Origin of the sequence: Paraburkholderia sp. GAS42, assembly GCF_050436565.1 — a bacterium.
Lineage (GTDB): Bacteria > Pseudomonadota > Gammaproteobacteria > Burkholderiales > Burkholderiaceae > Paraburkholderia.
On the sequence record NZ_JBNDML010000001.1, the window covers coordinates 1 to 228,419 of the forward strand.

Consider the following 228,419-nt stretch of genomic DNA (forward strand, 5'->3'; position numbering starts at 1 on the left):
CGAAACCGCACCGCGCTGCGTCACTTCGCAACCACTCCGGCACCGCTTCGTTCTGCGTCGCTGCATCAGCAGCAGAGAAACGAGATTATGAAGAATCTTTTTCGTTTCGTCAACATTATTTTTTGCTTTCGCTTAAAACCTTGTTGACGCTACGGCCGCTGGTTTCTGCAGCGGCGCTCGTTCGCAAACGAGGAGGCGAATAGTAGGCGAACATCGGCCGTATGACAAGGGGATGACGCAAATCTTTTTCCGCGACTCATTTCCAGGCCGAATTCGCTACCGCGTCGAGCGGAACTGCATCAGCCATGGCGGCATATCCCGCATCGCTGGGATGGATGCGGTCGCCACTGTCGTAGGTTCGTTGCAGACGATCTGGCTGCGCAGGATCCCGCAACGCTGCGTCAAAGTCGATCACGCCGTCGAACGCGTGGCTCGTCCGGATCCACTGGTTCACCGTCGTGCGGATCGCTTCCCGCTGCGGCGGCAGTGATGCCGGCGTCAGTGTGGCGCCGAAAATGCGGATGCCGCGGCGATGCGCAGCAGCAATGACGCGCTGGAAGCCGCCGATCAGGTCGCTCGCCGTCACCTGTGTGTGCGGGAAATCGCAGTCGAGGCCGGTGCGCGGCGGCATTCCGGCGAAATTAATGTCGTTGATACCGATCAAGAGGATCGCGGCTTTCACACCCGGCCGTTCGAGCACGTCCCGGTCGAAACGTTTGACGAGTGCGTCGCCGTAGCATGGCGAGTCGCTTAAAAGACGGTTCCCGCTGATGCCCAGGTTCACGACGGCTGTCGACCGGTCGCCCTCGCGGGCGAACCGGCGCGCCAATGCATCGGGCCAGCGGCGGTTCTGGTTGAGGCTCGAGCGCATGCCGTCGGTGATGGAATCGCCGATGGCAGCGATCGCGCCGGACGCCGGGGCGTCGACCGACAGTCCGGTCACCCACGCGAATTGCGTGAACCGCTGGCGGAAAGCGTCACCCGTCGCGTCGCCCGCGTGGTTGCCGGGCGCCGAAACGTAGCTGACCTGGCTCGAGACGCGATGCCACGCGACGAGACGCTGCCCCGGCCCCATAAACGAACTGACAACGTACGGTTCGCCACTGGCGATACTGATGGCAGCTGGATCACTCTCGACCGCGCCGCCGGCCGGCACAGACACCGAGTTTTTCCCGCCGAACGTCACCCGAACTTCGTCGCTACTTTGCGCGGCCGCGCCGCCGGCCGAGCGGGCGAGGCGGAGATCGTCAATGACAAGGGGCGCGGTGCCGTATTTATTGCTCACGTGCAGCCGGACAGCCTTTCCTGACAACGTCGGATAAATGATCTGGCGCACCGTGCGACCCGCAATATCAGGCGCGCGATACAGCGGCGGCAGGTCGGCTCGCTGGGGGATCGGCTGGAGCGCGGTCGCCCATGCGGTGGTCCAGTGATCGGGGACGTCTGCAGCGAACACGGCAGAAGGGGCTGCAAGCTGGGAGAGCAGAACTACACCGCAAACAGCGGCCAGCGTACGAGGGCTCATTCGGATGATCGGTCGGTTGGAACAAGGCGCCCATTGTGCACGATCGAGACGTTACGACGCCCGGATCCGATGATCTCGCGAGATTGAAGCCACAGCGCGCGTTCCAGCGCGAACGGCACGCCTGGCATCGCTGGTGGTTCTGGTATTGCGCACAAGGCAACCATGCCGGGTCATCAGCGGCACGGCGTCGACTCACGCGCCCAGCGGCGCTGCTGGCCGCGTGCCAGGCTGAAAAACCTCAGCGCCCGCGCGCCTGACCGCGATTACGCCGTTTGCGTCGACACCATGTTCAACGCCAGCGCCTCTGCCACTTCGATGCCGTCGATGGCGGCGGAATAGATGCCACCCGCGTACCCTGCGCCCTCTCCCGCCGGGTACAGGCCCTCAATATTGATGCTTTGATAGTCGTCCTTGCGTCGCACGCGGATCGGCGACGACGTACGCGTCTCGACGCCAGTCAGCACTGCGTCGTGCATCGCGAAACCGGCGATCTTTTTGTCGAGCTGCGGGAGCGCTTCGCGGATGGCTTCGATGACGTAGTCGGGCAGCGCCGTGCTCAGATCGGTCGGATGCACGCCCGGCTTGTACGAGGGCACGACGGAGCCGAGCGACGTCGATGGCCGCCCCGCGATGAAATCGCCGACCAGCTGACCCGGCGCGCAGTAGTTGCTGCCCCCGAGTTCGAACGCCCGCTCCTCCCACTTGCGCTGGAAGGCAATGCCTGCGAGCGGTCCGCCCGGGTAATCGTCCGGCGTAATGCCGACGACAATCCCCGCGTTCGCGTTGCGTTCGGCGCGCGAGTACTGGCTCATGCCGTTCGTCACGACACGCCCCGGCTCGGAGGTCGCCGCAACCACCGTACCCCCGGGACACATGCAGAAGCTGTACACCGCCCGTCCGTTGCCCGCGTGATGGACCACCTTGTAATCCGCCGCGCCAAGTTCCTTGTGTCCGGCAAATTTACCGAAACGGCTCCGGTCGATCAGGCCTTGCGGATGCTCGATCCGGAAACCCAGCGAAAACGGCTTCGCTTCGATATAAACGCCGCGATCGTGCAGCATCTGGAACGTATCGCGGGCGCTATGGCCGACGGCGAGGACCACGTGATCACAGCGCAACGTTTCGCCGTTCGACAGCACCAGTGCGCGCACCTTGCCCTGATCGATCTCGATGTCGTCGACGCGCGTCTCGAAGCGCACCTCGCCGCCGAGTTCGTGAATCGACGCGCGCATTTTTTCCACCATGCTGACGAGGCGGAACGTGCCGATATGCGGCCGGCTCAGATAGAGAATGTCTTCCGGCGCGCCTGCCTTGACGAATTCGTCGAGTACCTTGCGGCCGTAATGCTTCGGATCCTTGATCTGGCTGTACAGCTTGCCGTCGGAGAACGTACCGGCCCCACCTTCCCCGAACTGAACGTTCGACTCCGGGTTCAGCACACTCTTGCGCCACAGGCCAAAGGTGTCCTTGGTGCGCTCGCGCACGGCCTTGCCTCGCTCAAGAATGATCGGGCGAAAACCCATCTGCGCGAGGATCAGTCCGGCGAACAGACCGCACGGCCCCATGCCGATAACGACCGGGCGCAGCGCAGTACCGCCTGCGGGCGCTTTCGCGACAAAGTGATACGACATGTCCGGCGTCACGCCGCAATGCGGCTGACCGGCGAGACGGCTTACCGCCGCTGCTTCGTCCTTCACTTCGACGTCGACGATATACGTCAGCTTGATATCGCTGCGCTTGCGGGCGTCATGGGCGCGGCGGAATACGGTGTAGCGGACGAGTCCGTCCTTCTTGACGCCGAGATCGGCGAGACGCGCGAGCACGGCGGCGTCGAGATCGCTTTCGGCGTGATCGAGCGGGAGTTTGATTTCGCTGAGACGTAGCATGGGAACCGGGAATGCGGGAAGCCGCGGAATCGCGGCCAATCCGTAATTTTATAGGTTATGCCGTGACGCGGGGCGAGAACCGGGGAACGGGCGGCTGGCCGCGCGTCGCGTCGGCCCCGGCTTTCGCCATTCCCACGCATGTCGTCACAAGACGACAAACCCCTTGCGCTCAAGCGCCTGGCGATGCCATTTGTTGCCGTTCACGCCACAGTAAACGGCGAACGCCACCGACAGAACAAGGCTGATCAGGTCGGCCGTCATGCCTGCGAGTCCAATAACCGTAAGCAGCAGGTCAACGGCCAGCATCAGCAGCGCGACGAGCCATAGCCGTCTCATCAAGGCCCAAAACGGACCGAGCAGGCATGCCGGCCAGCTGAATCCCGTGGCGACGGCGACCGTTTCGTCCGTGCTTCGGTGCTGCATATAGATTCGCTCTGCCATCTCGTCTTTTCTATGCTGGGGTTAAACGACGCCGTCGCTGCAGCGGTCTGCGGATTCCCGAAACTACCTGTCGGTCGCCACCTAAGGGCGAAACGATGAGCCGATATTGACCTTCGCGTGCATTGGCGTACGGCTCTGGTGAACTGCGCCTGCGGATGTCAGCCACAAGCGAAAGTGGCTGCCGAAATCAGCCCGACTACGCCCCGCTCGACCTTGCTGCCAACCCACTCGAACTGGATGGCAACCGACACTACCCCAAAATCAATCCTAAAAAAATCATTAACCGACCGGTCGGTTGATTTATACTGCCGTTCATGCCCAACTCCGGACGAGAGCGTTAAGACCATGTACACGCAATCCCTCGATATTCCCGGCAACGTCGCGCCGATCGACGCCGCTGCCAGTTCGCCCGAGCAAGCCCGCTTCGACGCCGTGATGGAAGCCGACGGCAAGATCGAGGCGCAGGACTGGATGCCCGACGCGTACCGCAAGACGCTCGTGCGCCAGATCTCGCAGCACGCGCATTCGGAGATCGTCGGCATGCTGCCCGAAGGCAACTGGATCACGCGCGCGCCGAGCCTGAAGCGCAAGGCCATTCTGCTGGCCAAGGTGCAGGACGAAGCCGGCCACGGCCTCTATCTATATAGCGCAGCCGAAACAATGGGCGTCTCGCGCGACCAGCTGGTCGACGCGCTGCACAGCGGCAAGGCGAAATATTCGAGCATTTTCAACTATCCGACGCCCACGTGGGCGGATGTCGGCGTGATCGGCTGGCTGGTCGACGGTGCGGCGATCATGAACCAGATTCCGCTGTGCCGCTGCACATATGGCCCGTACGCCCGCGCGATGATCCGCATCTGCAAGGAAGAGTCGTTCCATCAGCGCCAGGGTTTCGACGCACTGCTGTCGATGATGAAGGGCACCGAAGCGCAGCGCGAACTCGTCCAGCAGGCGGTGAACCGCTGGTGGTGGCCGGTGCTGATGATGTTCGGCCCGAGCGATAAGGATTCCATCCACAGCGGCCAGTCGTTCAAGTGGGGCATCAAGCGCATTTCGAACGACGACCTGCGTCAGAAATTCGTCGACGCCACCGTCGACCAGGCGAAGCTGCTCGGCGTCACGCTGCCGGACGCAGACCTGAAATGGAACGAGGAACGCGGCCACTACGACTACGGCACGATCGACTGGGACGAATTCTGGCGCGTCGTCAACGGCGACGGCCCGTGCAACAAGGAGCGGCTCGCCACCCGCGTGAAAGCACATAACGATGGCGCGTGGGTGCGCGAAGCCGCCCTCGCCCACGCCGAAAAACAGCGCCAGCGCGCCCAGCCGCACGCCGCCTGAGCGCGGCCCGTGCATCGGCATCTGCATCGAACGGACAAAGATTCAGGAGATCGACAATGGACAAGTCAGTGAACAGGGAATGGCCCATCTGGGAAGTGTTCGTGCGCAGCAAGCAGGGACTCGACCACAAGCATTGCGGCAGTCTGCATGCGTCGGACGCATCGATGGCGCTGCGCATGGCGCGCGACGTCTACACGCGCCGCCAGGAAGGCGTGAGCATCTGGGTGGTGCCTTCGTCGGCAATTACGGCGTCCGCGCCGGAAGACAAGGCGGAGCTGTTCGATCCGGCCGGCGACAAGATCTATCGCCACCCGACGTTCTTCACGCTCCCCGACGAAGTCAACCACATGTAAGCGCGGTCATGTCCACTACACCCCAACACCTCCAGTACGTGCTGCGCCTCGCGGATACCGCGCTGATCCTTGGTCAGCGCAACGCCGAGTGGACCGGACACGGCCCGATTCTCGAAGAAGACATCGCGCTCGCCAACATGAGCCTCGACCTGATCGGCCAGGCGCGCCTGCTGTACCAGCACGCCGCCGAACTGGAAAAGACGCTCACCGGCAACGCGCGCACCGAAGACGACTACGCGTACTTCCGTGCCGAACGCGAGTTTGCGAATTACACGCTCGCCGAGTTGCCACACTATGGGCCACTCTCCGGCACCGCCCACGCGGAAAAGGATTACGCGGTCACGATCGTGCGCAATTTCCTGTTTGCGTCGCTGATGGCGCATCTCTGGACGGCGCTCACCGCGTCGACGGACGAACAGCTCGCTGCGATCGCCGCGAAGTCGATCAAGGAAACGCGATATCACATGCATCACGCACGCGAATGGCTGATCCGCTTCGGCGACGGTACCGACGAATCGCATCGCCGCGCGCAGAACGCGCTCGATTACCTGCTGCCGTACACCCGCGAGTTTTTCAGCGCGGACGACGTCGAAAATGCGATCGCTGCCGCAGGCATCGGCCCGAAGACGGCCGATCTCGAAGTGGCGTGGCTCGAAAACGTCCGCGAAGCGCTCGATGAAGCCACGCTCACCCTGCCCGAACCGGTGAAACACATCACGACCGGCAAGCATGGCGAGCATTCCGAGCACATGGGTTACGTACTGGCCGAAATGCAAAGCATCGCGCGCCAGCATCCGGGCGCGACCTGGTAATCCTCGACAAGCCAAACGGAGCAAGCCGATGACCGCGACACTCGCCGCCCGCCCCGACGCCACGCTGGAACACGCGTGGGCCGTGCTCGAAGCCGTCCCCGATCCGGAAATTCCGGTCGTCTCGATCCGCGAGCTGGGCATTCTGCGCGACGTGCGCCACGCCGCCGACGGCGTGCTCGAAGTCGTCATCACGCCGACCTACTCGGGTTGCCCCGCGATGTCGCAGATTGCCGGGGACGTCGGTCTTGCTCTGGATGCTGCGGGACTCACGCCGCACCGGATTGCGACCGTGCTCGCCCCGGCCTGGACCACCGACTGGATGACCGCCGGCGCCCGCGAAAAGCTGCGCGCCTACGGCATCGCGCCGCCGACCGGCAATTGCGGCGGCGAAGCCGCAGCCGCGCCGCGCGAGAAAGTGCTCCGCTTCGTGCCGAAGCCGCTTGCCGCGCCTGCGTGCCCGCGCTGCGGCTCCGCGCACACGGAACGCCTCGCGCAGTTCGGCTCGACGGCCTGCAAAGCCCTGTACCGCTGCATCGACTGCCGCGAACCCTTCGACTACTTCAAACCGTACTGATATGGCCACTCCGCAATTTCATTCGCTGCGCATTCGGGAAGTGCGGCCGGAAACCGCCGACGCGGTTTCCGTCGCCTTCGAAGTCCCTGTCGACCTGCGCGAGCAGTTCCGCTTCACGCAGGGCCAGTTTGTCACGCTGAAAACGCATATCGACGGTGAGGAAACGCGCCGCTCATATTCGATCTGCGTCGGCGTGACCGATTATGATCGCGACGGCGAACTGCGCATTGGCATCAAGCGCGTGCGCGGCGGCCGGTTCTCGAACTTCGCGTTCGACACGCTGCAACCCGGCCACACGATCGACGTCATGACGCCCGACGGCCGCTTCTTCACCCACCTGAACGCGGATCAGGGCCAGCAATACGTCGCGTTTTCAGGCGGCTCGGGTATCACGCCGGTGCTCGCAATCATCAAGACAACGCTCGAAGTCGAGCCGCGCAGCACGTTCACGCTGGTGTACGGCAACCGCAGCGTCGATCAGATCATGTTCGCCGAGGAACTCGAAGATCTGAAGAACCGCTTCATGAACCGGTTCATCCTGTATCACGTGCTGTCGGACGATCTGCAGGACGTCGAGCTGTTCAACGGCGTGCTCGATCAGCAAAAGTGCACGGCGTTTCTCGAGACGCTGGTGCCGGCAGACGCAATCGACGAGGCGTTCATCTGCGGCCCCGGCCCGATGATGGACGCCGCTGAAGCTGCATTGAAGGCTGCGGGCGTGCCGGCGGCGAACGTGCACGTCGAGCGCTTTGGCTCGCCGCTGCCGCAGGCGGGCGTGCCACCGGTCGAAATCACCGAAGACACACCTGCCGCCGACCTCGAGATCGTGCTCGACGGCAAGCGGCGCAAGCTGCGTCTGCCGTATCAGGGCGTGAGCGTGCTCGATGTCGGCCTGCGCGCCGGGCTTGCGCTGCCGTACGCGTGCAAGGGCGGCGTCTGCTGCACGTGCCGGGCGAAGGTGCTCGAAGGCGAAGTGAAGATGGAAAAGAACTACACGCTCGAACAACACGAGATCGACGAAGGTTTCGTGCTCACGTGCCAGTGTCATCCGGTGAGCGATCGGGTGGTCGTCAGTTACGACGAGCGGTAGACGGTCTTTCGCCAGCTACCACCGGCCGACATCGAAGTCGGACGCTTTCGGCGCATTCGCGATCCGCTTACACTAGGGGCCGCTCGCGATCAGGACGCGTTCCCGATCGGCGAGCGGCCCCTTTTTCGCCGATTTTCGTCTTCCCTTACGCCGACACACCGAGCCGCCCACGCCTTGCCGATGAGCACGATCCACTTCACAAACGGCGAGACGCGTCGATGGCGCGACAACACATTCGCGAGCGGCACGTTCGCCGAACTGGACGCCGTCATCCTCGAACACGCCAGCGAAGGCTGGCAACCCGCCTCGCGAGTCGCCGCGGAGCTGATGACGGCCGACATGGGCTTCCTGGTCAGCGACCGGATTGCGCTGTGGCGCTTCCGTGAACTGGCCGCGGCCGGCCGTGTGCAACTGCGCGGCGACGCGACAGCGTGGCGTACGCTCGAACTTTGCCTCATCCGGACATCCCGTCCTGCTACTCTTTCCACTGTCTAAAGCTAATAACAAACACGAGACCATGGCCCGCACCCGAGCCCCAGACCACGACACGCAACGCGACCAGATCCTCGAACTGGCCGCTGGAAAGTTCGCGCAGACAAGTTACCCGAGCACTTCGATGGCCGACCTTGCCGCCGCGAGCGGCACGTCGAAAGCGCGCCTGTACCATTACTACGAGAGCAAGGAAGCGATCCTGTTCGATCTGCTCGACCGGTACACGAAGCGGCTGATGCTGATCATCGCGGAAGTCGAAGGCGCGAGCCAGCGACGCGGCCTGAGCGAGCGCGAGACGTTCGCCGAACTGATCCGCGCGTTTCTCGCTGAATACGAGACGTCGCATAGCCGGCACGTCGCGCTGCTGAATGACGTCAAATATCTGGTCGATGCGCAACGCGAGATCATCCTGAACCGTCAGCGCGATGTGGTCGCAGCGTTCGCGCGACAGTTGTCGCGCGCCTATCCGGAGCGAGCGACCCGCGAAAACCAGACGGCGCTCACGATGATGGTGTTTGGCATGATCAACTGGACCTTCACGTGGCTCAAGCCGGACGGCCGGATGGGGTATCCAGAATTTGCGGAACAGGTGGTCAGCGTGATCGACCACGGATTGCGCGCGAGCGAGTAATTTTTCGCGCCGCACCATGAAGACCTAGGCGCCTCATAAAAAGGGGCACTTCATTGTCCGTTTGTCGCCACACAAAAAATACACATACAAATCAAATACATAAACCGAGACAGGCGTTCATATAGAACGACTCCTCGAATCCAGATACGGGTTTTCCCTAGTGACGGACGGGCGTTTCCGCTAGAATTCGTTTTGCGGCGCATCAATGCCGCCACACGAAAAGGAGAACCACCATGACCCAGACCACTACGCGCGCCAACGAGCCGATCGTGACATCCGATCGTCCGCTGCAGATGACCGGCCGCGCGCCCGCTCTGGTTCGGGAACTCACCGTGATCGATCGCGAAAAGCTGCTCGCGCACTTTCTCGCGCTTGACGCGGACGATCGCCTGCTGCGCTTCGGTCAGATCGTGCCGGATCACGTCATCGAAAACTACGTCCGCACGATCGACTTCAAGCGCGATACCGTTTTCGGTGTGTTCGACGCACAGCTCCAGCTGACCGGCGTCGGCCACCTGGCCTATCTGCCTGCTGAAGGCGACAGGCGCACGGCCGAATTCGGCGTGTCGGTGCTGGAAAGCGCGCGCGGCGAAGGCATCGGCACGAAGCTGTTCGAACGCGCCGCGATCCGCAGCCGCAACACGCACGTCACGATGCTCTACATGCACTGCCTGTCGCGCAATTCAACGATGATGCACATCGCGAAGAAGTCCGGCATGAAGATCGAATACGCATACGGCGAAGCCGACGCGTATCTGACGCTCAAGCCCGCCGACCAGTCGAGCATCATTACTGAGATGCTGCAGGAACAGGCTGCGGTCTTCGATTACGCGATCAAGCGTCAGGCTCGTAACGCTTCGAAGATTTTTGAATCGTTTATGCCGGATGCCGCGGCTGCGTAATCCCGCCTCGTAAAGGCAAGCATCGAGAGGGCGTCCCTTGGCGGACGCCCTTTTTGCATGCGCGCCGGATGCGTGCCGGGTTGGTGCCCGCACGTTCAACGAATCGGCAGCGCCGTCGTCTCCTTGAACTTCTCGAGCGAAAAACTCGACTTCACGTCGATCACCGACGGATGGCGCAGCAGCTGGTCCTGCACAAAACGCGAGAAATGGGCCATGTCTTCGACCTGCACGCGCAGCAGGTAATCCATTTCGCCCGTCATCGCGTGACACGCCACGACTTCCGGCCAGGTCTGCACCGCCGCGCGGAACAGGTCGGCGTGCGTCGCGCCGGGGCGCGCCGTCGTTGTGCTTTCACCGCGCGCGCCCGGCAGCGGACTGCCGCGCTTTTCCAGCCGTACGTTGACGTACGCCAGCAGATCGAGCCCAAGTTGCTGCGCGTCGAGCAGCGCGACGTAGCCGCGGATCACGCCGCTTTCCTCCAGGCGCCGGATCCGTCTCAGGCATGGGCTCGGCGACAGGTTCACCCGCTCCGCGATTTCCTGGTTCGACAGCCGGCCATTCTCCTGCAGGATCGCGAGTATTCGCCGGTCGATCGCGTCCATCTCGAATTTAGCCATTTTCTGCCGCCCGCTCGGTCTGATGAGGCAATAAATGGCGTCAGCGTATCGACCAGCGATTAAGTTCGCAAGTTTTCGTCGCCCTCACGCCGATACACTGACTCTCATTCGTTCATGGAAAACGCGCTTCCCCGCGATTCAGGAGACAGACATGCAGGTTCCAACCTGGGAGAACCCCGTCGGCACCGACGGCTTCGAATTCATCGAATACACCGCGCCGGACCCGAAGGCACTCGGCAAGCTGTTCGAGCAGATGGGCTTCACCGCCGTCGCGCGGCATCGTCACAAGGATGTGACGCTGTATCGTCAAGGTGACATCAACTTCATCGTCAATGCCGAGCCGGATTCGTTCGCTCAGCGCTTCGCGCGTCTGCATGGCCCGTCGATCTGCGCAATCGCGTTTCGCGTGCAGGACGCAGCGAAGGCGTACCAGCACGCGCTCGACCGCGGCGCCTGGGGTTTCGACAACAAAACCGGCCCGATGGAACTCAACATTCCGGCCATCAAGGGTATCGGCGACTCGCTGATCTATTTTGTCGACCGCTGGCGCGGCAAGAATGGCGCCGAACCGCACAGCATCGGCGACATCAGTATCTACGACGTCGACTTCGTGCCGATTGAAGGCGCGAACCCGAACCCGGTGGGCCACGGTCTCACGTACATCGATCACCTGACGCACAACGTGCATCGCGGTCGCATGCAGGAATGGGCGGAGTTCTACGAGCGGCTCTTCAACTTCCGCGAAGTGCGTTACTTCGATATCGAAGGCAAGGTGACCGGCGTGAAGTCGAAGGCGATGACCTCGCCATGCGGGAAGATCCGTATTCCGATCAACGAGGAAGGCTCGGAAACGGCCGGCCAGATTCAGGAATACCTCGACGCATATCATGGCGAAGGCATCCAGCACATCGCGCTCGGCAGCGCTGACATCTACACGACGGTCGACGGCCTGCGCGACGCGAAGATCGCGCTGCTCGATACGATCGACACGTATTACGAACTCGTCGATCGCCGCGTTCCGAATCACGGCGAGCCGCTCGACGAACTGCGCAAGCGCAAGATTCTGATCGACGGTGCACCAGAAGATCTGCTGCTGCAGATCTTCACGGAGAACCAGATCGGGCCGATCTTCTTCGAGATCATCCAGCGCAAGGGCAATCAGGGCTTCGGTGAAGGCAACTTCAAGGCGCTGTTCGAATCAATCGAACTCGATCAGATTCGCCGTGGCGTGGTGCAGGACAAGGCTTGATCGCCAGCACCCGAAGAAGGCTGCGAAACAAAAAGGCGAGGATCCTGAGGTGGATCCTCGCCCTTCTTTCGTTTGCGCTACCGCCGTATGGAGGCGACAGCAGGAACTGGATAGACGTCGCGCGCCGCGTCAGCGGCCTGAGCGGTCAGGACCGCCGGTCGAACTGTCCGGCCTGGCCGGACGTTTGAGGCTGATCTGCTTCGCGGGACGCGGATGCAACCAGGGCGGTGCGACCGACCGCGGTTGCCAGTGTGCTGGCGCTGTTCGGGCGAGCCGGCGCGCTCATGGCAAAGAATGCTGCGGAGAGCATCATAAAGGTCTGAATGTTGCGTGAAATCATGCGTACTCCTTTTTCTGACTGCCTGTCCGTCCTCAAGCTCAAGCGTATGCAGAGCGTTTCAAACATTGAACAAGTGGGCTATTAGACACGCATCGGCTGCCCGGTTCCAGCGAATCGGGCAGCTTTTACAGCCTGTTACAGCACGAGATCAAACGTTACGAACGTGCTCACACAGGTGTCACATTCACTGCGCAACCGACCGCCAGCATGGCCATCTGGCCTATCTGCGGCGGGTTTGTACCAGTGCTACCATCGCAAAAAAGCCGTCAATATGGCGACCCTGGCTGAAGCATTCACAAGATGCGGAGGCGCAGAAGTTTTGGTGATCCCAAACTGGGTGGAGGAGTACACATAATGAATGCCCCGCTAGACGCCGGACAACGAGCCAGACTCGAAGCCGCGCTATCTTCCGTCACGCTCGACGACAAATACACGCTCGAACGCGGCCGCGCGTACATGAGCGGCATCCAGGCGCTGGTCCGTCTGCCGATGCTGCAGCAGGAACGTGACAAGGCCGCCGGGCTCAATACCGCCGGCTTTATCTCCGGTTATCGCGGCTCTCCGCTGGGCGGACTCGACCTGTCGTTGTGGAAGGCGAAGCAGCATCTCGCCGCGCACCAGATCGTGTTCCAGCCGGGCGTCAATGAAGACCTGGCCGCCACCGCCGTCTGGGGTTCACAGCAGGTCAACCTGTACCCGAGCGCGAAATACGATGGCGTATTTTCGATGTGGTACGGCAAGGGCCCGGGCGTCGACCGCACCAGCGACGTCTTCAAGCACGCGAACTCCGCCGGCTCGTCGCCACATGGCGGCGTACTGGTACTCGCCGGCGACGATCACGCCGCGAAATCCTCGACGCTCGCGCACCAGTCCGAACACATCTTCAAGGCGTGCGGCATTCCGGTGCTGTTTCCGTCGAATGTGCAGGAATATCTCGACTTCGGCCTGCACGGCTGGGCAATGAGCCGCTACTCCGGTCTGTGGGTTGCGCTTAAGTGCGTGACCGATGTGGTCGAGTCGTCTGCTTCAGTCGATATCGATCCGCACCGCACACAGATCGTGCTGCCGACCGACTTCGTGATGCCCGACGGTGGCCTGAACATCCGCTGGCCAGATCCGCCGCTCGTGCAGGAAGCACGTCTGCTCGACTACAAGTGGTACGCCGCCCTCGCCTACGTACGTGCGAATAAACTGGATCGCATCGAGATCGATTCGCCGCAGGCGCGCTTCGGCATCATCACCGGCGGCAAGGCGTATCTCGACGTGCGTCAGGCGCTGACCGATCTCGGTCTCGACGACGAAACCTGTTCGCGCATCGGTATCCGTCTGTACAAGGTCGGCTGCGTGTGGCCGCTCGAAGCGCAAGGCGCACATTCGTTCGCGCGCGGCCTCGAAGAAATTCTGGTGGTCGAGGAAAAGCGGCAGATCCTCGAATACGCGATCAAGGAAGAACTGTACAACTGGCCGGACGCGCAGCGTCCGCGCGTGTACGGCAAGTTCGACGAGAAGGACGGCGCCGGCGGCGAATGGTCGGTGCCGATGGGCAACTGGCTGCTGCCCGCGCACTATGAGCTCTCGCCAGCAATCATCGCGAAGGCGATCGCGACGCGGCTCGACAAGTTCGACCTGCCGTCCGACGTCCGCGCCCGTATTGCGATGCGCATCGCCGTGATCGAAGCGAAGGAACGCGCTTTGGCGAAGCCGCGCGTCGAAGTGGAGCGCAAGCCGTGGTTCTGCTCGGGCTGCCCGCACAACACGTCGACGAACGTGCCGGAAGGCTCGCGCGCGATGGCCGGCATCGGCTGCCACTACATGACGGTCTGGATGGACCGCAGCACGAGCACGTTCAGCCAGATGGGCGGCGAAGGCGTCGCGTGGGTCGGCCAGGCGCCGTTCACGAACGACAAGCACGTATTCGCGAATCTCGGCGACGGCACGTACTTCCACTCCGGGCTGCTCGCGATTCGCGCGGCGATCGCGTCGAAGGCGAACATCACCTACAAGATTCTTTACAACGATGCGGTCGCAATGACCGGCGGCCAGCCGGTCGACGGCGTGCTGACCGTGCCGCAGATCACGCATCAACTCGCGGCCGAAGGCGCGACGAAAATCGTCATCGTCACCGACGAGCCGGAAAAGTATGACGGCGCGAAACAGCAGCTCGCGCCTGGCGTCACGATTCACCACCGCGACCAGCTCGACGAAGTGCAGCGCGAACTGCGCGAAATCTCGGGCACTTCGATCCTGATCTACGACCAGACGTGCGCCACTGAAAAGCGTCGCCGCCGGAAACGCGGCACATATCCCGATCCGGCGAAACGTGTCGTGATCAACGAAGCCGTGTGCGAAGGCTGTGGCGACTGCTCGGTGAAGTCGAACTGTCTGTCGGTCGAACCGCTGGAAACCGAATACGGCACGAAGCGCCAGATCAACCAGTCGACCTGCAACAAGGACTTCTCGTGTCTGAACGGCTTCTGCCCGAGCTTTGTCTCGGTGGAAGGTGGGCAGTTGCGCAAGCCGAAGGCAGCCTCCGGCGTGGACAAAGACGCGATGCCGCCGGTGCCGGAGCCCGATGTCCCCGCGATCGGAAAGCCGTATGGCGTGCTGGTGACGGGCGTCGGCGGCACGGGCGTCGTGACGATCGGCGCGCTGCTCGGCATGGCCGCGCATCTGGAAAACAAGGGCGTGACGGTGCTCGACGTCACCGGCCTCGCGCAGAAGGGCGGCGCCGTGATGAGCCACGTCCAGATCGCGAACAACCCGGCCGACATCCACGCGACGCGCATCGCTATGGGCGAAGCGAGCCTCGTGATCGGTTGCGACGCGATCGTCACGGCGAGCGACGAATGCATGTCGCGGATGCAGGAAGGCCAGACGCGCGTCGTGCTGAACAGCGCCGCGACGCCAACCGCCGAGTTCATCAAGAACCCGAACTGGCGCTTCCCGGGTTCAAGCTCAGAAGCTGACGTACGCGCGGCAGCGGGCGACGACGGTGTCGACGCCGTCGACGCGAATCACTTCGCGGTCGCGTTGCTGGGCGATGCGATCTATACGAATCCGTTCGTGCTGGGTTACGCGTGGCAGCGCGGCTGGGTGCCGCTGACGCATCAGTCGCTGAAACGCGCGATCGAGCTGAACGCGGTGCAGGTCGAGAAGAATCTGTCGGCATTCGAATGGGGTCGTCGCGCGGCGCATGATCTGGCTGGCGTGCGCAAGCTGGTGAAGTCGCAGGCTCGAGGCGAGGCAGGCACGAGTGCAGGCGCGACAGACGAACCGGCGACGGGCGGCAAGATCATCACGCTCTACACACCGAAGGCGCTCGATACGCTGATCGACAGGCGCGCGACTTACCTCGCCGCGTATCAAAACGATGCGTACGCGACGCGTTACCGGAAGCTGGTGGCGGACGTGCGCGCAGTGGAAGCATCGCTCGATACCGGCGACGGTCAGTTCCCGCTGACCGAAACGGTCGCGAAGAACCTGCACAAGCTGATGGCGTACAAGGACGAATACGAAGTCGCGCGGTTGTATGCCGACCCGGCGTTCGTCGAAAAGCTGAAGGCGAGTTTCGAAGGCGAGTGGAAGCTGAATCTGTACCTCGCGCCGCCGGCGTTCTCGAAGAAGGACGCACACGGCCATCTCATCAAGAAGAAGTACGGCCCGTGGGTGTTCAAGGCGATGCACGTACTCGCGAAGATGAAGTTCCTGCGCGGCACGGCGCTCGATCCGTTTGGCAAGACGGAAGAACGTCGCACGGAACGTGAACTGATCGGTGAGTACGAGGCGCTGGTGCGTGAGCTTTGCAACGGCCTGACCGCTGAGAAGCGCGCGCTGGCTGTCGAACTGGCAAATCTGCCGGACGGCATCCGCGGTTACGGACACGTGAAGGAGAACAACCTGAAGGGCGTGCGCGTGAAGTGGAACGATCTGCTGGCTCGCTGGCGCTCATCAGAAGCTGGGGGTGCACAGCACGCAGCATGAACGCACCTCGCCGCGCACGAATCTTCTGTGTTCGCGCGGTGAGACAAGCGGAAAACGGCTGTCCTTGAAGGGTCAGCCGTTTTTTTTGACCGGGCGACGAGCGCCTCGCATCCCGGTCACCCACTCACATCAACCACCCGAGCGCACCCGTGCGTTCGCCGAAGCCACCGCCGTCATATTGATGATCCGGCGCACGGTCGCCGCCGGCGTCAGGATATGCACCGGTTTTTCCGCGCCGAGCAGGAACGGCCCGACCGTCACGCCCTCGCCGCCGACCATCTTCAACAGGTTGTACGCAATATTCGCCGCTTCGACGTTCGGCATGATCAGCAGATTTGCCTCGCCGCTCAGCGTGGTGCCCGGGAACGCGGCCTTGCGCACCGCCTCCGACAGCGCCGCGTCACCGTGCATTTCGCCGTCGATTTCGAGCGTGGGCGCACGTTCACTGATCAGCTTGCGTGCCGCCGCCATCCGCACGGACGACGAAGACGGCGCGCTGCCGAAATTCGAATTCGACAGCAGCGCGACCTTCGGCGTGATGCCGAATTTCTCGATCTCGCGCGCCGCCAGCATCGTCATGTCGGCGAGCTGTTCCGCGGTGGGTGTTTCGTTCACGTACGTGTCGCAGATAAACAGATTGCGGCCTGGCAGCATCAGCAGGTTCATCGCCGCGAAGTTCTGCACGTTCTCCGCCTTGCCCAGCACCTGCTCGACGAAGTTCAGATGCGTGTGGTACTGGCCGATCATCCCGCAGATCATGCCGTCCGCTTCGCCGAGGCGCACGAGGATCGAGCCGATCAGCGTATTGAACTTGCGCATCGCGGCCTTCGCGACGTCCGGCGTGATGCCTTCTCGCGCGCCGATCTCGTGATACGCCTGCCAGCACTGCTGGTAACGCGGGTCGTCTTCCGGATTGACGATCTCGAAGTCTTCGCCGCACTTGAGCTTCGAGCCCATCTTCTTCAGACGCATGTCGATCACCGCCGGGCGTCCCACCAGGATCGGCCTCGCGATTTTCTCCAGCAGCACGAACTGCGCGGCGCGCAGCACGCGCTCGTCTTCACCTTCCGCGAACACAACGCGCGCCGGCTGCGATTTCGCCGCAGCGAACACCGGACGCATCACCATGCCCGTGCGATACACCGTCGTGCCGAGTTCTTCGCGGTACGCGTCCATGTCCTTGATCGGACGGGTCGCGACGCCCGAATCCATCGCCGCCTGCGCCACGGCCGGCGCGATCTTGATGATGAGACGCGGGTCGAACGGCTTCGGAATCAGATACTCCGGACCGAATTCGAGCGAGTGGCCTTCGTATGCCTTCGCGACTTCATCGCCCTGGTCGGTTTCTTCGGCCAGTTCAGCAATCGCGCGCACGCATGCGAGCTTCATTTCCTCGGTGATGGTCGTTGCGCCGACATCCAGCGCGCCACGGAAGATGAACGGGAAGCACAGCACGTTGTTGACCTGGTTCGGATAGTCCGAACGGCCCGTCGCGATGATGCAGTCCGGGCGCACCTTCTTCGCGTCTTCCGGACGGATTTCCGGGTCGGGGTTCGCGAGCGCGAGAATCAGCGGCTGCGTGCCCATCTCCTTGACCATTTCCGGCTTCAGCACGCCCGCGCTCGAGCAGCCGAGGAACACGTCGGCGCCGCGGATCGCGTCGGCCAGCGTGCGGTCTTCGGTATGCGCTGCGTAACGTTCCTTCGACGGATCCAGATTGCCGCGACCTTCGTAGATCACGCCCTTCGAATCGACCACCAGAACGTGCTGCTTCGACAGCCCGAGGTTCACGAGCAGATCCAGGCACGCAATGGCCGCGGCGCCCGCGCCCGAACATACGAACTTCACTTCGTCGAGCTTCTTGCCGACCACTTTCAGGCCGTTCAGGATCGCCGCCGAAGCGATGATCGCGGTGCCGTGCTGGTCGTCGTGGAAGACCGGAATCTTCATGCGCTCGCGCAGCTTCTTCTCGATGTAGAAGCACTCCGGCGCCTTGATGTCTTCGAGGTTGATGCCGCCCAGCGTGGGTTCGAGCATCGCGATCGCTTCGACGAGCTTGTCCGGATCGGACTCGCTGAGTTCGATGTCGAAAACATCGATGCCGGCGAATTTCTTGAAGAGACAGCCTTTGCCTTCCATGACCGGCTTTGCGGCGAGCGGTCCGATATTGCCGAGACCGAGCACAGCCGTGCCGTTCGTGATCACGCCGACGAGGTTGCCGCGTGACGTGTACTTCTGCGCGTCGAGCGGCTCTTCGAAGATCGCCATGCAGGCTGCGGCGACGCCCGGTGAATACGCGAGCGATAGATCGAGCTGGTTCGACAGCGGTTTGGTCGGCGTGACCGAAATCTTGCCGGGTTTCGGATTCTGGTGATACGCGAGAGCGCTTTGCTTAAGTTGTTCGTCCATTTTCTGGCCTGCGAGACGTTAGTAATGGGCCCGACACGCTGCATCGTGGACGTCGCCTGCGCATATCGAATGGGTAATCGACTGCGGCGGTTTTCGCCTGTGCCGGTTAGGCGCGGCGTCGAACCTGGGCGTTGGGCAAGACGATGCGGAACGTTTGGCGGGTCGACCAGTGTACACCCCGCATCCACCATTACACGTCGGGTTTACAGCGGCAGACAGGGCACGAAACAAGGCTGACGCATGCTGCGACGCAGCATGCCGCGTGGCGTCTTCGAGCGCGAAAACGTGCTTATTCGAGCAACGTCCCGCGTCGCTCCGGAATGAGGAACAACGTCGCGACAATGTCGAGCAGATAGATCGACGCGAGCAGGCCAAGCGCCGCGCCGAACGAAAACCGTGCCGCCAGCGCGCCCACCACGACGGGCCCGAAACCGCCCACCGCACGCCCGATATTGAACAGAACGTTTTGCGCCGTGGCGCGCGCTTCGGTCGGATACAGTTCCGAGATCAGCGCACCATAGCCGCCGATCATTCCGTTGACGAACACGCCCATCACCGCGCCGCCGATCAGCAACGCGAATGGCGTCGACAGATGCGCATAGACGAACACCATCACCACGGCGCCCGCCTGATAGAACAGGAACGCCGGCTTGCGGCCGAAGCGGTCGGCGGCCATGCCGAACAGCCAGATGCCGCAACCCATGCCGATCACGGTTGCCGCAGTCCACAAACCCGATTTCGTCAGCGAGTAGCCGAACGTCTTCGAGAGATAACTGGGCAGCCAGATCATCAGGCCGTAGTAACCGAAGTTCTGCACCGAACACAGGATGGTGACGCCGAGACTCACGCGCATCGAGCGCGCGTCCGCCACCAGCAGTTTCAGCGGCAACCGGCGCCGTTCATGGCGGCTGGCGCGTTCAGCATGCTGGCTGAACAACGCCGGCTCTTCGACGCGCCTGCGCACGACGAACGACACGACCGCCGGCAGCAGACCGATCGCGAACATGCCGCGCCAGCCGATGATGGGCAGCAGAAGCGGGGTCAGCAGCGCCGCGGCCAGCACACCGAGTTGCCATCCGAGCCCGACATACGACGACACGCGCGCCCGCTGCGACGCCGGCCACGCTTCTGCGACGAGCGTCATGCCGATGCCGAACTCGCCGCCAAGGCCGATGCCGGCGATCGTCCGGTACGCGAGCAGGTCGGCATAGCCCTGCGCAAGCGCGCACATACCCGTGAAGACGGCAAAGATCAGGATCGTCCACGTCAGCATCCGCACGCGGCCGAAGTAGTCACTGAGCACACCGAAAATGACACCGCCCGCGACCGCGCCGATCAGCGTCCACGTGACCAGCGATCCGGCCTGCGCCGACGACAGATGAAGGTCGAGTGCGATCACCGGCAGCATGAAACCGAGAATCAGCAGGTCGAAACCATCCATTGCGTAGCCGAGCACCGATGCGATCAGCGCGCGGGCCGCGTAGCCACGGCGGTCGGACGTAGCGGAAGCGGAGGAGGAAGGAACGGTGTTCATGGGGCCGGCGGAAACGCACTGGAAAATCGCGTGAGTGTAAAGGGGCGCCTCTGCCGTCACAACCTGGCCAAAAAGCCGGCAATCAGGTGCAGTCGCGCGCCGCGCAGGCCGGTTGCGCGGCAATTCCCGCGTCACAGGGCTCCTCGGAACGGTCCCGATCGGGTAAAATCGCGGGCTACGCGTGTAGCAAACCGGCCGATCAACTGCCCGGCCGCGTATTTCGCCTGCGATCAGCCACGAGCCGTCCATGACGCTCCGCCCGTCGCGTTGCGAAATGCCGCGCTTGCTACGCCACCGGGCCCCGCGCCCGCCCTCCCCGTTGACACCCAAGGATCCGCCCATGACAGGCTTCGATCGCCAGACGATCTCCGACACGACCGCCAAGATGCTGCTCGAAGTGCAGGCCGTGCACTTCAACGCGGAAAAACCGTACATTTTCACGTCCGGCTGGGCGAGCCCGGTCTATATCGACTGCCGCAAGCTGATCTCGTATCCGCGCGTGCGTCGCGGCCTGATGGAAATGGCTGAAGCCACGATCCTGCGCGACGTCGGCTACGAGCAGATCGACGCCGTCGCCGGTGGCGAAACCGCTGGCATCCCGTTTGCGGCGTGGCTATCCGACCGCCTGATGGTGCCGATGCAATACGTGCGCAAGAAGCCGAAGGGTTTCGGCCGTAACGCGCAGATCGAAGGTCTGCTGACCGAAGGCCAGCGCGTCCTGCTGGTCGAAGACCTGACCACCGACAGCCGCAGCAAAATCAACTTCATCAACGCGCTGCGCACGGCCGGCGCGCAGGTGAACCACTGCTTCGTGCTGTTCCACTACAACATCTTCAAGGAAAGCGTGTCGGTGCTGAAAGACATCGACGTCGATCTGCACGCACTCGCCACGTGGTGGGACGTGCTGCGCGTCGCGAAGCAAGCGGGCTACTTCGAAACGAAGACACTCGACGAAGTCGAGAAATTTCTGCACGCGCCGGCCGAATGGTCGGCAGCACATGGTGGCGCGACGGCTTCACCGCAGTAAGCATTAAGCCTCTGGCAGGCTGAGGCCGGAGGCTGCAGCATCCGCCGCGCCGATCCCGGCTAGTAAAAAAACCGCCTGTCCGAAAGACAGGCGGTTTTTTTATGCGCTACAGATCAATAGCACGGACGCAAACTCAGCCCGCATCCCCCGGTGTGTACGAAGACAGGTTCAGCAAGCCATTGCTCTGCGCGTACTGGAACAGTTCCGAATCGCGCTCGAGGCCAAGCTTGCGCATCGCCGTGTTCTTCTGGGTGCTGATGGTCTTGATGCTCCGGCTCAGCTGTTCGGAAATTTCCTTGATCGTCATGCCGGACACAAACAGCCGCACCACCTCGAGTTCCCGTCGCGAGAGGATCACTTCGCTGGTCTTGCCGCCGGAATTCATGCGCAATGTATCGAGCGCCGCGCGCACCGACGGGCTCATATATTCCATCTTGCGGTGGACGTGTTGCACGGCGAGCCCGATGTGGCTCAGATCGTCCGACTTGTTGACGACCGATTCGACGCCCAGATCGCTCAGACGTTTGAGCAACGCGGCATTTTCGAGCATCGTCAGCACCACGATGGCGAGCGTCGGGAAATTGCGGCGCAGATAGCTGATGAGCGGCAGGCCGTCGCCGTACTGGCCGCCCGGCATGGCGAGATCGGTCACCAGCACGTCGCAGGGGATGGTCTGGAGAATGTGGATCAGTTCAGTGGATTGCTTTGCTCGCGCAACGACCTCGATCCCCGGGAATTTGAGCAATGCGTTCTCGGCACCGAACAGAATGACTGGGTGGTCGTCGGCCACCACGACTCTGATGTTCTCCTGCATGCGCTCCCTCGACGAAAGCCAAATGACGATGCTTCGGTCATTTAACGTATTCTAGATTTGTTAATCTTGCCTGCGGTCCCGACCACTTCGCAATTGATCCGAATATAGCCGATTTCCTTGCGCGACGGCCCTTTCAGGGAAGGGAATCGTCTCAAACAAACACCTCACCGGGTCACAATCGACGCCGGAGCGCAAAATAGGGACAATAATCCTCGTGACGATGGCCGCGTCACGACCCTGACAGGAGAACCGGTAAATGCGTTCGCGTTGCCTCGTGGTATCGCCTGCTTCGCTCCGTTTTCATCTGCCCACTTTCGCGCTGGCAATATCCAGTCTGGCGCTGGTCGCCGCCCAGGGTCCGCGCGCGCTGGCGCAGGGCACGTTCGGGCTCTCGAGTACGAGTCTTCATGCAGGCAGCCCCGTCGACGTCGCTCAGGTCTTCGATCAGGACGACTGCAAGGGCGGCAACCGCTCGCCGCAACTGTCATGGCACGACGCACCAGCCGGCACGCGCAGCTTCGCCGTCACCATCATCGATCCTGACGTGCCTGGCCGCGGCTGGTGGCACTGGGCAGTCGCCGGCATTCCGTCGAGTGTCAACCAGCTGCCTGAGAACGCGAGCGCTTCCGGTTATCTGCAAAAACTGGGCGCCGTCGAGGCGCGCAATGATTTCGATACCGAGGGCTACGGCGGTCCGTGTCCACCGGCCGGCAAACCGCATCATTATGTCGTGACGATCTACGCGCTCAACACATCGAGTCTGCGGATCGCACAGGGTCGTCCGGCACTGATGTTCGAGCATGAGATCGGTACCGCGACACTGGGGTCGGCGCGGATGGTGGTGACGTACGGACGATAGCGCGGCAGCCTGGCCGCCTCCCTCAGCAGCACGCCGCGACTAAACTTGATCCAATGCGACAACCGGCGCGCCCGCACCGCCGATTGTCCACGCTTCGCCCAACCTGCATCGGAGATTGCTCATGTCGAAAATCGTCATCGTGTATCACAGCGGTTATGGTCATACAAAGAAGGTTGCCGAAGCCGTGCTCGCCGGCACGCTCGACGCCGGTGCGGACGCAAAGCTGATCGCCGTCGGCGACCTCGACGAAGCGGGCTGGGCCGAGCTCGACGCGGCCGATGGCATCATCTTCGGCGCGCCGACCTACATGGGCGGGGCGTCCGCCGACTTCAAGAAATTCGCCGATGCCAGTTCGAAGCCGTGGCTCATACAAAGCTGGAAGGACAAGATCGCCGCGGGTTTCACGAACTCGGCGACGATGAACGGCGACAAGTTTTCGACGATCCAGTACTTCATCTCGCTCGCGATGCAGCACAGCATGATCTGGGCAGGCGTGGGGATCATGCCGTCGAACACGAAAGCCGCGACACGCAACGACCTGAACTACGTCGGCGGATTCTCCGGGCTGCTGACGCAATCGCCGGCTGACGCCTCCCCCGAAGAAGCGCCGCCGCAAGGCGATCTCGACACCGCGAAAGTGTTCGGCGCACGGGTAGCGGCCGTCACGGCGCGCTGGAGCGGCAACCGGCAGGGTTGAGACGGTTGCCGCGACGTGCGGCGAGAAGGCCACGGGCGCGAATCCGGGGCGACGTTGTTCGGGGCAGTTGCTCTGGTTACGCGGGCGGTGTGAAACACCGCCGTCCAGCGCAATCCGCCTTCAACGCCTTGCATCTGCGCTTCAACGCCGTCATTCCAGCGTCATTTACGTGGCGCACCGTCTTTTTTCGCCGACGCTTTCCGCACGCGCGCCGCCATACGGTCTTAAAATGGCGTTCCGGCGCCGCGTGGCGTCCGCGTTTCCCCGCACCCGCAAGCCAGTGAGATCAAGATGAGCACGAAAGTTTTTGTCGACGGACAGGAAGGCACGACCGGCCTGAAGATTTTTGAATACCTGTCGCAGCGCGCCGATGTGGAAATCCTGCGCATCGAAGAAGCGAAGCGCAAGGATCTCGACGAGCGCCGTCGTCTCATCAATGCTTCGGATGTGACGTTCCTGTGCCTGCCGGACGTGGCGTCGCGCGAATCGGCTTCGCTCGTCGACAACGATCGCACTGTGCTGATCGACGCGAGCACTGCCTTCCGCACCAGCGCCGACTGGGCGTACGGCCTGCCGGAGCTGGCCCGCTCGCAGCGCGAGCGCCTGCGCTCGGCGAAGCGGATTGCCGTGCCGGGCTGCCACGCATCGGCGTTCGTGCTGGCCATGCGCCCGCTCGTACAGGCGGGCCTTGTGACGCCGGATTTCGCGGCGCACAGCTATTCGATCACCGGCTACAGCGGCGGCGGCAAGAAAATGATCGCGGACTACGAAGCCGGCGGCGACGCGAAGCTCGCGAGCCCGCGTCCGTATGCGCTGGGGCTCACGCACAAGCATCTGCCGGAAATGGCCGCGCATACGGGCCTGAAGTCCGCGCCGGTGTTCACGCCGATCGTCGGCAATTTCTATAAGGGTCTCGCCGTCACGACGTACTTCTCGCCGTCGCAACTGGCGCGCAAGGCCACGCCGCAGGATGTGCAGGCGCTGTTCTCCGAGTACTACGCAGGCGAAACGTTCGTGCGCGTCGCGCCGTTCAACGCCGATGACAACCTCGACAGCGGTTTCTTCGACGTGCAGGCGAACAACGACACCAATCGCGTCGACCTGTTCGTGTTCGGCAGCGAAGAACGTTTCGTGACGGTGGCCCGCCTCGACAATCTCGGTAAGGGTGCGTCAGGTGCAGCGATCCAGTGTATGAACCTCGCCATCGGCGCCGACGAAGAGCGCGGCCTGAAACGCTGATTTCGCAAATCGTGGGCGGTATCACCGCCCAGCCCATACAAACAGTTTAAAGCCGGCTTTCATTAAAGCCGGCTTTTTTATTTGCCTGGCAGATTCGCTGTTAAACAAACTTACATTAATCAGTAATTGCCCGAATTACTCCGAAACCGATAATCCAGTTCACGGGAAATGATCGGAAATTAATGCCGGCCGCGCGCAGGAAGGCACACTTTACCGCATAGGGAATTTCCCGATTTTTTCACGAACGGTCGTTCGATGAAGATAGGCGCATTTTGCCCAAAACGCCTGCCCAACGAGGGCTTGCGGGGAAACAACAACGCCGCATCCGCAGCAAAAAAATCTGTTTTGTTTAAAAGCCTCGTGAATCGTGCTGTGGTGCACGACGGGCCATTTGCGCGCTGTTTGAATCGCCTTTTTTAGACGGTTCTATCAATTGACAGCGTATAAACGCGCAGCGAAATTACAACGCAAATTAAACGAAGGGAGACAGCAGCATGTCACATGCCATTTATAAAGGCGTGGCTCTGGCCATGATTACTGCGCCATTGCTTGCCGCATGCGGCGGCGGAAAAGCCGACGATCCCGGTGCGATCAATTCAGCGCAATGTGCTGGCGCAAGCTGTGGCGTGCAAGGTCCGCCGACCCAGGGCGCCGGTCCGGCGCCGCTGTGTCCCGCGGATGCGGATATCGTCAAAAGCACCTATCTGGGCGGTGCCGGGAGTGGTGAGGTCGTCCAGCTGAACATCGATGCGACGGCGATGACGTACTCGCTGAAATTCCTGGAATCGCCAGTGCCGACCTCCGCCGGTCAGGTCACGACGACGCGCAAAGGCGTACAGCTCAACGGTTCCGTGATGCATCCTCCCGCAGGCGCGTTGCCCACGGCCGAACAGACGCGCTGCGCGTTCATCCTGGTCCCGACAGGCGGGACGGCCTCGGACGGCTCGACGTACTCGACCGCCTCAACCTTCAACAAGGCCAATCCGCCGATGATCCTCGTCGGCCAGGGCGTTGCCGGCGGCGGTATCCCCGGCGCATCCATCCAGTACGGCGGTATCGATCCGTTGAACCTGAATCCGCTGTTCGCCGCGCTTGGCTTGCCGATCACCCTGCCGTCCGGTCCCAGCCTGTTTCCGGTGCCGGGGCGCAATTTCGACTTCTATCCGTTCCTGGCTTTCGCGAACGTCGATACAAATCTCGCCGATCTGAAGGGCGACTACAACGCGCTGCTCTACCATCTGCGCCCGTCGAACAACTACACGACGATCGCGACGACGGGCCAGGAATCGTTCGACGGCGCCGGTCACTGCTCCGTGCCATCGGGTTCGAGCAACCCTGCCTGCGTCTCGACCGGCGGCCAGTGGGCGGCCAACCCGAACGGCTCGTACTTTACGAGTGCCGACGCGCCACAGTTGCTGCCCGCTCCGACGATCGCAGGCGTCTTCACGTTCCCGCGCAGCGCAAGCGCCAACATGATCCTCGGCAAGGTCAACGGCCAGGTGATTCCGCTCGTGGTGCGTACCGGCGTCGTGAGCCTGAACCTGCCGCCCGCACTCGACGACGAATCCGGCATCGGCATGCTCGCGCCCGCCACACAGATCCAGTCGGGCGGGATCGACGGTGGCTACGTCGGCGCGGACTCCAACTTCAAGTACACCGCGACCTTGCTGCAAGGCCAGGTGGGCGCCTTCATCAATCCGTCGACGCAGGCATCTGAAGGCGGCGTCGGCATCAGCTATACGCAGCATCATCCGGGTCTCTTGACCGTGCAGGACGCGAGCGGCAACGGCGGCAACATGATCGGCGCCGGCGGGCTGTACGCGGTGTTCGTCAACGGTGCGGAGAACGGCGGCGTGACGAAAAGTTCGGCGAACGTCAACTCGACAACCGGCACCGACAACTCCAGCGTCCCCTACTTCGGCATCGGCGCACAGATCAGCAAATAACGCGGCGAACGGGACCACGCACCACCGTGACGCACTAAAGCAGGAGATGGCTGGACTGGGAGCCGGCCATCCACAACTAGAACCTCAAGGAGGCGCTGTATGAACTGGAAAATTCTCGCGACGCTGGCTCTCGCCGCGCCGATGCTCGGCGCGTGCGGCAGCGGCGGCGGCGATCCGCCGGCACCCGCGCCGGTCCGGCTCTGCCCGGCATCGCTCGACTACAGCACCGTCTTCACTGGCGGCGGCGGCGATGGCGAACTGGTCAAGCTCCAACTCGACACCACGAAAATGACGTGGCAGATCAACTATCTCGAATCGCCGATTCCGCAAGCCAGGGGCACGGTCTCGCCGACCCGTAAGGGCCAGTCTGCGAACGGCACACTGACGATGGAAACGCTACTGCCGACCCAGAAGCTCAATCAGTGCGCGTTCCGCCTGAACGGCGCGAGCCTCGATCCGAACCGGCCGGCGCGCATTTTCGTGGGCGAAGGCGTTGCGGGCGGCACGATTCCCGGTGCGGAAATCCAGTTCGACGGCATTCTCGGTCAGGGCGCCGTGCCCGATACGACGTTCCCTTACTACCCGTTCATCGGCTTTTCGTCGATTGAAACGAACATCGCGAACGTCGCGGGCACGTATAACCAGCTCGGCTACCATCAGATTCCGTCGCAAAGTTTCGCGCCGGTCACCGTCGACTCGAAGATCACGATCAACGCCGACGGCACCTGGACCGAGTGCGACAACACGGGCATCAACGCCGGCAAATGCCAGCAGCCGGGCACGAACCTCGTGCAGTCGGCGGACGGCAGCGGCGCGTTCGAAACAGACAAATTCCTCGGTCAGGCCAAGCCGACGCTCGCGCTCTCGCCGGTCGCCAGGGGCTTCATGATCGTCGGCAAACTGCGCGGCCAGAACGTCCCGATTCTCGTGCGTACCGGCGCGGCCAGCTCGAAGGCCGGTCTCGATCCGCAGACCGGCATCACGGGCCCGGTCGCCGACGACGAATCCGGCATCTCGATCCTCTCGCCGCAATCGGTGATCACACAAGGTTCGCAGGACGGCGAGTACATCGGTGTCGACAGCCAGTTCGACTATCGCACCACCGCGCTGGCCGGCGCACAGGCGACGCTGCTCGATCCGTTCCAGCCCTCGCAGGCGTCTCTCGCGACTGCCCTCGACCTCAATTACACGCAGGCCATTCCCGGTGTCGTGACGTCGCTCCATACGGGCGCAGCGGCAGGGAGTGCGTCTACGGGCAAGTTCATCTTCACGGGTGGCGTGTTCGGTTACCTGGACCTGTCGGCGCCTCAATCGCCGTACTTCACCATCGGCGCCTTCGTCCAGTAACGGCGAAGCACCGGTCAGGCAAAAACGTAACGAGGCGACCGCTTGCCGGCCGCGGCCCACTCCGGTGGCGCCGCAGCCGGCGTCCGACGAGCACGCGGCGGGCCGGCGAGCGCAGCATCTCGCCGCGCGGCGCAGCAGGAGCGCCCGCATCAGGAGGAACAGAATGAGAAAAATCATTATCGCGGCGCTGGCCGCGGGAGCGTCGCTGGGCGCTCACGCGCAGCATGCGGGCGACAACGTCGTGTCACTCGGCTGGTTTCACGTGATGCCACAGGATTCGAGCACGCCGCTCACTACCCACGTCGCGCCGACGCCGATCAATACGCCGCTCCGGCTGCCGAGCTCGTTCACGTCGGCAGGCACCAGCCTGTCGACCAGCAACGCCGACACCGCCGGCCTTGTCATCAGCCATTTCTTCACCGATCACCTGGCGGTGACCTCGGTGGCCGGCATTCCGCCGACGTTCAAGATCTACGGCCACGGCATGATCAAGCCACCGGGGCCAGCCGGCGCGCTCGGCATCCAGGATCTCGGCGACCCGTCGTCGAACCCGATCGTGAAAAGCGTGCGTCAGTGGAGCCCGGCGGTGATCTTCCAGTATTACTTCGCGTCGGCGACGGCGAAGTTCAGGCCATACATCGGGCTCGGCGTGTCGTACAACTGGTTCTCGGACATCCAGCTGGGCAACAACTTCGTCACGTCGACGCAGAACAATCTCGGCGCGGTGCTGGCCGCGGGCGCGGGCAAGCCGGGCAGGACGACGGTCGAAGGGAAGGCATCTTCGTCGTGGCAGCCCGTGTTCAACGTGGGCGCGATGTACAGCATCACCGATCACTGGGGTTTGACAGCGTCCGTCACCTATATCCCGCTGAAAACGACCTCGTCGGTCATCATCAAGGCGGCTGACGGTACGGAACTGGGTGTATCGAAAGCTGAATTGAAGGCCGACCCGATCATCACGTTCGTGGCGCTGTCATACAGGTTCTGACCGGGGTCCTGAACCGCGCGCGTTACGACGCGACGCCAATGCATGCGCGGTGCGGCGGAATTTCAGGCAAAAAAAAGCCCACCAACTGGGGCGGGCTGAATCCATATCAGAGGAGACATGGAGGAGACAGGAGTAAATATAGCAAAGCACTTGGTGCAGCGCAACATGAAAACTAGAGCGATCACTCTTCGTTGCGTGCGCGCGACATTCGGGCGCCGATCAGGCATCGATCATCGAAAGGATAAAGCGTAGTTGATCCAGACCGACGGGCTTGACCAGATGGACGTCGTAGCCTGCCGCGAGGAGCGCATCGCCCTGCTGCGGCTGGCCCCAGCCGGTGAGCGCGATCAGCAGCATCGTGTGTCCGGGATTGCGGGCGCGCAGCACACGCGCCATTCCGTGCCGGTCCACGCCGGGTATTGCGCAGTCCACGATTACGACATTGGGCTGGAAATGCGGAACCGTCTGCAACAGCTCTTCGCGGGAGTGGGCAGCCGCCGTCTCAAAGCCCATGCCTTCGAGCAGATTGACGAGACAGGTCAGCGCGTCGTTATCGCGATCGGCAAGCAGGATACGGCCACACATGGCTGTCTCCGGACAGATTCTGTTTTTCGACGTATTGCGACGTATCGCGAGGCACCGCGGCGCGTTGCGCCCACTATGTGGTACGCGAAGACGAGCGTCCCACAGTAACAGCAACGTCTATGTGCTTTGATCCGCATATCGACGCGTAAATTTCATTTTTTTGCAGATCGGACGACTTATTGCGCACTGCACAAAACCCACGCCGCATGTATCACTCCGGCGGCGCGGCGCAACGCATGCTCCGGGACGCGTACGGACAAAAAAAGCCGGGGCGGACCCCGGCGTTTCGTGCATTCCATGCCGCGCGGCTCAGTGTCGGACCAGCGCCATCATTGCCCCAAAGCCGACGAACACGCCACCGGTCAGCCGGTTAAACGCCCGCGCAACGTTACGGCTCTTCAACTTCGCGCCGATGCGCGTGCCGAACCCCGCGTACACGAGATACCAGCTCACTTCGATCACCGCGAACGTTGCGACCAGCACACCGAATTGGGGCAGCGTCGGACGGCTCGCGTCGATGAACTGCGGCAGCAATGCAGCGGCGAACAGGATCGCCTTCGGATTGCTGCTCGCGACCAGAAAGCCATTGCGGAACATCAACCACGCGGCGCGCGGACGCTCCGGCTTCGCCGCAAGCACATCGGCATTCGCGGCAGCGGCTTCGTCGACGGGCGCGCGCCATGCCTTGATGCCAAGCCATACCAGATACGTCGCGCCGATCAGACGCAGCGCGTTGAACATTGTCGGCCACGCTTCGAGGAATACGCCGAGACCAGCCGCCGAGACTGACAGCATCAGCACCAGCGCCGACAGACAGCCCGCCATCGTCGCGCCCGAACGGCGCAGGCCGTGCTGCGCGCCGTGCGTCATGACGAGGAGCATGTTCGGCCCGGGAATGGCTGAAATGACAAAAACGGTGGCGGCGAACAGCCACCAGGTATGCAAACTCATGACAGATGCCAATGTAGGAAATCGAAATGGACGACCATTATGCCTGTCCGTACGGGCCGCGACGCAGCGTTAGCCATCCGGACAAGCCCAGGCCCGGGCCGCGCACCGCAACACTGCACACCGGCCGTGGCGAACTTCACCGCCCGGCGCGACGCGCCGACACCTTGCCGAGCACCGCGAAGTCCATCTCGCCCTCACCGTGCGCGACGGCGTCGAGCAGGCTGTCGCGCACGACACTCGCGACCGGCAGCGCCGTCGACACCGTATCGGCAGCCGCCAGCGCAAGCCGTACGTCTTTCAGCCCGAGGCGCGCCTTGAAGAGCGCCGGCTCGTACCGCTGTTCCGCGATCATCTTCCCGTAGCCCTGATAAACCGGTCCGGGGAAAATGCTGTTCGTGATCACGTCGAGAAAATCCTGAGTCGCGACACCATGGCCGGTGAGCAGCGCCGACGCCTCACCGAGCGTCTCGACGGCCGATGCCAGCATGAAATTCACGGCCAGCTTCATCACGTTCGCCTGTTGCGGCAGCGAACCGATGCGCCATGTCTTCTGGCCGATCGCATCGAACACGGGCTGCACGAGATCGATCGCTTCGGCGGGGCCGGCCGCGACGATGGTGAGCTTGCCCGCGGCCGCGACGTCTGGCCGGCCCAGTACAGGCGCCGCGACGTAGTTCAACCCGCGCTCCGCGTGCGCATGCGCAAGCGACTCGGCGAGCGCGACGGAAATCGTCGCCATGTTGACGTGGATCAGTCCGCGCGGCGCATGCTCCAGCAGCTGGCTATCGACCACCTCGCGCAGCGCGGCGTCGTCCGCGAGCATCGAGAACACCGCGTCGCCCGCGAAGGCTTCAGCCGGCGTGGCGACGACCTGCGCGCCAGCAGCCGCCAGCGCCTGGGCCCGTTCCGGCGAACGGTTCCACACGCGCACGGTGTGCCCGGCTTTCAGAATGTTTGCGACCATCGCGACGCCCATCTCGCCGAGACCGATAAATCCGATGTTCATGCTGGACCTCCTCCTTCTAACGAACCGGAAGTAGACCACACCCGCGTGACAGATGCATCCGCACACCGCAGGCGACACGGTGCGATACTGGCGACATGGTCACGGCGACATTCCGGTTCTACGAGGAGCTGAACGACTTCATCGCGCGTCCTTTGAGGCGATGCACGTTCAGTTGCGAGTGCGCGCGCAATGCCACTGCCAAGCACATGATCGAAGCGATCGGCGTGCCGCACACCGAAGTCGAACTGATCCTCGTGAATGGTGAATCGGTCGGCTTCGACCATCCGCTCGAGGACGGCGATCGCGTCGCCGTCTATCCGAAGTTCGAGTCGCTCGATATCCAGCCGCTTCTGCGCGTGCGCGAGCGGCCGTTACGCGTGATGCGTTTCGTCGCCGATGCGCATCTCGGCGGCCTCGCGCAACTGCTGCGTCTCGCGGGCTTCGATACGCTGTACGACAACCACTATCCCGACGAAGACATCGAGGCCATCGCAGCGAGCGACCACCGCATCGTGCTCACGCGCGACCGCGAACTGCTGAAGCGTCGCACGATCACGCACGGTTGCTACGTGCGCGCGCTGAAGCCGAAGGTGCAGCTGCGCGAGATCTTCGACCGGCTCGATCTGGCGGGCAGCGCGCAGCCGTTCCGGCTTTGTCTGGCGTGCAATGCGCCGCTGCGGCGCATCGCGAAGGAGGACGTCGTCGGACGTGCGCCGGAAGGCGTACTGGAGCGGCATGTGCGATTCGTTACCTGCGACGTCTGCCGCCGCGTGTTCTGGGAAGGCACGCACTGGCAGCGCATGCGCTCGCTGATGGACAGCCTCGCAGGCCGGCGCGACGACGCGCCAGGCATGCCGCCAGACCGCGTGAAAACCCGGGCATAACCCGCCTTGAAGTGCCTCGATGCGCCCGCATTGAACCGCGCACCAATGGCGCACCTCGCGGGGTGCGTACAATGCGGGATCATTCACATTCACCTATTCCGCAGGGGCATCCCGCATGGCAATGAAAAAATTCGACCTTGAGAAGAACAAGGCGCTCAAGCTGGCCAACGATCTGAAGAAGTCGTCGGCTGAGCGCTTTGGCAAGCCCGCGGCGCAGCCGGCGCTCGATCGCCGCACGCAGCGCAAGCTCGATCAGGAACAGGGCCTCGTCCCGTTCGCGTGCAAGCTGAATGCGGATCTCGTCGCGCAGTTGAAGGAACGCGCCGCGGCGCATCCGGAAGGCATGACCGGCCTCCTGACCGACGTGCTGCAACGCGGCCTCGCGGGCGACGCAAAATAGGCGTCCGGCAGCCGCTCAACACGGCGAGACAGGGTCCGCTTCAAAAGCCGCCGCGCAAACAGAAAGGCCAGGGCAAAAACCCTGGCCTTTCTGCTTTTCGCTGACGGTTTTCGCTGACGGAGCGGCCCGCTGGGCCAGTCCCTCCGAACGGGGCAGCTTACTGCGGTGCGCCCTTGTCGTTCGTGCCGGCAGCCGATGCGGCTTCCGAAACCTTGGCGCGCTTGCCGTGCGTCTTCAGCTGCTTGTGCGAGTGCTTCGGCTTGGCTGCGCTGGCAGCGGCCGGTGCGGATGCGTCTTGAGCGAAAGCCTGAAACGACACGAGTGCGAACGAGGCTGCGACGAGCGAGGCGATGATCTTCTTCATAATGTTGTTTTCCCCAAACCTGACCGACTTGATCAATGTGAATGAATAAGTACGACGCGGTAAAGCGCACTCGGTGACGGCGTCGCCAGGCGGCTCCCCGCGGGGAGTATCACTTAGCGTAGGCGGTTTGTCATCTCATAAAAGCCGATATGTATTTTCCGGGAGACACGTTTCTTTCGTTCTGCCTTCACCGCTCCACAGCCCCATCCTGGACCCACTCCTGGACCGAATTCTGGCCCTGGTCCCTGACCGGCGTTCATGCCGCTTTCCGGCCGCCGGAAAGGCGCGTTTGACCCGCGCGTTTGCCCCGAATGACCTGACGATAACCGCTCGACGCCGGGCAGTTTCGCGCGTCCGCGTATCATGTGCGCTCTGAAATCAGAGAGTGTGTCCGTTTTGAATCCCGACAGCCGCAAACACCTTCGCGCAAACCTGCTGATGCTGGTCGCCGCCCTCATCTGGGGCTCAGCCTTCGTCGCGCAACGGCTCAGCCTTGACGTGATCGGGCCTTTCCTGTTCACCGGCCTGCGTTTTCTTCTCGGCGCGACCGTGGTGTTCAGCCTGCTGCTGTATCTGCGGAAGTCGCGGGCGCGCGCCGCGTCGGCTGTGACAACGAGGACGGTTTCACGCGAACTGCTCGCATCGGGCGCCGTACTCGGGCTGCTGCTGTCGGTTGCGATCTCGATGCAGCAGATCGGGCTGCAGTACACGAAGGTCGCGAACGCCGGTTTTATCAGCTCGCTGTACGTCGTTATCGTGCCGCTGATGGGGGTGCTCGCGCGTCATGAAACAGCGATCGGCACGTGGCTTGGCGCGTTGCTGGCGGCGATCGGCATGTATTTTCTGAGCGTCAACGAGCAATTCTCCATTCTCTACGGCGACTGGTATCAGCTTGCCGGCGCATTCGTGATCGCGGCGCAGGTGATGCTGGTGGGACGCTTCGCGCGCCGCCACGATCCGCTGATGCTCGCGCTCGTGCAGTTCGTCACGTGCGGCGTGGTGTGCCTTGCGATCGGGCTTGCGTGCGAGCCGCTCCGGCTCGCCGATATCGTGCGCGCCGCGCCGACGATCCTCTATGGCGGCGCGCTGTCGGTCGGCGTCGCGTACACGATTCAGGTGGTCGCGCAAAAGGATGCCGCGCCAGCGCACGCGGCCGTGATCTTCAGCATGGAAGGCGTGTTCGCCGCACTCGCGGGCTGGCTGGTGCTGGGCGAAACGTTGCCCGGCCGCGCGCTCGTCGGGTGCGTGCTGATGCTGGCGGGACTGATTGTGTGTCAGGTCATGCCGGCGTGGGAAAGCCGGCGGCAGGCTGCGTCGTCGCCTGGTCAGGGTTGAAGCGATGCGGGTCCAGCCACGCGATTTCAGACACAGAATCAGGCGTGACTTCGGGCACGGATTCAGGCGCGTAAGGTCGCGGGTCAGTTTGCCGGCGCGCCCTTCTGCTCCAGCGACTTGACCTGCACCGCCGGCAACTGGAAGCCGCCCGGGTCGAGACGTGTCACGGTGCCGCGCACGCTCACCTGCCGGTTTTGCAACGCGGAAGCCTGCGCCTTCGGTACACCCTGCAGTTCCCACACGCCACGCGCGTCGTAGACGACCGGGTAGACAAACGGATCGTTGCCGCGCAATACGAGCTTGCCCGACAGCTCAACCGGGCCGCCCAGGCTCACGCCATTCACGCTACTCACACCGCTCGCACATGCCGCACTCATCACAAGCGGCAACGCAAGCGCGAAAAGCCGTTTGAACCCGTGAAGCATCGGGTGACTGGACTTCATGCTGAACATCGAACCGCACCTCGCATCACTGGCAAACCAGACACAAAAAAAGCTGCTCCCACTGGAAGCAGCCTGATTCAAGCACATTTTTTCGACATCAGTCGATGATCACCGACAGCGTCGTCCCGGGTGGCACGCGCACTGTTTCGGTGTAGGTGCCCGTCACGGCCGGACGCACCACCGGGAAGCTGCCGAGACTCATCAGCACGGCCGGCACCGCCGCCGGCAACGCACGCGGATACTCTGACGAAGTCGGGTCGATCGCAGGCAGCGTGAAGCCGCCTTCCGATCGAGCCGGAAACGCATATTGCGCAACGTTCGTGGTCGCCGGGATCAAGCCCTCTGCCGCCGCCGAGAAATGACGCAGTTCCTGCTGCACGCTCGAACCCGGGCGGATCTGGTTGATCACGTCGTTCAGAATGGCGAGCGAATCTGTCTGGCCCTTGTTGGTCAGGAGCGCCTTGTAGAACGCAAGGCCCAGTTGACGGTTCAGGAAGCCGCCAAACGAGCCCGACACCGAATAGCTTTCGCAGTCGGTCGCGAACGGCGTCCAGTTGGTCAGTCCACAGTTATAACTGCCGTGGTTGTTGTACGTCATGAAGTCGTAGAAGCGCACATCGCGGATCGCATTGAATGCATGCGTCGGGTCGATGTTGAAGCTCGTCCAGTCCTCCATCATCATCGCCGACATTTCTTCGAGCCACGGTTCGAACGCGTACTGCGAGCCCATCAGCACCGCGCGGCGGTAGAAGTTCTGCATGTGCGTGCTTTCGTGCGCCATGGTCGTCAGCATCTGCTGAAAGCCAGACGCGCCACCCAGATACAGCGTCTCCGAATCCAGGTACAGCGAAATCGATTCGTTGCTGTACGCGCTCTGGCCGGTGCCTTTCTTGAAGTCGTTCAATCCCCAGAAGTAGCCGATGGTGCCGAACGCCTTGCCGTCGTGATTGAAGTTGAGCACGACGAGATCGATCGGCTGGTTCGTGCCGTCGATCAGCACAGTCTGCGAATTCGGCCCATACAGTTTCCCGCCGACGCCCGTCACCATGTCGTAGATTCCGCCAGGCTGGGCGTAACTCATGAGCAGCGTGTGGACCAGCGCAGGCGTCATCTGCGTCGTGCCGAGTTCGGTGTTCTCCACCCACAGGTTGATGGTGGTGCCGTCCTGCGTCGTGGCCTGCTCTTCCAGCGTGGTGTGGCGCAGCGAAAGGTCCGAATAGTAGAAATCGCGCTGCGCGTTGACGCTATAAGACGCCGACGGGCTCGACGGCACGGCAACCTGCGAACGCATCACGGCCTGCGACTTCGCCGTGCTGGCGAGATCGGCCCAGCCCTTGTAGTTGAACTGGCGGATCGCGGCGAGCGTCGGGTCTTCACCTTGAGCACTGGCTGCGCTTTCCGATTGCAGCAGCGAATGCGCGACCGTCACGCTCTGCGTGAGCGCAATACCTGGCATCGTCTGATTTGCCGAACTTTCGTTCGTGAATACGAGCGTCACCTTCTGGCCGCGCAGACCGTTGATCGACAGCGGCACATTCGTCGGAGACGTGCCGATGTTGTCGGCCTGCCAGACGCCCGTGCCACTACCGGAATACGTCGACGCATCGACGGCCGAGCAGCCCGTGCATGCCGGCTGGAGTGCCTGGACGGATCCTGAAGGGACGTTGACCGGCGCACCGGTTCCGGCCGCGGGGGCGCTGTCGCCACCCCCACCGCCGCCGCACGCTGCGAGGCTCGCGAACAACATAAGCGCGGCGGCGTGCCCCGCAATCGATTTCAGGCGCGATGCGCGCATACGACGTAACTCCTTCCTGGTATCAGTCAGTCTTTGCGGGACTCCGTTTCACCGCAAGAACACAAATAAAAAACGGCCGCCTGAATCGAACGGCCGTTTAATGACACCGGTTTCGGTACTGTGCCGATTAACGGGCATCCGCACCCAGGCCTCGATTAGATATCGGCAAACCGGGGTGGAACTTTAAAAGGCAGAGGTTCAAATGAAGGCGTGGTCCGCGCGCATTCCAGCCCGTGAATAAAGCCTTTCGGTGTTCATCAGGGCGAACAGCAACGCGGTCCGCGCACTGTCCGATATCGCCGCGCGGGGCACCGGTTCAAAAGACCGTTATGCTGCGGGTTATTCCTGCACCAGCCCGACCAACGGGAGAACAATCACATGACTTCATCCAGTGACACGCCTAGCATGGCGCTCTTCTGCGACTTCGAGAACGTCGCGCTCGGCGTGCGCGACGCAAAATTCGAAAAGTTCGACATCAAGCTCGTGCTCGAACGTCTGCTGCTAAAAGGCAGCATCGTCGTCAAGAAAGCGTATTGCGACTGGGAACGCTACAAGGGTTTCAAATCGGCGATGCATGAGGCGAACTTCGAACTGATCGAAATTCCGCACGTGCGTCAGTCAGGCAAGAACTCCGCCGACATCCGGCTCGTCGTCGATGCACTCGATCTCTGCTATACGAAGTCGCACGTCAACACGTTCGTCATCATCAGCGGCGACTCCGACTTTTCGCCGCTCGTCTCCAAGCTGCGCGAAAACGCGAAGCAGGTGATCGGCGTAGGCGTGAAGCAGTCGACCTCCGATCTGCTGATCGCCAATTGCGACGAGTTCATTTTCTACGACGACCTCGCCCGCGAAAGCCAGCGCGCCGCGGCAAAGCGCTCAAAAGAAGCGCAGCCTGTCGCGGAACGCTCGACCGACAAAGAGAAGCACCGTCGCGAAGATATCGAATCGCGTCGTAGTGAAGCGATCGAGATCGCCGTGCAGACTTTCGATGCGCTCGTCACTGAACGCGGCGACAGCGGCAAGGTGTGGGCTTCTGCGTTGAAGGATGCGATCAAGCGACGCAAGCCGGATTTCAGCGAGTCGTATTACGGCTTTCGCGCGTTCGGCAATCTGCTCGAAGAAGCGCAGGCGCGTGGCCTCTTCGAAGTGGGCCGCGATGAAAAATCGGGCACCTTCGTGTTTCGCGGCAATAGCGGCGCGGCGCGCAGCGAGCCGGTGAATCCGCGTCAGGCCCGCTCGAAACGCGGCGCCCGCAGGCAGGCCGCGCCGGAACCGGTCGCAGTCGCCGACGTTGAGCTGCCTGTTACGCCAGACGTGTTCGCCGCCTCCGAGATGTCCGTCTCGACGGAAGCCGTGACCGAACCGGCGGCACCCGCCGAGCCGGCCGCAGCACGTCGCAAGGGACGCGGAAGCCGGAAAACATCAGCGAAGAAAGCGAAATCGGCCGAGGTTGCAGAGGCGGCCCATGCACCCAGCGCGCCTGACACGCCGGTGGATATCCCGCTGTCGTCCGGGCCGGAAGCGCAACCGGAGCACTCCGCGCAACCCGACGAGCCCGCGCCGAAAGCAAAGAAAACCGCACGCAAAACAGCGCCGCGGGCGCGTCGTCCGCGCAAGGCCGCCGCAGCGGAGGAATAACCGCTAAATAACCCGCGCGCCGGATCATCCGGCCGCGCGGTCCGGTCATGCGATCAGGGCGTGAGCGGCGCCAGAACCGGCGCGAGGCCGTCGCTCGCCGGCAGCGGCGCGGCCGCCTGCCCCGCCACGCTCACCGCCGGATCCGGCGGAATTTCGCGAGTCACAACCGTATCCGGCACCACCGGCGACGTGCGCACAACCGTGTGCAGATAGTGATCGACGAGCGCGAAGAAACGGTCGTAGAACTTGCCCGACGGAATCGTCTCACTCGAGATCTTCACCATTGCGTCGCTGTTCGAGCGGATCGGCAGCGATAGCGAACCGAGCACACTCAGGCCCACGCTCGCCGACGTATCGCTCTTCTTCAGCGTGAAGCCGTTTTGCACCGCGTTCACATACGCGATGCTCGTATCGCTCGCCTCGTCGCCCGGCGTGCAGACGACGTGAAATTCCACGACAACATGCGAATCGCCGTTCGGCTGGAAATTCTTCGTGCCGTCGATCGTGTCGGTGCGCGTCATGGTCGTCATATAACCTTGACTCAATAGCGCACGACGCGCCGCCTCACAGGTGTCCGTGCTGCTCGCGTTGAAATTGCGCGCGTAAGGGCTTACGCCGGTGTCGAACAGCTCCTGCTGGAATTTCGGCTGGGGCGCAGTCGAGCAGCCGGCGATCGAAGCGAGTGCGAACAGCGAGAGCGCAGCGACGGTGGTTCTGGAAAACAGATCATGCATGATCGGATTAAATCGGAATGACGTGACGTCGAATGGCATGCATTGTAGAGCGCCCGTCAAGCGCGAAGGAAAAGATACGGAAACCGTTCATTACAATGTCCGGCATCCCTCGCGACACCAGAAATCGTCTATCTGTCTGCGTTAAAGACTTTTTGGGATATGCACCACGATCGAGCAGGTAATAATAGTGCCGGCAATGTGCTTATTAACCCGTTGATTCTGACGGGATTCACACACCCGCGTGGAGGTTTCGTAAACAAGAAGATGATGATTAAACGCAGCGTTGCTTCCTGTCTGACCGCGATGTGCGCGTCGACATTCGTACCGGCGCTGGCTGCTCCGCCCGCGCTGAAGATGACCACCCCCATCCCGCCCGAAATCACCACGCCGGACAAGGTCGATACACGCATCGGCCAGCTCACTTTCACCGACGGCGTCCCGACACCCGAGACCGCGCAGAAGGTCTACGACAACCTCGACTTCACGCGCGGCGTCGAAGCGTTTCTCAACGGCATTCCGGGCGCATCGCTGGTCGCGCTTCGGGCAGGCTTGCGGGAAGTGGGCGCAACAGGCAGCACGATCGGCATCTTCGAATCGCTGATGGATTCGAAGTCGCTGTTCCTGACGGCGAATACCGAAACGGTGTACTTCTGGAACTGGATGGACCTGAAGGACGGCCCCGTCGTGGTCGAAACCCCGCCGAACATCCTCGGCGTCGTCGACGATTTCTGGTTCCGCTATGTCACGGACCTCGGCAACGCCGGCCCCGACAAGGGCAAAGGCGGCAAGTATCTGTTCGTGCCGCCCGGCTACAAAGGCGACTTGCCGAAAAGCGGCTACATCATCGTGAAGTCGCCGACGTTCGGCAATCTGCTGTTCGGCCGCGCCTTCATGAAGAACGGCGACCCGCGTCCGGGCGTCGCGAGCCTGAAGGCCCATCTGCGCGTCTATCCGCTGTCACAGGCGAGCACGCCTCCCGCGACGAAGTTCGTCGACATGTCGGGCAAGGTCATGAATACGGTGCACGCCAACACCATCAAGTTCTATGACGAAGTGAACGAGATCATCCAGGAAGAGCCGGCCGGCGTCTACGGTCCTGACATGACCGGTCTCTTCGCGTCGATCGGCATCGTGAAAGGTCAGCCGTTCAAGCCCGACGCACGGATGACGAAGATCCTCACCGACGCCGTCGCGGTCGGCAACGCCACGGCGCGCGCGATCGACTTCTCCAATCGTGACAAGGCCGTGCTCATCTATCCGGATCGCCACTGGAACACCCCATTTGTCGGCGGCAGCTATGAATGGCTGAATGGCGGCGCGCGCAACTTCGACGCCCGCACGATGTTCTTCTATGCCGCGACCGTCGACACACCCGCGATGGCCATCGCGATGCCGGGCATCGGCTCGCAGTACGCCGCTGGCAATTTCGATGCAAACGGCAAGCCGTTCGACGGCGCGAAAGACTACACGTTGCACGTTCCGCCGAATGTGCCGGTGAAGAACTTCTGGTCGGTCGTGCTGTACGACACTCAGACGCGCTCGATGCTGCAGACGGACCAGCAGTTCCCGAGTCTGTCGAGCGAGAAGGGACTGGTGAAGAACGCCGACGGCTCCGTCGATCTGTATTTCGGACCCAAGGCGCCGGCAGGTAAGGAAGGCAACTGGATTCAAACCATTCCCGGCAAGAGCTGGTTCACGATTTTCCGGTTGTATGGTCCGCTCGCACGGTGGTTCGACAAGAGCTGGAAGCTCGAAGACATCAAGCAGACGTCTTGAACATTCAGCGCCTCAGGCAGGCCGCTGACGCGGCCGTTGCGGTCATCCGCTGCTGTCGGATGACCGCGTGCAAATAACCGTATCCGCGCTGAAAGCAGTGGCATAATTCGCCGACATCCACGCCCGTTCCGGTCAACCATGCTGCGCCGCAGACTGCAGAAGATTGGCAGTATCCTCGGATTGCTGGCAATCCTGATGGCGACGCTTGCGCCGACCATCTCGCAGGCGCTACAAACGAACGGGCGCGTCGACGCGCTGCTGTCCGTCTACTGCTCCGCGCAAGGCGCGTCGGACCCGGCGGACAATCTCACAGGCGACCACCCTTCCCCGCACACCACGCTGTCGCATCTGCAGGCGTGCGGTTACTGCAATCTCTTCGCACATGCGCCCGCGCTGCCCAGCGCCGAGACTGTGTTCGCGGGCACCGTCTGGGTGTTCCAGCATCGAAGCGTCACACGTTTCGAAAGCCTCCGCCGCGTTGCGCCCCTTACGTCGGCGCAGCCACGCGCACCGCCCGTTTTGTCCTGATTCGAGCCACCTGGTAGCGATGCACCTTGTGCATCGCGGCGCAGTCGCACGTCCGTTCCGGACGCGGCGACCGCGCTGCCATGAACCGACATCGAGGATGAACTCATGCGTATTTCTTCTACACGCGAGGCCCGGTCGGCCCGCGTTGCTTCAGCCGTTCCGGTTGCACTCGCGTGCGCGCTGCTCTGCCCCGCCGTGGCCGGCGCGCACGCGATTGCCGGCGACCGCGTTTTTCCCGCGACGATGGCCGTCGACGATCCGGGCGTCAGCGACGAAATCAACCTGGAGTACGGCCACATCAAATCGCCGAATGACAACGGCGACGATATCAACATCAATACCGTCTCGTTCGAATGGGACAAGCTGATCACGTCGAATCTGGCGTTCAGCATTGGCAGCGCCTACATCAACCGGAACGGTCCCGACGGCTCGGCCAAAGGCTTCGACAATCTCGAAGTCGGGCTGAAGTATCTTGCGTACGTCAACCCGCAGCACGAGTTCATGGTGTCGGTGGGCGTTAAGGCGGGCCTCGGTGGCACGGGCGCGAAAGCCGTGAGCGATTCGTTCTCGACGATATCTCCGGCGGTGTTTTTCGGCAAGGGCTTCGGCGATCTGCCCACGAGTCTCAGCTATCTGCGCCCGCTTGCCATCACGGGTGAAATCGCGCCCAATCTGACGACGAACGCTTCCGCGCCAAACTCCGTCGACTGGGGCGTGACGTTGCAATACAGCATTCCGTACCTGCAATCGTCGGTGAAAAATATCGGCTTGGGCGAGCCGTTCAGCAATCTGATTCCTGTGGTTGAGTTGCCGATGACTACGTGCACAGCCGGCCCATGTTCCGGTCATACAACGGGCACCGTGAATCCCGGCCTTATCTGGCTCAACGGCTGGGGACAACTCGGCATCGAGGCGCAGATTCCCGTGAACCGTGCGTCCGGCCGGCATACCGGCGTGTTGCTCCAGGCCCACTTTTATCTCGACGACATCTTCCCGAACTCTGTTGGCAAACCCCTGATCCATCCATGAAAACTTCTCTCTTTGCTCGCGGCGCACTTGCCGCTCTCACGTTTGTATTCGCGCAGGTTGCTCATGCACACGCGTTTCCGAAACTCCAGACGCCGGCGGCGGGCGCCACCGTCGACAGCGCACCGCACGAGGTATCGATCGAGTTCAGCGAAGCGCTCGAGCCGGCATTCAGTTCGATCACCGTCACCGATAGCAAGGGCAAACCGGTCGCCGACGGCAAGTCGGCCGTCGATGCCGGCGATCCGAAGCGGATGAAAGTGACGCTCGCGAATGTGACGCCGGGCGCGTACACGGTAACGTGGGTGGCCGTCGCCAGCGACGGGCATCGCACGCAGGGTCACTACACTTTCACCGTCAAATAGCAGGCCGGTAATCCTGAAGCAGGACCGTCCTGTCGCGCACCGCGCGCGACAGGACGTGTGCGCCCGCCAGTGGTGGCCGCAACCCAACTGATCTGATCAAACCGTTGCGAATCTTCCGACCATTGTGGGATTCGTGCGTCTCTCGTTTTCTCCCCATGCCTTATGCATCAGGGCTTCGCGACAACTGGCACGGACGATGCCTTAAAGATGTCGCGCCCACCGCAACAACCTCCGCATCACGGCAGGCATCGGTTCACATCGGCGCCCCCAGGAGACCCATCATGACCTTCTTTGAATCCCCACCCGGAAGCTGGCTGCTCGCGTTGGCCAGGTTCGTCTACGGACGGGTGCTGTACTCGGTGGTGGTCGGTCTGATCGTCGCGACGTGCGTGTACTTCCTGGTTCCGCAGGCAATCAGATGGTGCGGCTACCTGCTCGATCCGATGACGATCGTCGAGCCGATCCAGATCCCCGACACATTCCTGGAGCGCGGCTACACCGACGTGATGCTGCAGCACATGCTGGTCGACACCATCAGCGGCCTGCGCGAAAAAGCGCAAGGCGTCACGCCCGCGACGGACACCGAACAGGTCCTGACGGAATTCAAGCTGCCTGACTTTACGGTGCCCGGTACCGGTTTTTCCGTGCGTCCCGTGATCGAATTTGCGAGAGCGCTGCTGAAGCGCGACTCGTCCCTATACGGCAGTGTGATCGGCACGCCCGAACGATTCACGCTGATGCTCACACTGCGGGACCCGGACGGTCACATCCTTTTGCTAAACGGTTCCGGCGCACCCGAAAGCACGCCGCACGGCAAGGAGCGCAACAGCAACAAACAGCGCGCTGCCCTGAAAAGCGAAGGCAACGGTGAAGCGACCGCGCTCAGCAACGCGTTCAAACAGGCCGCTATCGCGATCCTCAAACATCAGAGTCCGCTGCTCTATGCCGAATATCTGACGGCGGTCGAGCAGGACCGCTGCCTCGAAGGGCAGTTCCCGTGCGACTTCCGCCCTATGCACGAGCTGTTCGAAAGTCTCGCTGCGGGTGGCAGCGCCGAAAACACCCACGCTTACGAGAAAAACGCGGCGTGGGCATTGCTCGCCCTGTCGAAGCTCGAGACCTACGCAGGCCGGTACGACGGCACGATCCGCTACGCACGCCGTATCGTCGAAGAAGGTCAGCAGCAATGGAAGTGGCGCGGCGCGCGACCGTGGGCGTACTACAACTGGGGCGTCGCGCTGAACGATATGGGCTGCTACCGGCAGGCAGCCGAAGTGCTGAACAAGGCGATCGATGGAAAACCGGACTACGCGCCCGCGCACAATGCCCTCGCCCGTGCGTACGTGGCATTAGCGCGCTCCGGCAGTACGGTCGACGACGAAGCGATGCCGGCAGGCGGCTATCGCGAGGCCGCGCTCGACGAACTGAAGACGGCGATCAAACAGAGTCCCGGTTATCAGGAAGCGTGGGTCAACCGCGGCGATGCGTTGAGGCTGCCGGTTTCGGCTTCCGAGGTGTACACGATGGAACTGCATCCGGGTTCGCTCGAACAGATGGATAGCGAAGCGCGTGACGCGTATCGAATCGCCGTTGCACTGAACATCGATTCAGCCGGCCGCGCGTATCAGCGGCTCGCTGCGCTGCACGACGACACGTACGTCAACGTCAGTGACCGGATCACGAAAGCGCGCCGGCAATGCCAGACGGACATGGCGCCGTCGCTGCTCGAATCGTGGGGTTGCAGCGATGCGCCGGTTCGACCGGTGGCGCTTCATCAGGCCTCGCTCAGACAGGCCGCGGTGTCGGGCGCCAGCGAACAGGCGCGCGTATGCAGCAATCCGGAACTCGCCCTGCCTGGCCGCGCTCGCGTACCGCATTCGTATGGCACAGGCGACCGCTACGTCGAAGCGAAAGAAAGTGCCGCGCCGTCGGTGAAGGCGGAAGAAAAGCATCCGTCCGGCGCGATTCGCAGAATCGCGACGCAACGGGGGTAGACAAGCGAGCCGCACGCGACGCGAAGGTCACGCGCGGCGGCACCGTACCCCATTATAAATTCGAGGGCGCACCTGTCTGCACGACTGATTTTTTCGGGATCGGATTAAGGACACAACGCGTCAAGCTCAACTTCCACCCTTGAAAATGTCCTGCAGGCGAGCCGCGTCGCTGTTCGGGTCGGACTGCTGGCGCTTCTGGTTCTGCGTCGAAGCAGGCCCACCCGACATCGCCCCCCCGCCAGGCTGCGGACCTTGCGCGTCGACAACGGCTGCGGCGGGTTGCGCCGCGGGTGCGGCTGAAGCATCGGCATCGGCGGCATTTGCCTGCCACGATGCCGCGCAAAGCAGTCCGCCCACGATCAGTACGGTCACTTTCATCTCCATCTCCTTGCACAAGCGGGCGTCACACCGGACGCACCAAACCGCAAACGTTCCGCTTGATGCGAACGCGAACGCGATCGAACGGAACACAGGGTGGTGACAGACGCGGCTTCCTCTTTCTGATTTCGCGCGGCGCATCGGGTAGACGCGCGACGGGAAGGTTTTGTCAGCAGGAACGGATGCACACTTGCGGCGCCTCGTTGTGCCGCGATCGGAAAGACGGGTCCACCTCTACCTCAAGAAAGAGACGGTCTTGCAGACCGGCAATTGAACGAATACGTGCGCCTCAGCCAACACGATTTCCTGTGCAGGCCGCGCGCTCATTCCTGCCTGACACGGAGCGCCGAAAATGCAGTCAGATGTCATGCTGACATGCCGCTTCTCCCTGGACGCGAATGCAGCGCGTCCCTCTTTCGAGGTGTTGGCCATGCACAAACACATGCTTGTCGTCGTCGGTTTTCGGAACAAAAAAAAGCCCTGCTCCGTGGGGAGACAGGGCTCGACAGGATGGAGACTCGCGCAAGCGCGTGGAGGCTCGCCGACATACTCTCATCACAACAACGCTGCTGTTACTTCTCCTGCACCTGCTTTTTCTACTGGATCAAAACGTGGTCCTTCACTTACAGCTTGCTGCAAACCCCGACTGCTTGCATCGAATAGTGAGTCAACTGCGTTACTTCTGCTGCGACTTCGACTGACTGCGGACTTCACAATCTCCAGCCTCGACTACACATGCCTGAATTGCTATCAACGGTACGGTTCAACACGACGCGGAGGGGACCGCTTCGATGGCGCAATGACGTGCTCCATGGAAACAAGTGTAGGCGCGGCGACGGAAATTCAATTGCGCGAAACGAAGCACATTCGTCGGCCAGTTTGGCGAATTGCGGCACGACGGTTGCGTCCGGCGGGAGTCAATCAGATTAGGTGACGCCCGGTGCCTCGCCCCCAGATCGACGTTACTGCACGGGTTTTGCCTGCATGGCACCGCTGTCCGGCGACATGCCGGGCATGCCGGTCTCGGGCATGCCCGTGTTCTTCATCATCCTGCCCGGTTCCGGGTTCCAGAGGCTCGTGACAGGCTCACTGTGGTACGTCCTCCCTGCTGTGGCGGCGCCGTGCGCGCCTCCGCCACCAGTTCCGCCGTTTCCATTCCCGCCTCCCTGTGCAAACGTCGCGGTTGCGGCGCTGAGTGAGACGATAGCGGCGCAAGCCAGCACAACTTTCAGCGTAACTTTTTCCATGATCATCTCCGGCGAACCCGGCGTGTGCATAACAGCGTCGAGGTTTCAGGCACCGCTAAAGGCTGACTGTTTGCGTAGCGGCAAAGCGCAAGCAGCTGCTCGGGCAGATGGGGCAGCGACCGCTTCACGCGCGCGACGCCCGAACAGGCAACGCCCGATTGCGCTGCCCTGACTGCATATACGGCAGACATCGGCACGTGGATTCAAAACCGGAAAATACGGCGAGAACAGGGCCGACAGAACGTATTGGCAATACCCATGCGCCCGGGTGTGATTTTTTTAGTCCGTCTGCGAGCGAATTAATACGATGCTATGGTGTCCCGCTTAGGCGTGCGTCTGGTGATGCTTCGTACCGGCACCGCATCGTGATCTCGACTGGGTGCTTCGGACGCGATTAGCCCTGCAAATCCAGTCCAATCCCAATCGTCGTTTAGTTTCCCGCAAACAATACTATGCATATTGAAGACAACTTGCCGGCAGGCAATGCCTCGCCGGATGACGGCACCTCGTCGTCTCTGCGTTCGTGGCTGGCTGTCGTGGCCGTTGCCATAGGCGCTTTTGCATTTGTGACAACCGAGTTTTTGCCGGTGGGCCTGTTGCCGCGCGTCGCGAAGGAACTGGGCGTTTCGCCTGGTACGGCGGGTTTGATGGTGACCGTCCCAGGCGTTATTGCAGCCATCTCTGCTCCGGGCCTGATGCTGGTGGCGGGACTCATGGACCGCCGACGTGTTTTCCTGTTGCTGACAACGCTGCTGCTCGCGTCCAATCTGATCTCCGCCCTTGCGCCCAGTTTTCCAGTGATGCTGCTGGGACGTGCACTGCTGGGCGCGGCACTCGGCGGTTTCTGGACCCTGGCGACAGCTGCGTCTGGACGACTGGTGGCGCCCCGGGATTCTGCAAAGGCGATGGCAACGATACTGACGGGCGTGACGTGTGCAACGGTGATTGGTGTGCCGCTAGGAACATTTATCGCCAGCTTTGCATCATGGCGGGCTTCGTTCATGGCGACGGGCGTACTCGTCGCCATTGCGCTTGTCGCCCAGTTCTTTCTCGTGCCGTCCTTGCCGTCGACGGCTGCATTGCGGACGAGTGATCTGGTGGGCTTGCTGCGCCGGCCACATCCACGCAGAAGCATGCTGATGGTTGCGCTTGTCTTCGGCGCGCACTTTTCCTCTTACACGTACATCACGCCGTTCCTGCTGCGAAATGCGGATCTCAGCATGTCCAGCATCACCTGGCTGCTGCTCGGGTTCGGCATCATCGGATTTTTCTCGAATTTCGCTATTTCATCGACGGTGGTGCGCAGTCTGAAAATGTCGGTCGGCGCGATGATCTCCCTCCTGATGTTCGCTCTTCTGTCGCTGCCTCTCCTGCAACATTCGGAGTCGGGTGTCGCGGCCGTCGTACTTGCGTGGGGCGTCGCCTTTGGCGCGCTTCCGCTGTGTTTCAGCGTCTGGATTCAACGCGCCACGCCGGACTCGCCGGAAGCAGGCTCTGCACTGTTTGTGAGCATCATCCAGGTTGCCATCGCATCCGGCTCGTTAATCGGCGGTGTAATCGTCGACCACGTCGGCATGCAGGCTGACTTCCTCTTCGGTAGTGGACTAGCGCTGCTAGGGTTGGTCGCACTCGCCAGTTTTGGTGCACGCGAAAAGCGCCCTGACGCAGCGTCGATCCCGTGCCGGGCGACCCCGGAGTAGCCGTTCCGCCGCCAGGTCGACGCGCGGAAGGCCGACGCGGTACAAATGGTTACAAAGGATCGCTCCGGTTGAGTACACCGCCTTCGCTGCCGCAGCGTTATTGCAGGCAACTACCAGCGGAGTCCGCAATGAACACGAACCTCACCTCCAGCAACCCGCAGCGCGGTCGCATTCACCCTTTGGTCGCCGGCGCGGCAGTGGCGGTCATCCTCGCCAGTGCAACCGGAATCGCAGCGATGACCGGCATTCTGCCGACTTCACACGCCGTTCCAGCACCCGCGCCGGTAGTGGTGCCAGCGACCGCGCCGATGGCCAGCGCTCCGCTCGCGACTCCGCAATCGAATATCGCGCAAGGTCAGGCACAGGAAGCTGCGCCTGCTCGACCACGCGTCCATCACACGCACAGCGCGCCTGTTCCGCAATCGCCAGCGTACGCGAACAATCAGGGTTATCAGGCGTCTTCGGAATCCGCCGCGCCGAGGCCCGTCGCGGCCGATCCCTATGCGGGTGAGGTGGTCGCCATCAACACCGTCCAGGCCCCGGAGCCGACAACGGGCCTCGGCGCAGTGGGTGGCGCGGTAGCGGGCGGCCTGATTGGGAATCAGATTGGCGGTGGACGTGGCCGTGTTCTTGCGACCATCGCAGGAGCCGTGGGCGGCGGCGTGGCCGGCAACGGCATCGAGCACGCCGTGCGCAAGCAGACCACCTGGCAGGTACAGGTGCGCATGCAGGATGGCAGCTATCGGAACTTCAGCTATACGACGCAGCCGGACGTTCAGGCTGGCGAACGTGTTCGCGTTTCTGGCGATTCCCTGAGCGCGGCTTGACGGCGTGACACGCCTGTCCCCGTCCTGGGACAGGCTTGCGGCTGCATACGTTACCTGTGGTTACACAAGTGACAATGGCGTTGTATATGCGGACCTCGGGTCACCCTACAATCCTCGTCATCCGTCACTGCCCGGCGACCGCCTGAGGCGAACGGGCCTGGAGAAAAACAGCATGAAACGCGCTACTCTTTTATTCGCAGCAGGCCTCTTCACCGCGTGTGCTTCCAGCGCCGCCATGGCCCATGTAGACGTCGGCGTCTTCCTTGGCGTGCCAGCGCCTGTATATCTGGAGCAGCCGGCCGTCGTCTATGAGGCGCCTCCGCCTGTCGTCTATGCGCCTGCTCCCGCCTATTACGGTTATGGATATGGCGACGAGCGCCGCTGGCACGACGATGACCGGCATCGTGGCTGGAAGCATCGTCACCACGGCGACGACGATGACTGAGTTGCGGATGCCACGCTATCGTCGAAAGCGATCATCCAGATGCTTGACTGAAGCGTGTCCCCAGGGACACGCAACTGTTGTCTGGCGCAGATCGTGAGCTACGCCCGCGCGCTCACTCAACCGTCACGGATTTAGCCAGGTTGCGCGGCTTGTCGACGTCAGTGCCGCGCGAACACGCCGTGTGATACGCCAGCAGCTGCAGCGGCACCACATGCAGGATCGGCGACAGCAACCCGTAGTGCTCCGGCATGCGGATCACGTGAAGGCCATCTTCGCTGACGATGCGCGTATCGGCATCGGCGAACACATACAGCTCACCGCCACGCGCGCGCACTTCCTGCATGTTCGACTTGAGCTTCTCAAGCAGCGCATCGTTCGGCGCAACCGTCACGACCGGCATCGCTTCAGTGACCAGCGCAAGCGGCCCGTGCTTGAGTTCACCCGCCGGATACGCTTCGGCGTGGATGTACGAGATTTCCTTGAGCTTCAGCGCGCCTTCCAGTGCGATCGGGTAATGCAGACCGCGCCCGAGGAACAACGCATTTTCCTTGCGCGAAAAATCTTCCGACCACGCGATGATCTGCGGTTCCAGCGCCAGCACGCTGTTAAGCGCAGCCGGCAGATGGCGCAACTGGCGCACGTATTCCGCTTCGAGCGAAGCGTCGACGTGCCCGCGCAATTTGCCGAGCGTCGCGGCCAGCACGAACAGCGCGACGAGCTGCGTCGTGAATGCCTTCGTCGATGCCACGCCAATCTCGGTTCCTGCATGCGTCAGGAATGACAGTTCGGTGAGCCGCACCATCGCGCTCGTTCCCACGTTGCACACCGAGAGCGTGTGCCTGTGTCCAAGCGACTGCGCATGCTTGAGCGCAGCCAATGTATCGGCCGTCTCGCCCGACTGCGAGATCACCACCACCAGCGACTTCGGATTGGGCACCGAATCGCGATAGCGATATTCGCTCGCAATTTCGACCTGCGTCGGAATCTTCGCAATCGATTCGAGCCAGTACTTCGCGGTCAGCCCCGAGTAGTAGCTCGTGCCGCAGGCAAGAATCAGCAGGTTGTCGATCTCGCCAAACGCCCGGGCCGCTGCGTCGCCGAACAGGGATGCATCGAACGAATCGGCTTGCGGAATCGTGTCGCTGATCGCGCGCGGCTGCTCGAAAATTTCCTTCTGCATGAAGTGACGATACGGCCCGAGTTCGACCGCGCCGCCATATGCCGCGACCGTGCGCACTTCACGCTGCACGTCGTTGCCGTCGCGATCGGCGACCCGCACGCGTTCGAGCGTCAGTTCGCAGACGTCGCCTTCCTCGAGGAAGATGAAGCGTTCGGTGCTGCCGGCAAGCGCGAGTGCATCGGAAGCGAGGAAGTTCTCGCCATCGCCGAGACCGACGACAAGCGGTGAGCCCTGACGCGCGCCGACCACCGTGTTCGGCTGGTCCTTGTGCTCGACCGCGATCGCGTAAGCGCCATGCAACTGCTGCACGGCTTCGCGCACCGCTGCGAACAGATCGCCGCGATACAGGCTGTGGATCAGATGCGCGATCACTTCGGTGTCGGTCTGCGAGACGAACTCGTAGCCCTTGCCGCGCAGCATTTCACGCAGCGACTCGTAGTTCTCGATGATGCCGTTGTGCACGAGCGCCAGCGCGTTGCGCGAGAAGATCGGATGCGCGTTGTTCGTGACGGGCGCGCCATGCGTTGCCCAGCGCGTGTGCGCGATGCCCGTGACGCCTTCAAGATGCGTCTCGCGCACCTGCGCGTCGAGATCGGCGACGCGCGCCACGCTGCGCGCGCGATGCGGCTCACCGCCCGCCAGCACGGCGACGCCACAGGAATCGTAGCCGCGATATTCGAGGCGTCGCAGTCCTTCGATCAGAACCGGGACGATGTTACGTTGCGCAACCGCGCCGACAATGCCGCACATAAGTATCTATTCCTTTGCAGGGTTGGGTGCCGTGCCATGCAGAAACGCACGCGAAAACACGGCGCTTCCCGTCAGCTTTTCTTTTTGACTGGGCGAACGTAGCCGGTCTTGCCGACCTGCGTTTTCTCGTTCAGCACGAGGAGATTCTCCTCGACGTCCTTCCATACTGTCGTGCCTGCCGCAATCGTCACGCCACGCCCGACGCGCACCGGCGCGACGAGTTGCGTGTCCGAGCCGACGAACACATCGTCTTCGATGATCGTGCGCGACTTGTTCGCGCCATCGTAGTTGCACGTGATCGTGCCCGCGCCGATGTTCACGCGCGCGCCGATATCGGCGTCGCCGATGTACGTGAGGTGATTCGCCTTCGAACCGTGGCCGAGCACTGCGTTCTTCACTTCGACAAAGTTGCCGACGTGCGATTCGTCCTTCAGCGTCGCGCCTGGGCGCAGCCGCGCGTACGGGCCGAGCACGACCTTCTCGCCCACTTCAGCGCCTTCGATATGCGTGAACGCATCGACGCGCGTGCCTGCGCCAATCGTCGCATTACGGATCACACAGTTCGCTGCGATCGTCACGTTGTCGGCCAGTTTCACGGTGCCTTCGAACACGCAGTTCACGTCGATCGAGACATCGCGGCCGCATTCAAGCGTGCCGCGCACATCGATACGCGCCGGATCGGCCAGCGTGACGCCGGCCACCAGCAGCGCTTCCGCGACGTTGTGCTGGTGAATGCGTTCGAGCTCGGCAAGCTGCTGCTTGCTGTTGACGCCGAGCGTTTCCCACGCTTCGTCCGGCTGCGCCGTGACGACGTCGAGACCGGCTTCGATCGCGAGTTCGACGACGTCGGTGAGGTAGTACTCGCCCTGCGCGTTGTCGTTCTTCAGCGAAGCGAGCCAGCCTGCGAGTTGCTGCGTCGGCGTGACGATGATGCCCGTGTTGATCTCGGCGATCTTCTGCTGCTCGGGGGTCGCATCTTTCTGCTCGACGATGCGTTGCACCTTGCCGTTCGCGTCGCGCACGATGCGGCCGTAGCCTGCGGGATCGTCGAGCGTGACCGTGAGCACGCCATAGCCGCCGAGGCCCGCGCGGTCGGTCAGACGTTTAAGCGTGCCTGCGCGCGTAAGCGGCACGTCGCCATACAGCACGAGCGTCGGCACCGAGGGATCCAGCAGCGGCAGGGCCTGTTGCACCGCGTGACCGGTGCCAAGCTGCTGCTCCTGCACGGCGAACTGCACATCGGGCGCAGCGACGGCACTGCGAACCGCTTCCGCGCCGTGACCGATCACGACGACGAGTCGGGTCGGATCAAGCGTGCGCGCGGTGTCGATGACATGAGACAGAAGCGGCCGGCCGGCCAGAGGATGCAGCACCTTGGGCAGCGCGGAACGCATACGCTTACCGGTGCCTGCCGCCAAAATGACAATATTCATGGCGCCGACGAGGGGTCGAGTTGGAAGCCTTCAATGTTAGCACGCGCGTCCCACTATCGAAGATGCGCTCACTACAGCTTCCGCCCGCTTTCCCGTCCAAGTCCTTGATTTGTATTTGGATGTATCATCTGGGGCTCTGCCCGGCCCCGCATTTCGACGTCTGTTTTCTACGTTCCGCGCGCCGCTCCCGGCAATCTTCACTCTGTTCCGTGCCTGCCATGAAAGCCTCAAACAATTTTTTCCGTCTCGAAACCCGACTGCAGTCGCAGGTCGGCAAAGCGATCGCTGACTTCAACATGATCGAAGACGGGGACAAAATCCTGACGTGCATGAGCGGTGGCAAGGACTCGTACACGATGCTCTCCGTCCTGCTCGCGCTGCAAAAGCGTGCGCCGGTGAACTTCGAGATCATCGCGATGAATCTCGACCAGAAGCATCCCGGCTTTCCGGAAGAAATCCTGCCGCAATATTTTGAGTCGATCGGCGTCAAGTACCGGATCGTCGAGGCCGACACGCATTCGATCGTCAAGGAGAAGGTCCCGGAAGGCAAGACGACGTGTTCGCTGTGCTCGCGCCTGCGTCGCGGGGTGATCTACAGAACGGCAAAGGAACTGGGCGCGAACAAGATCGCGCTGGGCCATCACCGTGACGACATCGTCGAGACGTTCTTTCTGAACCTGTTCTTTGGTGGAAAGATGAAGGCGATGCCGCCGAAGCTCGCCACCGACGACGGCGCGCACATCGTGATCCGTCCGCTCGCGTACTGCAAGGAATCAGACATCGCGACCTACGCGCGCGCGATGGAATATCCGATCATTCCGTGCGACCTGTGCGGCTCGCAGGAAAATCTTCAGCGCAAGAAGGTGAAGGACATGCTGACGCAATGGGAACGGGATACGCCGGGGCGCGTCGACAACGTGTTCCGCGCGCTGTCGGATGTCGTGCCGTCGCATCTCGCCGACACCAGCCTGTTCGACTTCCGCGCACTGGCGCCGGGTCTCGCGAAAATCGACGAAGCATCGCTCTTCGGTGATACGTCATACACGCAGACCGCGCTCGTCTTCTCGCATTCCAGCGAGAACCGCATCGAGTTCGTGCGCCCTGCGCGTCGCGCCGCGGCCGCCCCTGCTGCCGCGGGCAACACCGCCGACGCTTAATCTTCCTTGATCCGAAAGACTTCGACGCCTACGGCGTCGCAGTCCGGATAGACATCCGGCTTTTCCGTCGATACGCGTGCTGCGCGCACGTGCGGATGCGCGAGCATCGTCTTCACGACGTCATCGCACAACGTTTCCTGCAGATGAATGTGGCCCTGTTCGACGCGACGCGCGATGGTCGAGCGCATGAAATCGTAGTCGACCACTTCGCTGAGCTTGTCCGCTACCGGCGTCGACAGCGCGAGCGGCACGTACAGTTCGACGTTGATCACGACGCGCTGCTCGCCACGCTTCTCGAAGTCATGCACACCGATGTTGATATGCACTTCGTAGTTGCGCAGAAAGAGCCGGCGACAGTCGGCGAGCCGGGGATGCGAGAGAGCGTCAAGCATGATCGTTCCAGTGTCGAAAGAAGCGTGCGGACACGCAAGGAGCGCTTCGTGCAGCGCGGCTGAAGCAGCCGCCGCGTGCGTTCAGGCGCCCGTCAAAAACATTACGTCGCGCGGCAGCGGCACGAGGTGCTGGCCGCCGTCGACAACCAGTGTCGTTCCGGTCACACCCCGAGCATCCGCGAGATACAGCGCAGCGGCGACAAGATCCTCGGGCCGCGACGCGCGGCCAAGCGGCGTCACCTGATGCGCTTCGGCGAAACTTTGCGACGTCTGATCGGCGGATTGAAGCGTGAGCCCCGGCGCGAGCCCCACCACGCGCAATTTCGGCGCGAGCGACTGCGCCTGCGCGACGGTTGCTGCCTGCAGCGCGGCTTTCAACACCGTGTATGAAAGATAGTCCGGATTCATGTTGTACAGCTTTTGATCCAGCACGTTGATGACGACGCCACGCAGCGATTCGTCACCAAGCGCGGCTTCTGGCGTTGCCTCGTACAACATGCGCGCCAGCACGAGTGGCGCGCCCAGATTGATCGCCGCGAGGTTCAGCAGACGCTCGTAGCCGACGTCCCTCGCCGTATCTTCCGCGAAAAGCGACGCATTGTTGATCACGCAGGCGAGCCCCCCGAGTGCCGCGATGCAATCCGGCACGAGCCTCTCGACCTGTGCCTCGATGGCGAGATCCGCGTGCAGCGCGACCGCGCGACGTCCGAGCGCGACGATTTCTTCGACCACCTCATCGGCTTCCTCACGGGATGCGCCGAAATGCACGGCCACGTCCCAGCCTCTGGCCGCGAAGCCGATCGCGAGCGCGCGGCCGATCCTGCGGGCAGCGCCGGTAACCAGCACGACGCGCGCGGGCGCGCTTTGGGTGCTCCCGGCGGGGGAAGTACGGAAAGAGTCGGTCATTTACAATATGCGGATGAATCCGAAAGCTCACGAACCCGATAGTTTACCTGCTCCCGGCCCGGCCGCGCTTGCGCAGTCGGAAGCGCTGGTGGCGCAGATCCGCGCGGAGATCGACGCGAACAGCGGCTGGTTACCGTTCGACCGCTACATGGAACGCGCGCTGTACGCGCCGGGCCTTGGCTATTACAGCGGCGGCGCCATGAAGTTTGGACGTCGTGCGGAGGATGGCAGCGATTTCGTCACAGCACCCGAACTGTCACCGCTTTTCGCTGCGACGCTTGCGCGCCCGGTGGCGGAAGCGCTTGCAGCAAGCGGCACGCGCGACGTGATGGAGTTTGGCGCGGGCACAGGGAAACTTGCCGCGGGGCTGCTGAACGAACTCGCGGCACAGGAAGTGCCATTCGATACGTATTCGATTGTCGATCTGTCGGGTGAACTGCGTGAGCGTCAGCGCGCGACGATTGAAGCCGATGCACCTGCGCTTGCTGCGCGTGTGCGCTGGCTGGATGCGTTGCCCGAACATTTCGAAGGCGTCGTGATTGGCAACGAAGTACTGGACGCGATGCCTGTGCGACTCTTTGCGCGCGCGAACGGCGCGTGGCACGAGCGAGGCGTGACGTGGCGCGACGATGCTTTGGCCTTTAAAGACCGGCCGGTTGGCACGACTTCCGACATGGCGCTTCTGGATTCGCTTGAAGTGGAAGGCGATTACGTCGCTGAGACGCACCAGGCTGCGTTTGCTTTTACGCGAACGATCTGCACGATGCTTGAGCATGGCGCGGCGTTCTTTATCGACTATGGTTTTCCGCGCCACGAGTATTACCATGCGCAGCGCGCGCAGGGGACGTTGATGTGTCACTACCGGCATCGTGCGCATGGCGATCCGTTTTTGTATCCGGGGTTGCAGGACATTACGGCGCACGTCGAGTTTACGGGTGTTGCCGAAGCGGGTGTCGATGCGGGTGCTGATCTGCTTGGGTATACGTCGCAGGCGCGGTTTCTGATGAATGCCGGCATCACCGATGCGCTTGCCGATCTCGATCCTTCTGATGTGATGCGGTATCTGCCTGCGGCGAATGCGGTGCAGAAACTGCTCTCTGAGGCTGAGATGGGCGAGCTGTTCAAGGTGATCGCGTTTTCGCGCGGCATCGAGGATGGGATTGCCGCGTTTGCGCGCGGCGACCGGTCACATTCGCTTTGAGCGCGTTGCCATGATCCGCTGGCTGCTCACTACTTTTATTGCTGTCGCGGTGTTGTCGCGGTGCTGGCCGTGGCTCAGGAAGGTTGGTGTTGGGAGATTGCCAGGAGATATTACCCTCCGCGTTCGCGGGAAAGAGTATCCGTTTCCTTTTATGTCTACTCTTGTTTTGAGTTTGGTTTTGGCGTTTGTTGTGCGGTTGCTTTAGGGGCTGGTTTTGCCCCTTTGGCGGGGCGGCAGGTTTTTTTCTTTGCCAGCAGGCGCTTCGTTTTTTGGTGAGCGCTTTTTTTTGGCCTTTCCTTGTATTCGTGTCGGTCTATTTGCGTTGCCCCTGTGCGGAGAAAGGCGCCGAAAACTCGTCCGTTCCGGGTTGTGTCGCTGCCGGGGAATGGCAACCCATGAAGTGTCGCCCCCGCGCTTCACACGGCATGGGTCCGCGCACGAGAACGTCTCCCGCACAGTACCGCCCGTGACAAGGCACTCATCCACCCCACTCCGCACTGCGTGCGTCGCGGATGGGTTCGCCAGACCGCGGCGTGGTTGCGTTGGCTCTCTGCGCCGCGCGCGCAGCACGGCGCAGCAATGACGGCGCAAGTCGTCGGCGGCGGAGTCGGTCAGGACCGCACGTACGCAAGCGCCCACGCGGGAGCTATGCCGTCGGCGGCGTGATGTGACGTGATGCGATGGTTATGCCACTCGGCGACGCAACGCGGAGCCGGGTGGATGAGCCCTTTGTCACGAGGTGTGCAGTGCGAGGAATCCGATCGTGCGCGGGCCCATGTGCTGTGAACGGCGGGGGCGACATCTCATGGGGTGCCGTTCCCCGGTAGCGACACACCCCGGAACGGACGAGTTTTCGGCGCCTTTCTTTTGCCTACTTTTCTTTGGCAAGGACAAAGAAAAGTAGGTGCCGCCCCGCACAGGGGCGACGCAAATAGACCGACACGAATACAAGGAAAGGCCAAAAAAAACCCCAAAACCGCGCCACAAGAAGCGCCTATGGGCAAGTAGGTGCCGCCCCGCACAGGGGCAACACAAATAGACCGACACGAACACAAGAAAAGCCCAACCCCAACTAAACACTTTCCCCAAGAGCAAACGCAACCGCCCGAACCCGCTCCTGCTGAACAGCATCCTTAATCAGAGAAGGCCGGTCAGCAAACCGGCCAGCCACAGCCCCTCCATCCACAGCCCGCGCAGCCACAAGCGCGATCCGCAATCTCTCAGCCTGCGGATACGCCCGCGCTTCAAACCCCAACCGCCCGCGAGCATCCGCCTCGCACGCCTGCAACGCTTCAGCAAACCGCGCAGGTTTCCTCAACGCATCACATCGCTCGAACAACCGCACCAACCCGGCGGCGCCAGTCTCCATCACGCGATGAATGTTCCCATGCTCCCGCGCCACGAGCACCGCCAGATCACGGCACTCATTCGGCACCCGCAACCGCTCACACAAAGGCTTCAGCAAATCGACACTGCGCCCTTCGTGCCCAATATGCCGGGGCAATACATCCTCAGGCGTCGTCGCCTTGCCAAGATCGTGCGTCAACGCAGCGAACCGCACCGTCAATGCATACCCCTGCGTCGCAGCGTGATCCAGCACCATCATCACATGCACGCCCGTGTCGACTTCAGGGTGATAATCCGCCCGCTGCGGCACACCAAACAACCCATCGATCTCCGGCAACACGCGCGCGAGCGCACCACATTCCCGCAGTAACCCGATCATCCGCGAAGGCTTCTGCTCCATCAATCCGCGCGACACCTCCTGCCACACGCGCTCAGGCACAAGCGCATCCACCTCGCCGGCAGCAACCATCTTCTTCATCAGCGCCATCGTCTCCGGCGCCACCGTGAAGTCGGCAAAGCGCGCCGCAAACCGCGCAATCCGCAAAATCCGCACGGGGTCTTCGAGAAACGCATCGCTGACATGACGGAACACGCGATCCCGCACGTCCGCCTGTCCGTTGAACGGGTCGATCACCGGACCGGTCAGTTCGCCATCTGGACGCACTTCGCGCGCCATCGCGTTAATGGTCAGATCACGCCGCGCAAGATCCTCTTCGAGCGTGACGTCAGGCGCGTAGTAAAACTGGAAACCGTGATAGCCCGCCGCCGTCTTCCGCTCCGTGCGCGCGAGCGCATATTCCTCGTGCGTCAGCGGATGCAGGAACACCGGGAAATCCTTGCCGACGGGTCGATAACCCTGCGCCACCATCTGCTCCGGCGTCGCGCCGACCACCACGTAGTCGCGGTCCTTCACCGGGACGCCCAGCAGTTCGTCGCGGATCGCGCCACCCACCGCGTAGATATTCATGCGCAGGCGTCGTAGTACGGCACGCGATGCGTCTCGCGCAGCGCATCGTCGATCCACGCACGCACTTCCGGCTGCTCCGTCACGCGGCGCGCGTACGTGGCCGCAACCTCGGAAAGCGGCGGTTGCCACGTGTTGAAGCGCATCACCACCGGCGCGTACATCGCATCGGCGATGCTGAACTCGCCGAACAGGAACGGCCCGCCATGCTTTTCGATGCAGTCGCACCACAACGCGTCGACGCGCGCCACGTCGGCCAGCGCCTCCGGCGTCGATCCCTTGCCGGGAAACGACGCGCGGATATTCATCCACATCGCCGAGCGCAGCGCGCCGAAACCCGAATGCATCTCGGCACTCACGCTGCGCGCCTGCGCCCGCGCCGCCGCGTCGCGCGGCCACATCGCGTGTTGCGGAAACTGGTCGGCGAGCGTCTCGCAGATGGCAAGCGAGTCCCACACGGGCACGTTGTCATCGGTGATCAGGCACGGCACCTTGCCCGACGGAGAAAGCGCGAGGATCGACGTCTTCGAATCCGCCTCCTGCAATTCGATCGTGCGCTCCTCGAATGGAATGCCGAAATGCTTCAGCACCAGCCACGGACGCATCGACCACGATGAATAGTTCTTGTCACCAATAACGAGTTTCATGCTTGCCCATCAGAAAAAGAGAAGCGTTACCGCCCCGCGTTTGCGCGGAACGTATTGAAGCGCGAACGCCTCGACGCGCCCGTCAGATACACCGGGGCGATGGTCTCGATGCTCGCTGGCTCGATGCCGAGTTCAGGCGCAAGCGGTCCGCTCAGCACGCTGTCCACCTTCATCGAATCGAGATTGTCGCGCGTAATGATCGGCTCGCCAGGCGCCATTTCGAACGTCATCGCCTGCAGCCGCGCAAGCGCCTCCGGCAGTCGGATGATGGGCGCATGACGGCCAATCACGTCGCCGCATAATTTCACCAGCTGCTCCAGCGTGTACACGGTCGGACCGCCCAGTTCGTACGTACGACCGCTCGCGGCATCGAGATCGAGCACGTTCGAAATCGCCTTCGCGACGTCGCCGACAAACACCGGCTGGAACTTCGCATCGGGCATCGCGAGCGGAATGATCGGGAAGACGCGCTGCAGGAAGGCAAACTGGTTCAGAAACGCGTCCTCCGGCCCGAACACGACGGATGGCCTGAAAATAGTGGCCGCCAGCGTCGACTGACGCACGGCTTTCTCGCCGTCGCCCTTCGAGCGCAGATACATGCTCGGCCCTTTCGGGTCCGCGCCAATCGCGCTCACATGGATCAGGCGATGCACGCCCTTGCCTTCGCAGGCGGCCACGATTTTCATTGGCAGTTCGACGTGCGCTTTCGCGAACTCGGGGCCGTACGGACTGGCGCGACTCGCGTGCAAGGTGCCGACCAGGTTAATCACCGCGTCGGCATTTTCCAGGAAACTGGCGAGTTGCACCGGGTCGAACACGTCGACTTCGAGCACATCGATGGGCAACAGCGTGAGATGACGGGCATTGTGCCGTCGGCGTGTGGCGATGCGCACGTCCTTGCCGAGCTCGACGAGCGCGTTGACGAGGTGGCTGCCGATAAATCCGGACCCGCCGATAATCGCGATGGCTTGATGGCGCATTTTCGACTCCCTGGGTGGAAGCCGCAGCAACGGCTGGTGAGGCGGCCACCGCGCTGCGAAGCGCGGCGGCGTGGCGCTGGCGTTTTATGGTGCGATATAGCCCAGACGCACTTTCAGCGATTGCGGACGGCCTTCGAACAGTGCCGCATAGTAGACCGTGTTGGACAACACATTCTTCACGTAGTCGCGGGTTTCCTGGAACGGGATCGATTCCGCGAAAATCGCGCCCTCGACGCCCCGCGGCAAGTTCTGCTTCCACGCGCGCGGACGTCCCGGACCGGCGTTGTAACCCGCCGTCGCAAGGACTGCGGAGCCGTCGAACTGATTGTAGATCATCGACAGATAGTTGGTGCCCAGCAGGATGTTCGTGTCGATATCGTTCATCTGCGCGCGCGAAATCGTACCCAGACCGATCTTCTTCGCGACCAGTTGCGCGGTGCCCGGCATCAACTGCATCAAGCCGCTTGCGCCCACTTCCGAACGCGCATTCATGATGAAGCGCGATTCCTGGCGGATCAGCCCATACGCCCATTCGACGTCGAGACCCGTGGACTGCGCATCGCGCTCGACGATATCGCGGAACGGCGACAGATAACGCAGCGAGAAGTCGTGTTCGGTCTTCGTGCGGTCCGCCGTATTGACGGCGCGGTCATACAGCTCGATACGTCGCGCGTATTCGGCCGTCGCGATCAGCTGACGGTCGGTCATCGCACGCAGCGGCCAGTTCCATTCGCGATTGCCTTCGAGCCGAAGGTTCAGCGCGTAAAAACGCTGCGCGAGCGCGAAGCCCGGCGTGGCGCCCGCCTGTCCGACTTCTGCATCGCTGACGGTGGTTTTGGGCGGCACCGTGATCTTCTGGCCGAGTTCTTCGGCGGCGAGCTGGCCGTAGAAGTTATAGTCCTGCGCAATCTGCTCGAATTCCTGGTTCGCCGTGACCGGGTCGCCGTTCTGCTTCACCGCGCGCGCGTGCCAGTAAACCCACGACGATTGCGTGCGCAGCGACGGCGGCATCTGCTCGATCGACCAGCGCACCATCGTCCAGTCGCCGACAAGCAGCGCCATGCGCGTGCGCCACTCGTACGCCGGGTTTGACAGCGGCGCATTCGCCGACAGCCGGTACCAGTCGATCGCAGCAGGCATCTGCTTCGAGGCCGCCTGGTAAGCAATCGTGCCCCAGCCGATCGCGCGCTCGGGCGTGGTGAGCGACGGCGCCACCGAAGCAAACGTCGAAGCCGCCATCGCCGGATCGTTGCGCGCCATACGCGTGATTGCGAGCAGCGCCAGTTGATGCGACTGCGAATCCGGGCCGACGCCACGCGCGAGCAGGAGCGGCGGCGTACTTGCCGCCTGATCGAACAGCACCGGATCAGGGCGCTGGTTGCCGAGCGCATCGACAAGCTTCGCGCCCGTGTTCGTGTAGTTCTGCTCGTACGCGACGCGGATCTGCAGCCACACGTCATCGTTCGAGAACTGCTGGTTGATCGCGAGCGTCGTGATCAGATCGACGCAGCCGTCGCCGTACTGCTTCGGATCGACGAGCAGCGCGCGCGCCGCTTCGGCGACATTTTCGCCGCGTGCCGCGCGCGATTCGAGCGCATAGCACTTCACCTGCGTATCGTCGTTCAGCACGAAGCGCGCGTATTGCTGATCGAAATTGCGCCAGTCGTGACGCGCGCCGAGCACAACCAGATAGTCGTTGCGCAGACGGTCGGCGATCGCCTGGCCGTCATACTTCTGCAGGAACGACAGCACCGGTTCATCAGGCGCGTCGATGCGCGCGTGACCCGAGCCGTCGAAGAGTTGCGGCTTCAACTGGAAGTACTCGAGATACGACGGCGCCGGATAGTCCGGAATCATGCTCGCCAGCTGCGCGGCGCGCGGCGCATCGTTATTGCGCGCAGCCTCGCGAAGCTGGATGAAGGTCTGATCGTCAGGCGTGAGCTGGGTGAGGGTGACAGGCCGGACGGCAGAAGCCGTGCCGCACGCAACGAGTGCCGCGGCAGCCAGCGCAGAACCGGCCGCGCGATATACTCGAAAGAGGCGTTTTGACATCGTTGTTTCTGGAGCGAGAATTGAAGCCAAGCATAGCATGCAACCCCGACGCGAAATCGAAAAAGGAACTGCGCGCAACACTGCTCAAAGCCCGTCTCGATGCGGCTCGCGAGCCCGCGCACGCAGCGGCGTTAAAGCATCAGGTGCTTCATGTGCTGCAGCGTTATGCGCCGGCTCGCGTGGGGTTCTACTGGCCGCTCGCGGGTGAATTCGATGCACGCGAAGCGATCGCCGAATGGCTCGCCGCCGATACACAACGCGAGGCAGGATTGCCGGTCATTCATAGCGTGTATTCGCCGCTCGCATTTCACGCGTGGACGCCGGACACGGCGATGAAAACCGGCCATCACCGGATTCCGGAGCCCGACTCGGGACGTGACGTGATCCCCGATCTGCTGTTGATTCCCTGCGTGGGTTTCGACGAGGACGCCTTCCGGCTCGGCTACGGCGGCGGCTATTACGACCGCACGCTGACCACCTGGCCCAGCGCGATAAAGCCAGTGACAGTGGGCATCGCATACGAAGCCTGCCGCATGGACGCACTGCCGCGCGAGGCGCACGACATTCCGCTCGACGCGATCGTCACCGAGCTCGCCTGTTACCCAAAGCGGACTGACTGATATTGCGCGCGCGTTAAAGCGAAGCCGCCGCGCGCGCTGCTGTGTCGTACAGGCCGGATGCGTTGCGCATCAACTGCGCCGCCTCGCCGATCTGCTCGTTCGTCAGACCGCTGTCCTTCAACGTCTCGATCAGGCAGTTCTCGCGCACTTCGCGATATTTGAGGCATAGCTCGCGGCCGGCTTCCGTCGCTTCGAAAAACACTTCCTTGCCGGTCTTTTCGCTTTTTACATACCCTCTAGCTACGAGCTTCTTCAGCGCATAGGTCGCGACGTGCGTATCTTCGATGTTCAGCACGAAGCAGATGTCGGCCAGTTTCTTGCGACGCTCGCGATGGCTCACGTGGTGCAGCAGCGACACCTCGATGGCGGTCATGTCCTTGTCGCCCGCTGCCGACATGCAGCGCACCATCCAGCGGTTGAACGCGTTGCCTGCCATGATCAGCGCATATTCCAGCTCGGACAGCTCCGCGCTCGTTTCAGAAACGAGGTGTTCCGAGGAGACGATCTTGGTGGGATGACGCGACATGAGGCAATCTCTATACAGGTTGGGAAGGTGCCGGAAGTGTACGACGCCGTCCTGGAAATGTGAGCCTGGCACAAACGCTTATTGATAAATTGTAGATAATTTATTGAGAATGTAGCCTACCCAACGTGCGGTACATCGCCAGTTCTCGTCGGACGAATCTGGCATGTGGCGCACGGCGGGTCGGGATTTCGACTCAAACCAGGTCATTCATGAATCAGCCACGCATCTATCCGTTGGGCGATAACGCGCTCGTCTGCGAATCTCCGCCACCGGCGACGCTCGCCTGCCAGCAGCGCGTCTGGGCGGCCGCGCAGGCCGCGCGCGGCTGGCCGCATGTGCTCGAAGTCGTGCCGGGCATGAACAATCTGACGCTGGTCATCAACCCGCTGGAAGCCGATCGCGACGCGCTCACGGACATGCTGCGCGCCGCGTGGGACGCCACCGGCAAGGCAGCGGAAGCCGGTCGCGAGGTCGAAATTCCGGTCACGTACGGCGGCAAGGCGGGTCCGGATCTCAAGGTCGTCGCGAAACATACGGGATTGTCGACGGACGAAGTGGTGAAGCGTCACGCCGCGGGCGAGTACGTCGTGTTCTTCCTCGGCTTCCAGCCGGGCTTTGCCTACATGGGCGGCCTCGAGGAGAAGCTGCACACGCCGCGACGCGCGGAGCCGCGACTCGAAGTCCCGGCCGGCACGGTCGGCATTGGCGGCGCGCAAACCGGTATTTATCCGGCCGCGTCTCCGGGCGGCTGGCAGCTGATCGGCCGCACTGAACTGCCGCTCTTCGACCCCACGCGCACGCCGCCCACCCTGCTGCAGCCGGGCGACCGCGTGCGCTTCACGATTGCGGGGATCGACGCATGATCGATGTCGTCCACGCAGGTCTGTTGACCACCGTCCAGGATCTTGGCCGCCACGGCTACCGGCATCTCGGCGTCGCGATGGGCGGCGCGCTCGATCGCCTGTCGCTCGAAGTCGGCAACCGGCTCGTTGGTAACCGGCCGGATGCGGCCGGCCTCGAAATCACCTTCGGCCCGACTGTGCTGCGCTTTCCGCGCGCCACACGCATCGCGATCACCGGCACCGAGTTCAGCGCGACGCTCGACGGCAAGCCGGTGTATTCGTGGTGGAGCCTGCCCGTGCAGGCCGGCCAGGCACTCACGCTCAACGCGGCGAGGCGCGGCATGCGCGGTTATGTCGCCGTGGCCGGCGGCATCGACGTCCTGCCGATGCTGGGTTCGCGCAGCACCGATCTCAGCGGCGGCTTTGGCGGACTCGGCGGACGCGCGCTGCGTGACGGCGACCGTCTCCCTGTCGGCGCGCCCGTCGCGCGCCCCGGTTCGTGGTTCAGTCCGGACGCGCCGGAATTCGGCGTGAAGGCGCCCGCCTGGTGCAAGTTCGTGCTGGTTCATGAGCCGCTGCGGCGCGGGCGTCATCCGTCGAATGTGCCGTGGGCCGTGCCGATCCGCGTGCTGCCCGGTCCCGAATACGACAGCTTCACGACCGACGCGCACACCCGCTTCTGGGCCGACGAATGGCTCGTCACGCCGAACAGCAACCGGATGGGCTATCGCCTTGCCGGCGCGGAACTCGCGCACAAACGGAAGACCGATCTGCTGTCGCACGCGGTGCTGCCGGGCACGATCCAGGTGCCGCCGAACGGCCAGCCGATCATCCTGATGGGCGACGCGCAGACAACAGGCGGTTATCCGAAGATCGGCGCGGTGATCCAGGCCGACATGTGGAAGCTCGCGCAGGTGCGGCTCAACGCATCGGTTCGCTTTGTGCCGGCTACACCCGAAGAAGCGCGTCAGGCGCTGCTCGAAGAACGCGCCTATCTGCGGCAGATCGATGCCGCGATCGCGATGCATGAAGAACGCTGCGCGCGCCAGCCGGCGCTGGCGGCATTGCAGGACCAGTAGGAGAAACACCATGGAAATCGATTTGAACGCCGACCTCGGCGAAGGATGCGGTTCCGACGAGGCGCTGCTCGATCTCGTCAGCTCTGCCAACATCGCGTGCGGCTGGCATGCCGGCGGCGCGACCGCGATGCGCGACTGCGTGCGCTGGGCGGTGCAGAAAGGCGTGTCGATCGGCGCGCATCCGAGCTTCAACGATCCGGAGAACTTCGGTCGCAAGGAGATGGACCTGCCGGTCGGCGATATCTACGCGGGCGTGCTGTACCAGCTCGGCGCGCTCTCGGCGATTGCGCAGGCGGAAGGCGGGCGCATCGCGCACGTGAAGCCGCACGGCGCGCTCTACAACCAGGCCGCGCGCGACCCGAAAATCGCCGATGCGATCGTTTCGGCGGTGCATGACTTCGATCCTTCGGTGGCCGTGTTTGCGCTGGCGAACAGCGGACTGGTGAGCGCGGCGCGCGAAGCGGGACTGACCGCCATCGAAGAGGTGTTCGCCGACCGCGGCTATCGCGCGGACGGTTCGCTTGTGCCGCGCAAGGAGCCGGGCGCCTTGCTCGATGACGAAGAGGTCGTGCTCGCACGCACGCTGGCCATGGTGCGCGAGCAACGCGTGCAGGCCGTCGACGGTCGGTGGGTGCCGCTCAACGCACAGACGATCTGCCTGCATGGCGACGGTCCGCACGCGCTGGCTTTCGCGCGGCGCATCCGGGCCGCGCTCGCCGATGCCGGCATCGGCGTGCACGCGGCCACCAGCGTGCGCGTCTGACAGGACAGACGGCGCAGCCATCACCGAAAGACCCGACGACATCGACGCCCCGCTTCACGCGGGGCGTTTGCCAGATACAGCAGAAGTCGCAACACACGCATGACCCGTATCACCCGCAGCAGAAGTCGCTGCGGGCGCAACACCCGGAGCAATCGCGGTAGATACACCCGAAGCACCCGCAACGCGGCAACGCAGCAACAACGACGCAGTCGACGCGGCCAGCAAGAGCCGCGCAGGGCAGGACGGCGCACGGCACGCCCGGCGCGCCGCCCGATATGAGCCGCCACCAGCGGCATCCGGGTTCAACCACATAGAGAACCCAGTTTGGAGATCCAGATGCAGACAACAGTCAGTTTATGGCCGCTCATTGGCGTAGCCGTCATCATCATCGGGTTTGTATTGCGCTTCAATCCGATGCTCATCGTGGCGGCCGCCGCAATCGCCACCGCCCTCGCCGCGCATTTCCCGCCTGAGAAAATCCTCGCGGCGATCGGCACCGGCTTCATCAAGACCCGCAACATTCCGCTCATCATCCTGCTGCCGCTTGCGGTGATCGGGCTGCTCGAACGGCACGGCCTGCGCGAACGTGCGCAGATCTGGATCGCCGGCATCAAGGCGGCGACCGCGGGGCGTCTCCTCATCGTCTATCTGCTGGTGCGCGAACTGACGGCGGCCGTCGGCCTGACCGGCCTCGGCGGCCATCCGCAGATGGTGCGTCCGCTCCTCGCGCCGATGGCCGAAGGCGCGACCGAAAGCCGCTTCGGCAAGTTGAGCGATGCGGTCCGCTACCGCCTGCGCGCGTATTCGGCCGCGACGGACAACGTCGGCCTGTTCTTCGGCGAAGACATCTTCGTCGCGTTCGGCGCGATCGTGCTGATGGTCACCTTCCTGAAGGAAGCGGGCATCGTCGTCGAACCGATGCATGTCGCTGTTTGGGGTATTCCAACCGCGACCTGCGCGTTCATCGTTCACGGCTTCCGGCTGTGGCTGCTCGATCGCAAGCTCGAACGCGAACTGCGCGGCACGGCTGCGACAGGCGCCGGCAAGCAGACGCAGACCCAGTCGCAGTCGCAATCCCAGACGGCTTCGGGAGATAACGCATGATCACCATCAACTACCTGTTCTGGCTGCTCGGGATCGTGCTGCTGATCGTCGGCGGCATGATCATTTCGGATCGGGAGCATCCGCGCCGCTTCACGGCTGGCGGCTTCTGGATCCTCTACGCGCTGATCTTCCTCGTCGGCGACCGGCTTCCGCCGGAAGTGGTCGGCGTGCTGGTGATCGCGATGGCGCTGATCGCCGGTTTCGGCGGCGTCACGGGGGCGAAGCCGAAAGTGCTCTCCGAAGAAACGCGGCTCGCAAGTGCACGGCGCCTCGGCAACAAGCTGTTCGTTCCGGCGCTGACGATTCCGGTCGTCACCGTGATCGTCACGCTCACGGCGAAGTATTTCATCGTCGGCGGCATGCCGTTTGTCGAACTGAAGAACGTCACGCTGATCGGCTTCGGTATTGGCTGCGTGATCGCGCTGGCCGTTGCGTGCGTGATGACGCGCGACACTGTCGGCCAGTCGATGAAGGAAACGCGCCGGCTTGTCGACGCGCTTTCGTGGGCCGCCGTGCTGCCGCAAATGCTCGGGATGCTCGGGCTCGTGTTCTCGGACGCGGGCGTCGGCAAGGCCGTCGCGCATCTGACCATCGCTTACGTGAATCTTGACTACCGGCTCGTCGCGGTGGCCGTGTACTGCATCGGCATGGCGCTGTTCACGATGGTGATGGGCAACGGCTTCGCCGCGTTCCCGGTGATGACGGGCGGCGTGGGCGTGCCGATTCTGGTTGGCGTATTCCACGGCAATCCGGCCGTGATGGTCGCGATCGGGATGTTCTCAGGCTACTGCGGCACGCTGATGACGCCGATGGCCGCGAACTTCAACATGGTGCCGGCCGCGCTCCTCGAATTGCCGGATAAGAACGCGGTGATCAAGGTGCAGGTGCCAACCGCGTTGACGCTACTGGTCGTGAACATCTTCCTGCTGAACTTCCTGATGTTTCTTTAAGGCTTGATATAGCGCCTGTTCGTTGCGCAGTGATCGCATGCGACGGACGGGCGCTTCCACGATCGACGCTACGCTCAATTCGCGTCGACGATGAACCCGCGCTGGCGCAGCAACGCCAGCACGCCCTTCGGTCCGCCGAGATGCAGCGCGCCGATCGCGACAAACACCGGTTTGTTCGGCGCGGCAATCGCAACCATCCGCGAGACGAAACGCCGGTTCCGCTCGTAGACGATCTTGTTGTCGATCGAGGCCGACAGGCGCTGATCGCGCGCCAGTTTCTCCGACTTCGCGGTATCCCACGCCGCGATCGCATCGGCATCGCCGACGCGCCACAGCCGGTGCAACGTCTGCACATCGGCGACGTTTTCTTCGGGCGTCTGCACCAGGTCCTGCGCGAGCATTTCGCGCTGCTGCGCGAGCGTGAGCCCGGTGAACGCGCGCATCTGTTCCGACAGCGTTTCCAGCCCGACCAGCTTTCCGCGTGTCTTCAGATACACGTTCTGCAACTGCGCTTCGGTGCCGTACTCGGTCTGCAGGCCGGCGCTCAGTGAATCGTAGGTTTCGACCAGCAGCGCCGCGAGCCACGGACGCATCTTCTTGATCTCTTCGAGCGCTGCCGGATTGCTGCGCAGACGCAGCGCGAGCCTGCGCCACAACGGCTCCGGCAACAGGCGCGGCAAACATTCGCGCGCGCAGATGCCGAACTTCGACACGTCGTCCTGCGACTCGAGCAGATCGTCGGGCGACAGTTCGAGCGCGAGCGTCGGCGATGCGGCGAGCGCGGCGAGAATCGGCTTGCGAAAGGGCTGATTCGGCGGATAGTCGGCGGGATCGCCGACGTGCAGCGTGCCGAGCAGATAGAGGGTCGTCGAGCCGCGCGTCGCGACATAGAACGGCATGCGTGCCGGCTCCAGACGCACCGCGCCGCTTGCGGAATTGCCCGACGGCGGCGGATTGAAACCGGGCAAGGTTGCGCGCGGCGGCGCAGAGGGAGCCGAAGGCGCGGCCGGAACGGGCACCGGACGCCCGGCCTGCACCGGCGTATTCGCCGGAGTCCCGGCGGCATGCACCTCGGGCGACACCGACGAGAAAGACAGACACAGCACGACGGCAAGCGCGGCCCATCCCGGCGACCCCGTCCGCCCATGCTGTTTCAGGACGCGGGTGAAACCGTCGGACATCGAGCCACGCAGCGCATCGACCAGGATAGATGCGAGGGAAAACGCGAAGGCAACACTACGGCCGCCTTCACGCAGGCGGCGCGCAGCACCACGCGCCGCCAACGGATCAGGCATCCGCCTCCCCTACCTCCTCAGCCCGATGACACGACACCTGACGGCCATCCACTTCACGCAGCTTCGGCTCTTCGGTCCGGCACCGGTCGATCGCATACGGGCAGCGCTGATGGAACGTGCAGCCCGACGGCGGATTGAGCGGCGACGGCATTTCGCCCTGCAGCTTGATCTGGATGCGCCGGTCGGCTTCGAAGATCGATGGTGTCGCCGACATCAGCGCCCATGTGTACGGATGCCGCGGTCGTGTGAACACCGTCTTCTTGTCGCCGAGCTCAGCAACGCCGCCGAAGTACATCACCATCACGTCATCCGCGATGTGCTCGACCACCGACAGGTTGTGCGAGATGAACACGTAGCTCGTCTTGAACTCTGCCTGAAGGTCCATGAACAGGTTCAGGATCTGCGCCTGGATCGACACGTCGAGCGCGGACACGGGTTCATCTGCGACGACGATCTGCGGATCGAGAATCATCGCGCGCGCAATCGCGACACGCTGACGCTGACCGCCGGAGAACATATGCGGATAGCGCTTCGCATGTTCAGGCCGCAGGCCGACGGTGCGCATCATCTGCGCGATGCGGCCCGCGCGTTCGCTCGCCGTTAGCTGCGTGTTGATCGCGAGCGGCTCGCCGAGCGTTTGCTCGACGGTCTTGCGCGGATTCAGCGAAGCAAACGGATTCTGGAACACCATCTGCACGCGCCGCCGCAATGCGGCGATCTTCGCGTGATCCGCGCCGGCGACGTCCTCACCGTCGATCAGCAGACGGCCGGACGTCGGTGCTTCGATCATCGTCAGCTGACGCGCGAGCGTCGACTTGCCGCAACCGGATTCACCGACCACGGCCAGCGTCTTGCCGCGTTCGAGCGAGAACGACACGCCGTTCAACGCCTTCACCGTACCGTGGCCGAACATGCCGCGCTTCACCGCGTAGTGCCGCGCGAGCTGGTCGGCGATCAGCACTTTTTCGCTGGCGGGGCCAGCCGGTCGCGGGTGGCGCGTTTCGTGTACTGCGTTCATCGTGCGCCTCCGCGTGTGTGAATGTTGGCGTCGCCGGTCAGGTTCAGCGGCTTGATACAGCGCACCTGCGTCGCCTCGCTGTGATCCGGTAACGGCGCGAGCGCCGGCCGCGCCTTCATGCAATCGTCGACGACGTACTTGCAGCGCGGTGCGAACAGGCACCCACGCGGCCGGTCGTCGCGACCCGGCACCATGCCCGGCAATGCAGCGAGCCGCACCGCGCCGACGTTATGCTCGGGAATCGCCGCCAGCAACGCTTCCGTGTACGGATGATGCGGCGCGGCGAAGATATCGGGCACCTTGTTCGTCTCGATGACTTCGCCTGCATACATCACGGCCACGCGCTGCGCGACTTCCGACACCACGGCCAGATCGTGCGAAATCAGCACGAGCGCCATGCCGCGTTCCTTCTGCAGCTTCACGAGCAGTTCCATGATCTGCGCCTGGATCGTGACGTCGAGCGCGGTGGTCGGCTCGTCGGCGATCAGGAGCTTCGGATTGCATGCGACCGCCATCGCGATCATCACACGCTGGTTCATCCCGCCCGACATCTGGTGGGGAAAGGACGTGATGCGGTTCTTCGCGTCTGGAATGCCGACCTGGTCGAGCAGTTCCAGCGCGCGCTTATGCAACGCATCGCCGCGCAGACCTTCGTGCAGCTTCAGCACTTCCTTGATCTGATAGCCGACGGTGTAGCTTGGGTTCAGGCTCGTCAGCGCGTCCTGAAAGACCATGGCGATGTCCTTGCCGATGATCTTGCGGCGTGCGCTCGCCGATGCCTTCAGCAGATCCTTGCCGTCGAATGTGATTTCGTCGGCGGTGACCTTGCCCGGCGCGTCGATGAGACCCATCAGCGCCATCATCGTCACGCTCTTGCCGGAACCCGATTCACCGACCACGCCGACCACTTCGCCTGGCTTCACATCCAGGTTGATACGGTCGACAGCGGGCGCGCCGCTGAAGTTCACTGCGAGATTGCGGATGGTTAGAAGATTGTTCATGTCACGCCATCCGTTTCAGTTTGGGATCGAGCGCATCGCGCAGCCCGTCGCCGAGCAGGTTGATTGCGAGCACCGAAACCAGGATGGAAAGACCGGGCATCGTGACGATCCACCACGCGCTGTCGATATAGTCACGCGCCGAAGCGAGCATCGCGCCCCACTCCGCCGAAGGCGGTTGCACGCCGAGGCCGAGAAAACCGAGCGCGGCGGCATCGAGAATCGCCGACGAAAAACCGAGCGTCGCCTGCACGATCAGCGGTGCGGTGCAGTTCGGCAGCACCTGCGAGAACATCAGACGCAGCGTGCCCGCGCCCGCGACGCGCGAAGCCGTCACGTATTCCTTCTGCAACTCACCCTGCGCCGACGCGCGCGTCAGACGCACGTAACCCGGCAACGCGACGATCGCAATCGCGAGCATCGTGTTGATGAGGCCCGGACCGATGATCGCGACCACGGCGACTGCGAGCAGCAGTGACGGCAGCGCGAGCAGCACATCCATGATGCGCATGATCGGCGTGTCGGCCCATTTGTCGAAGAACGCGGCGATCAGCCCGAGCACGACGCCCGGAATCAGCGCCAGCACCACCGAAACAAAGCCGATCCAGAACGACAGCCGCGCGCCGTACATCAGACGCGAGAGGATGTCGCGGCCCGCTTCGTCGGTGCCGAGGATGAACTTCCAGTTGCCGCCTTCAAGCCACGCGGGCGGAATCTTCACCGAATCGCGATACTGCTCGATCGGGCTATGCGGCGCGATCAGCGGCGCGAAAATCGCGATGAAGATCAACGTCAGCACGATGATGCCCGCGACAACGGCGCCGCGATTGCGCGAGAAGTTGGCCCAGAATTCGCGGGCGGCTAGTGCGCGGCCGCCTGCGGGGGTAACCGCCGTGGGGACGGTATTTTGTATGTCTGCCATCGCTCTCTTTACCTCGTATGGCGAATGCGTGGATTCAACACGCCGTACAACAGATCGACGATCAGATTCACGAAGATCACTAACGTGGCGATCATCAGGATGCCGCCCTGCACGACCGGATAGTCGCGCCGGCTGATTGCATCGATGAGCCATTTGCCGATGCCGGGCCACGAGAACAACGTCTCGGTCAGCACCGCGCCCGCGAGCAGCGTGCCGACCTGCAGGCCGATCACGGTCACCACCGGAATCAGCGCGTTACGCAGCGCATGCACGACGATCACGCGTCCGGGTGCGAGACCCTTCGCCCGTGCGGTGCGGATGTAGTCTTCGCGCAGCACTTCGAGCATCGACGAACGCGTCATCCGCGCGACGACCGCGAGCGGAATCGTGCCGAGCACGATCGACGGCAGGATCAGATGGCTCACAGCCGAGCGGAACGCGCCTTCGTCGGTGGAGAGCAGCGCATCGATCAGCAGCAAGCCGGTGACGCGCGGAATGTCGTATTCCACCGCGATACGGCCAGCAACCGGCGTCCAGCCGAGATCAGCCGAAAAGAACATGATGAGGATCAGCCCCCACCAGAAGATCGGCATCGAGTAGCCCGTCAGCGCGGTGCCCATCACGCCGTGATCGACCACCGTGCCGCGTTTGAGCGCTGCGAACACGCCCGCTGGCAGACCAACGATCAGCGCAAACAGCATCGCGCAGATCGACAGTTCAACCGTTGCCGGGAAGCGCGCGAGGAATTCCTCCATCACGCTCGTGTTGGTGATGATCGACATGCCGAGGTTGCCATGCAACGCGCGGCCGACGTAGTGGATGTACTGCATGGGAAGCGGCTCATCGAGCCCGAGGCGGTGCATCGCGGCAGCGTGCATCGCCGGATCGACCCCGCGTTCGCCCATCATGACTTCGATCGGGTCGCCCGGGATCAGATGAATCAGCGCGAACGCCAGAATGGTGATGCCGATGAAAGTCGGTATCACCATGCCGATGCGGCGCAAAACGAATCGGAACATGGTTCGTCCCTATGTACTTGATGCTTGATGAACAGAAAAAATGCAACCGGCGACGAGGGCTCGTGACCCCGGTCGCCGGTATATTTTCGACCAGTTTTCCTGTTTTTTTGAACGTGCGGAAAACCTGGTACCCCAGTCTTACTTCACGCTCACGCCGTCGAAGCGCGCATAGCCCAGCGGCTCGATGCGCATGTCTTCAACCTTCTTGCTGACCGGTTGATACACCGTCGAGTGCGCGATCGGCGAGAACGGCAGCTGCTGCGCGAAAATCTGCTGAGCTTCGACGTACGCCTTCGTACGACCCGCTACGTCAGACGTTTCGCGGCCCTTCTGCACCAGATCGTTGAACGGCTTGTCGCACCACTTCGAGAAGTTGTTGCCGTTCACTGCGTCGCAGCCGAGCAGCGTACCGAGCCAGTTGTCCGGATCGCCGTTGTCGCCGGTCCAGCCGATCAGCATCGTGTCGTCTTCGCCTGCGTGGGCGCGCTTGATGTATTCGCCCCATTCATACGTGACGATCTTCGCCTTCACGCCGATCTTCGCCCAGTCGGCCTGGATCATTTCCGCCATCAGCTTGCCGTTCGGGTTGTACGGACGTTGCACCGGCATTGCCCACAGCGTGATGTCGAAGCCGTTCGGGTAGCCGGCCTTCGCCAGCATCGCCTTCGCCTTCTCCGTATCGTACGTCTGCGACTTCAGGTTCTTGTCGTACGACCATTGCGTCGGCGGCATCGGGTTCGTTGCCGACTGGCCTGCGCCCTGGTACACGGATTCGACGATCGCCTTCTTGTTGATCGCCATGTCGAGCGCCTGACGCACTTCGACCTTGTCGACCGGCTTGTGCGACACGTTGTACGCGAGGTAGCCGAGATTGAAGCCCGCTTGCGACGGCATCGAGATGTTCGCTTCCGCCTTCAGCGGCGCGATATCGGCCGGACGCGGATAGCTCATCACCTGGCATTCGTCGCGCTTCAGCTTCTGCACGCGCACGCCGGCGTCCGGCGTGATCGAGAAGATCAGCTTCGAAATCTTGACCGCGCCCGGCTTCCAGTAATCCGGATTGCCGTCGAAACGGATCGTCGCGTCTTTCGTATAGCTGCGGAAAATGAACGGGCCCGTGCCAACCGGCTTCTGGTTGATGTCGGCGGCCTTGCCGTCCTTCAGCAGCGCATCGGCGTACTCACCCGACAGGATCGACGCATATTCCATCGCCAGATTCTGGATGAACGGTGCGTTGACTTCCTTCAGCGTGAACTTGACGGTGTACGGATCGACCTTTTCGACCTTGTCGATCAGCTTGTCGAGGCCCATGTCCGTGAAGTACGGGAACTGGACCGGGTAAGCCTTACGGAACGGCTGGTTCGTGTCCAGCATGCGCTGGAACGTGAACACGACGTCGTCCGCGTTGAATTCGCGCGTCGGCTTGAAGTACGACGTGGTCTGGAACTTCACGCCATGACGCAGATGGAACGTGTAGGTTTTGCCGTCAGCCGCGACATCCCACTTTTCGGCGAGGCCGGGTTCGACTTTCGTGCCGCCGCGTTCGAATTCGACGAGACGGTTGTAGACGGTGAACGTATTCGCTGTGAAATCGACGCCCGTGGTGTACTGGGCCGGATCGAAGCCCGCGGGACTGCCTTCTGAGCAGTAAACGAGCGTCTTGTTCGGAATCTCGGCAGCGCCCGCAATATTGGCCGCCACCATCGACGCCGCTGCAGCGGCGACGAGCGTGGTCAGACGCGCGACGCGCAACAGATTGTTTTGCTTCATGTTTCCTCCAGGTTCGGAACCGGCTCCCGCCGGCGTAGCGCGATATTACTGACCTTTGCTAACCCGAACAAGCGGAGGAAAATCCCCGTGTTCACGATCGGAAACATACTTGACGCAAGTTGCTGCGATGCGGCAGGCGCAGCACCCATCGGCTTACAGAACGATTTCAGAAAAGTCGCCCCTGATTGTTCTATTTCTGGCCGATAGTCCAGCTTTGCGCAGGGCCAAACGGGTCGATCTTAAACCCGTTGGCGCGTTCGCATGCGTGAAGATGGGGTGTTCCTTACTGAACCTGAGCGCATTAACGTCTTTTAATGCCTTTTAAGGCCTTATCGCGCGTTGAGCCGCTCGCAGATGGCTTTCGTGGCCGCCGCGCCGTTCAGCGTATAGAAGTGCAAACCCGGCACATTCGCATCGACGAGCCGCTGGCACAGGTTCGTCACCACATCGAGACCAAACGCGCGGATCGAGTCACGATCGTCGCCGAAGCTTTCGAGGCGCCGCGCCACCCAGCGCGGCACTTCAGCGCCGCACATCTCGGAGAAACGCATCAGCTGCGAGAAGTTCGTGATCGGCATGATGCCCGGCACGATCGGCACATCGACGCCGAGCTTCCTCGCATCGTCGACGAAGCGGAAGTAAGCATCCGCGTTGAAGAAATACTGCGTGATCGCGGAATTCGCGCCGGCCTTCACCTTGCGCGCGAAGTTTTCCAGATCGGCATTCGGCGAGCGCGATTGCGGGTGATATTCCGGATACGCCGCGACTTCGATATTGAACCAGTCGCCGGTTTCGGCGCGAATGAACGTCACCAGTTCCGACGCGTAACGCAGTTCGCCGACTGAGCCCATGCCCGAAGGCAGGTCGCCGCGCAGCGCCACGATATGACGGATGCCGTGCGAGCGGTATTCATTGAGAATCGCGCGCAGGCTTTCCTTCGACGACCCGATACACGACAGGTGCGGCGCGGCTTCGATGCCGTCCTTCGCGATGTCCAGCACGGTATCGAGCGTGCCTTGCTGCGTCGAGCCGCCCGCGCCAAACGTGCAGGACACGAACTTGGGCTTGAGCGGCGCGAGCTGCGCACGCGTCGCGCGCAGCTTGTCAACGCCTTCCTGCGTTTTAGGCGGGAAGAATTCGAATGAGAGTTCGATCGGGTTCATGAGTCACCAGAGTTGCCCCTGTGGGCAGCGTGCAGGGGGGCGAGGCGTCAGCCGAAGCTGCGATTGCCGAAAATGAGCGCGGACAGCAGCCACGACACAATGCTGTACAGGATCGAGCCGAAGAACGCCGACCAGAAACCCGACACTTCGAAACCCTTCAGCAGCGACGCGCACAGCCAGAAGCACAGCGCATTGACCACCAGAATGAAGAGCCCGAGCGTGAGAATCGTGACAGGCAACGTGAGCAGGATCAGCACCGGCCGAAGCACTGCGTTGATGAGCCCGAGCACCAGCGCGACGATCAGTGCAGTGCCGAAACTGCGGATGTGAATCGACGGCACGATGTACGTGATGATCAGGAGGGCAAGCGCATTAACGAGCCAGGTCAGCAGCACAGTCATGTAGAGCTCCTTGTGGGCGGGAAGTCCGCAGTGGGGCCGCGTGAGCGGACGCAGCGCGGCGCAGGATCTGCGCCGCGCTGCCCGCGTTCACATACGTTGAAGCATGATGAACGACGCCGTCGCCCGATTTTTGAATGCGGGCGACGGCGACCGCATTAATAGCGGTAGTGGTTCGGCTTGAACGGACCGTTCTTGTCGACGCCGATGTAGCCAGCCTGATCGTCCGACAGCACGGTCAGGTTCACACCGATGCGCGCCAGATGCAGACGTGCAACCTTTTCGTCGAGCTGTTTCGGCAGCACGTACACCTTGTTTTCGTACTTGTTGCCTTCAGTGAACAGTTCGATCTGTGCAAGCGTCTGGTTCGTGAACGAGTTCGACATCACGAACGAAGGGTGACCCGTCGCGCAGCCGAGGTTCACGAGACGGCCTTCAGCCAGCAGGATCACGCGCTTGCCGTCCGGGAAAATGATGTGGTCGACCTGCGGCTTGATGTTGTCCCACTGGTACTGGCGCGTCGACGCAACGTCGATTTCCGAATCGAAGTGACCGATGTTGCAGACGATCGCGTTGTGACGCATCGCCTTCATGTGGTCGTGGCCGATCACGTGGAAGTTGCCGGTTGCCGTCACGAAGATGTCGGCCTTGTCGGCAGCGTATTCCATCGTCACGACGCGATAGCCTTCCATCGCCGCCTGCAGTGCGCAGATCGGATCGATTTCCGTGACCCACACGGTTGCGCCCAGACCACGCAGCGATTGCGCGCAGCCCTTGCCCACATCGCCGTAACCTGCGACAACCGCGATCTTGCCCGCGATCATCACGTCGGTTGCGCGCTTGATGCCGTCGACGAGCGATTCACGGCAGCCATACAGGTTGTCGAACTTCGACTTCGTGACCGAATCGTTGACGTTGATCGCCGGGAACGGCAGACGGCCTTCCTTTTCCATCTGATACAGACGGTGCACGCCGGTCGTCGTTTCTTCGGTAACGCCCTTGATGTGAACGAGGCGCTTCGAATACCACGTCGGATCCACATCCAGGTGCGCGGCGATCGACTTGTACAGCGCGGTTTCTTCTTCGTTGGTCGGCGTCGAGATGACCGAGCGGTCCTTTTCAGCCTTCGAACCGAGGATCAGCAGCAACGTGGCGTCGCCGCCGTCGTCGAGGATCATGTTCGCGAATTCGCCGTTCGGCCATTCGAAGATGCGGTGCGAGTATTCCCAGTATTCGTCGAGCGATTCGCCCTTGTACGCGAACACCGGCGTGCCGCCCTTGGCGATGGCTGCAGCAGCGTGATCCTGCGTCGAGAAGATGTTGCACGATGCCCAGCGCACGTCCGCGCCGAGCGCGGTCAGCGTTTCGATCAGCACGCCCGTCTGGATCGTCATGTGCAGCGAACCGGCGATACGCGCGCCCTTCAGCGGCTGCGACGCCTTGTACTCTTCACGCGTCTGCACGAGGCCCGGCATCTCCGTTTCGGCGATGTCGAGTTCCTTGCGGCCCCAGTCGGCCAGCGACATGTCGGCAACGATGTAATCTTTTGAATCTTTGGAATCGTAAACTGCGGCGTTCATCACGCCCTCCTTTCTAAAAATTGACTAGAAATTTGACGTGAGCGCGGTTCGATGCGGTGGGTAAAAAGCGCGTGGCGCATTCTAGCCGTCCGATTGAAGCCTCCGAGCCTGGCGGGCAGCACGCGAATGCAGATTCGCGGTACCCGTCGCAACGCTCCTCGGAGACGAACGGCGATTGTAGCAAATCGAGATGGGTTAGGGATCAACGAAATGCGCCCGAATGTGGGCGCTTCTTGCGCCGTCGCGCCTTCGAACGATGTGTTCGCGGTTTCGCAGGCAATGAAGTACGCGGTCGCTCCGTTATCACGGAGGTCATGTCAGAACGGCAGAAAGCCCAATGCCGGCGCGAGCAGCACCATGACGACGCCCGCGATCATCATCGTCAGGCTGGCGACGACGCCCTCTTCGCTGCCGAGTTCGCGCGCCTTCGCCGTGCCCACGCCGTGGGCCGCCGCACCGAACAGCGCGCCGCGCGCGAGCCGTGTGCGCAGCGGCACGAGCGCCAGCACGATTTCACCGAACAGCATGCCGCAGACGCCCGTCGCGATCACGAAGAGCGCGGTCAGGTCTTTCGGGGCGCCGATCTTGTCGGAGACGGCGAGTGCAAACGGCGTCGAGACGGAACGCGTCATCAGGCTGCGCTGCAGTTCCGGGGACAGATGCAGGAGCTTTGCGAGCGCAAGCGACCCGCCGACCGCGACGATGATCCCGACCGTCACACCGACGGTGAGCGAAATCCAGTGACGCTTCAGCAGATCGCGATATTCATAGATCGGCACCGCGAACGCGACGGTCGCCGGGCCGAGCAGCCACATCAGCCAGCGCGTGTCCTGAAAGTAGACCGGATACGGGATGTGCGCGACCAGCACGATCACGGCCAGCACGACCGGCACGGCGACGAGCGGCGTCAGCCACGGGCTTTTGAAACGTGCGTAGAGATACTTCGACGCGAAGTAGAGCGCCACCGTCATCACGAAGCAGCCGGCGGCGATGAGCCGCGCGGCGTCGTCTGCGAACAGGGATGAGTAGAAGGCGTTCATGGGATGGGCTTCGCGGCTGGGCGGGCTATGCCGGCTGGATTGGCTGGATTGGCGATGTAAAGGTGCGGCGCCGGATCAGGCGCGCGCGGCGAGGCGCGTCACCCGCACGCGGCGCAGCGCGAGACGGCGTTCGAGCCGTGCAGCCTGCTCGACGGCAAACGCAACGGCCACCATCACCATCAACGTGCCCGCCACGACGACAAGCGCCAGACGCCAGCCGTCTTCCTTAAAGAGACCGCCGTACTGAACGGCCGCGACGGCCGCCGGAATGAAGAACAGCAGCATGTCGGACAGCAGCCAGTCGGCGCCGGACTTGATCCAGCGGGTCGGCATACCGCCGGAAAAGAGCAGCGCCAGCATCGCGACGAGGCCGACAACGCCACCCGGCACGGGCAAACCAAGATGGCGCACGATGAAATCGGCGACATACCATACGGCAGCCAGCGCGGCGCTTTGCACGGCGATCCGGGCGACGCGCAGCACGCCGGCGGGGGCTGCTTGCGTGGAAAGACGTGTCGTTATCATGGCAATCCCTGGGTGACTTCTGAGTGAAAGTCAGTATAGGGTTCACGTCTTCATAAATATAATGACTTAACATCATCCACTTCATTCCAATCTGGAATCAGGAGTCCCAAAACGTGGAATTGCGCGCACTCCGCTACTTTGTTGAGGTGGTCAGGCAGCAGAGCTTCACCGTCGCGGCCGAGCAGATGTTCGTCACGCAGCCGACGATCAGCAAGATGGTGAAGTCGCTGGAAGACGAGATCGGTTCGCCGCTTCTGCTGCGCGACGGCCGCCAGATGGTGCTCACCGATGCCGGCCGTATCGTCTATCAGCGCGGCCAGGATGTGCTCGCCGCGCACGCGCAACTGCAGGCCGAGCTGAATGACCTCGGCACGCTCGGCAGCGGTGAGCTGACGATCGGCATTCCGCCGATGGGCGGCTCGCTCTTCACACCCGCGATCGCCGCGTTCCGGCAGCGCTATCCGAAGATCGAGCTGAAACTGTTCGAACAGGGTTCGCGCGCGATCGAAGCCGCGCTGATTTCGGGTGAGCTCGAAATGGGCGGCGTGCTGCTGCCGGTGGATCCGGAGATGATCGAGGTACTGCCGGTCACGCGTCAGATGCTGTGGCTGGTCGCGCGCCGCGGCTCGCGCTGGGACGATGTGCAGCAGGTGCCGCTCGCCGATCTCGCGTCGGAGCCGTTCGTGTTTTACGGCGAAAGTCTCGCGCTCAATGACGTGGTGCTGAACGCGTGCCGCGAGGCGGGCTTTTCGCCGACGATCGTCGGACGTAGCGGGCACTGGGATTTCATGGCGGCGCTGGTGCTGGCCGGCGTCGGCATTGCGTTGCTGCCCGAGCCGTATTGCCGGCGGCTCGATTCGACGCAGTTCAACTGCCGGCCCGTCGTCGAACCGGCGATTCCGTGGGACATGGCGATCGGCTGGCGGCGCAACGGCTATCTGTCGCACGCGGCGCGGGCGTGGCTTGAAGTCGCGCGCGAGACGCTGCCCGGCCCGAACGGCGACGATTTCATGCATGCGCCGACGCCGGGGATTACGGGAATTCCGGCTTCGGGGTGAGGCGCCGGGCGCGTCCGGCGCGCCACATCACGCCGCAACCGCCGCTATTTCCATCCCCCGCCGCGCCGCTGCCATAAACTCCGCCGCCCGCTCGCCGATCATCACCGTCGGCGAATTCGTGTTGCCGCCGATCAGCGTCGGCATCACCGAAGCATCCACCACCCGCAGACCCGTCACGCCGCGCACGCGTAGCTGCGGATCGACGACCGAGCGCGCATCGCCGCCCATCCGGCAAGTTCCGACCGGGTGATAGATCGTGTCGGCATGCTCGATAATCGTCGCGCGAAGTTGCGCCTCGTTATGTCCGGGATGCGTGTAAAGCTCCCTGCCACCGCACAGCGCAAGCGAAGGCGCATCGAGAATGCGCCGCGAGACGCGCACGCCTTCCACCAGCAGATCGAGATCACGCGAATCGCTGAAAAAGCGCGGATCGATCACCGGCGCGACGCGCGCGTCGCCGCTCGCGAGTGTGACGCTCCCGCGGCTATGCGGACGCAGCACGCACGCGTGCAGCGAATAGCCGTGTCCCCAATGCATGTGCCGGTTGTGATCGTCGACGAGCGCCGCGCAGAAATGCAGTTGCAGATCCGGGCGATCGAGCGTCGGCCGGCTTTTGATGAAACCGCCCGCCTCCGCGACGTTGCTCGACAGCATGCCCTTGCCGTGACGCATGAAGTCGACGAACTGCGGCCCCATTCGCGCGATGCCGCGTAGCGAGATTCCCGTTGGTTCGATCGAGCGCGTGCGTTTGTTGATCGTGAAATCGATGTGATCGATCAGGTTCTGGCCGACGTCCGGCGCATCGTGAACCACCGGCACACCCATCGACTGCAGATGCACCGCCGGCCCGACGCCCGAGCACATCAACAGTTGCGGCGAGTTGAACGCGCCGGCTGCGAGCACGACTTCCGCGCGCGCGTCGAGCACTTCGGTCCGCCCGTCGCGCGCCACTTCGACGCCCACCGCCCGCTTGCCCTCGAAGACGACGCGCAGCACGGTCGCATCCGCGATCGTGTGCAGATTCGCCCGCGGCCTGTCATAGACGTAAGCACGCGCGACGCTGCAGCGGCGGCCATCGCGCTGCGTCACCTGATAGAAGCCGACGCCTTCCTGGTCCGGTCCGTTGAAGTCGTCGTTCTGCCGGAAGCCCGCTTCGACTGCGGCGCGCACGAAGCGCTCCGAGAACCGGTTGCGAAAGCGCAGATCGGAGACGGTGAGCGGACCGTCTGCGCCGTGCAGCGCGTCGGCGCCGCGTTCGTTGCCTTCGGCGCGCCGGAAGTACGGCAGCACATCCGGCCACGACCAGCCGTCGCAGCCCATCTGCGCCCAGTCGTCGTAATCGAGCGGATGGCCGCGCGTGTAGATCATCGCGTTGATCGCGCTCGATCCGCCGAAGCCGCGTCCGCGCGGCTGATATCCGCACCGGCCGCCGAGGCCCGGCTGAGGGGTCGTCTCGTAGCCGTAGTTGGTTTTCAGCCTGAACGGCACGAGGGCGGCGACGCCGACCGGCATGTTGACGAAGAGATTGCGTTTCGTGTGAGGGCCGGCCTCGATCAGCGCGATCGACGCGTCGGGACAGCTGTCCGCAAGCCGGCTCGCCAGCGCGCAGCCGCCAGAGCCCGCACCAACGATGATGTAGTCGTATTGCATCCGCTCCTCCTGGTGGGCCGCGTTGCCCGCGGCGCCTGTCTCGTGCACACTTGTCTGCGTGTGTTTCTGCGCATTGTAGGGAGCCTGCCGGACGAGCGGCGCGATCGCGTCAGAGCGATCCCTCTAAACGAAACACCACCCGCGCCCCTATGATGAAAAGCTGCCGTCGGCATTCGTTATCACGGCGGCGCAGCATTCAAACTCCGCACAGAATGCGTCGCCGCTCGCCACGTAGCGCAGCACGCATCGATAAAACGTAGACCCGGAAACAGACCCGGACATGCATCCGGTGAACGGAGACAGCAGATGGAACTGCGCAGCCTCGGCAAGACCCATGACGTGACCAATCAGGTCCCGCCACTCGCAGACTACAACCTCTTCGCAAGCGACGCCGCGCTGACGGCCGCCGTCGACCGCGAAGGCGCGGCGTGGCATCGTGAGGCGTTGCAGCGTCATGGCGCAGCGCTTTCCGCGCCCGATGTCCTCGCGCTCGCCGAACTCGCGAACCGTCACACGCCTGAACTCTTCACTCACTCGCCGCGCGGCGAACGCGTTGACGCGCTGGAGTTTCATCCGGCGTGGCACAGCCTGCTCGCGCTCTTGCGTCGCGAAGGGCTGCACGCGCTGCCGTTTTCCGATCCGCAGAAAGGTGCGATGGTTGCGCGCTGTGCCGGCTACTTTCTGCACGCGCAACTCGAATCCGGCTCGCTCTGCCCGCTGACGATGACGTTCGCCAGCATTCCCGTGCTACAACGCGAACCCGCGCTGTTCGACACACTGCGCGACAAGCTCTACACGCGCGAGCACGACCCGCGCGACCTGCCGCTCACGCAGAAGAAGTCGATGATGGTCGGCATGGGCATGACCGAGAAACAGGGCGGCTCGGACGTGCGCAGCAACCAGACGCGCGCGTTCGCAACAGAGGACGGCGGCGGTCGCGGCGCCGCTTACCGGCTCGTCGGACACAAATGGTTCTTCTCGGCGCCGCAGTGCGACGCGCATCTCGTGCTCGCGCGCACCGACGATCACGAAGGCCTGTCGTGCTTCTTCGTGCCGCGTTTCGCGCCTGACGGCAGCAAGAATGGCGTCCAGATCCAGCGTCTGAAAGACAAGCTCGGCAACAGATCGAACGTGAGCAGCGAAGTCGAATTCTTCGACGCGCACGGCATCATGATCGGCGACGAAGGACGTGGCGTGCCTACCATCATCGAAATGGCGAACTACACGCGGCTCGACTGCGTCATCGGCAGCGCCGCGTTGATGCGCGCGGCGCTCGTGCAGGCGATCCATCATGCGCGACATCGCAGCGCGTTCGGCAAACATCTCGTCGACCAGCCGTTGATGCGCAATGTCCTTGCCGATCTCGCGCTCGAATCGGAAGCGGCCACGGTCCTGTTCATGCGCCTCGCGCGCGCGTTCGAAGACACGAACAACACGCCCGAAGAGCGCGCCTGGCGGCGCATCGTCACGCCCGCATCCAAGTTCTGGGTCTGCAAGCGTGCGCTCGAATTCACCGGCGAGGCGATGGAAGTCTGGGGCGGCAATGGTTATGTCGAAGAAGGCCCGATGGCGCGTTTCTATCGCGAAGCGCCGGTCAATTCGATCTGGGAAGGATCAGGCAACGTGATGTGCCTCGACGTGCTGCGCGCGATGGAACGCGAGCCCGACGCAGCGCAGGCCTTGCTCGCTACGTGGCGCGCGACGGCGCAGCAAGCCAGTCCCGCGCTCGGCAAGGCGCTCGACACCCTTTCAGCAACGCTCGGCACCGCGCCCGACCAGCGCGAAGCCAGCGCACGCCGCATCGCGCAGCAGATCGTGCTCACCGCGCAGGCGACGCTGCTCGTGCAGCACGCGCCCGCGGCCATCGCCGACGCGTTCATCGCCACGCGTCTCGCCCAGGGTTGCGGCGACAGCGGGCGCGTCTACGGCACCTTGCCTGCTGCATTCGATCACGCGGCGATCATCGAGCGCGCATTCCCTGCGTGATCGTCGTCAACCCGTTTCAAACCAGATAAAAAGACGGCCGCACCCGGACCGCCTCAAAGGCATCGAGGGAGAGACACCATGAAAAACGATCTGCCTGACGTCGCGGCGCTCGAAGCGTTGCTGCGCGAACAGCGGCATGCTTACCTGCGCGCGCCGTATCCATCGTGGGAAACGCGCGCCGCGCATCTGAAGTCGCTGCGTACGATGCTGCTCGACAACCGCGACGCGCTCGCCGAAGCGATGAACGCCGACTTCGGCAATCGCGCGAAAGAGGAAGCGCTGCTCGCGGAATTCCTGCTCGTGAAGGGCGAGATCGACGGCGCGCTGCGTCACGGTAAACGCTGGATGAAATCGCAGCGGCGCAGCACGAACAAATGGCTGCTGCCCGCGCGCGTGAAGGTGGTGCCGCAACCGCTGGGCGTCGTCGGCATCATTGCGCCGTGGAATTATCCGGTGCTGCTCGCGGCCGGCCCGCTCATCAGCGCGCTGACCGCCGGCAACCGCGCGATCATCAAGATGTCGGAACTGACGCCGCGCACGTCGGCGCTCTTCGAGCACCTGGTCGCGCAGACGTTCCCGCGCGACCAGGTGGCCGTCGTGAACGGCGACGCTGCATTTGCCGCCGCGTTCAGCGCGCAGCCGTTCGATCATCTGCTGTTCACCGGTTCGACGCAGGTCGGCCGACACGTGATGCGCGCCGCCGCTGACAATCTCACGCCCGTCACGCTCGAACTCGGCGGCAAGTCGCCCGCGATCGTCGGGCCGCATGCGCGCTTCGACTATGCGGTCGACAGCCTCGTCACCGGAAAAACGCTCAACGCCGGTCAGACCTGCGTCGCACCGGACTACGTGCTGGTGCCGCGCGGCCGCGAACAGGCGTTCATCGACCGCGCCCGCGTGCAGATGTCGAAGCTGTACCCCGATTTCGCGCGCAACCGCGACTACACGACGATCATCTCAGCGCGCCATTTCGAGCGTCTGCAGCGGCTCGCCGATGAAGCAGCGGCGGCCGGTGCGCAGTTGCATGAACTCACCGACACGCCGGGCGACGCGACCTCGCGCCGCTTTCCGCTCGTCGCGGTGACGAATGCGTCCGACGAATCGGCGCTGATGCAGGAGGAGATTTTCGGGCCGCTGCTGCCCGTCGTTCCGTATGACACGCTCGACGACGCCATCGCGTACATCAACGCGCGTCCGCGGCCTTTATCGCTCTATCTCTACGACGACGATGCCGCCACAATCGAACGCGTCACGCACGAAACGATCGCGGGCGGCATGGCGATCAACGAAACGCTGATGCATCTGGCGTGCGAAAGCCTGCCGTTCGGCGGCGTCGGTGCAAGCGGGATGGGCGCGTATCACGGCTACGAAGGCTTCGTGACCTTTTCGAAGATGAAGCCGGTGTTGCAGCAGGGACGCCTGAATGCGCGTGCGCTCGTCGCGCCGCCTTACGGCAGGGTCTTCAACGCGCTGATCAAGTTGATGATGCGGTTCTAGCGCGAAGACGGTCCACCGTTGCGGCTTCCCGTCTGGGCCGAGGCATAGGCAGCCAGCGGTTCGACGGCGGTGCCGGGCGCGTCATCTGCGGCGCCGCTTTCCAGCCGGTGCAGCCACGCGAGCAGTTCCGCCACCGCCTGATACAGCTGCGGCGGAATGCGCGCGTCGATGTCGACCTGCATCAGCAGCGACACCATTTCCGGCGCTTCGTGCACGTACAGGCCGGCTTCCTTCGCGCGCTGCACGATCATGTCGGCGACGAGACCGTAGCCCTTCGCGATCACGCGCGGCGACGGATCACCACCGTTTGCGTCATAGACCAGCGCCGCCGCGCTCTTGCGATGCGTGCGGCTCATGACAGATCCCAGTCGTAACCGGCATTCGACGGCGCAGCCGCGTTTGCCGAGGCGGCTGCCCGCGCTGCCGCACTGGCTTCTTCGCCCGCTGCCGCGGCCGAGCGCGCATAGGCGCTCGTCGCCTGCGCAGCACTGGCTGCCGCGCCATTCACGCCGCCGGCCGCCGCGCCACCGATCTCGCGAATCGACAGCGCGCTCAGATCGATCCCGGCCGCCGCCAGCCGCTGACGGAACATCTCGCCCTGCGCGGCAAGCCTCGCGGCGCCGCCGGGGCTCGCCTGCACCCGCACCATCAACTGGGTGCCGTTCAACGTCAGGTCGGCGTCGACGGTGCCGAGCGACGGCAGCGACAGGGTCAGGCGCGTGCGCCACGGATACGGCTCGTCGCCCTCCGCGCCGCCACCGCCGCGATGCCATTCGTCGCCGTCCTGTTCGATCGTCCAGTCGAGCCGCGCGCCCGGCCACGCTTCGCCAGTCCAGCGAAACTGGCCCGTTGCGAGCAGATCGAGCTGCTGGCGCACGAGCGGAATCGTCGCGGGATGGATCGACGCGGCCAGCTGCTGCGGCGTATTGGCCGCATTCGCACCGGACGCGTCGCTGGGGGATGTATGCAGCAGCGACCGCAGCGACTGCGTCGAGGTCGGGAACGCGTCGTCAGCGGCGATTTCGCGCGCGACGAACCGTGCAGCCTGCGTCGCCGGGCCGTCGGCCGCGCCACGCAACATAGCCTGGTTGCCGCCGGACAGCGGATTCTGGCTCAGCGCCCCCGCCGCGCGACCCTGAAGAGGCGCGCCCGACGCCCACGGCTGCGCGGACGCATCGGCGTCTCCGGTCCAGTCGAGCGGCAGTTGAGCGGTCGCGTCGGCTAGCCGGTTTTGCGGTTCACTGGCGAGCGACGCGGGCGTGCGCTGCCCCGAAAGCCACTGCGCCAGATGCGATTCATAGAACAGACCACTTTCGGCGACCGTGCGCTGGAGCGCCGCCGCCAGCGCTGCGACCGGCAACGGCGATGCAACCACGCTCGCCGCAGCGGCGCCCGTTGCGGCATTGGCGGCAACATTGCCACCCGCCGCAGCCGAAGCCGACCCCGCTGCCGAACCCGAACCCGAAGCCGGCGTATCGAACAACGGCAACGGCATGCCTTCAAACGCGACATCGAGCGCCGGCGCAGCGGCCCACACAGGCGTCTGGCCGACGACAGCGGGCGTCGCATCGCCGCCCGAGCGCGCGATTGCGTCGAGCGTGAGCGCGACGGCGGACAGCGCCGTCTGCGCGGAAGCTTGTGGTGTGGTGGGTGCAGCGGGCAACGCGCCGCCGGGCGTAACCGGCGTGTCGACGGTGAGCGCGGAGGCGCCCGCCTGCGAAGTCGCGACGTCGGCTCTCGGGCCGACCGAGAGGAGGCTGTCGACGCGGCTTGCCAGCAGCGAAACCACAGCCGTGTCGATTCCGTTCATGCCGATTCCTCTCGCGCGCTTGTGGCGCGTGGTCATCGGTGGCGATGCGCCCCGACGACCGTGCGGGTCGATAAAAACGCGCTCAGCGCGCCTGGTAAAGTTCCTTCAGCACGCTGGCCGGACGGGTCGCAGCGAACAGCGCCGACAGTTTGGCCATGCGCGGATTCGCGAGATCGCGGATCGCGGCGTCGTCGGCGAGGATGCGGCGGATCAACTCGTATTTGCGTGCGCGTTCGGCATCGTCGAGCTTCACACCGTCTTCTGCGTGCTTCAGCCCGTCAACGAGTTGACGATATTCACCCTGCAACACCACGAGGTCATTCCAGAGCGCGTGGCGCGCTGCCATCAACATCCGGTCGGAAATCGCTGCGATCGCCTCGTAGCGGGCGAAATATTCTGCGTTCGATGTCATCTCGTGGTTTCAGCGGACGACTGTGTCGCCATCCGCGCGATCTCCGGGGCAATCCCGATCCAGGCTTCTTCGAGCGTGGCCAGCAATCCGTCGACTTCGACAAGCATGGCTTCGCTCTGCTTAATGTTGGCGTCCAGCAAGCGGCGCGCCATGTAGGTGTACAGCCCGTCGAGCCGCTCCGCGATCTCGCCACCGGCTTCCAGATTGAGCGACTGCTGCAATCCGCTGCCGATGATCTCGATCGCCTTGCCGATCGCTTCCCCCCGCGCCTGGATGTTGCCCTGCTGCAGGTGCATGCGCGCCTGCGCAATCGCCTGGCGCGCGCCCTGGTACAGCATCACGATCAGACGATGCGGACTGGCGCCCATCACCCCTGTTTCGACGCCGACGCGCGCATAGGCATTGGCTCCAGCGTGTCCTGGGGAAAACATCGGCGCTCCTCCTGTGTGATGCTGATTGCGAATATCGGGCGGATTGTCGCGAGGCGTCGCCGCCCGCGGTCCGTCATCCCTGTATCCGGGTTATCGGATTACGAGAGGAAAGCTTTAGCCCACAGGGGAGCGGCCGGGGCTCAGACCGCCGTCTGCATGATCTCGTTGTAGGCCGAGACCAGCTTGTTGCGGACCTGCAGGCCGAACTGGAAGCCCACATTGGCCTTCTGCATGTCGACCATCACATCGTTCAGCGATACGTTGGGCGCGCCGATTTCGAAGGCATGCGCCTCGCCGATCGAGGTTTGCTGGTCGCGGCTGATCTTGTCGATCGACGCCTTCAGCGCCGAAGCGAAGTTGCCGGTCGTGGCTGCGCCGGACTCCGATGCGACCGGGGCGGCGCCGCCGGCGGCCTGCGCGGCCATCGACTGCATCTGCTGTAGCGCCGACAAAAGCGGGCTCACGGGCAAAGTCATGTTGTCTCCAGAAGAAGGAAAACCGGCGTGCCAGGGCGTGCCGATCTGGAGTGAAGCATAGCAGCGGCCCTTTTTCGAAAGACTTGAAAGTAGGGGGAAAACCCGGCTCTATTCGACCAATCAGGTTGCACCCGGGTGGGGATAATCCCTAACGTGAAAGTCTCTGCCCCTGCGCCCGTCAAGCCCGACGCGGCGGGCCGGAGCAGGACTCAAGGCATCCCGGAGATACCCGACGCATGGATTCGTCAGCCAACTCTTTGATCACCCCCGACGCCCGCATGGGCCTCGCTGGCGCACAGGCCGGCGCAGCCGGTGCCGGCCAGGCAGGCGCAGCGGACCTCGGTGGCGGCCTCGGCGGCAATTTTTCGCAGCGCCTGTCGTCGTTCCCGTCGTCGCTCACGCAGATGCGCGGCAACCCGCGGGCGCCGCTGATCTTCGCGGTCGCGCTGCTGGTGGCCATCGTCGCGGGCCTCGTACTCTGGTCAAGGGCGCCGGACTACAAGGTGCTCTACAGCAACCTGTCGGACCGCGACGGCGGCGCGATCATCAATGCGCTCCAGACCGCGAACATCCCGTACAAGTTCAGCGAAACCGGCGGCGCGATCCTCGTGCCGGCCGATCAGGTCCATGAAATGCGCCTGCGGCTCGCGTCGCAAGGTCTGCCGAAAGCGGGCTCGGTGGGCTTCGAGCTGATGGACAACCAGAAATTCGGCATCAGCCAGTTCGCCGAGCAGATCAACTACCAGCGCTCGCTCGAAGGCGAACTCCAGCAGACGATCGAATCGATCTCGTCGGTGAAGTCGTCGCGCGTGCATCTGGCGATTCCGAAGCCTTCCGTGTTCGTGCGCGATCACGAAGCGCCGTCGGCCTCCGTGCTCGTCAACCTGTACCCGGGCCGCATGCTCGACGAAGGCCAGGTCGTGGCGATCACGCATATGGTTTCGTCGGCGGTGCCGGACATGCCGGTGCGCAACGTGACGATCGTCGACCAGGATGGCAACCTGCTGACGCAGCCCGCCTCCGGCACCGGCCTCGACGCGACGCAGCTCAAATTTGTCCAGCAGATCGAGCGCAACACGCAGCAGCGCATCGACGCGATCCTCGCACCGCTGTTCGGCTCCGGCAACGCGCACTCGCAGGTCAGCGCCGACGTCGATTTCTCGAAGGTCGAGCAGACGTCCGAGAACTACGGCCCGAACGGCAATCCGCAGCAGGCGGCCGTGCGCAGCCAGCAGTCGAGCACGGCAACGGAAATGACGCAGGGTGGCGCGTCGGGCGTGCCGGGCGCGCTGTCGAACCAGCCGCCGCAGCCGGCTTCCGCACCGATCACGGCGAGCGCGAACGGCGCGAGCGGCGTGAGCACGACGCCGCTCAGCGACCGCAAGGATTCGACGACCAACTACGAGCTCGACAAGACGGTGCGCCACTACGAGCAGCCGATGGGCGGCGTGAAGCGTCTGTCGGTGGCGGTGGTGGTCAACTATCTGCGCACCGTCGACGCGAAGGGCCACGTCACGATGCAGCCGCTGACCGCCGACAAGCTCGATCAGGTCAACCAGCTGGTGAAGGACGCGATGGGCTACGACGCGAAGCGCGGCGACTCGGTGAACGTCGTCAACAGCGCGTTCTCGACCGAAATCGACCCGAACGCGAACCTGCCGTGGTGGCGCACGCCGGAGATGATCGCGCTGGCGAAGCAGATCGCAACGTACGCAGGCATTGGTCTCGTGGCGCTGTTCCTGTACTTCGTGATGGTGCGCCCGGCGATGCGCCGCGCGTTCCCGCCCCCTGAGCCGGTCGTCGCCGCGTTGCCTTCGCCGGATGAACCGGTGCTGCTCGACGGCCTGCCATTGCTGGAAAAGGCGGCCGCCGCGGATGACTCGGAAAACGACCTGCTCTCGTTCGAAAGCGAGAAGCACAAATATGAACGGAACCTGGAATTCGCGCGCAATATCGCGCGCCAGGATCCGAAGATCGTAGCGACTGTTGTCAAGAGCTGGGTGTCCGATGAGCGCTGAAGGCGTAGTGAAGAGCGCCCTCCTGCTGATGTCGATCGGCGAGGAAGAGGCTGCGCAGGTATTCAAGTTCCTCGGACCGCGCGAGGTGCAAAAGATCGGCGTCGCGATGGCGTCGCTGAAGAACATCACACGCGAACAGATCGACGAAGTGTTGCACGAGTTCATCAAGGAAGCCGAGCAGCACACGGGTATGTCGCTCGATTCGAGCGACTACATCCGCTCGGTGCTGACGAAGGCGCTCGGCGACGACAAGGCCGGCGCGATCATCGACCGGATCCTGCAGGGCAGCGATACGAGCGGCATCGAAGGTCTCAAATGGATGGATTCGGCTGCAGTCGCCGAACTCATCAAGAACGAGCATCCGCAGATCATCGCGACGATCCTCGTCCACCTGGACCGCGATCAGGCGTCGGAAATCGTCGCGTGCTTTACGGAACGTCTGCGTAACGACGTGCTGCTGCGGATTGCGACGCTCGACGGCATCCAGCCGACGGCGCTGCGCGAACTCGACGATGTGCTGACCGGCCTCCTGTCCGGCAGCGATAACCTGAAGCGCAGCCCGATGGGCGGCATCCGCACGGCGGCGGAAATTCTCAACTTCATGTCGAGCAACCATGAAGAAGGGGTCATCGAGAACGTTCGGCAATACGACGCGGAACTCGCCCAGAAGATCATCGACCAGATGTTCGTCTTCGAAAATCTGCTCGAGCTCGAAGACCGCGCGATCCAGCTGCTGCTCAAGGAAGTCGAGTCCGAAGCGCTCATCATCTCGCTCAAGGGCGCGCCGCCTGCGCTGCGCCAGAAGTTCCTGTCGAACATGTCGCAACGCGCCGCGGAACTGCTCGCGGAAGACCTCGATGCACGCGGCCCGGTGCGCGTCTCGGAAGTCGAGACGCAGCAACGCCGCATCCTGCAGATCGTGCGCAGCCTGGCGGAAAGCGGCCAGATCGCGATCGGCGGCAAGGCGGAAGATGCTTATGTCTGATCAGGACTCCGTGCGCAAGGAAAGCCTCTCGGCCTACCAGCGCTGGGAGATGGCCTCGTTCGACCCGGTGCCGGAACCGGAGCCGGTCGACGACGGCGCCTTCGAAGCCGAACTCCAGCGCCTGCGCGACGCCGCGCACGCGCACGGCGTCGCGTCTGGTCATGTGGCCGGGCAGGCGCTCGGCTATCAGGCCGGCTACGACCAGGGTTACGCGCAGGGTCTTGAACAGGGCCGTGTGGAGTCGCACGCCGAAGCGGCGCGGCTTGCGGCCATCGCTGATACGTTCTCCGCCGCACTGGGCGGCGCACGGGGCGAAATCGCCGACACGCTCGTCGCGCTCGCGCTCGACATCGCGCAGCAGGTCGTCCGCCAGCACGTGCAGCACGACCCGACCGCGCTGATCGCCGCCGCCCGCGAAGTGCTGGCGACGGAGCCCGCGCTGGTCGGCGCGCCAAGCCTGATCGTCAGCCCGTCGGATCTGCCGGTTGTCGAAGCCTATCTGCTCGAAGAACTTCAGGCGCGCGGCTGGACCGTGCGCACCGATCCCTCGGTGGAGCGCGGCGGCTGCCGCGCGCACGCCAGCACGGGCGAAGTGGATGCCGGCATCGGCACCCGCTGGGAACGCGTCGCGGCTGCTCTTGGCAAGGTGAGCACATGGTGAAGCCGACGCTCGCCGAAATCGAATCCAGCGACCTGACGCCGCTCGAGCGTGAACTCGCGCTGGCGTCGTTCGGCGCGCCCGAGGCTAAACCGGCCGCGGCGGCTGCAACCGCAACGGGCCGCAAATCCCGTGAAGCGGCGCCGGCTTTCGTACCGGATCCGGCGCTCGAACAGAATGTCCATTTCCAGTCGTGGCGCGCGCAACTCGATGGCCTGCGCACGCGCAACGCGATCGCGCGGCCGCTGCGCGCCTGCGGTCGCCTCACGCGCGCCGCCGGGCTTGTGCTCGAAGCGGTTGGCCTGCGTCTGTCGGTGGGCTCGGAAGTGATGATCGAACTGCCGGCCGGCAGCCCGATCGCGTTTGCCGAAGCGGAAGTCGTCGGCTTTGCGGGCGACAAGCTGTTCCTGATGCCGACCACCGAAGTCCACGGTCTGCTGCCCGGCGCACGCGTCTATCCGCTCGAAAGCGCGCCGATCGCCGATCCGATGGCTGGCGCAAAGCGTCTGCCGGTCGGCTGGGAACTGCTCGGTCGCGTGGTCGATGCGTCGGGCCGTCCGCTCGACAGTCTCGGCCCGCTCGGCGCGGTGAACGACGCGCCGCTGTCTGCGCCGTCGATCAACCCGCTGCATCGCGAGCCGATCCACAAGGTGCTCGACGTCGGCGTGCGCGCGATCAATTCGCTGCTGACCGTCGGACGTGGCCAGCGGATGGGGCTCTTCGCAGGCTCGGGCGTCGGTAAATCGGTGCTGCTCGGCCAGATGGCGCGCTACACGAGCGCCGAAGTGATCGTGATCGGCCTGATCGGCGAACGCGGCCGCGAAGTGAAGGAATTCATCGAACAGATTCTCGGCGACGAAGGCCGCGCGCGTTCCGTTGTCGTGGCGGCGCCTGCCGACGTTTCGCCGCTCTTGCGGATGCAGGGCGCGGCGTATGCGACCTCACTCGCTGAATATTTCCGCGATCAGGGCAAGCACGTGCTGCTGCTGATGGATTCGCTGACGCGTTTCGCGATGGCGCAGCGCGAGATCGCGCTGGCTGTTGGCGAGCCGCCGGCGACCAAGGGTTATCCGCCTTCTGTGTTTGCGAAGCTGCCGGCGCTCGTCGAGCGCACGGGCAACGGTCCGGCAGGCGGCGGCTCGATTACCGCGTTCTATACCGTGCTGACCGAAGGTGACGACCAGCAGGATCCGATCGCCGATTCCGCGCGCGCGATTCTCGACGGCCACATCGTGCTGTCGCGTCAGCTTGCAGAATCCGGCCACTATCCGGCGATCGATATCGAAGCGTCCATCAGCCGTGCGATGACCGCGCTGATCGACGACGCGCATCTCGACCGGACACGTCTTTTCAAGCAGATGCTGTCGCGCTACCAGCGCAACCGCGATCTGATCAATGTCGGCGCTTATTCGAGCGGGCGTGACCAGGTGCTCGATCGTGCGATTGCGCTGTATCCGCGCATGGAAGCGTTCCTGCAACAGGGTTACCGCGAGAGTGCCGGCTTCGAGCCAAGCCTCGCGATGCTCGATGCACTGTTCGAATAGGGAGACCGGCGATGTCAAAACACTTTCCGATCAAGACGCTGATTGGCCTCGCGCAGGACGACGTCGACACCGCCGCACAACGCCTCGGACGTGTGCAGCGCGAGCGCGGCGAGATCGAGGCACAGCTGGATTCGCTCGTGCAGTATCGCGACGAATATCACCGGCGTTTCACAACGACGGCGCAATCTGGCATGCCTGCCGGCAACATGCGCAATTTCCAGGCATTCATCGACACGCTCGACGCCGCGATCCAGCAGCAGCGCGGGCTGCTTGCCGCCGCGACAGCGCGCGTCGAGGCGGCGAAGCCGGAATGGCAGCGTCAGAAGCAGAAGCTCGGCTCTTATGAAGTACTGAAGGCGCGCGGCGATGCTGCCGAAGCGACGCAGACCGCGCGTCGCGAGCAGCGTGACGCCGACGAACACGCAGCACGCATTCTCCGGATGCGCGTAGAAGGCGTCTGACGCCACCGCGCCCTGACTGACACGAACACACAGGATCACGCATGTCGCCACTCTCACTCATCAATTCGCTGATCGGCGCGACCAATGGCGGGACGTCGGGCGGATCGTCCACGGCATCGGGCGGCAGCGCGCTGCCGTTCGCGCAGACGCTGCAGCAGAGCATCGACTCGCAGAACAATGCGGCGAAGGCGCCGGTTAGCCAGCCGCAGTCTTCGTCGCAGTCACAGTCGTCGTCATCGTCTTCTTCGGGGTCGGCGGCGGATTCGTCGTCTTCCGCGTCGTCGTCTTCGTCGTCTTCTGCTTCATCTTCGTCGGCCACTTCGAGCGTGCATGACGCGTCGACGCCGGCCGATGCATCGAAAGACACGAGCGCGAGCGCAACGAACGGCAAGCAGGGTACGAACTGCACGACCCAAACGGACGCGTCGACGGGCACCAGCGCGCAGACCGCTGCTGGCGACGGCACCGGCAAGACCACCGACGCGAACACGAAGCCGCAAGCGAACGCGAACGCACCGACGACGCCGGCCGCAACTGCCGTAGTGGCTGCGGCAGCGGCGGCGGCTGCAGTGGCGGCGGCTGGCGCTCAGGCTCAGGCAAGCGCCGCGATGGACACGGCGGCGACGAAGGCTGCCGACGCCCTCCCGGCGGACGTCACCGCAGCGGCGACGACTGCCGCGACCAGCACGCTGGCGACGAGCGCCGTGACCATCGGCAAAAAGCTGGCGTCACTCGATCCGAAGTCGGTCCAGGATGCATTGCAGGCGGCGCTTGCTGCGTTGTCGAACGGCCAGGGCGCGGTCGCGACGCCGGCAACGACGACTGCGGGTGCATCGAATGCGTCCACAGCGGGCGCGGGTACAGGCGCCGATGCGGGCCTGGGCGCACGCGGCGTGGGTGCGGGCAAGGGTCTCGCGGCGGGCGCATCGTTTGCCGACGGAAAGGGCGCGAAGGGTGACGGCGCGAAGCCGACGGTGGCGAACGCCGCGACGACAGCGACGACGGACACGCTGGCTGCGCGCAGTGCTGCTGACGCACTGGCGGCTGCGAGCACGGGCAGCGCGCCGGACAGCTTTGCCGCGCTGAAGAGCACCGCTGATGCGGCGAGCGCGAGCCTTGCGGCGACGCAGGCGGCGACGGCTGCGGCGGCATCGAGCGCGGTGGCACAGACGTCGAATCCGGCTGCGGTTGCTGCGGCGAGCACGGCGTTGGCGCCGCAGGTCGGCACGCCCGACTGGGAAGAGGCGTTGGGGCAGAAGGTGGTGTTTCTGTCGAATGCACACCAGCAGACGGCGGAGCTCACGCTCAACCCGCGTGACCTGGGACCGCTTCAGGTCGTGCTGCAGGTTGCCGATAACCATGCACATGCGTTGTTTGTTTCACAGCATCAGCAGGTGCGGGAGGCGGTGGAAGCTGCGCTTCCTAAATTGCGCGAGGCTATGGAGCAAGGGGGGATTGGGCTTGGTAGCGCCAGCGTGAGTGATGGGTTTGCGCGGCAGACTGGTCAAGAGGGGAGTGGCGCCTCGGGCGGCGGGCGGGGTGGGTCTTCGTCTGGTGGGGCTTTTGCCTCCGGCGGGGAGGGTGGGTCTGAGGGGTCTGTTGCTGCGGTGCCTGTTCGGCGGACTGTTGGGCTTGTGGATACGTTTGCCTGATTTTGTTTTTTCGTTTTTCTGGTTTGTTTTTTTTGGCCTTTCCTTGTTTTCATGTCGGTCTATTGGCGTTGCCCCTGTGCGGGGCGGCACCTACTTTTCTTTGTCCTTGCCAAAGAAAAGTAGGCAAAAGAAAGGCGCCGAAAACTCGTCCGTTCCGGGGTGTGTCGCTACCGGGGAATGGCACCCCATGAAGTGTCACCCCCGCACAGAAACGATATAGGTCCGCGCACGAGAACGTCTCCCGCACAGTACCGCCCGTGACAAGGCGCTCATCCACCCCACTCCGCACTGCGTGCGTCGCGGATGGGTTCGCCAGACCGCGGCATGGTTGCGTTAGCTCACTGCGCCGCACGCGCGCATCGCGGCGCGACGATGACGGCGCAAGCGGTCGGCGGCGGAATCGGTCAGGACGGCCCGTACGCAAGCGCCCACGCGGAAGCAATGCCGTCGGCGGCGTGACGTGACGTGACGTGAAGGTTATGCCGCTCGGCGACGCAACGCGGAGCCGGGTGGATGAGTCCTTTGTCACGAAGTGTGCTGTGCGAGGGACGGTCTCGTGCGCGGACCCATGTTGTGTGAGCGGCGGGGGCGACACTTCATGGGGTGCCATTCCCCGAAAGCGACACACTCGGAAGAACTGACATTTCGGCGCCTTTCTTTTGCCTACTTTTCTTTGGCAAGGACAAAGAAAAGTAGGTGCCGCCCCGCACAGGGGCGACGCCAATAGACCGACATGAATGCAAGGAAAGGCCAACAAAAAACAAAACCAAAGGCGAGGAACGACCAAACCCAAGTCAGATCCTGGAAAAAAACAAAACCCATACAGAGAAAACCTGAAAAAGCCCGAACGGGCAAAGACCTGAGCTAACCCCGATTCCCCCTTCTTTTCGACCCATCGCAAGCCTGGAAGAAACCCGAAAATCCAACCTACAGCATTGAGGCAATCTAAACCCCATGGCAACCACGACCGCAAACCAGCAAGCTATCGCGCAGCCGGCCTCTCCGGGCCTCATCAAGCGCATCCTCGTGATCCTGCTGATCGTACTGGTCGCGGCCGGCGCCGCCGGTGCGGCCACCTGGTTCTTCATGTCGAAGCGCGCCCCAGCGCCGACGTCGTCCGCCGCTCCGGCACTGACGCCCGCTCCCGTGTTCTTCCCGCTCGAAGCGCTCACCGTGAACCTGCAATCGGATGACGGCCAGCAGCACTTCCTGCGCATCGGTCTGACGCTCAAGCTCGCCGACGAGGCCACGAAGGAACACCTCACCGAACACCTGCCGGAAATCCGCAGCCGTGTTCTGCTCGCACTGTCGAACAAGCATCCGGAAGAACTCCAGACCCTCGACGGCAAACACGCGCTCGCCAAAGAACTCGAAACGCTGATCGAACAGCCGACCGAAACCGGCGGCCAGCCCGCACACGTCTCCGACGTGCTGTTCACCGAATTCGTCGTGCAGTGACGCGCTCTCGCGTAGCTGCCACCAATAACCGTCACGGGACGCACGAGGAATAGGATGGGCCACGAAGAGTTCATGTCCCAGGAGGAGGTCGATGCCCTCCTCAAGGGCGTCACCGGTGAATCCGATTCGGAATCCGATTCCGCGGAACGTACCGGCGTCCGCTCGTACAACATCGCAACGCAGGAACGTATCGTTCGCGGCCGGATGCCCGGCCTCGAAATCATCAATGACCGCTTCGCACGTCTCCTGCGCGTCGGCATTTTCAACTTCATGCGGCGCACGGCGGAAATCTCCGTCGGCCCGGTGAAGGTGCAGAAGTACAGCGAATTCACCCGCAATCTGCCAATTCCGACGAACCTGAACCTCGTCCACGTGAAGCCGCTGCGCGGCACATCGCTGTTCGTGTTCGATCCGAACCTGGTGTTCTTCGTCGTCGATAACCTGTTCGGCGGCGATGGCCGTTTCCATACGCGCGTCGAAGGCCGGGATTTCACGCAGACCGAGCAACGCATCATCGGCAAGCTGCTGAACCTCGTATTCGAGCACTACACGGCTTCGTGGCGGAACGTGCGCCCGCTGCAGTTCGAATTCGTGCGCTCGGAAATGCACACGCAGTTCGCCAACGTCGCGACGCCGAACGAAATCGTCATCGTCACCCAGTTCTCGATCGAGTTCGGTTCGACGGGCGGCACGCTGCACATCTGCATGCCGTACTCGATGATCGAACCGATCCGCGACACGCTGTCGTCGCCGATCCAGGGCGAAGCGATGGATATCGACCGCCGCTGGGTGCGCGTGCTGTCGCAACAGGTTCAGACCGCCGAAGTGGAACTGACAGCCAACCTCGCCAGTATTCCGGTGACGTTCGAACAGATCCTGAATATGCGCAAGGGCGACGTGCTGCCGGTCAACATCCCCGAAAACCTCACGGCGAAAGTCGATGGCGTGCCGGTGATGGAATGCGGCTACGGAATTTTCAATGGTCAGTACGCGTTGCGGGTCCAGAAAATGATCAGCGCAGCCGACACGATGAAGGAAGGTGGATATGAGTGAGCTGAACCCCACGCCGGAGAAAGAACTGCCCGTCGGCGAGCCGCAACTGGCCGCAGCAGCCGCGGCAGCAGCTGAAGGCACAACCGAAGAAGACGAAATTGCAATGGACGACTGGGCAAGCGCGCTCGCCGAACAGAACAACAACCCGGAACCGGCGCCGGCTGCAGCCGGCGTCTTCCAGCCGCTGTCGAAAGTAGAACCGACAACGACACGTAACGACATCGACATGATCCTGGACATTCCCGTCCAGATGACCGTCGAACTCGGCCGCACGAAAATCGCGATCCGCAACCTGCTGCAACTCGCGCAGGGTTCGGTCGTTGAACTCGACGGCCTCGCCGGCGAACCGATGGACGTACTCGTCAACGGCTGCCTGATCGCGCAGGGCGAAGTGGTCGTCGTGAACGACAAGTTCGGTATCCGTCTGACCGACATCATCACGCCGTCCGAGCGTATCCGGAAGCTGAACCGATGAAACGTCTCACCCGCCGGGCCGCGTTCGCAACGGGCGGCTTGCCGCTCGATGCGCGCGCCCGGTTTGCCTCGCTGATGGCATCCTGCGCCACCGTGGTGCTACTGTCCGGCGCGGCGTTCCACGCATCGCCGGCTCACGCCGCCGATATGAACGCGGTCAACAACGCCGCGAAAATCGCATCGAGCGTAGGAGCGGGTTCGGCGGTGCCGTCGCTTGGCATCGGCGCTGTGCTGCAAACGGTTGTTGGTCTGGCGGTGGTGATCGCGCTGGTATTCGGCTGTGCGTGGCTCGCGCGACGCCTCGGCCTTCAACCGTCGCAACGCGGCGGACTCGTGAAGACGATCGGCGGCGCATCGCTTGGCGGCAAGGAGCGTGTCGCGGTTGTCGAGATTGGCGATACGTGGCTCGTGCTCGGCACCGCGCCGGGTAACGTCCGGTTGCTGCATACGATGCAGGCTGGTTCAGCGGGTTCAGACCTCGTTACTCACGGCGCACCCGCTGCGCCTGGCACCCTCCCCGGCTCCTTCGGACAACGCTTCCGCGACGCGCTGAAACAGGAAGCAGGCAAACGTTTCCAGCGAAGCGTCAGCGGAGAACAGTAAATGCAGTTCAATCATCGTGAAGCGCAGGATGTCTGCGCGCCGACCCGCCACGCCCCGACAAAGGCCAGCGCCGTGCCTGGCGTACGTAATGCGCTGAAACGCGTCGCACCGCTCGCGCTGCCGGCGCTGCTGATGGCACTGCCAACACTGTCGTTCGCGCAGGCAGCCGGCCTTCCCGCATTCAACACCAGCCCCGGCCCGAACGGCGGCACGACGTACTCGCTGAGCGTGCAGACGATGCTGCTGCTCACGATGCTGACGTTCCTGCCGGCGATGGTGCTGATGATGACGAGCTTCACGCGCATCATCATCGTCCTCTCGCTGCTTCGCCAGGCGCTCGGCACGCAGTCGACGCCGCCCAACCAGGTGCTGGTCGGCCTTGCGCTCTTCCTGACGCTGTTCGTGATGTCGCCGGTACTCGACAAGGCCTACGCCGACGGCTACAAGCCGTTCTCCGACGGCACGCTGCAGATGGATCAGGCCGTGTCGCGTGGTGTTCTGCCGTTCAAGACATTCATGCTGCGCCAGACGCGTGAAGGCGATCTCGCGCTCTTCGCACGCATTTCGCACGCCGCGCCGATGCAAGGCCCGGAAGATGTGCCGCTGTCGCTGCTCGTGCCGTCGTTCATCACGAGCGAGCTGAAAACCGGCTTCCAGATCGGCTTCACGATCTTCATCCCGTTCCTCATCATCGATATGGTGGTGGCGAGCGTGCTGATGTCGATGGGTATGATGATGATCTCGCCCGCGACGATCTCGCTGCCGTTCAAGCTGATGCTGTTCGTGCTCGTCGACGGCTGGCAGTTGCTGCTCGGCTCGCTCGCGCAGAGCTTCGTCTGAGCGGCGCACAGGAAGGAGACCGGCCATGACGCCAGAAACAGTCACCACACTCGCGCACCAGGCGATGTACGTTTCGATGGTGCTGGCCGCGCCGCTGCTGCTGGTGGCGCTCGTCGTTGGTCTCCTTGTCAGCCTGTTCCAGGCCGCGACGCAGATCAACGAAACCACGTTGTCGTTCATTCCGAAGCTGGTCGCGATTCTGGTCACGCTGGTCGTCGTCGGCCCGTGGATGCTGACGACGATGCTCGACTACATGCGTCATATGCTCACGAGCATTCCGTCGCTCGCCAGCTGACGCTTTCCGGCTGCATTTCCCGCAATGTTCTCCGTCACCTACGCCCAGCTGAACGCGTGGCTTACTGCATTCCTCTGGCCGTTCGTGCGAATTCTCGCGCTGATTGCATCCGCGCCCGCATTCGGCGACAAGTCGGTGCCCGTGCGTGTGAAAGTGGGACTCGCCGGCTTCGTGACGATCATCGTCGCGCCGACGCTCAGCGCGCTGCCGCAGGCGACTGTATTCTCGGCGGAAGGCGTCTGGATCATCGTCAACCAGTTCCTGATCGGTATTGCGCTTGGCTTCACGATGCAGATCGTGTTCGCCGCGGTCGAAGCCACCGGCGACATCATCGGGCTCAGCATGGGGCTCGGTTTTGCAACCTTCTTCGACGTGCACGCGAGCGGTTCGAGCGCGGTGCTGTCGCGCTTTATGTGGACGATCGCGATGCTGACGTTCCTCGCCTTCGATGGTCATCTGCAGATGGTGAGCGCGCTCATCGCAACATTCCAGTCGATCCCCGTGTCGGCCAACTTGCTGGCTGCGAGCGGCTGGCGCGCGCTGGCAGGCTACGGCAGCGTGGTGCTGACTTCGGGATTGTTACTGGCGATGCCGGTCGTGACGGCGCTATTGATTGCCAACCTGGCGCTCGGCATTCTTAACCGTGCAGCACCACAGATCGGTGTGTTCCAGGTCGGCCTGCCGCTGACGATGTTAGTCGGCCTTCTGCTCGTGCAGCTGATGCTGCCGAACATGATTCCGTATTTCTCGCGGCTGTTCGACAGCGGGATTGAACAGATGGGGCGGGTGGCGGCGGGATTCAGATAGCGATCGCGCGTGCTATCGCGACGACCTTGCTGAGGTTTGACGCTTCGATGACTGGCGCGGGACATTCGGCCCAGCCAGTTTCGCAAATCGTCCTTACGTCATGCCGCACGGGCGCGTTCCAGCAACCTGCGCGAGAAACGGCCTGGCGTCTGCGCGGGCAGGCCGAGAAACTTCAGCACCGTTTGTTCGACGAGATGACTGTCGTTGTCGATACAGATCATGTGATAACTGTTCTCGAGCACCACAGTGCGTGCGTCGGCGATCCTGCTTTCGAGGAAGGTTGCTGAGCGCAGGCTCGTGAGCTCATCGGCGCGCGCGTGAGCGATCACGGTCGGACACGCGATCCTGTCCGCGCAGCGTTTAACCAGGCGTCGCAGGCGGTCGACCTGTCTCACCGATGCGAGCGGCACCCATCGATAGTGAAGATTGTGGCCGCGCTCCATACGCGAGCGAACGATCCCACGCATCAACGGATTCTTGATACCGAACGGTTCGGCTTCACGCACTTTCATGCGGCGCGCGAGTCCTGGAATGCGATAGAAGAGATGGCGTATCGCGCCATACCAGGGAACTTTCCATCCATCGATATGAACCGGCGGCGAGAGCAGAACCATCCGGCCCTTCGTATGTGTAACGGCATCGCACAGCGCGATGCTCAGCAACGCACCCATGCACATGCCGATGACATGAAATTCGTCGTATTGCGTGGCGAGTTCTTCATAGCGTTCGCGCGCAGCACCCAGCCAGTCTTCGGCGCGGATTGTCGCGAGGCGCTCGGGTGTCTCGCCGTGGCCCGGCAGCAGGATCGCGTGTGCGTCGATGCCGGCCTTGCCGAGCGTCCTTTTCAAACCGCCGAGATCATATTCCGTCCCGCCAAGGCCATGGATCAGCAGCGCTCCTGTTCTCGTGGTCATGGCGCGCTCACAGGATCAGGTGGCGTAACGAAAAGCGGATCACGCCGCACGCTTGCAAAGCGGCGACGGATATCCACGATGGAAAGTACAGCAGGCATCAAGCGGATTTCTTTCATGGTGTTGAGGATTGTTCGACGCACGGCTGCGGCTGCCCGTTGAGGGCATCCGGATGTGGCGTCGTGGGTTCAGATAAAACAGAAACGCCGGCGGACAAGGGCCGCCGGCGTGGAGGTCGGCTAAGTAACGTTACTGCGTAATAAGCTGGAACGTCCCATTCGTTTCGACTTTAGTGCGGCCCGTGACCTTCGCGTTGGCGGCGGGCACACGCGGATCCACTTCGACCTGCGCGGAAAAACTCTTACCTTTCGCCGGCCGACCATCGACAACCGGTACGATCACCTGACCCGGCGCGAACTGTGCAAGAGCAGCTGGATTCGCAGGCAGCATGCTTACGCCGGCGGCGCTTCCGATCATCGCGGGCCGACCGTCTACTTGCGCGTTCGCCATTCTCACCGTGACGTTGCCGCCATTGCCGAAGCTATAGTCCGCGCCATTTGCACCGCTGCGGAAAGCCACTGCCATCGTGACCGGCATCCGGCAGTTCACGTTCAGCGTCAGCTGACGTTTACCGAGACTCAGCGTCGGCGCCTGGGGGTTGTCGCCCTGAAGCTGATAACGCGTGAACACACCGTAGTCGATCGAGCTTTCGTTCACGGTCATCTGGCATTCGCCTGGACCTTCCGCCTGCGCGGCGGTGCAGACACCCATCGCGAGCAGCGTCGCTGCGATCAGTCGGGTACACGCTCGCGTTCAGCGACCCGACGGCTGACAGCGTCGCAGGCAGCGGTGCAGTCTCGATCGACAACGGCACGACGTGGGCGCTTGCAACTGATGCCAACCGTCATCTGAACGGCACGAAGATCGCCACGGCAGCGGACGCAACCGGCGCACCGAAGGCCTTCTCGACCATGACGACCGACCTGCAAGCCGTGATCGGCATCAACAAGCGCAGCGCCCTGCCGATTACGGGTAACGTGCCCATCGACGGCCTGGCAACCATCTCGATGGTCTACCTGTAAGCGGTACGATGTAAAACGGAGATCGCTTCTCCGGTTGCCTCCGCGGCAACATGCGTAAACGAGAGCGGCCCGGGTCTTCACAGATCTGGGCCGCTTTTACTTCTTGAAGAGACACGACCATTGCACCGGTCAGCAGGGCTTCTCCGCAACGCGACCTGCTGTTCCCATTCCGTGGTCTGGCTCGGATGCACATCGAACCGCTGCCCCAATTCGGCAAGCGTGCGTTCAGGTCGTACCGCTGCCAGTGGCACTTTTGCCTTGAACGCCCGCCAAGGGTGTGCGCCGTGTCTCTTTTCCTGGCTTCCTTTGCCGGCATTACGCCCGGCTCAGATTCCGGCAGTTCCGCACATCGCCCTGTCCGAACGTCCGACGCCACCCCTTTACTTATCCGGATACAGATGCGGGTTTCAATCGCGGCGAGTTCGAGCGCACAGAAGCTTAAGCGTCGCGTGAGATCTCAGGAAACTACGATTCAGAAATCCCACCCGACGACGCAGAATTCAACCTAGGAACACGGCACTAACACGGGTCGACCGGGTTCTCTTTTCTTAACTCATCTGAAAACGTACATCATGAAACTCGTTTCAAAGAACACGCTGCTGGCCGCGATGCTGGCCGCTGCTTCGGTTAGCGCCTTCGCTGCTGACTCGGTCGATCTGAAGATCGTGGGCAATATCGTGCCGCCGTCGTGCACGCCGACGCTGACGGGCGGCGGCATTATCGACTACGGCAACATTCCTGCGAGCACGATCGCAGCCACCGGCTTCACCCGCCTTCCGCAACACGGTGTAACAGTCACCATCACCTGTGATAGTCCCGCCATGGTCGCCCTTAGAACGATCGACAACCGTGCAGGCACGGCGGTTGTTGGGATGGCCAATACCCTCTCGAGTGCGGCCAATGACACGAACGCGTTCGGCCTGGGCGCGGTCAGTGGGAAACAGATCGGTGCATATGTTCTGAATCAATACTTCCATCCCAGCGTTAACGGCGGCAGTGACAATGCGTATACGATGAAGTCGGACGACAACGGGGCAACGTGGGCGTCGACTTATTCCGACGGTCCCGGCGGTTTTCAAAGACCGGACGGTTCGCGTCTCAATTCGTGGTACTCGGGCACGGTCACTCCGATGGCTGTCACGGTTGCCAACCAGTACTACACGGTGGACGCCGCCATCAATTCGAAAGCCAATCTGCCGAGCCTGAAACAAGCAGTCCCGCTCGACGGCCTGGCAACTTTCTCGATCGTCTATTTGTAATTCGGGACGGAAGCGAAAGTCGGCCCGGCTTGATCAACAACCGGGCCGGCTCTGCGTGCCGTCGCATAGGCAGGACTTATTGCCCGCCACGTGGTAACTCGCGTCGTATAACGCGGCCTGGGGCAATGCGTTGCATTTAAAGAAACTACGATTCAGCGAATTGAGTCATCCCGGCAAAATCTAATGCAAGGACGCGGCGTGAGTGAAGCCAGTCGAGTTCTTGCCTCTCTCACTTTTTGAATAATCTCATCATGAAACTCGTTTCAAAAAACACCCTGCTGGCAGCGCTGCTGGCCGCTGCTTCTGCTGGCGCATTCGCCGGCACTTCCGTTGACCTGCATGTGATCGGCACCATCACGCCGCCGTCGTGCACGCCCACGCTCGCCGGTGGCGGCATCATCGACCTCGGCACGGTCAGCGGCGGCCTCATCGCTGCCAACGCCTTCACCAACCTCACCACCAAGACCAGCACGCTGACGATCTCCTGCGACCAGCCGGCACGCGTTGCGATGAAACTCGTTGACGGCCGCGCAACCAGCGTCGTGCCGGGTCTCGCCGCTTCGCTCGTCGCCGGCCTGACGGACACCGACGGCTTCGGTCTGGGTACGGTCGGCACGAGCAACGTCGGCACCTACACGCTCGCGTTCAGCGACCCGACGGCTGACAGCGTCGCAGGCAGCGGTGCTGTCTCGATCGACAACGGCACGACGTGGGCACTCGCAACTGATGCCAACCGTCATCTGAACGGCACGAAGATCGCCACGGCAGCGGACGCAACCGGCGCACCGAAGGCCTTCTCGACCATGACGACCGACCTGCAGGCCGTGATCGGCATCAACAAGCGCAGCGCCCTGCCGATTACGGGTAACGTGCCAATCGACGGCCTGGCAACCATCTCGATGGTCTACCTGTAAGCGGTACGAGGTAGAACGGAGGCCAATTCTCCGGTTGCCACCGCCAACATGCGTAAACGAGAGCGGCCCGGGTCTTCACAGACCCGGGCCGCTCTCACATCCGCACCACAAAACCTGCTACATCAATTCCCGATGTAATTAAACAGCGACATCTTCTGGATCATCGAAAAACCCTGCTGCGCCGCCTGCAGCGAGAACTGCGTCATCGTGTATTTGCTGATCACCTGCGTCAGGTTCGTCTGCGTCAGGTCCGCCAGGTTGCTTTGCGTCTGCAGGCTGTTGCTCTGCGTGACCGTCTGCAACGCCTGCACTTCATTCTCCCGTCCGCCCACCGAAGCCTGAACCGTGATCACGTTGTTCAGCGTGTTCGCCAGCTTGCTCATGCCCGTCGCGAGCGCGTTGTTCAGGTTCGCCGTGCCCGCGCCCGGGGTCACCGGCGTCTGCAGCGCCGTCACCATCGCGTCGATGTTCGCGAACACGTCCGTGCCCGCCTGCGTCGCCGGCGTCACCGAGAACGAGTCGCCCGTGGCCGGCACACCCGAAATCGCGACGCTCTGTCCACCCAGCGTGATCGCCGTGCCCGATGTGTAGGGCTGCGGCGCGGTCGTGGTCGCGGCCGTCACGTCCGTCACCGTGTAGGTGGTCGGGCTCGTGAAGTTGATCGTGTACTTGTCCGCGTTGGTCGGGCTTGCCGCATTACCCGTGCTGACCGCGCCAATGGTGCCCGTGCCCGTGTTGGCCGGATTGCCCGCCGGAATCGAATTCGTGCCGACCGGCGCAACGCCGAGGAACACCTGCTGCCCGTTGTCCCCAGTCGCGATCTGACGCGTACTCGTTACCTGCACGTTCTGCACACCACTATCGCCGTTGTACTGCACAGCGCCGCTCGCGCTCGTGCCGAACGGCTGCGCCGTCGTCTGGTAACCCGAGAACAGGAAGTTGCCCGAGCCGTCCGTGGCATTCGCCTGCGAGAGCAGTTGGCCACGCAGCCCCTGCAACTGGGTCGCGAGTGCGCTGCGGTCGCCGTCGTTCAGCGAACCGTCGCCGGCACGCACGAGCAGCGTGTTGATGTTCGTCAGGATGGTGTTGACCGTACCGAGCGTCGAATCTTCCGCCTGCAACGACGAGAGCGCGGTGTTCTGGTTGCTCGAGTACTGCGACAGCGTCGCGCCCTGCATGCTCAGCTGCACCGCCTGCGCTGCGCCGACCGGATTGTCCGACGGCGTCGAAAGGCTCACGCCGCTCGACAGTTGCTGATACAGCTGCGTGAGCTGGCTTTGCTGGTCGTCCATCGTCTGGACGTTCATGCCGAAATACTGGGTCGTAGAAATGCGCATATGCGTTCAACGCCTCAATTGAAAATGCCGAGGATGGTCTGGAACAACGTATTGGCGGTCTGGATCACCTTGCTGTTCGCCTGATACGCCTGCTGGTACTGCAGCAGGTTCGCAGCTTCCTCGTTGATGTTCACACCCGAGACCGCCTGCTGCGCGGTCGTGATCTGCGTGACGAGCGAGGCCTGTGCCTTGCTCGACGTCTGCACCTGGTTCGTCTGGTTACCGACGTTGTTGACATAGTTCGCGTAGGCGTTCGTCAACGTCACTGTGCCGCCGTTCAACTGCTGGGCCGTGACAAGCGCCGACAGCAACTGCGCATTACGGCCGTCCTTGCCGCCGCCCGTGTTCGCGGCGATCGTGAACGTGTCGTTGTTCGAAGGCGTGCCGCTCAGGGTCACCGTCACGCCATTCATCCAGCCGGCAGCCGGCACCGGTGGCACACCTGCGTTGATCGTCAGCGTCGCGCCCGTCGCGGGGTTGTACGGCACGCCCGTGGCTGCCGTGGCGATGGTGACTGTCGTCGGCGGCGTACCGCCTATCGTGACGACCGAGCCCACCGGGAAGCCGGTCAGCTGGCCGGTGCCCGAGTTGTACGTCAGCGTCGTGGTCGACGTCGGCAGCGTGTAGCCCGCCGTCACCGAACCCTGCGTGATCTGGCCGGTGCCGCTGTTCCCCGTTGTCGCCGATGCCAGCACCGGTGCCGACGCCGCGATCGCCGAGCCGGTCGAAGTTGTCAGCGCGAAGTTGTTCAGCGCGCCGCGCGTCGGCTCGACGGTGAACTTGTCGCCGGCGTTCATCGCGCCGGTTACTGAGAACTGCAGGCCGCCGATCGGCGCCGCCAGGCTGGTCGCCGTGCCGACGACGCTGCCCGTTGCCGTGTCCGTCAGCGTGTAGTTCGTGCCGTCGAAGGCCAGCGTGTAGTCGCCCGTCGTCGGCTGCGCTGCGTTCGCGAACGATGCGCTCAACGTGGCCGCGCTGGTGTTCTTCGAGTTTGCGTAGACGGTCGGCGAGCCGACCGTGAAGAGCGCGCCGCCCTTGTTGCCCGAGAGGTCGATACCGAGCGCGTTTTGTGCATTCACCTGCGCGGCGAAGCTCGTCGCGATCGCGCCGAGCTGTGCTTCGGCCGGATCCAGCGACTGGCTGCGGAACGTGAGCAGCCCGCCCAGCTGGCCGCCGACGTTCGCCGAATCCGACAGGACCTGCGGCGTCGGCGCCGGGTTCGCGCCCGCGAGGCCGGCGTACGCTACCGAAAGCTCCGTCGGATCACCCGTCGACCCCTGCGTTTTCAGATTGAAGCTCTTGTCGCTCATCACGAGCGGCTGGCCGTTGCCCATGAACACGCTGTAACCGCTGCTGTTCTGCACGACCTGCACGCCGACGAGCTGCGACAGGTTCGACACGGCGAGGTCACGCTGGTCGAGCAGCTGGTTCGGCGGCTGGCCCGACGTGCTCTGCGCGGCGATCTGTCCGTTCAGCGCCGCGATCTGCGCGGTGTAGGTGTTGACCTGCGCGACGGTATCGGTGAGCTGCGTGTTCACGCTCGTGCGCAACTGGTCGTACTGCTGGCCGGTCGCGTTGATCTGGTCAGCGAGCGACTGCGCGTTGCTCATCGCGCTCTGACGCATCGCGTTATCGGATGCGTTGTTGGCGACGTTCTGCAGGCCGGTGAAGTAGCTCGTGATCGCAGTCGAAATACCGGAGGTCGGGCTGCCGACCAGGTTGTTCAACTGCGAGATCATGTTGTAGTACGTCGACAGCGAACCGGCACTCGACTGCGCGTTGTTCAACTCGCTCGCCAGATACTGGCTCCACTGGCGCTGGACGGTCGTCGTCGACACGCCCTGCGGCAAATAGCCGGAGCCGGTGTACTGTCCGCTCGTTTCCGAGTAGACAGGACGTTCGATCGAATAACCGGGCGTCGCCTGGTTGCTGATGTTCTGGCCGGTCGTCGTCAGCCCCCATTGGGCTGCGTTGAGTCCGCTGAGGCCGATGTTGAAAAGGTTACTGGACATGCGTCATCCTGAGAGGCGACGCTGATGCGCCGCCGAGTTGACTGAACATCATGTATATCGGCCCGCCAGCGAAAAGATTGAGGGCCACTTGCGTCACGCGACGCGGCTTTTGCGCTGGCCGCACGTCTCTGTTTTTTACGCGCGCACCAGCGAGCGCCGCTTCATTTCGAGCTGTGTGATGAGCCGTTGAAGTGTGTTTTCCGCATTGCCCGGCAGCGTGATGAAACGGAAGCCGAGTTGATAGCGCACCGCGCCGTTCGGCTGCGTCATCGCGCGATGGGAGACGAGTTCGAGATCGAGATGCAGCGTGCCGAGCGCGCCGAGAACCAGCTCGCAATCGGGAAACATCGCGCCCATCGGCAGTTCGGCGACGCGCTCATCGGTCGTGCGCGTGCCGACACCGCCGAGCGACAGGTCGTGCACTTCGAAGCGGAAGGGGCTGCCGTCCTCGAACTTGCCTTTGCAGACGTACGGATTGAGCACCGGTGCGTCGACGCGGAAATACTCGCGACGCTGCACGTAGAAGAGCACTTCCGGGAATTCGGCGACGAACGCGGGACGGCCTTCAAACTCCGTCTCACGCGGCGTGGGGGTCGAAAACTCGACGCGCACGCCATCCGGCGACGCGTGAAAACGGCCGCGCGGCGCGGCGAGCAGACCCGCGTTCTGCTCGGGAAGCCCGCCCCAGTCGAACGTGAAAGTCCGGGCGCGCACATCCACATCCAGGATCTTCGTGACGAGCTGTCCGCCCTTGTACTGCACGGTCAGAAAGTCGCCGCGGGTGACGAGATTGCGTAGCTGAACGCCGATTTCCAGCGGGTTCCTGCGGCCGAAATCGTGGCCGCTTCCGGCGTCTTCCGCCTGGTTGTTGTCGCCGTTCGACTGGTTGGTATCCATGTTCTTGCCGTTTGCCTGTTCTTGCGGGCGGGTCTGTCGGGCGGAAATGGCGGCTTCTTTTTCAGCGAGCCATCATCCGTCGCCTTTAAACGCGCGTTCAACCGGAACGCTATCATTCCTTTCCGGTATCGGGTCTATCTGATTAGCGGCAGCGCCAACCCAAAGTTTAGGGCGTCGTCGTTAATTTTTTTCGGCAAACATTTAATCCGTGCTGGCGCGGGAAGCCGGCGCGGAGTGGCGTGAACGGATCCGTTCGCTACTACCGCAAACCTGCATCAACCCATCTTCTGCATGATCGAAATGAGCTTTTTCGCGTAATGCGGGTCGGTCGCGTAGCCGGCGCGCTGCATGCCGGTCGCAAATCCATTTGCATCGTGCGAGGTATTGAGCACCTGCGCGTAACGCGGATTCGACTTCAGCATGCTCGCGTAGTCGGTCATCGCCTCTTCGTACGAATCGTAGGCGCGAAATTTTTCGACCACGCGTTGCGGCTTGCCGTCGACGTATTCGGTCGTGACCGTCGAGACCGTCTTGCCCGTCCAGTCTTTCGTCGCCTTGATGCCGAAGACGTTGTGGCTGGTCGAGCCGTCCAGCTTCTTGATCTCGTTCTTGCCCCAGCCCGATTCGAGCGCGGCCTGGCCGATGATGAAACGCGCCGGAATGCCGGTCGCCTCGCTCGCAGCCTGCGCCGATGCGGCAAGACGATCGACGAACGCGTCGACCTTCGGCGAGCTGCCATCGCCCTTCATCGGCGGCGTCAAGGCGCTGTTCGCCGAATAACCGCGGCCGGATTGCAGCGCGCCGTTATTTGCCGGATTCGCGTAAGCCTTCGCGAGTGCGTTGAGCGCGGCGTTGTTGCCCGCGTTCGCGTCGCCCACCTGCATGCCGGAATTGCGCATCAACTGCTTGAGCATCGCATCCGCCACGCCGATGCCCTTGTTCGACATCTGCTGCGCGAGCTGCTGGTCCATCATCGACGTGAAGGTGGCCGTGTCGTGCGAATCGAACGGGCCGTCGGACGGCGTCGCGTCGCGCATGCTCTTCAACATCATTTGCGTGAACACGGCGTCGAACTGCTTCGCCGCCGACTTCATCGCTTCCTGCGGCGAGCTTTTTGCCTGTGCGCGCATGGCGTCGAAACCCTGCACGTCGAGCGCGAAGCGCTGCGACAGGTCGTTTGCAGCGCTTGTAGGATCTGAATTCATCGCAGTTCCTTAGATGATTTCGAGTTCGGCGCGCAGCGAACCGGCGGCCTTCATCGCCTGCAGGATCGACATCAGATCCGCGGGCGTGGCGCCGAGCGCGTTGAGCGCCTTCACAACTTCAGCGAGGTTCGCGCCTGCGCTGAGGAGCTTGATCGCGCCGTTATCCTGCTTGAGCTGGATCTGCGACTGCTGCGCGACCACGGTCTGGCCATTCGAGAACGCGCCCGGCTGGCTGACCACCGGCTGCGTATTGACGATCACCGACAGATTGCCGTGCGCGACCGCGCAGTTCTGCAGCGTCACCATCTGGTTCATCACGATCGAGCCGGTGCGCGCGTTCAGGATCACCTTCGCGGCGGCCTGCGCGGGCTTCACGTCGAGGTTCTGCAACTGCGCCATGAACTGCACCTGCTGCGCCGGATCGGCCGGCGCACGCAGCTGGATCGTGCGGCCATCGAGCGCGACAGCCGTGCCGAAACCGAACGCATTGTTCACGGCCGCGGTGATGCGCTGCGTCGTGTCGTAATCCATGTCGTTGAGTTCGAGCTGCATCGTGCCCGACTGCGAAATCGTCGTCTGCACCGCGCGCTCGATGATCGCGCCGCCCGTGATGCGGCCTGCCGCGAGCTGGTTGACCTGTACCTTGCTGCCGTTCGCGCTGGCGCCTGCGCCGCCCACGGCCATGTTGCCCTGTGCCAGCGCATACACTGCGCCGTCCGCGCCCTTCAACGGCGTGAGCAGCAGCGTGCCGCCGCGCAGACTCTTCGCGTTACCGAGCGACGACACCGTGACGTCGATCGCTTCGCCGGGACGTGCGAAAGGCGGCAGCGTCGCGGTCACCATCACGGCGGCAACGTTCTTCAACTGCATGCTGGTCAGTGACGACGAGCCGCCCGTATTCTGGCCCGCCGACTGGTTGTTGATCGCGATGCCGAGGTTCGCGAGCATGTTCGCGAGCGTCTGCGTCGTGAACGGCGTCTGTGTGGTCTGGTCGCCCGTGCCGTCGAGACCGACGACGAGGCCATAGCCGATCAGCGGGTTGTCGCGCACGCCCTGAATCTGCACGAGGTCCTTCAGACGTTCGGCATGCGCCACAGGGGCGGTGACCGGCAGCGCCACGCACGCCAGCGCGAACAGCGCCAGCGCGCGGCAGACGTTGCCGAGGCGTGAATGACGGGCCGAGCCGGCGCGGCTGAAAAGTGCGGGGCTCATGATCACCACGGCGCGAGGTTAAGGAAGAAGCGTTGCAGCCAGCCCATGTTCTGGGCCTCGTTGATATAGCCCTTCGCGGAGTATTCGATCTTCGCGTCGGCGACCTGGGTCGAGTACACCGCATTGAGGCCGGAGATCGTATTCGGATTGACGACACCGGAGAAGCGCACGAACTCATTGCCCTGGTTGATCAGCATCTGCTTTTCGCCGCTCACGTTCAGGTTGCCGTTCGGCAGCACGCTCGTCACGGTCACCGTGATCGTGCCGTTGAACGTGTTCGACGCATTCGCGCCGCCCGCTGCCTTGAACGTGTTGTCGCCGCTTGCGTCGAGGTTCAGCTTGCCGAAAAAGCCGCCGAGGAAGCCGGCCGTCGGCACGCCGAATTTCGTCGTGCCGTCACGGTTCGCATTCGCGCCCGATGACTTCGTCGCGTTGATGTTTTCCGCGATCACGATGGTCAGGATGTCGCCGACATTACGCGGCCGCTGGTCTTCGAAAAGCGGCCGGCCCGCATAGCCCGGGTTGAAGATCGAGCCGGGCGACTGCAGCACCGGCGGGACCGGCGGCGTGGCCGTCATCGGCTGCTGGATGATCGGCTGCGTCGGCACGAGCCCGCAGCCGCCGAGGGCGGCCGCGAACGTGCAGGCGAGCGCGAGCAGCAGGCCGCTGCGCGCGCCACGCGTGATTGCCGGGATACGGATGAAGTGCGACATCGTGATTACCGTCTCTTTTAACCCTGTCATGTACCGATCGGTCAGACCGGCATCTGGCTCAAGGTCTGCAGCATCTGGTCGGACGTCGTCACGGCCTTGCTGTTGATTTCGTACGCGCGCTGGGTCTGGATCATGTTGACCAGTTCCTGCACGACGTTCACGTTCGACGCTTCCACGTAGCCCTGATTCAGCGAGCCCGCGCCGTTCAGGCCCGGTTGCGACACGATCGGCGCACCCGATGACGACGTTTCGGCGAACAGGTTTTCGCCCTTCGCATCGAGGCCGGTCGGGTTGATGAAGGTGGCGATCTGCATCGAGCCGATCTGCGTGCTCGTGCTGGAACCGGCCTGCGTGATCGACACCACGCCGTCGCTACCGATCGTGAGCGAGGTCGCGTTCTGCGGAATCGTGATGGCCGGAATGACCTGATAGCCGCTCGACGTCACGAGCTGACCCTGCGCGTTCGTCTGGAACGAGCCGTCGCGCGTGTAGGCGTTCGTGCCGTCCGGCATCAGGACCTGGAAGAAGCCCTGGCCGTTGATCGCGACGTCCTTCGAATTGCCGGTCTGCTGCAGGTTGCCCTGCGTGTACAGACGCTCCGTTGCGACCTGCTGCACGCCCGTGCCGACCTGAAGACCGGACGGCAGTTCGGTCTGTTGCGTCGAGTTCGCGCCCGGCTGGCGGGTGGTTTGATACAGCAGATCCTCGAACACGGCGCGCGAGCCCTTGAAGCCATTCGTGCTGACGTTCGCGAGGTTGTTCGAGATCGTGTCCATCTGCGCCTGCTGCGCATTCATGCCGGTTGCGGCGATATAGAGTGAGCGGTTCACGGTGATTCTTCTCCCTGAGTGCAGGCGTGCCTGCAGTCCGTATTAACTGAAGTCGAGCAGCTTGTTGGCCGACTGTTCATTCTGGTCGGCGGACTCGATCATCTTCGTCTGCATCTGGAACTGACGCGCGTTGGTGATCATCGAGACCATCGCGGCGACTGGGTTCACGTTGCTGCCTTCGAGCGCGCCTGCCGTGACGATCACATTCGGGTCGGCGTCGGCAGGGTTGCCGTCGCTGGTGCGAAAGAGGCCGTCGTCGCCGCGCGTCATCGTGCCCGGCGCCGGGTTCACCAGCTTCAGCTGGTCGATGATCGCAATCGACGTCGGCGGATCGCCCGGGATCAGCGCGGAGATCGTGCCGTCCTTACCGATCGTCACCTGCGAGTCCGGCGGCACCGACAGCGGGCCGCCGTTGCCCACCACCGGCAGGTTGTTCGCCGTCACGATCTGACCGTTCTGGTCGACGTGCAGGTTGCCGGCGCGCGTGTACGCCTCGTTGCCGTCGGCCGTCAGCACCGACAGCCAGCCCGGGCCCTGGATGGCGACGTCGAGCGGGTTGCCGGTCTGCTGGATCGGGCCGGGCGTGTAGTCCGCGCCCGGCGTCGACGACAGCACGAAGGTGCGCGTCGTATCGTTGTTGACGGCGCTGCCGTCGCCGAACGCCATCGGCACGGCCCGGAAAGTCGCGAGTTGCGCGCGAAAACCCGTTGTCGACGTGTTCGCGAGGTTGTTCGCGACCAGAGCCTGCTGTTCGAGCGCCTGCGTGGCGCCCGACATCGCGGTGTATATGAGCCGGTCCATGATGGTGTCGGTGCGTGCTGCGCTTACAGGTTGATGAGCGTGTTATCGACAGCCTGCTGGGTCTTGATCGTCTGCGCGTTCGCCTGGTAGTTGCGCTGCGCCGTGATCAGGTTCACCAGCTCGCTCGTCAGATCGACGTTCGAGTTTTCCACCGCGCCGCCCTGCAGCGTGCCGTGGTTCGTGCTGCCCGGCGTCGAGATCTGCGCGACACCCGAAGCGGCCGTCGCTTCGTACTGGTTGTTGCCGAGGTTCACGAGACCGTTCTGGTTCGCGAAGTTCGCGAGCACGACCTGACCGAGTGCTGCCGTCTGGCCGTTCGAGTAGTTACCCGTCAGCGTGCCGTCGGTGCCGATCGTGAAGTTCGTCAGCGTGCCGGCGGCGAAACCGTTCTGGTCGAGCGCATTCGTGCCGTCCTTGCTGCCGAACTGCGTCGTGCCGCCGATGCGCAGTTGCAGGCTTTGCGGCGTGGCCGAACCGTCGGTGGTCGGGATCTTGAAATCGAATGCGAGCGGCGTGGCGGTCGCGACGCCGGCGGCGTCGGTCGTGCTCAGCAGGTTGCCCGACGTGTCGAACTTCGCCGTGCCGATCTTGCTCGCCGTACCGGTCGAGACGCCTGCGTACACATCCCACGAGCCTGCGGCCGTCTTCACGAAATACATGTCGACCTGCTGCGCGCCGCCCAGCGAGTCGTACACCGGCACCGAAGTCGGGTAGCTGTATGTGGTGTTGTCGGTCTGGTTGAACGGCTTGGCGGTCGGCGCCACGGTATAGACCTCGCCGCCTGCCAGCGCGCCGCCTGAAAGCGTCAGCGTTTCGCCGGTGCCGAGCGTGATCGCCGTGCCCGCCGTGTAGGCTATGGCCGCGGACGGCGCGCCCCCATTGACGGACACGGTGTACGCCGTCCCCGTGGCGTTGAACGTGACCGCATAGGTGTTGGCGTTCGTGCCGGCTACGTTGTTGGTGATTGCTGCGGTGCCGGTCGCCGCATAAGCGCCGCCAGGCGTCACAGAAGGCGTGCCGAGAATCAGCGGGTCCTGCGCGTTCAGGTTCAGGCCGGCCGTGATCGTCGTCGTCTCGGTCGGCGCGATGTTCGCGGTCGGCACCTTCAGCGGCACGGTGTTTGCCGAGTTGATGACGCCGTTCGCGTTGGCCGCATAGCCCATCAGCTTCAGGCCGTCGGCGTTGATGATGAAACCGTTCTTGTCGAGCTGGAACACGCCGTTACGCGAATACGTCAGCGAGCCGTTGTTCGACATCTGGAAGAAACCATTGCCGTTGATCGCGACGTCGAGGGCCTGGTTCGTCGTGTTGATCGTGCCTTGCGAAAACTGTTGCTGCACGGAAGCGAGACGCGAGCCGATACCGATCTGCGTATTCACTGCGGTGGCCACCGAATTGGCGTACATGTCGGCGAACTGTGCCGAACCCTGCTTGAAACCCACTGTGTTCGCGTTAGCGATGTTGTTGCCGATCACATCGAGGTCGCTCGATGCGCCAGCCAGACCACTCAAACCTTGCTGGTAACCCATGACATTCTCCGTATCTGAAGTATCTGGACGCAGTTAGATGATGGCGGCGATCGACGACAAGCCGACCGTGCTGCCCGTCGACAGCACGAGACCTGCCGTGCCGTCCGTTTGCTTGATCACGCCTTGAACGGTGCCGGCGGACAACGTCGTCGCGGTCGCAGCCTTGCCGCCGACCGTGCCGCTCGCGGTGATCGTGTAGGTGCCGTCCGGCAGCGCGTTGCCAGCCGCGTCGACCGGCGTCCAGCCGACCGGGACCGTGCCTGCCGACTGCTTGCCGAGGTCGATCGTGTTGACGATTGTGCCGGCCTTGTTCTTGACGGTAATCTGCAGGTCGGACGCATCGTTCGCGAGCGTGACGCCGAAGCCGGTCGCCTTGCCGCTCGCAACCGTGAACGTGTTGCCCGGGGCCAGCACCGTCGTACCGATCAGGTTCGCGGCCTGCGTCTGCTGGCCGGCGGTCAGCTGTGACGCAAGCGACGTCAGCGACGTATTCAGCTGGCTGATACCCGTCACCGTGTTGATCTGGGCGAGCTGCGAAGTCATCTGCGAGCTGTCCATCGGGTTCGTCGGGTCCTGATTCTTCATCTGCGCGATGAGCAGTTGCAGGAACGTGTTCTGCAGCGCGGTCCCGCTCGTGGCACTCGAAGACGAGCTCGAAGAACTGCTGCTCGTGCCGTTCATCGTATCGAGCAGCGTCTGCGATACGTTCGCGCCGTTGTTGCCAATAGAAGTGTTGGTCGTCAAGGAAATGCTCCTCAGGTTCCGATCGTTAGCGTTTTCAGCATCAGCTGCTTCGCGGTATTCAGTGTTTCGACGTTGGCCTGATACGAGCGCGAGGCCGAGATCATGTTGACCATTTCCTGCACCGGGTCGACGTTGGGCAGCGTGACGTAACCGTCGGCGTTCGCAGCCGGATTGCCTGGCTCGTACGACGTTTTCATCGGCGTCGGGTCGTCGACGACGCCTGTCACCTGGACGCCGCCGATCTGCTGGCCGGAGCGCGTGCGCGCGCTGCCGCCGATCGGGCTCACGCCGAACACGACCTGCTTGGCCTTGTATGGCTGGCCGTCAGGGCCGGTCGTGCTGTCCGCGTTCGCAAGGTTCGACGCCGTGACGTTGAGCCGCTGCGACTGCGCGGACATCGCCGAACCGGCGACGTTGAAAATATTCATCAGGGAAGGCATGGCTTCTCGACCTCTCTTGCCGGTGTGTCCGGCTATTAATCCCGTAGCGTGTGGTTTCCAGCGGTACTCAAATGCGGTGATGCGGGTTGCGTGCTGTTCCTGCGTACTGCATGTGCTGCATGTGCTGTGCGTGCCTTGCTTACGTGCCCGACGTGATCGCCGAGAGCATGGTCTTGATCTGTTGCGACAGCACTGTCATGCCGGACTCGTAGTGCAGCGAGTTGTCGGCGAAATGCACGCGCTCGGCGTCGAGGTCGACGGTATTGCCGTCGAGCGACGGTTGCGTCGGAATGCGATACGCGACCGTGCCGAAGTCGTCGGTCGGGCCGCCGGTTGCCTGCAGGCTCTGCTTGCCCGCCAGATGTCCCGGCGCGGTCGAGACCATCGACATGCCGCTCGTCACGCCCGCGGGTTGCGTCATCGCGAGCGGCGACGTATTGGATGCGCCCTGAACGGCGCCGGCGCTCTTCTTCAGCGCGCCAGCCAGCGACGACGAGAAGTCGACATCACGTGCCTTGTAGCCGGGCGTGTCGGCGTTGGCGATATTCGAAGACAGCAGTTCCTGCCGATAGGCGCGCACATCGAGCGCCTGACGGCCAAAAGCGAATTCGGCATCGAGTTTGTCCAGCATTGATCTTTCCCCATGACGGTCCGGGGCTTCCTGATCGGCCGATGTGCGCGTTGCGCGAGGCGCGGCGAACGTTGATGGCGACCATGAAGGCCTTTTTGCATGTGATGGATATTAGGGGGCGGGCGCAACCGGCAATCGGACGAATAACCGGGGAAGCCGGCCTCTATTCAACGTTTGCCTGAGATCGGCGCTCTCTAGAATGCGATTCGTACTGATGCATTCGATGGAGAAACACCATGGCCCTGTCCGCTTCCGATCTCCCGCGTACCGCGCGTCGCGCCGGTGCGGGCGCCGCGCGGACGCTGGCGGCGTGGGTGGTGCTGGCTTCCTGCATGGCTGGCGTGGCGTTGCCTTGCGGTGCTTCTGCCGAAGAGTCCAGCGGGCCGATTGTGATCGCGGGGCCCGCAGAGACGAATCCCGGCGCGCTTGCCGCGATGGCCGAGCGGGTGAATGCACCGGCGCCTGTTGCACCGCGTGCTGCGGCGGGTGGAATGCAGACGCCCGGCGGTTTCACGCCATCGAACGATCGCAACAACATCGACCGGTTCGCCAATGCCGCCAAAGCGGATGGCGCGATCCTGGTTCCCGGCGCGGGTGAAGGGCCTGCTGCTGCGCCTGCCCAGCCTCAGGGCGTGATGCGCGTCAGCATGCAACCGGCCGCGCGCCAGGCGATGCCGGTTGTCGTCACGCCTTCGCAGCCGGCCGCGCGGGCGACTGCGCCTGTGCAACCCGTTGCAGTGAATCCACCGGTCGGCGCTGCTTCGGCTGGCTTCGACAGTCTCGCTTCGCGTGGTGAACCGCCTCAACTCGGCGTCTCTGCAGGCAATACGCGTGCGGTGAATGGCTATGTAGCGACGCGTGGTGCGGGTGCGGGCGCCGCCGCTTCACAACCGCAGACGCAGGCCAGACCCCAGGTGCAGGCTGCCGCGCTGCAAGCCGTTCAGCCCACGCAACCTTCGCAACCGGTTCCCGCTGGACAGCAGGACGGCGAAGCGGTCCACCGCGCCGCGCTCGCGTTCCTCCAGCAACAGGTCGTCGGCCTGCCGGGCAAGGTCGAGATCACGGTCGCGCAGGTCTTCCCGCGCGGACTCGCCGCCTGCACGACCTTCGAACCCTTCATGCCGACCGGCACGCGTCTCTGGGGCCGCACGACCGTCGGCGTGCGCTGCGCGGGCGAGCGCCCGTGGACGATGTACATGCAGGCGCGCATCACGGTGCACGCGAACTATTACGTCGCCTCGCGTGCGATGAACCCCGGCGAGACGCTGAGCGCCGCCGATCTCGTCGCCCGCGAAGGCGATCTGACGATGCTGCCGCAGTCGGTCGTGACGGACCCGTCGCAGGCCGTCGGCTCGGCGACGACGATGCGCGTCGCGGCTGGCCTGCCACTTCGTCTGGACATGCTGAAGAGCGCGTCATCGGTGACCATCGGCCAGACCGTGAAGGTCGTCGCGCAAGGTCAGGGTTTTGCGATTTCGGCGGAAGGCAGCGCGATGAACAACGCCGCGCCGGGCCAGCCGGTTCGGGTCAAAACGGCTGGCGGCCAGGTGATTCAGGGCATTGTGAAAGACGGTGGAACCGTCGAGATCCAGCTTTAGGATTTCGGGGCCGGAATGCCCGGTTTTCGGGCGTTAGCGGCGGGGAACAGAGGGGGAGCAGGCGGTACGATTGAGCTAAAGTTTCGATTCGTGAATGCCGTTATAAGATTCAAATCGTTCAGGAAGCCAATCGTGAAAGTCGATTCCACATCCAATTCAGGTCTGCAGACGTTGAAAGACAGTCTGCAGCGTACGCAGCAAGGCAGCGACGCCGCGCCGGCCAGTTCGGGCGCGACCGCGGCTGGTGCCGCAGCGCAGACGGCAGGCAATGCGTCGTCGGGCGACGCGAGCGTCAGTCTGTCGGGACTGTCGGCGCATCTGCATAGCCTCGCCGCATCCGGCTCGGCTGACATCGATACGGCCAGTGTCGAATCGATCCGCCAGGCGATCAAGGACGGCACGCTGAAGATCGATACCGGCAAGATCGCTGACGGCGTGCTGGAAACGGCACGCAACCTGCTGCAAAAGAAGAGCCCGTCGGCCGGCAACTGATTGACGCACCGGTGCATGGTGCGCCTCTAGCCGGGCGGCATTTGTCAAACTGGGTCCGCGTGCAAGGCGCGGGCCGGCGTGTTTAGCGAGTTGTGATGAAAGACGCCCTGCTTTCCACTGTCATCGACGAATATTCGACCGTCGAAGCCTTCGCCTCCGTTCTCGCCCTCGAAGAGAAGGCACTCACGGCGGTCGAGCCGCTTGAAACGCTGCCGCCGATCGTCGAAAAGAAAACCGAACTCGTCGGAAGACTCTCCACGCTGGAGCAATTGCGCGACGCGCAGCTGGCGGAACTCGGCTATCCGGCCGGCTGGCAGGGTATGGAGCTGGCGGCGGGCGGTGACGCGCGGCTGGCAGCGCAATGGTCGCTGCTGCAAAAGGCCGCCGAGCGCGCGCGGCGCTTCAACACCACGAATGGCGCACTGATCCGCACGCGGATGGAATACAACCAGCGCGCGCTGACGGCGCTCAATGTTGCGGTTGGCACCGAGCGCGTCGGGTTTTACGGCCCGGACGGACGGATTCCGTCGACCAGCGGGCTTTGAGCGGCGCCTGGCATTCTGTCGCCTGCTTTCTGGTTTTGCCTCGTTTTGCCTCGTTTGCGCTAGCCGGCAGCTTCGTGCTGCCGGTTTCCAGGCGCAAAACCCTCTTTCCTGGTGATCTCCCGCCTGCACTGGCCATCCGGCCAGGTGTCGCTCGCGCGTCGCTTCGTTTCAAATATCGGTGAACTGTCCCGCGTGATGGTCCGTCGCCAGGCGCAAAGGCCACGCGCATTCTTCCGGGAGATCGCTGAAATTGGAAACCGCACTTAGAACTGCAATTACTGCCACGAATAGCTGCATTCCGTGGCCCTCAATGCTACACTCCATCGATCGAATTTTCACCGACGATCGTCCCGGAGTGCTCATGAACCTCGCCACTTTTGATCTTGCCCAGGCCTCTGCCGCCGTGAAATCCGGCGGTGTCGTATCCGCCGTACTACGCGCGGAAGAAGGCGGGTTCTACCTCGAGTTCGAGACGCGGGAGCGCGGGCTCGCTGAACTGGTGACGTCGAACGGCCGGCAGCGCCGCGTGTTTCGCGATCCGGTGGGAGCATTGAAGGTGCTGTGGGAGCTCGGCGTTGCCGAAGGCCGTTTCGCTCTGGGCGACTGGAATCCTGACGCGCCGCGTCGGAGCTGGAACCGTCCCGATTCAGCAGCCGACATGAAAGCGAAGCACGAAGCCGCCGCTGAACACGCAGCCTTCATCGCCGATGTGGAGGCGGGCCTCGCTGAAATCCGCGATCCGTCGCAGCGCGGCATCGATCACGCCGATGCGATGGCCCAGCTGGAGGCGCGTCTTTCGGCGTATGTCAAAACCGGCAAACGGAAAGCTGGCCTATGAGGGTGATCTGGCGGCCACGTGCACTGGAGCAGTTGCTCGACATCATTGATTTCATCGCCACCGGCAATCCCGTCGCCGCCCAGGAATTCGGCGCGCTCGTGCGTAACAAGGCTGATTTGCTGGCGACGCATCCGCGGCTGTACCGGGAAGGTCGCGTCGCCGGCACACGGGAGATCGTGGTCGCGGCGAACTACGTCATCGTCTATTGCATCGACGATGAACAGGAGAGCGTAGATGTGCTGCGAATGCGGCATGTGCGGCAGCGAGGGGCTCGGCCTGTCAACCCGCCTCCGCCCCCGCCCACGCCATCTCACGCAGACGCGTCCGCAGCCGCGCCACCGCCTGGCTATGCAGCTGGCACACGCGCGATTCGCTGACTTCCATCACCGCGCCGATCTCGCGCAGGTTCAGTCCGCGTTCGTAGTACAGCGACATCAGCAGTTTTTCGCGGTCGGGCAACCGGTCGATCGCTTCCACCAGCGCCGAGCGCAGGCTGTCGTCGAGCAGCGCCGACAGCGGGTCCGAATGGTCGACGCAGTAACGGTCGAGGAACGGCTCGTCATCGGCGGAACGGTCGAAGTCTTCGTAGTAGATCAGCTGGCTGCCGTGCAGGTCCTGCAGCATCGACTGATATTCGTCGAGCGGCATGTTCAGGTGATCGGCGATCTCCGTTTCACTCGCCGAACGGCCCAGATTCTGTTCGACCTTGTGCACCGCCGTTTCCACTTCGCGCGACGTGCGACGCAGGCTGCGCGGGAGCCAGTCGTTGCTGCGCAGCTCATCGAGCATCGCGCCGCGAATCCGTTGGCTCGCGTAGGTTTCGAACTGCGCGCCCTGGTCTTCCTTGTACCGGCTCGCCGCATCCAGCAGGCCGATCATGCCGGCCTGAATCAGGTCGTCGAGATCGACACTCGCCGGCATCTTGGCGACGAGCTGCAGGCCAAGGCGCCGCACCAGCGGTGCGTACTTTGCCAGGACATCGGCCTGTGAGATCTTTCCCTGAGCGTTGTACATCGTGCTCCCCTTGTCTCCGCGCTCCGCCTCTCAGGCGTGCTGCGCAGACGGTTGGTCGGCGTGTTTCGCCGCTGTTACTGTCGCGGAGGCCACTCCGGGCGTCCGTGACGACATCGCTGGCCGCATCGGCCAGTACTGCAGTTCGGCAGCGACATGCCGGTAGTCGCGCGCAGCCGGTGTCGACGGAAACGCATCGACGACACACCGCGACAACGCCATGGCCCGTGCCATCCGCACATCGGCCGTGATGCAACCGGCTTCTTCCAGCGCAACCGTCAGATACCGCCCCGCCACGCCCGCCAGATTCTCGAACGCGATACGCGCGTCCGCCGCGCTCTGAACGTGATTCACGAGCACGCGAAACTGCGGGATCGCGTGCGCGAAATGCAAACGCTTCATGCACGCGTACGCGTCGGTAATTGCCTGCGCGTCAATGCGCGTGACGATCACCACGTCGTTCGCCTGCATCGCAAGCGCCGAAAGCGCGCCATCACGATCGAGTTCCGCGTCGATCAGCACGACGTCGGCCGGTCCTGTGAGCAGAACGGCAAGCTGTTCCGGCGTGCAGCCTTCACGATTTCCACGCGATGCGACCAGCACGCCAAACCCAAGCGCGTGCCGGCCGACGGCTTCTGTCAGCGCCATCTCGCCGCGCACGACCGCCGTAAAGTTGCCCGCGCCGCGCACACCGCCGAGCATCCCGTTCACCGAGTTCTTGCCAAAGCGCTCGTCGATCACCAGCACATCCCTGCCCAGTTCGGACAGCGCGGCCGCGAGGTTCACGACCGTGGTCGTGCATCCCACACCGGGCGAACCGCCCGTTACCGCCACCACGCGCGAACCGGACCGGCTGAGCAGACGTCGCAAGCCTTCCGCCTGATCGAGCACAAACTTATCCAAAGCGAACCTCGTGCAGATCGGCCGTCGAACGCGCCGACAGCGCCGACAGCAGCGCCGGAATATCGTCGTCGTGCGGCACGAACGGCGAGCCGTCGCGCGGAATACAGAACGCACTCTTGATCAGGAATTTCTTCGTGGCGACGTAGAGGTTCTCCGGCACCTTCTGGCCGGTCGACACGTAGTGCACCGGCAGCTTGTAGCGGATCACCGTGTCCAGCACGCTGCCGAGGTTGGTCGCCTCGTCGAGCTTGGTCAGGATGCAGCCGGCGAGCGCCTGGTTATTCGGCGATCTCTGATACGCCTGGACGACTTCATTGAGCGTGTCGCCGTGGCTTGTCGCGTTCAGCAGCAGCAAACGCTGCACCGGCTGGCCCGTTCCGCACAGCATGGCGATCTGGTCCGACACCGAACGGTCGCGCTGGCTCATGCCGATCGTGTCGATCAGGACGATGTGCTTGTTGCGCAGTTCGGTAAGCGCGAGTTGCAGGTCCGCGCCGTCTTTCACGGCATGCACGGAGACGCCGAGGATCTTGCCGAAAATGCGCAGCTGTTCGTGGCCGCCAATCCGGTAGCTGTCGGTCGTCAGCAGCGCGACCTTGCTCGCGCCGAAGCGCATCACACAGCGCGCGGCGAGCTTCGCGGTCGTGGTCGTCTTGCCGACGCCCGTCGGGCCCATCAGCGCGAACACGCCGCCGCGCTCCATCAGCGCGTCTTCGTTTTCCATCACCGGCAGGTTCGAGCCGAGCACCGAGTGAACCCACTCCATGCCGGCTTCCATGCTGTCGACCCGCGGCAGGTTCTCGACCATCATCTTCACCAGTTGCGCGGAGAAACCCGCGGCGAACAGGTGCTTGGTCAGTGCTGCGTGCGTCGGGCTGCGGCGCTGATGGTCGGCCCACAGAAGGCCGGTGAACTGCTCTTCCATCATGCCGCGCATCGACGCAAGTTCGTTCATGACCGTCTCGTTGACGATCTGCTCCATGCGCGCCTTGATGCCCTCGGTGATGGCAGCAGCGGCGCTGGCGGGCAAGCCGGCAAGCGGGTTCGCCGCGCCCTTGACGTCGGCCTGCACGGCCGGCGCGACGCGCTGCGCGGCGCGGCGAGCGGCGAGTTCGGCCGCTTCGCGCGCCCATTCGGGCGTCGCCGGATCGTCGATCGTCGCCGGGATTTCGACCGGCGTGCCCAGACCGCGCGCCATGGCGGCGGCCGGTGTCATCACCGGCTTCGTCGTGTGCACCACATCCTGCGCCGCAATACGGCGCGCATGATCGATCAGCCAGGGATTCGTTTCGACCATCGAGCGTTGACGCGCCGGCGTCTCGGCGATAGCCGGCGGCGGCATCATGGCGGGCGGCGGGGTGGACGCATCGGAGCGCACTTCGATCCGGTTGTCCGGACGACCTTGCGGACGACCCTCCGCACGCCCATCCAGACGGCTTTCGCTCCGCGCTTCGGAACGGATCTCGACGCGCGCGTCATCGGATGTACGCGGGCTGGATGCTGCGGCGCCCGTGTTGCCTGTCGATGTGCTGGTTTCGTGCAATTCCGCTTCGGTGCTGCCCGTTGCCGCGCGCTCCGTGCCCGAGCCGGCTTCCGGGCTCGCGCCGAACACAGACGAGAAAACATCAGGCATGCCGCTGGCGTACGGATTGACCGACATCGACGGCATCGACGCCGCCGAACGCGCGGCCGGCGCACCGCTGAAGCCCGTGCTCATCGTTACGTTGCTGGTCGCGCCGAAGCCGCTGCCCATGCCCGCGCTCGTGCCTGCCAGGCTACCTGCGCTGAAGCCCGTGCTCGCGCCGGTATTTCCATTGCCACTATTCAGTCCACTGCCGATATTGCCGTTACCACTGTTACCACCACCGAGAGTCGGCCCGAAACCGGCGCCATCGGCACCCTGTTGCGCAGGCGAAATTGCGGCGAGATCGCTATCGGCGAGCGCGACGATTTCGACGGTGCCGTCTTCAATGGTGCGATTCGACAACACGACTGCATCGGAGCCCAGTGCTTCACGAACGAGACGCAGCGCGTCACGACTCGTTGCGCCGACAAATTTACGAATGTTCAAGCTTGACTCCCCGATGAGCTTCACGGACCGGCAACATACCGCTTCCCATTGAGAGCGATTATTGCGAAATAAGTCCAGCGGCCATCGGTGGATAAAGACCGGGAAAGGCAGGCAATTCGCGCATTAGGTGCGTGGCATGGGGAATCAACCCTGCGCGCCGATCACATTCGCGACACGCACATGCCGCGTATCGGGCACTTCCGCGTAAGACAGCACCTTCAGCTGGGGCAGACTGCGGCGCAGGAAGCGCGCGAGCATCGCACGCAGCGAATGCTGCACGAGCAGCACCGGCGCGAGGCCCAGATGCTGCTGACGCGTCATCGCCTTCTGCACTTCCGTCAGCAGCGTATGCGCGAGACCTGGCTCGAGGCCCGGATTCGCGCCGGTCGCAAGCGCCTGTGACAGCACACGTTCGAGGTTGGCGTCGAGGCCCATCACCTGCATGTCGCCGGAGCCGGGGAACCACTGCTGCGTGATCGCGCGACCCAGCGCGAGACGCACTGCCGCGGTGAGATCGTGCGCATCCGTGATCTTTGGCGCGTGTTCGGCAAGCGATTCGAGAATCGTGCGCAGGTCGCGGATCGGCACGCCTTCTTCCAGCAGGTTCTGCAGCACCTTTTGCAGCGTCGTGAGCGGCAGGATTTTGGGCACCAGATCGTCGACGAGCGATGGCGTGTCCTTCTGCATCCGCTCGATCAGCGACTGCACTTCCTGACGGCCGAGCAGTTCCGACGCGTGCGTGACGACCAGGTGATTCAGGTGCGTCGCGACGACCGTGCTCGAATCGACCACCGTGTAGCCGTACACCTGCGCCTGTTCGCGCAGGTTCGTATCGATCCAGATGGCCGGCAGCCCGAAAGCGGGATCCTGCGTTGGCGTGCCCGGCAACGCGGCCGTCACCTGGCCCGGATTGATCGCGAGCCACTGGCCCGGATATGCCTCACCAACACCCACTTCGACGCCCTTCAGCGCAATCCGGTAGCCATTCGGCCTCAATTCGAGGTTGTCCCGGATGTGAATAACCGGCGGCAAAAAGCCGATTTCCTGCGCGAACTTCTTGCGGATGCTCTTGATCCGCTTGAGCAGTTCGCCGTCGGAATTCTTGTCGACGAGCGGAATCAGCCGGTAGCCGACTTCGAGGCCGAGCGTGTCGATCATCGTCACGTCGTCCCAGCTGGCTTCGGTGGCCTCGGTCGACGTGAGCGCGGCCGGCGCGACGTTCACGAGCGCGGCGGCCGTCTTGCTCTGCGACGCGCGCTTTTTCATCGTGCGGCCAAGCTGGATCAGGCCGCCGCCAAGCAGCAGAAACGCGAAGTGCGGCATGCCCGGAATCAGGCCCATCAGCACGAGAATCGCGCCGGTGATCATCAGCACGCGCGGGTTCGTGAAGAGCTGGCCGGTCAGCTGCGTGCCGATGTCTTCGTTGGTCGCGACGCGCGAGACGATCACACCGGCTGCCGTCGAGATCACGAGCGAAGGGATCTGCGCGACGAGGCCGTCGCCGATCGTCAGCAGCGTGTAGACCTTGCCCGCCGATGCGAAGTCCATGCCGTGCTGCACGACACCCACGATCAGGCCGCCGAAGATATTGATCACCATGATCAGCAGGCCGGCAATCGCATCGCCGCGCACGAACTTGCTCGCGCCGTCCATCGAGCCGTAGAACTCGGCTTCCTGCGAGATTTCCGAGCGCCGCTTGCGGGCCTGTTCTTCGTTGATGAGGCCGGCGTTCAGGTCGGCGTCGATCGCCATCTGCTTGCCGGGCATCGCGTCGAGCGTGAAGCGCGCGGACACTTCCGCGATCCGCCCCGCGCCCTTCGTGATCACCATGAAGTTGATGACCATCAGGATGATGAAGACGACGATACCGACCGCGAAATTGCCGCCCACGAGGAAGTGACCGAACGACTCGATCACCTGACCGGCCGCGTCGGGGCCCGTGTGGCCTTCGAGCAGCACGACCCGCGTGGACGCCACGTTCAGCGAAAGACGCAGCAACGTGGAGAACAGCAGCACGCTCGGGAAGGCCGCGAAGTCGAGCGGCTTCATCGTGTACATGCTGACGAGCAGCACCATCACCGAAAGCGCGATGTTGAAGGTGAACAGCAGATCCAGCAGGAACGGCGGCAACGGCAGGATCATCATGCCGAGGATCATGACGATCAGCACCGGACCCGCGAGCGCGCGCAGGTTGGTGCCGCTCAATGCGTCCGGCCGTCGCGAAAGGAACCCTACGCGTGCGTTCATGCTGAGGCTCCCTTGCCTTCGTTTTCATCGCCGAGCGCGTCGGCGGCTTCCTGATCGGCTTCGTCGTCCGCGACGCCGCCCTTGTCGAGGTCGGCGGGCACGTCGAACTCGGTCGGTGCGACCGGTGCCTCGCCGCCTTCGTCCTTGAAACGTTTGAGCTGGTAGACCCACGCCAGCACTTCTGCGACCGCGCCGTACAGCGGGCCCGGAATTTCGCGATTCAGTTCGACGTTGTGATACAGCGCCCGCGCGAGCGGCGGCGCTTCGAGCAGCGGCACGTTGTTCTCGGTGGCCAGCTCGCGGATGCGCGCGGCCACGAGGTTCACGCCCTTCGCAACGACCTTCGGCGCGCGCATCTCACCATCCGTGTACTGCAGCGCGACGGCGAAGTGCGTCGGGTTGGTCACGACGACGTCCGCCTTCGGCACCTCCGACATCATCCGGCGACGCGCAATCGCGCGCTGCTGCTGGCGGATGCGGCCCTTCACGTGCGGATCGCCTTCGTTTTCGCGGTGTTCGCGTTTCACTTCGTCCTTCGTCATGCGCAACTTCTTGTGGTACGTCCAGAGCTGATACGGCACATCGAGCGCGGCGACGAGCGCCATGCCGGCCACGGTCATTCCGCAGCAGACGGCGATCAGATGAACGGCGTTGGCGAACGCTTCGTGCATCGGCTGCATCCCGAGCGCGAGGATTTCGTCGCGATGACTCATGATCGCGGTCGCGCCGATGATGCCGACCACCAGCGTCTTCGCGAACGACAGGCCAAGCTGGATCGGGCCGTTGATCGAAAACATGCGGCCCAGACCGGTGATCGGGTTGAGCCGGCTGAACTTCGGCTCCCAGGATTTCGTCGAGATCAGCCAGCCGCCGAGCGCGAGCGGCGAGAGCAGCGCGGCGACACCCGTCAGCGCGAGGATCGGGAACAGCGCCGACAGGCCTTCGCGACCTGCGACGCCCGCACTGATCAGCATGCGGCGCGTTTCGAAGACGGTCGCGTGGTCGAAGGTGAAGGCCGCGCGCAGCATCGTCTGCATGTGATCGCCGATCGAGCCGGACATCGCCCACGTGCCGAAAAAGCCCGCCGACAGCAGTGCAAAGGTCGAAAGCTCCCGGGAACGCGCAACCTGCCCCTCTTCCCGCGCCTTTTCGATGCGCCGGGGAGTGGCTGATTCGGTTTTTTCGAGGTCGCTATCCTCTGCCAACGCGCTCTCCAGATGATCGGGGCACCCTGCCCTTTTTCAGTGAGAGCGATTATTCCTGCAGAAGTCGAGCAACGATCGACGGATAAGGCCGGGGAAAGGGGGGTATTTCGCGGGATGAAAAGCCCGCGCGGGCGGGCCAGCGCGAAAGAAGCCAGGCAGGGCTCCGGGGCGCGCTGAAGGACTGCGCCCCGGCGCCGCCCCGCCGGATCAGAACGCGATGAACGGTGGCTGGCCGTTGGTTGCCATGCCGAAGAACACGTAGCGGCCAAAGAAGAACGGCAGGCCGAGATCGACCCAGCCTGTCTTGATGCCCTCGCCCGCCACGTCGTTGAAGGCGAAGTTGCTGCCGCCCGCGACCAGCGTCGCCGCGCTGACGACGTTCATGTTGATGTTCGCCGTCGCGCTGCCGGCGCCCTTCACCGTGAAGGGGCGCGTCTGCGCGGTCGGCGGGCAGTAGAAGCCAGGCTGGTTGCTGCCGCAGGCCTGTAGCGTCGTGTCGTTGAAGAAGTAGCCGTTTGAACCCGTATCGAACAGCGCCACTGCCGTCGCGCCGTTGAACGTGCTGCTGGTCAGGTCGCCGGCGCCGTCGGAGAGGAAGGCTTGTGCCGCCCCCAGCGAGTTGTTCGACTGAGTGTTGATGCCGAACACGAGCGTGCCCTGCGCCGACGCCGCACCGGTATTCGGCACCGGCGGTAGCTGGACGATCACCCCGTTGTTGTCGCCGATGAATTGCGGCACCGGATTGGTGACCTGCTGCGGGTTCAGTACCGTCGTCCGCGCGCACGAGTTGCCGGTGCAGGCGTAGTAGTTGCTTGAGGCCTGCGCCGTCGCGCAGGTGTTGCCGCAGTCGTTTAGCATCACGCCTACGCCGAGGATGCCGTTCACGCGCAGATCGTCCACCGTGTTCTCCGGCACGCCCGTGCAGGTTGCCGGCACCGCGTTCGGCATATCGCCGATGATCTGGATCGGCAGATTGGACGCCTGCTTCTGGCCGATGATCACATCGGCGGTACGCACGGTGCCCCAGGTGAAGCCATCGGCGAAGTGCGTGCATTCGGCCAGTTGCTGCGAGCCGTTGACGGTTGTTATCGGCAAGCCCCCCACCGCCGTCAGCGATGGATTGAGCACCGAACTTAAGATCCGCAGCCCGAACGAGGCCGTGTCGAGTTGCACGTGATCGATGACCTGGCAGTTGGCCGTGCTCCCCGGCGCGCAGACCTTCACGCTGACAGTGGCGATGTTGATGACGTTCTTGAGGCCCTTATCAACGGTGATCGCCACGGTGTTCGCCGCACCCGCCGCGATCGGCTGCTGCGTCGGGCCGGCCGGCAGCGAATTGATGCCGCCGTTGCTCGAGTTGCCGCCGTTGTCGCCGCCGCCCCCGCCGCATGCCGCCACGAGCGACACCCCGATGGCCACGGCTGCGACCTGCATCCATCCCTTGAGCTTCGATGTGATTTGCACGCTTCGTCTCCTGGTCATCAAGGGATCACTGGATGTCCTGGCCGCTGACGCCTGCCGGCAGCGCCTTCGGCAGCCACGCGACACCCGCGAACGAGCCCATATGGCCCCCGGAGCGCACGACCAGCGTGTCCTGATTGACCGACGCCACGCCGCGCCGGCCGAGGGTTGCGCGCGCGGCCTTCACGGCGTCGACGTATTGCGGGAAATAGCTGCCGAGCAGCACGGAGAGATCGGGCATCTGCGGCCCCTGCCACGCGATACCGAACACCGTCCCCGACGACGAGACGTACTCGTGCACGACCGTGCCGCTGCCGAACGTCGTATCAACGACGGTGTAGGAAGCTGACGGAGACGAAGCAGCTGGGGAAGATGCCGCCGAAGAGGCGGACGAAGAAGCAGAGCGCGCAACGACCGATGAGCCCTGCACGACGCGGGAAGAAGTGGAAGCGTCCGCGGGCGGCGTCATCGGGCTGGCGCCGAGACCCGCATGGGCGGACCGGACAACGATCAACGTACAGCACAATCCGAGCGACGCCAGTGCAACGGCGCGCGAGAGGCGACTCGATTTCGACATTTCAGGCTCTCCCTGACAGTGGCCACGCGGTTCGCAAAGACGCGAACCGGCAGCTCTGGATCTGGCCAGCCGTTCGCGTAGCGAACCGCGCGCCGGCATCATGTCGTCGTAGTATGCCTGCGGAACCTTTCAAAGAGTCAGTTCTGGCAGAAGGGAATGAAGCGCCACATCAACCGCGCGCATTCCGGGACCGCCGGAATGCCACGCGACGGCGCTCGCATCAAAACCCGAGGCTTGCCAGCAGATCGTCGACCTGCGCCTGATCCTGCACGACGTCGGCCTTGCCTTCCGGGTTGATCTGCGGCCCGTTCAGCAGACCTTCCGGGCTGCCGGTCGGCGACATGGCTTCGGAGGCCACCAGCGCCGCCGCCGTCGCCGCGAACTGTTCGCGCCGCTCCGGTGCGATGTTCTCGACCAGCACGCCGAGCAGCTGCTGCTCGATCAGGTACACGACGTCCATGATCTTCTTGATGACCTGGCCCGTCAGATCCTGGAAATCCTGCGCAAGCATGATTTCGAGCAGCTGCGAACTGGTCGCCGTGGTCGAATCGGGCAGATTCTTCAGGAACGTGCGCGTGTCGCCCATCAGCGCGCGCACTTCCTCGCGCTCAATGGGAGCGGCGTACCACTCGTCCCAGCGCGCCTCGAGGACACTCGCGTCGTGCTGCAGCTGCTCCTGCACCGGCTTCGCGATCTCGATGGCGGTCAGGACGCGTTCGGCGGCCTGCTCCGTCATCGTCACGACGTACTTCAGACGGTCGCGTGCGTCCGGCACGGCTTCCGCTGCGCGCTCGACATGCTTGTCGAGCCCCAGCTCGCGCATCGAGTCGCGCAGGTTGCGCGTCAGTTGCCCGATGCGGGCGAGAATCCGGTCGGTTGCGAGGTCGCTTCCGTCGTCCCGCGTATCGGCGCCTTGCGCGTCGGTCGGCTCATTCACAATCAGCTCCCCGTCTTCGCCATCTTCTCGAGAATCTTGTTGAGTTTCTCGTCGAGCGTCACCGCCGTGAACGGCTTGACCACATAGCCGCTCGCACCGGCCTGCGCCGCCGCGATGATGTTTTCCTTCTTCGATTCCGCCGTCACCATCAGCACCGGCAGGTGCGTCAGGTTCGCGTCGGCGCGAATTTCCTTCAGCATCGCGAGGCCGTCGAGGTTCGGCATGTTCCAGTCGGAAATCACGAAGTCGTAACGGCCGCTACGCAGACGCGAGAGGCCGACTGCGCCATCTTCCGCCTCGTCGACGTTCGAGTAGCCCAGCTCCTTCAGCAGGTTGCGAACGATCCGGCGCATCGTCGGAAAGTCGTCCACCACCAGAATTTTCATTCCCTTATCCATTTCAATTCCCTTTCCCTTGTCTTAGAAGGTGCGGCGAGCGTCCGCCTGTTCGTTCAGTTCCAGGCGGGCATCATACCCGCTGTACGCGGTCGCCCATCGACGCAAGACGGGCCATCACGCGCCGGCTCATGTCGGAAAGCGATGCAATCTCGTCCGCTGCGCCCATCGCAATGGCTTCGCGCGGCATCCCGAACACGATACAGCTCGCCTCATCCTGCGCGAGCGTGTAAGCGCCCGCCTTTTTCATATCCAGCAACCCCGCTGCGCCGTCACGCCCCATGCCGGTCAGGATCACGCCGACGGCGTTCTTGCCCGCATGCTGCGCCGCCGAGCGGAACAACACATCGACCGATGGCCGGTGACGGTTCACCGGCGGCTCGTCGGAGAGATGCGCAATATAGTTCGCACCGCTCCTTGCCAGCAAGAGGTGAGCGTGGCCAGGCGCGATATACGCGTGGCCAGGCAGCACACGTTCACCGTGCTCAGCTTCTTTAACGGTAATACGACATAAACCATTGAGGCGTTGCGCAAAAGATTTTGTAAATCCCGGCGGCATGTGTTGCGCGATCAACACAGCGGGTGCGTCCGGCGGCAGCGGCACGAGCACTTCGCGGATCGCTTCGGTGCCGCCCGTCGACGCGCCGACGATGATCAGCTTTTCCGTCGACAGCAGCGGATTGTTGAAGAGCGGCGCCGGCGCGGCCGGTGCGTGCGCATGCGCACCCGGTTGCGGCGCGGGCGCAGCCTGGCGCACACGGGCGCGGGCGGCGGCGCGAACCTTGTCGGCGAGCTTTTCGGCGTAGTCGAGCATGCCGTCGCGAATGCCGACCTTCGGCTTCGTGACGAAGTCGACTGCGCCGAGTTCGAGCGCGCGCAGCGTGATTTCGTTGCCGCGTTCCGTCAGCGACGACACCATCACAACCGGCATCGGCCGCAGGCGCATCAGCTTTTCGAGGAAGTCGAGGCCGTCCATGCGCGGCATTTCGACGTCGAGCGTCAGGACGTCCGGGTTGTGCTGCTTGATGAGATCACGCGCGACGAGCGGATCCGGCGCGGTCGCGACGACCGTCATGTCCGGCTGCGCGTTGATAATTTCGGTCATCAGGCTACGGATCAGCGCTGAATCGTCGACACACAATACCTTGATTTTCTGCACGGCTGTCACGCCTCCTCTACGGTCCTGGCGTTGTTCTGGTTAGTCAGGCGCGTCGCGCCAGACAGTTCGATGCGCGGCTTCGTCGGTGCGGCGGCTCTCGCGGCGGCAGTCGACACGCCTGCTGTCGCGCCTGCTGCCGGACTGGCGCCGAACAGCTCGATGCGAGGCCTGCCAGCCGGCGACGCAAAGAGTTCGACCCGCTCGCGGGCCCGCGCGAGCCGTTCGGCGCGCGCTTCGGCGGTCTGCCGGGCGAGCGCCTGCTCGCGCTCGGTGACCCCCTGATCCTGCTGCAGACGCAGCTTCTTCACCATCACCTGGCCCGTGCGCGGCATGAACGCGACCTTGCGCGGATGCCCGCCCTGCAGGTCCTCGGCGGTGATGCGGATTTTTTCCAGCGCCAGATAGCGACGCACGAATTCCGAGTTGCGATCGCCGATGTTCATCGTCGTCATGCCGGCGAGCACAGCCGCGCCGCCGAACACCTTCGCTTCGAAGCGCTCGCGCCGGCCGCCGGCCTTGATGAGTTCGTTGATCAGCACTTCCATCGCGTACGCGCCGTAGCGCATCGAATCCGACCCGGCCTGCACGACGTCGGCGCCGTCATCGGGGAGCATGAAGTGGTTCATGCCGCCGATGCCCGCTGTGCGATCCTGGATGCACGCCGCCACGCACGAGCCGAGCACGGTGACGAGCACCATGTCGTCGCCGGTCGTGTAGAACTCGTTCGGCAGCAGCTTGACGCCTGGACGCTGGAAGTGATTGTCGAAGTAGTGATTGGTCGCGATCGGCAGGGTGCTGCTCATACGCTTACCTCGCCCTTCGCCGAAGTCGAAACATGCGACGTCGCTGCACGCGAGGTGCCGCGCGCGCCGCTGACATCGCGCGTGAGTTCGTAGACCGTCTGGCCGCGCAGCCTGAATGCCTGCGTCACGTACGTGAAGTTTTCCGAGTGGCCGGCAAACAGCAGCCCGCCCGGTTTCACGAGCGGCTCGAAGCGCGACAGCACGTGCGACTGCGTCGGTTTGTCAAAATAGATCATCACGTTGCGGCAGAAGATCGCGTCGAACGGCGAGCGCAATGCGTAGTCGCGATCGGTCAGGTTCAGCTGCTCGAAGCGGACCATTGCGCGCACTTCCGGACGCACCTTCACCATGCCGGCATGCGCGCCGGTGCCTCTCAGGAAGAAGCGCTTCAGCCGTTCCGGCGACAGGTGCTTCACCTGATCGAACTGGTACATGCCGGCTTCGGCCTTCGTGAGCACCTGCGTATCGATGTCGGTGGCGTGCACAGTGGCGCTACGCGCCGCGCTGTCGCCGAGCGCCTCGATCAGCGTCATGGCGATCGAATACGGCTCTTCACCCGTCGACGCCGCCGAACACCACACCGACACCGGCGAACTGCGCTTCTTCACGAAGTCGGCGAGGATCGGAAAGTGATGCGCTTCACGGAAGAACGCCGTGAGGTTCGTGGTCAGCGCGTTCGTGAACGCTTCCCACTCGGCCGGATCGTTTGCCGATTCGAGCATGTCGAGATATGACTTGAAGCTTTCGAGCCCGCGGGCGCGCAGGCGCCGCGCGAGGCGGCTGTACGCCATGTCGCGCTTGTGGTCCGACAGCGAAATGCCCGCGCTGCGGTGGATCAGCTCGCGGATGCGGGCGAAATCCGCCGACGTGAACTCGAAGTCACGTGCCTGGTCGCCGGAGCGACCCGCGTCGGCCCGTTCGGACCGCTGCTCTGCGCGTGTTGCCATCATGCCTGACCGCCATTTCCTAGAACGTTTCCCAGTCGGCGTCGGAGCCGGCTGTGCTGGACGCGGCCGCTGCCGGACGCGCTGCCGGTTCACCAGCGCCTGCTGAGGGTTTTTTCTTCACTGCGGGTTCGGTACGTAGCGCCGCGGATTCCGGCTTCGCAGCCGGTGCTGCTGCGGGTGCCGTGGTGATGTGGGTCTGCGCTTTCGCTGCGTGGGCTGCCGGAGCGGCCGACGCAACGGCCGCCGCCGGTGACACATGCGTTGCAGGCTTCGCGGCCGACGGCATCACCGGCGCGCGTGCGCGCTGCGGTCGCGTCACGCTGCTGCGCTGCTGTTCGTGCATGCCGCCTGTCACCCGCCAGCCGCCGACCACGGTCTGCAACTGGCGCGTCTGCTCTTCGAGCGATGCAGCCGCCGCTGCCGCTTCTTCGACAAGCGCCGCGTTCTGCTGCGTCACTTCGTCCATCTGCACGACGGCGCGGTTGACCTGCTCGATGCCGGTCGACTGCTCTTCCGAAGCCGCGCTGATCTCGCCCATGATGTCGGTCACGCGGCGCACGGCCTGCACGATCTCGTCCATCGTCGTGCCGGCACGGCCCACCAGCACCGAGCCGCTCTGAACCTTGTCGGCCGACGTGCCGATCAGTTCCTTGATTTCCTTCGCCGCGCTCGCGCTGCGTTGCGCGAGGCTGCGCACCTCACCTGCGACGACCGCGAAGCCGCGGCCCTGCTCGCCGGCGCGGGCCGCTTCAACGGCTGCGTTCAGCGCGAGGATGTTGGTCTGGAACGCGATGCCTTCGATCACGCCGATGATGTCGACGACCTTGTTGGAACTCGTCGCGATGTCCTGCATCGTGCTGACAACCTGGCTCACCACGTCGCCGCCGCGCGTCGCGATATCCGACGCGTTGACGGCCAGCTGGCTCGCCTGGCGTGCGTTCTCGGCGTTCTGGCGCACGGTGCCGGTCAGCTGCTCCATGCTCGATGCGGTCTGTTGCAGCGAAGCCGCCTGCTGCTCGGTACGTTGCGACAGATCGGTGTTGCCCATCGCGATTTCGCGCGCGCCGGTGTCGATCGAACCAGTGCTGCTGTGCACGGACTTGACCATCGTCGCGAGGCTGTCCTGCATGTTCCTGATCGCGCTGAAGAGACGGCCGATTTCGTTGGTGCTGAACACCTCGATCGGCTGCGTCAGGTCGCCCGAAGCAATGCGCTCGAACGCAACGACCGCGTCGTTGAGCGGCTGCACGATCAGGCCGCGCAGTGCGAAGCGGATCAGCACAACCATCACGAGCGCCAGCACCGTGACGCCGATGATGAGCGCCGTCATCGTCGAGATGTTCGCCTGCGACGCTTCCTGGCCGTCGACGGCGCTCTGCTGCAGCGCCTTCAGGACCGGCACGGCCGCGTTGTCGTACGCGACGAACATCGGGCTGATCTTCATGTCCGCAATGGCGTGATAACCGGCGAGGTCGCCGGCGCGCAGCGCGGCGAATTCCGGATCCACGCCGTCGCGCATCACGGCCGCGCGACGGGCGAGCAGGTCGTCGAGCAGGGCTGCGTCGACGCCGTTCTTCGGTGCGGCGAGATACGCCTGCCACGCGTCGTTCGACTTGTTGAGCAGTTCCTGCGCGCGCTCGAAGATCTTCTTCGCGTCGTCCGTATTGCCGGCTGCCGTCACCGCGTCGAAGCGGTTAAGCGTAATGCGCGAGCGCAACATGAACGCCGACGCGTCGTCGAGCGCGTGGATCGCGACCAGATCGCCACGCGCGATCGAGTCAAGCGACTGGCTCGCGCGGTTCAGCGCCGCCAGTCCAAGTCCGCCGACCACCACGGTCAGCGCAACCAGAACGACGCCCACCGCTGTCAGCGAGGTGCGGATCGACCACTTGCCCAGCATCGTCATTTCTCCCGTTTACCTGTCTACATATCCGCGCCGCAGCGCTTATTTACCGAGCGCTTCGATCAGTGCCATTTCCCGGCTGGTCATCAGCTTTTCGATGTCCATCAGGATCAGCATGCGGCCGTCGACCGTGCCGAGGCCGGTCAGATACTCCGTGGTCAGCGTCGCGCCGAATTCCGGTGCGGGCATGATCTGGTCGGTCGCGAGCGTCAGCACGTCGGACACACCATCGACCACCATCCCGACCACGCGATGCGCGACATTCAGGATGATCACGACGGTCTGATGGTCATACTCGACGCGGCCAAGGTGAAACTTGATGCGCATGTCGACGATCGGCACGATGATGCCGCGCAGGTTGATCACGCCCTTGATGAACTCGGGCGCGTTCGCGATGCGCGTGACGTTGTCGTAGCCGCGGATTTCCTGCACTTTCAGGATGTCGATGCCGTATTCTTCCGCGCCGAGCGTGAAGACCAGGAATTCCTGCCCGCCGGCGTCGGCCTGCCCTGCATCGCGGCGGCCGTTCGCGCCGCTCACGGTCGAATTGATGGATTGGACTTCTGCCACGTTAGCCCCCAAACGGTTGGGTGAGTTGATAGGTTAAGAAAGGGTGTTCAGGGCACCGTGCGCTGCACGGTTTTCGCGGTTCAGCGCCGCGACGTCCACGATCAGCGCGACACTGCCGTCGCCGAGAATGGTCGCGGCGGAAATGCCGTGCACCTTGCGGTAATTCGTTTCGAGGTTCTTCACCACGACCTGCTGCTGGCCGACCAGTTCGTCGATCAGCATCGCAAAGCGCCGTCCTTCAGTCTGCATGATCGTGACGATGCCCTGCGTCGGGTCGACCTTCGCTTCGTCGACGGAAAATATTTCGTGAAGCGCGACGAGCGGCAGATATTCGCCACGCACGCGCACCACGCGTTCGCCCGCGGCGACGCTGTAGATGTCTTCGGCCTTCGGCTGGAGCGACTCCATCACGAAGTTGAGCGGCAGGATGAAAATCTCGCTGCCCACCTTCACCGACATGCCGTCGAGAATCGCCAGCGTGAGCGGCAACACAATCCGTGTCGTGCTGCCTTTACCCGCGTGCGACGTGATCTCGACGTGACCGCCCATCGACTGGATGTTCCGCTTCACCACATCCATGCCGACGCCGCGGCCGGAGACGTCGGTGACCTGCTCGGCGGTCGAGAAGCCCGGCAGGAAGATCAGGTTCCAGACCTCTTCGTCGGTCATGGTTTCGCTGACCTGCATGCCCTGCTTCGCGGCCTTCGCGAGGATCTTGTCGCGACGCAGGCCGGCGCCGTCGTCACTGACTTCGATCACGATGTTGCCGCCGTGATGCGCAGCCGACAGCACCAGCTGACCGGTCGAATCCTTGCCTGCCGCACGACGCGCTTCCACCGTCTCGATGCCGTGATCGAGACTGTTGCGCACGAGGTGGGTCAGCGGATCGATGATGCGTTCGATGAGGCTCTTGTCGAGTTCGGTCGCCTGACCGAAGGTGACGAGTTCCACTTCCTTGCCAAGCTTCGCCGCGAGATCGCGCACGAGGCGCGGGAAGCGGCTGAACACGTAATCCATCGGCATCATGCGGATCGACATCACCGCTTCCTGCAGATCGCGCGCATTGCGCTCGAGCTGCGCCATGCCGTTGAAGAGGCGGTCGTGCAACGCCGGGTCGAAGGTGCTGGTGGTCTCTGCCAGCATGGCCTGCGTGATCACCAGTTCACCGACGAGGTTGATCAGCTGGTCTACCTTTTCGACGCCGACGCGGATCGAACTGCCTTCCGCGCCGTTGGCCGCCGCCGGACGGGCGGCTGCCTTGCGTTCTGCTTCGGTACCGCCTGCCGGCGCCGGCGCCGCAGCAACAGCCGGTGCAACGGCGGCTGCTGCGGGCGCCACAAACGCGGGCGCCGCTGCTGCCGGCTCCGCGCCATCTGCCACGTTCGACACGGCGGCGGCCGGCGCCCCCGCGCCTCCGTCTGCCGTGCTTTCTGCGTCCACCGGATTCGGAGCTGCAGCCGTGGGCGCTCCAGGTTCGCCCTGCTGCGACTCGTCCACCGGCGCTGCGCCGCGGCCGATTTCGATCTGACTGTCGTCAATCACGAAACAGCACACAGCGACGATGTCGTCGGACGACACATCGGATTCGAGCCACAGCGTCAAGTCGCCGCCTGTCTTCACCTGTCCGACGATATGCCCCAGGTTGCCGAGTTCTTCCGTCAGCAGTTCCTGGTCCTTCTCACCTACGCCCCGTAGCGTAATCTTCAGATGCGGGCCGCCCGCATTGGCGGCGGCCGGTGCAGCAGCTGCTGCGCTATCCGACTTTTCTCCCACTTCCTGCACGGCCTGGTCGACCACATGCTCAGGCGGCCGCGTGCCCTGCGACGCTTCAACCAGCGCCGGCGCCTGCACCGGAGCCGCTGCTGGCGCTGCGGCCGGCGGCGTCGCGCCTGCCGGCAGCACGCCGCGGCTTTCGTTATAGAGGTATTCGAGACGCGCGCAGATCGCCTTCGCGATCGCCGCGTCCGGCTCGGCGCTTGCGCGGTAGTCCGCGAGCTGGCCCGACAGCACGTCCTTCGTTTCGAGGAACGTGTCGATCATGTCCTTGCGCAGCACGAGTTCGTTATTGCGTGCGCGGTCGAGCAGCGATTCGAGAATGTGGGTCGTTTCGGTGAGCGCGGTAAAGCCGAAGGTCGCCGCGCCGCCCTTGATCGAGTGCGCCGCGCGGAAAATCGCCGCGAGGTCTTCAGGATCCGGATGGCCGATGTCGAGATTGAGCAGCAGCTGCTCCATCTGCGCGAGCAGTTCGTCCGCTTCGTCGAAGAACGTCTGATAGAACTGAGTGATGTCGAGTGTCATGCCTGGGTCACCGCGAGAGATCCTGTCTGGGCTGGGCTGTGTCTTGTTTCGCTTTGTCCGTCGCCGCTCAGACGTTGCTGGGTACGGCGAGCGCCGCGACCAGCTCGGTCAGCATGTCGGGGTCGAGCGGCTTTTCGATCCAGCCGGTCGCGCCTGCGTCGCGCGCCGCCGCCTTGAATGCATCGCCCGATTCGGTCGTCAGCACAAGGATCGGCGTTGTCTGATACGCCGGGTTGCCGCGCAGCGCTGCAATCAGATCGAGGCCGCTACGGCCCGGCATATGCTGGTCCGTCAGCACGAGGTCGAACGGCATGGCCAGCGCGTTCTCGAACCCTGCTTCGCCGTCGGCCGCGAGCGTCACCTGATAGCCGGCCGCCGTCAGCGTTGCGGAGAGAATCTCCCGCATCGCTGCCGAATCGTCGATTGCCAGAATGTGCCTGATCATGAAAACCTCGTTGCGCTTCTTGTGGGCTGTCCGGCCTGCCGCGCCGCCCCGGCGCGAAAGCGGGCCAGACAACCGCCTTTACTTCGTTACTGCGTCGCCGCTACCGGCGCCGTCCTGGGTGCAACCGTCACCGGCTGCGCAATCTTCTGCAAGAGCGGCTGCTTCGAGGAGCCCGCTGCATCCGACGAAAGCGTCGTGGTCGTCGTGTCGTCGCGCATCAACGCTTCTTCTGACTTCTTGTTCAGCACGATGATGCTGATCCGGCGGTTTTCCGGGTCGAGCGGATCGGCCTTGTTCAGGTTCTGCGTCGACGCGAGACCGAGCACGCGCAGCACCTTTGCTTCATCCATGCCGCCTGAGATCAGTTCGCGACGCGACGCATTCGCGCGGTCCGCCGACAGTTCCCAGTTGCTGTAGCCCTTCTCGCCGCCGGCGTACTGCACGGCGTCGGTGTGACCCTGCACGACGATGCGGTTCGGCACGTCGTTCAGCGTCTTGCCGATTTCGCGCAGGATGTCGCGCATGTACGGCTCGACAATGTCCCGGGCGGTGGCGAACATCGGCCGCTTCTGCGAATCGACGATCTCGATGCGCAGACCCGTCAGCGTCGAATCGATGCGGATCTGCTGCTTGAACTGGCGCAGCACCGGGTTGGCTTCGATCGCGGCCATCAGTTTCACCTGCAGGTCATGCAGACGAACCTGCTCGCGACGTTCCAGCGAACCCTGCATCTCCTTGACCGACTCTTCGTCGTTATGCGCGGCCGTTTTCTCGGCGCGCGCCGTTGAACCGTCGCTCTGGCGCGTGATGCCCTGCTGGTCGGTGGAGATGTCGCGGCCGCCGCCTTTCAGGATGCTCGAGTCTTCGGCGCTGCGATCGCCGCCCAGCAGCGACACCTTGAGCGGCTGGTTGAAGTACTCGGCGATCCCGCGCAGCTGCACCGTCGATGCGGAGCTCAAGAGCCACATCAACAGGAAGAACGCCATCATCGCGGTCATGAAGTCGGCGTACGCGAGCTTCCAGGCGCCGCCGTGATGGCCGGTCTTCCTGGGCGCCGCGCGCTTGACGACGATAGCGCGGTCCTTGTCCTTGTTGGCCATATCCGGGTCGCCTTACTTCGCCTTCACGCGACGCACGTGTTCTTCCAGTTCGACGAACGACGGGCGTTCGGTCGAGAAGAGCACCTTGCGGCCAAACTCGACGGCGATCGCCGGCGCATATCCATTCAGGCTGGCGAGAATCGTCACCTTGATGCACTGGAACATCTTGGTCGACTCGGTCACGCGCTGTTCAGCGAGACTCGCGAGCGGCCCGATGAGCCCGTACGAAAGCAGAATGCCGAGGAAGGTGCCGACCAGCGCCTGGGCGATCATCTCGCCGAGAATCGCCGGCGGCTTGTCCGCGGACGCCATCGTGTGCACCACGCCCATCACCGCCGCGACAATCCCGAACGCCGGCATCGCGTCGCCGACCTTCATCAGCGCGTGGGCCGGAGCCTCGCCTTCGTGATGGTGCGTTTCGATTTCCTCGTCCATGAGGCTTTCGATTTCGAAGGCGTTCATGTTGCCGCCCACCATCAGACGCAGGTAGTCGGTGAGGAATTCGACGATATGGGGATCCGCCAGGATCTTGGGGTACTGCGTGAAGATCGGGCTTTTCTGCGGATCGTCGATATCGGCTTCGAGCGTCAGCGTGCCTTCCTTGCGCGCTTTCGCGAGCAGCACGTACAGGAGCGCCATCAGCTCCATGTAGACGTCCTTGTTGTATTTGGCGCCTTTGAAGAGCGTCGGTATCACGCGAATCGTGGCCTTGATCGTCTTCACCCCGTTGCCGAGAATGAACGCACCAAGCCCCGCTCCCGCGATCATCAGCACTTCGACGGGCTGCAACAGCGCGCCAAGATGGCCGCCTTCCAGCGCATAGCCGCCGAAGACGGACAACAGCGTTACGAGTGTTCCCACGAAAATCAACACTGCCGAGCCCTCACAAAGAAGCGACGGAGACCGTCGTTAAACTGGTTTACGGCACGCAGACAGAAAACTTTGGGGGAAAAGGGTCCCGCGCGCCCGGTGTAAACCAGATGGGCTCGGGGATGCGCGTCGGTGACGCGCCGGCGACACGTCAACGACGCTTCAGGCGGCGAGAATCGAAGGGTCGGCCGGACGGGCTTTCGCCTCCGCGGCCTTTCTGGTCTTGCCCGCCCGCGACGGCGGCTGGCACAGCCCGCAGACGAAACCCTGCTGCGGATCGTGCGCGTGTGCGACAAAATGGCCGCGGCAGCGCGAACACGGCGTCATCTGCAGCATGCCGGAGTCGAAGAAACGCACCAGCGTCCACGCACGCGTGAGGCTCAGCACGGCCTCCTCCTGCTGCAGCTGGACGTGCTCCATGTAGAGCCGGTAGCTTTTCACGATCGACTGGATCGTGTCGCAACCGCCCTGCAGATTGATGAACCGGTAGATATTGAAGAACAGCGATGAGTGGATATTGGGCTGCCAGGTCATGAACCAGTCGGTCGAGAAAGGCAGCATGCCCTTGGGCGGCGACGCGCCCTTGAGCTCCTTGTAGAGCCTGATGAGCCGGTCGCGCGAGAGGCTGGTTTCCGCCTCGAGGAGCTGCAGCCGCGCACCGAGTTCGATCAGTTCGATCGCCAGGGTGATCTCCCTGACTTCGGTCATCACGCTTTTAGTTGCCATCCGCCCTCGTTCTGTCGTCCTTGCCGGCCCGGGACGGCCGGATCCCCGGGAAGGCCGGCGCCTTGAAGGCCGGCCTCTGATAACAGCGACGCACGCGTCAACCGATCTGCTCGGTCGGCTGGCTCGCCATCAGGATGGCGGAATGGGCCTGGGCGACAACGCCCTGTTTGCCCTTTTCGGCGAGGGACGAAAGAATTGCGTGGTCGTCGAACCGGAAGCGGCAAAGCACCTGGTTCGAAGCGGCCAGCTTGACGGTCTGTGCAAGCGACAGGTTGGCGAGGACATCGGCGAGCTGGTCCGAGATGCCCATGCGGAACATGCCCATGGGTTTGTCCTCGCGGAGAAGACGTTGGGCCAGCAGCAGGTAGGACAGGTTTACTTCTCTGATCTCACTGAGCATTTCGCTAGTGGCGCTCATGATTCCCCCGGTTCGATCTGGCTGGTCAGGCCGTTGCGGAAACGTTTGCTCGATCGCGCGCGCCTACAACGCACGACCGGCCCGTTTATGGTCATTGACATCATTGTGGCGAAAGCACAAGCGTTCTGAAATCGGACAGACCGCCCATTGTTGTGACAGAAACGTCCATTATTTGTGTAGGAATTTTTCCTACACGCTCTGTATCAGTCGGAGTTCTGGCGGGCGCGGCGGGAATTTTCTGGCGCAACGAATGGCGCGCGGGAAGGACTGGGCGCGATGACAGGCTGATTTACCGCGCGTTATACAGTGCGTCGTGCATCGTATGCGGCCTGTTCTGCTGCCCTGCGACATGACTTTCCATCTCGCGGAAGTCATTGTCGGCATTGGGTTTCCCGCACCACAGGAGAAACCGTAACAGCGCTTGTATCGCGCTGTAACAACATTAAGCGTTTGAAAAATAGCTCGAATTGCTGTGGCCGATCCCGATAATGGCCCTTAGGGATAACCCGATCGGCTCGGGCAGCCCTCGCGCGGCGGCCACAAGACGCCACGCAGTCCGTCCGACCCGGCATTCGCCCCGCTCACCCGAGCGCTGTTGTGCGAAGCCGTCTGAACAAGGAGAACCGCATGCGAATCGCACAAATCGCTCCGCTTTACGAAGCTGTCCCGCCGAAATTCTACGGTGGTACCGAGCGTGTTGTCTCTTACCTCACCGAGGCGCTGGTGGACCTTGGCCACGACGTCACGTTGTTCGCGAGCGGCGATTCGGTCACCTCGGCAAATCTCGAAGCATGCTGGCCGCGCGCGCTGCGCCTCGATCCGACCGTGCGCGACGCGATGGCGCCGCACATGCTCATGATGGAACAGGTAAGCCGCGTCGCTGATGAGTTCGACGTGCTGCACTTCCACCTGGACTACCTGCCGTTCCCGCTATTCTCGACGATGGATACACCGTTCGTCACGACGCTGCACGGCCGCCTCGATCTGCCGGAGCTTCAGCCGGTGTTCGACGCGTTTTCGGACGCGCCGGTCGTTTCGATCTCGAATTCGCAGCGTCAGCCGTTGCCGCAGGCGAACTGGCTCAACACCATCTATCACGGCCTGCCGGCGCAGCTGCTGACACCGCAGGCGCACAAGAAGCCTGAATATCTGGCGTTCCTCGGCCGTATCTGCCCCGAGAAGCGCGTCGATACAGCCATCAGGATCGCTGCCCAAAGCGGTCTGCCGCTGAAGATCGCCGCCAAGGTGGACAAGGCCGACCAGGAATACTTCAAGACGGAGATCGAGCCGCTGCTGTCGCAGGCGCACGTCGAATTCGTCGGTGAGATCAACGAGGCGCAGAAGCCCGAGTTCCTTTCGGGTGCGAAGGCGCTGCTGTTCCCGATCGACTGGTCGGAGCCGTTTGGTCTCGTGATGATCGAGGCGATGGCGTGCGGCACGCCGGTGATCGCGTTCAACCGCGGCTCGGTGCCCGAGGTGATCGACCACGGCGTGACCGGCTACGTCTGCGAGGACGTGCAGGGTGCGGTCGCCGCGCTTCAACGCATCGATGAGTTGTCGCGCAGCGAAATCCGCGCGCAGTTCGAACGCCGCTTCAGCGCTGAGACGATGGCGCAGAATTATGTCGATGGATATACGACGCTTCTGGAAGCGACGCGCCGGCCGATGCTGCGCAGGGTGGCGGCTGGCTGACCGGCATCAGCGGTCGATACGCTAATGTGGGATGAATCGTCTATGTGAATCGTTTGCGAAGAGCGCGAATCAGGCGGTTCATTTCCGCATCGACAAAAAGCCGCCTTGAAAGGCGGCTTTTTTATTGGCGTGAACAGACGTATCAAGCAATGGTTTAGCGAGCGCGATTTCCTTCAAAAAGCTTTCGATGTGATGCGGCGATTACTACCCGATCAGAAAGCGCTCGCGGTTCTTTCCCGCGATCCATTTTGGCGGCTTGCCGCGCCCACTCCAGGTACTGCCTGTTTTTGGATCCTGATAGCGCGGCGGCAGCGGCGCCTTTTTGGGCGGCCGGCCGCGCCGGGCGGCGGCGGCGAATCCCAGATCCTGTGCGGTAAGCCCATATTCGACGATCTTGTGACGGATCTCGGCGATCACGTTGACGAGTTCCGTGCGGCGCGCCTCTTCGGCCTGCGCCTGAAGCCGCGCTATCTGAACCTTGAGGTCTGCGTATTGTGATGACATTCTGGTCTCTCCCTTATCGCGGCAATCATTTGGTCGGAGATTAGCTGTAAATAACGAAATTCGCAATGCGCAATAGACCTGCTTATCGGGAAATCATCTGATAATTATTAAGTCTCAAGCGAAGTTAAATTGCATGGATCTTTATCGCGAAATAATCGCGGGCATTTCGTCGGAATTGACAATTCTTGACAACGGCGTCTGGTGCGTTTGCCTAAAATCCGCCACTTGAGCGCGCATTGCGTATTTCGCGATGCCGCAATGGCTGTCGAACTTTAAAGGAATACGCATATGCATTTGTCGCGACGCATCGCTGCCGAGACCTTCGGCACGTTCTGGCTCGTGCTCGGAGGGTGCGGCAGTGCCGTCCTGGCTGCGAGTCTCGCAGGTCCCGAGCAGGGTCTCGGTATTGGCTACGTGGGCGTTTCGCTCGCCTTCGGGCTCACGGTTCTGACGATGGCCTATGCGATTGGCCATATTTCCGGATGCCATCTGAACCCGGCCGTGAGCATCGGCCTCACGGTCGCCGGCCGTTTCCCGGCCCGCGATCTCGTGCCGTACATCGTGGCGCAGGTGATCGGGGCGGTGCTCGGCGCGTTCGTGCTGTCGTTGATCGCGTCAGGCAAACCGGGCTTCGATCTTGTCGCGGGAGGCTTCGCCAGCAACGGATACGACGCGCGTTCGCCGGGCCACTATTCGATGCTCGCAGCGTTTATCTGCGAAGTGGTGATGACCGGCTTCTTCCTGTTTGTGATTCTCGGCGCGACCGACCGGCGTGCACCGGCGGGTTTCGCACCGATCGCCATTGGCCTGTGCCTGACGCTTATCCATCTGATCTCGATTCCGGTCACGAACACGTCAGTCAATCCGGCACGATCGACGGGCCCGGCGCTGTTCGTGGGCGGCGGCGCGGTCGACCAGTTGTGGCTCTTCTGGATCGCACCGGTTCTGGGTGCCGTGATTGCCGGTCTGGTTTATCCGGTCATCGCGCGTGAGCGTGAGGCGGCGCGGAGTGTGGAAGCGTTGAGCTAGACGAGAGACTGGCCGGTGGGCGATGGCGGTCGCGGATGGTGGGGCGTGGCTGGCGGCGCGAAATATTAACGAATGCCACAAGTGTAAGAACGGCTTACTGCCACTCGCGACGCTTCCGCATTTTTCGATCAGCCCAGCCGACGCGACCGCTGCATGGCCGCATCGCACACCGGTTGTGGCGTTACGGCCGGGTTTCACAGGGCGATTTTCATGCGGCGAACCGGCGCTGAAGCCCCGCGCGCGCAGCTGAATCGATGCTTTCACTCGGTAACATCTGGTCGCAGCACGATCGTCCTGCGATGCGTAGATTGAACCTGTGCGACAAACATGTCGCGAGACAGGAGAACAACATGAAGCGCATCGTTACTCATCTGCTTGTTGCTGCGGGCCTTGCGGCCGGGACCTGCGGCATCGCCCAGGCGCACACGGATCTGAGCATCGGACTTTCGCTCGGCGTCCCGGCTCCAGTGTATGTGCGCCCGGCACCGGTCTACGCCGCGCCTCAACCAGTGTATGACCGCCCCGGGTATGACCGTCCGGGCTGGGATCGCGGCGGCTGGCACGAACGTGACCGCGATCGCGGGCCGCAGCGCTGGGACCACGACGACCATGGCCGCGGCGATCGTGGCGGCTGGGACGCCCGTGGCGACCGCGGCTACGGCTGGCATGGTTGATGGATCGCAGCACGCCCGTGACCGAAGTGCGTGAAGTTCGTGCGGACCACGGACTTCGGTCGTTGGTCATCGGGCAGGTGACGCGCTGATATTCGCGCGTCACCTCTTCAGCTGATATTCCGTGTTCGGTACCGCGAGGCAGGTGGCGTGCGGCACGTTGATCGCCAGTCCATCGCCTTCATGCGGCTAACGAAGCCGGCCACTCGCGAGGTGGGTTGATCTTCTTCGCAACGCCGCATCGTCCTTTACGACGTCAGCTCATCGTCGATCGCAAAAAGTTTGCGCAGATGATGCGCGACACCCGCCTCGAAGTTATTCCCGATGCGTGGCACATTCGGCAGGCGCGTGATGAGGTCCGGATTGGCGTTGTTCATCATGAACGGATAGCCGGCTGTTTCCAGCAGGTCGATGTCGTTCATGTTGTCGCCGAACGCGACACAGCGCGCCGGGTCGACTCCAAGGCACTCCAGCACCACACGCAGCGCCGTGCCTTTCGATACGTTCGAAGCCATCACCTCGAGACAGTCAGGCAGAGAGTAGGTGACATACAGCGCCTCGCCGAATTCGCGTTTGAGATTCGCCGAGACCTGCGCGAGATCGGCCGGATCGCCGATATAGAGCACCTTCGCAATGTCGTTGCCGTCGTGCTCTCGCAGATCCATCACCTCGTACGAAAACCCTGAATCCTGATGAAAGCGCAGCAGCTGAGGCGCATCGCGGTCGATCAGCCACTCCTGATCGGCAAACAGATTGACGATCACCCGCCCATGCTCGCCGACAATCTGCGGCTCGATGAGGCGCCGGACAATATCGGGCGAAAGATCGCGCGCGTACATCAGTGTGTTGTCTGGGGCATGCACCCGCGCGCCGTTCGATGTCACCAGATAGGGCTTGATGCCGAGCACATCGCGAATACCGGCCACGTCGGAATAATGGCGGCCCGTCGCGATGACGAAGTGGAGCCCCTGCGCTTCGAGCGCGCGCACCGTGGAAACAGTGAACGGGTCAACCTGGTGATCACTGTTGAGCAGGGTTCCGTCGAGATCGGTGGCAATGACTTTGTACATGTCGTGGGCAGGGCCGCAGCTTCAAAGCCCGTATTTTAGCGCCCTGAAGGCCCGCGACTCGACTCGTCACCCGTTTTGGCGGTAATCCGCCGAGCTTCGATCTGGGCGAGCTGCAATGCGCCGTGCGCCGAATCGGCAAGGGGCGTGCGAAGGCGCTCGCGATGCGAGGCAGGCACGTACGGCTGCAACGGCTCGCCCAACCCGCCGCACAGCGCAACGGGCAATGCACCGCTGGGATCGAGCGCGTCGATCATCTTCGCGATCTCCGTGCCGGCCTCGGCAAGCAGGCGCGCGGCAAACGGATGCTCGCGATGCTGGAGCACCACTGGGGCAAGACTCGCGTAGGCAGTCTGATTGGCCGCGCAAAGCCAGACGATCAGACTGTCGCGCTCCTGCGCATCAACCCGGGCGAGCAGCGCCTGCGCGAAACCATCATGTGGCACCCGCCCATCGAGCGCCTGCTGGGCGTAGACGATCGCATGCAAGCCAAGCCAGGCGCCGCTCGCCTCGTCGCCGGATGGAAAGCCGTAGCCGCTCGCAATGCGCCACGGTCCGTCGCCGTCGGCCGCAGCAGCCACGCTGCCTGTTCCGAGCGCGACAACGACACCATGCGCGCCGCCGTGCGCGCCGAGGAGCGTCGTGTACGCATCGCTTTCAACAGCAAGTCCCGCCAGTTGTGGCGCGTGCTCGTGAAACGCCGCAAGCCAGTCGCGATTATTCACGCCGGCCAGACCGCATCCCAGAACGCACCGTGACCAGTCCAGTTCGAGCCCGGCCTTGGCGAATGCATCGCGACAACCCGCCTCGATAGCCTGCCAGGCGCGCGCGACGCCAAGGCCAAGGCCAGAAGGGCCCGCTGCAGCCTGCGCGAGTTCTACACCATGAAAATCGCCGAGTACAAGACGGGTGCCGGAACCGCCGCCGTCGATACCGATCAGGAAAAGAGCTGGAATCATCGAATACAGTCGAATGAGAAGGATGGTGGAGAGCCTATCGGGTTCAATCCGATCCGGCAATCTGCCGTTCGGCCAGGTGGCGGCGCGCGCCCGTTCAGCTATTCTTGCCGGGCGGGATCAGGGCAGGACAGGCCACTCAAACAGGCGGGAGTGAGAAAGTGACACAACGATGCAACTGGGCAGCGACGGAAGCGCTAGCGCAATATCACGACGCGGAATGGGGCGTGCCGTCGCGTGACGACCGGCATCTGTTCGAGCTGCTCGTCCTGGAAGGCGCACAGGCCGGCCTTTCGTGGTCGACAATCCTCAACAAGCGGGCGGGATATCGTCGCGCGTTCGCGGATTTCGACGTCGACGCGGTGGCTCGCTTCACACCGAAACACATTGAGGCGTTGCTGCTCGACGCCAGCATCGTCCGCCATCGGGGCAAGCTCGAGTCCGTGGTCACCAATGCGCGTGCCGTCCAGCAGATCCAGGCGGAGCATGGCTCGCTGGCAAACTTCGTGTGGTCATTCGTCGACCAGACACCAATCCAGAACAACTGGGCGACGTATAAGGAAGCACCGGCTTCGACGGATATTTCCGACGCCCTCAGCAAGGGGCTCAAGGCGTATGGCTGCAAGTTCGTCGGCACGACGATCTGCTATGCGTTCATGCAGGCTGTCGGCATGGTGAACGACCACGAGCGAACATGCGAATGCCGGGCGACCTGCGCCGCGCTTGGCAAAAAGGGACGCAACCGGAAGGCGGGATAGAAGGCAGGTTTGCCGCCCGGGAAGCGCTATCAGCGTTCCCACAACGCTCTCTGCGACTGGGGCACGAGCACTCCGCACGCCCGCCACCGCCCGCGGCGGGGGCCGACTCACCGCGTCCCGCGAAGCATGGGCGGCGCCCGGCTTCACTGCGCGCAGCGAAGCGATATGTCAAAATTGCGCGCTACCGCACCAATCCGCTACATTTTTACCGATTTCAGTCGTTATATTTAAGAGCAGGACCAGTAACACCTTCAAATAACAAACGACCGCTGTGCGCTGCACAGAGGAGATTCACCATGAAAAGCCTGAACTTCCTGACACATCAGGAGATATTCGACCAGGCCGTCGGCCATCTGTTCGGCCAGGGGCGTGCGGCGCTACTGCCACACGGCGGCGGCGCGTATCGGGGTAACTGCGGCGGATGTCCCGTCGGCAACTTCATCAAGCCGCGCGACTATATGACGGCGATGGAAGGTGTTCCTGTCCGCTATATCGGCAAGAACCCACGCGACGTGCCAGCCTACATGGACGTAGGCGTCTCCGCGCTCAAGAAGGCATTGCTGCGCGCGCGCCTCAACATCTATGACGCGACCACGGTCGAATTGCTCAGTTGCCTGCAAAACGTGCATGACGTATTTGGCACGTGGGAATGGCAGGAGCGTCTGGTCTCGATTGCGAGGCAGTTCGGCCTGTCCGCCGAACGCGTCAAAACTGCGGCATAAGGTCAGGCCGCCGCGGATCAGACCGGAACAGGGGTTTATCGCGCGCGCTGCGCACATCCACGCGCTGCGGTCATCCGATCGCTGCTTCACCTGTCCAGCCCACACCGCCCAAATGAAAACGGCGGCGTAGCTTCTTTCGAAGCTACGCCGCCGTCTGGCCGTGCGTAAAAGCGTGCTTAGTGCAGCTTTTTCGGCAGTTGCTGGCTACGCAGACGCTTGTGCAGGCGCTTCACAGCAGCGGCCTTCTTGCGCTTACGTGCCGTCGTCGGCTTTTCGTACGATTGGCGTTCACGCAGTTCGGCGATCAGGCCATTCTTTTCGATTGCGCGACGAAAGCGGCGAATCGCCACTTCGAACGGCTCGTTTTCTTTCAGAAGAATCGTCGTCATGTAATTCCTAACTAAATCGCTTGATACGGTTAATTGCGTGGCGGCAACCCGCTCACGCGCCGGCACTCCGGTCGTTTCGATTCATGGCCAATAACAGGCAAACGAAACCATGGACGAAAACGAGAGGCAAAGCGGCCACGGAGGCCGGAAAAGAGAGGTGGGGAGTTCACCGCGAGAACGCGGGCAGACGGACCATGCAGCGCCGCGCCTGATGCCCGGTTCACCGCCGACGTTCAACCACAAATCGACCACGAAACAGGCAAAGATCTCAATTCACTCCCGATGATATCAGGAAAAACTCGTGCCCACCACCACTTTAGCGAGTCGGCTCAGGCACTTGCGTCGTTCAGCCGACGGATATCAGCGTCGCTGAGCGTCAAATGGACTGCCGCAACAAGGCTTTTCAGCTGTTCGACCGATGTTGCGCTCGCGATCGGCGCCGTCACGCCCGGACGCGCAATCAGCCAGGCCAGTGCTATCGTAGCCGGCGTGCTGTCGTGCCGGCCAGCGACTTCGTCGAGCGCCTTCAGTATCCCCAGGCCGCGTTCGTCCAGGTATTTTTCGACCCGGCTGCCGCGGGCGCTGCTTTTCCCGAGATCCGCCTTCGAACGGTATTTGCCCGACAGAAAGCCGCTCGCGAGGCTGTAATACGTCACGACGCCCAGCCGGTGCGCCAGCGCAACCGGCTCGATTTCGCTTTCGTACGGTGCGCGATCATACAGGTTGTACTCGGGCTGGAGCAGCTGATACCTCGGCAAACCGTTCTGCTGCGCGATGGTCAGCGCTTCCTCGACGCGTGCGCCACTGTAGTTTGACGCGCCGACCACCCGCACCTTGCCCGCCTCGATCAGCCGTTGATAGGCGCCGAGCGTCTCGGCGAGCGGCGTCTCCGCGTCGTCAAGATGCGAAAAATAGACGTCGATGTAATCAGTTTGAAGGCGGCGCAGCGAATCTTCGACTGCCGCCTGGATGTTGCCGCCTGACAGGCCTTTTCGCGTGCCCAGCATGCCCACCTTGGTCGCGAGCACGACCTTGTCGCGCCGTCCGCCCTGTTTCAGCCACTTGCCAATGATGGTTTCAGACTCGCCGCCGTGGTGCCCCGGGACCCAGGCCGAATAGACGTCGGCGGTATCGATGAAGTCGAGCCCAGCGTCGACGAAGGCATCGAGAATCGAGTACGAAGTGGCCTCATTGGCGGACCAGCCGAACACGTTTCCGCCGAAAACGAGCGGCGCCACCTGTAGCTGCGACGTCCCAATATGGCGTTTTTGCATGACTTCTCCGCAGGCAAGTGCATCTGGATCAACAAGGATACGCTGCCTCGCGGATCCGCACAGGGAGCCGCTCTCCGGGTTTTCGGGCGGCCATAAACCGCTCCGTTCCCTCCCTCTTTTCTCTCCAGCCCCTAAAGTTTTGTTCCCGGGCCGCCGACAACCAGGAAAGGCGGGCAGCGCCACTCGTCAAACGCGCTACGCCGAACCCGAACCAGCCTAATAACACATGGCGTTTTCCAAACGAGGAAGCAAATGCTGAATATCAACACCAACATTTTTTCGCTGACCGCTCAGAACAATCTGACGGGCTCGCAAAGCGCTCTGTCGCAAGCCATCAACCGTCTGTCGTCGGGCAAGCGCATCAACACGGCTGCTGACGATGCAGCGGGTAACGCGATTGCAACGTCGCAAACGGCGTCGATCAACGCGCTGACCCAGGGTGCAGCAAACGCGAACAACGCGGTGTCGATGGTGCAAACCACCAACGGCGCGCTGCAATCGACGGTCGACAACCTGCAACGTATCCGCCAGCTGGCAGTGGAAGCAGGCGACGGCTCGCTGGATTCGAATGCGCTGAGCAACCTGGACTCGGAAGTGCAGGCACGTCTGACGGAAATCACGCGCGTTGCTACGCAAACGACGTTCAACGGCAAGGCAGTGTTGTCGAACGCAGGTAGCGTCACGTTCCAGATCGGCGCGTTCGCAGGCCAGCAGATCACGGCTTCGTTCGGCGCGACGGTGTGGAATGCAACGGGTCTCGGCGTGAACGCCCTGAGCGTTTCGACGGCAGCGTCGGCACAGACGGCAATGGGCCTGATCGACACGGCACTGGCAAGCGTCAATACCTTCCAGGCAACGCTCGGCGCAACGCAAAACACGATGACGGCCGCCATCACGACGACGACCACGCAAGCGACGAACATGAGCGCAGCACGTTCGCAGATCACCGACGCGAACTTCGCTGAGGAAACGGCGAACCTGTCGAAGGCTCAAGTGCTGCAACAAGCTGGTATCTCGGTGCTGGCTCAAGCGAACTCGCTGCCGCAGCAAGTTCTGAAGCTTCTCCAGTAAGACTGATTGAAGCGCGGCGTGCTACACGGCGCCGCATTGCGGGAGTTACAGCCGTACGTGAGTCCCGCAAGGAATACAGGCAGGACCGGTGGGAGGCATGCCTCCCACAACGCATTTTTACGTAGCAGCATTTTTGACGTGACTTTTTTCGTATCGATGAACGGAGCATCCGCATGACCACGACGGCGTCCTCATCTTCAACCGACGTAAGCAGTCTGCTTGCTTCGGCGGCACAGTCCATCATCAGCGGCTCGACCAAATCGACACTCGATGTCAGCACGCTTGTGTCGGCTCTCGTGACCGCGAAAACGGCAGGTCAAAATGTAACGATCACGAACAAGAAGGCGACCGACAATCTCGAACTGTCCGCGGTCGGCGCGATCAAATCCGCACTTGCGTCACTGCAAACCGCGCTGAGCGGTCTTTCAGACGGCACCGCATTGTCAAAGCTCACCGCGACCGTCAGCAGCAGCGCGATCACCGCGACGACGACGACCGGCGCAGCCGCGGGCAACTATACGGTCAACGTGACGAAAATCGCGACGGCCAACAAGATTTCGTCACAGGCCTTCACGAGCAGCGACACCATTGGCGCTGGCACCCTGACCATCGGACTCGGCAGCACCGGCACGATGTCGGTGAACGTGACGTCGGGCCAGTCGCTTTCGGACATCGCCTCGTCGATCAACACGTCGGCCAGCAATCCGGGCGTGACCGCATCGGTCATCACGGCGGCGGACGGCCAGCATCTGGTCGTGTCGTCGACACAAACGGGCGCGGCCAACACCGTCTCGGTGACCGCCGGCGGCAGCCTCAATTCAAAGCTGAATTCGACGGGCTACACGCAGGTGACGGCTGGACAGGACGCACAGTTCAGCATCGACGGCAACAACATTACCAGCGCAAGCAACACCGTCACGGGCGCGCTGACTGGCGTCACGCTGAACCTGACCGCCGCGGCCATCGGTACGCCGCAAACGGTGACGATCGCGGCCGATACGGCATCGACCGCGACGGCGATCACCAACTTCGTTAGCGCCTACAACAACTACATCACGACGGCCAAGAGCTATTCGTCGTACGATTCCACCGCGGCTGCGGGGTCCCAGGCCGGTCCGCTGCTCGGCGATGCAATGCTCAACCAGATCAACAACGGTCTGGGTACCCAGATCAGCAGTGGCGTGACAACGGGTGGCAAGACGTACAGCCTGTCGGCGATCGGTATTGATCTGAAGCCGGACGGCACGCTGGTAGCCGACTCGACAAAACTTCAGACCGCGCTGACAAGCAACAGCAGCACCGTGGCAGCGTTGTTCAACACCACGAACGGCATCGGCCAGACGCTGAACACCTTCGTCAACACGTATGTCCAGTCGAGCGGCACGCTCGATCAGCGCACGGCAAGCCTGAACTCCGACCTGTCCAAGCTGGCGGACCAGGCGACGGCGCTGACGGATTATCAGAACACGCTGACGAGCCAGTACAACGCACAGTTCACGGCGCTCAACACGCTGATGACGCAAATGCAGAGCAACACGCAGTACCTCACGCAGCTCTTCGGCGGTTCGAGCAGCGCAGGTACGCTCGCGACCAACAAGTAAGGCGCAACTGCGCTGACATCAGGAATGGAACGTATGACAAACGATTCGCTGGACCGCGCACTCGGCCTGAGCCAGGCAATCGAAGCTGCGGCCGCTAAGGGTGACTGGTTGCGCGCGACCGCGCTCGTTGAAGAACGCTCTCCGCTCCTGATGTCGCTGAGCCCCACGCAAACGCCGGAGGCGCTGGAAAAGATTCGTACGATCCAGCGCATCGACATCGCGGTCACCGAGCAGGCGAAAGCAGGACGGGACCGGCTCGCAACGCAACACAGCGAGGCAATCCAGCGCATTGAATCGGTCAGCCTGTATCACGCGACCGGCATGCTTTAAAGCAGGAACCGCCGTGACCGGACGGCGCGAAGAATAAAAACGGGGGGAATACAACCAACATCACATGACAAATGTGGGATCTTTGAGTTGTTTCAAAAAGCCGCAGCGATGCGGCTTTTTTTTCGTCGCGACTGTGCCGGTTTCAGTCAGGCAGCCGACGCGTTTGCGGCGTACGTATTCCACATTGCCTCGAACGCATCTTCAAGATGGCGCGCGAAACGCGGCGCATCGCACAGCGGCGATGCCAAAACCCGCTCGCGCAGGCTGGCGCGCAATGCGCCTAAGCGTTCGCGGTCAGAGGCAAACGCCGTTGCCTTCGCCACGTATTCATCATCGTCGTTCGCAACCCAATCCGGCAGACCTGCCGCGTTCACAATGCTTTCCCCGACGTGGGACAGAAACCGGTCGCCGCGCCGCGTCAGCACCGGCACACCCATCCACAACCCTTCGGCGCTCGTCGTTCCGCCCGGATACGGGAAAGGATCGAGCGCGATATCGACGAGATTGAACGTGTCGAGATGTGCGTCGCGTGTCGTGCGTCCCACCAGAATCAGACGCTCGGCCGCAATACCGTGGTTCGCGAAACGCGCCGTGATTCCGGTGCGCAAAATCATCTGATCGAGTTGCGGCGCCTTCAGCAACAGACGCGAATCGGGCACCGCGTGCAGCACGCGTGACCAGAGCGCGACCACGCGATCGCCGATCTTCCCGATGTTGTTCAGGCAGCCGAACGTCACAGCACCGTTCGCGACCATCGGGAGCGGACCGATCGCGATCTCCGGTTGCGGCGGCGTGAAGCAGAGGTAACTGTCCGGCAGCCGCCAGGGCTTTTCGACAAAGTGATTTTCCTCGTCTACGGGCAGCACGTAACGGTCGCCGAGAATATAGTCGATGGCTTCGATGCCCGTCGTCGCGAAGAAACCGAGCCAGGTCGCCTGCACCGGCGCAGGTTTCCACGCGAAGACGGAGAGCCGGTTGTGCGACGTATGGCCGGACAGGTCGAGCAGGATATCGACACCGTCCGCGTGGACGCGCTGCGCCACCGCCGCGTCCGTCATGCCTGTCACGTCGCACCAGGCGACGAAGTACGGCTTCATGCGCGCCGTCATGTCGTCCTCGGCCGGTTGCGTCGCGTACGCCAGCAACTCGACGCGCGCGGGGTCGACCTGCGCAACGATGCTTTCCAGAAAAGCGGCGACCGGGTGGGCCTTCAGATCGCCGGAAACGAACCCGACGCGCAACGGACCACGCGCACGCCGCGCGGAATGACGATAAGGCTTCGCCCGCGCAGACGCCCACTGGCCGTACTGGCGCGCATCCTCAAGCAGCTTCTCCGCGGAACAACCTCCGGAGCTTGATGCGCTGAAAATCAGCCCGTGATAGGTGCTCTCCACATCGGGATCGAGTTCGAGCGCCTTGCGATAGGCGGCGAGCCCACCATCGAGATCGCTCAATGCCCGCAGGATATCGCCGAGCGTGAGGAACATCCGGGTGTCGTCGTCCACGAGCGACAGCGCCTTGCGACAGCTCACCAGCGCTTCGGCGTGTTGTCCATAGGCGAAATGCGCCCACGCGAGATTGTGAAACGCGTCGGCGTTCTTCGGGTCAATTTCGGTCGCATGCTGGTGGCTCAGTATTGCCGCCTCGAACTTCTTCAGACCGAAGTACGCCGTGCCAAGGATGTTGTACGCGCCGGCGAACGTCGGCTCAAGTTCAATCGCCCGGACGCAGCTCTCCACCGATTCCTCGAACCGGTTCTGGCGTCGCAACACGTCGCCCCGATTGCAGTGTGCTTCCGCGAAGTCCGGCTTCAGCGCAATCGCTGCGTCGAAGTGCACCAGTGCGGCATCCAGATTGCCGATGTTGTGCAGCACAACGCCGATGCTGTTCTGAGCCGATGCGTCATGTGGGTCCAGCGCGCAGCGCAGGCTCGCGACCGCCTCGTCCATCTCGCCGCGCGCTCTGAGCATCAGACCCAGACTCTGATGTGCCATCCGCAGATCAGGCTTGAGCGCGACCGCCGTGCGAAAACTGGCGATCGCCTCGTCGGGTCTATCCTGCTCGCGCAGCACGTTGCCGAGGTTGTTGTGCGCCTCGGCGTAATCCGGGCGGAATCCGATCGCCTTGCTGTAGCTCGCCGCGGCCGCGTCGAGATCGCCCATGTCGAGCAGTGCATTGCCGAGGTTGTTATACGCCTCGGCGTAACCGGGACGCAGCGCGATTGCCTGCGCGCAGCTTTGCATCGACGCGTCCGGCTGCTTTGCTTCCCGCAGCGCGTTGCCCAGGTTGTTCCAGGCCTCGGCGTATGCGGGCGATAGCGCGACGGCCTGCTGGTATCCGCCGATCGCTTCGGCAACGCGACCTTTCTCACGCAGCATGTTGCCGAAATTGTTGTAGTAAATCGAATTCGGATGCGCCGTGATCGACTGCTCGATCAGCGCGAGGCCTGCGTCGTGCTGGCCTAGCTGGCACGCGAGGAGTCCCAGAAAATGCAGCGCGTCCGGATTAGCCGGCTCGGCCTGCAGAATCTGCGCATAGAGCGCCCGCGCTTCGGCCAGTTCCCCTGCCTGGTGATGCGCAAGCGCCGTCGCGAGTAATGAGGCATTGTTCTGCATAAGAGGATCAATCAACATGGCGTGTCATACCCCGACGCTTGCAACATAGCGCGCCCACATACCGTGAAAGGCGTCTTCGAGATTCTTCGCGAAGCGCGGCGCGTCACACAGGGGCGACGCCAGCACGTGCTCGCGAAGGCTCGCGCGCATGGCGGCCAGCTTCGACGGGTCGGATGCGAAGGCAACGGCTTTGGCGAGATAGTCTTCTTCGTCGACGGCGATCCAGTCGGCAAGATCCGCTGTCTGCAGCAGGCTTTCGCAGATGTGCGTGAGAAACCGGTCACCCTTCATGCAAAGCACCGGCGCGCCCATCCACAAACCCTCGGCGGTTGTAGTGCCGCCTGGATAGGGAAACGGACTCAACACGATATCGACGCGGTTGTATGTCGCCAGATATTCCGCGCGCGCGGAAGCGCCTTCAAGAATCAGCCGCGATGAATCGATACCGTGCTTCGCGAACCGCTTGAGCGTGGTGATCTGCGCACCCTTCGCGTCGAGCCCGTGCGACTTCAGGAAGAGACGCGACTCCGGCACCGCATGCAGCAGACGCGACCACAGCGCGACCACTTCGTCGCTGACCTTCATCAGCTTGCCGAAGCAGCCGAACGTCACGGCGCCGCCATTCGACAGCATCGGCAGCGGGCCGACCTTCACTTCGTCGACGGGCGGCGTGAAGCACAGGTAGCTGTCGGGCAGGCGCCACGGTTTCTCGACGAACTGCGCTTCCTCGCCTGGCGGCAGAACGTAGCGGTCGCCGAGGAAGTAGTCGATCGATTCGCTTCCCGTCGACGCGAAAAACCCGAGGTAGCTCACCTGAACCGGCGCCGGCTTCCACGCGAAAATCGGCAATCCTGTGTAAGCCGTGTGGCCCGACAGGTCGACCAGCACGTCGATGCGATCGTCGCGAATCACGCGCGCCGCTTCTTCCGTCTTCAGTCCGTCGAGCACACGCCATGTGCTGAAGTGCGGCTTGAGACGCGCGGTGACTTCGTCCTCGAGCGTGTAGGTCGCATAAGCGATCAACTCCACACGCGCCGGGTTCACATATCTGAAGACACTTTCCAGGAAAATACCCGCCGGGTGCGCACGCAGATCGCCCGACACGATGCCGACGCGCAGTCGCGAGCCGTCATGCGATGGTGTGTGCGGATACGGCTTCACGCCCATCGACATCAGTTCGCCGAAGCGGCGCGCATGCTTCAGGTACGCGTCGGCATCAAACTTCGCGGAACCCGCCAGACTGAACAGCAGGCGGTTGTATGTCTGGACCGGATCGGGATCGAGCGGCAGCGCCTTGAGGTAGGCATCGATCGCGCCGTCGAGATCGCCAAGCGCCCGCAGGATGTCGCCGAGACTGATGTACATCGGCGCCGAGACCTCGGCGAGTTGAAGCGCCTTGTGGCAGCTTTCCAGCGCTTCGTAAGGCTTGTCGTGCTTCAGAAGAACAACGCCGAGGTTGTGATACGCGTCCGCGTTGTTCGGGTCGAGCTCGATCGCGTGCTGGTGGCTCAGCGTCGCCGCTTCGAGCCTGTCGAGACCGTAGTACGCGATGCCGAGACTGTTGTAAGCCTCGGCGAGCGTCGGCGCGAGTTCGATCGCGCGAATGCAGCTTTCCGCCGATTCCTCGAACCGGCTCTGGCGCCGCAGCACGCTGCCGCGGTTGCAATGCGCTTCCGCGAAGTCGGGCTTCAGCGCGATCGCCGTGTCGAAGTGCGTGAGCGCAGCGTCCAGATCGCCGATATCGCGCAATACGGTGCCGATGCTGTTGTGCGCGTCTGCGTCGGTTGGATCCAGCGCGTGGCGCAGGCTCCTGATCGCTTCCTCCGGTTCGCCACGCGCTTTCAGCAGCAGACCCAGACTGTGATGCGCGATCCGCAGATCCGGCTTGAGCGCCACCGCCGTGCGATAGCTCGCGATCGCTTCATCCGGTTTGTCCTGCGCGCGCAGCACGTTGGCGAGATTGTTATGGGCTTCAGCATAGTCGGCGCGGAATCCGATTGCCTTGCTGTAGCTCGCCGCGGCCGCATCGAGTTCGCCCATGTCCTGCAACGCGTTGCCGAGGTTGTTGTACGCCTCGGGGTATCCAGGGCGCAGCGCGATCGCCTGCGCACAACTCTGCATCGACGCGTCAGGCTGCTTCGCTTCGCGCAGCGCGTTTCCGAGGTTGTTGTGCGCCTCCGGATAGTCTGGCTTGAGCGCGACCGCCTGACGATAGCCGCCGATCGCTTCAGCAAGCCGGCCCTTCTCACGCAACATGTTGCCGAAGTTGTTGTAGTAGATCGGGTTTGGATGCGCCGCGATCGACTGCTCGATCAGCGCAAGACCCGCGTCGTGCTGGCTGAGCTGACACGCCAGCAGCCCCAGAAAGTGCAGCGCGTCCGGATTGCCCGGCTCGGCCTGCAAAATCTGCGCATAGAGCGCCCGCGCTTCGGCCAGCTGGCCCGCCTGGTGATGCGCAAGCGCTTTCGCGAGGAGTGAGGGATTGTTTTGCATGATTCCGGGCCAGTCACAGCAGAGAAGGGCGACGCGGTCATGCGCCGCCAGGTTCAATCAATACGGATGCGCTTCCGCGCCGAAGTCGACCAGCGCGCCGTTGTGCTCGATCATCACGCTCTGCGCGGCAATGCCTTCCCGCGACATTTCCGCGATGATGTCGCGTGCGCGCCATTGCGTCGGGATCACGATGACGTCGACACCGCCCGTCTTCAGCACGTCGCGGAACTCGATCTTCTGGCCGGTGCCGGGCACGTAGGTGCCTGCCTTGTGCGGATCGGAATCCACGACGAGCGGAAAGCGCGCTGCATCCGCGCCGAACTGGTGAATGAAGGCCGCGGCCTTGCCTGTGCCACCCCAGATCGCGACGCGCTTGCCCGATGCCGCGAGGCCAGACAGTTGCTGTGCGATCGTCTCGCGGCTCTCGACCGTGCGCGCGGCAAAGCGCGTCGCGGCTTCGGCTCGCTCACGCGCATGCGCCGGCACGCCGAGCTTCACGAGCGCGTAGACGACTTCGCCGTCGTAACCATGTTCAAGCACGACGATCTCACCCGCGCGCGACATCAGCGTGCGGAACGATTCCGTCGTGAAGTGCGACACATGTTCGTAGAAGAAATCGGCGAGACGGTTCGTTTCGAAGACACGATCGATACATGGCACTTCGGCGAACAGCCAGCAATCCTTACCTTCCGCGCCTTGCGTGGCTGCGCCCCATGCGAGCTGCTCGATCAGCTTCGCCGGTTCGGTGAGATGTTCCAGGACGTGACGGATCACGACCGCATCCGGCGCGAACGCGTTCATGTCGACGAGCGGATCGAACAGACGCGCGTGAAACTCGACGCCCTTCCCCGTCTCCGGGCTTGCGTTCGGATCGAAGCCGATAAAGCGACCCGCTGCGCGCGCCTGCGCGAGACCGCGCACGAAGTGTCCTTCGCCACAACCGATCTCGACGACGAGCGGCGCCGCCGGCAGATGATCCAGCAGCACGTCGCGCGTATCGGCGAGGTGGCCCTTCCAGATGCCGCCGCTGTTGAACATGCGGTTCGGGTTGCTTTCATACGGAATCGCGTCGTAGTGGAACTTGTGGTTCCAGACATGCGAGCACGACGGGCATTGCACGAAATCCTGCGCGTGACGCGGCAGGGCGCGTGCAGCCTCAGCCGATGCGGGCCACGCGAGCGTCGCCAGTGTCTGATCGCCTGCCGGAAAGAAGCGCGCCGCGACCGAGTTGGCGCAAACGGGACAGGTCGTCCCCACAAGATCAAGACTCATGATTTCACCAGGTTTTTAAAGTACGCGATCGTTTCTTTCAGACCGTCTTCCAGACCGACGCCAGGTTGCCAGTCGAGATGCTGGCGTGCCTTCGTGATGTCGGGCCGTCGTTGAATGGGATCGTCCTGCGGCAGCGGACGATACTCGATGCGGCTCTTCGAACCGGTCAGCCGCAGCACCGTTTCCGCGAGATCCCGGATCGTGATTTCAGAAGGGTTGCCGATATTGATCGGACCCGCTTCCTCGTCCTGATCCATCATCCGGAGCAGACCTTCGACGAGATCGTCGACATAGCAGAACGAGCGGGTCTGGCTGCCGTCGCCGTACAGCGTGATCGGGTCGCCGCGCAGCGCCTGCATGATGAAGTTCGACACGACGCGTCCGTCATCGGGACGCATACGCGGGCCATACGTGTTGAAAATCCGCACGACGCGGATATCGACGCCGTGCTGGCGGTGGTAATCGAAAAAGAGCGTTTCGGCGCAGCGCTTGCCTTCGTCGTAACAGGCGCGCGGGCCGGTCGGGTTCACGTTGCCCCAGTAGCTCTCCTGCTGCGGATGCTGCTGCGCGTCGCCGTAGACTTCGCTTGTCGAGGCCTGCAGGATGCGCGCGTTGCAGCGCTTCGCGAGCCCGAGCATGTTGATCGCGCCGAGCACAGCCGTCTTCACGGTCGAGACCGGATCGCTCTGGTAGTGCACCGGGCTCGCCGGACACGCCATGTTGAACACGCGATCCGCTTCCACGTAGAGCGGCAGCCATACGTCGTGACGGATCAGCTCGAAGTTCACGCGACCGATCAGATGCTGGATGTTCTGCTTGCTGCCCGTGTGAAAGTTATCGACGCACATCACGTCATAGCCCGACGCGACCAGGCGATCGCACAGGTGCGAGCCGACGAAGCCGGCGCCGCCTGTAATCAGGGCGGACTGGTTATTCATTCTGCGACCTCCATGACAGCGGTTAGGTGTTGCGCCCACATGCCATGCAAGGCGGCCTCGAGATTCCGGGCAAAACGCGGCGCATCGCACAGGGGCGACGCAACGGACTGTTCACGCAGGCCCGCACGCAGCGCGCCGAGGCTTTCGGGGTCAACCGCAAAGGCGATGGCGCGTGCCAGATAGTCTTCGTCGTCGGCGGCAATCCATGTTTCGAGACCGGCCGAATGCAAGAAACTCTCGCAGATGTGCGACAGGAAACGGTCGCCGCGACGGCACAGCACCGGCACGCCCATCCACAGCGCTTCGGCGGTCGTCGTGCCGCCGGGATACGGGAACGGGCTGAGTGCAATATCGACGCGGTTGTACGCGTCCAGATACTCAGCGCGCGGCGAGCGACCTTCGAGGATCAGACGCGAGGCATCGATGCGATGCGCGGCGAAGCGACGCAACGTCGTCTCATACACGTGCGCGGTGCCGAGCTGTTCGGCCTTCAGGAACAGCCGCGAATGCGGCACGGCATGCAGCAGGCGCGCCCACAGCGCAACAACGTGGTCGGTGATCTTCGTCAACTGGCCAAAACAGCCGTAGGTAACGTAGCCGTTCGCCAGCATCGGCAGTGGGTCGACCTTCGCGTCATCTTGCGGCGGCGTGAAGCACAGATAGCTGTCCGGCAGGCGCCACGGCTTTTCGACGAAATGCGATTCTTCTTCGACCGGCAGCACGTGACGGTCGCCCAGGACGTAATCGATCGTCTGCAGCCCCGTACTCGCAAAAAAACCCGGCCAGCTCACCTGCACCGGCGCAGGCTTCCACGCGAACAGCGGCAGGCGGTTGTAGATCGTATGACCGGATCCGTCGAGGAGGACGTCGATGCGATCGTTACGGATGCGCTGTGCGGCGGCTTCGTCGCTCATGCCCGCAAGATTCGTCCACGCGCTGAAACGCGGCTTGATACGCGCGGTCAGTTCGTCTTCCAGGGCGCGCGTGGGATACGCGATGAGCTCGATCCGCGACGGATCGAGTTCGGCCACGACGCTCTCCAGGAAATAACCGACCGGATGCTTCTTCAAATCACCCGACACGATGCCAACGCGCAGCGGACGCGCCGTGCGCGGCGCGTGTTCGACGAGCCAGTCCTTCCACGGCTTCGCCTGCGTGCAGATCTGCGCGGCGAAGCGAAGCACTTCGTCGAGGTATTGCTGCGACGTCGTGCCTGGGAGGTAATTCAGTGCGAACAGCAGGTTGCTGCGCGGCTCGGCGAAATCCGGACGCAACGCGATTGCGCTGCGATACGCTTCGATGGCGGCGTCGAGTTCGCCGAGCTCCATCAGCGTATTCGCGAGATTGTTGTACGCCTGCGCGTGCTCCGGCGCCAGATTGATCGCGTTGCAGAACGACTGCACCGCCGCTTCGTGCTTCTTCAGAAGGCGCAGCACGGTGCCAAGATTGTTGTGGGCGTCGACGTAATCCGGCTGCATCGCGATGGCCTGGCGAAAACACTCGGCTGCGGCAGCCGGCCGGTTGTTCGACTGCATCACGTTGCCGAGGTTGAAGTAGTACAACGCCTGTGGCTTGCGCGTGATCGCCGCCATGATCAGCTCGGACGCCGTCGCGTACTGCCCCTGACGATTCGCGACGAGGCCAAGCAGATGCATCGCGTCGGTGTGCTCCGGATCGAGCGCGAGCGCCCGGCGATAGAGTGCCTCCGCTTCGCCCAGACGATCCGCCTGGAAATGCGCAAGCGCTTCAGCAAGCGTGAGTTCGAGCGTCCGCGGTGTCGGCGTGAGTTGCCCTGGAGCGCGTGCGCTTTCGGACACAGGCGAGCCCTGTTTACCGGAGTCGTTCATGGGGCAATGCGTCCCGCGTGATTCGGGACGTTCTCAAGTGGATTTCGATGTGGATCGATGGCGGATGGTGTGCCCGCTCTCGCGAGTGAATGCGCCTCGCGCATCTGTGCATCGGCGACGTACTGCCGCCACATGCCGCGGAATGCCGCGTCGAGGTTCCGTGCAAAGCGCGGCGCATCACAGAGCGGCGAGGCGAGAAGTTGCTGGCGCAAACCGGCTTTCAGGTTCTTCAAATGATCATGACCCGTAGCAAAGGCGACGGCTTTCGCGACGTAATCGTCATCGTCGGCGGCGATCCATTGCGGCAGGCCAACCGTGTTCAGGATGCTTTCGCCGACGTGCGACAGGAACCGGTCCCCGCGACGCGTGAGCACCGGCACGCCCATCCATAACGCCTCGACGGTAGTTACGCCGCCGGGATACGGATACGGGTCAAGGGCGATATCGACACGGTTATAGGTCGCGAGCAGTTCGCCGCGTGGCGACTGCCCTTCGAGCGTCAGACGTGCGGTGTCGATGCCATGCGCAGCGAAGCGCGCGCCAGTCACATGCTGGACGACAGGATCGTCGAACTGCTTCGTCTTCAGGATGAGGCACGAATCCGGTACTGCGTGTAGCACGCGCGCCCACAGCGCGACGACCGCGTCGTTCAGCTTCACGAGGTGATTGAAGCAGCCGAACGTCACCGCGCCGCTCGTCGACATCGGCCGTGGACCGAGTGGGATTTCGGGCGTCGGCGGCGTGAAGCACAGATAGCTGTCGGGCAGACGCCACGCGCGTTCGACGAAGTGCGACGCTTCATGCGCCTGCAGCACATACCGGTCGCCGAGGATATAGTCGATCGCGCCGACGCCCGTTGTCGCGAAGTAGCCGAGCCAGCTCACCTGAACTGGCGCGGGCTTCCACGCGAACATCGACAGCCGGTTGTGCGTCGTATGCCCCGACAGGTCGACCAGAATGTCGATGCCGTCGGCGCGGATCCGGCGTGCGGCGGTTTCGTCGTCGGATCCGTCAAGGCAGTGCCACGCGACGAAATGCGGCTTGAGACGCGCCGTTGTCGCGTCTTCCTGCCGCTGCGTCACCCAGGCGACCAGTTCGACCTGCGCGGTATCGATCTGCGCGATAACGTTTTCCAGAAAGAAACCGACGGGATGCGCCTTCAGATCGCCCGAAACAAAGCCGACTTTCAGACGACGCCCTGCATCCGCGGCTCGTGGTGCGGCGTGCGTCAGCTGGCGCGCGCGTGCGATCTGTCGTTCGCCGAAACGGCGCGCTTCGGCGATCTGTTCCGCGTGCGGCACCTGCGGCATGAAGTTGAGTTGCAGCAGCAGATTGCTGCGGGCGGCGAGCAGATCGGCGTCGAGCGCGATAGCCTGGCGAAAACTTGTTGCGGCATCGACGAGAAAACCCTGATCGCGCAGGACGTTGCCGAGGTTGTTATGCATCGACGCGATGCCCGGCTTCAGCGCGATCGCCCGGCGGTAGCAGTCGGTCGCTTCGGCGACGCGGCTCTGCTTCTCGTACACGTTGCCGAGGTTGTTGTGCGCTTCCGCGTAGTCCGGTCGCAGGCTGAGCGCCTTCGTGAAGCTTTTCAGCGCAGCGTCGTCGTTACCGTCGTCCTTGAATGCGTTGCCGAGGTTGTTCCACGCTTCCGCGTAATCCGGCGCGAGTGCGAGTGCATTCGCGCAACTGTCGACGGCCGCGACGTAGTCGCCCGCCTCGCGTAGTGCGTTGCCGAGATTGCTGTGCGCTTCGACGTAATCCGGCTTCCGCGCGAGTGCCTCGCGATAGGCCGCGATCGCTTCGGTGTATCGGCGCTGTCGGGTCAGCGTGTTGCCGAAGTTGTTGTAGTAGATCGCGTTGGGATGCAGCCGGATCGACTGCTTCACCCGTTCGATGCCAGCGGCGATGTCGCCTGTCTCGCAGACGAGGAGCCCGGCGAAATGCAATGCGTCGGCGTGATCGGGCCTCGCCGTGAGGATTTGCTGATAAAGCGCCGACGCCTCAGCGACGCGCGCCGCGCTGTGGTGAGTCAACGCCGCCTGCAACATGGCATCGACGGAAACGGCTGAAGGCGCATCAGCGATGACGGCCGCCGGGTGAAGCGCCCGCTGCGCATCCCGGTCCCCGTTGTCGCCTGCACGCTGATCGTCGTCGGCTATTTTCATTGCGCTTTCAAACTGATTGCCGTGATGCAACGACACGCTTTAAGGACCGGTCATCAGGGATCGGGCCACTCGTATCGCTGCCTTAGTCCTGATACTTCTGCAGATAGCGCTGGTAACCCTCGCGCCACGTCGGCGTGCCAAACGCGCCGCCACTTTCGTGGACCACGCTGATCGGATACGTCCCCATCGTCAGTCCCTTCAGTTCCGCCTGACGGCAGAAATCCATGTCGTAGAAATGGAACATGAACTGCTCGTCGAAACGCACGCCGGCGGCGTGCAGACGCTCGCTGTCCGCGATCAGCATCAGGCCATCGAGCAGCTTGCATTCGCGTTCCGACGGGCCGAATACGCTGATGTTCTGGCACGGAAATCCCTTCCCGTGGCCGACGACACCGCTCAGATACTGCCGGTCATCCCACTGGAACTGCGCGTTGACGAATGCCCATGCGGGTTGGAACGGCACGCGGCGCGTGTTGCCCGCGAGACCGGCGATGTCGAATTTCGCTGCGGCTTCGTAAATGCGCTCGACCCAGTAGAAGTCGATCAGCGAAATGTCGTCGTGAATGAAGACGAGGATTGCCGGGTTGTCTTTCGCGTGGTCGATCGCGGAGTTGTAAACGGTCGACAGGCCGTACGCGTTCTTCTCGTAGAGCAGGAATTCGGGCGGGCTCGCGTGACGATAGATCGACAGTGAGCGGCCAAGGGCCGACTCCGTGGCGAACTGCTCGCGCGAATGCCGTGTGGCGCAGACGAGTCGGATGGGTTTCATGGATGGATCGGGTCAGGTATCGAGGTTCGTTCGTCGCACTTCAGGATGCAAAAACGGGCGCCTCGCCCCTGGCGAACAGGAAGAACGGTTCACGCACGTTGCACCCAGCCGCGTCCGCGTCGATGTTGCCCAGTACCGTCGCGTGCGGGTACAGGTCGCCATTGAGGCCAGCGGCACGGAAGTAGTCGACGATGTCGGCGCCGAAGAGGCGTACGTGGTCGTCCTGACCGAAGTACCACGTCTTGAATGGCACAGAGGCGGGCTTGTTCAATTCGAACGTGCGCTTCAGGATCGGCGAGTAAGGCGTCTGCGCCACGAGGTGACCGCCAGGAGCGAGGCAACGGCTGAACTCAGCCAGTGCGACGTCCGGGTTGTCGACGTGTTCCAGCACGTGATTGCAGATGATCAGGTCGAAGTAGCCGTCCGGGAAGTCCAGGGCTTCAACGTTGATCTTGCGGTGGTCCGGCGAGTGCGGGAACAGGTCGCCGGCGATGTACTCGCGTGGCTGAAGCCGGCGGATGCGTGGTTCGACGCGGGCTTCGGGCGCAATATGGAGAATGCGCATCGTAGCCGCGTTCTCGAGGATTCCCGAGTACGCGATATATAGCCACAGATGGCGATCACGGTCGTTGCAGTAGCAGTGCGGGCAGTTGTGCTTGTCGAGAATCGAGCCGACCGTCTCGGTATGTTCCATGAACTCCATGCGCATATTGACATTCGGATGCGCCAGCCACGCTTCGACGGGCTGTTCGCAGATCGCGCAGAAGTTCTGGACATGCGCCGGATTTTTGCGTGCTGCTACCCGCGCGGTCACGGCCACTCGAGCGTTCGCGAGGTCGGACTGATAGCGCGCCGAGTCGAACAGCTCACCCGATGGGCGCTGCGTCAGCTCATCGAGATTGCCGAGCAGAGCGCCGAGCTCCGGGAGTTTGCCTGCCCAGTTCGCGTACAGCGCTTTCATGCGGTCTTTTGCTGCTGCCAGGGCCTCACCATGCAGACGTCCGTCCGCTGCTTCGCCGCGCAGCATCATTTCCCATTCGAAAAGCCCCGCGCTGAAGCTCGGGCCGCCCTGACTGGAATTCTGCCCAGCGTGCTGCCGGAAGGCGCTTCCGTATCCGCCGACCGCGACAATCGGCGCACGCTCGGACAGGTTCAGGAACATCGCCACATCGGCGAGGAAGAGCAGATCGAGCGAGCGATAACCGAACAGTTCCGCCAGATCGACCAGTTCGCGATTGAGCATGATGTTGCTCGGCTCACCCACGAAATTGTTTTGATTGGCGACCATGTGCTCAGCAAGGAACGCCCGGTCGAGAAGCACGCGCTCGCCATCGTTGACCAGCGCTGGCGGGACGAACGTCACCTGATCGTCACCGTCGATGATCACGCGGCCGTGAAACGCCAGTGCGGATTCCGGATGCTCGCGCAGTGCGGCGATCAGGATTTCGACCGAGTTCGGCATCAGGATGTCATCGTCGAACAGCCATTTCACGTACTTGCCGCTCGCGCGCTGCCACAACTGGCGCGCGTTGTCCGAACCGTTCTGAAAACCGTGATGGAAATACTGCACACGTGAATCGCCGACGCGGCGTACCAGCGCCTCAAGGTCGCCACCGGGCGTGTCGTCACCCACAAGGATCTCGATGTCCTCGAACGTCTGTTGCTGCGCACTGATCAGCGCACGGCCAAGAAATTGGGTCTTGAATGCCGGGATCAGAATACTGACGGTAGCCATTGAAGCGAATCCTTCCTGTGATTGAGCTGCCATTGCCGTGTCCGCGCATTCGATGCTTTCAACCGGCATTCGGTGGCGCGCGCCGGCCTTGACCATTACGGCTTGTCGCGCGAGGCGGACTTTCGATGGCAGGATCGTAGCTTCCAGGGCGGCACTTCAATCAGGGGAACAGGGGCGGATTTAGGGGCTATTTTCTGGCTGCGCGCGGCACCGCTCCGCAATGCACGCGCAAAGCGGTACCCGATGATGCCGGGCACGGTCGACAGGTGCGGACCGGTTCAGAACACTTTCGCGATCCCGCAAACAGGCATGGCTTTCAGGCTCATATCCGCGCTTCAGAGCGGCCGACCGGGTCGCATAATCCGGCAAGATCGCTTCTCTCATCGAAATCATGATCCTTTCCCGTGTGTCGCCGGCGGCGCAGACGCTGCCTACCCACCAGCAGGTCAGTCAGACCCAAGCTCGTCTTCGGACTCCGGACGCTTCTGGTGGCCGTATGCCAGCGTGCAGGCGCACGAATATTTCATTTGGCGGGGGGAAGCAATGAGCACGAGCACACCACTTCGCGTTGTTCCGGCTCGCGCCGACGAGCGGATCTACGTTACCCAGCCGCATCTTGCGCCGCTGACCGAGTTCCTCCCGTATCTCGAGAAGATATGGGACAGCAAGGTCCTGACGAACGGCGGTCCGTTTCATCAGCAACTCGAAAGAGCGCTGTGCGACTATCTGGGTGTCAAACACCTCGCTCTGTTTACGAACGGGACGCTTGCGCTCGTCACTGCGCTGCAGGCGCTGCGCATTACGGGCGAAGTCATTACCACGCCTTACTCGTTCGTCGCGACGGCGCACTCGCTGCTGTGGAATGGGATCAAGCCGGTGTTTGTAGATGTCGACCCTGACACGCTGAATCTGGATCCCGCCAAAATCGAAGCGGCCATAACACCGCAAACTACGGCGATCATGCCGGTCCACTGCTACGGACACCCGTGTGATGTCGACGCAATCCAGAAGATCGCCGATAACTACAATCTGAAGGTCATTTACGACGCTGCACACGCGTTCGGCGTACAGACTGACAGCGGCAGCGTTCTGCAGTATGGCGACCTCTCGGTACTGAGTTTTCACGCGACCAAGGTGTTCAACACCTTTGAAGGCGGCGCGATCATTTGCCCGGACGCCAAAACCAAGCAACGCATCGACCACCTTAAAAACTTTGGCTACGTGGATGAAGTGACCGTCGTCGCGCCGGGCATCAACGGCAAGATGAGCGAGATCAACGCCGCGTTCGGGCTACTTCAGCTGCAACACATCGACGAAGCGTTGGCCCGCCGCAAGGAAATCGATGCGACGTATCGTGAGATGCTCCGCAATGTGCCGGGTATCCGGTGCGTAGGCGACGCTGGGGAGAAGATCGCCAACTACGCGTACTTCCCAATTCTTGTGGAAAGCGACTATCCGCTCAGCCGCGATGCGCTGTATGCGAAGTTTCGCGCCAGGGACGTCATCGTCCGTCGCTACTTCTATCCGCTGATCTCCGATTTTCCGATGTATCGCGGCTCGCCATCTGCGCATCAGGACAATCTGCCTGTCGCCAGCGAAGCATCGCTCAAGGTGCTGTGCCTGCCGATGTATCCCGCACTGACGGTCGAGAACATCGAACGGATCGTGGAAATCATCGCGGAAGGCTGATCATGAAGCTTGCGATCATGCAGCCGTATTTTCTGCCGTACGTTGGATATTTCCAGTTAATTCGTGCGGTCGATTGCTTCGTGCTTTACGACAACATCAAATACACGAAGAAAGGCTGGATCAACCGCAATCGTATGCTTGTCAACGGCGACGACAGTATGTTCACGGTACCGCTGCAAAGCGATCCGGACACGTTCGACGTCGCACAACGTACGATCTCGGCCGAGTTCAACAAGGTCAAATTTCTGAACCGGTTTCGAGAATCCTACCGTGGGGCGTCCAATTTCGCAGCCGTATGGCCGCTTCTTGAGCGAATTGTGATGAACGAGCACACATCACTCATGCGCTATATCCACGAGGCGATCGTCGCCGTTTGCGATTGGCTTGGCATCGATACAAGGATCGTCCTGTCGTCGACTATCAATATCGATCACGCCTTGCACGGCAGGGACAAAGTTCTGGCGATCTGCCAGACGCTGGGCGCCGACCACTATCTGAACGCGATCGGCGGCAAGGAACTGTATGACAGAGACGATTTCCGATCGCACGGTATCGAGTTGAGCTTCCTGCAATCCGACTATATCGAGTATTCCCAGTTCAATCATCCGTTCGTACCCTGGCTGTCAATCATCGACGTGATGATGTTCAATACCGCCGACGACATCGGACCCATGCTGTCGATGTGGAAGGCCGTATGAACGAGGACGCGATTGGCGGCTATTTCGGGCTGGAGCTTCCTGCTGCACACGGGGAACTCCTTCCCGATGCAATGTGTTTCCAGTCGTCGAGAGCGGCATTTCTGGCGCTGCTGCGCGCGCATCGCCCGACCGCCGTCTGGATGCCCTGGTATGTCTGCGACAGCATGCTCGAACCGGTCCGGACGGCCGGGATACCCATACGGCGCTACGAAATCGACGATCGCTTCCGCGTGGTGTCGGCCTCGCCGACAGCCAATGAATGGCTGCTGTACGTCAACTATTTTGGCCTCTGTGCAAACAATGTCGACGACGTCCTGCACCGCTTTTCGGCCGAGCAGGTCATCATCGACAATTCGCAGGCATTCTTCGCTGGGCCTGAAGCATGTCTCGCGACGCTCTATTCGCCACGCAAGTTTTTCGGCGTGCCGGATGGCGGTTATCTCGTGACGAAGCTACCCGTCCCAATCCCCGAAGACATGGACGATGGCTCCGCTGGACGCTCCGCGCACCTTTTGAAGCGGTGGGCTAACGGCGCGGAAGCGGGCTATGCCGACTACGCTTCCGCTGAGGCAGGTCTGCATTTGCAAGAACCGAAACAGATGTCCGCGCTTACCCGGCAAATTCTCGCGAGAATCGACTACGCAGATGTCCGCGCGCGGCGAATTGCCAACTTCGCGTTTCTCGACACAGCGCTTCGACACATCAATCGTCCAGTCTTCGACGAAAGCGGATGGGGAGATGGCGCGCCACTTTGCTATCCACTCTTCGGCGCGCCAGACGGCACGCGCGACGCGCTAGCCCGGGAGCGGGTCTACACGCCCTGCTACTGGCCCGACGTAGCTGTCGATCACTCAGCCCCACGCGCCGAGAGACGCATTGCGGAGAGCGCGCTGTTCTTGCCGTGCGATCAACGGCTGTCGCGCCCGCAGCTGGAGCGCGTGGCGTACCTCTTATTGAAGCGGCTGGAGCAATCTTGAGCGACATTTTCCTTCGTGAGCTTGAACGCGCCGATCTCGCGCGGCTAAACGCCTGGCGGGCAGACCGTGAGCTTGTCAAGCTACTAGGTGGCAGCTTCCGCCACGTCGGCACCGAAATCGACAATCGCTGGTTCGATTCGTATCTAACGTCACGCACGCAAAACGTACGTCTCGCGATTTGCCGCCGCAGCGACCGGGAGATGGTCGGCGTGGTCTATCTGCTGCAGATCGACTGGATCAACCGAAGTGCCGAGTTCTCGATCCAGATCGGCGACGCTTCGGCGCGCGGCCACGGCTTCGGTGAAGCAGCGACGCGCCTCGCCTTGCAGCACGCATTCGACGACCTCAATCTGCGCCGCGTCTCACTGACGGTGCTAGCGACCAACGAACGCGCCGCTGCGCTCTACCGGAAGGTCGGCTTTGAGCCCGAGGGGCGGCTTCGCGAGGCGGCATTGAAGGAAGGCAAGTATATAGACGTCGTACCGATGGCGATTCTCGCTCCTGAAAGGACCCGGAACCAATGATTGATATCGCCACGGACCCGCAGGACGCCGCAGGCGCTTTTAGCGAACATCAGGCGGCACTCGTGACCAACGGATGGACCGTCGTATCGCGGCTGATGGATCCAGATCTGGTTAAGAGACTGAATGCGGCGCTCATCCCATCACTCGCGTTGCGAGACGCAATCAGACAACGCAATGAGGTTGCCGACAATACCGACGGCACGCTGCATCATCTGTTGATGGACGATCCGTGTTACCTCGATCTGCTGGCCAGGTTCCAGTCGCTTGATCCGTTACTGCGCAACTTCTTCGAAGGAAATTTTATACTTAACGCCTACGGCGGCGTGGTGAACAATGCGGACACCCGCTCGTATGTGCAGTCCGTGCATCGTGACATCCGCTTCTCGTCCGACACGAAGCGTTTCATGCTCAATGCGCTGGTCATGCTCGACGACTTCACCACCGACAACGGCGCAACGCATCTTCTATCTGGCTCGCAAAACCTGGCTGAGCGTCCTGACGACGTGATGTTTTCCGAGCGGGCGTCGCGCGCGACCGGCGAGCGCGGCTCAGTCCTGCTATTCGATTCGCGGCTCTGGCATGCAACGGGTATCAATCGCACGGCATTGTCGAGAAGAGCGTTGACATTGTCGTTCACATGCCCGTTTTTCAAGCAGCAACTCGACTATCCACGTCTGTTTGGCTACGCAAACGCAGATCATTGCGCCCCCTGGCTGCGGCAGGTGATCGGGTTTAACGCCAGAGTGCCACAGTCGCTCGAAGAATTTTACGTTCCCGTACATCAACGGTTTTACCAACGCGGACAGGATTGATTTTATGAACAGCAGAGATTACGACGCCGAGGCGAAGGATCACCCCGAGCATCTTTATGCATACGACTTCGACTATCTGATGCATGAGTACATGCTTCAGACGTTCGCGCCGTTTGTCAGCCAGGGGACTGCACTCGAACTCGGATGCTTCGAAGGCAACTTTACAAAACTGCTTGAATCCAGATTTGCAACCGTCGACGTGGTCGAAGCATCGGCTGATTGCATTGCGACCGCATCGGCAAAAACTGGTAGCTCGGTAACGTTTCGTCACGCGACTTTCGAGACGTTTGAACCGACGCAACGTTACGACAATATTTTCCTTATCCATACGCTGGAGCATCTCGATCAGCCGGCCGAAATTTTGCGCAGGATCGGTGGGTGGCTGTCGGAGCGCGGTCGGCTTTTCGTCGCAGTGCCGAACGCGCGCGCAGCGTCCCGTCAGATTGCAGTCAACATGGGATTGATTGAACATGCTGCAGCGGTGACAGCTGCGGAGGCGGCACAGGGGCACAGGATCACATATTCGCTCGACACGCTGGGCACAGAATTACGCCGTGCGCATCTTCAGCCGGTGACGCACGGCGGCGTCTTCTTCAAAGGCCTCGCAAACTTCCAGATCGATGCGGCGTTCAAGGCGAACATCATTTCAAAGAGTTATATGGACGCCTGTTTCGAACTGGGGCGCGTGTATCCAGATCTGTGTTCCAGCATTTATGCGGTCTGCGAACGCGGAACGCACAACTAACTACCGCTTCCGAAAACCGGGCGTGAAACGATGTCAGGAAAAGCAGAGATGGACTGCATCATCTGTGGCTCGACGAGCCAATACTACTTCTCCAAAACCTATACAGAGTCGCCCTTCGATTCGTACATGAAGGACATCGGCCCCGTCGACTACTTCCGCTGCGCCCGCTGCGGTTTTGTCGCTTCCAGCACCCACCGCACCTTGAATGCCGACGTATGGGGGAGGCTGAACGAGCAATTCCACCACTACATCGAGAATCCGGCGAACGAAAAAAAGGGCAATCAGGCACCCTATGCCGAGCAGGCCATGATGCTGGTTATGCTCGGTAAGAACGGAATTATCAGCATAGACAGCACGGTTGACTACGCCGGCGGATACGGCACGCTCAGCAACATCCTCGATAAGTATCACGGGCTCGATCTCCCGGTTTTCGATCCGTTTGTGAGGAACGATGGGTCGGGCAGGTATATCGACAATTCGGAACTTGGAGTCTACCGGACGGTAATCAACTCGGCGATGTTCGAGCACGTTCGGGACAGGGAAGATCTAGATGCAGTGAACCGCATTGTTAGCGATGACGGCTGCCTGATTCTGCACACGGTAATCTGCGAAAACGTCCCGAAGGATCCGAACTGGTTTTATCTGCGTCCGCCGGTTCATACCGCGTTTCATACGAACGCGAGCATGAACATCCTGATGCGACAGTGGGGCTACGAGTCGTCGGTGTATTGCCCGCAAAGCAAATGCTGGGTGCTATTCAAGCGCGACACGCCTGCGCTGGAAGATTCAATCGAGGCGATTAACCGTGAGTTGCAGACGCCATGGTTTGTCTACAAGAAGGGATTTGTCGATTACTGGAAGGGTTTTTGAAAGTTCTGGCGTGTCGACGCGAGCCACATGACCGACTCGGCGAACGAATTTGAGCTCGTCGGCCAGCAGAATGTCCTGGGCCGGCAGCGCGCCGACCGTCGAATAGGCCACAAGCGCATCACGCCAGACGACAAAAAAAGGGCCGAGGCGGAAACGCCGCCTGAGCCCTTGATCGACACTGCAGAATTTTGGTGCGCCCGGCTGGGATCGAACCAGCAACCCCTGCCTTCGGAGGGCAGTACTCTATCCATTGAGCTACGGGCGCATTTCACAAAAAGCGCCGCAAAATCAACGGAAGCGGCACCAAAGCGAGACCGAGAGCATACCCGGTTTCGGGTGACCCGTCCACCGCGCCGCCCGCGAAAGCCCGTCCGGCGGCCTTCGACACATCACGGCAACATCCCGGCGCGGCGCGAACGATTCGCGTAAACGCCTACTGAAGAGCGTCCTCCCTGCTCGCCGCCGCTGAAACGTTACGTCTATAATCGTCCTCGTAATAAAAGAACAGGTCGTTGCCGTCACGCTGTACCGCTCACAATATCCCCGGAGACGAGACAAGCATGAGCGAAGCACCCCACGGAAATCTGATCAAAACACCTGCACAGCTCTTCGCTGCGGTCGTCGCCGGGTTTGCAGTCCCGATCGTCATCATCGTTATGCTGGCGTATTACGTCGACAACGCCACACGCGTCGGCGCCGGTACCGACAGCCTCACCGATGCCGCCGTCGACCAGCGGATCACGCCGCTGGCCCAGGTCGACATCCGCGATGCCAACGCGCCGCGCGTCTACAAAACCGGCGAGGAAGTCTACAAGGCCGTTTGCTCCGCCTGCCACGCCGCCGGCACCGCAGGCGCGCCAAAATTCACCAACGCCGGCGACTGGGCTCCGCGCATCGCGCAGGGCTTCGACACGTTGTGGCACACCGCGCTGACCGGCAAGGGCGCGATGCCCGCGCGCGGCGGCACAAGCCCCGACGACTACAGCGATTACGAAATCGGCCGCGCCGTCGCCTACATGGCGAACAACGCGGGCGCGAATTTCGCCGATCCGCCGGTGCCTGCCGCAGGTGCGGCAGCCGGCGCGTCGGGTGCAGCGGCGGCTTCAGGCGCGGCAGCGGCCGGTGCCGCCGATGCCGGCGCCGCGCAGGCAGCCGCGGCGATGGCTGCAATGGCGAGCATCCCGCAGGCAGCGCCTGCTTCCGGCGCGGCGCAAAGCGCGGACGCATCGCAGGCCGGCAAGGCGCTGTACACGCAGGTGTGTCAGGCCTGTCACGCAGCTGGCGTGCTCAACGCGCCGAAATACGGCGACAAGGAGGCGTGGGCGCCGCGTCTGAAGGAGCCGATGGACACCGTCTATAACTACGCGCTGCACGGTAAGGGCGCGATGCCGCCGAAGGGTGGCTCCTCAACCGCATCCGACGCGGACGTGAAAGCCGCCGTCGACTACATGGTCAGCGCGGTGAAGTAACCTCCGGCCCCATCCAGCTAAAACCCGTCAAGCAAAAAAATCCCTGCGCGCCTTAAGCGTCGCAGGGATTTTTTACGTCTGCCTTCACCGCGCCACTCACAACCCGCGCCGTCGAAGATCAAGGCTTCTGCAACAGTGCCTTCAAACTCGCGAGCCGGTCTTTCGGCGACATTGGCGCTTCTTCGGGCGTCGGCGGCGGGCCTTCGTCGAGCGCCATCTCCGGAATAAAGCGCGACGGCTCGCACACCACCGTTTCGCGCGCGCGCTTGCGCTTCTTGCACCAGTTCAGATGCAGGCTGCGCTGCGCCCGCGTGATCGCGACGTACATCAGCCGGCGCTCTTCCTCGATGCGGCCTTCGTCGACCGGGCCGTCGTCGGAGCCGCCGCGGTGCGGCATGATGCCTTCCTCGACGCCCACCAGAAACACGTGCGGATATTCGAGCCCCTTCGACGCATGCACGGTCGATAGCCGCACCGCGTCCGGATCTTCGTCCTTGCCTTCGAGCATCGACATCAACGCGACCGTCTGGATCAGACCGAGCAGGTTCTTGCCGGTATCGGCCAGGCCGTCGGCGTTGTCGAAACCGGTCGCCTCGCTGCCGGCCGCAGGCTCAGGCTTCGTACCCTTGCGCTTCAGCCATTCGAGAAACTCCAGCACGTTCTGCCACTTCGACTGCGCCTGACGCTCGTCGAACGCGTCATAGAGATACGCCTCGTAGTGGATCGCGTCCATCAGGTCGTCGAGCACGGTGGTCGCGGCGTCGCTGTCGGCGCGATCGGTGAGGCGCTGCATGAAATCGCAGAAGGTGCGCAGCGGCTCGACCTGACGCGCCGACAGCCGCGCCTCGATGCCGCCCATATACACCGCCTCGAACAGCGACACCTTCGCCTGCCCCGCGAACGAGCCGAGCGCCTCCAGCGTCGTATTGCCGACGCCCCGACGCGGCGTCGTGATCGCGCGGATGAACGCGGGATCGTCGTCGGCGTTGGCGATCAGGCGCAGGTACGCGCAGATGTCCTTGATCTCAGCCTTGTCGAAGAACGACTGGCCGCCCGACAGCACATACGGAATCCGCTCGCGACGCAGCACCTGTTCGAAGATGCGCGCCTGGAAATTTCCGCGATACAGAATCGCATAGTCGCGAAACTGCGCGCGCCGCTCGAACTTGTGCGCCGACAGGCGGAACACGACCGATTCGGCCTCGTGCTCTTCGTCATTGCACGGCGTGACGGTGATCGTGTCGCCCATGCCGTGCTCGGACCACAGCTTCTTCTCGAAGAGCTTCGGATTGTTCGCGATCACGTTGTTCGCAGCGGTCAGGATGCGCACTGTCGAACGATAGTTCTGCTCGAGCTTGATTACGTGCAGCTTCGGGAAATCCTTGCCGAGCTGCGCGAGATTTTCGAGCGTCGCGCCGCGCCAGCCGTAGATCGCCTGGTCGTCGTCGCCCACCGCGGTGAACGCCGCGCGCGGGCCGGCCAGCTGCTTCAGCAGTTCGTACTGGCAGGCATTCGTGTCCTGATACTCATCGATCAGCAGATAGCGCAGCTTGTTCTGCCAGCGGTCGCGCACCGGTTCGTTCCGCGCGAAAAGCTCGGCGGGAAGACGGATCAGGTCGTCGAAATCGACGGCCTGATACGCGTGCAGCGTCGCGACGTAATTGCGGTAGACGATCGCTGCCTGATGTTCGTCTTCGTTCGAAGCGAGCGTCATCGCCTCGTCTGGCATGATCAAGCCGTTTTTCCACAGCGAAATGATCGACTGGATCTTGCGGATAAAACCTTTGTCCGTCGAGCCGACCTGCTCCTGAATCATGCCGAAGCAGTCGTCGGAATCCATGATCGAAAACTGCGGCTTCAGTCCGACGTGCTCCGCTTCCTGCCGCAGAATCTGCACGCCGAGCGAGTGGAACGTGCACACCGTCAGCTGGTTGACGGGCACCTTGCGGCCTTCCTTGCCGGGCGTCGTCAGCGTCTTGCCTTCGAGCAGCTTGCCGACGCGCTCACGCATTTCCGCTGCAGCCTTGTTCGTGAACGTGACGGCGGCGATATGGCGCGGCTCGAAACCCTTGGCTTCGATCAGATGCGCGATTTTCTGCGTGATGACGCGCGTCTTTCCGCTGCCGGCGCCGGCGAGCACGAGACACGGACCATCGAGATAGCGCACCGCTTCGTTCTGGGCGGAGTTCAGGCCTGCGGACATCGTTGACTGGAAGGTAGTGCGGTTGAGGGCGCGTCTGGAAAGACCCGCCCGGAGGCATGCGGCATGGCGGTCCGCCGGCGTGCAACCCGCTGGTATGGCACGCTTTTCAGGCTCGGGCCGCCAGCACGAGACCCGCGATGTTAACACGGATGAAAGCGTCGATGACGCAGCGCAGAAGACCGCCATCCGTGGGGCCGTGTCACAATTGCAGCGTTGCGCGCCGCCCCCGCCGCGCGCCGTTTTTTGCAGGAAGCTCGCATGTCTTCATCGCTGAAAACAGGGTTGATGGGCTACGGTTTTGCCGGCGCCACCTTCCACGCGCCCGTGATCGACAACTGCGGCCGCGCGAGCGTCGCCGCAATCGCGACCGGCCAGCCGGCCAAGGCCCTCGCCGACTATCCGCACGCCTCGATCGTCCCGGATCTCGAGGCGCTGCTCGCGCTGGCTGAAATCGAGTGCGTCGTCATCGCGACGCCGAACGACACGCACTTCGATCTCGCGAAACGCGTGCTCGAAGCGGGCAAGCACGTGGTCGTCGACAAACCGGTCACGCTGACGGCGGCCGAAGCCCGTACGCTCGCCGATCTCGCGCGTCAGAAGAAGCTCGTGTTCGCGCCCTTTCACAACCGTCGCTGGGATGGCGATTTCCTGACGGTGAAGGATCTGGTCGCAAGCGGCGAACTGGGCCGCATCACGCATTACGAATCGCACTTCGACCGCTTCCGGCCACACGTCAAGCAGCGCTGGCGTGAAGAAGCGGCGCGCGGCGGCGGTCTGCTGTTCGATCTCGGCCCGCATCTGATCGACCAGGCGCTGGTGCTGTTCGGTCTGCCTGATACCGTGATGGCCACGGTCGGGATTCATCGCGACGAAGGCACCGCACCGGACTACGTGCATCTGCAACTCGGCTATCCGGACAAGGAAGTCGTGCTGCATGCCACGGCACTCGCGGCCATCGCGCCGCCGCGCTTCGCGATTCACGGTACCCGCGGCAGCTATGTGAAATTCGGTCTCGACACCCAGGAAGACCAGCTGAAAGCCGGCTTGAATCCGGGCGACGTCGAATTCGGCGGCGGCAACGAACCGGGCCTGCTGCGCGAACTGGATGGCGAGCTGGAAGTGGAGCGCCCACTGCCGACGCGCGACGGCGAATACGCCAATTTCTACCGCTCGTTGACGGCGGCAATCCACGACGGCGCGGCGTTCCCGGTCTGTCCGGAAGAAGCCGTCGACGTCATGACGGTCATCGAACTGGCAAATCAGAGCGCACAGGAAGGCCGGCGGCTGCCGTTCAAGCGCATCGGCGGCGGCGCTGCCTGACAACGTCGAAAGGGAACAAACCGTTACAAACAAGCGGGGCCGGGTCGTGATCATCCCGCTTCCATATAGATGAAGAAAGCGCGGCGAGCACTCGTCGCGCTTTTTTACGTCTTCCGCTGCACGTATTTTTGACGCGGGCCACCATGCGCACAGCCCGGCGCGGGCCACCCGTCTCAATTTGACAAGGTTCGGGGGCTCGCGTACATTCGCCGCACGCGTCGGGAGAGCGTGCTGGCCGCCGAACATCGCAGGCCGCGCCGCCGAAGGGGCACACCCGCAAACTCTCAGGCAAAAGGACCGACTGCGTCGAAAAACCGGTTTGCAGACTCATCGCAACCCCCGTTTTTCGCACTCTGGAGAGCGGCAGTAGCCGTCGTTTCGATCTCATCGAGCGACCGGCAGGCTGCCCACCGAAGGGGCGCGCGTTCACCGTGACAGATTCACTGGCCACGGTAGCGCAATCTCTCAGGTATCGAGGACAGAGGGGTCATGTATCGAAGCACTCGCTGGCACACGCCGCGAGTTTCGTCGCATGGCCTTTTCTGATTCGCGAGACGCCTGAGGCCCCATGACCGAACTCAAACACACCCCGCTCCACGCGACGCATCGCGCGCTCAACGCCCGCATGGTCGACTTTGGCGGCTGGGATATGCCCGTCAACTACGGCTCGCAGATCGACGAGCATCACGCCGTGCGCACCGACGCCGGCATGTTCGACGTGTCGCACATGTGCGCCGTCGATTTCACCGGCGCCAAAGTCCGCGACTTCTTCGGATTCGCGCTCGCGAACAACGTCGCCAAACTGCAGACGCCCGGCCGCGCGCTCTACTCCTGCCTGCTGAACCCGGAAGGCGGCGTGATCGACGACCTGATTGTGTACTACTTCAGCGAAGACCATTTCCGCGTCGTCGTGAACGCCGGTACCGCCGACAAGGACATCGCCTGGTTTAACAGGCTCAACGCCGAACACGGCTTCGGGTTGAAAATCGAGGCACGTCGCGACTACGCGATCGTCGCCGTACAAGGCCCGAACGCACGCGAAAAAGTCTGGCAAACCGTGCCGGCCACCCGCGCCGCCACCGAATCCCTGAAACCGTTCAATGCCGCGCGCGTCGGGGATACGCCGTTTGGCGAGCTGACCGTCGCGCGCACCGGCTATACCGGCGAAGACGGCTTCGAAATCATCGTCCCGGCCACCCACGTCGACGCGCTGTGGAAGGCGTTGCAGGCACAGGGCGTGCGTCCGTGCGGTCTGGGCGCGCGCGACACGCTGCGCCTCGAAGCGGGCATGAACCTCTACGGTCAGGATATGGACGACGCCGTCTCGCCGCTCGACGCCGGCCTCGCGTGGACGGTCGACCTCGTGAATGCGCGCGATTTCGTCGGACGCGCGAAACTGGAGGCGGACGGCTCGCGCTCGGCGTTCGTCGGCCTGATCCTGCAGAAGGAAAACGGCAAGGCGGGCGGCGTGCTGCGCGCGCATCAGAAGGTGGTCACGCCCCACGGCGACGGCGAAATCACGAGCGGCACGTTTTCGCCGACGATGCAGGAATCGATCGCCTTCGCGCGCGTGCCCAGGGGCGTGCAGCCCGGCGATGTCGTCCATGTGCAGATCCGCGACAAAGCTTTACCCGCAAGCGTGGTAAAACTGCCGTTCGTGCGCAATGGCAAGGTGCTCGCCGTCTGAGCCACGCCGGCGCACGCGTCCATTCTTCAAAGCCCAACCAATACGCAACAGGAGCATCCGATGAGCATCCCGGCCGATCTGAAATACACCGAATCGCACGAATGGGTCCGCACCGAAGCCGACGGCACGCTGACGGTCGGCATCACCGACCACGCGCAGGAAGCGCTCGGCGACATCGTCTTTCTCGAACTGCCGGAAGCCGGCCGCGCTGTAACGGCCGGTGACGCCGTCGCCGTGATCGAATCCGTGAAGGCGGCTTCAGACATTTACGCGCCGGTCTCGGGCGAGATCGTCGAATCGAACACCGCGCTGGCCGACACGCCGGATTCCGTCAACGGCGCGCCGTACGACAGCTGGCTCTTCAAGATCAAGCCGGCGGCCGGCGCCGCGACCGATCGTCTGATCGACGCCGGTTCGTACTCGAAGTCCATCGGCGAGTAATTTCTCAACACGTCAGGTGCGGCGCCCGGTTTTGAAACGCCGGATGGCCGCACCACCAGGAACACCTCATGAAGCTCGAACACCCGGATCGTCTGATGAACCGCACTCCTCTCTCGCTCGCGGCGCTCGAAGTGCACGACGCCTTCGCCGAACGGCACATCGGCCCGGATTCCGCCGATCAGCACGCGATGCTCGAAGCCCTCGGCTTCGCGTCCCGCGCTGCGCTGATGGACGCCGTGATTCCGAAGACGATCCGCCGCAACGAAGCGCTGCCGCTCGGCCCCTTCGCCCAGCCGAAGAGCGAAGCCGAAGCGCTGGCCGCGCTGCGCGAACTCGCGGACAAGAACCAGGTGTTCCGCTCGTACATCGGACAGGGTTACTACAACGCGCACACGCCGGCGGTGATCCTGCGTAATGTGCTCGAAAATCCGGCGTGGTACACGGCGTACACGCCGTATCAGCCGGAAATCTCGCAAGGCCGTCTCGAAGCGCTGCTGAACTTCCAGCAGATGATCATCGACCTGACGGGCCTGTCGATCTCGAACGCATCGCTGCTCGACGAAGCCACCGCCGCCGCCGAAGCGATGACGCTGCTGCAACGCATCGGCAAGCCGAAGTCGAACGTGTTCTACATCGCCGACGACGTGCTGCCGCAAACCATCGAAGTCGTGCAGACGCGCTCAAAGCCGGTCGGCATCGAAGTGAAGGTCGGCCCGGCTGCGGATGCCGCGAGCGCGAACGCGTTCGGCGTGCTGCTGCAATATCCGGGCGTGAACGGCGACGTGCGCGACTACCGCGCGCTGGCTGATGCGATCCACGCTGCAGGTGGTCATGTGGTCGTCGCCGCCGATCTGCTCGCGCTGACTGTGCTGACGCCGCCGGGTGAATGGGGCGCCGACGTGGCCGTCGGCAACACGCAGCGGTTTGGCGTGCCGGTCGGTTTCGGCGGCCCGCACGCGGCGTATCTCGCCGTGCGCGATGAATTCAAGCGCCAGATGCCGGGGCGGCTGGTCGGCGTGACCGTCGATGCGCAGGGCAATCCGGCGCTGCGTCTCGCGCTGCAAACGCGCGAACAGCACATCCGCCGCGAAAAGGCGACGTCGAATGTGTGTACCGCGCAGGCGCTGCTCGCGATCATGGCGAGCATGTACGCGGTCTATCACGGCCCGCACGGCCTGAAGACGATCGCGTTGCGCGTGAACCGCATCGCTGCATTGCTCGCACAAGGCGCGAAGCAACTCGGCTACAAGCTCGTCAACGAAACCTTCTTCGACACGCTCACGTTCGAAACCGGCGCGCGTACGCAGGCGCTGCACGACGCGGCGACGGCCAAGGGCATCAATCTGCGGCGCGTGAGCGATACACGCGTCGGCATTTCGATCGACGAAACCACGAAACGCAGCGATCTCGCCGATCTGCTGGCAGCGTTCGCACAGGCTGCGTTTGTCAGCGACGTACCGCAGGTCGACGCGCTGGATACGGCGTTGAGTGCAGCGGATTCGTTCCCGGCATCGCTGGAACGCACGAGCGCGTACCTCACGCACCACGTGTTCAACCGTCACCATTCGGAGACGGAAATGCTGCGCTATCTGCGCAGCCTGTCGGACAAGGATCTCGCACTCGATCGCTCGATGATCCCGCTCGGCTCGTGCACGATGAAGCTGAACGCGACGTCGGAAATGCTGCCGGTCACGTGGCCTGAATTCGGGCAGATCCATCCGTTCGCGCCGGCCGAGCAAACCGTCGGCTACCGCGAAATGATCGATCAGCTCGAACAGATGCTGGTCGCGGCGACAGGTTACGCGGCTGTTTCGCTGCAGCCGAACGCGGGCTCGCAGGGCGAATATGCCGGCTTGCTGATCATTCACGCGTACCATGCGTCGCGCGGCGAAGGTCATCGCAACGTCTGTCTGATTCCCGCTTCGGCGCACGGCACGAACCCCGCTTCGGCGCAGATGGCCGGCATGCAGGTCGTCGTGGTCGCGTGCGACGCGCAGGGTAACGTCGATATCGAAGACCTGAAGGCGAAAGCCGCGCAGCACGCTGACAAGCTGGCCGCGATCATGATCACGTACCCGTCGACACACGGCGTGTTCGAAGCGAACGTGCGCGAAATCTGCGAGATCGTGCATGCGCGCGGCGGCCAGGTTTATGTCGATGGCGCGAACATGAACGCGATGGTCGGCCTCACGGCGCCAGGCCAGTTCGGCGGCGACGTCTCGCACCTGAACCTGCACAAGACGTTCTGCATTCCGCACGGCGGCGGCGGACCGGGCGTTGGTCCGGTCGCAGTCGGCGCGCATCTGGCGAAATTCCTGCCGAACCAGACGTCGTCGGGCTACGAGCGCAACGCGAACGGCATCGGTGCTGTCTCGGCTGCGCCGTACGGCTCGGCTTCGATCCTGCCGATCTCGTGGATGTACATCGCGATGATGGGCGCGAAAAACCTCACCGCCGCCACCGAAACCGCAATCCTCAACGCGAACTACGTCGCGAACAAGCTCGCGCCGCACTACCCGGTGCTGTACTCGGGCCCGGGCGGACTGGTCGCGCACGAATGCATTCTCGATCTGCGTCCGATCAAGGAAACGAGCGGTATCTCCGTGGATGACGTCGCGAAGCGTCTGATGGACTACGGCTTCCATGCGCCGACGATGAGCTTCCCAGTGCCGGGCACGCTGATGGTCGAGCCGACCGAATCGGAATCGAAGGAAGAACTCGATCGTTTCATCGAGGCGATGATCGCGATCCGCGACGAAATCCGCGCCGTCGAGGAAGGCCGCGCCGACCGCGAAGACAATCCGCTGAAGCATGCGCCGCACACCGCGCAGGTTGTCGTCGCGGATGACTGGAAGCATGCGTATGCGCGTGAGACCGCGGCGTACCCGCTTAAGTCGTTGCTCGCGAAGAAGTACTGGCCGCCGGTCGGCCGCGCGGACAACGTCTATGGCGACCGCAACCTGTTCTGCTCGTGCGTGCCGATGGCGGATTACGAGTAACGCCTGCCGCGTCACGGCGGACCGCGTGCTGCCGTACCACGGCGCGCGGTCCTGTCGTTCGCGCCCCGGAACGGCTAACATCACACACCGAATCAGCCAGACTAAGGAGTTTCGCATGGCGCGAAAGGTGCGATTGATGCAACGCCGGATAAGACCAAAGAAAGCACTGTCACGGCAGTTCGCAGGCACGCCGCTGGCTGTACTGTTGCTCACCTGCGGCGCACTCGCGCTCCCATCACAGCAAGCCCACGCAGCGATGAATTTCTGCGCCGCGCCCGGGCTGCAAACCAGTGAACGCACGAATGCCGATCCCGGCGTGAAGGCCCTGGTCAGCAACGTGCAGGCGCATCTGAACGAAACGCCGCACGCGCTCGCCAGACTGCATACCGAAGGCACGCTCCCGCACGAAGGCATCTACGACCAGAGCGTGGAAGCCGAAAAGGATCTCGACCTCCTGCGCGACGCCGCGCTCGCCTGGCGTGCCACCAGCGACGACCGCTACCTGAAACTCGTCGACCGCCTGCTGTATGCGTGGGTCACGACCTACCAGCCGAGCTTCAATCCGATCGACGAAACGCACTTCGAGGGCCTGATCCTCGCCTATGACATGACCGCCAGCGCGCTGCCCGTGAAAACGCGCAACGCCGCCATGGCATTCCTGACGAAGTTCGCAAACGGCTACATCGGGCAGATCGACGCACAACCGCGTCCGCTCACAGGCTCTTTCAAGAACAACTGGCAGAGTCATCGGGTCAAACTGGTATCGATGGCCGCGTTCACGCTCGACAACCGGAAGATGATCAACGCGGCGCAGCGCCTGTACGTCGAGCACATCGGCGACAACATCGCGCCCGATGGCGCAACCGTCGATTTTGCGGAACGTGATGCGCTGCACTATGTGACGTACGACCTGCAGCCGCTCGTCACGGCCGCGCTCGCCGCGCGCCGCCACAACCGTAACTGGTTGCCGGAGAAAGCGGCGAACGGCGCGTCGCTGGCTGCCGCGCTCGACTGGCTCACGCCGTACGCGACCGGCGCGAAGACACACGAAGAATTCGTGCATTCGGACGTGCCGTTCGATGTAAAACGTCGCGAAGCTGGCTTGCCCGGCTACTCGGGTCAATGGGATCCGAAGAACGCGACGGAGTTGTTCCACCTCGCCGCGCGACTCGATGGCCGCTTCACGCCTGTCGCGCTGCAACTGGCACCGTCGCCGCCCGCGTGGCTCGCCGTGTGCCTGCCGCTCGCGGCGCGCTAAACCGATATCTACTTGCAGGAGCAGTAATGGCAGTCAGTGTGTTCGACCTCTTCAAGATCGGCATCGGTCCTTCCAGTTCACATACGGTCGGGCCGATGCGCGCGGCGCTGATGTTTGCCCAGGGTCTCGAGCGCGACGGGCTGCTCGACGCCACGGGGTCCGTTAAAGTCGATCTGTACGGCTCGCTCGGCGCAACCGGCAAAGGCCACGGCACCGACCGCGGCGTGATGCTCGGCCTGCTCGGCGACGCGCCCGATACCGTCAATCCCGACACCATCGTCGAACGTCTCGAAGCAATCCGCCAATCGCGCACGCTTTCGCTGCTCGGCAAGCGCGACATTCCGTTCGTTCTGAAAGATCACATCTCGTTCTACCGGCAGGCGCTCGCCGAACATCCGAACGGCATGAAACTCTTCGCGTTCGACGCAGAAGGCGCGACGCTGCGCGAAGCGACGTATCTGTCGGTCGGCGGCGGGTTTGTCGTGACCGCTGGCGCGCCGAATACGAAGGTGCTGAGCGCAGTCCAGCAGCTGCCGCATCCGTTTCGCACCGGCGACGAACTGCTCGCGATGTGCGCGTCGACAGGAAAATCAGTCGCGCAGCTGATGTGGGAAAACGAGCGCGTGTGGCACACCGAAGAGGAAACACGCACCGGCCTGCTGAAAATCTGGACCGTGATGCAATCGTGCGTCGCGCGTGGTTGCGGCATCGGCAACCCCGATGCGGACGGCACGCTGCCGGGTCCGTTCAAGGTGAAACGCCGCGCGCCGCAGCTGTATCGCGCGCTGTCGGGCAATCCGGAAATGGCGCTGCGCGATCCGTTGTCGATGATCGACTGGATCAATCTGTACGCGATCGCCGTCAACGAGGAGAACGCCGCGGGCGGGCGCGTCGTCACCGCGCCGACCAATGGCGCGGCGGGCATTATCCCGGCCGTGCTGCATTACTACACGCGTTTCATGCCAGGCTCGAACGAACAGGGCGTGATCGACTTCCTGATGACGGCCGCCGCTATCGGCATTCTGTACAAACTGAACGCGTCGCTGTCCGGCGCCGAAGTGGGCTGCCAAGGCGAAGTGGGCGTCGCGTGCTCGATGGCGGCCGGCGCGCTCGCGGCCGTGATGGGCGGCACGCCGCTTCAGGTCGAGAACGCCGCTGAGATCGGCATGGAACACAACCTCGGTCTCACCTGCGATCCGGTTGGCGGGATGGTGCAGATTCCGTGCATCGAACGCAACGCGATGGCGTCGGTGAAGGCGGTCAATGCCGCGCGCATGGCGTTGCGCGGCGACGGCAGTCACTATGTCTCCCTCGACTCCGTCATCAAGACGATGCGCGAGACCGGCGCCGATATGAAGACCAAATACAAGGAGACGTCGCGTGGCGGCCTGGCGGTGAATATCGTCGAGTGCTGACCTGACGTACGTCGTTCCACTAAAGGCGGCGCGCGTATCGTCCCGATGCAGCGCGCAGGCCGTGACACTGATCGGGCTACCGGCTCATGCCGACGGAAGCTGCTGGCCCGGTCGAACTGAATGGAGGTTTTCTCGCAATGTCGTTGCCAATCGTTTCCGCTTCTACTGATTCCGCTGGTTCCGCCACCACCACCGGCGCGCGTCTTGTTGTCGATGCCTTGCTGACGCATGGCGTCGAGCGCGTGTTCTGCGTACCGGGCGAGAGCTTTCTCGCCGTGCTCGATTCGCTGCACGACGAAACGGACAGTATCCAGACAATCGTCTGCCGCCACGAAGCGGCCGCCGCGAACATGGCCGAAGCCGTCGGCAAGCTGACCGGACGGCCTGGCATCGCACTCGTCACGCGTGGTCCGGGCGCGACGCACGCGTCGATCGGCGTCCACACGGCGTTCCAGGATTCGACGCCGATGATCCTGCTGATCGGCCAGTGCGCGCGCGAGCATCTCGACCGTGAGGCTTTCCAGGAGATCGACTACCGGCGCATGTTCGGCCAGATGACCAAATGGGTCGCGCAGATCGACGACGCGCGCCGCATTCCCGAATATCTGAGCCACGCGTTTCATATCGCGACGTCGGGACGTCCGGGGCCGGTCGTGCTGTCGCTGCCGGAAGACGTGCTGAGCGACGCGTGCCCAGTCGTACCGGGCGCGCCGAAGTATCACCGCGTGGCGGCGTCGCCATCGAAGGCGCAGATCGAGCAGTTGCGCACCTTGCTCGAAGGCGCAAGGCGGCCGATGGTGATCGCAGGCGGCAGCGGCTGGACGCCGGACGCATGTGCGGATTTCCGCCGCTTCATCGAGAACTGGCAGTTGCCGGTCGGCCTCGCGTTCCGCTATCAGGACACACTGGATAACGAACACCCGAACTACGCCGGCGACGTCGGCCTCGGCGTCAATCCGGCGCTGGCCGCACGCATCGGCGATGCGGATTTACTGCTCGCGATCGGTCCGCGCCTCGGCGAAGCCACGACGAACGGCTACACGCTGCTCGACATTCCGAAGACGAAGCAAACGCTCGTCCATATTCACCAGGGCGCCGAAGAACTTGGCCGCGTGTACGCCGCTGATCTGCCGATCGTGTCGGGCATGCCGGAACTCGCCACGTTGCTCGCCCAACTGAAACCGACGGCGACGCCAGCGTGGGCCGGCTCAGCCGAAGCAGCGCACCAGGCATATTTTGACTGGCGCAAGCCGCGCGCGATTCCTGGCGACGTGCAGATGGGCGAAGTCATCCAGCAACTTCGCGCACATCTGCCCGAAGACGCGATTCTCACGAACGGCGCGGGCAACTACGCGACCTGGCTGCATCGGCATTTCTCGTACCGGCATTTCCGCTCGCAGCTCGCACCGACGAGCGGCGCGATGGGCTACGGCGTGCCGGCGGCCATCGCGGCGAAATCGATGTATCCGGACCGCGCGGTCGTCGCGCTCGCTGGCGACGGCTGCTTCATGATGGCCGCGCCGGAACTCGCGACGGCGATGCAGTACGACCTGCATGTGATTTTCATCGTCGTGAATAACAGCCACTTCGGCACGATCCGTATGCACCAGGAAAAGAACTATCCGAACCGCGTGCACGGCACCGGTCTGACGAATCCGGATTTCGTGGCGTTCGCGCGGTCGTTTGGCGCGCATGGTGAACTCGTCGAGCGGACGGAAGATTTTCTGCCCGCGCTCGGACGTGCGCAGGCGGCGAAGCGCGCTGCACTGATCGAGATTCGTCTGCCGCAGGAAGCAAGCACGCCGGGTGCAACGCTCGAGCAGATCCGCGAGCAGGGGCGGAAACTGCGCGGCGAGGTATAGCCTTCTCGCGGATGCCACGGGACCCGCGACCTCAAGGCCGCCACGCGGCCAGGCGGTCGGGGTCTGCAGCGGCGGGGATCAGGCCGCCTCTGCCGGCCAGAGGCGCGCAGCGGCTCCGATCACCAGCACAATTGTCGCGAGGACATCGACGAGCACGACGCGCCACAATTGGGCGTTGAGATGTCCGGTCGAACATGCCAGATACAGGAAGGTGCCGACACTGACAAAGCCCGCGATATAGCCCAGCGCCTGCAATCTGGCGTCGAACGCGGCATAAATCAGAAACGCGCCGAGTAATGCGAACAGCGCCGAGCGGTGACGCATCAGGACGGTCAGATTGGGCTCATCGAGCGCGATGCCGTATAGCACACCAAGGCTACGCGTACCCGACACGCCCGAGACCGGCAGCAGATGAATGACGCCGACTATGATCAGTGGCACGGCGATCAGATATTTCATGTTTTTCCAGCCTTTCCGTTATGGCCCGGCTGCGGGCCGCTGACGTGCGCCGCGACTCCCGCATGCGGCATGCCGCTAGTCCTGCGAACTTGATGCCAAAGACGAAGCCCGGTCGTCAACGGTCGAGTCCAGCCACGCCGCCAGCACCGGCTGCGCGGCTTTGCGGCCAATCGGGTGGAATGCGAGACATCTGCTCGCGGCAAGCAGCGTCATCATTTCGGCGTCGCGGACATAGACGAGTCCGCCCGCCAGCTCCGCCGCGAGCATCGCGCATCGCTCGAGGGTTCGCTGAACGCCAAAGCGGATCATCAGTACGCGGGCGAGCAACGCGCCATCCGGTGGACAGGTCTGCATCAGGTGAATTGCACCGTCCAGCGCTGCCTGGGCACACTCCAGTTCTCCCGCAAGCAGCACACGCTCTGAATCGTCGATGCGACGATCCGCCACGACGCGGTCCGCCATCGCGCTTACTGCGCCGAGGTAACTCGCCGACGCTATGATCTCGAACCAGCACAATCCCATTGCTTCGGCGACCGCGACAATCCCGGCAGTTTCCGCATCGCCTTCCGATGCGAGCAGCACCTGTCCGGCTGAAACCCGCACGTTGTCGAAACGCAGTTCCTCGCTATCGGCAGCAGCAAGCAGCGGGACGTCCCAAAACTTGTGCCGCGTCACGCCTGGCTCGTTCGCCGGCAGGATCGCCATTCCAGTGCGCTTGATGCCGTCCGTCCCCTGAACTGCAACGCCGACCGTGATGATGTCCATGCTGTTCGCCATCGTGCATGGTTTCTTGCTGCCGGTAATCCGGAAACCATCGCCGTCCGGCACCATGAAGACGGTCGAATCCAGGATGCCCGCGCCACGCCGTCCTTCAGCGAATGCGGAGGCAACCAGCAGATTGTCGTGTGCAACATCGCGCAGCATCCGCGCGCACGATGGCACGTGGTCGGCCAGCGCACCGCAAAAGCTGACCGTGAAGTTGTGCATGGTCAGCATGAGGGCCATTGATGGCGCACGGGCGCCGATGGCCCGCTGCAAGCGAATGCCGTCGTATGGCGAAATCATCGAACCACCCGACGACGCCGGGACCCACAGCCGTGGCAGGCGGTGCTGACGAATCAATGACTTGATCTCCCGCGGGTCCTTCGATTCCATTGCCAGCAGGCCCTGCCCGGCGAGTTCGGCTTCAAGGCCCGGCGCGTATTGCTCCAGAACGACACGTGATTCCTGCAGGAACATTTTCATTACCTCTTTTCAGATGTTGAGTTGGCTCGAATGACGAAGCCACCCGAGGTACAGCGGAAGAACTGCGCGAACGAGCGCTGGCGGCAGGCTGGTCGTGCGCGGGCATGCCCACGGGACAGACGGCATCGCGGTATGGCCCGCTATGGCGTGTGCGAGATCGCGGCCGACCGCCACGGCGAGCGCGACGCCGTGACCGTTCCACGCGCCGACATGCCAGTAACGGCGTTCGGCATCCAGCGCCTTGACGATCGGCCATTCATTCAGCGTGCAACCGAGCAGACCGTGCCAGACCCGATCGGCCGTCATTTCGCGTAGCGACGGAAAGAAGAGCGACAGCTGTCCGGTCAGGTCAGGCGCGCTCCGCGTACGAAGGTCGAGATCGACCTTTTCGCCGGGCGCATGGCGGTACCCGCCGCCGATTAGCAAACGGCCATCGTCGAGTGGCCGCAGAAAATTGAACATCGGACGCGCGTCGTACATACCCTGCCCCTGGCGCCAGCCGATGACATCGCGCTCAGCGGCAGAGAGAGGACGCGTCACCGCAGCAAACGCCGCGACGGGCAAGACGGTCCCTCGAAAGGTGTCCAGGCCGTCGATGCTGCCGACGCTGCCATCGACGGCGAACACAACCCGCGAAGCGCCGATTGAGCCCGCGTCAACATGCAGCGCGCCGGTGTCACGCGCAAATCGCAAAACCCGCGAATATTCAAAAATGCGGACACCCCGTTCGAGCGCGGCGCGCTTCAGGCCGACGCACAACCGGCCGGGATTCAGTAACCGGGCCGGAAACGCAATCGCGTTGCGTATCCGCCGTGAGTCCGGCAGCGATGCGCGGAGCACATCCACACCGAGCAACGGCACGTCGAAGCCAAGCGCGCGATAGACCGCCGCGCGCTTTTCGAGTGTGATCGCGTCGGTGTCGCGCAGGGCAACCTGCCATTGCCCGGCCTCGCGCATATCGCAGTCGATGCCGCAGGTGTTGACCAGACCGGCCGTCAACTCCACGGCATCGAGCGAATACGCGTAGGCCGCGTGCGCGAAATCAGGCCCGAGCGATCGCACCTGACGCTCGACCGCCGGCCCGATCCGCGGCGCGCACTGGCCAGAATTCAGCCCGCTCGCGCCGTATCCGATACGCCCGGCTTCGAGCAGTACGACGTCGATCCGCGGCTCGACCGTCTTGAGGTGAAGGGCCGTCGAAAGCCCGGTCAGGCCACCACCGACAATGGCAACATCGCACGTCATGTCGCCCGTTACGGCGGATGTCACTTCGTCGAGTGGAAACGGAAGCCACGCCGTTGAGGGAGCGTCCAGCCGGCACCCATGTGGTTGCATGACACGAGCCACTAGATCGCCCTCGTCAAACGGAGAAATTGCCACAGCCCACTTGCGGTCGAGCCGTTCTGAAATGCGATGTATTCGGGCTGAATGAGATCGGGCGCCCATTTGAGTTTGTATTGCAGCTGCGCTTCGGCGGGATAGATGAAGCTCCCGTGTCGCGCCAGCTTCCGGAACGTCCACGCCGTCGCGCGGCTATACGCGCTCTCGATCTCGTGTTCGTCGGCGAGTGACGTCAGTGGCGTAAAGCCAAAGTTCAGCATTCGAGCGCCTTCCGCCTTGAAGCGCTCGATAGCCGTGATGTTGATGAGCTCCATCACGCCCGTCGTCGCATCGGGCTTTCGCCGCGTAAGATCGTGCATCCAGCCGGCGTGCCGGCCAAAGCTTGCGGTGTAGAGAACATAGGCCACCGCCTCGTCGTTCTGCATCGCTACGAAGAGCCGCTTGATCGAGCGGTCGAGGCGGTCGGGCGCGCCTACTTCGCCGATGAGAAATGCGAGTTCCTTCGCGCCCTTGTCCTTGATCCATTCGCGGTCGATCGCGGCAATTGCGTCGCGAATCTGCGGGGTTACCGGTACGTCGACGCCGAGTTCGAGCACGCTGACATGACTGCGGCGCGCCGCGATATCTTGTTGCGCAGTTTGATGAATGGCGTGCCGGAAATCCTGAAGCGATCGAGACTCACGCTGTACGACGCGCCGATCTGGTTGACCCGAAACCCACGGCTTGCGAACAGAAGTGCGTCGTCCCGGAACATCTGCACCGCGACAACCTTTCGCTGTTCACTGCGCGCCCAGTCGAGAAACCGGTCGAGCAACGCGGCACGCTGGCCGGAAGCAGCCGTGATGCCAGCAACCATCACCAGATGATGACGGCCCGCCGGCCGGTACGCGACCAGCCCGTCGATATCGGGCACGCAAAACCGCAGCGTCTCCTGATTGACCGCCAGTAACGCAGACGGATGGTCAGCATGACGCCGCAGGACGTCAACGGGATCGACCGACGCACTGATGGCAGGGACTTCAGCAGCCGCGTCACACTGCATCCGGACCTCCTCGTCGGGTCGTTGATGCATTGACATAGCTCGTCCGGAAATGCACGAACGCAGGATGAGCGGCCGGCTCGAAGCTCACGCCAAAGGGCTTCAGGAAATTGCCGAACAGCGCACGGTCGCCGCACAGGTGGATCGGTACCGCGAGCAAAGCCCATTCAGGCTGGACCAGCCACGCCCACAGCACCGCGACCAGCAGTCCCGAGACCGCGCTGTGCGTGCCGTTGTACAGCACGTAGAACGTGCGGTGAATACGTCTGCCATGCGCGCGCCGGTGAGCGATCGCGCCGGGCAGGTACCCGAAAACGTCGATATAAGCGAAGAGGAGCACGAATACCCACCAGCGGATCTGCGCCAGGTGAGCGACAAGCAGCCCGACGCAGATCGCAAGCGCCACCAGGTTTTCCAGCCGTAGCAGCCGGTATGTTGTGGGCGTTTCAAAGAGGTTCTGCTGGTCCATTGCGCCCCCTTCAGCCCGTCTGCCGCATGAGCTGTTCCAGCTTCGGCTGCGCTGCCACCACGAGATTCGTCATGAGGTCCTGCAGTTCAGGATTGAGATACCGGACGAACGACGGCTGCATGGACGGTCTTGTCAGCATTCGCATGTACCAGGAACGCAGGTTTGGATGCGCTTCGAAAGTCATCAGACTGCCGAGGCCCACGTGTTCCGCGCGCATCACATAGGGCAATGCAGCAAGATCGGCGAGACTGCAGGCCGGTCCGGCGAGCCACGCATGGGCGTCGACGAGCTGCGCTTCCATACGCGTGAAAAATACGCGATGCCGGTCGATACAATCCTTCAGTTCCGGGGCATCGAGCCCGTGCTCAAGCACGCTGCTGCGCCACGCGCGCACAGACTCGTCGGGTATCGCCTGAAGCAATGCGCTGACCGCACCGGCCGGCTGCTGCAACAAAAGCGGACGCGCCAGCACGGCCCACGTCACAACGCCCGAGGCGTGGTGCAGCTCACGGTCGATCCAGTGATTCCATTGCCGCGCCGCGTAACGATGCGCCGGCGCCACGGGCATCAGCGGATGTTGCGGAAACGCTTCGTCGAGGTACTCGCAAATGAACCACGATTCAGTCAGTACAAGCCCGTTGTGTTCGAGCACCGGCACTTCCGCGCGTGCGTTCAGGCGACGGAATGCTTCACTGCAATGCTCGCCACCAAGGAGATCCACAATGCGGTCGTTCCATCCGAGCTGCTTCTCGGCAAGTGCGAGCCGGACCTTCTGTGATGCAACGGAAAATGGCGAGTGATGAAGCGTGAACATGGAGGTCATTTATTTCCCGGGTTACCAGATGAACGGAACCAGTCGCTTCACGCGACTGCAATAGGTGATGTACTGCGCACCAAACGTCTGCAGCATCAAACCTTCTTCGTAGCGAATGCGTCGCACGAAAGCCGCCATGAGCAGCACGCCGGCGAGCGCGGCAGCGAGCGGCGCATGCATTGCGAGCAACATGCCGGTGTAAAGGAACCAGGCACCCGTGTAGCTCGGGTGGCGCATCAGGCGATACGGCCCGCTCGAAATCACCTGTTGATCTGCCTGCACGCGCACGTGCCAGGTGAAGAAGCGTCCAAGCTCCGCCACGGCCCACGCCCGCAATAACGCACCCGCAATAGCAGCCGCGAACGCGACGACGGCCAGCTCATCCCAGGCCATGCTGCCTGGATAACGCCACACCAGACACTCGATGACCCCGCCCAGCAGCGTCAGATACACAGTCCACACGAGTTGCTTTGCCGTGCCTCGATCTTCCGGCGGTGCATCGCGATCGAGAGGGCTGTAGGCGGGCTGCGTCAGCGAAGCGAGCAGCCCGGCCCCCACCATTGCCCAGAGCTTCGACGAGACGAGCGCGTCGGGCTGAAGAACCGCAGCGGGTAAGAGAAAGACCAACGCCACCGCGACGAGTCCTGTCATGAATTTGCGGATCATGCGAAGTTCCTCATCACGCGGTGGCAGGCAGTGACTGCAGCCCGCGAAAGACCACCGTGCCTGGCAACCAGCGCGGGTCGTCGATCTCCGGCTTGAGATCCGGCAGGCGCTCAAAAATCGTTTGCAGCGCGACTTCGGTTTCAACCTGGCCAAGCTGCGCGCCAAGGCAGTAGTGCGGACCACCGCCAAATGACAGCGGGTAGCTGCTTTTGCGCGAGATGTCGAAACGATCTGCGTCTGGCCACGCCGTCGAATCGCGATTTGCGGATGCCACGATGCAGAGGATCGTTTCACCCGCCTTGATCGAAGCGCCCGCGACCTCGATGTCTTCGCGTGCCTGGCGCGGCGTCATCTGGACCGCGGAATCGTAGCGAACCATCTCGGTGACGGCGTCGGAAAGCAGCGTGATGTCGTCTTTCAGCGCGCGCAGCTGATCGGGGTTCCGGTACAGTGCAAGCAGGCCATTGCCGATCGTATTCACCGTGGTCTCCTGACCACCGACGAACATCATTCGCAGGTTGTCGATCATCTCGGCGCGCGTTACCTGCCCGTCCGCTTCGGCCGCAATGAGTTGCGATGTCAGATCGTCGCCAGGCTCGCGCCGGCGCAACTCGATCAGCCACTGGAAATATTCGTGAGCTTCATTGACGGCCTTGTTCTGTTCAAACAGTTCCAGCGGACTCAACGGTGCAGGTTCAAGCGCGCGTGAACCGTTTGCGCTGCGCTGGCTGAACTTCGACCAGTCCTGCTGCGGGATACCGATCAGGTAGCAGATCACAGCGCTCGGCAAGGGAAAAGCCAGATCCAGCATCACATCAAACGCGGGCTTTTTGAGCGCTGCGTCGACCAGATCGCTCATCACCGACCGCATGAACGGCCGCATCGCTTCGACCCGCTTGTGGGAGAAACTACGCGCGACCGCGTTACGCACGCGCAGATGATCTTCGCCGTCTTTCATCACCATCATGTTGCGGGCCGACGCGTATACAGGCTGATCGACAATCCGCGGCCCGAGCCGCTCCGCCATGTTTTCGAAGTAGAAATACCCGCGTCCGAAATGCGCATCCTTCAGCATGAATGAGACTTCGCTGTGCCGGCTGGCAATCCATACGCCATGCGGCGAGCGATACACCGGCGCATGCTCGCGCAATTGCGCATAGACCTGGTAAGGATCCCGCACGTGCAGAGGATGCGGAACAAGCGGATCAAAGGTGGGAACAAAAGCTGCGGTGTCCGGCAAAAGCGCTGACATGAAACTCTCCTGGAAAAGGGGCGAACGGATTCAGACAGGAAGCGGCGTTTCGCGACGCGTGTCGCGGATCGTTTCCGCACCGGCGAAACGCGGATTCATCCATTGCGCGATAACCTGCAACCGACCTTCGAGGAACTGCTCGCGGCAGGGACGGCGCGACAGCTTGCCGCTCGTTGTCTTGGGAATGCTGCCGTTCGCAATCAGGACGATCGCATAGGGCTGGATGCCGTGATTTCTGTAGATAGCGTCCCGCATACAGGCAGCGATCTCATCGGCGCGAGGCTCGTCGCGGCGGTTGATTTCCTGTGCGAACACCAGATGGTCTTCATTGCCCACGGCAATGCAAAAGGCGATTCCGCATCCGGGACGCATCGCCTCGTGACAATGGTCGACCGTACGTTCAATGTCGTGCGGATAGTGATTAACGCCGCGAATGATGATCACGTCCTTGAGGCGGCCACTGACATACAGTTCGCCTTCGCGCATGAAACCGAGGTCGCCCGTCTTCAGCCAGGCGCCCGGGCGGTCGCGCATGCTGGCGCCGAATACCTGATCAGTCGTGCAGGGACGGTCCCAATAGCCCGCTGCCACCGACGGCCCCGCGACCCAGATTTCACCAACCGCTCCGTCGGCCCGTTCTATTGCCGAGTCGGGATCGACGATGCGCACGTCGAGACCCGTTGCCGGCCTGCCGCAACTGACCAGTTCGCGCACCAGCGTATCAAGCGACGGGTCGTCCGGCACGACGGCTTGTGCCGTCTTCGCGTAGGCGACGCTATCAATCGTGAGCGTGCGGGGTGAGTCCTCGCGCCGCTTGCCTGTGACGAACAGCGTGGTCTCGGCCATGCCATAACAGGGATAGAAGGCGCTGCGCCGGAAGCCGCGCGACCCGAAGCGCTCGACGAAACGGTTCAACGTATCCGACCGCACCGGCTCCGCACCGGAATAAGCCAGTTCCCAGCTCGACAGGTCCAGCGTCTCGAGGGTTTCGTCCGCGACCTTGTCGATACACAGTTCGTACGCGAAGTTAGGCGCGCCGCTCACGGTGCAACGTCGCTTCGACAGTTCACTGAGCCATCGGTCGGGGCGGCGCAGGAACGCCGCGGGCGCCATGAAGCTGACCGGCACGCCTGCGCAGAACGACCCCAGAATTGCTCCAATCAGCCCCATATCGTGATAGGGCGGCAACCAGGTCAGATGATGGTCGTCGAGTCGAAACTGCAGGTGGAGCGCGATCAGATAGACGTTGTGCAGCAAATTGCCGTGCGTCACCTTGACGCCTTTCGGCGTGCCCGTCGAACCCGACGTATATTGCAGGATCGCGATCTGGTCGCGATCCACATGGGGGTCGCGCCATGCGTCTTCGAGACACTCCGCCTCGAAATGGGTATCTGTCGCTAACCAGCGGAGCCGGGCGAGCGGTCCCGCGTCGTCGTCCAGCTGAATGAGCGTGGCCGCCGTCGTCAGAGCGGCGCTCGCGCCGCAATCGTGCGCGACGGCCGCAAGGCGATCGCGCAGACGTGGATTCAGCGGCGGATACGCGGGCACGCCAATCATGCCGGCATACAGGCAGCCGAACAGCGCGCACAGATAGTCGAGCCCCGCGGGATAAAGCAGCAGCACGCGGTCGCCCGGTCTACCCGAGCTTTGCAATAGTGCTGCAATCTGCCTTGCCCGTTGATCAAAACGCAGGTAGGTGATCGACCGGTCTTCCGGCTGCGGGCCTGAATAGTCGATGTAGGTGAACGGCCGCCCAGCCGGGTTGGCATACGCGTGGCTGCGCGCGACTTCGACGAGGCTCGAACTCGCGTACGGCGCGGCCGGAACCAGAAGCTGGAGCAGTTGGTTCGATGCAGTCATGGAGATCTCCTTGAAACGGATATGTCGACGCGCGGCTCAGGCGAGAGGCAGGGCCCGTTGCGCGGTGAAGTCGATGAAGCGGTTCCAGTGCTCGTCCGAGAGAGGTCGGCCAAAGCTTTGCAGACCGGCGAGTGCGAAGCCGTGCTTGCGCGCGAGTTGCTGTTGCCGCGCGATCTCTTGCGCATCCAGTGCGTTGCCGATGCTCACGTTCTCGAAGCGTCCTTCGAGCGCGAGCAGCATCGTTTCGGCCATGCACGCGAATGCGGTGCCGCGCGCTATGCCATACGGACCGATCCGCGGGGAACCCGGCAACGCAATCACCCCGCCATCGATCACCAGTACGTCGGGGCGGGTCTCGACGATCGAAGCCGAAATGCAACGCGGCCTCGATATGTCGCACACGATGGTGCCTGGCTGCAGCAGAGCCTCGTCAATGACGTCGCCGGGAAAGCTGGTTGCCGCGAGCGCGACGTTTGCCTCCCCAAGGGTGCGAATATCGCCTGTGAGGACTAGCGCCCCGTGCTCTTCAAGTTGTGCGATCAGGACATCGGCGTCGGATTGGCGCGACGTATCGTTCGCGTGCGCTGCGGCACGCCTGATCTGCGCAGCAAGCGAGCCGGGGAGAAGCGGCTCGTCGCATGGCGAAAGCGCCCCTTCGACGATCGTGCGCGCCACTGCAAGAAGCCGCGCACGTCCGGTTTCGCGCGCGTGCGCCGGGTTACCGATCAGCAACATCCGCGCGGCCCGACGCGACAGCAGGACCGCCGTGCAGGATCCGATCGCACCCGCCGCGCCGATGACCGCGGCCGTGCTTGCATCCCACTGACGGCCCGTGCGACGCATGACGTCATCGAGCGCTTCGACGCCCGCGACGACGGTATAGGAATTGCCCGACGTCAGCGCGACATCCGGGTTCAGCAACTGCGCGCCGCCGCCGCTCACCACGGATGTATAGGCACCGAGGCCGACAATTTGCGCGCCGCGCTTGCACGCCAGCCTGATGCCGCGATTCAGCACTGCGATCGCCTCATGTTGCGAAAGTTGCCGCAATTGGGCCGCTGTGTGGCCGATCATGATGAAATCGCCTCGCGCTTTTGTTCCTGCTGGCGATTCGATCTGCGCGCTGGAACCGACCACGGGATCAATCAGGCCGTCCATGCTTGCTGCGAACTCCGCCAGTTCTTGCGCATCCAGAATGTTCAGACTGGAGTCATAGTCGGCGTAGCTTTGCGCGTCGAGCGGATGAATCAGAAATCCAAAACGATGTTCGTCTGCCGTATCCCGCGCATGGCGAAGCGATGGCGCGCGCGGCTCTCCGGGCGAAGCGATTTCAGTGATGTCCGGCGTGCCGTGCACCTCACACGCCTCAGGCACTCCTGCTGTCGCGCACGCCGGTGCCTCGCGTCGCAGCAACGCCCGATAGAACGTGCCTGTATTGCGGCATGCCAGCGCGCTCAATGCGCGCTCGAGCGCGTCGATTGCCCTGTCGCAATGCTCGCGTGTCGCGGTCAGCGGCGGCTGGACGCGCAGCACGTCGCCGCGATTGAGCGTCGGCGCGAAGCGGACCCGCTCGACGTTCAACAGGTAGCTAGTACCACTGTGTTAACAAACTACTCGATTTTCCGGCCGCAGCACGGGCACCGTTCGAGACGGGCAAGCAGCGCGGCAGCAAGCTCCAGTCGCAGCGTTGTAATGGAGTCCGACACATGGCGCTGCTTACGCAGGGGCGCCCCGGGGCCGGAAGCCCTCGGGTAAGGAAGGCACTTCGCCGGGTAGCCGATGGGCTGGAGTTTTTTTTTGCGCCACCAGACGTTCGGTGACGAGAAAGCCATCAGCGGCTATGCACAGCGTCGCGTGGTGATGAAAGCCGCGCCAGCTGCGTCCCTCGAAGTGCCCCAGGCCGAGTTCCTGCTTGAGCTCCTGATAATCGCGCTCAATGCGCCAGCGCAGTTTTGCAAGTCGCACGAGTTCCTTGATCGGCGTGTCAGCCGGCAACGTGCTGAGGAAGTATTTGGTCGGCTCGAGCTCTTCGCTGGGCCACTCGACGAGCAACCATTGTTCCTCGGCGCTCTCAGATGGCTGGGCTGCGCGGGAGGCGCAGTGCACCCGTATTGCCGCAAAGCGCGACGACAAGGCGGCGTTGGTGCCTTCTCGCCATGTGACGGTGCGAAAGCGCCGCGATGGTAACTGCATGGCCAGCTCTTTTGCCTGCAGCGGCGCCTGAGCTTGCGTCTGCAGGCTGACCGCGCCTGTCACCCCGACCACATACGTGAAGCCCATCTGCGTGAGTTGCTCGCGGAACTCGGTGCTCGCCCCGTAACCGGCATCGGCCAGAACCAGTTGCGGCAGGGATTCCACCTCTGCGAGGTCTTCAAGCAGTTGCAGCGCGAGCATCGGCTTGGTGACGAACTCAAGCGCTTCCGGCACTTTGGCAGCCTTGCGCCGGTCCGCGTCCTCGGCCCAGCTTTGCGGCAGGTACAGTTGATAGCGGACCGGCAGACTGAAGCGTTCATTTGCGAGCGAGACGCTGACGGCCACCTGGCAGTTGTCTTGCTTGCCCAACTGGCCGCAGTACTGCCGGGCGACCCCGACCGAGTGCTTGCCCTTCTTCGGAAAGCCGGTATCGTCAATGATCAGCGCCTCAGGTGGTCCCGCACGACGGCCGATCCGCTCAAGCGCGTAACTGCGCACTGTATCAAGCACCGCCTGATCCGACCACGGTGCATCGGCTACAAAGTGATGCAGACTCTGGTGTTCCGAGCGCACCCGGTCCGGTGACAGATGCGCAGCCATGGGCTCAACGCTCTTGCGCCTGACCGGCAACATCAACCCCGTGCAGTAGCCACGAAATGGCTCGACACGATCAGCGTGCCCCAGCGACTGAGTCATCAGGGACACGTACTCGTCGAATCGCTCCGAAGGACGTTCCATCGCACTCCTCATAAATTGCTTGAAGACAAGCGAATAATGCCTTATTTTTTAACACAGTGGTACTAGCGACAAACTGCGCCAGCTCGCCCTCCTGCGCCGCGATGCCGAGGAAATTCTCCGGCCAGCGCGCACGGTCGGCGCTCAGGCGAATACCCAGCATGAACCCCTGCCCCCGAATCTCGTCGACCAGAAGCGGAAAGCGCTCGCGCATTGCCTCCAGCCGCTGCTTCAGATACGCGCCTTCGACCTGCACGTGGCGCAGCAATTCGCCTTCGTTGCGCGTCAGTCGCTCAAGTGTGGCAAGCCCGACGCGCGACGCCAGTGCATTGCCCGCAAACGTCGACGAATGCTTTAAAGCGAACTTTTCGCGGTAGACCGCCGGGGTACTCAGCACGGCACCGACTGGCACGACGCCACCGCCCAGCGCCTTCGACAGCAGAAGAATGTCCGGGCGCACGCCCTCGTGCTCGCAGGCGAACATCGCGCCGGTACGTCCAAGTCCGGTCTGCACTTCATCGACAATCAGAACGAGGCCATGCCTTCGGCAGATTGCCTCGACGGTGGACAGATATCCTTTCGGCGGCACGTGGACGCCGCCCTCCCCCTGGATCGGCTCGACGATGAACGCGGCGTAGACGCCCGCGCGGGAAGCAAGACGCTCTTCGAGCGCGGCTGCGTTGCCGTACTCGACATGATCGAATCCTGCGAGCGGCAGGCCGAAATGCGACTGGTAGTCCGGCTTGCCGGTGGCCGAGAGCGCGCCGAACGTCTTTCCGTGGAAGGCGTTTCTCGTCGACAGGATGTGCGTTCGACCCGTGGCATGACGAGCCATCTTGAGCGCGGCTTCCACCGACTCTGCGCCGCTGTTTGTAAACGTGACATATTGGAGCCCCGGCGGCGCCAGCTCGATCAACCGTTGCGCGAGACGTCCCGCCGATACCAGCCGGGACGGCTGCGCGAAAATCGGCTCCGCGTCGACGCGCAGCGCGTCAACCGCGCTCCAGATCTCCTCAGGATGATGACCGAAAGGCACCGCGCCGTATTGCGCAAGGAAGTCGAGATATCTTTCGTTATTCTGATCGTATAGATACGCACCTTCGGCGCGAACGAAGGACCTGTCTATATGGAGTTGCTCCAGCTTTTTGGCCAGCCATGGATTCACGAAAGATTCGAACGCACTTTCTGCACCCGGAACGGATTTCGACGGCTGCTGCAATGCGACCAGCGCTCTCGCGAGTTCGCGCGAATCGGTTATGCGCTCCAGAAAGTCGACAGGAATCGAAATCCCAAGCCAACGCTCCAGTGAGCTGAGTAGTTCGGCGCCCGACAATGAGTCGATGCCCAGATCAGCCAGGCTCGCCGGCACACCGCTCCATGCAGCATTGAAATGCGCCTGTGTGTAGGCGATCAACCATGCAGTTATTTCGTGTTCGGTCTTGATTGACACTGAACCATCCGTTTATTTGAATCAAACCAGTTCAAATCGGACCCGAAGATGTTGCAACTTCAGAAATCCGCCGCTTCCGTTTGTCCGAATGAAATTTCAGGCGATTATTAGCCATACTAAGCAATTTGACCAAGATGCCTGACTTCTATGCGATCAAGATTAGCCGTTGGTCACGTCGCCTGTAAATCAGACGAGTGAATTTAGATCAAGGATTTGGCGATTACAAAACAGACTATTCAAAACGGATAACGTTGAGGCGCCTCTTATGAAAATCGGCCCGTTTAAGAGGCGCGAGGCTTTTTCGGTTCAATGCAACGAGGCGGAAGGCGGGAAGAGTCGGCGAACGAATTGGAATCCACGCGCCCCAAAAAAAACACTCCGGAAGCGAAATTCGCTCGCGGAGTGTTTTCGAACTACCGGGACTGTGCGGAAAGGCTGGCGATCCGGCTTGTGTCGCGCGCCGTATTCCGGCAGCGCTGTAGCCGGCACGGCAGCTATTAGTGCCTGTTACTTCCCGCCCACGCTTTGCAGCGTCGTCCACTTGCCGTCGACAACCTTGTACAGCGTGATGCCGCCGTTCTTCAGGTCACCCTTGCTGTCGTATGCGAGGTCTTTCGACGTCACAGCCGGCATCGACGTCTGCGCGAGCAGCGGCAGGTACTTTGCCGGATCCGTCGAGTTTGCCTTCTTCATTGCGTTGAACAGTGCCATCGCGCCGTCGTAAGCGTACGGCGAGTACGTCTGCACGTCCTCGTTGAAGCGCTTCTTGTACTTCGCGGTGTAGTCCTTGCCGCCCGGCATTTCTTCCAGCGGCAGGCCAGCCAGCGATGCCACCGTGCCGTTCGCCGAGTCACCCGCGATCTTCAGGAACGTGTCCGTCTTGACCATCTCGCCAGCCATCAGCGGCGACTTCATGCCAAGCGTCTTCATCTGCTTGACCATCGGGCCAGCTTGCGAATCCGCGCCGCCGTAATAGATCAGGTCCGGATTCGCGGCCTTCAGCTTCGTCAGAATTGCCTTGAAGTCGACAGCCTTGTCGTTCGTGAATTCACGCGTGACGATCGTTGCGCCCGATGCCTTCGCGGCCTTCTCGAACTGGTCAGCCAGACCCTGGCCGTATGCGGTGCGGTCGTCGACGATCGCGATCTTCTTCACGCCGAGCGACTTCACTGCGAACGTGCCGGCCACCGAACCTTGCTGCGTGTCGGAGGTCATCATGCGGAACGTCGTCTTGAAGCCTTGTTGCGTGTACTCAGGCGCCGTCGCCATTGCGATTTCCGGGATGCCTGCGTTCGCGTAGATGCGCGAGGCCGGAATCGTCGTGCCCGAGTTGAAGTGGCCGAGCATGCCCTTGATGCCGTCGTCGACGAGCTTCTGTGCAACCGTCGTGCCGGTGCGCGGGTCAGCCTGGTCGTCCGCCGAGTCGAGGACGAAATGAACCGGCTTGCCACCGATCACCGGCTTCGTCGCGTTCATATCTTCGACAGCCAGCGTGATGCCGTTCTGGAAGTCCTTACCGTAGTGGGCCTGAGCGCCCGTCATCGGACCGGCGAAGCCGATCTTCACATCTTCTGCCGTTTGTGCCTGTGCGGTCCCCGCCAGCGACATGACCGCGACGAGCGTCGCGCCTGCCAGCCCTTTCATCGTGTGCTGCATAGCTTCTCCTTGGTACCAGGTGTGAGTGGAGCGGCATCGGGGTCGCCGTGCCGCTTCCATTTTTTTGAATTGATCGTCGAGGTTCGCTCAGCCAATCGTCATCAAATTCGCATTGCCGCCTGCTGCTGCCGTATTTACGCTGACCGAACGTTCCGTCAACAGACGTTCAAGTGCGTAATCCTCATCGCCGCTTTCCAGCGCGCGTGCCGCCACGCCCTGCACCGATACGATCGGCCCCGGTCGTTTCGCGACTTCCTTCACCAGCGCGAGCAGTTCGTCGCTGTCACCTTCGAAAAGCACGGCATCGAAAGTGGCCTCGGCGTTCTTCTTCACGCTCGCGTATTGCTTCAATCCTGCGGGCAACGCAGCAACCAGCTGCTCGCCTGCCGCGCCTTCGAAGAGCGCGCGGTTACCCGTCGCCAGCACCGCCGCGAACTGCGCGCGGGCGCCGCTTTGCGTCGACGGCACGCACAGCACCGTGCCGCGTGCACCGAGCGTGTACGTATTGCGCTCGCCGGTCGGTCCGGGCAGCACGGCTGTCGCGCCGGCCAGCACGTGCGACAGATAACCGTCGCAGCGCGCCGCGAGCGTAGCCTGACTTTCACCGATCAGCCAGTCGCGCAGTGCCGTCAACGCGGCAGCCGGATTGTCGCCGATTCCATCCACGTTTTGGGATGACTGCGGCGCATCCACCACAAGCGCCGCCGCCAGCGACTTCGGCAATCCCGCCGGGCGCTTCGCCAGCAGGCGCTGCAGGTACAGCGCGCCGCCCGCCTTCGGACCCGTGCCCGACAGACCTTCACCACCGAACGGCTGCACACCCACCACCGCGCCGATCACGTTGCGGTTCACATAAATATTGCCGACATGCGCGCGGCCGATCACATGCGCGATCGTCTCGTCGATCCGCGTATGGACGCCGAGCGTGAGCCCGTAGCCGGTCGTGCGGATCTGATCGAGCAGTTTGTCCAGCGCGCTGCGGCGATAACGCACCACGTGCAGCACCGGGCCGAACACTTCGCGCTTCAGTTCGTCGATGCTGTCGAGTTCGATCAGCGTCGGCGGCACGAAGGTGCCCGCTGCGCAGCCTTCCGGCATCGGCAGCTGGACGACCTTGCGGCCCTTCTCGCGCATCGCGGCGATGTGCGCATCGATGCCGCGCTTCGCTTCGATGTCGATCACCGGGCCGACGTCGATCGACAGACGATCCGGATTGCCCATCGCGAGTTCGCCCATCGCGCCCGTCAACATTTCGAGCGTGCGATCAGCGACGTCGTCCTGCAGACAGAGAACGCGCAGCGCCGAACACCGTTGACCGGCCGAATCGAAAGACGACTGCAGCACATCGGCGACGACCTGCTCGGCAAGCGCCGACGAATCGACGATCATCGCGTTCTGGCCGCCGGTTTCGGCGATTAGCGGAATCGGCTTGCCGTCGGCGTCGAGGCGCGACGACAGCGTCTTGTTGATCAGACGCGCGACTTCGGTCGAGCCCGTGAACATGACGGCGCGCGTGCGGGCGTCAGCAACCAGCGCCGCGCCCACCGTTTCGCCATCGCCCGGCAGCAGTTGCACCGCGCCCGCCGGCACGCCGGCTTCGCGCAGGATGCGCACGGCTTGCGCGGCGATCAGCGGCGTCTGTTCGGCCGGCTTCGCGAGCACCGTGTTGCCGGCAGCCAGCGCCGCCGCAACCTGACCCATGAAAATCGCCAGCGGGAAATTCCACGGGCTGATACACACCACCGGACCGAGCGGGCGATGCGTGTCGTTCGAGAACTCGGTGCGGATCTGCGTCGAGTAATAGCGCAGGAAGTCGATCGCTTCGCGGATTTCCGCGACGGCGTTCGGCAGCGACTTGCCCGCTTCACGCACGACGAGACCCATCAACGTATGCATCTGCGCTTCGAGCAGATCGGCGGCGCGCGCGAGGCAATCGGCGCGCGCTTCGACGGGCGTCGCCTGCCAGATCGGCGCGGCGGCCACCGCGTGCGTGAGCGCGGCGCTCACGTGCTCCGAGCTCGCTTCGACGACCGTGCCGACGAGGTCACGCTGGTCAGCCGGGTTGCGCACGTCGCGTGCGGCGCCATCGGTGATGTCGTTGTCGGCGAGCATCGGTGCGGCGCGCCACGGATGATGCGCACTCGCCAGCAACGCCGACGACAGCGACGCCAGACGATGTTCATTCGACAGATCGAGGCCCATCGAATTGAGACGCTCGGCGCCGAACAGCTGACGCGGCAGCGGGATCTTCGCGTGCGGCGCGCCGAGCGGCGTGATCTTCGAGGCCTCATCGACCGGATCGGCGACGAGGTCCGCGATCGCGACGGTTTCATCGGCGATGCGGTTCACGAACGACGTATTCGCGCCGTTCTCCAGCAGACGGCGCACGAGATACGCGAGCAGCGTTTCGTGCGTACCGACCGGCGCGTACACGCGGCACGGACGGTTCAGCTTGTCGCGGCCGGTGACTTCCTCGTACAGCGGTTCGCCCATGCCATGCAGACACTGGAACTCATACTGACCCGGATAGTAGTTCTGACCGGCCAGGTGATAGATTGCCGACAGCGTGTGCGCGTTGTGCGTCGCGAACTGCGGATAGACCGCATCCGGCGCGCCAAGCAGCTTCTTCGCGCAGGCGAGATACGAGACGTCGGTGTAGATCTTGCGCGTGTACACCGGATAGCCTTCGAGGCCGTCCACCTGCGCACGCTTGATTTCGGTATCCCAGTACGCGCCCTTCACGAGGCGAACCATGATGCGGTGACGGCTGCGACGCGCCAGATCGACGACGTAGTCGATCACGAACGGGCAGCGCTTCTGGTACGCCTGAATCACAAAGCCGATGCCGTTCCAGCCGGCCAGCTCCGGATCGAAGCACAGCGCTTCGAGCAGATCGAGCGAGATTTCGAGGCGGTCGGCTTCTTCGGCGTCGATGTTCAGGCCGATGTCGTAGCGGCGCGCGAGGATCGCGAGCGAACGCACACGCGGCAGCAATTCGTTCATCGCGCGTTCCTGCTGCGAGCGCGAGTAGCGCGCGTGCAGCGCCGACAGCTTGATCGAAATGCCCGGGCCTTCGTAGATGCCACGGCCGCCCGCAGCCTTGCCGATCGCGTGGATCGCCTGCTCGTAGGATGCGTAGTAGCGCTGCGCGTCGGCTTCGGTCGTCGCGGCTTCGCCGAGCATGTCGTACGAATAGCGGAAGCCGCGTGCTTCGAACTTGCGACTGTTGGCCAGCGCTTCGGAGATGTTCTCGCCGGTGACGAACTGCTCGCCCATCAGGCGCATCGCCATATCGACGCCCTTCCTGATCAGCGGCTCGCCGCCCTTGCCGATCAGACGCGTCAACGCCGACGACAAACCGGTTTCGCTATTGGTCGTCACGAGCTTGCCCGTGATCATCAAGCCCCAGGTTGCGGCATTCACGAACAGCGACGGCGCCTGCCCGACGTGCGATTTCCAGTCGCCCTTGCTGATCTTGTCGCGGATCAGCGCGTCGCGCGTGGCGCGATCGGGAATGCGCAGCAGCGCTTCGGCGAGGCACATCAGCGCGACGCCTTCCTGGCTCGACAGCGAGAATTCGTGGATCAGTCCTTCGACGCCGCCGCCACGGCTCTTGGAGCGCAGCGTTTCAACGAGCTTGCCGGCCATCGCCTGTACGTCGGCGGCGAGGTTTGCGGGCAGACGCGCCTGGCCCAGCAGGAACGGCACGCACTCCGGCTCCGGCCGACGATACGCCGCCGTAATCGCCGCACGCAGCACCGATTGCGGCTGCACGCTTTGCGCGAATTCGAGGAACGGATGCGAGGCGCCTTCTTCGTCCGATTCGACAGACGCGCCTTCGGCCAGATCGGCCGCGCCGTTCAGGCCCGACAGTTCGGCGGGCAACTGACCGTGCTCGATCTTCTCCAGATACGCGAAGATCGCCTGCTTGATCAGCCAGTGCGGCGTGCGCTCAAGGCGCGTGGCGGCATCTTTCAGCCGGGAACGGAGGAGATCGTCAACTTTGACGCCAAGGGTAGTGCTCGCCATGTTTCCTTCGAATGCCGATTGACTATCGGCGAAAGACTAGAAAGTTGGCGAATCGTACGCCTCCAATTAAAAAGGTGCAACCTTCTTCAGGCAAAGGTTGCACCCTCCGCAAACCCTTACGGAACGGGGGTTTTCGGCGGATCGAGGCGCGCCGGGTGCGTCCGGTTGCGATCGGTGTTTTCCCTGGCGCGATTCTTTTCGTCGATACCCTTATCGAATCGCGCGCCGCGCCGATATACAGATACACGCCGCAAAAAACAGGCGTAACGCTTACGGGGAAGGTGGCTGAAATGGAAAAGTGGATGGTGGTGGCCGGAATCTGGACGATGTGCGCGCTGTGTGCGGTGTTTTTTATCCGCGGCGCGTCATGCCCGGCGGCAAAACGGATGGAAGCGGCGCGTGTGAACGCGCGTAACGATCGGTCGGCCAAAAGCACGTCGTGAACGACATGCACGCCGGTGACGCGGGTTAGCGTCGGGTCATTGCGTCGGGGTGAAGTGGCTGCAGGAGTCGCCCGGCGAGACAAGCTGGTCGTGCAGACGACACAGCCGGCTCGCCGCGACGCTCGCACCAAAACCCGAACTGAATACAGTGAGGCCTGGAATGCTCTGCTCGAGTGAATGCCGGTCGTCGGCACGGTGCCGGCATCCGGCGCAACACCGGCTCGCGTCGAGAAGCGCGGCGGTGTCTTCCGCGCCGCGTCCGACCGTCGAGGTGCCCTTCGAGTTCACGATCACTGCCCGAGGCTATTCCAGTACGATGCGAACACGTGCGCGGACAGCACGTAGCCGATGGCGATATTGACCGCAACGCCCGCCGTGAACGCGAGGAACGGTTTCATGCCGGTCGCGGTAAGCGAGCGCAGACGCGTCGTCAATCCGATGCTGAAGAAGCAGAAGATGAACGCCCACGTGCGCAGCGCGGTAATTGGCGCGACGAATTCCGGCGTGACGACCTTCCGGTAGTCCGCGAGCGAATAGTGGCTGGCGATCCACGTCACCAGCGCCGACGCAATCACAAAGCCGATCACGAACTTCGGAAAGCGCGCCCAGATTTCACCCGCGTCGGCCTTCGCCTTCACGCCGCTGTCTTCGGTTTCCCAGCGGGTTGTCGCGACGATCGCGAGCGCGAACGCCCAGATGCCGATCCAGATATCCCGGCCGACCACCTTCATCAGCGTGAATGCCTGCAGCGACGCTTCCGGCGCGCCGGCAATCGCGCCGCCCGCGCTCTTCGCCAGGTCGCCGTAAGCCTGCGCGGCCGCGATGCCCGCTGCGTCGGCGAATTCCGATGTGCCGATCCACGCGCCCGCGATGCCCGTCGAAAGCCCAAGTGAGCGCGACGCGAACGGCAACACGAAGATCATCGCGATGGCCCACAGGATCACGAGCGTGATCGCCACCGAGGCATGCTCGCGCTTCGCGCGCACCGCGCCGGCGATCGCAATCGCCGCCGACACGCCGCACACCGCGCCGCCGACGCCAAGCACGGCGGCGAAACGCTTGTCGAGACCGAACGCCTTCGCCGCGAAGAAGATCACGAAGAACGTGACCAGCGAGACGATCGTCGCCTGGCCGACCGCAACCGGGCCGGCCCAGACGAGCAACGTGAACGGCAGCGTCGCGCCGAGCAGCACGATGCCGACCTTGATATAAAACTCGACGCGCAACCCGGCCGAGAACCATTCCGGCAGCCGGAACACGTTCGAGACAAGCAGACCGAGCGCGAGTGCAACCAGTGGCGGTTCGAGGTTGTACTTCGACGCGTTGATCCACGCGCCCAGCTCGAAGATCAGCACCGAGACGACGAACAGGATGAGAAACGACGGCAGGAAGTGCGCGACCTTCTGCTTCAACGCGGCGAGGCTGACACTGAACAGCACGGCGAACACGGCGAACAGCGCGACGTAGTTCGGCAGATGCTTGACGAGATCCGCGCCGGCTGCGCTGACGCTCGACCATTTGGCCGGCGCGACGGCCAGCCACTTGATGCTGCCGCCGGACGCGAACAGCACCCAAGCGATCACGATGACAAACAGGCCGATCCAGACGGCCCACCAGTCTTCGGTGGAAAAGAGACCGCCGCCACCGCGTGCGGTACGTTCGGAACGGTTCGCTGGTGCGGGCTGGGTGCCCGCCGGCAGGCTGTGGTTGGTATCGCTCATCGCAAAGCCCCGGAAGTTGAGGTGCGTCGGCGCGAAGGTTGGTCGGGTTGATTATTGTGAATATTGCGCCGATCCGGCGAAATATAGTCGAGCAACCTCGAAAGCCGAAACGACCTTTCGCTCTATGGATATAACCGGAAGGGATTTGCGGCGCGGCGTCAGATGTCGAGCGGGTCGACTTCGAGGCTCCAGCGCAGCACGCCTTTCAGCGTGCGCAACATAGGTTGCCACGCGTGCAGCGTCGCCTGCAGCGCGCCGCGCGACGCGCTTTCGATCAGCAACTGCGCGCGGTGCACGTGCATCACCTTGACGACGGTGAGTGGCACGGCGTCGTAGACGGTGACACGCTCAGCCGCCGGAATCTGCGACAGCTGCGCTGCGGCTTGTTGCAGAAACGCCAGCGCCGCTTCGAGCGTACGGCCTTCGGCGCGCAGCAACGCCTGATAGACGAATGGCGGCAGATGCGCATCGCGCCGCTCGCCAAGCTGCGACTTGGCGAAGCCGACGTAATCGTGGCGCGCCAGCGCGTGATACAGCGCGTGACGCGGGTAGCGCGTCTGCACCAGCACTTCGCCCGGTAGACCCGCGCGCCCGGCACGCCCGCTGACCTGCATCAGCTGCGCGAAAAGCCGCTCGCTTGCGCGAAAATCGTGGGAAAAGAGCGCGGTATCCGCGTTGATCACCCCGACCAGCGACACGCGCTGAAAATCGTGCCCCTTCGCGATCATCTGCGTGCCAACGAGGATATCGACTTCGCCCGCATGAACATCCGAGAACAGCGCCTGCGCGCTGCCCTTGCGGCGCGTGCTGTCGGCGTCGATGCGCAGCACGCGTGCGCCCGGCACCGCTTCAGCCAGCGTTTCTTCGACGCGCTGCGTGCCGCGTCCGAGGGGCGCGATATCGACGTTGCCGCAATCCGGACACGAACGCGGAATGCGCGATTCCCAGCCGCAGTGGTGGCAGCGCATCGCGCGCTCCGGCTTGTGCAGCACGACATACGCGCTGCAACGCGGACAGCCGGCGACCCAACCGCAGGCGTCGCACGAAAGGACGGGTGCGTAGCCACGCCGGTTGAGAAACACGAGGCTCTGCTCGCCGCGTTCCAGACGCGTCTTCAGCGCGGCGAGCAGCGGGCCCGACAAGCCGTCGATCGACGCGCGGCCACGGCGGTGTTCTTCTTCGAGATCGATCAGTTTGACCGTCGGCAGCATGGCGTCGGCAACCGCCCGGCGCGACAGCGTGAGCCGCGCGTAACGTCCCTGATCGGCCTGCCACCAGCTTTCGAGCGAAGGCGTCGCCGAACCGAGCACGACCGGGATGCCAAGCTGCTTCGCACGATAAATCGCGAGATCGCGCGCCGAATAGCGCAGCCCTTCCTGCTGCTTGTACGCCGGATCGTGCTCTTCATCGACGACGATCATTGCCAGCTTCGGCAGCGAAGCCAGCACGGCGAGCCGCGTGCCGAGCACGATGCGCGCGCGGCCGGCGTGAGCCGCGAACCAGTGTCGCGCCCGTTCGCCTTCGGCGAGGCCGCTGTGTAATGTGACGATCGCGCCGGCGTCGAGCGCCGCGAAGCGCGCGCGGAACGCCGCTTCGAACTGCGGCGTGAGATTGATTTCGGGGACGAGGACCAGCGCCTGCGCTTCCGGATCAGCCGCCAGAAGTTCGGCGAGCGCGCGTAGATAAACTTCGGTCTTGCCGCTGCCGGTCACGCCGTGCAGCAGGAACGGCGCGAAGCCGTTGGCGTCACGGATGGATTCGACGGCGGCGGTCTGTTCGTCGGTGAGCTTCGGCAAGGCGGTCGCGGTTGCGTGGCGCGGCGTCGCCGCGCGCACGTCGGCGGCTTCGATCACCTCCAGCGCAACCCAGCCTTCCGCCTGCCACGCATCGAGCGTCGCGATTGCCTTCGGGTGCAGCGCGCGCGCATCGGCGGCGAGGAGCGAACCGGCTTCCACGAGCGCATCGGCGAGACGCCGCAGCGCGATTGCGCGCACCGGCAGCGCGTCGGGCAATGCTTCGCGGCCGGTCGGCAACAGGCGATAGCGCTCCTCCGGCGCGAGCAGCCGCGCCCAGCGCGACGCATCGCGAAGCGCCTGCGGCAGACCGGGCAGCGCCACTTCGCCGATTCCACGCTGGTAGTAGTCGGCGGCGAACGCCGCCAGCCTGAGCCACGCTTCGGATAGCGGCGGACACGCCGTACAGATCGCGTTGACCGTGCGCAACCGGTCGGCGGGCACGTCGCTTCGATCGCTGACTTCGCACACCAGCCCGACCGTATCGCGTTTGCCGAACGGTACGCTCACGAGCGTGCCGGGCACCGGCGGCGGCTCGACGTCGCACCGGTAGTCGAAGAGCGTCGGGAGCGGGTGATCAAGCGCGACGCGGACAAAAACGGCGCTCACGCCGCATCCGCCGCGTAAAACGGGCCAAATCGCGAACCCCTGTGAGTCGCCATCGACGCGCCGAAGTTAAAGTAAAACCTCACTTTCGACGCCAAGCTTTGGATTCTGCTGAAGAATTGCAATCCGTCCGCATGCCCTGTGGATAACTTTGTTGAGAACTCTGCTTTGCCGGCGCGAAAATGGCGTCGCGCCGTCGTTCTGTGGGCTGCCGCACATATCTCGAATAACCGCTGAAAGCCTTGCCAGTCAAGGCACAGACCAGATGCGCACACAACTTGCAAGCACCAATCAGCGATGCAACCCTCTACCGCGCCGCAGCGAGGCAAATGTGCATAAGTCAAGTCTTGACAACTGCAGGAAGGCCGCGCGGCGGCCCCGCCCACCGCGTCCTACCCTTAGAGCGAGAGCCCACTTCGTCGCACTGCAACAAAAAATTCACGCTGGCAACGTCACGCTGACACACTGCCCGCGCGAATAGCACGGCTGTGCCGATGCACTTCGTCGACCAGTTCAGCGACGTTCTCCGGCGGCGTGAACTGCGAGATACCGTGGCCCAGATTGAAGACGTGGCCGGGATGATTGCCGAAGCTGTCGAGCACGGCGCGCGCTTCCATCCGGATCGCCGACGGCGACGCGAACAGCACCGACGGATCGATATTGCCCTGCAACGCCACCTTGTCGCCGACGCGCTCACGCGCCTTCGCCAGATTCACCGTCCAGTCGAGGCCGACTGCGTCGACGCCCGTCGCGGCAATTTCTTCGAGCCACAGCCCGCCGCCTTTCGTGAACGTGATGACCGGCACTTTCACCCCGTCGTGCTCGCGCTTGAGCTGCGCGACCACCTGCTGGATGTAGTGCAGCGAGAAACGCTGATAGATACCGTCGGCGAGCGCACCGCCCCATGTGTCGAAAATCATCACGGCCTGCGCGCCCGCTTCGATCTGCGCGTTCAGATACGCGGCGACCGCTTTCGCGTTCACATCGAGGATGCGGTGCATCAGATCAGGACGCGCGTACAGCATCGACTTCACCGTGCGGAAGTCGGCCGAACCGCCGCCTTCGACCATGTAGCACGCGAGCGTCCACGGGCTGCCCGAAAAGCCGATCAGCGGCACGCGCTGACGGCCGTGGGCATCGATCAGCGAGCGTCGGATCTGGCTGACGGCGTCCGTCACGTAGCGCAGCGTGGCGTCGATATCCGGCACCGCGAGACGCGCGATGTCGTCTTCCGTGCGCACCGGGCACGCGAACTTCGGACCCTCGCCAGTCTGGAACTCGAGGCCGAGACCCATGGCGTCGGGAATCGTCAGGATGTCGGAGAAGAGGATCGCGGCGTCGAGCGGATAACGGTCGAGCGGCTGCAACGTGACTTCCGTGGCGTAGTCGGGGTTCTTCGCGAGACCGAGGAAGCTGCCCGCACGGCCGCGCGTCGCGTTGTATTCCGGCAGATAGCGACCCGCCTGACGCATCAGCCAGATCGGCGTGTATTCGGTCGGCTGGCGCAGGAGCGCGCGCAGGAAAGTGTCGTTCAGAAGAGTATTGACCACGTTGCGGGCGACTGGAGGCAAAGGGGCATTTTACCGGACGACGCCCCCGGCATCGCGCTGGATGCTGTGAATAAACATGGCTGTCTGTTGCGCTCGCCCAGCGACGCACGCAGGAATGCGCCGCGGTTCCGCTGCGCGGCTGCGACCTTATCAAGCCGGGTTTGCCGGGCTATCATCAGCGGCCTTGCACGCTTTTACCTTCCAATAACAGACAAACGAAGGAGACTCGATGAAGAAAACCGCCCTCGCATGGTTTGGCACGCTGCTTTGCGCCGGCGCGATGAGTGCTGTGAGCGTTGCGACCACCGCATTCGCCCAGACAAACAGCGCGGCGCCCAGCGCTGCAGCCAGTGCACCCGCGTCACGCCTCGACGAAATCGTCGCGCGCGGCACGCTGCGTGCCTGCACGACCGGCGACTACAAACCCTATTCGTTCTACAAGCCGGACGGCCAGTTCGAAGGCATCGACATCGATATGGCCGAATCGCTCGCGCGTTCGCTCGGCGTTAAGGCGGAATTCGTGAAGACGTCGTGGTCGAACCTGATGAACGACTTCGTCGCGAAATGCGATGTCGCGATCGGCGGCGTGTCGACGACACTCGACCGGCAAAAGCGCGCGTTTTTCACCGAGGCCTACATGATCGACGGCAAGACGCCGATCGCTCGCTGCGATGACGTCAACAAGTATCAGACCGTCGCGCAGATCGACCAGCCGTCGACGCGCGTGATCGTCAATCCGGGCGGCACCAATGAGCGGTTCGCGAAGCAGTTCTTTCCGCATGCGAACGTGACCGTCTATCCGGACAACGTGACTGTGTTCAAACAGATTCTGGCCGGCAAGGCGGACGTGATGGTCACCGACGCGTCCGAAACCTTGCTGCAGCAAAAGCTGAATCCAGGCCTGTGCTCGGTGCATCCGGACAAACCGTTCCAGTACGGTGAAAAAGCGTGGATGGTGCCGCGCGGCGACGTCGTATTCCAGCAGTACGTCGACCAGTGGCTGCATCTTTTGCGCGCGACCGGTGAATACCAGGCCATTCAGGACAAGTGGTTGAAGTAGGTTTGTCGCGGCGGCATGCCAATGGATCGCGCGTGAAGCTTTGCGCGATTCACCGTGTTGATCCGCACAGCCTCATCCGCGATGGGCAATACCTCTTCGGAGCGACGAAACACATTCACCATATCGATTGACACGCCTTCGGCCGCAAGCGAAGCCGCCGCATCGGTCAGCGTCGCGAAGCACCGCTCGCCGAGCACGCCTGCCGTATCGTTCGACCAGGCCGGGTTGACCGGCACGATCCTGTAACCGTGCGACTTCATATAGGCCGAGACGACATAGCTCGGTCGGTGCGCCCGATTCGACAGCCCGACGACGGCAATCACACGATCACGCTCGAGCATGCGCTGCAATCTGGCGTACTCGTTCATCTGGGTGTTTCGGTGATGGGGCGGCAACAGTAACCCCTGACGAATGACCCGCCGGCGGGACGTTAAGTGATCGCGCGCGATTTCGGATGCCGGGAAATCCCCGGCTCCCAATGCGCGATAAAAAGGCGCAGTATGGGCAACAGATAGCGTCGCTGAAATTATCTGGGAACCAGGATTTACTACCGGTAAAAACGACGTTTAAAACCATCCCGATCGGCAAAAAGACCCGCAGAGCCTTATCTGGCGGGCGTTACAACCTGAAACACTTTGTTACCGCGCTAGCAGGCTTATTCGCCCACAATGCCCTTCAACGGTTTCAACACGGATGTGGCTGAGTGCGTAGTGTGAGCGGATACGATGCACTGTGCCGGTCGGCTTTGCCGAAGCCCTGACAAGGGGCATCCCTGCTGGGACCGTGGTCGGCGCTGAGTGCGCCGTCCCAGTAGGTTCCTTCATTGGTCTCCTCGCGCTAACCCCGTAGCGTGTGGTTTTTAGCGGGCTCCAGGCCCGCTTTTTTTTCGTCTGGCCAAACGTTTGCCTCCGCTATAGCGCGGGTATCTGCAGACGTTTGTGCTATCAAAGTGGTTCAGAGAGCGGCTTCAGAAAAAGCGTCGCGCGCGATTCTGCGCGACGCTTTTTTTGCGTTCAGATCACGCGGTTTTCTGCTCCGTGATCTTCAGTTCGTTGATCATCCGTTCGCGCATCACGAACTTCTGGACCTTGCCGGTCACCGTCATCGGAAGTTCGTCGACGAAGCGGATGTGCTTCGGCACCTTGTAGTGCGCGATCTGTCCGCTGCAAAACGCCTGTATGTCTTCCGCCGTTGCCTGCTCGCCCTGACGCAGTACGATCCACGCGCACACTTCCTCGCCGTACTTTGCATCGGGCACGCCGAACACCTGCACGCTCTGGATCTTCGGATGACGGAACAGGAATTCCTCGATTTCACGCGGATAGATGTTCTCGCCGCCGCGAATCAGCATGTCCTTCAGGCGGCCAACGATGTTGCAGTAGCCTTCGGCGTCGAGCGTCGCGAGATCGCCCGTGTGCATCCAGCCGTCGACAATGCTTTCGTGCGTTCTGGCTTCGTCGCCCCAGTAGCCTTGCATGACCGAGTAGCCCTTTGTGCACAACTCGCCCGTTTCGCCGACTGGGACAACGTTGCCGAGCGCATCGACCAGCTTCACCTCGAGATGCGGCTGGATCCGGCCGACGGTTGTCGTGCGCTTGTCGAGCGGATCGGTCGTGGAACTCTGAAATGAGACGGGACTGGTTTCCGTCATGCCGTAGGCGATCGTGATTTCAGCGAGATGCATTTTCGATACGACCTTCTTCATCGTCTCGATCGGACACGGCGAGCCGGCCATGATGCCCGTGCGCAGACGGCTCAGATCGAAGCTCGCAAAATCCGGATGATCGAGTTCTGCGATGAACATCGTCGGCACACCGTGGAGCGCCGTGCATTGCTCTTCGGCGACGGCGGCGAGCGCAGCGGCCGGATCGAATGCTTCGCCGGGGAATACCATGTTCGCGCCGACCGACACGCACGCGAGCACAGCCAGCACCATGCCGAAGCAGTGATACAGCGGCACCGGGATGCACAGGCCGTCCTGCTCGGTGAGCCGCATCGCCATCGCGATATAGCGCGCGTTGTTGACCACGTTGCGGTGCGTGAGCGTCGCGCCCTTCGGGTTGCCGGTCGTGCCGCTCGTGAACTGGATGTTGATCGGCTCGTGCGCCGATAGCGTGGCGCCAATCGCGTCGAGTTTCGCTGTGTCGAGCGTCACACGGCCCTGCTCGATGACGTCGGAGAACGTCAGCATGCCGGGCGTTTCCGTGTCGCACATGCGGATCACAAAGCGCAGATCCGGCAGGCGCGCGGCGCGCAGTTCACCGGGCGCGCACGTGGCGAGTTCCGGTGCCAGCTCCTGCAGCATCTCCAGATACATCGACGTTTTGAAGCTGTGCGCCGAGATGATCGCCTTGCAACCGACCTTGTTCAGCGCGTACTCCAGCTCAGCCAGCCGATAGGCCGGATTGATATTGACGAGTACTGCGCCGATGCGGGCTGTCGCGAACTGCGTCAGCAGCCATTCGACACGATTCGGTGACCAGATCCCAACGCGGTCGCCCTTTCCGATTCCAAGCGCAAGAAGGCCGGCGGCGAGCACATCGACTTCGTCAGAGAACTCTTTCCACGTCCAGCGGATGCCCTGCTCGCGAAACACGACGGCGGAACGATCAGGGAAGCGCTGCGCAGTGTCCAGCAGAAACTGGCCGACGGTTGCCTCGCTCAGCGGTATCTCTGTCGAGCCGCGAACGTACGAGAGGCCGTCCTTCGGCTCGATGAGGCCGCCCTCGCCTCCGGTCTGGCTTGTCATGGTGTCTGTCTCCTGGGCGAAGCGTCGTCGCCCGATTGAAATATATTTGAAACCGATTGTGCCACCGGCGTGTGACCGCGCGGCATCAAGTGTTACCCGCAGCTTCGGCTTTGGCCTTTACTTTGGCGTCCCACCCGTGATTCTGCTGACCTTTCCGTAAACGTCAAGTGAAGAACAAAAAAAGCAGCCGCGGAGGGCTGCTTTTTCTTTTCTACTCTGCCGCGTTCTGCCGCGTCGCGATCAGTGCTGACCGCGCAGCTTGCGCAGACGCTGGATCGCAGCGAGTTGAGCCGTCGCGTACGCGAGTTCCGCTTGCGCGGTGGCGTACTCGAGGTTCGAACCCGTGTTCTGCAGCGCCTCTTCAGCACGCTTGCGCGCTTCTTCGGCCTTGGCTTCGTCGAGATCCTTGCCGCGGATCGCCGTGTCGGCCAGAACCGTCACCGCGCCCGGCTGGACTTCGAGGATGCCGCCGGCGACGAACACAAACTCTTCTTCGCCGTTTTCCACTTCGATGCGCACCGCACCCGGACGAATCCGCGTGATGAGCGGCGTGTGGCCCGGCAGAATGCCCAGTTCACCCGCTTCGCCCGGCAGCGCGACGAATTTCGCCTGACCCGAGAAGATCTGCTCTTCCGCGCTGACGACGTCTACTTTGATAGTTGCCATGGTGTCGATTCCTGGTTGAGCGTGATGCGTTCGGCGCGGCTTTTACCCTGATGCCCGCAAAACCCGCGCCTCGTTGCCTGCACTCAAGCCTTACTGGATCTTCTTGGCCTTTTCGAAGGCTTCGTCGATCGTGCCGACCATGTAGAACGCCTGCTCCGGCAGATGATCGCACTCACCTTCGACGATCATCTTGAAGCCGCGGATCGTTTCCTTCAACGGCACGTACTTGCCCGGCGAACCCGTGAACACTTCCGCGACGTGGAACGGCTGCGACAGGAAACGCTGGATCTTACGAGCGCGCGCGACCGACAGCTTGTCTTCCGGCGACAGTTCGTCCATACCCAGAATCGCGATAATGTCGCGCAGCTCCTTGTAGCGCTGCAGCGTTTGCTGCACGCCGCGCGTGATCGAGTAGTGCTCTTCGCCGATCACGTTCGGGTCGATCTGACGCGAGGTCGAATCGAGCGGGTCCACTGCCGGGTAGATACCCAGCGAAGCGATGTCACGCGACAACACAACCGTTGCGTCCAGGTGGCCGAAGGTCGTAGCCGGCGACGGGTCGGTCAAGTCATCCGCAGGGACGTACACGGCCTGCACCGACGTGATCGAGCCAGTCTTGGTCGACGTAATACGCTCTTGCAGCTTGCCCATTTCTTCAGCGAGCGTAGGCTGATAGCCCACTGCCGACGGCATACGGCCAAGCAGTGCCGACACTTCGGTACCGGCCAGCGTGAAACGGTAGATGTTGTCGACGAAGAACAGCACGTCGAGGCCTTCGTCACGGAAGTGCTCAGCCATCGTCAGCCCGGTCAGCGCGACGCGCAGACGGTTGCCCGGCGGCTCGTTCATCTGGCCGTACACCAGCGCGACCTTGTCGAGAACGTTCGAGTCCTTCATTTCGTGATAGAAGTCGTTCCCTTCGCGGGTACGCTCGCCAACACCCGCGAACACGGAATAACCGCCGTGTTCCTTCGCGATGTTGTTGATCAGTTCCATCATGTTCACGGTCTTGCCCACACCGGCGCCACCGAACAGGCCAACCTTACCGCCCTTTGCGAACGGGCAGATCAGATCGATAACCTTGATGCCGGTTTCGAGCAGTTCCGTCGACGGCGACAGTTCGTCGAACGCCGGCGCCTTCTGGTGAATACCGCGCGTCACGTCCGAGTTGATCGGACCGGCTTCGTCGATCGGACGGCCGAGCACGTCCATGATCCGGCCGAGGGTCGGCTTGCCGACCGGCACGCTGATCGGCTTGCCGGTGTTCTTCACCACCGTACCGCGGCGCAGGCCGTCCGATGCACCCAGACAGATGGTACGAACGACGCCGTCGCCCAGCTGTTGCTGGACTTCGAGGGTCAGTTCCGAACCTTCGAGAATGAGCGCGTCGTAAATCTTCGGCATATCCGTACGCGGGAATTCCACGTCGATCACGGCGCCGATGCACTGTACGATCTTGCCTTCTACCAAAGCAGTAGTACTCATCGCTTTTCCTTTAGATACTCAATTCTTCACTCGCGCAAAGGCGCAGTGGTGGGATTCGCCCGGCGACCGTTTTACGGTCAGACCGCTGCGGCGCCACCGACGATTTCCGACAGTTCTTTCGTGATCGCGGCCTGCCGGCTCTTGTTGTACACAAGCTGCAGTTCGTTGATGACCGTCTTCGCGTTGTCCGAAGCGGCCTTCATCGCGACCATCCGTGCCGACTGCTCCGATGCCATGTTTTCCGCGACGGCCTGGTAGACCAGCGCTTCGACATAACGCACCAGCAGTTCGTCCACCACTGCCTGCGCGTCCGGCTCGTAGATGTAGTCCCACGCAGTCTTCGGCGTGGCGCTTTCACCGCCCTCGTCCTTGCGCTCGAAGTCTTCTGCCGACAGCGGCAGCAGCTGCTCGATCACCGGCTCCTGCTTCATCGTGTTGATGAAGCGCGTGTACGCGAGGTACACCACCGAAATCTTGCCTTCCGAGTACAGATCGAGCTGCACCTTCACCGCGCCGATCAGCTTTTCGAGGTGCGGCGTGTCGCCCAGATGGACAACATTCGACACCACGTTTGCACGCAGACGGTTCAGGAAACCAAGACCCTTGGTACCAATCGCCGTCGCTTCGATCGACTTGCCGGCGGCTTCGAGCTCCTTGAACTTCTGGAGCGAAGCGCGCAGCACGTTCGTGTTCATACCGCCGCACAAGCCCTTATCGGTCGTGACAAGGATGATGCCTGCCGTCTTCGCGCCGTCGTTCGACACCATGAACGGGTGACGATACTCGGGGTTCGCACGGCTCATGTGCGCAGCGATGTCGCGGACCTTGTCGGCGTACGGGCGAGCAGCGCGCATGCGCTCCTGAGCGCGGCGCATCTTCGATGCGGCCACCATCTCCATCGCTTTCGTGATCTTGCGCGTGTTTTGCACGCTCTTGATCTTGCCGCGAATTTCCTTCATTCCAGCCATTGCTTGCTCCTTGTCGGCCCGAGTTAGCGCTTTAGCGCTTACTCGGGTCCCATGCAAAGCGATCGAAGCAGCGCGGGTTCAGTTGCCTGCGGCCCGCGCCGCTTCAAAGGTCCGTTTATGCCTTGCGGGTCACTCGCGGATCAGTAAGCGCCGGACTTCTTGAAGTCCTTGAGGGCCGTATGCAGCAGGCCTTCGTCGTCCTTCGAGAGTTCCTTGGTGTCTTCGACGCGCTTGATCAGGTCAGCGTGCTTCGTCTTCAGGTATTCACGCAGGCCCTTTTCGAACGGCAGCACTTGCGCGACTTCCAGATCGTCGAGGTAGCCGTTGTTCGCAGCGAACAGCGCGATTGCCAGTTCCCAGACCTGCAGCGGCTGATACTGCGGCTGCTTCAGCAGTTCCGTCACGCGGCGGCCGCGTTCCAGCTGCTTGCGGGTGGCTTCGTCGAGGTCCGATGCAAACTGCGCGAATGCTGCAAGTTCACGGTACTGTGCCAGGTCGGTACGGATACCGCCCGACAGCTTCTTTACAACCTTCGTCTGAGCCGCACCACCGACCCGCGACACCGACACGCCGGCGTTAATTGCCGGGCGGATACCTGCGTTGAAGAGGTCGGTTTCCAGGAAGATCTGGCCGTCGGTAATCGAGATCACGTTCGTCGGAACGAATGCGGTCACGTCGCCTGCCTGCGTTTCAATGACCGGCAGTGCCGTCAGCGAACCGCTCTTGCCCTTCACTTCGCCGTTCGTGAACTTCTCGACGTAGTCTTCCGACACGCGAGCAGCACGTTCCAGCAAACGCGAGTGCAGATAGAACACGTCACCCGGATAAGCTTCACGGCCCGGCGGGCGGCGCAGCAGCAGCGAGATCTGGCGGTATGCCCAGGCCTGCTTGGTCAAATCGTCATAAACGATCAGTGCATCTTGACCGCGATCGCGGAAGTATTCGCCCATCGTGCAGCCGGCGTACGGTGCGAGGTATTGCATCGCAGCCGATTCCGAAGCCGAAGCCGCGACGACGATCGTGTATTCCATCGCGCCGGTTTCTTCGAGCTTGCGCACCACGTTCATGATCGACGAAGCCTTCTGGCCGATCGCGACGTAGATACAGAAGAGGTTCTTGCCCTTCTGGTTGATGATCGCGTCGACAGCGACTGCGGTCTTGCCGCACTGACGGTCGCCGATGATCAGCTCACGCTGGCCACGGCCAACCGGCACCATCGCGTCGATCGACTTCAGACCGGTCTGGACCGGTTCCGAAACCGACTTACGCCAGATCACGCCCGGAGCAATCTTTTCGATTGCGTCGGTCTTCTTTGCGTTGATCGGACCCTTGCCGTCGATCGGGTTGCCGAGTGCATCGACCACGCGACCGAGCAGTTCCGGACCCACCGGCACTTCGAGAATGCGGCCCGTCGTCTTGACGACGTCGCCTTCCGAAATGTGTTCGTATTCACCCAGAATCACGGCGCCGACCGAGTCACGCTCGAGGTTCAGCGCGAGACCGAAGGTGTTGCCCGGGAATTCGAGCATTTCGCCCTGCATCACTTCCGACAGGCCGTGGATACGCACGATACCGTCGGTCACGGAGATCACGGTGCCCTGGTTGCGAACGTCTGCGCTCGCTTCAAGGCCCTGGATCCGGCTCTTGATCAGCTCGCTGATCTCAGAGGGATTGAGTTGCATTATTCGCTCCTGATAGTCAATTCTGTTGCGTGCCAGCCGCTTAAGCGCTCAAAGGCGCAATCAGGCGGTCAGAGCCGTCTGCATGCTGGCGAGCCGCGCGCGGACCGAGGTATCGAGCACTTCGTCGCCGACCGTCACACGTACGCCGCCGATCAACGACGGGTCGATTTCAACCGTCGGCTTCAGCTTTCGCTTGAACTTGCGTTCGAGACTTGCGACGAGGTCGTTCAACTGTGCGCCTTCGAGCGGAAATGCGCTGACAATCAGCACATCGGCCGCCCCTTCGTGGGCGTTTTTCAGCGCTTCGAACTGCGTGGCGATTTCCGGCAACAGCGTCAGACGATGATTGTCGACCAGCATCTGCACCAGATTCTTCGCCTGCGCGTTGTCCTTCAGCGGCGACTTCACCGCGGACAGCAGCAGTTCGCTGACCTGTGCGCGGCTTACTTTCGGGCTCGTAGCGACCGACAGCACTTCGGGCAGACGCGCAACCTGTGCCAGCTCCTGCACGAGATTGGACCACGCGGCCGTGTCACCAGCTTCGGCCACGCCAAACAGCGCTTCTGCGTACGGACGGGCGATGGTTGCAAGTTCGGCCATGATCAGAGCTCGGCTTTCAGTTGATTCAGCAGGTCAGCGTGAGCTGCCTGGTCGACTTCGCGCTTCAGGATCTGCTCGGCGCCCTTCACAGCCAGTGCGGCGACTTCGCCACGCAGCGTTTCACGGGCCTTCACGACTTGCTGCTCGGCATCAGCCCTGGCCTGCGCAACGATGCGGGCGGCTTCTGCCTGGGCCTGTGCCTTGATTTCGTCTGCGACTGATACTGCGCGCTTTTCGGCGTCAGCGATACGTTGCTGACCATCGTTGCGTGCCTGTGCCAGTTCCTGATCGACGCGCTTGTGAGCGGCTTCGAGTTCCGCCTTGCCCTTTTCAGCGGCAGACAGACCTTCGGCGATCTTCTTCGAGCGCTCGTCGAGGGCGTTGACCAACGGCGGCCACACGAACTTCATCGTGAACCACGCGAGGATCAGGAACACGACCATTTGCGCAAACAGGGTTGCGTTGAGATTCACGGTGTTTCCTTAAACGTTGCTATGTCGGAAATTGAAACGGTAAGGCGCTCATCGATTCTGTCGTCGATCAGCGCCCAGGTAACCCGTTCCGCCCTGCGCCCTTATCCGTTATAGATCAGGCGCAAACTTCCGAGGAACCTCAGCCTGCCAGCTTCGACAGCAGCGGGTTCGCGAACGCAAACAGCATTGCCACACCAACGCCAATCAGGAACGCCGCATCGATCAGACCAGCCAGCAGGAACATCTTGGTTTGCAGCGGGTTCATCAGTTCCGGCTGGCGCGCACATGCTTCGATGTACTTGCCGCCCATCAGGCCGATACCGATACAGGCGCCGATTGCACCCAGGCCGATGATGATGCCGATACCGATGGCGGTCAGACCCTGGATGTTGGCGATGAAAGCTTGCATGATCACTCCTTTGTGAAAAGTCTTTTTGGAACTGGGATTTAATGAAACAAAACTAAAGCAATTCTTTTAATCGACGCACCACGTTAGTGGGTGTCGTGAGCCTGGCCGATGTACACCAGCGTCAGCATCATGAAAATGAACGCTTGCAGCAGAACGATCAGAATGTGGAAGATCGCCCACACCGTACCTGCGATCACGTGGCCGATGAAGCCGAGTACCGAGGCGTCCGCGCCGAAACCCCACATACTGCCGAGCAGGGCAATCAGCAGGAACAGCAGTTCGCCGGCGTACATGTTGCCGAACAGCCGCATGCCGAGCGAAACCGTTTTCGCGACGAACTCGATGATGTTCAGTGCCAGGTTGGGAATCCACAGCAGCGGATGCGCACCGAACGGCGCGGACAGCAGTTCGTGCACGAAGCCGCCAGCGCCCTTGATCTTGAAGTTGTAGTAAATCATCAGCGCGAACACGCCGAGCGCGATGCCGAGCGTGCCGTTCAGGTCGGCGGTCGGCACGATGCGGTGGTGCGGGATGACTTCCGACAGGCCCAGCCAGCCGATCACGCGGCCCGGCAGGTCAACAGGGATAAAGTCGAGCGAGTTCATCAGCGCGACCCAGACGAACACGGTCAGCGCGAGCGGTGCGATGAAGGTACGCGAGCCGTGGATCATCGACTTCGATTGATCTTCGACCATTTCGACCAGCATTTCGATTGCGCACTGGAAACGGCCGGGAACACCGGGCGTCGCCTTGCGGGCGGCGAAATGCAGGATCAGGATCGTGGCCAGACCGCAGACGATCGACCAGAACAGGGTGTCCAGATTCCAGACGTGAATGTCGAAAATCGACGTCTGGTGTGCGGTTGAAAGATTCTGCAAGTGGTGCGCGATGTACTCGGACGGATCCAGAGCGCGCGTGCCTTCGCTAGCTGCCATATCGTTAATGCCACCCAAATTGTCGAAAATCTTTCCAGGCTGTTCCCGCCGCAATGCGCTATTGCGGGAACACGCCGGCGCGGATCCGTGTCGAACCCGCCTGTCTGTTGCTGACGCCGTGCGCCAGCCTTGTGTTCATTGCCTCACCGCCAGGCGAGTGCGATCCAGTACGTCTTGAGGGCGATGAGGTAGGTCACGAGCAGCGGAACCCAGCGTACGTCGCGATACCAGAACGCGATGGCTACAAACATCGCAATTGTCGCCCCCATCTTGAGCGCTTCGCCGATCATCCAGCTCATCGCGGTTTCGGCGCCGCTCAATGTTCTCAGACGTGCCGCGAACATCGCGCTCGGCACCCAGCAGATCGCTCCCCCCAGGAACGCGGACAGCGCAGCATCACCCGGCGGCTTGTAAAACAGCCACCACAGTAGCGTTGCTCCCAGGGACAAAACCATTTGCGCTGCCACGACCCGGAAGGGCGTAACGCGCGATGGACGACTCACATTCGGACCAAACAGCTTTTCAGCTTCAGTCCGCGTAAGCGGAACGACATTGTTATCTTGCTGCTCGACATCCCACGCTTCGTTTTGCGTTGCGTGCTGCCCCGTGGACTCACCGGAAACAGACTGCGCTACGCGGTGTTCGTCGTGCCCTTCGTGGGGCGCCTGATCCGACGATTGAGCCGCCATTGCAGTGTTCCGTAAAGTCTTGTTCAGCCCGCGAGCTTACGCACCGCTTACGGGGTTGCCTGCAAATAAATCCGGGCGATTGTAAGCGATAGTTGCAGGCAATTCAAGACTTTACGTCGACCAATAACCTGCATGAAACGCGCCTTCATCATGCGGGAAACGGTTG

Annotated in this window: 207 protein-coding genes, 1 tRNA gene, 1 pseudogene and 3 riboswitches; of the genes and pseudogenes, 87 read left to right on the forward strand and 122 right to left on the reverse strand. The window is 62.9% G+C overall.

Annotated elements, in window-relative coordinates:
• Nucleotides 1-203 (forward strand): hypothetical protein (locus tag P3T16_RS00005; RefSeq protein ID WP_429258182.1); only part of this gene is annotated, 203 nt, incomplete at its 5' end.
• A 53-nt stretch (nt 204-256) separates the two neighbouring features.
• Here the strand turns inward: P3T16_RS00005 and P3T16_RS00010 are convergent.
• The 3 genes from P3T16_RS00010 to P3T16_RS00020 form a co-directional block, all read right to left on the reverse strand.
• The gene (locus P3T16_RS00010; protein WP_429340705.1) at nt 257-1,525 is read right to left on the reverse strand and encodes an SGNH/GDSL hydrolase family protein; all 1,269 of its coding nucleotides are present in this window, start codon (nt 1,523-1,525) and stop codon (nt 257-259) included.
• Between the two features lie 263 nt (nt 1,526-1,788).
• The gene (locus P3T16_RS00015) at nt 1,789-3,411 is read right to left on the reverse strand and encodes an NAD(P)/FAD-dependent oxidoreductase (protein WP_429340706.1); all 1,623 of its coding nucleotides are present in this window, start codon (nt 3,409-3,411) and stop codon (nt 1,789-1,791) included.
• Nucleotides 3,412-3,555: 144 nt separating this feature from the next.
• A complete protein-coding gene (locus tag P3T16_RS00020) occupies nt 3,556-3,852 on the reverse strand; it encodes a DUF2628 domain-containing protein (protein WP_429258185.1) in 297 nt (98 codons plus the stop codon).
• 345 nt (nt 3,853-4,197) lie between these two features.
• On the opposite strand from P3T16_RS00020, the gene paaA reads away from it, so the two are divergent.
• The 8 genes and pseudogenes from paaA (at nt 4,198) to P3T16_RS00060 (ending at nt 10,050) form a co-directional block, all read left to right on the forward strand.
• Complete coding sequence (paaA, locus tag P3T16_RS00025) at nt 4,198-5,196, forward strand: 1,2-phenylacetyl-CoA epoxidase subunit PaaA (RefSeq protein ID WP_429340707.1); 999 nt, start codon at nt 4,198-4,200, stop codon at nt 5,194-5,196.
• A 68-nt stretch (nt 5,197-5,264) separates the two neighbouring features.
• Nucleotides 5,265-5,549, forward strand: a complete 285-nt coding sequence (gene paaB, locus P3T16_RS00030) for a 1,2-phenylacetyl-CoA epoxidase subunit PaaB (protein ID WP_429258353.1) — start codon at nt 5,265-5,267, stop codon at nt 5,547-5,549.
• A gap of 8 nt (nt 5,550-5,557) precedes the next feature.
• Nucleotides 5,558-6,361, forward strand: coding sequence for a 1,2-phenylacetyl-CoA epoxidase subunit PaaC (gene paaC, locus P3T16_RS00035; RefSeq protein WP_429340708.1), 804 nt, complete (start codon nt 5,558-5,560; stop codon nt 6,359-6,361).
• A 28-nt stretch (nt 6,362-6,389) separates the two neighbouring features.
• A complete protein-coding gene (gene paaD, locus P3T16_RS00040; protein WP_429340709.1) occupies nt 6,390-6,935 on the forward strand; it encodes a 1,2-phenylacetyl-CoA epoxidase subunit PaaD in 546 nt (181 codons plus the stop codon).
• 1 nt (nt 6,936) lies between these two features.
• Nucleotides 6,937-8,025, forward strand: coding sequence for a 1,2-phenylacetyl-CoA epoxidase subunit PaaE (gene paaE, locus P3T16_RS00045; RefSeq protein ID WP_429340710.1), 1,089 nt, complete (start codon nt 6,937-6,939; stop codon nt 8,023-8,025).
• Nucleotides 8,026-8,223: 198 nt separating this feature from the next.
• Nucleotides 8,224-8,520: pseudogene (locus P3T16_RS00050) on the forward strand (DUF3658 domain-containing protein); the annotation flags it as partial.
• Nucleotides 8,521-8,542: 22 nt separating this feature from the next.
• A complete protein-coding gene (locus P3T16_RS00055; protein WP_429258190.1) occupies nt 8,543-9,148 on the forward strand; it encodes a TetR/AcrR family transcriptional regulator in 606 nt (201 codons plus the stop codon).
• A gap of 233 nt (nt 9,149-9,381) precedes the next feature.
• Complete coding sequence (locus P3T16_RS00060) at nt 9,382-10,050, forward strand: GNAT family N-acetyltransferase (RefSeq protein WP_429340711.1); 669 nt, start codon at nt 9,382-9,384, stop codon at nt 10,048-10,050.
• Nucleotides 10,051-10,145: 95 nt separating this feature from the next.
• Here P3T16_RS00060 and P3T16_RS00065 read toward each other — a convergent pair whose 3' ends face one another.
• Nucleotides 10,146-10,667: an Lrp/AsnC family transcriptional regulator gene (locus tag P3T16_RS00065; protein ID WP_429258192.1), complete on the reverse strand. Its 522-nt coding sequence runs from the start codon at nt 10,665-10,667 to the stop codon at nt 10,146-10,148.
• Nucleotides 10,668-10,818: 151 nt separating this feature from the next.
• Between P3T16_RS00065 and hppD the strand changes: the two genes are divergently transcribed.
• A complete protein-coding gene (gene hppD / locus P3T16_RS00070) occupies nt 10,819-11,916 on the forward strand; it encodes a 4-hydroxyphenylpyruvate dioxygenase (RefSeq protein WP_429340712.1) in 1,098 nt (365 codons plus the stop codon).
• Nucleotides 11,917-12,061: 145 nt separating this feature from the next.
• Here the strand turns inward: hppD and P3T16_RS00075 are convergent, their stop codons facing one another.
• Nucleotides 12,062-12,256, reverse strand: a complete 195-nt coding sequence (locus P3T16_RS00075) for a hypothetical protein (RefSeq protein WP_429340713.1) — start codon at nt 12,254-12,256, stop codon at nt 12,062-12,064.
• Between the two features lie 354 nt (nt 12,257-12,610).
• Here P3T16_RS00075 and P3T16_RS00080 point away from each other — a divergent pair, with 354 nt between their 5' ends.
• A complete protein-coding gene (locus P3T16_RS00080) occupies nt 12,611-16,237 on the forward strand; it encodes an indolepyruvate ferredoxin oxidoreductase family protein (protein WP_429340714.1) in 3,627 nt (1,208 codons plus the stop codon).
• A 129-nt stretch (nt 16,238-16,366) separates the two neighbouring features.
• On the opposite strand, the gene P3T16_RS00085 is transcribed toward P3T16_RS00080, so the two are convergent.
• The gene (locus P3T16_RS00085; RefSeq protein ID WP_429340715.1) at nt 16,367-18,646 is read right to left on the reverse strand and encodes an NADP-dependent malic enzyme; all 2,280 of its coding nucleotides are present in this window, start codon (nt 18,644-18,646) and stop codon (nt 16,367-16,369) included.
• A gap of 289 nt (nt 18,647-18,935) precedes the next feature.
• Entirely contained in the window at nt 18,936-20,180 is a 1,245-nt protein-coding gene (locus tag P3T16_RS00090; protein WP_429340716.1) for an MFS transporter, read from the reverse strand.
• 340 nt (nt 20,181-20,520) lie between these two features.
• Here P3T16_RS00090 and P3T16_RS00095 point away from each other — a divergent pair, with 340 nt between their 5' ends.
• Nucleotides 20,521-21,207: an orotate phosphoribosyltransferase gene (locus P3T16_RS00095; RefSeq protein ID WP_429258198.1), complete on the forward strand. Its 687-nt coding sequence runs from the start codon at nt 20,521-20,523 to the stop codon at nt 21,205-21,207.
• 133 nt (nt 21,208-21,340) lie between these two features.
• Here the strand turns inward: P3T16_RS00095 and P3T16_RS00100 are convergent, their stop codons facing one another.
• The gene (locus P3T16_RS00100; RefSeq protein WP_429340717.1) at nt 21,341-22,021 is read right to left on the reverse strand and encodes a response regulator; all 681 of its coding nucleotides are present in this window, start codon (nt 22,019-22,021) and stop codon (nt 21,341-21,343) included.
• A 256-nt stretch (nt 22,022-22,277) separates the two neighbouring features.
• Here P3T16_RS00100 and P3T16_RS00105 point away from each other — a divergent pair, with 256 nt between their 5' ends.
• From P3T16_RS00105 to P3T16_RS00130, 6 genes are all read left to right on the forward strand, one after another.
• Nucleotides 22,278-22,880: a YbhB/YbcL family Raf kinase inhibitor-like protein gene (locus P3T16_RS00105; RefSeq protein ID WP_429340718.1), complete on the forward strand. Its 603-nt coding sequence runs from the start codon at nt 22,278-22,280 to the stop codon at nt 22,878-22,880.
• 121 nt (nt 22,881-23,001) lie between these two features.
• Nucleotides 23,002-23,577 (forward strand): flavodoxin family protein, encoded by a 576-nt coding sequence (locus P3T16_RS00110; protein WP_429258201.1) that lies wholly within the window; start codon nt 23,002-23,004, stop codon nt 23,575-23,577.
• Between the two features lie 291 nt (nt 23,578-23,868).
• Nucleotides 23,869-24,816 (forward strand): N-acetyl-gamma-glutamyl-phosphate reductase, encoded by a 948-nt coding sequence (argC, locus tag P3T16_RS00115; RefSeq protein WP_429340719.1) that lies wholly within the window; start codon nt 23,869-23,871, stop codon nt 24,814-24,816.
• Nucleotides 24,817-25,310: 494 nt separating this feature from the next.
• Nucleotides 25,311-26,762: a DUF2957 domain-containing protein gene (locus P3T16_RS00120; protein WP_429340720.1), complete on the forward strand. Its 1,452-nt coding sequence runs from the start codon at nt 25,311-25,313 to the stop codon at nt 26,760-26,762.
• A 99-nt stretch (nt 26,763-26,861) separates the two neighbouring features.
• Nucleotides 26,862-28,109, forward strand: coding sequence for a DUF2957 domain-containing protein (locus P3T16_RS00125; RefSeq protein ID WP_429340721.1), 1,248 nt, complete (start codon nt 26,862-26,864; stop codon nt 28,107-28,109).
• A gap of 163 nt (nt 28,110-28,272) precedes the next feature.
• On the forward strand, nt 28,273-29,097 hold the full coding sequence (locus P3T16_RS00130) for an OmpW/AlkL family protein (protein ID WP_429340722.1): 825 nt from the start codon (nt 28,273-28,275) through the stop codon (nt 29,095-29,097).
• Between the two features lie 219 nt (nt 29,098-29,316).
• On the opposite strand, the gene P3T16_RS00135 is transcribed toward P3T16_RS00130, so the two are convergent.
• The 3 genes from P3T16_RS00135 to P3T16_RS00145 all read right to left on the reverse strand — a co-directional run bounded on the left by P3T16_RS00135 (nt 29,317) and on the right by P3T16_RS00145 (nt 31,678).
• Entirely contained in the window at nt 29,317-29,682 is a 366-nt protein-coding gene (locus P3T16_RS00135; RefSeq protein WP_429340723.1) for a response regulator, read from the reverse strand.
• Nucleotides 29,683-29,991: 309 nt separating this feature from the next.
• Entirely contained in the window at nt 29,992-30,633 is a 642-nt protein-coding gene (locus P3T16_RS00140) for a LysE family translocator (RefSeq protein WP_429258207.1), read from the reverse strand.
• Nucleotides 30,634-30,769: 136 nt separating this feature from the next.
• Entirely contained in the window at nt 30,770-31,678 is a 909-nt protein-coding gene (locus P3T16_RS00145; RefSeq protein ID WP_429258354.1) for an NAD(P)-dependent oxidoreductase, read from the reverse strand.
• A 56-nt stretch (nt 31,679-31,734) separates the two neighbouring features.
• Here P3T16_RS00145 and P3T16_RS00150 point away from each other — a divergent pair, with 56 nt between their 5' ends.
• Nucleotides 31,735-32,523, forward strand: a complete 789-nt coding sequence (locus tag P3T16_RS00150; protein WP_429258208.1) for a Mut7-C RNAse domain-containing protein — start codon at nt 31,735-31,737, stop codon at nt 32,521-32,523.
• A 115-nt stretch (nt 32,524-32,638) separates the two neighbouring features.
• On the forward strand, nt 32,639-32,923 hold the full coding sequence (locus P3T16_RS00155) for a hypothetical protein (RefSeq protein WP_429340724.1): 285 nt from the start codon (nt 32,639-32,641) through the stop codon (nt 32,921-32,923).
• Nucleotides 32,924-33,080: 157 nt separating this feature from the next.
• Here P3T16_RS00155 and P3T16_RS00160 read toward each other — a convergent pair whose 3' ends face one another.
• Nucleotides 33,081-33,287, reverse strand: coding sequence for a hypothetical protein (locus tag P3T16_RS00160; protein ID WP_429258210.1), 207 nt, complete (start codon nt 33,285-33,287; stop codon nt 33,081-33,083).
• Between the two features lie 396 nt (nt 33,288-33,683).
• Between P3T16_RS00160 and P3T16_RS00165 the strand changes: the two genes are divergently transcribed.
• Entirely contained in the window at nt 33,684-34,622 is a 939-nt protein-coding gene (locus P3T16_RS00165) for a DMT family transporter (protein ID WP_429341051.1), read from the forward strand.
• 83 nt (nt 34,623-34,705) lie between these two features.
• Here P3T16_RS00165 and P3T16_RS00170 read toward each other — a convergent pair whose 3' ends face one another.
• Both P3T16_RS00170 and P3T16_RS00175 read right to left on the reverse strand, forming a co-directional pair.
• Complete coding sequence (locus tag P3T16_RS00170) at nt 34,706-35,065, reverse strand: hypothetical protein (RefSeq protein WP_429340725.1); 360 nt, start codon at nt 35,063-35,065, stop codon at nt 34,706-34,708.
• A gap of 97 nt (nt 35,066-35,162) precedes the next feature.
• Nucleotides 35,163-36,860 (reverse strand): M30 family zinc metallopeptidase, encoded by a 1,698-nt coding sequence (locus P3T16_RS00175; protein WP_429340726.1) that lies wholly within the window; start codon nt 36,858-36,860, stop codon nt 35,163-35,165.
• 378 nt (nt 36,861-37,238) lie between these two features.
• Between P3T16_RS00175 and P3T16_RS00180 the strand changes: the two genes are divergently transcribed.
• Nucleotides 37,239-38,501 (forward strand): NYN domain-containing protein, encoded by a 1,263-nt coding sequence (locus tag P3T16_RS00180; protein WP_429340727.1) that lies wholly within the window; start codon nt 37,239-37,241, stop codon nt 38,499-38,501.
• A gap of 53 nt (nt 38,502-38,554) precedes the next feature.
• On the opposite strand, the gene P3T16_RS00185 is transcribed toward P3T16_RS00180, so the two are convergent.
• Nucleotides 38,555-39,235, reverse strand: coding sequence for a DUF2242 domain-containing protein (locus P3T16_RS00185; protein ID WP_429340728.1), 681 nt, complete (start codon nt 39,233-39,235; stop codon nt 38,555-38,557).
• 354 nt (nt 39,236-39,589) lie between these two features.
• Between P3T16_RS00185 and P3T16_RS00190 the strand changes: the two genes are divergently transcribed.
• The 5 genes from P3T16_RS00190 to P3T16_RS00210 all read left to right on the forward strand — a co-directional run bounded on the left by P3T16_RS00190 (nt 39,590) and on the right by P3T16_RS00210 (nt 44,924).
• Complete coding sequence (locus P3T16_RS00190; protein WP_429340729.1) at nt 39,590-41,011, forward strand: DUF1254 domain-containing protein; 1,422 nt, start codon at nt 39,590-39,592, stop codon at nt 41,009-41,011.
• 138 nt (nt 41,012-41,149) lie between these two features.
• On the forward strand, nt 41,150-41,539 hold the full coding sequence (locus P3T16_RS00195; RefSeq protein ID WP_429340730.1) for a DUF2946 domain-containing protein: 390 nt from the start codon (nt 41,150-41,152) through the stop codon (nt 41,537-41,539).
• Between the two features lie 105 nt (nt 41,540-41,644).
• Nucleotides 41,645-42,568: a hypothetical protein gene (locus tag P3T16_RS00200; RefSeq protein ID WP_429340731.1), complete on the forward strand. Its 924-nt coding sequence runs from the start codon at nt 41,645-41,647 to the stop codon at nt 42,566-42,568.
• Nucleotides 42,565-42,930: a copper homeostasis periplasmic binding protein CopC gene (gene copC, locus P3T16_RS00205; RefSeq protein ID WP_429340732.1), complete on the forward strand. Its 366-nt coding sequence runs from the start codon at nt 42,565-42,567 to the stop codon at nt 42,928-42,930. Before P3T16_RS00200 ends, copC begins: the two co-directional genes overlap by 4 nt.
• Before the next feature lie 281 nt (nt 42,931-43,211).
• Nucleotides 43,212-44,924 (forward strand): tetratricopeptide repeat protein, encoded by a 1,713-nt coding sequence (locus P3T16_RS00210; RefSeq protein WP_429340733.1) that lies wholly within the window; start codon nt 43,212-43,214, stop codon nt 44,922-44,924.
• A gap of 126 nt (nt 44,925-45,050) precedes the next feature.
• Here the strand turns inward: P3T16_RS00210 and P3T16_RS00215 are convergent, their stop codons facing one another.
• A complete protein-coding gene (locus tag P3T16_RS00215; RefSeq protein WP_429340734.1) occupies nt 45,051-45,302 on the reverse strand; it encodes a hypothetical protein in 252 nt (83 codons plus the stop codon).
• A gap of 962 nt (nt 45,303-46,264) precedes the next feature.
• On the reverse strand, nt 46,265-46,549 hold the full coding sequence (locus tag P3T16_RS00220; protein WP_429340735.1) for a hypothetical protein: 285 nt from the start codon (nt 46,547-46,549) through the stop codon (nt 46,265-46,267).
• 452 nt (nt 46,550-47,001) lie between these two features.
• Here P3T16_RS00220 and P3T16_RS00225 point away from each other — a divergent pair, with 452 nt between their 5' ends.
• The 3 genes from P3T16_RS00225 (at nt 47,002) to P3T16_RS00235 (ending at nt 49,521) form a co-directional block, all read left to right on the forward strand.
• Entirely contained in the window at nt 47,002-48,249 is a 1,248-nt protein-coding gene (locus P3T16_RS00225) for an MFS transporter (RefSeq protein ID WP_429340736.1), read from the forward strand.
• 128 nt (nt 48,250-48,377) lie between these two features.
• Nucleotides 48,378-49,076, forward strand: a complete 699-nt coding sequence (locus P3T16_RS00230) for a glycine zipper 2TM domain-containing protein (RefSeq protein WP_429340737.1) — start codon at nt 48,378-48,380, stop codon at nt 49,074-49,076.
• Nucleotides 49,077-49,248: 172 nt separating this feature from the next.
• Nucleotides 49,249-49,521: a hypothetical protein gene (locus P3T16_RS00235; RefSeq protein WP_429258224.1), complete on the forward strand. Its 273-nt coding sequence runs from the start codon at nt 49,249-49,251 to the stop codon at nt 49,519-49,521.
• A 112-nt stretch (nt 49,522-49,633) separates the two neighbouring features.
• Here P3T16_RS00235 and glmS read toward each other — a convergent pair whose 3' ends face one another.
• On the reverse strand, nt 49,634-51,451 hold the full coding sequence (gene glmS, locus P3T16_RS00240) for a glutamine--fructose-6-phosphate transaminase (isomerizing) (protein WP_429340738.1): 1,818 nt from the start codon (nt 51,449-51,451) through the stop codon (nt 49,634-49,636).
• A gap of 71 nt (nt 51,452-51,522) precedes the next feature.
• On the reverse strand, nt 51,523-52,884 hold the full coding sequence (gene glmU / locus P3T16_RS00245; RefSeq protein WP_429340739.1) for a bifunctional UDP-N-acetylglucosamine diphosphorylase/glucosamine-1-phosphate N-acetyltransferase GlmU: 1,362 nt from the start codon (nt 52,882-52,884) through the stop codon (nt 51,523-51,525).
• 218 nt (nt 52,885-53,102) lie between these two features.
• On the opposite strand from glmU, the gene ttcA reads away from it, so the two are divergent.
• Complete coding sequence (gene ttcA, locus P3T16_RS00250; protein ID WP_429340740.1) at nt 53,103-54,041, forward strand: tRNA 2-thiocytidine(32) synthetase TtcA; 939 nt, start codon at nt 53,103-53,105, stop codon at nt 54,039-54,041.
• Here ttcA and P3T16_RS00255 read toward each other — a convergent pair.
• Entirely contained in the window at nt 54,038-54,433 is a 396-nt protein-coding gene (locus tag P3T16_RS00255) for a dihydroneopterin aldolase (protein WP_429258228.1), read from the reverse strand. The two genes, ttcA and P3T16_RS00255, sit on opposite strands and share 4 nt — an antisense overlap.
• Before the next feature lie 81 nt (nt 54,434-54,514).
• Nucleotides 54,515-55,339, reverse strand: a complete 825-nt coding sequence (locus P3T16_RS00260) for an SDR family oxidoreductase (protein WP_429340741.1) — start codon at nt 55,337-55,339, stop codon at nt 54,515-54,517.
• A gap of 13 nt (nt 55,340-55,352) precedes the next feature.
• On the opposite strand from P3T16_RS00260, the gene P3T16_RS00265 reads away from it, so the two are divergent.
• Entirely contained in the window at nt 55,353-56,540 is a 1,188-nt protein-coding gene (locus P3T16_RS00265) for a class I SAM-dependent methyltransferase (protein WP_429340742.1), read from the forward strand.
• 10 nt (nt 56,541-56,550) lie between these two features.
• On the forward strand, nt 56,551-56,745 hold the full coding sequence (locus tag P3T16_RS00270; RefSeq protein WP_429340743.1) for a DUF2905 domain-containing protein: 195 nt from the start codon (nt 56,551-56,553) through the stop codon (nt 56,743-56,745).
• Between the two features lie 867 nt (nt 56,746-57,612).
• Here the strand turns inward: P3T16_RS00270 and P3T16_RS00275 are convergent.
• The 4 genes from P3T16_RS00275 to P3T16_RS00290 all read right to left on the reverse strand — a co-directional run bounded on the left by P3T16_RS00275 (nt 57,613) and on the right by P3T16_RS00290 (nt 62,530).
• Nucleotides 57,613-58,854 (reverse strand): multifunctional CCA addition/repair protein, encoded by a 1,242-nt coding sequence (locus P3T16_RS00275; RefSeq protein WP_429258232.1) that lies wholly within the window; start codon nt 58,852-58,854, stop codon nt 57,613-57,615.
• On the reverse strand, nt 58,851-59,498 hold the full coding sequence (locus P3T16_RS00280) for a glutathione S-transferase family protein (protein ID WP_429340744.1): 648 nt from the start codon (nt 59,496-59,498) through the stop codon (nt 58,851-58,853). Before P3T16_RS00280 ends, P3T16_RS00275 begins: the two co-directional genes overlap by 4 nt.
• 26 nt (nt 59,499-59,524) lie before the next feature.
• Nucleotides 59,525-60,478: a complex I NDUFA9 subunit family protein gene (locus tag P3T16_RS00285; protein WP_429340745.1), complete on the reverse strand. Its 954-nt coding sequence runs from the start codon at nt 60,476-60,478 to the stop codon at nt 59,525-59,527.
• An 84-nt stretch (nt 60,479-60,562) separates the two neighbouring features.
• Complete coding sequence (locus P3T16_RS00290) at nt 60,563-62,530, reverse strand: transglycosylase SLT domain-containing protein (protein ID WP_429340746.1); 1,968 nt, start codon at nt 62,528-62,530, stop codon at nt 60,563-60,565.
• A gap of 20 nt (nt 62,531-62,550) precedes the next feature.
• On the opposite strand from P3T16_RS00290, the gene P3T16_RS00295 reads away from it, so the two are divergent.
• Nucleotides 62,551-63,150, forward strand: coding sequence for a 5-formyltetrahydrofolate cyclo-ligase (locus tag P3T16_RS00295; RefSeq protein ID WP_429340747.1), 600 nt, complete (start codon nt 62,551-62,553; stop codon nt 63,148-63,150).
• 13 nt (nt 63,151-63,163) lie between these two features.
• On the opposite strand, the gene P3T16_RS00300 is transcribed toward P3T16_RS00295, so the two are convergent.
• Nucleotides 63,164-63,676, reverse strand: a complete 513-nt coding sequence (locus tag P3T16_RS00300; protein WP_429258237.1) for a winged helix DNA-binding protein — start codon at nt 63,674-63,676, stop codon at nt 63,164-63,166.
• Between the two features lie 209 nt (nt 63,677-63,885).
• Between P3T16_RS00300 and pxpB the strand changes: the two genes are divergently transcribed.
• The 5 genes from pxpB (at nt 63,886) to P3T16_RS00325 (ending at nt 68,414) form a co-directional block, all read left to right on the forward strand.
• Entirely contained in the window at nt 63,886-64,539 is a 654-nt protein-coding gene (pxpB, locus tag P3T16_RS00305; RefSeq protein ID WP_429340748.1) for a 5-oxoprolinase subunit PxpB, read from the forward strand.
• Nucleotides 64,536-65,597: a biotin-dependent carboxyltransferase family protein gene (locus P3T16_RS00310; protein WP_429340749.1), complete on the forward strand. Its 1,062-nt coding sequence runs from the start codon at nt 64,536-64,538 to the stop codon at nt 65,595-65,597. The genes pxpB and P3T16_RS00310 overlap by 4 nt, the downstream gene beginning before the upstream one ends.
• Before the next feature lie 10 nt (nt 65,598-65,607).
• Nucleotides 65,608-66,360 (forward strand): 5-oxoprolinase subunit PxpA, encoded by a 753-nt coding sequence (pxpA, locus tag P3T16_RS00315; RefSeq protein ID WP_429340750.1) that lies wholly within the window; start codon nt 65,608-65,610, stop codon nt 66,358-66,360.
• Nucleotides 66,361-66,696: 336 nt separating this feature from the next.
• On the forward strand, nt 66,697-67,464 hold the full coding sequence (locus tag P3T16_RS00320) for a DUF969 domain-containing protein (RefSeq protein WP_429340751.1): 768 nt from the start codon (nt 66,697-66,699) through the stop codon (nt 67,462-67,464).
• Nucleotides 67,461-68,414 carry a DUF979 domain-containing protein gene (locus tag P3T16_RS00325; RefSeq protein ID WP_429340752.1) on the forward strand — a complete coding sequence of 318 codons (954 nt, stop codon included), beginning with the start codon at nt 67,461-67,463 and terminating at the stop codon, nt 68,412-68,414. Before P3T16_RS00320 ends, P3T16_RS00325 begins: the two co-directional genes overlap by 4 nt.
• A gap of 74 nt (nt 68,415-68,488) precedes the next feature.
• On the opposite strand, the gene P3T16_RS00330 is transcribed toward P3T16_RS00325, so the two are convergent.
• From P3T16_RS00330 to P3T16_RS00380, 11 genes are all read right to left on the reverse strand, one after another.
• Entirely contained in the window at nt 68,489-69,709 is a 1,221-nt protein-coding gene (locus tag P3T16_RS00330; protein ID WP_429340753.1) for a TraB/GumN family protein, read from the reverse strand.
• Nucleotides 69,702-70,727, reverse strand: a complete 1,026-nt coding sequence (locus P3T16_RS00335) for a peptide ABC transporter ATP-binding protein (RefSeq protein ID WP_429340754.1) — start codon at nt 70,725-70,727, stop codon at nt 69,702-69,704. The genes P3T16_RS00330 and P3T16_RS00335 overlap by 8 nt, the downstream gene beginning before the upstream one ends.
• Nucleotides 70,724-71,728, reverse strand: coding sequence for an ABC transporter ATP-binding protein (locus tag P3T16_RS00340; RefSeq protein ID WP_429340755.1), 1,005 nt, complete (start codon nt 71,726-71,728; stop codon nt 70,724-70,726). Before P3T16_RS00340 ends, P3T16_RS00335 begins: the two co-directional genes overlap by 4 nt.
• Before the next feature lies 1 nt (nt 71,729).
• Nucleotides 71,730-72,647 (reverse strand): ABC transporter permease subunit, encoded by a 918-nt coding sequence (locus P3T16_RS00345; protein ID WP_429340756.1) that lies wholly within the window; start codon nt 72,645-72,647, stop codon nt 71,730-71,732.
• Nucleotides 72,648-72,655: 8 nt separating this feature from the next.
• Entirely contained in the window at nt 72,656-73,666 is a 1,011-nt protein-coding gene (locus tag P3T16_RS00350) for an ABC transporter permease subunit (protein ID WP_429340757.1), read from the reverse strand.
• A 138-nt stretch (nt 73,667-73,804) separates the two neighbouring features.
• Nucleotides 73,805-75,436, reverse strand: a complete 1,632-nt coding sequence (locus tag P3T16_RS00355; protein ID WP_429340758.1) for an ABC transporter substrate-binding protein — start codon at nt 75,434-75,436, stop codon at nt 73,805-73,807.
• Between the two features lie 329 nt (nt 75,437-75,765).
• The gene (metF, locus tag P3T16_RS00360; RefSeq protein WP_429340759.1) at nt 75,766-76,599 is read right to left on the reverse strand and encodes a methylenetetrahydrofolate reductase [NAD(P)H]; all 834 of its coding nucleotides are present in this window, start codon (nt 76,597-76,599) and stop codon (nt 75,766-75,768) included.
• Nucleotides 76,600-76,646: 47 nt separating this feature from the next.
• A complete protein-coding gene (locus P3T16_RS00365; RefSeq protein ID WP_201649006.1) occupies nt 76,647-77,000 on the reverse strand; it encodes a phage holin family protein in 354 nt (117 codons plus the stop codon).
• Nucleotides 77,001-77,155: 155 nt separating this feature from the next.
• Nucleotides 77,156-78,577 carry an adenosylhomocysteinase gene (gene ahcY, locus P3T16_RS00370; protein WP_429340760.1) on the reverse strand — a complete coding sequence of 474 codons (1,422 nt, stop codon included), beginning with the start codon at nt 78,575-78,577 and terminating at the stop codon, nt 77,156-77,158.
• A gap of 32 nt (nt 78,578-78,609) precedes the next feature.
• A riboswitch (S-adenosyl-L-homocysteine riboswitch) is annotated at nt 78,610-78,743 on the reverse strand.
• Between the two features lie 151 nt (nt 78,744-78,894).
• A complete protein-coding gene (locus P3T16_RS00375) occupies nt 78,895-79,617 on the reverse strand; it encodes an LrgB family protein (RefSeq protein ID WP_429258251.1) in 723 nt (240 codons plus the stop codon).
• A 75-nt stretch (nt 79,618-79,692) separates the two neighbouring features.
• The gene (locus P3T16_RS00380; protein WP_429340761.1) at nt 79,693-80,142 is read right to left on the reverse strand and encodes a CidA/LrgA family protein; all 450 of its coding nucleotides are present in this window, start codon (nt 80,140-80,142) and stop codon (nt 79,693-79,695) included.
• A gap of 113 nt (nt 80,143-80,255) precedes the next feature.
• Between P3T16_RS00380 and P3T16_RS00385 the strand changes: the two genes are divergently transcribed.
• Nucleotides 80,256-81,200 carry a LysR substrate-binding domain-containing protein gene (locus P3T16_RS00385; RefSeq protein ID WP_429258253.1) on the forward strand — a complete coding sequence of 315 codons (945 nt, stop codon included), beginning with the start codon at nt 80,256-80,258 and terminating at the stop codon, nt 81,198-81,200.
• A 27-nt stretch (nt 81,201-81,227) separates the two neighbouring features.
• Here P3T16_RS00385 and P3T16_RS00390 read toward each other — a convergent pair whose 3' ends face one another.
• The gene (locus P3T16_RS00390) at nt 81,228-82,850 is read right to left on the reverse strand and encodes a GMC family oxidoreductase (protein WP_429340762.1); all 1,623 of its coding nucleotides are present in this window, start codon (nt 82,848-82,850) and stop codon (nt 81,228-81,230) included.
• Nucleotides 82,851-83,156: 306 nt separating this feature from the next.
• Here P3T16_RS00390 and P3T16_RS00395 point away from each other — a divergent pair, with 306 nt between their 5' ends.
• Together P3T16_RS00395 and P3T16_RS00400 are read left to right on the forward strand one after the other, a co-directional pair.
• Nucleotides 83,157-84,836 carry an isovaleryl-CoA dehydrogenase gene (locus P3T16_RS00395; protein ID WP_429340763.1) on the forward strand — a complete coding sequence of 560 codons (1,680 nt, stop codon included), beginning with the start codon at nt 83,157-83,159 and terminating at the stop codon, nt 84,834-84,836.
• 78 nt (nt 84,837-84,914) lie between these two features.
• Nucleotides 84,915-86,333 (forward strand): coniferyl aldehyde dehydrogenase, encoded by a 1,419-nt coding sequence (locus P3T16_RS00400; protein WP_429340764.1) that lies wholly within the window; start codon nt 84,915-84,917, stop codon nt 86,331-86,333.
• On the opposite strand, the gene P3T16_RS00405 is transcribed toward P3T16_RS00400, so the two are convergent.
• The 5 genes from P3T16_RS00405 to fliE all read right to left on the reverse strand — a co-directional run bounded on the left by P3T16_RS00405 (nt 86,330) and on the right by fliE (nt 89,462).
• Nucleotides 86,330-86,689, reverse strand: a complete 360-nt coding sequence (locus tag P3T16_RS00405; protein ID WP_429258257.1) for an EscU/YscU/HrcU family type III secretion system export apparatus switch protein — start codon at nt 86,687-86,689, stop codon at nt 86,330-86,332. The genes P3T16_RS00400 and P3T16_RS00405 overlap by 4 nt on opposite strands.
• Nucleotides 86,686-88,143 (reverse strand): flagellar hook-length control protein FliK, encoded by a 1,458-nt coding sequence (locus P3T16_RS00410; protein ID WP_429340765.1) that lies wholly within the window; start codon nt 88,141-88,143, stop codon nt 86,686-86,688. Before P3T16_RS00410 ends, P3T16_RS00405 begins: the two co-directional genes overlap by 4 nt.
• Before the next feature lie 82 nt (nt 88,144-88,225).
• Complete coding sequence (locus tag P3T16_RS00415; protein ID WP_429258259.1) at nt 88,226-88,555, reverse strand: flagellar protein FliT; 330 nt, start codon at nt 88,553-88,555, stop codon at nt 88,226-88,228.
• A complete protein-coding gene (gene fliS / locus P3T16_RS00420; RefSeq protein WP_429340766.1) occupies nt 88,552-88,986 on the reverse strand; it encodes a flagellar export chaperone FliS in 435 nt (144 codons plus the stop codon). The genes P3T16_RS00415 and fliS overlap by 4 nt, the downstream gene beginning before the upstream one ends.
• A gap of 140 nt (nt 88,987-89,126) precedes the next feature.
• Nucleotides 89,127-89,462, reverse strand: a complete 336-nt coding sequence (fliE, locus tag P3T16_RS00425) for a flagellar hook-basal body complex protein FliE (protein ID WP_429258261.1) — start codon at nt 89,460-89,462, stop codon at nt 89,127-89,129.
• Between the two features lie 236 nt (nt 89,463-89,698).
• On the opposite strand from fliE, the gene fliF reads away from it, so the two are divergent.
• The 13 genes from fliF to fliR all read left to right on the forward strand — a co-directional run bounded on the left by fliF (nt 89,699) and on the right by fliR (nt 102,310).
• Nucleotides 89,699-91,480 (forward strand): flagellar basal-body MS-ring/collar protein FliF, encoded by a 1,782-nt coding sequence (gene fliF / locus P3T16_RS00430; RefSeq protein ID WP_429340767.1) that lies wholly within the window; start codon nt 89,699-89,701, stop codon nt 91,478-91,480.
• A complete protein-coding gene (fliG, locus tag P3T16_RS00435) occupies nt 91,470-92,465 on the forward strand; it encodes a flagellar motor switch protein FliG (RefSeq protein WP_429258263.1) in 996 nt (331 codons plus the stop codon). Before fliF ends, fliG begins: the two co-directional genes overlap by 11 nt.
• Nucleotides 92,452-93,126, forward strand: a complete 675-nt coding sequence (gene fliH, locus P3T16_RS00440; RefSeq protein WP_429258264.1) for a flagellar assembly protein FliH — start codon at nt 92,452-92,454, stop codon at nt 93,124-93,126. The genes fliG and fliH overlap by 14 nt, the downstream gene beginning before the upstream one ends.
• Nucleotides 93,120-94,667 carry a flagellar protein export ATPase FliI gene (gene fliI / locus P3T16_RS00445; RefSeq protein WP_429340768.1) on the forward strand — a complete coding sequence of 516 codons (1,548 nt, stop codon included), beginning with the start codon at nt 93,120-93,122 and terminating at the stop codon, nt 94,665-94,667. Before fliH ends, fliI begins: the two co-directional genes overlap by 7 nt.
• Before the next feature lie 11 nt (nt 94,668-94,678).
• On the forward strand, nt 94,679-95,128 hold the full coding sequence (gene fliJ / locus P3T16_RS00450; protein ID WP_429258266.1) for a flagellar export protein FliJ: 450 nt from the start codon (nt 94,679-94,681) through the stop codon (nt 95,126-95,128).
• 41 nt (nt 95,129-95,169) lie between these two features.
• Complete coding sequence (locus P3T16_RS00455; protein WP_429340769.1) at nt 95,170-96,780, forward strand: flagellar hook-length control protein FliK; 1,611 nt, start codon at nt 95,170-95,172, stop codon at nt 96,778-96,780.
• Between the two features lie 954 nt (nt 96,781-97,734).
• Nucleotides 97,735-98,238, forward strand: a complete 504-nt coding sequence (fliL, locus tag P3T16_RS00460; protein ID WP_429258269.1) for a flagellar basal body-associated protein FliL — start codon at nt 97,735-97,737, stop codon at nt 98,236-98,238.
• Nucleotides 98,239-98,292: 54 nt separating this feature from the next.
• Entirely contained in the window at nt 98,293-99,291 is a 999-nt protein-coding gene (fliM, locus tag P3T16_RS00465; protein WP_429258270.1) for a flagellar motor switch protein FliM, read from the forward strand.
• Nucleotides 99,284-99,766, forward strand: a complete 483-nt coding sequence (gene fliN, locus P3T16_RS00470) for a flagellar motor switch protein FliN (protein ID WP_429340770.1) — start codon at nt 99,284-99,286, stop codon at nt 99,764-99,766. The genes fliM and fliN overlap by 8 nt, the downstream gene beginning before the upstream one ends.
• The gene (fliO, locus tag P3T16_RS00475) at nt 99,763-100,368 is read left to right on the forward strand and encodes a flagellar biosynthetic protein FliO (RefSeq protein WP_429340771.1); all 606 of its coding nucleotides are present in this window, start codon (nt 99,763-99,765) and stop codon (nt 100,366-100,368) included. Before fliN ends, fliO begins: the two co-directional genes overlap by 4 nt.
• 132 nt (nt 100,369-100,500) lie before the next feature.
• On the forward strand, nt 100,501-101,208 hold the full coding sequence (gene fliP / locus P3T16_RS00480) for a flagellar type III secretion system pore protein FliP (RefSeq protein ID WP_429341052.1): 708 nt from the start codon (nt 100,501-100,503) through the stop codon (nt 101,206-101,208).
• 25 nt (nt 101,209-101,233) lie between these two features.
• Nucleotides 101,234-101,503, forward strand: coding sequence for a flagellar biosynthesis protein FliQ (fliQ, locus tag P3T16_RS00485; protein ID WP_429340772.1), 270 nt, complete (start codon nt 101,234-101,236; stop codon nt 101,501-101,503).
• A 24-nt stretch (nt 101,504-101,527) separates the two neighbouring features.
• Nucleotides 101,528-102,310, forward strand: a complete 783-nt coding sequence (fliR, locus tag P3T16_RS00490; RefSeq protein WP_429340773.1) for a flagellar biosynthetic protein FliR — start codon at nt 101,528-101,530, stop codon at nt 102,308-102,310.
• A 98-nt stretch (nt 102,311-102,408) separates the two neighbouring features.
• Here the strand turns inward: fliR and P3T16_RS00495 are convergent, their stop codons facing one another.
• Both P3T16_RS00495 and P3T16_RS00500 read right to left on the reverse strand, forming a co-directional pair.
• Nucleotides 102,409-103,224 (reverse strand): alpha/beta hydrolase, encoded by an 816-nt coding sequence (locus tag P3T16_RS00495; protein WP_429340774.1) that lies wholly within the window; start codon nt 103,222-103,224, stop codon nt 102,409-102,411.
• A gap of 246 nt (nt 103,225-103,470) precedes the next feature.
• Nucleotides 103,471-103,944, reverse strand: coding sequence for a hypothetical protein (locus P3T16_RS00500; protein WP_429340775.1), 474 nt, complete (start codon nt 103,942-103,944; stop codon nt 103,471-103,473).
• Nucleotides 103,945-104,875: 931 nt separating this feature from the next.
• Here P3T16_RS00500 and P3T16_RS00505 point away from each other — a divergent pair.
• Entirely contained in the window at nt 104,876-105,562 is a 687-nt protein-coding gene (locus P3T16_RS00505; RefSeq protein WP_429340776.1) for a DUF1120 domain-containing protein, read from the forward strand.
• 251 nt (nt 105,563-105,813) lie between these two features.
• Nucleotides 105,814-106,476: a DUF1120 domain-containing protein gene (locus tag P3T16_RS00510; protein WP_429340777.1), complete on the forward strand. Its 663-nt coding sequence runs from the start codon at nt 105,814-105,816 to the stop codon at nt 106,474-106,476.
• A 122-nt stretch (nt 106,477-106,598) separates the two neighbouring features.
• Here the strand turns inward: P3T16_RS00510 and flgL are convergent, their stop codons facing one another.
• The 12 genes from flgL to flgB all read right to left on the reverse strand — a co-directional run bounded on the left by flgL (nt 106,599) and on the right by flgB (nt 118,827).
• Nucleotides 106,599-107,813, reverse strand: coding sequence for a flagellar hook-associated protein FlgL (gene flgL, locus P3T16_RS00515; protein ID WP_429340778.1), 1,215 nt, complete (start codon nt 107,811-107,813; stop codon nt 106,599-106,601).
• Nucleotides 107,814-107,827: 14 nt separating this feature from the next.
• Nucleotides 107,828-109,825 (reverse strand): flagellar hook-associated protein FlgK, encoded by a 1,998-nt coding sequence (gene flgK, locus P3T16_RS00520; protein ID WP_429340779.1) that lies wholly within the window; start codon nt 109,823-109,825, stop codon nt 107,828-107,830.
• Between the two features lie 135 nt (nt 109,826-109,960).
• Nucleotides 109,961-110,722, reverse strand: coding sequence for a flagellar brake protein (locus tag P3T16_RS00525; protein WP_429340780.1), 762 nt, complete (start codon nt 110,720-110,722; stop codon nt 109,961-109,963).
• 275 nt (nt 110,723-110,997) lie between these two features.
• Nucleotides 110,998-111,927 (reverse strand): flagellar assembly peptidoglycan hydrolase FlgJ, encoded by a 930-nt coding sequence (flgJ, locus tag P3T16_RS00530; RefSeq protein WP_429340781.1) that lies wholly within the window; start codon nt 111,925-111,927, stop codon nt 110,998-111,000.
• A 9-nt stretch (nt 111,928-111,936) separates the two neighbouring features.
• The gene (locus P3T16_RS00535; RefSeq protein WP_429258288.1) at nt 111,937-113,139 is read right to left on the reverse strand and encodes a flagellar basal body P-ring protein FlgI; all 1,203 of its coding nucleotides are present in this window, start codon (nt 113,137-113,139) and stop codon (nt 111,937-111,939) included.
• 2 nt (nt 113,140-113,141) lie between these two features.
• Nucleotides 113,142-113,852 (reverse strand): flagellar basal body L-ring protein FlgH, encoded by a 711-nt coding sequence (gene flgH / locus P3T16_RS00540; RefSeq protein WP_429258356.1) that lies wholly within the window; start codon nt 113,850-113,852, stop codon nt 113,142-113,144.
• 41 nt (nt 113,853-113,893) lie between these two features.
• Nucleotides 113,894-114,682: a flagellar basal-body rod protein FlgG gene (flgG, locus tag P3T16_RS00545; protein WP_429258289.1), complete on the reverse strand. Its 789-nt coding sequence runs from the start codon at nt 114,680-114,682 to the stop codon at nt 113,894-113,896.
• 42 nt (nt 114,683-114,724) lie between these two features.
• On the reverse strand, nt 114,725-115,483 hold the full coding sequence (gene flgF, locus P3T16_RS00550; protein WP_429258290.1) for a flagellar basal-body rod protein FlgF: 759 nt from the start codon (nt 115,481-115,483) through the stop codon (nt 114,725-114,727).
• Nucleotides 115,484-115,506: 23 nt separating this feature from the next.
• Complete coding sequence (locus P3T16_RS00555; protein WP_429340782.1) at nt 115,507-117,012, reverse strand: flagellar hook protein FlgE; 1,506 nt, start codon at nt 117,010-117,012, stop codon at nt 115,507-115,509.
• 33 nt (nt 117,013-117,045) lie between these two features.
• The gene (gene flgD / locus P3T16_RS00560) at nt 117,046-117,756 is read right to left on the reverse strand and encodes a flagellar hook assembly protein FlgD (protein WP_429340783.1); all 711 of its coding nucleotides are present in this window, start codon (nt 117,754-117,756) and stop codon (nt 117,046-117,048) included.
• An 11-nt stretch (nt 117,757-117,767) separates the two neighbouring features.
• The gene (gene flgC, locus P3T16_RS00565; protein WP_429258293.1) at nt 117,768-118,196 is read right to left on the reverse strand and encodes a flagellar basal body rod protein FlgC; all 429 of its coding nucleotides are present in this window, start codon (nt 118,194-118,196) and stop codon (nt 117,768-117,770) included.
• A gap of 139 nt (nt 118,197-118,335) precedes the next feature.
• Nucleotides 118,336-118,827 carry a flagellar basal body rod protein FlgB gene (gene flgB / locus P3T16_RS00570; protein WP_429340784.1) on the reverse strand — a complete coding sequence of 164 codons (492 nt, stop codon included), beginning with the start codon at nt 118,825-118,827 and terminating at the stop codon, nt 118,336-118,338.
• Nucleotides 118,828-119,063: 236 nt separating this feature from the next.
• Here flgB and flgA point away from each other — a divergent pair, with 236 nt between their 5' ends.
• The 5 genes from flgA to P3T16_RS00595 all read left to right on the forward strand — a co-directional run bounded on the left by flgA (nt 119,064) and on the right by P3T16_RS00595 (nt 122,677).
• Nucleotides 119,064-120,425, forward strand: coding sequence for a flagellar basal body P-ring formation chaperone FlgA (gene flgA / locus P3T16_RS00575; RefSeq protein ID WP_429340785.1), 1,362 nt, complete (start codon nt 119,064-119,066; stop codon nt 120,423-120,425).
• 132 nt (nt 120,426-120,557) lie between these two features.
• Nucleotides 120,558-120,917 (forward strand): flagellar biosynthesis anti-sigma factor FlgM, encoded by a 360-nt coding sequence (flgM, locus tag P3T16_RS00580; protein WP_429340786.1) that lies wholly within the window; start codon nt 120,558-120,560, stop codon nt 120,915-120,917.
• Between the two features lie 95 nt (nt 120,918-121,012).
• Nucleotides 121,013-121,462: a flagella synthesis protein FlgN gene (locus P3T16_RS00585; protein ID WP_429340787.1), complete on the forward strand. Its 450-nt coding sequence runs from the start codon at nt 121,013-121,015 to the stop codon at nt 121,460-121,462.
• Between the two features lie 361 nt (nt 121,463-121,823).
• Complete coding sequence (locus P3T16_RS00590) at nt 121,824-122,300, forward strand: hypothetical protein (protein WP_429340788.1); 477 nt, start codon at nt 121,824-121,826, stop codon at nt 122,298-122,300.
• On the forward strand, nt 122,297-122,677 hold the full coding sequence (locus tag P3T16_RS00595; RefSeq protein ID WP_429340789.1) for a type II toxin-antitoxin system RelE/ParE family toxin: 381 nt from the start codon (nt 122,297-122,299) through the stop codon (nt 122,675-122,677). The genes P3T16_RS00590 and P3T16_RS00595 overlap by 4 nt, the downstream gene beginning before the upstream one ends.
• Here P3T16_RS00595 and P3T16_RS00600 read toward each other — a convergent pair.
• From P3T16_RS00600 to flhD, 20 genes are all read right to left on the reverse strand, one after another.
• Entirely contained in the window at nt 122,580-123,314 is a 735-nt protein-coding gene (locus P3T16_RS00600; protein ID WP_429340790.1) for an RNA polymerase sigma factor FliA, read from the reverse strand. The two genes, P3T16_RS00595 and P3T16_RS00600, sit on opposite strands and share 98 nt — an antisense overlap.
• 30 nt (nt 123,315-123,344) lie before the next feature.
• Nucleotides 123,345-124,214 (reverse strand): MinD/ParA family protein, encoded by an 870-nt coding sequence (locus tag P3T16_RS00605; RefSeq protein WP_429340791.1) that lies wholly within the window; start codon nt 124,212-124,214, stop codon nt 123,345-123,347.
• Nucleotides 124,207-126,285, reverse strand: a complete 2,079-nt coding sequence (flhF, locus tag P3T16_RS00610) for a flagellar biosynthesis protein FlhF (RefSeq protein WP_429340792.1) — start codon at nt 126,283-126,285, stop codon at nt 124,207-124,209. The genes P3T16_RS00605 and flhF overlap by 8 nt, the downstream gene beginning before the upstream one ends.
• 144 nt (nt 126,286-126,429) lie before the next feature.
• Nucleotides 126,430-128,532, reverse strand: a complete 2,103-nt coding sequence (gene flhA / locus P3T16_RS00615) for a flagellar biosynthesis protein FlhA (RefSeq protein ID WP_429340793.1) — start codon at nt 128,530-128,532, stop codon at nt 126,430-126,432.
• Nucleotides 128,529-129,737: a flagellar biosynthesis protein FlhB gene (flhB, locus tag P3T16_RS00620; protein WP_429340794.1), complete on the reverse strand. Its 1,209-nt coding sequence runs from the start codon at nt 129,735-129,737 to the stop codon at nt 128,529-128,531. The genes flhA and flhB overlap by 4 nt, the downstream gene beginning before the upstream one ends.
• 207 nt (nt 129,738-129,944) lie before the next feature.
• Nucleotides 129,945-131,201 (reverse strand): DUF3443 family protein, encoded by a 1,257-nt coding sequence (locus tag P3T16_RS00625; RefSeq protein WP_429340795.1) that lies wholly within the window; start codon nt 131,199-131,201, stop codon nt 129,945-129,947.
• Nucleotides 131,202-131,226: 25 nt separating this feature from the next.
• Nucleotides 131,227-131,775, reverse strand: a complete 549-nt coding sequence (locus P3T16_RS00630) for a DUF2844 domain-containing protein (protein ID WP_429340796.1) — start codon at nt 131,773-131,775, stop codon at nt 131,227-131,229.
• A 220-nt stretch (nt 131,776-131,995) separates the two neighbouring features.
• The gene (cheZ, locus tag P3T16_RS00635) at nt 131,996-132,712 is read right to left on the reverse strand and encodes a protein phosphatase CheZ (protein ID WP_429340797.1); all 717 of its coding nucleotides are present in this window, start codon (nt 132,710-132,712) and stop codon (nt 131,996-131,998) included.
• A 2-nt stretch (nt 132,713-132,714) separates the two neighbouring features.
• On the reverse strand, nt 132,715-133,110 hold the full coding sequence (cheY, locus tag P3T16_RS00640; RefSeq protein WP_090535160.1) for a chemotaxis response regulator CheY: 396 nt from the start codon (nt 133,108-133,110) through the stop codon (nt 132,715-132,717).
• A 70-nt stretch (nt 133,111-133,180) separates the two neighbouring features.
• Nucleotides 133,181-134,266, reverse strand: a complete 1,086-nt coding sequence (locus P3T16_RS00645; protein ID WP_429340798.1) for a protein-glutamate methylesterase/protein-glutamine glutaminase — start codon at nt 134,264-134,266, stop codon at nt 133,181-133,183.
• A 5-nt stretch (nt 134,267-134,271) separates the two neighbouring features.
• Complete coding sequence (gene cheD, locus P3T16_RS00650) at nt 134,272-135,069, reverse strand: chemoreceptor glutamine deamidase CheD (protein WP_429340799.1); 798 nt, start codon at nt 135,067-135,069, stop codon at nt 134,272-134,274.
• On the reverse strand, nt 135,066-136,019 hold the full coding sequence (locus P3T16_RS00655; RefSeq protein WP_429340800.1) for a CheR family methyltransferase: 954 nt from the start codon (nt 136,017-136,019) through the stop codon (nt 135,066-135,068). Before P3T16_RS00655 ends, cheD begins: the two co-directional genes overlap by 4 nt.
• Before the next feature lie 16 nt (nt 136,020-136,035).
• Nucleotides 136,036-137,916: a methyl-accepting chemotaxis protein gene (locus tag P3T16_RS00660; protein ID WP_429340801.1), complete on the reverse strand. Its 1,881-nt coding sequence runs from the start codon at nt 137,914-137,916 to the stop codon at nt 136,036-136,038.
• Between the two features lie 45 nt (nt 137,917-137,961).
• Nucleotides 137,962-138,489, reverse strand: coding sequence for a chemotaxis protein CheW (locus tag P3T16_RS00665; RefSeq protein WP_429258326.1), 528 nt, complete (start codon nt 138,487-138,489; stop codon nt 137,962-137,964).
• 33 nt (nt 138,490-138,522) lie between these two features.
• The gene (gene cheA / locus P3T16_RS00670; protein ID WP_429340802.1) at nt 138,523-140,787 is read right to left on the reverse strand and encodes a chemotaxis protein CheA; all 2,265 of its coding nucleotides are present in this window, start codon (nt 140,785-140,787) and stop codon (nt 138,523-138,525) included.
• Between the two features lie 67 nt (nt 140,788-140,854).
• Nucleotides 140,855-141,232: a response regulator gene (locus P3T16_RS00675; protein ID WP_429258328.1), complete on the reverse strand. Its 378-nt coding sequence runs from the start codon at nt 141,230-141,232 to the stop codon at nt 140,855-140,857.
• 86 nt (nt 141,233-141,318) lie between these two features.
• Nucleotides 141,319-142,332, reverse strand: coding sequence for a flagellar motor protein MotB (gene motB / locus P3T16_RS00680; RefSeq protein WP_429340803.1), 1,014 nt, complete (start codon nt 142,330-142,332; stop codon nt 141,319-141,321).
• 12 nt (nt 142,333-142,344) lie between these two features.
• Entirely contained in the window at nt 142,345-143,205 is an 861-nt protein-coding gene (motA, locus tag P3T16_RS00685; RefSeq protein ID WP_429258330.1) for a flagellar motor stator protein MotA, read from the reverse strand.
• Between the two features lie 159 nt (nt 143,206-143,364).
• Nucleotides 143,365-143,928 (reverse strand): flagellar transcriptional regulator FlhC, encoded by a 564-nt coding sequence (gene flhC, locus P3T16_RS00690; RefSeq protein ID WP_429340804.1) that lies wholly within the window; start codon nt 143,926-143,928, stop codon nt 143,365-143,367.
• A gap of 97 nt (nt 143,929-144,025) precedes the next feature.
• The gene (flhD, locus tag P3T16_RS00695) at nt 144,026-144,346 is read right to left on the reverse strand and encodes a flagellar transcriptional regulator FlhD (RefSeq protein ID WP_429258332.1); all 321 of its coding nucleotides are present in this window, start codon (nt 144,344-144,346) and stop codon (nt 144,026-144,028) included.
• Between the two features lie 627 nt (nt 144,347-144,973).
• Here flhD and P3T16_RS00700 point away from each other — a divergent pair.
• Nucleotides 144,974-146,038: a glycosyltransferase family 4 protein gene (locus P3T16_RS00700; RefSeq protein ID WP_429340805.1), complete on the forward strand. Its 1,065-nt coding sequence runs from the start codon at nt 144,974-144,976 to the stop codon at nt 146,036-146,038.
• A gap of 204 nt (nt 146,039-146,242) precedes the next feature.
• On the opposite strand, the gene P3T16_RS00705 is transcribed toward P3T16_RS00700, so the two are convergent.
• Complete coding sequence (locus tag P3T16_RS00705; RefSeq protein WP_429258334.1) at nt 146,243-146,542, reverse strand: H-NS histone family protein; 300 nt, start codon at nt 146,540-146,542, stop codon at nt 146,243-146,245.
• 288 nt (nt 146,543-146,830) lie between these two features.
• On the opposite strand from P3T16_RS00705, the gene aqpZ reads away from it, so the two are divergent.
• Both aqpZ and P3T16_RS00715 read left to right on the forward strand, forming a co-directional pair.
• Complete coding sequence (gene aqpZ, locus P3T16_RS00710; protein WP_429340806.1) at nt 146,831-147,571, forward strand: aquaporin Z; 741 nt, start codon at nt 146,831-146,833, stop codon at nt 147,569-147,571.
• A 350-nt stretch (nt 147,572-147,921) separates the two neighbouring features.
• Nucleotides 147,922-148,245, forward strand: a complete 324-nt coding sequence (locus tag P3T16_RS00715; RefSeq protein WP_429340807.1) for a PXPV repeat protein — start codon at nt 147,922-147,924, stop codon at nt 148,243-148,245.
• 245 nt (nt 148,246-148,490) lie between these two features.
• Here the strand turns inward: P3T16_RS00715 and P3T16_RS00720 are convergent, their stop codons facing one another.
• Nucleotides 148,491-149,312, reverse strand: coding sequence for a Cof-type HAD-IIB family hydrolase (locus tag P3T16_RS00720; RefSeq protein WP_429340808.1), 822 nt, complete (start codon nt 149,310-149,312; stop codon nt 148,491-148,493).
• A gap of 35 nt (nt 149,313-149,347) precedes the next feature.
• A complete protein-coding gene (locus P3T16_RS00725; RefSeq protein ID WP_429340809.1) occupies nt 149,348-150,268 on the reverse strand; it encodes a BadF/BadG/BcrA/BcrD ATPase family protein in 921 nt (306 codons plus the stop codon).
• A 158-nt stretch (nt 150,269-150,426) separates the two neighbouring features.
• On the opposite strand from P3T16_RS00725, the gene P3T16_RS00730 reads away from it, so the two are divergent.
• The gene (locus P3T16_RS00730) at nt 150,427-151,023 is read left to right on the forward strand and encodes a DNA-3-methyladenine glycosylase I (RefSeq protein ID WP_429258339.1); all 597 of its coding nucleotides are present in this window, start codon (nt 150,427-150,429) and stop codon (nt 151,021-151,023) included.
• A 296-nt stretch (nt 151,024-151,319) separates the two neighbouring features.
• Complete coding sequence (locus tag P3T16_RS00735) at nt 151,320-151,745, forward strand: hypothetical protein (RefSeq protein WP_429258340.1); 426 nt, start codon at nt 151,320-151,322, stop codon at nt 151,743-151,745.
• A 176-nt stretch (nt 151,746-151,921) separates the two neighbouring features.
• On the opposite strand, the gene rpsU is transcribed toward P3T16_RS00735, so the two are convergent.
• Together rpsU and P3T16_RS00745 are read right to left on the reverse strand one after the other, a co-directional pair.
• On the reverse strand, nt 151,922-152,134 hold the full coding sequence (gene rpsU / locus P3T16_RS00740; protein ID WP_074262890.1) for a 30S ribosomal protein S21: 213 nt from the start codon (nt 152,132-152,134) through the stop codon (nt 151,922-151,924).
• 329 nt (nt 152,135-152,463) lie between these two features.
• Nucleotides 152,464-153,408: an aldo/keto reductase gene (locus P3T16_RS00745; protein ID WP_429340810.1), complete on the reverse strand. Its 945-nt coding sequence runs from the start codon at nt 153,406-153,408 to the stop codon at nt 152,464-152,466.
• Between the two features lie 252 nt (nt 153,409-153,660).
• Between P3T16_RS00745 and P3T16_RS00750 the strand changes: the two genes are divergently transcribed.
• The 3 genes from P3T16_RS00750 (at nt 153,661) to fliT (ending at nt 156,410) form a co-directional block, all read left to right on the forward strand.
• On the forward strand, nt 153,661-154,479 hold the full coding sequence (locus P3T16_RS00750) for a flagellin domain-containing protein (RefSeq protein WP_429340811.1): 819 nt from the start codon (nt 153,661-153,663) through the stop codon (nt 154,477-154,479).
• Nucleotides 154,480-154,652: 173 nt separating this feature from the next.
• A complete protein-coding gene (fliD, locus tag P3T16_RS00755) occupies nt 154,653-156,080 on the forward strand; it encodes a flagellar filament capping protein FliD (protein ID WP_429340812.1) in 1,428 nt (475 codons plus the stop codon).
• A gap of 33 nt (nt 156,081-156,113) precedes the next feature.
• Nucleotides 156,114-156,410 (forward strand): flagellar protein FliT, encoded by a 297-nt coding sequence (fliT, locus tag P3T16_RS00760; RefSeq protein WP_429340813.1) that lies wholly within the window; start codon nt 156,114-156,116, stop codon nt 156,408-156,410.
• Between the two features lie 146 nt (nt 156,411-156,556).
• Here fliT and P3T16_RS00765 read toward each other — a convergent pair whose 3' ends face one another.
• The 8 genes from P3T16_RS00765 to P3T16_RS00800 form a co-directional block, all read right to left on the reverse strand.
• On the reverse strand, nt 156,557-159,043 hold the full coding sequence (locus P3T16_RS00765; RefSeq protein WP_429340814.1) for a tetratricopeptide repeat protein: 2,487 nt from the start codon (nt 159,041-159,043) through the stop codon (nt 156,557-156,559).
• 6 nt (nt 159,044-159,049) lie between these two features.
• Nucleotides 159,050-161,518 carry a tetratricopeptide repeat protein gene (locus tag P3T16_RS00770; RefSeq protein ID WP_429340815.1) on the reverse strand — a complete coding sequence of 823 codons (2,469 nt, stop codon included), beginning with the start codon at nt 161,516-161,518 and terminating at the stop codon, nt 159,050-159,052.
• 57 nt (nt 161,519-161,575) lie between these two features.
• Nucleotides 161,576-162,790, reverse strand: coding sequence for a class I SAM-dependent methyltransferase (locus tag P3T16_RS00775; protein WP_429340816.1), 1,215 nt, complete (start codon nt 162,788-162,790; stop codon nt 161,576-161,578).
• Nucleotides 162,787-163,728 carry a UDP-glucuronic acid decarboxylase family protein gene (locus P3T16_RS00780; RefSeq protein WP_429258348.1) on the reverse strand — a complete coding sequence of 314 codons (942 nt, stop codon included), beginning with the start codon at nt 163,726-163,728 and terminating at the stop codon, nt 162,787-162,789. The genes P3T16_RS00775 and P3T16_RS00780 overlap by 4 nt, the downstream gene beginning before the upstream one ends.
• Entirely contained in the window at nt 163,725-165,575 is a 1,851-nt protein-coding gene (locus tag P3T16_RS00785; RefSeq protein ID WP_429340817.1) for a tetratricopeptide repeat protein, read from the reverse strand. Before P3T16_RS00785 ends, P3T16_RS00780 begins: the two co-directional genes overlap by 4 nt.
• Nucleotides 165,572-167,743 carry a tetratricopeptide repeat protein gene (locus tag P3T16_RS00790; protein ID WP_429340818.1) on the reverse strand — a complete coding sequence of 724 codons (2,172 nt, stop codon included), beginning with the start codon at nt 167,741-167,743 and terminating at the stop codon, nt 165,572-165,574. Before P3T16_RS00790 ends, P3T16_RS00785 begins: the two co-directional genes overlap by 4 nt.
• An 82-nt stretch (nt 167,744-167,825) precedes the next feature.
• Nucleotides 167,826-168,512 (reverse strand): glycosyltransferase family 2 protein, encoded by a 687-nt coding sequence (locus tag P3T16_RS00795; RefSeq protein ID WP_429340819.1) that lies wholly within the window; start codon nt 168,510-168,512, stop codon nt 167,826-167,828.
• 40 nt (nt 168,513-168,552) lie between these two features.
• Nucleotides 168,553-170,247: a methyltransferase domain-containing protein gene (locus tag P3T16_RS00800; protein WP_429340820.1), complete on the reverse strand. Its 1,695-nt coding sequence runs from the start codon at nt 170,245-170,247 to the stop codon at nt 168,553-168,555.
• A gap of 543 nt (nt 170,248-170,790) precedes the next feature.
• On the opposite strand from P3T16_RS00800, the gene vioA reads away from it, so the two are divergent.
• The 7 genes from vioA to P3T16_RS00835 are packed head-to-tail and all read left to right on the forward strand — an operon-like array spanning nt 170,791 to nt 176,562.
• A complete protein-coding gene (gene vioA / locus P3T16_RS00805) occupies nt 170,791-171,936 on the forward strand; it encodes a dTDP-4-amino-4,6-dideoxy-D-glucose aminotransferase VioA (RefSeq protein ID WP_429340821.1) in 1,146 nt (381 codons plus the stop codon).
• A gap of 2 nt (nt 171,937-171,938) precedes the next feature.
• Nucleotides 171,939-172,634 (forward strand): WbqC family protein, encoded by a 696-nt coding sequence (locus P3T16_RS00810; RefSeq protein ID WP_429340822.1) that lies wholly within the window; start codon nt 171,939-171,941, stop codon nt 172,632-172,634.
• A complete protein-coding gene (locus P3T16_RS00815) occupies nt 172,631-173,611 on the forward strand; it encodes a hypothetical protein (protein WP_429340823.1) in 981 nt (326 codons plus the stop codon). The genes P3T16_RS00810 and P3T16_RS00815 overlap by 4 nt, the downstream gene beginning before the upstream one ends.
• The gene (locus tag P3T16_RS00820) at nt 173,608-174,135 is read left to right on the forward strand and encodes a GNAT family N-acetyltransferase (protein WP_429340824.1); all 528 of its coding nucleotides are present in this window, start codon (nt 173,608-173,610) and stop codon (nt 174,133-174,135) included. Before P3T16_RS00815 ends, P3T16_RS00820 begins: the two co-directional genes overlap by 4 nt.
• A complete protein-coding gene (locus P3T16_RS00825) occupies nt 174,132-174,947 on the forward strand; it encodes a phytanoyl-CoA dioxygenase family protein (protein ID WP_429340825.1) in 816 nt (271 codons plus the stop codon). Before P3T16_RS00820 ends, P3T16_RS00825 begins: the two co-directional genes overlap by 4 nt.
• 4 nt (nt 174,948-174,951) lie before the next feature.
• Entirely contained in the window at nt 174,952-175,692 is a 741-nt protein-coding gene (locus P3T16_RS00830) for a class I SAM-dependent methyltransferase (protein ID WP_429340826.1), read from the forward strand.
• A gap of 48 nt (nt 175,693-175,740) precedes the next feature.
• On the forward strand, nt 175,741-176,562 hold the full coding sequence (locus P3T16_RS00835) for a class I SAM-dependent methyltransferase (protein ID WP_429340827.1): 822 nt from the start codon (nt 175,741-175,743) through the stop codon (nt 176,560-176,562).
• Nucleotides 176,563-176,751: 189 nt separating this feature from the next.
• Here the strand turns inward: P3T16_RS00835 and P3T16_RS00840 are convergent.
• Nucleotides 176,752-176,827 (reverse strand) — tRNA-Arg (locus P3T16_RS00840).
• A 295-nt stretch (nt 176,828-177,122) separates the two neighbouring features.
• Between P3T16_RS00840 and P3T16_RS00845 the strand changes: the two genes are divergently transcribed.
• Complete coding sequence (locus P3T16_RS00845; protein ID WP_429340828.1) at nt 177,123-178,031, forward strand: c-type cytochrome; 909 nt, start codon at nt 177,123-177,125, stop codon at nt 178,029-178,031.
• 118 nt (nt 178,032-178,149) lie between these two features.
• Here the strand turns inward: P3T16_RS00845 and P3T16_RS00850 are convergent, their stop codons facing one another.
• Nucleotides 178,150-180,234, reverse strand: a complete 2,085-nt coding sequence (locus P3T16_RS00850) for a UvrD-helicase domain-containing protein (protein WP_429259206.1) — start codon at nt 180,232-180,234, stop codon at nt 178,150-178,152.
• Nucleotides 180,235-180,492: 258 nt separating this feature from the next.
• Between P3T16_RS00850 and P3T16_RS00855 the strand changes: the two genes are divergently transcribed.
• The 7 genes from P3T16_RS00855 (at nt 180,493) to P3T16_RS00885 (ending at nt 191,216) form a co-directional block, all read left to right on the forward strand.
• Complete coding sequence (locus tag P3T16_RS00855; protein WP_429340829.1) at nt 180,493-181,554, forward strand: oxidoreductase; 1,062 nt, start codon at nt 180,493-180,495, stop codon at nt 181,552-181,554.
• A gap of 209 nt (nt 181,555-181,763) precedes the next feature.
• A riboswitch (glycine riboswitch) is annotated at nt 181,764-181,864 on the forward strand.
• Between the two features lie 33 nt (nt 181,865-181,897).
• Nucleotides 181,898-182,046, forward strand: a riboswitch (glycine riboswitch).
• A 76-nt stretch (nt 182,047-182,122) separates the two neighbouring features.
• Entirely contained in the window at nt 182,123-183,241 is a 1,119-nt protein-coding gene (gcvT, locus tag P3T16_RS00860) for a glycine cleavage system aminomethyltransferase GcvT (RefSeq protein ID WP_429340830.1), read from the forward strand.
• Between the two features lie 60 nt (nt 183,242-183,301).
• Nucleotides 183,302-183,682 carry a glycine cleavage system protein GcvH gene (gene gcvH / locus P3T16_RS00865; RefSeq protein ID WP_429259209.1) on the forward strand — a complete coding sequence of 127 codons (381 nt, stop codon included), beginning with the start codon at nt 183,302-183,304 and terminating at the stop codon, nt 183,680-183,682.
• A 68-nt stretch (nt 183,683-183,750) separates the two neighbouring features.
• Entirely contained in the window at nt 183,751-186,681 is a 2,931-nt protein-coding gene (gene gcvP, locus P3T16_RS00870; protein WP_429340831.1) for an aminomethyl-transferring glycine dehydrogenase, read from the forward strand.
• A gap of 115 nt (nt 186,682-186,796) precedes the next feature.
• Nucleotides 186,797-187,939, forward strand: coding sequence for an alginate lyase family protein (locus tag P3T16_RS00875; protein ID WP_429340832.1), 1,143 nt, complete (start codon nt 186,797-186,799; stop codon nt 187,937-187,939).
• Nucleotides 187,940-187,965: 26 nt separating this feature from the next.
• A complete protein-coding gene (locus P3T16_RS00880; RefSeq protein ID WP_429340833.1) occupies nt 187,966-189,354 on the forward strand; it encodes an L-serine ammonia-lyase in 1,389 nt (462 codons plus the stop codon).
• Between the two features lie 137 nt (nt 189,355-189,491).
• Complete coding sequence (locus P3T16_RS00885) at nt 189,492-191,216, forward strand: thiamine pyrophosphate-binding protein (RefSeq protein ID WP_429341053.1); 1,725 nt, start codon at nt 189,492-189,494, stop codon at nt 191,214-191,216.
• Between the two features lie 78 nt (nt 191,217-191,294).
• On the opposite strand, the gene P3T16_RS00890 is transcribed toward P3T16_RS00885, so the two are convergent.
• The 15 genes from P3T16_RS00890 to putA all read right to left on the reverse strand — a co-directional run bounded on the left by P3T16_RS00890 (nt 191,295) and on the right by putA (nt 210,424).
• A complete protein-coding gene (locus tag P3T16_RS00890) occupies nt 191,295-191,675 on the reverse strand; it encodes a phosphopantetheine adenylyltransferase (RefSeq protein ID WP_429340834.1) in 381 nt (126 codons plus the stop codon).
• Nucleotides 191,676-191,750: 75 nt separating this feature from the next.
• Complete coding sequence (locus P3T16_RS00895) at nt 191,751-192,920, reverse strand: acyl-CoA dehydrogenase family protein (RefSeq protein WP_429340835.1); 1,170 nt, start codon at nt 192,918-192,920, stop codon at nt 191,751-191,753.
• A gap of 9 nt (nt 192,921-192,929) precedes the next feature.
• Nucleotides 192,930-194,255 (reverse strand): NAD(P)/FAD-dependent oxidoreductase, encoded by a 1,326-nt coding sequence (locus tag P3T16_RS00900; protein ID WP_429340836.1) that lies wholly within the window; start codon nt 194,253-194,255, stop codon nt 192,930-192,932.
• An 11-nt stretch (nt 194,256-194,266) separates the two neighbouring features.
• Nucleotides 194,267-194,857: a phosphatidylglycerol lysyltransferase domain-containing protein gene (locus tag P3T16_RS00905; RefSeq protein ID WP_429340837.1), complete on the reverse strand. Its 591-nt coding sequence runs from the start codon at nt 194,855-194,857 to the stop codon at nt 194,267-194,269.
• Nucleotides 194,827-195,333, reverse strand: a complete 507-nt coding sequence (locus tag P3T16_RS00910) for a phosphatidylglycerol lysyltransferase domain-containing protein (protein ID WP_429340838.1) — start codon at nt 195,331-195,333, stop codon at nt 194,827-194,829. The genes P3T16_RS00905 and P3T16_RS00910 overlap by 31 nt, the downstream gene beginning before the upstream one ends.
• Nucleotides 195,293-195,769, reverse strand: a complete 477-nt coding sequence (locus P3T16_RS00915; protein WP_429340839.1) for a hypothetical protein — start codon at nt 195,767-195,769, stop codon at nt 195,293-195,295. Before P3T16_RS00915 ends, P3T16_RS00910 begins: the two co-directional genes overlap by 41 nt.
• A 10-nt stretch (nt 195,770-195,779) precedes the next feature.
• Nucleotides 195,780-196,592 carry a glutathione S-transferase family protein gene (locus P3T16_RS00920; RefSeq protein ID WP_429340840.1) on the reverse strand — a complete coding sequence of 271 codons (813 nt, stop codon included), beginning with the start codon at nt 196,590-196,592 and terminating at the stop codon, nt 195,780-195,782.
• A 12-nt stretch (nt 196,593-196,604) separates the two neighbouring features.
• The gene (locus P3T16_RS00925; protein WP_429340841.1) at nt 196,605-197,249 is read right to left on the reverse strand and encodes a methyltransferase family protein; all 645 of its coding nucleotides are present in this window, start codon (nt 197,247-197,249) and stop codon (nt 196,605-196,607) included.
• A 13-nt stretch (nt 197,250-197,262) separates the two neighbouring features.
• A complete protein-coding gene (locus P3T16_RS00930) occupies nt 197,263-198,501 on the reverse strand; it encodes a cytochrome P450 (protein ID WP_429340842.1) in 1,239 nt (412 codons plus the stop codon).
• A 30-nt stretch (nt 198,502-198,531) separates the two neighbouring features.
• Nucleotides 198,532-200,361, reverse strand: coding sequence for a fatty acyl-AMP ligase (locus tag P3T16_RS00935; RefSeq protein WP_429340843.1), 1,830 nt, complete (start codon nt 200,359-200,361; stop codon nt 198,532-198,534).
• A gap of 36 nt (nt 200,362-200,397) precedes the next feature.
• The gene (locus tag P3T16_RS00940; protein WP_429340844.1) at nt 200,398-201,942 is read right to left on the reverse strand and encodes a hypothetical protein; all 1,545 of its coding nucleotides are present in this window, start codon (nt 201,940-201,942) and stop codon (nt 200,398-200,400) included.
• A gap of 135 nt (nt 201,943-202,077) precedes the next feature.
• Nucleotides 202,078-203,292, reverse strand: a complete 1,215-nt coding sequence (locus P3T16_RS00945; RefSeq protein WP_429340845.1) for an IS701 family transposase — start codon at nt 203,290-203,292, stop codon at nt 202,078-202,080.
• The gene (locus P3T16_RS00950; RefSeq protein WP_429340846.1) at nt 203,225-204,739 is read right to left on the reverse strand and encodes an aminotransferase class III-fold pyridoxal phosphate-dependent enzyme; all 1,515 of its coding nucleotides are present in this window, start codon (nt 204,737-204,739) and stop codon (nt 203,225-203,227) included. Before P3T16_RS00950 ends, P3T16_RS00945 begins: the two co-directional genes overlap by 68 nt.
• Nucleotides 204,740-205,246: 507 nt before the next feature.
• A complete protein-coding gene (locus tag P3T16_RS00955) occupies nt 205,247-206,395 on the reverse strand; it encodes a branched-chain amino acid ABC transporter substrate-binding protein (RefSeq protein WP_429259216.1) in 1,149 nt (382 codons plus the stop codon).
• An 87-nt stretch (nt 206,396-206,482) separates the two neighbouring features.
• Entirely contained in the window at nt 206,483-210,424 is a 3,942-nt protein-coding gene (putA, locus tag P3T16_RS00960) for a trifunctional transcriptional regulator/proline dehydrogenase/L-glutamate gamma-semialdehyde dehydrogenase (RefSeq protein ID WP_429340847.1), read from the reverse strand.
• A 44-nt stretch (nt 210,425-210,468) separates the two neighbouring features.
• Here putA and P3T16_RS00965 point away from each other — a divergent pair, with 44 nt between their 5' ends.
• A complete protein-coding gene (locus tag P3T16_RS00965) occupies nt 210,469-210,867 on the forward strand; it encodes a hypothetical protein (protein ID WP_429340848.1) in 399 nt (132 codons plus the stop codon).
• Between the two features lie 36 nt (nt 210,868-210,903).
• On the opposite strand, the gene P3T16_RS00970 is transcribed toward P3T16_RS00965, so the two are convergent.
• The 4 genes from P3T16_RS00970 to hemE form a co-directional block, all read right to left on the reverse strand.
• Nucleotides 210,904-211,155 carry a hypothetical protein gene (locus P3T16_RS00970; protein ID WP_429259219.1) on the reverse strand — a complete coding sequence of 84 codons (252 nt, stop codon included), beginning with the start codon at nt 211,153-211,155 and terminating at the stop codon, nt 210,904-210,906.
• 2 nt (nt 211,156-211,157) lie between these two features.
• Nucleotides 211,158-212,588, reverse strand: coding sequence for a YeiH family protein (locus P3T16_RS00975; RefSeq protein ID WP_429259220.1), 1,431 nt, complete (start codon nt 212,586-212,588; stop codon nt 211,158-211,160).
• 158 nt (nt 212,589-212,746) lie between these two features.
• Entirely contained in the window at nt 212,747-214,990 is a 2,244-nt protein-coding gene (locus P3T16_RS00980) for a primosomal protein N' (protein ID WP_429340849.1), read from the reverse strand.
• 449 nt (nt 214,991-215,439) lie between these two features.
• Entirely contained in the window at nt 215,440-216,537 is a 1,098-nt protein-coding gene (gene hemE, locus P3T16_RS00985; RefSeq protein ID WP_429340850.1) for a uroporphyrinogen decarboxylase, read from the reverse strand.
• 229 nt (nt 216,538-216,766) lie between these two features.
• On the opposite strand from hemE, the gene P3T16_RS00990 reads away from it, so the two are divergent.
• Nucleotides 216,767-217,597, forward strand: coding sequence for a transporter substrate-binding domain-containing protein (locus P3T16_RS00990; RefSeq protein ID WP_429340851.1), 831 nt, complete (start codon nt 216,767-216,769; stop codon nt 217,595-217,597).
• Here the strand turns inward: P3T16_RS00990 and P3T16_RS00995 are convergent.
• The 11 genes from P3T16_RS00995 to P3T16_RS01045 form a co-directional block, all read right to left on the reverse strand.
• Nucleotides 217,576-217,965, reverse strand: coding sequence for a CoA-binding protein (locus P3T16_RS00995; RefSeq protein WP_429340852.1), 390 nt, complete (start codon nt 217,963-217,965; stop codon nt 217,576-217,578). The genes P3T16_RS00990 and P3T16_RS00995 overlap by 22 nt on opposite strands.
• A 650-nt stretch (nt 217,966-218,615) precedes the next feature.
• Nucleotides 218,616-220,346 (reverse strand): AMP-binding protein, encoded by a 1,731-nt coding sequence (locus P3T16_RS01000; protein WP_429340853.1) that lies wholly within the window; start codon nt 220,344-220,346, stop codon nt 218,616-218,618.
• A gap of 240 nt (nt 220,347-220,586) precedes the next feature.
• Complete coding sequence (locus P3T16_RS01005) at nt 220,587-221,012, reverse strand: F0F1 ATP synthase subunit epsilon (RefSeq protein WP_429259227.1); 426 nt, start codon at nt 221,010-221,012, stop codon at nt 220,587-220,589.
• A gap of 90 nt (nt 221,013-221,102) precedes the next feature.
• Nucleotides 221,103-222,497 (reverse strand): F0F1 ATP synthase subunit beta, encoded by a 1,395-nt coding sequence (gene atpD, locus P3T16_RS01010; RefSeq protein ID WP_429340854.1) that lies wholly within the window; start codon nt 222,495-222,497, stop codon nt 221,103-221,105.
• Between the two features lie 77 nt (nt 222,498-222,574).
• Nucleotides 222,575-223,465, reverse strand: a complete 891-nt coding sequence (atpG, locus tag P3T16_RS01015; protein ID WP_429340855.1) for a F0F1 ATP synthase subunit gamma — start codon at nt 223,463-223,465, stop codon at nt 222,575-222,577.
• Nucleotides 223,466-223,605: 140 nt separating this feature from the next.
• Nucleotides 223,606-225,147 (reverse strand): F0F1 ATP synthase subunit alpha, encoded by a 1,542-nt coding sequence (gene atpA / locus P3T16_RS01020; protein WP_429259230.1) that lies wholly within the window; start codon nt 225,145-225,147, stop codon nt 223,606-223,608.
• Nucleotides 225,148-225,207: 60 nt separating this feature from the next.
• Nucleotides 225,208-225,747: a F0F1 ATP synthase subunit delta gene (locus tag P3T16_RS01025; RefSeq protein ID WP_429259231.1), complete on the reverse strand. Its 540-nt coding sequence runs from the start codon at nt 225,745-225,747 to the stop codon at nt 225,208-225,210.
• A 2-nt stretch (nt 225,748-225,749) separates the two neighbouring features.
• A complete protein-coding gene (locus tag P3T16_RS01030; protein ID WP_429259232.1) occupies nt 225,750-226,220 on the reverse strand; it encodes a F0F1 ATP synthase subunit B in 471 nt (156 codons plus the stop codon).
• 139 nt (nt 226,221-226,359) lie between these two features.
• Nucleotides 226,360-226,629 carry a F0F1 ATP synthase subunit C gene (gene atpE, locus P3T16_RS01035; RefSeq protein ID WP_007180033.1) on the reverse strand — a complete coding sequence of 90 codons (270 nt, stop codon included), beginning with the start codon at nt 226,627-226,629 and terminating at the stop codon, nt 226,360-226,362.
• 83 nt (nt 226,630-226,712) lie between these two features.
• Nucleotides 226,713-227,564, reverse strand: a complete 852-nt coding sequence (atpB, locus tag P3T16_RS01040; protein WP_429259233.1) for a F0F1 ATP synthase subunit A — start codon at nt 227,562-227,564, stop codon at nt 226,713-226,715.
• A 143-nt stretch (nt 227,565-227,707) separates the two neighbouring features.
• Entirely contained in the window at nt 227,708-228,253 is a 546-nt protein-coding gene (locus P3T16_RS01045; RefSeq protein WP_429340856.1) for an ATP synthase subunit I, read from the reverse strand.
• Between the last annotated feature and the right edge of the window lie 166 nt (nt 228,254-228,419).

What these genes read in the sequence shown, in the direction of transcription:
- P3T16_RS00010 (WP_429340705.1), bottom strand. Translation starts at nt 1,525, where the DNA reads ATGAGCCCTCGTACGCTGGCCGCTGTTTGCGGTGTAGTTCTGCTCTCC.
- P3T16_RS00015 (WP_429340706.1), bottom strand. Translation starts at nt 3,411, where the DNA reads ATGCTACGTCTCAGCGAAATCAAACTCCCGCTCGATCACGCCGAAAGC.
- P3T16_RS00020 (WP_429258185.1), bottom strand. Translation starts at nt 3,852, where the DNA reads ATGGCAGAGCGAATCTATATGCAGCACCGAAGCACGGACGAAACGGTC.
- paaA (WP_429340707.1), top strand. Translation starts at nt 4,198, where the DNA reads ATGTACACGCAATCCCTCGATATTCCCGGCAACGTCGCGCCGATCGAC.
- paaC (WP_429340708.1), top strand. Translation starts at nt 5,558, where the DNA reads ATGTCCACTACACCCCAACACCTCCAGTACGTGCTGCGCCTCGCGGAT.
- paaD (WP_429340709.1), top strand. Translation starts at nt 6,390, where the DNA reads ATGACCGCGACACTCGCCGCCCGCCCCGACGCCACGCTGGAACACGCG.
- paaE (WP_429340710.1), top strand. Translation starts at nt 6,937, where the DNA reads ATGGCCACTCCGCAATTTCATTCGCTGCGCATTCGGGAAGTGCGGCCG.
- P3T16_RS00055 (WP_429258190.1), top strand. Translation starts at nt 8,543, where the DNA reads ATGGCCCGCACCCGAGCCCCAGACCACGACACGCAACGCGACCAGATC.
- P3T16_RS00060 (WP_429340711.1), top strand. Translation starts at nt 9,382, where the DNA reads ATGACCCAGACCACTACGCGCGCCAACGAGCCGATCGTGACATCCGAT.
- P3T16_RS00065 (WP_429258192.1), bottom strand. Translation starts at nt 10,667, where the DNA reads ATGGCTAAATTCGAGATGGACGCGATCGACCGGCGAATACTCGCGATC.
- hppD (WP_429340712.1), top strand. Translation starts at nt 10,819, where the DNA reads ATGCAGGTTCCAACCTGGGAGAACCCCGTCGGCACCGACGGCTTCGAA.
- P3T16_RS00075 (WP_429340713.1), bottom strand. Translation starts at nt 12,256, where the DNA reads ATGATTTCACGCAACATTCAGACCTTTATGATGCTCTCCGCAGCATTC.
- P3T16_RS00080 (WP_429340714.1), top strand. Translation starts at nt 12,611, where the DNA reads ATGAATGCCCCGCTAGACGCCGGACAACGAGCCAGACTCGAAGCCGCG.
- P3T16_RS00085 (WP_429340715.1), bottom strand. Translation starts at nt 18,646, where the DNA reads ATGGACGAACAACTTAAGCAAAGCGCTCTCGCGTATCACCAGAATCCG.
- P3T16_RS00090 (WP_429340716.1), bottom strand. Translation starts at nt 20,180, where the DNA reads ATGAACACCGTTCCTTCCTCCTCCGCTTCCGCTACGTCCGACCGCCGT.
- P3T16_RS00095 (WP_429258198.1), top strand. Translation starts at nt 20,521, where the DNA reads ATGACAGGCTTCGATCGCCAGACGATCTCCGACACGACCGCCAAGATG.
- P3T16_RS00100 (WP_429340717.1), bottom strand. Translation starts at nt 22,021, where the DNA reads ATGCAGGAGAACATCAGAGTCGTGGTGGCCGACGACCACCCAGTCATT.
- P3T16_RS00105 (WP_429340718.1), top strand. Translation starts at nt 22,278, where the DNA reads ATGCGTTCGCGTTGCCTCGTGGTATCGCCTGCTTCGCTCCGTTTTCAT.
- P3T16_RS00110 (WP_429258201.1), top strand. Translation starts at nt 23,002, where the DNA reads ATGTCGAAAATCGTCATCGTGTATCACAGCGGTTATGGTCATACAAAG.
- argC (WP_429340719.1), top strand. Translation starts at nt 23,869, where the DNA reads ATGAGCACGAAAGTTTTTGTCGACGGACAGGAAGGCACGACCGGCCTG.
- P3T16_RS00120 (WP_429340720.1), top strand. Translation starts at nt 25,311, where the DNA reads ATGTCACATGCCATTTATAAAGGCGTGGCTCTGGCCATGATTACTGCG.
- P3T16_RS00125 (WP_429340721.1), top strand. Translation starts at nt 26,862, where the DNA reads ATGAACTGGAAAATTCTCGCGACGCTGGCTCTCGCCGCGCCGATGCTC.
- P3T16_RS00130 (WP_429340722.1), top strand. Translation starts at nt 28,273, where the DNA reads ATGAGAAAAATCATTATCGCGGCGCTGGCCGCGGGAGCGTCGCTGGGC.
- P3T16_RS00135 (WP_429340723.1), bottom strand. Translation starts at nt 29,682, where the DNA reads ATGTGTGGCCGTATCCTGCTTGCCGATCGCGATAACGACGCGCTGACC.
- P3T16_RS00140 (WP_429258207.1), bottom strand. Translation starts at nt 30,633, where the DNA reads ATGAGTTTGCATACCTGGTGGCTGTTCGCCGCCACCGTTTTTGTCATT.
- P3T16_RS00150 (WP_429258208.1), top strand. Translation starts at nt 31,735, where the DNA reads ATGGTCACGGCGACATTCCGGTTCTACGAGGAGCTGAACGACTTCATC.
- P3T16_RS00155 (WP_429340724.1), top strand. Translation starts at nt 32,639, where the DNA reads ATGGCAATGAAAAAATTCGACCTTGAGAAGAACAAGGCGCTCAAGCTG.
- P3T16_RS00160 (WP_429258210.1), bottom strand. Translation starts at nt 33,287, where the DNA reads ATGAAGAAGATCATCGCCTCGCTCGTCGCAGCCTCGTTCGCACTCGTG.
- P3T16_RS00170 (WP_429340725.1), bottom strand. Translation starts at nt 35,065, where the DNA reads ATGAAGTCCAGTCACCCGATGCTTCACGGGTTCAAACGGCTTTTCGCG.
- P3T16_RS00175 (WP_429340726.1), bottom strand. Translation starts at nt 36,860, where the DNA reads ATGCGCGCATCGCGCCTGAAATCGATTGCGGGGCACGCCGCCGCGCTT.
- P3T16_RS00180 (WP_429340727.1), top strand. Translation starts at nt 37,239, where the DNA reads ATGACTTCATCCAGTGACACGCCTAGCATGGCGCTCTTCTGCGACTTC.
- P3T16_RS00185 (WP_429340728.1), bottom strand. Translation starts at nt 39,235, where the DNA reads ATGCATGATCTGTTTTCCAGAACCACCGTCGCTGCGCTCTCGCTGTTC.
- P3T16_RS00190 (WP_429340729.1), top strand. Translation starts at nt 39,590, where the DNA reads ATGACCACCCCCATCCCGCCCGAAATCACCACGCCGGACAAGGTCGAT.
- P3T16_RS00195 (WP_429340730.1), top strand. Translation starts at nt 41,150, where the DNA reads ATGCTGCGCCGCAGACTGCAGAAGATTGGCAGTATCCTCGGATTGCTG.
- P3T16_RS00200 (WP_429340731.1), top strand. Translation starts at nt 41,645, where the DNA reads ATGCGTATTTCTTCTACACGCGAGGCCCGGTCGGCCCGCGTTGCTTCA.
- copC (WP_429340732.1), top strand. Translation starts at nt 42,565, where the DNA reads ATGAAAACTTCTCTCTTTGCTCGCGGCGCACTTGCCGCTCTCACGTTT.
- P3T16_RS00210 (WP_429340733.1), top strand. Translation starts at nt 43,212, where the DNA reads ATGACCTTCTTTGAATCCCCACCCGGAAGCTGGCTGCTCGCGTTGGCC.
- P3T16_RS00215 (WP_429340734.1), bottom strand. Translation starts at nt 45,302, where the DNA reads ATGAAAGTGACCGTACTGATCGTGGGCGGACTGCTTTGCGCGGCATCG.
- P3T16_RS00220 (WP_429340735.1), bottom strand. Translation starts at nt 46,549, where the DNA reads ATGGAAAAAGTTACGCTGAAAGTTGTGCTGGCTTGCGCCGCTATCGTC.
- P3T16_RS00225 (WP_429340736.1), top strand. Translation starts at nt 47,002, where the DNA reads ATGCATATTGAAGACAACTTGCCGGCAGGCAATGCCTCGCCGGATGAC.
- P3T16_RS00230 (WP_429340737.1), top strand. Translation starts at nt 48,378, where the DNA reads ATGAACACGAACCTCACCTCCAGCAACCCGCAGCGCGGTCGCATTCAC.
- P3T16_RS00235 (WP_429258224.1), top strand. Translation starts at nt 49,249, where the DNA reads ATGAAACGCGCTACTCTTTTATTCGCAGCAGGCCTCTTCACCGCGTGT.
- glmS (WP_429340738.1), bottom strand. Translation starts at nt 51,451, where the DNA reads ATGTGCGGCATTGTCGGCGCGGTTGCGCAACGTAACATCGTCCCGGTT.
- glmU (WP_429340739.1), bottom strand. Translation starts at nt 52,884, where the DNA reads ATGAATATTGTCATTTTGGCGGCAGGCACCGGTAAGCGTATGCGTTCC.
- ttcA (WP_429340740.1), top strand. Translation starts at nt 53,103, where the DNA reads ATGAAAGCCTCAAACAATTTTTTCCGTCTCGAAACCCGACTGCAGTCG.
- P3T16_RS00255 (WP_429258228.1), bottom strand. Translation starts at nt 54,433, where the DNA reads ATGCTTGACGCTCTCTCGCATCCCCGGCTCGCCGACTGTCGCCGGCTC.
- P3T16_RS00260 (WP_429340741.1), bottom strand. Translation starts at nt 55,339, where the DNA reads ATGACCGACTCTTTCCGTACTTCCCCCGCCGGGAGCACCCAAAGCGCG.
- P3T16_RS00265 (WP_429340742.1), top strand. Translation starts at nt 55,353, where the DNA reads ATGAATCCGAAAGCTCACGAACCCGATAGTTTACCTGCTCCCGGCCCG.
- P3T16_RS00270 (WP_429340743.1), top strand. Translation starts at nt 56,551, where the DNA reads ATGATCCGCTGGCTGCTCACTACTTTTATTGCTGTCGCGGTGTTGTCG.
- P3T16_RS00275 (WP_429258232.1), bottom strand. Translation starts at nt 58,854, where the DNA reads ATGAATATCTACGCGGTGGGTGGCGCGATCCGCGACGAACTGCTGGGC.
- P3T16_RS00280 (WP_429340744.1), bottom strand. Translation starts at nt 59,498, where the DNA reads ATGAAACTCGTTATTGGTGACAAGAACTATTCATCGTGGTCGATGCGT.
- P3T16_RS00285 (WP_429340745.1), bottom strand. Translation starts at nt 60,478, where the DNA reads ATGCGCCATCAAGCCATCGCGATTATCGGCGGGTCCGGATTTATCGGC.
- P3T16_RS00290 (WP_429340746.1), bottom strand. Translation starts at nt 62,530, where the DNA reads ATGTCAAAACGCCTCTTTCGAGTATATCGCGCGGCCGGTTCTGCGCTG.
- P3T16_RS00300 (WP_429258237.1), bottom strand. Translation starts at nt 63,676, where the DNA reads ATGTCGCGTCATCCCACCAAGATCGTCTCCTCGGAACACCTCGTTTCT.
- pxpB (WP_429340748.1), top strand. Translation starts at nt 63,886, where the DNA reads ATGAATCAGCCACGCATCTATCCGTTGGGCGATAACGCGCTCGTCTGC.
- P3T16_RS00310 (WP_429340749.1), top strand. Translation starts at nt 64,536, where the DNA reads ATGATCGATGTCGTCCACGCAGGTCTGTTGACCACCGTCCAGGATCTT.
- pxpA (WP_429340750.1), top strand. Translation starts at nt 65,608, where the DNA reads ATGGAAATCGATTTGAACGCCGACCTCGGCGAAGGATGCGGTTCCGAC.
- P3T16_RS00320 (WP_429340751.1), top strand. Translation starts at nt 66,697, where the DNA reads ATGCAGACAACAGTCAGTTTATGGCCGCTCATTGGCGTAGCCGTCATC.
- P3T16_RS00325 (WP_429340752.1), top strand. Translation starts at nt 67,461, where the DNA reads ATGATCACCATCAACTACCTGTTCTGGCTGCTCGGGATCGTGCTGCTG.
- P3T16_RS00330 (WP_429340753.1), bottom strand. Translation starts at nt 69,709, where the DNA reads ATGCCTGATCCGTTGGCGGCGCGTGGTGCTGCGCGCCGCCTGCGTGAA.
- P3T16_RS00335 (WP_429340754.1), bottom strand. Translation starts at nt 70,727, where the DNA reads ATGAACGCAGTACACGAAACGCGCCACCCGCGACCGGCTGGCCCCGCC.
- P3T16_RS00340 (WP_429340755.1), bottom strand. Translation starts at nt 71,728, where the DNA reads ATGAACAATCTTCTAACCATCCGCAATCTCGCAGTGAACTTCAGCGGC.
- P3T16_RS00345 (WP_429340756.1), bottom strand. Translation starts at nt 72,647, where the DNA reads ATGGCAGACATACAAAATACCGTCCCCACGGCGGTTACCCCCGCAGGC.
- P3T16_RS00350 (WP_429340757.1), bottom strand. Translation starts at nt 73,666, where the DNA reads ATGTTCCGATTCGTTTTGCGCCGCATCGGCATGGTGATACCGACTTTC.
- P3T16_RS00355 (WP_429340758.1), bottom strand. Translation starts at nt 75,436, where the DNA reads ATGAAGCAAAACAATCTGTTGCGCGTCGCGCGTCTGACCACGCTCGTC.
- metF (WP_429340759.1), bottom strand. Translation starts at nt 76,599, where the DNA reads ATGAACCCGATCGAACTCTCATTCGAATTCTTCCCGCCTAAAACGCAG.
- P3T16_RS00365 (WP_201649006.1), bottom strand. Translation starts at nt 77,000, where the DNA reads ATGACTGTGCTGCTGACCTGGCTCGTTAATGCGCTTGCCCTCCTGATC.
- ahcY (WP_429340760.1), bottom strand. Translation starts at nt 78,577, where the DNA reads ATGAACGCCGCAGTTTACGATTCCAAAGATTCAAAAGATTACATCGTT.
- P3T16_RS00375 (WP_429258251.1), bottom strand. Translation starts at nt 79,617, where the DNA reads ATGAACGCCTTCTACTCATCCCTGTTCGCAGACGACGCCGCGCGGCTC.
- P3T16_RS00380 (WP_429340761.1), bottom strand. Translation starts at nt 80,142, where the DNA reads ATGATAACGACACGTCTTTCCACGCAAGCAGCCCCCGCCGGCGTGCTG.
- P3T16_RS00390 (WP_429340762.1), bottom strand. Translation starts at nt 82,850, where the DNA reads ATGCAATACGACTACATCATCGTTGGTGCGGGCTCTGGCGGCTGCGCG.
- P3T16_RS00395 (WP_429340763.1), top strand. Translation starts at nt 83,157, where the DNA reads ATGGAACTGCGCAGCCTCGGCAAGACCCATGACGTGACCAATCAGGTC.
- P3T16_RS00400 (WP_429340764.1), top strand. Translation starts at nt 84,915, where the DNA reads ATGAAAAACGATCTGCCTGACGTCGCGGCGCTCGAAGCGTTGCTGCGC.
- P3T16_RS00405 (WP_429258257.1), bottom strand. Translation starts at nt 86,689, where the DNA reads ATGAGCCGCACGCATCGCAAGAGCGCGGCGGCGCTGGTCTATGACGCA.
- P3T16_RS00410 (WP_429340765.1), bottom strand. Translation starts at nt 88,143, where the DNA reads ATGAACGGAATCGACACGGCTGTGGTTTCGCTGCTGGCAAGCCGCGTC.
- P3T16_RS00415 (WP_429258259.1), bottom strand. Translation starts at nt 88,555, where the DNA reads ATGACATCGAACGCAGAATATTTCGCCCGCTACGAGGCGATCGCAGCG.
- fliS (WP_429340766.1), bottom strand. Translation starts at nt 88,986, where the DNA reads ATGTTTTCCCCAGGACACGCTGGAGCCAATGCCTATGCGCGCGTCGGC.
- fliE (WP_429258261.1), bottom strand. Translation starts at nt 89,462, where the DNA reads ATGACTTTGCCCGTGAGCCCGCTTTTGTCGGCGCTACAGCAGATGCAG.
- fliF (WP_429340767.1), top strand. Translation starts at nt 89,699, where the DNA reads ATGGATTCGTCAGCCAACTCTTTGATCACCCCCGACGCCCGCATGGGC.
- fliG (WP_429258263.1), top strand. Translation starts at nt 91,470, where the DNA reads ATGAGCGCTGAAGGCGTAGTGAAGAGCGCCCTCCTGCTGATGTCGATC.
- fliH (WP_429258264.1), top strand. Translation starts at nt 92,452, where the DNA reads ATGCTTATGTCTGATCAGGACTCCGTGCGCAAGGAAAGCCTCTCGGCC.
- fliI (WP_429340768.1), top strand. Translation starts at nt 93,120, where the DNA reads ATGGTGAAGCCGACGCTCGCCGAAATCGAATCCAGCGACCTGACGCCG.
- fliJ (WP_429258266.1), top strand. Translation starts at nt 94,679, where the DNA reads ATGTCAAAACACTTTCCGATCAAGACGCTGATTGGCCTCGCGCAGGAC.
- P3T16_RS00455 (WP_429340769.1), top strand. Translation starts at nt 95,170, where the DNA reads ATGTCGCCACTCTCACTCATCAATTCGCTGATCGGCGCGACCAATGGC.
- fliL (WP_429258269.1), top strand. Translation starts at nt 97,735, where the DNA reads ATGGCAACCACGACCGCAAACCAGCAAGCTATCGCGCAGCCGGCCTCT.
- fliM (WP_429258270.1), top strand. Translation starts at nt 98,293, where the DNA reads ATGGGCCACGAAGAGTTCATGTCCCAGGAGGAGGTCGATGCCCTCCTC.
- fliN (WP_429340770.1), top strand. Translation starts at nt 99,284, where the DNA reads ATGAGTGAGCTGAACCCCACGCCGGAGAAAGAACTGCCCGTCGGCGAG.
- fliO (WP_429340771.1), top strand. Translation starts at nt 99,763, where the DNA reads ATGAAACGTCTCACCCGCCGGGCCGCGTTCGCAACGGGCGGCTTGCCG.
- fliP (WP_429341052.1), top strand. Translation starts at nt 100,501, where the DNA reads ATGGCACTGCCAACACTGTCGTTCGCGCAGGCAGCCGGCCTTCCCGCA.
- fliQ (WP_429340772.1), top strand. Translation starts at nt 101,234, where the DNA reads ATGACGCCAGAAACAGTCACCACACTCGCGCACCAGGCGATGTACGTT.
- fliR (WP_429340773.1), top strand. Translation starts at nt 101,528, where the DNA reads ATGTTCTCCGTCACCTACGCCCAGCTGAACGCGTGGCTTACTGCATTC.
- P3T16_RS00495 (WP_429340774.1), bottom strand. Translation starts at nt 103,224, where the DNA reads ATGACCACGAGAACAGGAGCGCTGCTGATCCATGGCCTTGGCGGGACG.
- P3T16_RS00500 (WP_429340775.1), bottom strand. Translation starts at nt 103,944, where the DNA reads ATGACCGTGAACGAAAGCTCGATCGACTACGGTGTGTTCACGCGTTAT.
- P3T16_RS00505 (WP_429340776.1), top strand. Translation starts at nt 104,876, where the DNA reads ATGAAACTCGTTTCAAAGAACACGCTGCTGGCCGCGATGCTGGCCGCT.
- P3T16_RS00510 (WP_429340777.1), top strand. Translation starts at nt 105,814, where the DNA reads ATGAAACTCGTTTCAAAAAACACCCTGCTGGCAGCGCTGCTGGCCGCT.
- flgL (WP_429340778.1), bottom strand. Translation starts at nt 107,813, where the DNA reads ATGCGCATTTCTACGACCCAGTATTTCGGCATGAACGTCCAGACGATG.
- flgK (WP_429340779.1), bottom strand. Translation starts at nt 109,825, where the DNA reads ATGTCCAGTAACCTTTTCAACATCGGCCTCAGCGGACTCAACGCAGCC.
- P3T16_RS00525 (WP_429340780.1), bottom strand. Translation starts at nt 110,722, where the DNA reads ATGGATACCAACCAGTCGAACGGCGACAACAACCAGGCGGAAGACGCC.
- flgJ (WP_429340781.1), bottom strand. Translation starts at nt 111,927, where the DNA reads ATGAATTCAGATCCTACAAGCGCTGCAAACGACCTGTCGCAGCGCTTC.
- P3T16_RS00535 (WP_429258288.1), bottom strand. Translation starts at nt 113,139, where the DNA reads ATGAGCCCCGCACTTTTCAGCCGCGCCGGCTCGGCCCGTCATTCACGC.
- flgH (WP_429258356.1), bottom strand. Translation starts at nt 113,852, where the DNA reads ATGTCGCACTTCATCCGTATCCCGGCAATCACGCGTGGCGCGCGCAGC.
- flgF (WP_429258290.1), bottom strand. Translation starts at nt 115,483, where the DNA reads ATGGACCGGCTCATATACACCGCGATGTCGGGCGCCACGCAGGCGCTC.
- P3T16_RS00555 (WP_429340782.1), bottom strand. Translation starts at nt 117,012, where the DNA reads ATGGGTTACCAGCAAGGTTTGAGTGGTCTGGCTGGCGCATCGAGCGAC.
- flgC (WP_429258293.1), bottom strand. Translation starts at nt 118,196, where the DNA reads ATGCCTTCCCTGATGAATATTTTCAACGTCGCCGGTTCGGCGATGTCC.
- flgB (WP_429340784.1), bottom strand. Translation starts at nt 118,827, where the DNA reads ATGCTGGACAAACTCGATGCCGAATTCGCTTTTGGCCGTCAGGCGCTC.
- flgA (WP_429340785.1), top strand. Translation starts at nt 119,064, where the DNA reads ATGGCCCTGTCCGCTTCCGATCTCCCGCGTACCGCGCGTCGCGCCGGT.
- P3T16_RS00585 (WP_429340787.1), top strand. Translation starts at nt 121,013, where the DNA reads ATGAAAGACGCCCTGCTTTCCACTGTCATCGACGAATATTCGACCGTC.
- P3T16_RS00590 (WP_429340788.1), top strand. Translation starts at nt 121,824, where the DNA reads ATGAACCTCGCCACTTTTGATCTTGCCCAGGCCTCTGCCGCCGTGAAA.
- P3T16_RS00595 (WP_429340789.1), top strand. Translation starts at nt 122,297, where the DNA reads ATGAGGGTGATCTGGCGGCCACGTGCACTGGAGCAGTTGCTCGACATC.
- P3T16_RS00600 (WP_429340790.1), bottom strand. Translation starts at nt 123,314, where the DNA reads ATGTACAACGCTCAGGGAAAGATCTCACAGGCCGATGTCCTGGCAAAG.
- flhA (WP_429340793.1), bottom strand. Translation starts at nt 128,532, where the DNA reads ATGAACGCACGCGTAGGGTTCCTTTCGCGACGGCCGGACGCATTGAGC.
- P3T16_RS00630 (WP_429340796.1), bottom strand. Translation starts at nt 131,775, where the DNA reads ATGTCGAAATCGAGTCGCCTCTCGCGCGCCGTTGCACTGGCGTCGCTC.
- cheY (WP_090535160.1), bottom strand. Translation starts at nt 133,110, where the DNA reads ATGGATAAGGGAATGAAAATTCTGGTGGTGGACGACTTTCCGACGATG.
- cheD (WP_429340799.1), bottom strand. Translation starts at nt 135,069, where the DNA reads ATGAGCAGCACCCTGCCGATCGCGACCAATCACTACTTCGACAATCAC.
- P3T16_RS00655 (WP_429340800.1), bottom strand. Translation starts at nt 136,019, where the DNA reads ATGATGGCAACACGCGCAGAGCAGCGGTCCGAACGGGCCGACGCGGGT.
- P3T16_RS00660 (WP_429340801.1), bottom strand. Translation starts at nt 137,916, where the DNA reads ATGCTGGGCAAGTGGTCGATCCGCACCTCGCTGACAGCGGTGGGCGTC.
- cheA (WP_429340802.1), bottom strand. Translation starts at nt 140,787, where the DNA reads ATGACACTCGACATCACTCAGTTCTATCAGACGTTCTTCGACGAAGCG.
- P3T16_RS00675 (WP_429258328.1), bottom strand. Translation starts at nt 141,232, where the DNA reads ATGATCAGGCACATTCTGGCAATCGACGATTCGGCAGCGATGCGGGAG.
- motB (WP_429340803.1), bottom strand. Translation starts at nt 142,332, where the DNA reads ATGGCCAACAAGGACAAGGACCGCGCTATCGTCGTCAAGCGCGCGGCG.
- flhC (WP_429340804.1), bottom strand. Translation starts at nt 143,928, where the DNA reads ATGGCAACTAAAAGCGTGATGACCGAAGTCAGGGAGATCACCCTGGCG.
- flhD (WP_429258332.1), bottom strand. Translation starts at nt 144,346, where the DNA reads ATGAGCGCCACTAGCGAAATGCTCAGTGAGATCAGAGAAGTAAACCTG.
- P3T16_RS00700 (WP_429340805.1), top strand. Translation starts at nt 144,974, where the DNA reads ATGCGAATCGCACAAATCGCTCCGCTTTACGAAGCTGTCCCGCCGAAA.
- P3T16_RS00705 (WP_429258334.1), bottom strand. Translation starts at nt 146,542, where the DNA reads ATGTCATCACAATACGCAGACCTCAAGGTTCAGATAGCGCGGCTTCAG.
- aqpZ (WP_429340806.1), top strand. Translation starts at nt 146,831, where the DNA reads ATGCATTTGTCGCGACGCATCGCTGCCGAGACCTTCGGCACGTTCTGG.
- P3T16_RS00715 (WP_429340807.1), top strand. Translation starts at nt 147,922, where the DNA reads ATGAAGCGCATCGTTACTCATCTGCTTGTTGCTGCGGGCCTTGCGGCC.
- P3T16_RS00720 (WP_429340808.1), bottom strand. Translation starts at nt 149,312, where the DNA reads ATGTACAAAGTCATTGCCACCGATCTCGACGGAACCCTGCTCAACAGT.
- P3T16_RS00725 (WP_429340809.1), bottom strand. Translation starts at nt 150,268, where the DNA reads ATGATTCCAGCTCTTTTCCTGATCGGTATCGACGGCGGCGGTTCCGGC.
- P3T16_RS00735 (WP_429258340.1), top strand. Translation starts at nt 151,320, where the DNA reads ATGAAAAGCCTGAACTTCCTGACACATCAGGAGATATTCGACCAGGCC.
- rpsU (WP_074262890.1), bottom strand. Translation starts at nt 152,134, where the DNA reads ATGACGACGATTCTTCTGAAAGAAAACGAGCCGTTCGAAGTGGCGATT.
- P3T16_RS00745 (WP_429340810.1), bottom strand. Translation starts at nt 153,408, where the DNA reads ATGCAAAAACGCCATATTGGGACGTCGCAGCTACAGGTGGCGCCGCTC.
- P3T16_RS00750 (WP_429340811.1), top strand. Translation starts at nt 153,661, where the DNA reads ATGCTGAATATCAACACCAACATTTTTTCGCTGACCGCTCAGAACAAT.
- fliD (WP_429340812.1), top strand. Translation starts at nt 154,653, where the DNA reads ATGACCACGACGGCGTCCTCATCTTCAACCGACGTAAGCAGTCTGCTT.
- fliT (WP_429340813.1), top strand. Translation starts at nt 156,114, where the DNA reads ATGACAAACGATTCGCTGGACCGCGCACTCGGCCTGAGCCAGGCAATC.
- P3T16_RS00765 (WP_429340814.1), bottom strand. Translation starts at nt 159,043, where the DNA reads ATGTTGATTGATCCTCTTATGCAGAACAATGCCTCATTACTCGCGACG.
- P3T16_RS00770 (WP_429340815.1), bottom strand. Translation starts at nt 161,518, where the DNA reads ATGCAAAACAATCCCTCACTCCTCGCGAAAGCGCTTGCGCATCACCAG.
- P3T16_RS00775 (WP_429340816.1), bottom strand. Translation starts at nt 162,790, where the DNA reads ATGAGTCTTGATCTTGTGGGGACGACCTGTCCCGTTTGCGCCAACTCG.
- P3T16_RS00780 (WP_429258348.1), bottom strand. Translation starts at nt 163,728, where the DNA reads ATGAATAACCAGTCCGCCCTGATTACAGGCGGCGCCGGCTTCGTCGGC.
- P3T16_RS00785 (WP_429340817.1), bottom strand. Translation starts at nt 165,575, where the DNA reads ATGAACGACTCCGGTAAACAGGGCTCGCCTGTGTCCGAAAGCGCACGC.
- P3T16_RS00790 (WP_429340818.1), bottom strand. Translation starts at nt 167,743, where the DNA reads ATGAAAATAGCCGACGACGATCAGCGTGCAGGCGACAACGGGGACCGG.
- P3T16_RS00795 (WP_429340819.1), bottom strand. Translation starts at nt 168,512, where the DNA reads ATGAAACCCATCCGACTCGTCTGCGCCACACGGCATTCGCGCGAGCAG.
- P3T16_RS00800 (WP_429340820.1), bottom strand. Translation starts at nt 170,247, where the DNA reads ATGGCTACCGTCAGTATTCTGATCCCGGCATTCAAGACCCAATTTCTT.
- vioA (WP_429340821.1), top strand. Translation starts at nt 170,791, where the DNA reads ATGAGCACGAGCACACCACTTCGCGTTGTTCCGGCTCGCGCCGACGAG.
- P3T16_RS00810 (WP_429340822.1), top strand. Translation starts at nt 171,939, where the DNA reads ATGAAGCTTGCGATCATGCAGCCGTATTTTCTGCCGTACGTTGGATAT.
- P3T16_RS00815 (WP_429340823.1), top strand. Translation starts at nt 172,631, where the DNA reads ATGAACGAGGACGCGATTGGCGGCTATTTCGGGCTGGAGCTTCCTGCT.
- P3T16_RS00825 (WP_429340825.1), top strand. Translation starts at nt 174,132, where the DNA reads ATGATTGATATCGCCACGGACCCGCAGGACGCCGCAGGCGCTTTTAGC.
- P3T16_RS00830 (WP_429340826.1), top strand. Translation starts at nt 174,952, where the DNA reads ATGAACAGCAGAGATTACGACGCCGAGGCGAAGGATCACCCCGAGCAT.
- P3T16_RS00835 (WP_429340827.1), top strand. Translation starts at nt 175,741, where the DNA reads ATGGACTGCATCATCTGTGGCTCGACGAGCCAATACTACTTCTCCAAA.
- P3T16_RS00845 (WP_429340828.1), top strand. Translation starts at nt 177,123, where the DNA reads ATGAGCGAAGCACCCCACGGAAATCTGATCAAAACACCTGCACAGCTC.
- P3T16_RS00850 (WP_429259206.1), bottom strand. Translation starts at nt 180,234, where the DNA reads ATGTCCGCAGGCCTGAACTCCGCCCAGAACGAAGCGGTGCGCTATCTC.
- P3T16_RS00855 (WP_429340829.1), top strand. Translation starts at nt 180,493, where the DNA reads ATGTCTTCATCGCTGAAAACAGGGTTGATGGGCTACGGTTTTGCCGGC.
- gcvT (WP_429340830.1), top strand. Translation starts at nt 182,123, where the DNA reads ATGACCGAACTCAAACACACCCCGCTCCACGCGACGCATCGCGCGCTC.
- gcvH (WP_429259209.1), top strand. Translation starts at nt 183,302, where the DNA reads ATGAGCATCCCGGCCGATCTGAAATACACCGAATCGCACGAATGGGTC.
- gcvP (WP_429340831.1), top strand. Translation starts at nt 183,751, where the DNA reads ATGAAGCTCGAACACCCGGATCGTCTGATGAACCGCACTCCTCTCTCG.
- P3T16_RS00875 (WP_429340832.1), top strand. Translation starts at nt 186,797, where the DNA reads ATGGCGCGAAAGGTGCGATTGATGCAACGCCGGATAAGACCAAAGAAA.
- P3T16_RS00880 (WP_429340833.1), top strand. Translation starts at nt 187,966, where the DNA reads ATGGCAGTCAGTGTGTTCGACCTCTTCAAGATCGGCATCGGTCCTTCC.
- P3T16_RS00885 (WP_429341053.1), top strand. Translation starts at nt 189,492, where the DNA reads ATGTCGTTGCCAATCGTTTCCGCTTCTACTGATTCCGCTGGTTCCGCC.
- P3T16_RS00890 (WP_429340834.1), bottom strand. Translation starts at nt 191,675, where the DNA reads ATGAAATATCTGATCGCCGTGCCACTGATCATAGTCGGCGTCATTCAT.
- P3T16_RS00895 (WP_429340835.1), bottom strand. Translation starts at nt 192,920, where the DNA reads ATGAAAATGTTCCTGCAGGAATCACGTGTCGTTCTGGAGCAATACGCG.
- P3T16_RS00900 (WP_429340836.1), bottom strand. Translation starts at nt 194,255, where the DNA reads ATGCAACCACATGGGTGCCGGCTGGACGCTCCCTCAACGGCGTGGCTT.
- P3T16_RS00910 (WP_429340838.1), bottom strand. Translation starts at nt 195,333, where the DNA reads ATGCATCAACGACCCGACGAGGAGGTCCGGATGCAGTGTGACGCGGCT.
- P3T16_RS00915 (WP_429340839.1), bottom strand. Translation starts at nt 195,769, where the DNA reads ATGGACCAGCAGAACCTCTTTGAAACGCCCACAACATACCGGCTGCTA.
- P3T16_RS00920 (WP_429340840.1), bottom strand. Translation starts at nt 196,592, where the DNA reads ATGACCTCCATGTTCACGCTTCATCACTCGCCATTTTCCGTTGCATCA.
- P3T16_RS00925 (WP_429340841.1), bottom strand. Translation starts at nt 197,249, where the DNA reads ATGATCCGCAAATTCATGACAGGACTCGTCGCGGTGGCGTTGGTCTTT.
- P3T16_RS00930 (WP_429340842.1), bottom strand. Translation starts at nt 198,501, where the DNA reads ATGTCAGCGCTTTTGCCGGACACCGCAGCTTTTGTTCCCACCTTTGAT.
- P3T16_RS00935 (WP_429340843.1), bottom strand. Translation starts at nt 200,361, where the DNA reads ATGACTGCATCGAACCAACTGCTCCAGCTTCTGGTTCCGGCCGCGCCG.
- P3T16_RS00945 (WP_429340845.1), bottom strand. Translation starts at nt 203,292, where the DNA reads ATGGAACGTCCTTCGGAGCGATTCGACGAGTACGTGTCCCTGATGACT.
- P3T16_RS00955 (WP_429259216.1), bottom strand. Translation starts at nt 206,395, where the DNA reads ATGCAGCACACGATGAAAGGGCTGGCAGGCGCGACGCTCGTCGCGGTC.
- putA (WP_429340847.1), bottom strand. Translation starts at nt 210,424, where the DNA reads ATGGCGAGCACTACCCTTGGCGTCAAAGTTGACGATCTCCTCCGTTCC.
- P3T16_RS00975 (WP_429259220.1), bottom strand. Translation starts at nt 212,588, where the DNA reads ATGAGCGATACCAACCACAGCCTGCCGGCGGGCACCCAGCCCGCACCA.
- P3T16_RS00990 (WP_429340851.1), top strand. Translation starts at nt 216,767, where the DNA reads ATGAAGAAAACCGCCCTCGCATGGTTTGGCACGCTGCTTTGCGCCGGC.
- P3T16_RS00995 (WP_429340852.1), bottom strand. Translation starts at nt 217,965, where the DNA reads ATGAACGAGTACGCCAGATTGCAGCGCATGCTCGAGCGTGATCGTGTG.
- P3T16_RS01000 (WP_429340853.1), bottom strand. Translation starts at nt 220,346, where the DNA reads ATGACAAGCCAGACCGGAGGCGAGGGCGGCCTCATCGAGCCGAAGGAC.
- P3T16_RS01005 (WP_429259227.1), bottom strand. Translation starts at nt 221,012, where the DNA reads ATGGCAACTATCAAAGTAGACGTCGTCAGCGCGGAAGAGCAGATCTTC.
- atpD (WP_429340854.1), bottom strand. Translation starts at nt 222,497, where the DNA reads ATGAGTACTACTGCTTTGGTAGAAGGCAAGATCGTACAGTGCATCGGC.
- atpG (WP_429340855.1), bottom strand. Translation starts at nt 223,465, where the DNA reads ATGGCTGGAATGAAGGAAATTCGCGGCAAGATCAAGAGCGTGCAAAAC.
- atpA (WP_429259230.1), bottom strand. Translation starts at nt 225,147, where the DNA reads ATGCAACTCAATCCCTCTGAGATCAGCGAGCTGATCAAGAGCCGGATC.
- P3T16_RS01025 (WP_429259231.1), bottom strand. Translation starts at nt 225,747, where the DNA reads ATGGCCGAACTTGCAACCATCGCCCGTCCGTACGCAGAAGCGCTGTTT.
- atpE (WP_007180033.1), bottom strand. Translation starts at nt 226,629, where the DNA reads ATGCAAGCTTTCATCGCCAACATCCAGGGTCTGACCGCCATCGGTATC.
- atpB (WP_429259233.1), bottom strand. Translation starts at nt 227,564, where the DNA reads ATGGCAGCTAGCGAAGGCACGCGCGCTCTGGATCCGTCCGAGTACATC.
- P3T16_RS01045 (WP_429340856.1), bottom strand. Translation starts at nt 228,253, where the DNA reads ATGGCGGCTCAATCGTCGGATCAGGCGCCCCACGAAGGGCACGACGAA.